Origin of the sequence: Subtercola frigoramans, from assembly GCF_016907385.1 — a bacterium.
In the GTDB taxonomy this organism is placed as follows: Bacteria; Actinomycetota; Actinomycetes; order Actinomycetales; family Microbacteriaceae; genus Subtercola; species Subtercola frigoramans.
Genome location: NZ_JAFBBU010000001.1, coordinates 853,984 through 1,084,669, shown reverse-complemented (window position 1 = coordinate 1,084,669; position 230,686 = coordinate 853,984). Strand labels below are relative to the sequence as shown.

The window sequence follows — 230,686 nt, the reverse complement described above, 5'->3', positions numbered from 1 at the left end:
ATACGACTGCCACTGGGTGGTGGCGAGCTCGAGGTCGATGTCGCTCTTCTCGATGTGCGTCACCTGGCCATCGGCAAGGGTGGCTGCCGGGTGCCGGATGATCGCGATCCGTTTCTCGCCCTGATCCCGCCGCACGGCTACCGTCACGCGCGCGATGCCCTCATAGACACGACGGCCGATGGTGGCGGATGCGAGAACCACGACCACGACGAAGATGAGGTTGATGCCCACCAGCGTGCCGATGAGGTAGCTCACGACATCACCGTTCAGCGGGTTGCCCTGGGTGAGCACCTGGATTCCCGTGCCGACGAAGGCACCCGCCACACCGGAGACCAGCCCTGCGGCGATCGCCAGGTACCACCTTCTGAAGGCACCGACCACCGCGAAGATGAACAGGAAGAGCAGGGTGAAAAGCGTCTGGGGAACGAAGAAAGCATTGATGACGGGGAGCGCGCCGGCTTCGAACGCCTTCGCAACGAAGAAGGCGAGCACCATCGACACATGGGCCACCGCCGCGATGACGACTGCCGTGACAAGAGAAGCGAGGATGGCCCGCCGAGTGAGAAAAGACATGTTTGTGACCCTACTCGATGCCGAATCGCCCACCGGGAGGAACTGCCCATACCTCAGTGGTAGAAGTGGCGTTCCCCGGTGATGTACATCGTGACGCCCGCCGCTCGGGCAGCCTCGAACACCTCATTGTCGCGCACCGAGCCACCCGGCTGCACGACTGCCTTCACTCGAGCATCCAACAGCACCTGGAGGCCATCGGCGAAGGGGAAGAAAGCATCGGATGCGGCGACGGAACCAGCAGCCCGAGCTCCGGCGCGACTGACGGCGAGATGGCAGGAATCGACTCGGTTGACCTGGCCCATGCCCACCCCGACAGACGCCCCATTCGAGGCGAGCAGGATGGCATTGGACTTCACCGATCGGCAGGCCTTCCAGGCGAATTCGAGGTCGCGGAGGGTCGCCTCGTCTGCCGGTTCGCCCGAGACGAGCTCCCACCCGGCCGTCGAATAGTCGACGAACGAATCCGCCTCCTGCGCGAGGAGCCCCCCGCTGATCTGCTTCAGCTCGATCGAGGGCCGTGCATAGTCGGCGGGGAGGCGAAGGATGCGGAGGTTCTTCTTGGTCTGCAGGAGCTTCAGGGCATCCGGCTCGAAATCGGGCGCGACCAGCACCTCGGTAAAGATGTCTTTGACGGCCTCTGCCATGCCCAGCGTCACCGTGCGGTTGGCGGCGATGACTCCTCCGAAGGCAGAGACAGGATCGCATTCGTGTGCACGCAGGTGCGCCGATGCAATGGGGTCGAGGGCGGTGGAGGACGCGATGGCGATGCCACACGGGTTCGCGTGTTTGATGATGGCCACAGCAGGGGCCCGGAAGTCGTAGGCTGCGCGCACAGCGGCGTCGGCGTCGACGAAGTTGTTATACGACATCTCCTTTCCGTTCAGCTGCGTGGCTTCAGCGATTCCGCGGCCGTTCGGCTCGAGGTACAGGGCGGCGGACTGGTGGGAATTCTCGCCGTACCGGAGGGTGTGTGAGAGGCTGACGCTGCGGTCGAGGACCTGTGGGAACCCCTTCTCTCCGAGGGGAGCAGTCGGGTCGAAGACGGATTCGGCCGCGAGCGCGCTGGCACCGAGCTGTTCGGCGAACCAGGTTGCCACCGCAGTGTCGTACGCGGCTGTGTGGGCGAACGCTGTCGCCGCCAGGTGGCGCCGCATCTCGAGTGTCGTGCCCCCCGTGGCGATCGCGGTCAGGATCTCCGGGTAGATGCCGGGCGACACCGCGATCGCAACGTTCGCGTGGTTCTTCGCCGAGGCTCGAACGAGGGCAGGGCCACCGATGTCGATCTGTTCGATGACATCGTCGCCCTCAGCGCCGCTCGCCACCGTCTCAGAGAACGGGTAGAGGTTGACGACGACGAGCTGGAAGGCCTGGATCTCGAGTTGCTGGAGCTGGGCGATGTGCGATTCGAGTCGGAGGTCGGCGAGGATGCCGGCGTGCACGGAGGGGTGGAGCGTCTTCACTCGACCGTCGAGGGACTCGGGGAAACCGGTGATTGAGCTCACTTCGGTGACGGCGAACCCGGCGGCTGCGATGGTCTTTGCCGTCGAACCGGTCGAGACGATCTCGACGCCCGAGGCGCTCAGCGCCGCAGCGAGTTCCACCAGGCCCGTCTTGTCGCTCACCGAGATGAGGGCGCGTTTGATCGGAATGAGGTCGCGGTGGCGAAAGAGCGAGGGATCGTGGCGTGAAGTGCTCATGAGAGGGTGGAACTCCTAGGGGAATCGGGGTGGTTCGGGGTCAGTGCGAGCCTGTTGTTCGCGATGTCGAGCACAGCCTGGACGAGCAATTCGCGTTCGACCACCTTGATGCGCTCGTGGAGGGAGTTTTCGGTGTCATCGCCCCGCACCTCGACGGCTTGCTGTACGAGCACGGGCCCGGTGTCGACACCTTCGTCGACGATATGCACCGTCACCCCGGTCTGCAGCGCACCTGCCGCCAACGCATCGCGCACAGCGTGGGCACCGGGGAAAGCTGGCAGAAGGGCGGGATGCGTGTTGATCAGGTTCGGCGAGAGGGCGGCCACCACTCGCGGCGGCAGAATCCGCATGAAACCGGCGCAGACGACGAGGTCGGGCGACCACTGTGTGATCTGAGCCAGCAGCTCGTCGCCCCAGGCGGCACGCGAGTCGAACGATGACGGGTACACGGTGAAGGCCGGCACACCGAATTCCTCGGCGAACGCGAGGCCCGAGGCATCAGTGTCGGAACCGACTGCGATCACCCGGGCAGGGTACTGGGCGTCGGTCGAAGCTTCGAGAAGGGCACGAAGGTTGGACCCACCGCCCGAAATGAGAACGACTATCGACAGCACCCACACAGTTTAGAGGCTCTGGCTAGCCGTTGGTGGCTACTGCGCCGGGCTCTGCACGGGTTCCGCTGCCCGCCGGCGTACGCCGGCGGCGACCAGGCCCGCCGATGCGGAGACTCCGCAGCTGACGAACACCCAGAGGAACACTGCCGACGGATCAGGCCCGACATCTGCCAGTCGGCCCGGACCGAGTGCGCCCCCCGACCACATCGCGAGCAGGGCCAGGAGGCCGGCAGCGACGAGCGCTGTCGCAAACCCCGTGCCGAGAGTGCGACCGATTCCGCGCACGGTCAGGGCGAAGGGCACCCCGGGCTGCGATCGCATGAAGGTTGTGATGCAGAAAGTGACGACCACCGGTATGAGGAGGGCCAGGAACCCGATCGCTGAGGAATGAGGCAGCGCCCCGAACACCGGGAGCGACGGAACAAGGCCCAGCTGGGTGCCCAGAGGCGACACCGAGGTACCGGTTCCCAGCGCGAACCCCGGTCCCAGCATCCAACTGGCAGCCCAGATGGCGAGGTTTGGCATGAACGCGATCTGCGCAATCGTGAGCGCCGCGCCTCCGGCGATGCCGGATTGCAGCGATTCGTAGAGCGAGACGACCGTCGAATAGTTCACCAGCAAGAGCAGTGCCACGGCGAGCGCTCCGACTCCGACCATCGCCACGGCGATCGCCGCCCCGCAGCGTAGTGCAGCCGCGGCGACGCTGCGAACGGCCGTCGGCAGGGCATCCAATCGCTCGCGCAAGGCCGTTCGCAGCGGGCTCTGGGTACGCGCGATGCTCTCGACCCCACCTGCGAGCAATCCCACTGCGTAGGTCGCCGGAACGAACACGACGGCCTGGCGTAGCGAAGCGACGGCCAGGTCGGAGTGAGCGCTCACGCAGATGAGACCTGCGAGCACGCCAACCGTCACTGTGCCGACCACGCCGCCGAAGAATGGATGCTCGGTGAGGCCCAGCCTCAGGCCGGAACGACGGCCGAGAAAGGCCGTCAACACGGCGAATCCGAGGGGTGCGATGCCGATCTCGAAGGGAACTGCTGCGTGGTCGAGGGCGAGTTGCGCCGCGGTACCGGCGTCGAGGGAGATGAGAACGTCAACACCGTTGCCGAGCATCCAGACGTCTGCAGCGGCTCGCCAGAAGACGAGCCAGTCGATCGAGAGCGAGAACTGCGTCGCCCAGAGAACCGTCAGCATCACGAGCGGTATGCCGATGCCCAGGGCGACGGTGAGGAGGGCGTCGAGTGCGGCCAGGAGAGCCGTGGTGGGGCGGTTCACGGGGTTGGTCGATTCATCAGTGGAAGGCGATCTTCAGAAGAATCACGAACACACCGAGAAGGCCAGTGACCAGTGCGCCGATCACTCTGCCCCACACAGGGCTGCCGCGGTCGGCGAGAGCGAGCCAGCCCAGCGCGGCGAGCAGACCGACGGGCAGAAGCAGAGAGATCGTGTACGCGGTGCTCTCGCCCAGAACGCCGAGGGCACCGAGGAGCAGGAAGAGGCACGGCAGCAGGGCGGAGTAGAGGAGCCCGGCGGCGCCGTGCAGGCTGTGGCGCACCGATTCGCTGAGCGGCAGGCCGAGTGAGGTCTTTGTGCCATAGTGGGCGATCGCCTCGGCGAAGACGTGGGCGATCCAGAAGACGATGACCGTGCCGAGAGTGGTGATGAGCACGTCTCGATCACTGGCTTCGTCTGCTGCAGTGCCGATGATGGCTGCCACGAGAAGCGTGCCGTAGATGGCCTGGGGGGTCACGATGCGGCGACGCATGCGTGTGTACCGGGAATCGTGAGTGTGCGCCCCGGCGGGTGTCGGTGTCGGTGGTGATGCCGGTGCCTGTGATGGTGCCGGTGTCGACGCCGACGCGTTCTCTGCCACGTGGAAACCTCGAATCACCTTGTCGAACCAAGAAAAGCAGCACGAGGAGCGATGCCGGTCACTCGTGCTCTGGGAGCGCGTCGTGCGACTTCGTGGCCCACCCGTGATGCACCGACTTAACCGTAACGGCCCTCCACCGTGATGGAGGGCCGTGACGTGCGGGTCGGGCAAGTCCGATCAGAAATCGGTACCCGGCTCAGAGTGCGAGGTAGATCTCCCTCAGCAGCGCGGCCGTCTCGCTCGGCGTCTTGCCGACGGTGACGCCCGCTGCTTCGAGTGCTTCCTTCTTGCCCTGGGCAGTGCCTGCGCCGTCGGAGACGATTGCACCTGCATGACCCATGGTCTTGCCCTCTGGCGCAGTGAATCCTGCGACATAGGCGACGACAGGCTTGGTCATGTTCGCTTTGATGAAGTCGGCCGCGCGCTCTTCGGCGTCACCACCGATCTCACCGATCATGACGATCGCCTTTGTCTCGGGGTCTGCCTCGAATGCGGCGAGGGCATCGATGTGGGTGGTGCCGATGATCGGGTCACCACCGATTCCGATTGCGGTCGAGAAGCCGAGGTCACGGAGCTCGAACATCATCTGGTACGTCAGGGTGCCCGACTTCGACACCAGGCCGATCGGGCCGGGGCCTGCGATGTTCGACGGGATGATCCCGGCGTTCGACTTCGATGGTGAGATGATCCCGGGGCAGTTCGGCCCGAGGATGCGGGTCTTGTTGCCCTTCTGCTGGGCGTACGACCAGAACTCGGCAGAGTCGTGGATCGGGATGCCCTCGGTGATGACGACGGCGAGCGGAATCTCTGCCTCGACAGCCTCGAGCACGGCGCTCTTGGCGAAGGCCGGCGGCACGAAGATGACGGAGACATCGGCCCCGGTCTCGGCCATGGCCTCAGCGACGCTGCCGAAGATCGGGAGCGTGTGGCCCTCGATCTCGACGGTCGTGCCGGCCTTCCGCGGGTTGACGCCGCCGACGATCTTCGAGCCCGATGCGAGCATCCGGCCGGCGTGTTTGGTTCCTTCAGAGCCGGTCAGGCCCTGGATGATGATCTTGGAGTTCTCGTCGAGAAAAATCGACATTGTTGTTCTCTTCCTGTTTCTGCGCGAGTGTGTGAAGTGGGGGTTACTTACGCAGCAGCGTGAGCGAGTTCGGCGGCCTTGTCTGCCGCTTCGTCCATGGTGTCGACGACGGTGACGAGCGGGTTGTTGGCTTCAGCCAGAATGGCGCGGCCCTCGACGACGTTGTTGCCGTCGAGGCGAACCACGAGCGGCTTGGTTGCGGAGGCACCGAGCGTTGCCAGAGCACCCACGATTCCGTTGGCCACGGCGTCACAGGCGGTGATGCCGCCGAAGACGTTGACGAACACGCTCTTGACCTGCGGGTCGTTCAGAATGACATCGAGGCCGGCGGCCATGACGGCGGCGGATGCTCCACCACCGATGTCGAGGAAGTTGGCGGGTTTGACCCCACCGTGGCGCTCACCGGCGTAGCTGACGACGTCGAGGGTCGACATGACGAGCCCTGCGCCGTTGCCGATGATGCCGACTTCGCCGTCGAGCTTGACGTAGTTGAGGTTCGACTCCTTCGCCTTCGCCTCGAGCGGGTCAACTGCACCCTGGTCGACGAGGGCCTCGTGGTTCGGGTGACGGAACTCGGCGTTCTCGTCGAGCGTGACCTTGCCGTCGAGGGCGATGACGTCGCCTTCTTCAGTGAGCACGAGCGGGTTCACCTCGACCAGTGTTGCGTCTTCGCCCTTGAACACATTCCAGAGCTTTGCAAGCACGGGGGCGACCTTGACGACGAGTTCGTCGGAGAAGCCTGCCCTCGTGGCGATGTCGGTCGCAACGTCTTCATTGATGCCGATAACGGGATCGACGTCGATCTTCGCGAGCGCCTCGGGGCGCTCGACGGCGAGTTGTTCGATCTCCATGCCACCTTCGACGCTGGTCATGGAGAGGAAGGTGCGGTTCGAGCGGTCGAGGAGAATCGAGAAGTAGAACTCCTGGGCAATGCGGGCACCACCGGCGACCATGACGCGCTTGACGACGTGGCCCTTGATGTCGAGCCCGAGAATCGCCTTCGCGGCTGCCTCAGCTTCGTCTGGCGACTTCGCGACCTTGACGCCCCCAGCCTTTCCGCGGCCTCCGACCTTGACCTGGGCCTTCACCACGGTGACACCGCCGAGCTTCTCCGCTGCCGCACGCACCTCTTCAGGCGTGTCGGCGATGATGCCCGGAAGAACCGGAACGCCATAGCTCTCGAACAGGTCTCGTGCCTGATATTCAAATAGATCCACGCTTGTACATCCCATCCGCGTGCACTCAGCGGGCACGCGTTGCCTGGTTTCTGATAGAAAACGGTAGCCGGATGTCGCGACGCTCCATGTCTCTCGAGATCGAGACATCTAGACCGTTTCAAAGCCTACCCCTCCACAATGCGCCAGTTTGGCCGACCGTGCACAAATTCACGGTTCCACAGCCGCCGCACCGATGCCTGGAATGAATCTGGTTCCATGAAACGAACCCTTCGCATCTCTCTGGCTCTTCTCGCAGCCCTTCTGGTTTCTGCGGGCATTCTTCTTCTTGCTCCTTCTGCGTGGGCGGTCCGCGCGACCAGCCATGGAGTGGGCTACCTCTCCGCGCGTGACGGCCGATCGTGGCTCGGCACACATCGGCTCGGCGACAACAACCTCGGGCTCTGTCTGGAGGTGACGAAGCGGCCGCCGGAGGGCTCCGAGCTGACCTACATCGAAGGTGATCGTGTCGGGCTGCGAGACGCAGACCTCACCGCCCGGCTCGCGTTCATCGCCCGGGAGTTCGTGACCACGACCGATCCGGACTGGGCCGCGGGGGCACAACTCGCGACGTGGAATCTCACCGGCCTCGGCGGCCACCCCTCATCGTGGTACGCCCAGCGCGCGAACGAGCATGCGCTGACCGTGTCGATCATTGCGGACCAGATCAGGGACCGGATGAACGGCAGCTCAGGAGCGTCGCGATCTGTGTCGGCTTCGGTGACCCTGTCGGCGCTTGATGCAACACCCCTCACTGTGCGGAGCGAATTGAGCGTGGATTTCGTCGGCACCGGTCGTTCGCAGCTTCCCCCGGGAAGACACGGCGGCACCCTGCATCTCACGGGAGCCGCCTTCACAGACGGGTCGACGACCCGCGCGATCGAGAACGGCGTGGACTACGCCATAATCCCGACCGCTGGAAACTCCACGGCCGACGTTTCTGCCGTTGTCGACTACACCAACCTGCCCTACGGCAACTCGATCTGGGTGGCCACGGGTGGAAAAGATGTCCAAACGCTGCTGGTCCCCCCGGCCGCGCTTGCGACCGCACATGCCACTACCCACGAAAGCGGTATCTCGCCCCTCCCCTTCGCTCCGGCCGTGCAGACCCAGGCAAGCTCTCCTGAGGCCACCACCGGCGCAAAGCTGAGCGACACCCTCGAACTGGGTGTGCGTGAGCCGCTGCAGCAGATTTCGAGCGCGGAATCCGTGGTCCAGCAGTGGGGCCGCTACACCGCACCCGATGGCTCCCAGCAGCCTGTCCCCGTGACGATCGACAGCACTCTCCTGGGGCCCCTGGCTGAAGCGCCGACCGAGAGCCCATCCGTTCCGGCAGATACGCCGGTGGCCTGCACGGTGCACACTCTGGCGTCACGAGGTCCTGGTCGGTACCAGACACCCGAGTGTGCACTCCCGTCACCGGGGTTCTACGTCTGGGTCGAGTCGATCGACCCGAAGAAGACGCCTCCAGAGCTCGGCGGCGACCGCATCCAGCCCTGGGTGTCTTCATTCGGCATCGTGAGCGAGGTGACGCAGGTTGCGGCGCCCATACCCAGTCCGACTCCACCCGCAATTGTGATCCCGCCGACCAGCCCCTCCGGCTCGCCCCCGCCGGCTCCGATGCCTCCTGTCGACAGGGCGACAGGTTCTCCCCCTGCATCCGATCGTCTGGCCAGTACGGGCAGGTCGGTGGCCGACGTGACGGGCGAGACCGGTCTGGCACTCCTGACGGCGGCTGGTGCGCTGACACTCGGAGCAGGATCCATGATCGCGACCCGCGTAGTCTCGAGCCATGAGCGTGTTCACCGACGTCGCCGCTGAGGGAATCCTGCTGGCCGGGGGCGGGCGGGCGATCCTCCTGCAGATTGCCGACTCGGCCGTCGGTGCCGGGGTTGCCCGGCACAGCGACTTCGCAAACCGTCCCCTCGACAGACTCACCAACACAGTGACGTACGCGTACGCGACCGTGTTCGCAACCGATGCCGAACGGGCTGCAATCGTCGAAAAGGTGAACCGTGCGCATCGCCCCGTCGTGTCGGCTGGAGACGCAACCACGCCGGCGTACAGCGCGTTCGATCCGGCCTCACAGCTCTGGGTCGCCGCAACCCTCTACGAAAGCGCGCTCGGCGTGTACGAACGAGTTTTCGGGCCGCTGTGCCCCGAGCTGGCGGAGAGCGTCTACCAGCAGTACAGCGTTCTCGGCACGGCTCTGCAGGTTCGCCGGAGCAGTTGGCCGACAGATCTCGCAGCGTTTCGCCGGTACTGGAATGACGCCGTCAGCGCGCTCGTGGTCTCAGACGACGCACGGCGGGTGGCTCATGACCTGCTTCACCCGAGGGTGGCACCGATCTGGCTCAGGGCAGTTATGCCTGTTGTGCGCCTGTTCACCATCGGACTGCTACCCGCGGAGCTGAGAGTAGCGTTCAGATTGCCGTGGAATCGGTGGGCCGAGCGCCGGTTCGCCCTGGTCTTCGGGGCGGTGGCTCTCGTCTACCGCGCCCTGCCGCGAAACGTGCGCAGCCTGCCGATGCGCCACTATCTGTCACGAATGCGATCAGGTATGGTGAAGACGAACTGACCCGACTCAGATCTTCTCGATCGGTGCGATCTTGATCAACAACTTCTTCGAGCCCGCCGCGTCGAACTGCACGTGTGCCACCCGCTTGGTTCCCTCGCCTGTCACGGCGTTCACCCGGCCCTCGCCGAAATCGGTGTGCCGGATCCTGTCTCCGGGCTCAAGCTCGAGGTCTCCGTTGTCGCGCACCTGGGCGGTGACCCGGTTGGGCCACTCCGCTTTGACCCTCGGCAGGGCCCGGTCGGTGAACGACAGGGAGTCGCTCGCCCGTGACGGGGTGCGCGAGGCGAAACCGCCGCCGCTGGAGCGATTCGCATTCAGGGCCCTGGGCTGGGTTCCGCCCCGCGAGGTCGCCATTCCCGGGGACTGCCGCCAGTCGATGAGTTCGGCAGGAATCTCCTGCAGGTAGCGGCTCGGCATCGCTACCGCAGTCTCCCCGTACTGGGCCCGTGTCATCGCCAGCGAGAGATAGAGGCGCTTTCGCGCCCGGGTGATTCCCACGTAGAAGAGCCTGCGCTCCTCTGCGGGCCCGCCGGGTTCTGACGCAGACATGCGGTGAGGCAGCAGATCCTCTTCGACGCCGGTGAGAAAGACCGCCTCGTACTCGAGGCCCTTCGCTGTGTGCAGGGTCATCAACGACACCGTTCCACTGGTGTCATCCAGCTCGTCGGCAGCCGCGACCAGCGACACCTCGGTGAGAAAGTCGACGAGAGAGCCGCCAGGGTTGTTCTTCTGGAATTCCTTCGTCACCGCAACGAGTTCCTCGACGTTCTCTGCGCGGGCCTCGTCCTGCGGGTCGCGGCCCGCGCGAAGCGCCACCACGTAACCGCTGCGGTCGAGAAGAAGGGTCAGAATCTCTGCCACGGTCACCGGGCCGGCATTGCGCTCAGGGTCGATCATCTCTGTGGCTTCATCGAGCAGTGTGGCGAGGTCGAGAATCGCCTGCGTCACTTTCGGGCCGAGACCGAGCTCGGTCGAACGCCGCATGGCGTCCCGGTAGCTGACCTCGTTCGACTCTGCAAAGAAACCCAGTGCGGTCTCGGTCGCGGGGCCTATTCCCCGCTTCGGAGTGTTCAGTATTCGTCGCAGGGCAAGAGCGTCCCGAGGGTTGGCGACCGCGATGAGATACGCCAGCACATCTTTGATCTCAGCGCGCTCGTAGAAGCGCGTGCCGCCGAGCACCCGGTACGGCACGGCCGAGCGGATGAAGATCTCTTCGAGTGCCCTCGTCTGGGCGTTCGTGCGGTAGAACACGGCGACGTCTTTGTACGGCGTACCAGAGTCGTGCAGCTTGGCTATCTCGTCAGCGACGAACTGGGCCTCGTCGTGCCCGCTGTACCCGGTGAAGCCCGTGATCTTCTCGCCGTCGCCGACGTCGGTCCAGAGTTTTTTGTCTTTGCGGTCGAAGTTGTTCGAGATGACCGCGTTCGCTGCGGTGAGGATGTTCTGGGTCGACCGGTAGTTCTGTTCGAGCAGAACGGTCTTCGCCCCCGGGAAGTCACGCTCGAACTCCACGATGTTGCGGATGTCTGCGCCACGGAACGCATAGATGGACTGGTCGGAGTCGCCGACCACCGTGAGCGAAGCGCCGGGCAGGCCCGCCGACCGCTCGTCGAAGCCGGTTCCCTCGGTGACCGGGCGGGTCAGCTCGCGGATCAGCGCGTACTGGGCATGGTTGGTGTCCTGGTACTCATCGACGAGAATGTGCCTGAACCGGCGCCGGTAGTGTTCAGCGACATTCGGGAACGCCCGGAACAGATAGACGGTCTGCCCGATCAGATCGTCGAAGTCGAACGCATTGGCCGCGTTCAGGCTGCGGGTGTACTGCCGGAAGATCTCGACGAAGAGTTCTTCCTGCGGGTCGTTGAAGTTCGCCGTTCGCGCATAACTGTCAGCGTCGGCGAGTTCGTTCTTGAGCTTGGAGATCTTGCCGGCCACGCCAGCAACGGTGAAACCATAGGTGTCTGCCTGCAGGTCTTTGATGATCCGTTTGATGAGCGTGCGGGAATCGTGGGAGTCGTAGATCGTGAAACTCTTCGTGAATCCGAAGTTCTCTGCCTCGCGCCGGAGAATGCGAACACACGCCGAGTGGAATGTCGAGATCCACATTCCCTCTGCCGTCTGGCCGAGAAGCGCACCCACCCGCTCCCGCATCTCGGCAGCAGCCTTGTTCGTGAACGTAATGGCAAGAATCTGGCTCGGCCAGGCTTCGCGGGTTCCGATCAGGCTTGCGATGCGCCTGGTGAGAACGCTCGTCTTGCCCGAACCCGCTCCGGCGACGATCAGGAGTGCTGGACCCCGGTATTCGACGGCGATGCGCTGCTGGGGGTTGAGCCCGGCCAGCAAAGGGTCTTCGTATCCGCCTGAAGGGCCGCCATGGGCCGTAGAGAGATCGTCGACGATGAGCGGTACCGAACTCATGCCGCCCGATGGGATAGATGGGCTCTGGCGGTCTGCGAAGTCGGGGTTCATGTCGCTGCCAAGTTTAGACGCGAGCGCTGACACCCTGGCGGGAACTGATCAGCGCGGGCGTGCGGTCCTGGCTGACACGGCCAGGTCAGGATGATCGGCGAAGACACCGTCGACACCCGCCGCCAGAATCGCCTCGAACTCTCCTGCCCAGTCACCGAACGCTGTTGGCTCGGCGCCCGCCCGGAAAGTTTCTGAGAGGAACATGTTCTCCGGCCTCAGCGTCCAGGTGTACACAGCCAGTCGTTGGTGATGCGCCTCCTGCACCAACCGGCGGCCGTCGTCCGACAGCACCACCTGCTTCGGCACACTGATTCCGTCGATGCTCTGGTCATCGGCGAGTTGGCGCAGTCCCTCCATCGTGAGGTAGGAGGCGTACTCCGGCGCCTCATCCCCCGCCGCGGCGAGAAGGTCAGGAGGTGATCCCTCCGCTTCGATCAGCAGCACACGGGAGCACTGGGCCCCGCTCGATCGCAGCTCGGCCAGACACGTGGGTTCGAAACTCTCGACGATGAGCCGGCCCTGCGAGTCGCCCCAGCCGGCGTTCCGAACCTCGTCGGCGAAGAGTTGGGCGAGTGAGAACCCCAGCCCCGAGAAGTACGAGGAATGTTTGAGTTCGGCGACGATTCCGAGCGGCCGCTGCGAGGCATCCCCTGCCTCATCGACGAGAGAGAAAAGGTCGGCGAGGCGCAGAATGCCGAATTGCCCGTCGAACTGCGCGCTCTGCGGTCGCAGTCCGGGCAGCCGTTCGGTGCACCGCAGCGTGCTGAGCTCGGCCCAGCTCAGGTCTTCGGTGAACCACCCGTCATAGACGACGCCATCGACGACTTTGCTGGTCAGCAGGTGAGCGAATTCCGGATGCTCGGCCACATCGGTCGTCCCTGAAATCTCATTCTCGTGGCGCAGCACCAACTGCCCGTCTCTCGTCACGACGATGTCGGGCTCCACGAAGTCCGCGCCCAGATCGAACGCGAGGAGGTAGGCGGCAGCGGAATGCTCCGGCCGATAGCCGCAGGCGCCGCGGTGGCCGATCACCAGCGGATAGGGAAATCCCAGACGTTCGCTCACGTCTCCACGATAGGACTCCTGTGGTTCGAGGTCCATGGCTGGGGTGGGTCCGTCATCCGTGAGAGACCGCACCCAGGAGGGCTTTGTCTGTGAGAACTTCCAGCAAACAGTGCCGGAGTACAGCTAGATTTGAAGGGATCCGACCGACGTCGGCACGCACACTCCAGACACGAGGAATCGATGGCTTCCAACAACCCGGCGTTCTCACGGAACCCCGTCTTCAACGGCAAGGCCCCGGCTACCCCGACTCCCACCATCACTGCGGCAGGGTTGGAGAAGATGTACGACGCGCCTGCTGCGACAGCCGCCCAGACCGGGCGCCTGAGTTACGACGACGTCATCATCAAGACCGCACTGAACTTCGTCGTGCTCGTCGCGTTCGCCGCGGTCGGGTGGAACGTTCCCGTACTGGCGTTGCCCGCAGCCCTTCTGGGTTTCGGCCTGGCCATGGTCAACATCTTCAAGAAGCAGCCGTCACCCCCGCTGATCCTCCTGTACTCGGCGCTTCAGGGCCTCTTCATCGGCGCGATCTCCGGCGTCTTCGAGGCACGGTACCCGGGTGTCGTCATCCAGGCTGTGTTGGCGACCATCTGCGTCTTCGCGGTGACCCTCGTGCTGTTCGCCTTCGGCAAGATCCGCGCGTCGAAGCGGGCCACCAAGATCTTCCTGATCGCCATGGTGGGGTACATCGTCTTCTCGCTGCTCAACGTCGTTCTGATGCTCACCGGTGTCAACAGCAACGCCTTCGGGCTCAGCGGCTCGGTGACCCTGCTCGGCATTCCGCTCGGCGTGATCCTCGGCGTGTTCGTGACGATTCTCGCCGCGTACTCGCTGGTGCTCGACTTCGACCAGATCCAGCGCGGAGTAAAGGCCGGTGCCCCCCGCAACCAGGCGTGGTCTGCGGCCTTCGGCCTCGTCATGACTGTCGTGTGGCTGTACCTCGAACTGCTGCGCATGTTCGCCATCGCGCGCAACTAGTCCACTGGTCGATTGACCATCCGACCGTCGCCGGTTGAGTAGGAGCCGCCAGGCTTTATCGGAACACCCTGTTCTCCGTGGGGGTTTCGATACGGCCTGCGGCCTACTCAACCGGCGATTCTCGTTGGTCGGCCGACACGGGTCTCAGTCGGTGATCGCAGCCGCGAACTGCGAGTTGTACAGATTCGCGTAGGCACCGCCTGCAGCCAGCAGCTGGTCGTGGGTACCCTGCTCGACGATGCTACCCGACTCCATCACCAGGATGAGGTCGGCATCGCGGATGGTCGACAGGCGGTGGGCGATCACGAAACTGGTGCGATCCTGCCTCAACACCGACATCGCTCGCTGCACCAACACCTCGGTGCGCGTGTCGACCGAGCTCGTGGCCTCATCGAGGATGAGCACGCTGGGCTTGGCCAGGAACGCCCTGGCGATCGTGATGAGCTGCTTCTCCCCGGCTGAGACGTTGTCTGCCTCGTCGTTCAGCACCGTGTTGTACCCCTCGGGCAGCGAGTGCACGAACCGGTCGACGTAGGTGGCCTGGGCCGCTGCCAGAATCTCTTCCTCGCTTGCCTCAGGGTTGCCGTACGCGATGTTGTCGTGGATCGTGCCACCGAACAGCCACGTATCCTGAAGCACCATTCCGGTGCGGCTCCGCAGATCATCCCGCGTCATCGAGGCGATGTCAACGCCGTCGAGGGTGATACGACCCGAGTCGAGTTCGTAGAACCGCATGATGAGGTTCACCAGGGTCGTCTTGCCAGCCCCCGTCGGCCCCACGATCGCGACCGTCTGACCGGGCAGCGCCTCGAGGGAGAGGTTCTCGATGAGCGGCTTCTCGGGGCTATAGCTGAACGAGACGTTCTCGAATACAAGTCGGCCCTCTTCGTTCGATGGAGTCTCGGCGGGCTGGGCATCCGGAGTCTGGTCATCGGCGTCGAGCAACTCGAACACCCTCTCGGCCGAGGCCACGCCCGACTGCAGCACATTGGCCATGGACCCCAGCTGCGTGAGCGGCTGCGTGAACTGGCGCGAGTACTGGATGAATGCCTGCACGTCACCGAGGCTGAGGGTGCCGCTCGCCACCATCAAACCACCGACAACCGCGATGGCCACGTACACGAGGTTTCCGACGAACATCATCGCCGGCATGATGATGCCCGACACGAATTGGGCGCCGAAGCTGGCCGTGTAGAGTTCGTCGTTCTTCTGACGGAAGACCTCGTTGATCTCGCGGTGGCGACCGAAGACCTTCACCAGCGCGTGGCCGGTGTAGCTCTCTTCGATCTGCGCGTTGAGTGTGCCGGTGTACGTCCACTGCGCGACGAACAACCTCTGCGAGCGCTTGGCAACCACGGTCGTGATGATCAAGGTGAGCGGGATCGTCACCAGGGCGATGAGCGCCAGCACGGGCGAGATGATGAACATCATCGTGATCACTCCGATCACGGTGAGCAACGAGGTCATGATCTGCGAGAGCGACTGCTGCAGGCTCTGCGAGATGTTGTCGATGTCGTTGGTGACCCGGCTGAGCAGCTCACCGCGAGGCATACGGTCGAAGTAGCCGAGCGGAAGCCGGTTGATCTTCTCCTCGACGTCTTCGCGCAGGCGGTAGACGGTGCGCTGCACGACGCCGTTGAGCAAATACGACTGCGCCCAGCTGAAGAGCGACGCGAACACGTAGATCGCGAGCACTGTCAAGAGGATCATGCCGAGCTGGGTGAAGTCGATGCCCTGGCCAGGGGTGAAGGTGACGCTCCCCAGAAGGTCGGCCTGCTGGCCCTGGCCTGCATTGTTCAGACCGTCGATCGCCTGCTGCTGGGTGGTCCCGGCCGGGAACGCCTTCGACAGGATGCCCGCAAAGATGACGTTCGTCGCGTTGCCGAGCATCTTCGGTCCGAGCACCGAGAGCGTCACACTCACGACGGCGAGCAGGGTGATCACAACAATGAGCATCCGCTCGGGGCGAAGTCGGCTGGCCAGTCGCTTCGCACTCGGCCCGAAGGCCTTCGACTTCTCGGCCGGCATTCCGGCCCCGCCGAACGGGCCACCGCCACCCGGCCCGCGCCGCACGGGGGGTCGGGGAACGGCGGGAGCCTTTTCGATCGGCTGCGCTTCGTCGCTCATGCTGCCTCCTCCGCCGTCATCTGCGATGCCACGATCTCCCGATAGGTCTCGCTGTTCTCGAGCAGTTCGGTGTGGGTTCCGCGGTCAACGATCTGGCCGTCTTCGAGAACGAGGATCTGGTCTGCGTCGATGATCGTCGAGACGCGCTGCGCCACCACGATCATGGTCGCCCCGATCACGTCTCTGCACAGTGCCCGCCTGAGCCGGGCATCCGTCGCCAGGTCGAGGGCCGAGAATGAGTCGTCGAAGACGTAGATCTCGGGGCGCTTCACCAGTGCGCGGGCGATCGCGAGGCGCTGGCGCTGGCCGCCTGACACGTTTGTTCCGCCCTGGGCGATCGGAGACTCGAGCCCGAGCTCCATCTCCGCGACGAACTCGCGCGCCTGCGCGGTCTCAAGCGCCGCCCACAGCTGCTCGTCGCTCGCGTCGGGCTTGCCGTACCGCAGGTTGCTGGCCACGGTACCCGAGAACAGATAGGGCTTCTGCGGCACCAGGCCGATACGCCCCCAGAGCACATCGGGGTCGAGTTCCCTGACGTTGACCCCGTCGACCCGCACTTCGCCCTCGGTGGCGTCGAAGAGCCGTGGCAGCAGGTTCACCAGCGTGGTCTTACCAGACCCGGTACTACCGATGATGGCCGTCGTCTTTCCGGGTTCTGTCACGAAAGTCAGATCGCGAAGCACCGGCTCAGCGGCCCCCGGGTATGCGAAGCTCGCGTTGTCGAGCTCGATCAGCCCGTGTTCGTCGAGCCTGGTCACTCCCTCGGCCGGCATGACGACCGACGAGGGCGTCTGAAGCACCTCGGTGATACGGTCGGCGCACACGGATGCACGGGGAATCAGTATCGCCATGAAGGTCGCCATCATCACTGCCATCAGGATCTGCACCAGATACGTAAGGAATGCGGTCAGGGTGCCGATCTGCATCGACCCATCGTTGATGCGGAACGCACCGAACCAGATCACCGCGACGCTCGACACGTTCATCACGAGCAGAACGATGGGGAACATGAGCGCGAACAGCCGGCCGGCACTCAGAGCCGTATCGGTCACCTCCCTGTTCGCCACCGCAAATCGCTCGGTCTCGACGCGCTCGCGCACGAAGGCCCGAACGACGCGGATGCCGGTCAGCTGCTCGCGCAACACCCCGTTGACCTTGTCGATGCGCTTCTGCATCAATCTGAAGAGTGGAACCATTCGAACGATGATCAGGCCGAGGGTGATGAGCAGCACCGGCACGGCCACGGCGATGATGCCAGAGAGCGGCACGTCGAGTGACAGCGCCATGATGATGCCACCGATCGCCAGGATGGGTGCGCTGACAAGCAGCGTGCAGGTGAGCAGCACGAGCATCTGAACCTGCTGCACGTCGTTCGTCGTCCGGGTGATGAGCGACGGTGCCCCGAACAGCGACACTTCCCGTTCGGAGAAGTCGCCGACGTGGGTGAAAACCGACAGGCGAAGGTCGCGGCCCAGCGCCATGGCGAGCTTCGCACCGAAGTACACGGCGATGACCGCGCAGATCACCTGGGCGAGTGTGATCATCAGCATCAGGCCACCGATGCGCAGAATGTAGCCGGTGTCGCCCGTCGCCACGCCGTTGTCGATGATGTCAGCGTTCAGCGTGGGCAGATACAGCGAAGCGATGGCCTGGGCCAGCTGGAAGACCACCACACCGACGATGAGCCGCCAGTGGGGCTTCACGTAGGTGCCGATGAGGCGCAACAGTTTCATTCCAGAATGCTACTGCGCACCCCGAGTCAATCCCGGCCTGCGCCGCAGATCTCATCCCACCGGAGTACCTGTGGACGTTCACGCAGCAGAAGCAGCCAGTGCCTCGCGAATCAGATCGACCCAACGTGGAGAAGGCGCCTGTTCAAGGCGCCCCGTAAAGTCACACACCGCAATGACGGGCCACGGAAACGTACTAAAAGCGTGTGCGTGGGGCGCCCAGCGCAACACGCCGTAAGGTGTGCCGCGCTGGGAGAAAGCGCCTGTTCAAGGCGCCTTCTGCGCTCACTTACTCCCACTCGATCGTTCCCGGTGGCTTCGATGTCACGTCGAGCACAACACGGTTGACGCCCGCCACCTCGTTCGTGATGCGGTTCGAGATCTTTGCAAGAAGATCGTAGGGCAGACGCGTCCAGTCGGCCGTCATGGCGTCTTCTGACGAGACGGGCCGCAAGACGATCGGATGCCCGTAGGTGCGCCCATCGCCCTGAACGCCGACCGACCGAACATCGGCCAGCAGCACAACCGGGCACTGCCAGATCTCGCCGTCCAGGCCAGCCGCCGTCAACTCCGCTCGCACGATGGCGTCGGCCGCGCGGAGCAGCTCGAGTCGCTCGAACGTCACCTCGCCGACGATACGGATGCCGAGGCCGGGGCCGGGGAACGGCTGGCGGCCGACGATGACTTCTGGCAGTCCAAGCTGGCGGCCGATGGCGCGAACCTCGTCTTTGAACAGGGCTCGCAGTGGCTCGACGAGTTCGAACTGCAGGTCTTCGGGCAGGCCGCCGACGTTGTGGTGGCTCTTGATGTTGGCCGTACCAGTGCCACCGCCGGACTCGACGACATCGGGGTAGAGCGTGCCCTGCACGAGGAACCTCACAGGCTCACCGTCGGTCACCGCGGCTTCGAGCACGAGCGCTTCGGCCGCGCCCTCGAAGCTCCGGATGAACTCGCGACCGATGATCTTGCGCTTCTGTTCAGGGTCGGTGACGCCGGCGAGAGCGTCGAGGAACTGCTCACGGGCATCCACTGTCACCAGGCGAACACCGGTCGACGCCACGTAGTCGACCTCGACCTGGCGACGCTCGTCGGCGCGCAGCAGGCCATGGTCGACGAAGACGCAGATGAGCTGGTCGCCGACGGCTTCGTGCACGAGCGCAGCGGCCACGGCCGAGTCGACACCGCCCGAGAGTCCGCAGATGACCTTGCCCGAACCGACCTGCGCGCGGATGGCAGCGACCTGGTCGGCGATGACATTGCCGCTGTTCCAGTCGGCGGGGATTCCGGCGGCCTTGTGCAGGAAGTTCTCGAGCACCGTCTGCCCGAAGGGGCTGTGCTTCACCTCAGGGTGCCACTGCACGCCGTACTGCTGCTTCGCGTCGTTGGCGAACGCGGCGACGGGTGTGGATGCACTGCTCGCCACGACCGTGAAACCCTCTGGTGCCTTCGAGACCTGGTCGCCATGACTCATCCACACCGTCTGGTCTGTCGGCTGGCCGACGAGCAGCACTCCCCCGTCGCCGGTGACCTGCATGTCGGTAGCGCCGTATTCCCGCAGCCCGCTGTGGGCGACTTCGCCGCCGAGCGCCTGGGCCATGACCTGGAAGCCGTAGCAGATGCCGAGAACAGGCACGCCAAGGTCGAAGATGGCCGGATCCAGAGCCGGAGCGCCCTCTTCGTACACGCTCGACGGGCCGCCGCTCAGAACGATGCCGACGGGCGACTTCGCTGCGATCTCGGCCGCCGTGATCGTGCTCGGCACGATCTCTGAGTAGACATTCGCCTCGCGAACGCGGCGGGCGATGAGCTGTGCGTATTGTGCGCCGAAATCGACGACAAGTACCGGCCTGGTGGTCGGGATGCTAATGGGAGGCCTCCACTGTCGGTGTCACTGTTTCGGCCTCGCGACGGGCCAGGTAGGTGGTGATCTCGCGATGGGTGCGGCGCTCGAGAACGAACGAGAGAAAGGGGATCACGCCGCCGAGGGCGAGAACGACGAACCGGCCGAGCGGCCAGCGCATGCGGGTCCAGAGCTGAAAGCACGAGAACAGGTACACCACGTAGAACCAGCCGTGAACGATCAGGATGCCCGTGCTGAGGTTCATCGCAGTGACCGTACCGGAGGGCACGAGCGCCAGGAACCCCTGCTTGCCGCCGAGCTGCAGTTCGACCGCGATGGGTGTGTACTTCAGCAGCATCTCAGCGCACAGCAGCAACAGGAAGACACCGGTGATGATGGCGCAGACCTTGTAGAACGCAAGCGCAGAGCGGATGCGCGGAAAATCAGCGCGTTTGGGCTCGAGGGGCATGGGCTAATTGTACCTTTCGAGTTCAGACTGGTTTTCGAGTTCAGCCTCTTCGAGTTCTCGCTCCCACGCGTCTTTCACCAGGCGGTACCAGAAGAAGATCGCGAAGGCGGCGAAGATGACCCACTCGATCGCGTAGAAGATGTTCAGCCAGTTGATCTCAGTGGTGCGCACGGGCACGGGTGAGTCGATCGCGGCGAGCGAGTCGACGGGGGTCTGGGCCACGACGTATCCACCGAAGACGCTCGCCGTCTCCGGGAAGCCGCTCCACTGGTTGATGAGTGAGGAGACCGCCATCGTCGACGGAACGAAGTCCGCTGCCGTCTTGCCCTGTGCAGCCGTGACGTCGGGGCCGTCCGTGCCGACATAGCGCCCGACGAGTTGCTGCGGCGCGAAGGTCGGAGTGGAGTTGAGCCCCGCGGCGACGGATTCGGCCCGGGATCGGTCTGCCGACCATCCGAGTGCCACAGCAACGCTCGTGAGAGTGCCCACCTGCGACTCGCTGAGGTCGAACCGGCCCACGACCCAGTACCCCTGGACACCGCCGTTCACCCTCGATGAGACGATGCCGAAATCGGGCGCGACCAACGAGCCCGTCACCGAGACCATCTGGCCATCCTGCGCCTCGAAGACCGGCTGGCCTGCTGTGGCCACCTGGGTGAGCGGGGTCACGGTCTCCGTCGTCGCCCGCGGGTCAGGCCCGCTCGAGGTGACGGCCCGGCCGAGCTGCCATTGGCCGAGAAGCGCGAACACTGCGGCGAGCAGCAGGGCGTAGACGAGGGCGCGAATCCACTTCGGCCTTCGCATGACGCTGAAGATGGTCAATACTCGTCGTCTTTCTCGGGCCTGGACCCGCGGGCCGGTGGGCGTGAGCCAGAGGGCCGGTCGGGATGATCGGCTCTGCCCTGCAGATCGGATTGGTTGCTCGCCTGCTCGACGACCCGATCAACATACGCCCTGGTAGCTGGGTTCTCGCCCGGCTCGAGCGTCGCGGTCGCCGCCTCGACGAGCGCGATCTGCTCGAGGATCATGGGGTCAACGATGCGCGAGCGATTCGCCCCCTCTGCCGCACCGAGATTCTGCGAAGCACGTTTCTTCTTCTTCGTCTGAAGCAGTGCACCGCCGATCTTCTCTGAATTGGCGGCCAGAATCGGCCCGGCGACAGCCATCACGAGCACGTAAAGGCCGGCAAAGGCCTGGATCCTCTCGTCGAGGCCGGCGGCAAGGGCAAGAGTTGCAAGAATGAGAGCGAATTCACCGCGGTTCTGCAGGATGACCGTGGCGTTGATTCCCGCTTGAACACCGAGCCCGTTGAGCCTGGCCACGAATTGGCCGGCCACGATGTTCAGGATCATCGTCATGACGACGGCACCCAGCACCGGCCAGATGACCTCCGGAAACTGGGCGGGGTTCAGGCCGAGCCCGAAATTCAGGAAGAAGAACGCGCCGAAGACATCGCGGAGCGGAATGGCGATGTGCTCGATCTTGTTGCGGTAGCGGCTCGCGCCGAGCACCAGGCCGATGAGGAACGCACCGATCGCGTCGGTGACGCCGAGGATCTCGCCGAGCCCTCCGAACATGATTGCCAGCCCGAAGAACAGGATGGTGAAGAGTTCGTCGTCTTTGGTGCGGAAGAGCCTCGAGACCCACTTGCCACCGAACCGGGCCAGTGCGAACATCACCACCAGGAAGAGGAACGCTATGCCGAGCTTCGCCACCACCGGCCAGATGGCCGTCTCACCGCTCAGGACAACCGAGACGATGGCCAGGTAGATGGCGATGAAGATGTCTTCGACAACCGTGACGCCCAGGATCATCGGTGTCTCTGGATTCGCCAGCCGGTTGAGCTCGATCAGGAGCTTGGTCACGATCGCGCTGGAGGAGGTGGCAGTGATGCCGGCGATGACCAGTGCCTCCCTGGTTCCCCAGCCCACAAGGAAGCCGAACGCAAAACCGGCAATCATGTTGAACGCGATATACGACCCACCGGAGATGATGAGCTTGCCCGCATTGCCGAAGAACTCGTCCTGGTCGAACTCCAGGCCCAGGCTGAACAGCAGCATGATCAGCCCGAAGACGGCGATCAGGGCGATGTAGTCGTTGTGGATGAAGTCGAGCGGGAAGATGTGGAAGTTCGGGCTCGCCAACAGACCGACGACCATGTAGATCGGGATCGCAGGCAGGCCCACTGCCTTGCCGAGACGGCCGAGGATGTAGGCGATGACGAAGAGAATCCCGAGGACGAGAAGGTCACCGCCGAGGTGTGTCGTGTCGCCTGCCTGCGTGGCTGCGATCGCGATCTGCATCGCTTAGCCTCCAGGCGGCGCGTCGACGGCGCTCTTGGCCTTGTACTGGCCGGTACGGAAGAAGTTGAAGACCTTCGCCACCTTTTCCGGCGAGCCTGCCACGACGAGGGTGTCACCGGGAAAGACCTTGAAGTCCGACGCAGGTGCAGGGTTGGCAGACTCGCCACGAACCACTGCTACGACCGTGACACCGACCACACCCCGGTCGGCCGGGTCTCCGAGCTCCTGCCCGGCAATGTGGTCTTCATAGTCGACGGTGAACCAGTCGATACTGAGGCCAGGAATCTGGTCGAGAGCAGTCAGCGACTCGGTGATCTGGGTTCCGCCGAGGAGTTCTGCCAGCGTACGGGCTTCGTCTTCGCTCAGGCGGAGCGAGACCTTGGTGGATTCGGCGCCGTCTTCTTCGTCTTGGAAGGTTATGAGGTCGCTGTGGCCGGAACGGTGGGCGATCACGCCCACCTTGCCCCCGTCGTCGGTCACGAAAGTATGGAGCACACCAACTCCCGGAAGTTTGACCCGACGTACGTCAACCATTGTTGATCTCCCTGACTTCACTCGCGTTTCGCATAATTCGCAGGTACCAGTCTAACCGCGGCGAATTTCGGCGAGGCGGCTCAGCGCGACGAGTACGGCGACACGACCACTTCGATGCGCTGGAACTCCTTGAGGTCGGAGTACCCCGTTGTCGCCATCGATCGCTTCAGTGCACCCATGAGATTGGCCGTTCCATCGGCCACCGGCGACGGCCCGAACAGGATCTGATCCAGCGGCGCGACGCTGCCGACGTGCACACGGTTGCCCCGCGGGAGCTGCGCGTGGTGCGCCTCTGGCCCCCAGTGATACCCGCCTCCCGGAGCATCCGTCGCCCGCGCCAGGGCACTGCCCAGCATCACAGCATCGGCGCCGACCGAGATGGCCTTGACGATGTCTCCCGAGGTGCCGAGACCGCCGTCTGCGATCACGTGGACGTAGCGCCCGCCAGACTCGTCGAGGTAGTCGCGCCGGGCGCCGGCAACATCGGCGACGGCCGTAGCCATCGGCGCGTGAATCCCGAGGGTGGCCCGCGTGGTCGACGCTGCTCCCCCACCGAAGCCGACGAGCACGCCAGCTGCGCCGGTGCGCATGAGGTGCAGGGCCGCGGTGTAGGTCGCCGCCCCGCCCACGATCACGGGAACATCGAGCTCGTAGATGAACTTCTTGAGGTTGAGGGGCTGTACGGACTTCGAGACGTGTTCGGCCGAGACGGTGGTGCCCCTGATGAAGAAGAGGTCGACTCCCGCCGCCACGACGGTCTCGTAGAGCTCCTGGGTGCGCTGCGGCGACAGGGCGCCGGCGACAGTGACACCGGATGCCCGGATCTCAGCGAGTCTCGCCGTGACGAGCTCCGGCTTGATCGGTTCGGCGTAGATCTGCTGCATCCGCACCGTTGCGCCTGCCGCATCGAGGGACCGGATCTCCTCGAGGAGTGGCTCAGGGTTCTCATACCTCGTCCACAGGCCTTCGAGGTCGAGTACACCGAGGCCGCCGAGCTTGCCCATGGCGATGGCGGTGACAGGCGATACGACGGAGTCCATGGGCGCTGCCATGACGGGGATGTCGAAATGGTAGGCGTCGATCGACCAGCCGATCGACACATCCTGCGGGTCACGGGTTCGCCGGGACGGTACCACCGCGATGTCGTCGAAGGCGTAGACCCTGCGGCCTCGTTTTGACCGGCCGATTTCTCTTTCCATACTCACCCCGACAGTCTACCGGGCGGGTTCAGAACCACCCGCTGACTGACATGGTCAGCGGCGGTAAGCGAGCGCACCGGGCGCCCCTGAACGGGCCGTCCGCCCCGAGCGCGGCGCACTGCAACTACTGCCTAGCGGCGGTAATTGGGCGCTTCGACCACCATCTGGATGTCGTGGGGGTGTGACTCCTTGAGGCCTGCGGCGGTGATCCGCACGAACTTGCCGCGGGCCTTGAGTTCGTCGACTGACCGTGCACCGACGTAGAACATCGACTGGCGGAGGCCACCGAGCAACTGGTACGCGACAGCAGAAAGTGGTCCACGGTAGGGCACCTGGCCCTCGATACCCTCGGGGATGAGCTTGTCGTCGCTTGGCACATCGGCCTGGAAATAGCGGTCCTTCGAGTACGACGTCTTCTCGCCGCGCGTCTGCAACGCACCGAGTGAACCCATTCCGCGGTAGTTCTTGAACTGTTTGCCGTTCACGAAGACCAGGTCGCCGGGGCTCTCGTCGCAGCCGGCGAGCAGCGAGCCGAGCATCACCGTGTCGGCGCCCGCCACGAGCGCCTTGGCGATGTCGCCCGAGTACTGGAGCCCGCCATCGGCGATCACCGGGGTGTTAGTTTCGCGTGCGGCCAGTGACGCTTCGTAGACGGCCGTCACCTGGGGAACACCGACGCCGGCGACAACCCTGGTGGTGCAGATCGAACCGGGGCCGACCCCCACCTTGATGGCATCGACACCCGCGTCGATGAGCGCCTGGGCACCGGAGCGCGTCGCGACATTGCCGCCGATGATGTCCACCTCGGCCGATGCCGGGTCTGACTTCAGGCGCCTGACGATGTCGAGCACGCCGGCGCTGTCGCCGTTGGCCGTGTCGACCACAAGAACGTCGACGCCCGCGTCGACCAAGGTCATCGCCCTCTCCCACGCGTCACCGAAGAATCCGATGGCCGCGCCGACACGGAGACGACCTTCTTCGTCTTTCGTGGCGTGCGGGTACTTCTCGCTCTTGTCGAAGTCCTTGACGGTGATGAGTCCGCGAAGCTTTCCGGCGGCGTCGACGAGAGGAAGCTTCTCGATTTTGTGCTGTGCGAAGATGGCGATGGCGCCGTCGGGGTCGATGCCGACGGGTGCCGTGATGAGCGGAGCCTTGGTCATCACGTCGCGCACCAACGTCGTGCTCTTCTCCCACGCCGAGACGAACCTCATGTCGCGATTGGTGATGATGCCGACGAGAACACCGGAGGCATCGACAACGGGCAGCCCGGAGACGCGGAACTGCCCGCACAGCGCGTCTGCATCGGCCACCGTAGCCATCGGACTTGTGGTGACCGGGTTCGTGATCATTCCCGATTCGCTTCGCTTGACCTTGTCGACGTTGGCGGCCTGGTCTTCGATCGACAGGTTTCGATGGATGACACCGAATCCACCCTGCCGGGCCATGGCGATGGCCATGCGGGCCTCGGTCACCGTGTCCATCGCTGAGGACAGGAGCGGAGCCGCAAGCGAGATGCGCTTGGTCAGGCGCGACGAGGTGTCTGCCTCAGAAGGAATCACGTCGGTGTGACCGGGCAGAAGCATGACGTCGTCGTACGTCAGTCCGATAAATCCGAAGGGATCGTTCTGTTCCATGAATTCCTCTGCCTCAATCGGGTGGCTACACCATCGGGTCGTGTACATCTCTACCCTTGTGTCGATTCTAACGATGTGCCACCCGCGCCTATTCCGAACGGAATCCAATCCATCCGTGGAGAGCGCCTCATCCGAGCACCCAGCGCTCCGGAAACACGACTGACACAAACGCCTTATAACGTAAGCTCACTTGCAACTCACTCGTAGCGTCCAATGGTGCGCGCTCGTCCTGGAGGAATAGAACTTGACGACACTCACAGTGCTGCAGAGCACAGTGCCGCAGAGACCAAACCCACACCGGGCCGAGAACCGCGTGGGCTTCTGGCGACTCGCGGCAATGCTCATGCTGGCGATCACCGCTGTGATCACCATGGTCGGCCTGGGCGCAGTGCCCGCGCTGGCGGCGACGCCGGCAGCAACAGCCGCCTGTGTGTCGAATGCAACGACCGGGTGTCTGCAGGGCACCATCAAGCTACCGAACGGCGACCCGGCCGTCGGCATCAAGATCGGCATCAAGGGCGGCGACCTCGACACCACGGTGGCGACGGGCGACGATGGCAAGTGGAGCCAGGCGATCACAGTCGCCGGCCCCTACACGATCACCGTCGACACCACCTCGATTCCCGACGGCGCCGTGCTCGACTCTGCAGCCAAGAACCCAGCCACTGTCAACGGTGCTCTCAACAAGAACGTCGGTTACGTCTTCAAGATCGTCGGCGGCACGACCGCTGCCGACGGCACGACGACGCAGACTCCGACCACCGACACCGGTACGGGCGTCTCGTTCGAGCGATTCCTGCAACAGTTCGTCTCGGGCATCCGGCTCGGGTTGCTGCTCGCCCTGGCTGCAGTGGGCCTGTCACTGATCTTCGGCACGACCGGGCTGTCGAACTTCGCACACGGTGAGCAGGTCACACTCGGCGGCCTGCTTGCGTATCTCTTCGCCAACGTGCTCGGGCTCAACCTCATTCTCGCGGCGATCATCTCTGTCGTCATCTGTGCGGCGACAGGGTACTTCCAGGATGCCCTGATCTGGAAACCCCTGAGGCGCCGCGGGCTCGGAACCACCCAGTTGATGATCGTCACGATCGGTCTCTCGATTGCGCTCCAGTACCTGTTCCAGTACTTCCTCGGTGCCTCCACCGTGCGCATCGACCAGGCGAACCCCGTCACTGTAGACCTCGGCCCGGTCACTCTCTCGGCCCAGTCGCTCGTGGCGATGGGCATCGCCGTCGTCGTCATTGCGCTGGTCGGCTTCGTGCTCGTCAAGACACGCATCGGCCGGGCAACCAGGGCTGTTTCTGACAACCCCTCGCTTGCGGCGGCCTCCGGTATCGATGTCGACCGCATCATCCGGCTCGTCTGGACCAGCGCAACCGCCCTCGCCGGCCTCTCCGGCGTCCTGCTCGGCCTCGTGCTCAACGGCGTCAACTGGCAGACGGGGCTCCAGCTGCTGCTGCTCATGTTCGCGGCGATCACCCTCGGCGGCCTCGGTACCGCATTCGGCGCGCTCGCCGGTGCCATGATCATCGGCCTCGTCGTAGAACTGACCAACCTCGTGCTGCCGGGCGACTTCAAGTACGCCACGGCACTCGTCATCCTGATCCTGGTTCTTCTGGTCAGACCGCAGGGTATCTTCGGGCGCCGAGAGCGCATCGGTTAGAAGGGCTGAACTCATGGATCAACTACTCCAAACGCTGAACGCCATCCTGAACTCGGCGATCTCCCCGCAGACCGCCGCACTCGCCATCGCAGCCATCGGGCTCAACATCCACTTCGGTTACACCGGTCTGCTCAACTTCGGCCAGGCCGGATTCATGCTGATCGGCGCCTACGGCTTCGCGATCTCCATCATCGCCGGGCTGCCGATCATCCTCGCGGTGATCATCGCACTCGTGGCTGCGCTGATCTTCGCGCTGATCCTCGGCATTCCGACCCTCAAGCTCCGGGGCGACTATCTCGCCATCGTCACGCTGTCGGCCGCTGAAATCGTGCGGATGATCGGGCGATCGTCGCTTCTCACCAACATCACCGGCGGGTCGAACGGCATCACCGGCAACGAATACCGGAGTCCGTTCACCGATCTGTCGTTCTTCGGTGACGGCCGAGTCAACCTCGGTCCGTGGAACTACGACGCGACCGGGTCGAACGGCTGGTGGTTCATCGCAACGGCATGGTTCGTGGTCGGATTGCTCTGCCTCTTCGTCTGGGCGATCATGCGCAGCCCCTGGGGCCGCGTACTCCGCGGAATCCGCGAAGACGAAGACGCCGTGCGCAGCCTGGGCAAGAACGTCTACAGCTACAAGATGCAGGCGCTCATCCTCGGTGGCGTGATCGGCGCGCTCGCCGGAATCGTCTACATCCTGCCGGCATCGCTCCAGGCCGACAGCATGGGGCGCTCGATGACCTACTTCATCTTCACCGCCCTGTTGCTCGGTGGTGCGGCGACCGTCTTCGGGCCCGTGCTCGGTGCCATCGTGTTCTTCGCGATCCGTCTCTTCGTACAAGGGATCGCGGGCCAGTTCGTGCCGTCGAGCATCATGAACGGCCAGCAGACCGAACAGTTCGCCTGGATCATCATCGGCATCACTCTGATGCTGGTCGTCATCTTCAGGCCCCAGGGTATTCTCGGCAACAAGAAGGAGCTGAGCTTCGATGTCAAGTAGTCTCCCCACAACCAGTCACATCACCGAGGCGGGTGCTGCGGCGAAGGCCAGCGTTGCCGGCGTCGCTCCCGTTCCCGGCGTGTCGAAGCCCGACGCGATCCTCACCGTCGACCATGTCACTCGCCGCTTCGGCGGAATGACCGCGGTCGATGTGCAGCACCTCGAGGTGCAGCGCGGCATCATCACCGCCCTCATCGGCCCCAACGGTGCCGGAAAGACCACGTTCTTCAACCTGATCACGGGGTTCGATAAGCCGAGTTCCGCTCCCCGCCTCATCGGTGGCCCGAAAGCCGGGGAAGCCGCAAAATCGACCTTCAACGGCCGTGACGTCGGCAACACCGGCGCCACCAAGGTCGCCAAGATGGGCATGGTCCGCACCTTCCAGCTGACCAAGGCGCTCTCCAAGCTCACCGTGATCGAGAACATGAGGCTCGGTGCCAAAGACCAGCCGGGAGAGAATCTCTTCGTCGCCGTCGTGAAGCCGCTCTGGGCCAAGCGCGAGGCCGAGATCACGGCCAAGGCGGAGGAACTCCTCGCGCGCTTCAAGCTGCTCGAGAAGCGTGACGACATGGCCGGCAGCCTCTCAGGCGGCCAGAAGAAGCTCCTCGAAATGGCGCGTGCCCTGATGAGCGACCCGGTGATGATCATGCTCGACGAACCGATGGCTGGGGTCAACCCGGCCCTGACACAATCGTTGCTCGGGCACATCCAGGCGCTACGCGATGAAGGGATGACCGTGCTCTTCGTCGAGCACGACATGCACATGGTGCGCCACATCTCCGACTGGGTTGTCGTGATGGCCGAGGGCAAGGTCGTGGCAGAGGGCCCGTCTGGCACCGTCATGGACGACCCGGCCGTCATCGACGCCTACCTCGGTGCGCACCACAACACCGACCTCGGCGACGACTCCCTCCTGACCGATGAGGTCGCAGAAGAGCTCGCCGCCGAAGTCAGTGCAGAAGACGCAGCAGAAGCTGCAGGAGACAGCGCTGAAGACAGCGTTGCAAAGCGCGCGGAGGGCAAAGCCTAGTCATGGTCGAAACGACTGAAACCCGGGTCCCTGTGATGCAGGCGACCGACCTCGTGGCCGGTTACCTGCCGGGCATCAACATTCTCAACGGCTGCAATCTCGACGTCTACCCCGGCGAGCTGATCGGCATCATCGGCCCGAACGGCGCCGGTAAGTCGACCCTGCTCAAAGCCCTCTTCGGCCTGGTGAATGTTCGCTCGGGAAGCGTGACGCTGAAGGGCGAGAACATCACCGGCCACAAGGCCAACAAGCTCGTGCAGGCCGGCGTGGGGTTCGTGCCCCAGAACAACAACGTCTTCCCGTCGTTGACGATCGAGGAGAACCTGCAGATGGGGCTGTTCCTCCGCCCCAAGCTCCTCAAGGAGCGACTCGAGGCCATCTTCGACCTCTTTCCGGTTCTGGCCGACCGTCGCACGCAGCGGGCCGGTTCACTCTCCGGTGGCGAGCGGCAGTCGGTCGCCATGGCGCGCGCGCTCATGATGGACCCGTCGGTGCTTCTGCTCGACGAGCCCTCCGCCGGGCTGTCACCGGTTCGCCAGGACGAGACGTTCATCCGCACCCGTCGCATCAATAAGACGGGAGTCTCGATCATCATGGTCGAGCAGAACGCTCGCCGCTGCCTGCAGATCTGCGACCGCGGCTACGTGCTCGACCAGGGACGCAATGCCTACACGGGCACCGGCCGCGAGCTCGCCGACGACCCCAAAGTCATCGAGCTCTACCTCGGTACCCTGGCCAAGGACGTCGAAGAAGAGACAGGGCACAACGCCGCCGGCGCGATCTGACCCCAGCCCCACACGTGCACACACAGAAAGGCCCAGCCCCGGTCATCCGGTGGCTGGGCCTTTCGCTATGCCGCTAATTGAGTGGGCGCCTACGGGGCCGTATCGAAACCCAAATGCGCGATGCGAGGGTTTCGATGCGGCGCGCTTAGCGTGCCTACTCAACCAGCGGGCGCGCGCACGACGACGCCCCCCGCCCGGATGACCGGACGAGGGGCGTCGAATTCAGCTACGAGGGTTCGGACTCCGTATTAGTAGGAGGTCTGGCCTTCGATTGCCGACTGGAACGTGTACGTGTTGTCAGCGTTGTACTTGTAGATGCCGATGAACGCACTCGACGGCTCGTTGTGTGAGTTGAACGGACCGACGCCGGACTGACCCGTGTACTGGATCTCGGTACCGGCGGTGACCAGCGGTGCACACTCAGCGTACGAAGCGCACTTCGTTCCACCGTTTGCACCGGAGACCGCAGCGAGCTCCTTGTTGAGGTCAGCGGAGACGTTCGACTTCGCCTTCAGTGCCGCAAGAGCGGTGAGGGTGGTCGCGTCGTAGGCCTCAGGAGCGTAGGAGAAGTCCTTGAGGTCGCCGTTCTCAGCCGACTTGTACCAGGCGACCAGCGATGCCTTGAACGTGTCGTTCGCGTTTGCACCGGGGATCGTGCCCTGCGCGCCGGTCAGCGTGCCAGCCTGGAAGTCCTTGCTGTAGTCGGCAGTGTTGCCGTCTGACAGGTAGGTCTTCGGCATGGTCCAGCCCTGGGCGACGAGCTCGGGGATGATCGACTTGGTCTCGTCGAACGCGAGGATCACGATGGCGTCGGGCTTTGCAGCCAGAGCAGCGGTGACCTCAGCCGAGAACGTGGTCTGGCCGGGAGGGAACTCCTGGCCTGCACCCTTGGCGCCGTACACGACGGTTCCGCCAGCAGATTCGATGGATGCCTGCGTGAAGTCGCGAAGGCCGGTTCCGTAGGCGTCGTTGAAGACGAGGAACGCGATCTTCGAGTTGCCGTCACCGGTGATGAGCGAGCCGAGAGCGGAACCCTGTACCGAGTCCGGCGGTGCGGTGCGGTAGTAGAACGGACCGTAGCCACTGAGCTTGGCCGAGGTGTTCGCGGGCGAGATCTGGGTGACCTTTGCCGAGGCGAACGAGTCGACGACGTTCAGCGAGACGCTCGAAGAGGCTGCACCGATGGCGACCGACGGCATGGCCGTGATCAGCTTTTGGGCAGAAGCGGTCGAGACGCTGAGGTCGGTCGAGTCACCCGAGTCGGTGGCGAGGATACAGGCCTGCTTGCCTGCAACTCCACCGGCGGCGTTGATGTCTGCGACCGCGAGGCCGACACCGGCCTGCTCCGGCGGGTTCAGGTAGGCGAGGCTACCCGTGATCGGGAGGATCGTACCGACAACGAGGTTGTTGGCTGTCGTTGCGTCACTCGCGCAGTCAGACGAAGTCGCGGCCGCTGAGGCAGTCGCGGAGGAAGTCGATGTCGTGCTGCCACCGGAGGCACAGCCGGAAAGCATGACGGCAATGATGCCTGCTCCAGCCAGAATCGTGGTCCGGAGGGCGTACTTGGATTTGATCATCCTGTGAACCCTTTCATAGTGCTCGCAAGCCTCGGGCCTTCGGATGAAGACCCCTCACGCTCATTAGGTCCCAACCTACGGTTCCTATGTTTCAAACGTGTTTTCTGTGTGTGCCATAGGAAGATCGTTAGCAATTTGTAATGCATTCCGTCGGCGCTGGGACCGGCTCGACAGAGTCACGTCGACCGACAGGAACACCAGGGACAACCACACGATAACGAACCCGGCCAGTCTTTCGGGCGGCATCGGTTCCCGCAGCACGACGACGCCGATGACGAACTGGATGATCGGGGTCAGGTACTGCACAAATCCCACGACGATGAGCGGCAATCGCTTCGTGGCCGAGGCGAAGAGCAGCAGTGGCACTGCGGTGATGACGCCCGCACCCACCATCGCAATGGTGTGCCAGGAATTGACCTGGCCGAAAGTGAGCCCCGTGGTGGCCCCGACCACACAGAGCTGGATGACGACCACAGGCACCAGCCAGAGAGACTCGAGGGTCAGGCCGTTCACGGCATCGATCTTCGGGCCCACATGCTTCTTGACCAGGCCGTAGAGGCCGAACGAGAAGGCGAGGATGAGCGCGATCCACGGCACTGCCCCGTAGCCGAGGGCCAGCACGACCACGGCGACGGTGCTCAGTACGAGCGCGGCCCACTGCAGGGGGCGAAGGGTCTCCCGGAGAACGAAGACGCCGAGGAGGATCGTGATCACGGGGTTGATGAAATACCCCAGCGATGCTTCGACGACGTGCCCCGAGACCACGCTGAGCACGTAGGTCTGCCAGTTGACGTAGATCAGTGCCCCGGCCAGGCCCATCATGAGGATCAGGCGGGGCTGCCGGAAGACCGCCAGAAACGCGGGCCAGCCTCGAACGACGGTGATGATCAGGGCGCAGAAGACCAGCGAGAAGATGACTCGCCAGGCGACGATCTCGAAGGCGCCCGTCGGTGCCAGGAACAGGAAGTAGAGGGGTAGGCCACCCCAGATCAGATAGGCGCCGAGTGCATAGAAGAAACCGACGCGGACCCGTCGGGCCGCCACAGCCCGGCCCTCGCGGGCACCAAATGAGGAAGGCCCGGGTTCACCGAACCCGGGCCTTCCTGAAGAACTCACTATCGAACGATAACAGCCAGCACGTCGCGAGCGGAGAGCACGAGGTACTCTTCACCGTTGTACTTGACCTCGGTTCCGCCGTACTTGGAGTACAGGACCTTGTCATCGACGGAGATGTCGAGGGGAACGCGGTTGCCGTTGTCGTCGATGCGACCGGGGCCGACGGCGACGACGACGCCTTCCTGAGGCTTCTCTTTGGCCGTGTCAGGAATGACAAGACCGGATGCGGTCGTCGTTTCTGCTTCGACCTGCTTGATAACGATGCGATCCTCGAGCGGCTTGATGGAGACCGACACTGTTGACCTCTTCTTTCTTCGGTTCAAAAGTCATTTTTTTGGCACACTCACACTGAGAGTGCTAACTGAAGTTTAGGGGTGGAGCTAGCACTCGGTCAACCCGAGTGCCAGCCCCGGGTCACGAGGTGCGACCTCTAAACTGACCTGATGCAGAGATCCGAGCTCGAACAGCTGTTGACGCCGGAGGGCCTGCGGTTGCTCGACTCCCTGCCTCCCTACACGAACGGCGGCGACATCGTGCGCTCCGTGGCCGATCTCCGCAAGAGCGGGCACCCGGCGTCACTAGTCGGCACCGTGATGACACAGGCGAGACTCCGCGCCAGGGCGACGTCGAAGTTCAGTGAATTCGCCAGTCGGATGCTGTTCACCGACGCCGGCCTCGAACAGGCAACCCGGCTCAGCGTCGCCGCGGTGCACGCAGGGCGCTTTCGGTCGGCGGGGATCACCCGTGTCGCAGACCTGGGGTGCGGCATCGGTGCTGATGCGCTCGCGCTCGCTGCGCTCGAGATTTCTGTGACGGCAGTCGAACGTGACGAGGTGACAGCCGCCATTGCCGCCTACAACCTCGCACCGTTCCCCACGGCAACGGTCGAGAATGGCGAAGCAGAGTCGTTCGATCTCACCCGCGTCGATGCGGCCTTTCTCGACCCGGCGCGGCGTACGTCTGGCCACACCAACACGACACGGATGACCGACCCAGCCGATTTCAGCCCGACTCTTGACTTCGTGTTCGAGGTCGCTCGTCGCGTTCCGACCGGAGTGAAGCTCGGGCCTGGGCTGGACCGGGGTTTGATTCCCAGCGAGTGCGAGGCGCAGTGGATCTCCGTCGACGGACAGCTCGTGGAGATGGGACTCTGGTTCGGATCCCTCGCCCGCCCGGGCATCCGTCGGGCAGCACTGGTGATGCGAGGGGGCGCCCATCACGAATTGACCGGGCCAGAAGACAGCGAAGACGTCGAGCCCGGCGAGCTGGGCGCCTATCTCTACGAACCCGACGGCAGCATCATTCGGGCACGCCTCATCGGAGACCTCGCCCGGTCATTGGGTACGCGACTCGTCTCTGCCCAGATCGCGTACCTCACAGGAGACACTCTGGTCGAATCGCCGTTCGCCCAGGCGTTCCGCGTGCGCGAGGTCTTCGCGTTCAACGTGCCGACGCTGAAACGCGAACTTCGGATTCGCAACATCGGTTCGCTGGAGATCAAGAAACGGGGAGTGGATATCGACCCCGCGACGCTCCGAACGAAGCTTGCGCTCAAAGGTAGTGAGTCTGCCACCCTGTTCGTGACGCGCGCCGGCGGCAAGCATGTCGCGATCCTCGCAGACCGGATGACCCCCACAACCTGAGGCAGGCGGTGGGGGTCATCGTTCGGTTCACCGCATACCGTACTGCGCACACCCGGCTGCGCAGACCCGTCTGCGCAGACCGAGCGACGCTTCAGTACGAGTACGAGGTATTGATGTTGGAGACGATCGCGATGATGAAGACCAGGATCAGGATCACCGACAGCGCCAACCCGGCGAAACCCGTGATCAAGGCGGTGAGCCAGAATCCGCGGGCGGCCGGCTCCTTCTTGCGGCCCAGGAACCCGAGGACGACGCCGCCGACCGAGAACAGGAAACCGCCGATTCCGAAGCTCACCAGCGAGATCAGGAAGCCGAGAATACCGGCGACCATTCCGATGATGCTGAGAACCGGTGACTTCGCCACGGGGGCGCCATATCCGGCTACGGGCGCAGCGTATCCCGGAGCGGCAGGTGGCGCGGGGGGTGTTGCGGCGTATGCCTGTGGCGGCGATGCATATGCCGGTGGTGGAGTTGCTGGAGCCGAGTAGCTCGGTGCCGGATACGCCGGCGCAGCGGGAGCCGTGTAGCTGGGCGCAGGAGGTGCCGGTGGAGCGACCGGCGGGGCTGGAGGTACCGGCGGAGCAGTGGGCGGCACGTTCGGTGCGGGAGGGGGTGGCGGGGTGTCGGATGCCCCGGGCCCTGCCGGCTCGCCCGGAATACCGTTGCCTGTGGGTGTGCTCGGATCGGTCATGGTGACGTCCCTTCCCTGTTCCAGTCTCGGTTGAGACGCCGCCTGCCACCAGGCCAGGCGTGTTGGCCTCACCTGCAGTGCGGATCTGCTTCTGCCACAGCCTACCGAGGCAGACCTGCCCAGCGGCACCCCTGCCGCAAAGATATTGCCCTGTGACCGGGGGTGCGTCAGTAACCCGAGGCGCTGATGCTGGCGAGTGCCGCCACGTACACGATGATCAGAATGATTCCGAGAACGAGCTCGATGAAGCCGATCACAATGGCCGCGATCGCGAGCCCGCGGCCAGCCTCTCCCGTCTTCTTGACCTGGTTCAACCCCACGAAGCCGAGAATGATGCCGACGACCGTGAATCCGATGATCGAGAGCACGAGCGCGACGATGGAGATGACATTCGTCTTTGCCGCCACGGGTGAGGGACCGGCGGTGTAGGGGGCTGGGGTGGTCATGGGTCTGCTCCTTCGACTACGGACCCGGGCGATCTGTGCGGCACGGGCGCGGTGGTTGACCGACAGCATTGGCGCGGCGGCGTTGACAATAGTGCCAGATTGTCTGAAGAAATGTCAATTGATGGCGCGAATGCCTGTCAGATGACGTGGATGTCCGTGACGGGCAACGTGGAATCCGCACCGAAATCGAGAGTGGAGGGGGGCAGTCCGCGCATGATCAGCTGGGCCCCGAGCGCGGCGATCATCGCCCCGTTGTCGGTGCAGAGCTCGAAAGGAGGAATGCGAAGCGTGATTCCGGCGCGCTCGGCCCGGATGGCGGCCAGCTCACGGATCCGCGCATTGGCCACGACTCCGCCTCCCAGCAGCAACCGTGGCACCCCGAGATCGGCACATGCGGCGAGCGCCTTGGTCAGCAACACGTCAGCAACGGCCTCGCGAAAGCTCGCGGCAACATCGGCGATGGGCACGTCCTCCCCTCGATCCTGCCGAGCTTCGACCCAGCGCGCAACAGCCGTCTTGAGCCCGCTGAACGAGAAGTCGTACCGGTGGGCAGCCATGTCTTTGGGCAAGCTCAGCCCACGGGGAAACCGGATCGCTTTGGGATTGCCGCCCACAGCGACACGGTCGATGTGCGGGCCACCGGGGTAGGGAAGCCCGAGAACCCTGGCGACCTTGTCGAAGGCCTCCCCCGCTGCATCGTCGATCGTCTCTCCCAGCAGCTCCACGTCGTCGACGAGGTCACGCACATACAGCAGTGAGGTGTGGCCACCCGACACCAGGAGAGCAATTGTGGGGTATTCGAGCGGCTCACTGTCGGGGGTCACGAGATCGACGCCGACATGGCCGACCAGGTGATTCACGGCGTACAGCGGCTTCCCCGTCGAAACAGCCAGGCCTTTTGCCGCAGCGACGCCCACCATGAGCGCGCCGGAGAGGCCCGGCCCGCTCGTCACAGCGATTGCGTCGATGTCGTTGATGCCGAGGCCCGCCTGCTCCAGGGCGAGCCGGATGGTCGGGGTCAGAGCTTCGAGGTGCGCACGCGCCGCGATCTCGGGCACGACTCCCCCGTACCGGGCATGCTCGTCCATCGACGAGGCGATCGCGTTGGCCAGCAGTGTGGTGCCCCTCACGATCCCGATTCCGGTCTCGTCACACGAAGTCTCGATGCCGAGCACGACAGGCTCTGCCGGCACCGTTCCGGTCGTCTCGAGCACCTCGGCCGATCTGGCCTGGCGGGTGGCGTCGTCAGTCATCAGATCCTGCTTCCGCTTTCTGCGCTGCGCCGTGCGCAAGATCCAGTCGCATCACGATCGCGTCGACATTGTCGGGTTGGTAGTACCCGCGTCTCGTGCCGATCGAGGTGAACCCCAGCGTGTCATAGAGGTGCTGGGCGGCGGGATTGTCTGCTCTGACCTCGAGGAACACCCGGCGCGCCCCGCGGAGTTCGGCTTCGCTGAGGAGAGCCAGCATGAGTTGGCGTCCGAGACCGTGCCGCCGGGCATCCGGTGCGACGGCAATCGTCTGGATGTCGGCGTCGGGCGCTCCCTGCGGGCTCAGCAGCCCGGCGTACCCGCGGAGTTCGCTGGAGCGCTCGCTCGTGGCGACGAGGTAGTAGCAGTGCGGCTGGGCGACGTCGGCCAGCATCATCGCGGGTGACCACGCGTCGGAGCCGAAGGTGCTGGTCTCGAGCAGCATGATGTCGGCGACGTCGGCCGGCCCGGCCCGGTGCAGGGTGAACATCACTGGCTGACCCGCTTCACGCCGGTCGAGACGGTCACATCGGGAGAACGGAGGTACAGCGCCTGGCCGGTGGCAAATTCGCCTCCGGCCTCGAGGATTCCGAGCGCGACGGAGCCGAGTGCGCCGGCCGAGACGTGGGTCGCATCGACCCGTGCTGCTGCGCCGTGCGGAAGCGAATCGGGCTTCGCCAGGCCCGGGCCGTCGAGCCGGAGCGCTGACCCGGAACCGAGTGCCCCGCTCACTGGCGCGTCGGGAACCGCCGTGTGGAGGCGTGTTGCACCGAGGTCGTACAGCGACCAGTACACCTCCTTGCGACGCGCATCGCTCACCACGAGCAGTTCTCCGCGTTCGCCCGCCGAACGGCGTTCGAAGGCGATGGCGTCGTGGCTGACGACGGGCAGAACATCGATGCCCGCGCCGATCGCGAAAGCGTGCGCAGCGGCGATTCCGACTCTGAGCCCGGTGAACGGCCCCGGCCCCATCCCCGCGACCACGGCTGTCAGCTCTGCGGGCCGGACTCCCGCCTCACTGAGGGCCTGCTCGATGAGTCGCCCGATGACCTCCGCGTGTTTCATCGTGTCGAGCCCGTTGGCTTCGCTCAGGATGCCCCGCTCGCCACTCACGACGGCCACACTCGTCGCTGCAGAGGTGTCGATCGCCAGAACGATCACGTCGCGCATCGTTGTGTCGGTCATCCTTCGGCCTGCCTGTGTCGGTGGAGCGTCACGACACGGGGTTCGACCGGTGCCTCGCCGGCCTCGTCAGTGTCTGCACCACCCTCGTCTGCCGAGCCCGCGTGGCCCATCGGCCGCTCGATCACGAGTTCGAGGTAGTCGCCGACGATGCGATCGACAAGCCCGGAACCCCACTCGACGACGACGATCGAACCCGCGAAATCGATGTCGAGGTCGTCGAGTTCTGCTGCGTTACCGAGCCGGTAGGCGTCGACGTGAATCAGAGGCACGCCGGTGGTGAGGTTGGGGTGCGTGCGGGCCAGCACGAACGTCGGGCTCGTGACGGGTCCACGAACGCCCAGGCCCTCGCCGAGCCCCCGGGTGAAGGTCGTCTTTCCTGCACCGAGCTCGCCCGTCAGCACGAGCACATCGCCGGCGTCGAGGCGCGAGGCGAATCCGAATCCGAAATCGTGCATGGCTTCCGGGTCGGCGATCACCCAGCGATCCGTGTCTGCGGCGTTTACACCGGTGGCGCTCGCGTCGGAGGCCCCTTCAGCTGCCTCGGTGTCGTCGCTCAGGTAGACCCTAGGCACCCGGGGGCCCACTCGCGCGACGATCTCGTCGCCGATCGTGTGCGCGAATCCGGCCCAGTCTTCGGCCGTCGGAACCCCGCTACCCGGCTCCCGTTCGACCGCAGATCTGCCTTCACCGAAAACGATCACCTCGTCGCCGACGGCGACACTGTCGTCGCCGACATCGATGACGAACTGGTCCATGGCGATGCGACCGGCAATGGGGTATCGCTTGCCATTCAGCCAGACCTGGCCCCGCCCGTTCGCCGCCCGCGGAACGCCATCGGCATAGCCCAGGGGCACGAGGGCGAGCGTTGTCGGCCGGGTGGTGCGGTAGTCGAATCCGTACGAGACCCCGTGCCCGGCTCCGACCCGTTTGAGAGAGGCAACCGGTGCTGCGAGCGTCATCACCGGGCGAAGCCCCAGCTCCAGGGCCGTCTCATCGTCGAACGGCGAGATGCCATAGGCCGCTATGCCGAAGCGCACGAAACTCAGCCTGGCCTCTGGCATACGGATTCCGGCCGAACTGGCCGCCAGATGCAGGGCTTCGAATCTCGCGCCCAGCTCCTCAGCGACAGCCACCGCCTGCTGGAAGTGGGCGTATGCCGCCTCGTCATCGGCGGGCGACGCGTCGGCGAGGTGCGACCAGGCGGCATGAAGGCGCACGACACCGGCAGCATCGGCCGCCATCGCTGACTGCACGAGACCTGGCCACTGCTCGACGCTTGCGCCATTGCGATGCAGCCCGGTGTCGATCTTGAGGTGGACCCGCGGGGCGTTCGCCTCGGCTGCGGCAGCGATGGCCTCGAGCTGCCACACGGCAGAGATGCCGAGATCGATGTCGGCGGCCGCCGCGGCCCCGAAATCAGCGTCGGGTGCATGCATCCACGCGAAGATCGGGGCGGTGATCCCCGACGCCCGCAGCACCAGAGCCGCCGGGATGTCGAGCACGGCGAGCGAGGTCGCCCCCGCCTCCAGGGCGGCGAAGGCGAGGGGCACCATGCCGTGCCCGTAGGCGTCTGCTTTGACCGCGAGCATCGTCTCGGCCGGCGCAGCGAGATCACTGAGCAGACGCACGTTGTGCCGGAACGCATCGAGGTTGATGCGGGCGACCCGTTCAGGCGCTGCCACCAGGCGAGCAGACCCCGACGAAAGACCATCCAGCGAGAGACCGGCCGCCGACTCACCGCCCGTCAACTCACCGCCCGTTGAGACACTGGCCGCGCGCTCTTCACTCACTTCGCTCACCGCCTGTACCGCCGCTCGATACGGCCACCGACGCGGGTGACGATCTCGTAGTTGATGGTTTCAGCACTCTGTGCCCAGTCTTCGGCGGCAGGCACTCCTGTCGCCGGGTCACCGAACAGCACGACACTGTCGCCCACCTCGACCACCGAATCATGCACATCGACCACGAACTGGTCCATTGCGATGCGACCAGACACGGTATAGGTCTGCCCGTTGATCCACACGGGTGCCCGGTTCGAGCCCAACCGGGGAATACCGTCGGCATAGCCGAGCGCCACGAGTGCCAGCGTCGACGCTCCCGCCGTGCGATAGGTGTAGCCGTACGACACTCCGCTGTCGGCTTCGACCCGCTTCACTGCGATGACCCGACCCTCCAGCCGCATCGCCGGCCGCAGGCCCAGGGCAGCGGAATCGACATCGTCGAACGGCGAAAGTCCGTACATCCCGATTCCCAGACGAACGAGCGAGAGTCGCGTCTCTGGCAATCGCAGGGCACCAGCCGTCGACGCGAGATGGATGATCGTGGGAGCCAGTCCCGAACCCCGAGCCTGCTCGACGGCACTCTCGAGCATCGCCAGCTGTGCCAGGTCTTCCTCGTCATTCGCATTCGACAGGTGACTGAACATGCCGACCACGGTCAGCAGGCCCTCTGACTGGAGTTCAGCCGCTCGTTCGAAGAGCCCAGCCCACTGCGACGATTCGGCGCCGTTGCGCCCCAGGCCGGTATCGATCTTGAGATGTACTCTGGCCGGCGCCGGGGCCAGTGCTTCACCTCCCCGTTCCGTCGATGTTCCGCCGGGCATCCGGAGGCCCCCAGCGGCGCGGGCAACCGCGTCGAGCTGTGTGCTCGAACTGATGCCCAGGTCGATCGACTGGCGAACAGCTTCGGTGAAATCAGGTTCGGTCGCATGCAGCCACGCGAGAATGGGCGCGGTGATTCCGGACGCGCGGAGCTCGAGCGCTTCGTCGACGTCGGCGACGCCCAGCCAGGTGGCACCACCCTCGAGTGCAGCGCGGGCGACTTCGACTGCGCCGTGACCGTAGCCATTGGCTTTGACGACGGCCATGACCTCGGAGTCACCCATGAGTCGGGCCACCGTTCGAACATTGTGGGAGATCGCCGTGAGGTCGATGGTTGCCAGCCGGAGCGGGGTCTTCGCCACTGCGCTGTTCGTCACTGTGCTCTTCGTCACCGCGGTGTTCGTCACGGGGTCGGTGGTCACGGGGTTCTCTCCGGGCCCTCGGCGACGACAAATGCGCAGGCCGAATCGCCATCGTGGCTGAGAGACAGGTGAAGAGCCGCGACACCGTCTGAAATGACGCGTGCGGCCGAGGTGCCCGCGAGCGAGAACGAGGGTCGACCGTGTTCGTCCGTCACGATTTCGATGTCGTGCCAGCGAAAACCTGTGGGGCCACCAACTGCCTTCACGAGCGCTTCCTTGGCAGCAAAACGGGCCGCCAGGGAGCGCACCGTCAATCCGCGTTCGCTGGGAGCGAACAACCGCTCCACGAGCGCAGGCGTTCGTTCGAGCGACCGACGAAACCGAGGCACGTCGACGATATCCACGCCTACGCCCACAATCATCCGACCGGGCCCATCATTCGCTGAGGGCCACTCATTCGACCGTGACGGACTTGGCCAGGTTACGCGGCTGGTCGACATCGAGCCCCTTTGCCGTGGCGAGCTCCATAGCGAAGATCTGCAGTGGAACCACGGCGAGCAGCGGCTCGAACAACGCACCGGCAAGAGGAATGGGAATCACCTCGTCGGCGAACGGCAACACGGCGGCGTCACCCTGCTCTGCGACGGCAAGGATCCGGGCACCTCGCGCCCGGATCTCCTGGATGTTCGACACGACTTTGGCGTGAAGAGAATTCGGGTCCCTGGGGCTCGGCACGACCACAAAGACCGGTTGCCCCGGTTCGATGAGGGCGATCGGGCCGTGCTTCAATTCGCCTGCCGCGAACCCTTCAGCGTGGATGTACGCGAGTTCCTTGAGCTTGAGGGCACCCTCGAGCGCCACCGGGTAGCCGACATGCCTGCCGAGGAAGAGAACGGCGCGCGTGTCCGACATCCACCCGGCGAGCTCCCTGATGCGTGGTGCCGTGAGGAGTACCTTCTCGAGCTTCGCCGGAATGGCCTGGAGCTCGTCGAGCGCGGCCGCAATCTCGGCCGCTGGAAGGGTATCCCGAACACTGGCGAGGTGAAGCCCGAAGAGATACAGGGCGGCGATCTGGGCGACAAATGCCTTCGTCGATGCGACGGCGACCTCAGGGCCGGCGTGCGTGTAGATGACCGCGTCGGACTCCCGGGCGATTGTTGCACCCTGCGTGTTGCAGATCGAGAGCGTCCGTGCGCCCGCTTCGATGGCATACTTCACGGCCATCAGGGTGTCCATGGTCTCGCCGGACTGGCTGATCGAGATGACAAGGGTGTTCGGCGTCAATACCGGGTCTTCGTAGCGGAACTCGTGCGAGAGCTGCACTTCGACCGGAATGCGCGCCCACTTCTCGAGTGCGTACTTACCGAGCATCCCGGCATAACTGGCCGTGCCGCAGGCGATGATGACGATTCTGTCGATGGCTTCGAGGTGTTCGGCCAGCACGCCGAGGTCGGGGAGCACGACTTTCTTGTTTTCGACCCGACCCAGCAGGGTCTTCAGGACCGCCTCGGGTTGTTCACTGATCTCCTTCGCCATGAAGCTCGACCAACCGCCCTTCTCGGCGGCCGACGCGTCCCACGAGACCTGGAACTCCGAGACCGGCACCTCGGTGCCGAAGAAATCGGTGACCACGACCGAGTCGGGAGTGATGGTGACGATCTGGTCCTGGCCGATGGCAACGGCTCGCTGAGTGTGTTCGACGAAGGCCGCGACATCAGAGCCGAGGAAGTTCTCGCCCTCGCCCAGCCCGATCACGAGCGGTGAGTTGCGGCGGGCACCGACGACGACGCCGGGCTCACCTTTGTGGAGTGCCAGAAGCGTGAAAGCTCCCTCGAGTCGCACCACGACACGCCCCAGGGCCGCAGCGAGGCCGTCACCCTTGTCGTATTCACGCCCGAGGAGCTTGGCTGCGACCTCGGTGTCGGTCTCGCTGTCGAAGGTGAATCCTTCAGCAAGCAACTCCGCCTTGAGGCCTGCGAAGTTCTCGATGATGCCGTTGTGGATGAGCGCGAGAGTGCCGTCCTGGCTGAGGTGCGGGTGCGCATTCACGTCGGTGGGGCCGCCGTGCGTCGCCCAGCGGGTGTGCCCGATGCCCGTCGAACCGTTCTGCAGCGGGTTGGCCGCAAGATCGTCGACCAGCACCGCGAGCTTGCCCGCACGCTTTCGCGTGACCAGGTCACCGTCATCGGTGATGATCGCCACACCGGCGGAGTCATAGCCCCGATATTCCAGACGCCGAAGGCCGCCGAGGAGAACCTCCAGGCTTTGGGGTCGACCGACATAGCCCACGATTCCACACATGGATTCGATTTTACAGGTGGGTACCTGTGTTGAGGCACAATGGAGGTCTATGGCCGATCCCACGTCGAATCCCGCACTCAATTCAGCAGCGGGCCAGACCACCCCTTTTGTCGAGATTGACCGAGCTGAGTGGGCCGCGCTGGCGCCGGCCACGCCGCATCCATTGCTCGAAACCGAAATCGTGCAACTCCGGGGTCTCGGCGAGCCGCTCGACATGACCGAGGTCGCTGAGGTCTACCTGCCGCTCAGCCGGCTGCTGAACCTGTACGCCGCCGGGTACAAGAACCTGCATCGGTCGACGAGTGATTTTCTCGGAGAAAAGGCAAGGAGTACTCCGTTCGTCATCGGCATTGCGGGTTCGGTCGCCGTCGGCAAGTCCACGATCGCGCGCCTGCTTCGCGAACTTCTGGCACGGTGGGACGACACGCCCCGAGTGGAACTCGTCACCACCGACGGCTTCCTGCTGCCCAACCGGGAACTCCAACGACTGGGTCTCATGGATCGCAAGGGCTTCCCCGAGAGTTACGACAGGAAGGCGCTGCTGCGTTTCGTCACCGCCATCAAGAGCGGAGCAAGCGAAGTGCGCGCGCCGTTCTACTCGCACCTGAGCTACGACATCGTGCCCGACGCCCAGATTGTCGTGCACCAGCCCGACATCCTCATCGTCGAGGGTCTGAACGTGTTGCAACCGCCGACACCGGGCAACCGACTCGCCGTCAGTGACCTGTTCGACTTCACGATCTACGTCGATGCCCGAACGGCAGACATCGCGCGCTGGTACGAGGAGCGCTTCCTGAAACTCAAGAACGGTGCCTTCGCGAGCCCGAGTTCCTACTTCCACCGCTACGCGAGTCTCTCTGACGAGGAGGCACGGCAGACGGCGAACTCCATCTGGGAGTCGATCAACCAGCCGAACCTTCTGCAGAATGTACTGCCGACACGATCGCGCGCAACACTGGTGCTGAGAAAAGACGCCACGCACCACGTCAGCCGTGTGCTGCTGCGCAAGATCTGACAGCGGTCCGCAAGACCGGACCGGTTGGGAATGACTCCGCCGCACTCTCCGGAGAACCCAACGAGCGCTAGGTGGCGGGCGTCAGCGCCAGTCGTTCGCGAACCAGGTCGGCCAGCCGCGCAGCGACCCTGTCGGCCGTCGCCTGGTCCGCGGCTTCGACCATGACGCGAACGAGTGGCTCCGTACCCGATGGCCGCAGAAGCACGCGGCCGGTGTCGCCGAGTTCGAGACCTGCTTCGAGCACGGCCTGGGCGATGATCTCATCCGATGCGACGGCCTCCCTGTCGACACCGCGGACGTTCACGAGGGTCTGCGGGTACACCTTCATGATCGAGGCGAGTTCGGCGAGAGACTTACCGGTCGCCGCCATCTGGCTCACGAGCTGCAGCCCGGTCAGAATCCCGTCTCCGGTCGTGGCGTAGTCGCCGAAGATGATGTGGCCAGACTGTTCGCCGCCGAGATTGTAGCCTTCGGCATTGATGGCTTCCAGAACGTATCTGTCACCGACACGGGTCTCCAGCATCCGGATGCCCTGTTCAGCCATTGCGACCCGAAGCCCCAGATTGCTCATGACCGTCGCCACGAGGGTTCGGTCTTTGAGTGCTCCTCGCCCGTCGAGTGCGGTGGCGAGGATGGCCATGATCTGGTCGCCGTCGACAATCGCACCCGTGCTGTCGACAGCGAGGCACCGGTCTGCGTCACCATCGTGGGCGATTCCCACGTCGGCACCCAGCTCACGCACGGTGTCGATCAGCGCCTGCATGTGGGTGGAACCCACCTGGTCATTGATGTTGTCGCCGGTGGGGTCGTTGCCCATGACGGTGACCGTCGCTCCCGCCGTGGCAAACACGTGCGGAGAAACTCCCGCCGCGGCACCGTGTGCGCAGTCGAGAACGACATGCAGCCCTTCGAGACTGTGCGGCAGCGTCGAGAGGAGGTGCACGACATAGCGATCTTCGGCGTCGGCAAAGCGGCGGATCCGGCCGACATCGGCACCCAGCGGTGTGAGGAAGGGTTCGGCGAGCGCGGCCTCGATCTGCTCTTCGATCTCGTCGTCGAGCTTCTTGCCCTTACGAGCGAAGAACTTGATGCCGTTGTCGGGAGCCGGATTGTGCGACGCCGAGATCATGCAGCCGAAATCCGCGCCGAAGTCAGCGACCAGGTATGCCGCAGCCGGGGTCGGAATCACGCCGGCGTCGTAGACATCGACGCCAGAGCTGGCGAATCCCGCCGCAACCGCGGCCGCGATGAAATCGCCCGAGGTACGTGGATCGCGTGCGAGAACCGCGACGGGCCTGCGCCCTGACGCGCGAGCCTCGGCTCCGAGCACCACGGCAGCAGCCTGGGCCACTCGAAGTGCCAGGTCTGCCGTGACGTCTCTGTTCGCGAGCCCACGTACGCCGTCGGTGCCGAAAAGGCTACCCACTGACTTCTACCATCACAGTCGTTTCACCACCACAGTCGTCTGACAACACAGTCGTCGCCAGCACAGACCGAGTCTAGGGGCGTGAAGCGCTTAGCGCTTCGAGAACTGAGGAGCCTTACGAGCCTTCTTGAGACCGGCCTTCTTGCGCTCTTTCACTCGTGCGTCGCGGCTCAGGAAGCCGGCCTTCTTCAAGGTTGCACGGTTGTTCTCTTCGTCGATCTCGTTGAGCGCACGGGCGATGCCGAGCCGCAGTGCACCAGCCTGGCCGGAGGGGCCACCGCCGGAGATCTTGGCGATCACGTCGTAGCTGCCGAGCAGGTCGAGGAGCTTGAACGGGTCGTTGATCAACTGCTGGTGCAGCTTGTTCGGGAAGAAGTTCTCGAACTCGCGGCCGTTCACAACAATGGTGCCTGCACCCGGGGTGAGGCGAACGCGGGCGATGGCCTGCTTGCGACGACCGACGGCTGCGCCGCCGACGCTCAGCACGGGGCGAGCCGCCTTGGGGGTCTCGATGGTGGGGGTTTCGGTCGAGTAGCTCTCGGGAGCCACGTCAATCTGATCTGCGATCTTCGCCACTTTGGTTACGAATTCCTTTGTCTAAATCTAAAGATGTCTGAGAGGAGGTGATCGGCGGGCGCGCTACTGCGCGACCTGGCCGAAGGTGTACGGAACGGGCTGCTGCGCAGCGTGCGGGTGCTCGCTGCCCGTGTAGACCTTGAGCTTGGTCAGCTGCGAACGGCCGATCGAGTTCTTCGGCAGCATGCCACGAATGGCCTTCTCGACTGCGCGGGTGGGGTTCTTCTCGAGCAGCTCGGCGTACGTGACGGCCGACAGGCCTCCCGGGTAACCGGAGTGGCGGTATGCCTTCTTCTGCAGGGCCTTCGAACCGGTGAGGGCGACCTTCTCAGCGTTGATGATGATGACGAAGTCGCCACCGTCGAGGTGAGGGCTGAACGTGGGCTTGTTCTTGCCACGGAGAATGATGGCGGCGTGGCTGGCCAGGCGGCCCAGCACCACGTCGGTTGCATCGATGATGACCCAGTTGCGAACGAGTTCGCTCACTTTGGGGGAATAGGTACGCGTCACAGTAATAGTGCTTTCTGGTTGAAATGAGGTGTTCGTGAAATCCCGCTCCGTGGCAGATTCTGCCCCGCAAGAAGCGGGGGAACGTGCCGGTGGAGGGCTCAATTTCAGGTGGCGCAATTACGCTGCACACACCAAGGGTCGATCCTAGCCCATTTCCCGTAGCTTGGCCAGTTCGCCCAGGTCGTTACGGTGAGATCGCTCGCCCTGCGCGGCACGTTGGGCCTGCGCGGCCTGCGCGGCCCGTTCAGCGATCAAGGCTTCGCGCGTACGCCGTGCGCGTGTTTCACTGGCACGAACGGCGAGGCCCGCCGCATCGGGGTAGCCGACCTCTGTGAGCGTGAGCCCGCGCGCAGGCATCACCTTGAAGGCACTGGTGCGCTCGAGCGCCTCGCGCAGTCGCACCACATCGTCGACGCTCAGTCGCCCCTCCCCGACAGCGACTGTCGCGCCCACCAGGGCCCTCACCATGCTGTGGCAGAACGCGTCGGCCTCCAGCGAGGCGACGACGGTGTCATCGCCTGTTCGAACCCACATGAACTCCTGGAGGGTACGGATGGTCGTGGCGAACGGCCGCGGGCGGCAGAACGCCGCCCAGTCATGCAACCCCAGCATCTGGGTCGCAGCATCATTCATGCGGTCGACGTCGAGCGGCTTGGTCGTCCACGCTGTCGTTCTTCGAGTGAGAGGGCTGCGCGCGGGAAGAGTGTCGGCGATGCGGTACTCGTACCGGCGCCAGAGCGCCGAGAACCGCGCATCGAACCCCTCGTCGGAGACCGTGGTTCGCCGAACCACGATGTCCTGGTTGCCCCCCGGCGTGCTGCTGGGGAGCGTGCTGGGCATCGTACTCAGCATTCCGTTCACGCTGAGTGCAATACGGCTCACCTCGATCTTCGAAGCCTGCTCGTCACTGAGATCGAGGTGGGCCACCTGGCCGCGAGCGTGTACGCCCGCGTCCGTACGGCCCGCAACGACAAGAGAGGAGATGGGGCCCAGTTTCGAGTAGAGGCCGGCGAGCGCCTTCTCGACTTCGCCCTGGATCGTTCGGAGCCCGGGCTGGCGTGCCCAGCCTGCAAAATCGGTGCCGTCGTAGGCGAGATCGAGGCGAACTCGAACGACCACTGCCTACACCTCCCGATCTGTGTGCTCCGACCCGTACTGTTCAACCCGTACTGTTCAGCCCGTGCGATTCAATCCGGACAATTCAGCCCGTACAACTCAGCCCGTACAACCTAGCCCGTACAACTCAGACGGCCCGCTCGACGCACTCGTCGCCCGGGAACGCGTCGAACATTCGCGACGCAAAGTCTTCGGTGTCGAGAGTACCAAGACCGAGCAGCGTCTCTGTTCTCAGGATTCCCGGCAGCGTCGGTACCCTGTCGAGAATCAGTTCACGCAGGTGTGCCTGGTCGCTGATTCGAAAACGTGCCGCCAGGTCATACCTGCCGGTGACGATGGTGAGCTGTTCGAGTTCGACCATGCCCGCGAGCGCGTCGAAGACCTCCTGGCGATCACAACCGGGCTTGAGCGTCACGTTGACCAGCGCCACGACTCCCAGCCCCAGCTTGTTCCAGTCGATCGAGACGGAATACTGCCTGACGATTCCGGTGCGCTCAAAGCGCGCGAGCCGTTCGGCGACCGCTGGAGGCGACATGCCGACCGAACGGCTCAGCGCGCGCTGCGACTGCCGTGAATCCTTGGCGAGCTCTCTCAGGAGGGAGAGATCCTTGTCATCGAGTTCGACTTCGGGCTGTTCGAAGCGAGCCCCGACGTACGACGAGAACGGACTGCGTTTTGCTTTTCTGGGCAACATCGTTGCATTTCCTCACGTGACCCCCTGCGATGACTATAGCTGAGTATATCTCGCTTAGCGTCTGAAAACTCAATGGCCCGATTCCCACCAGGGCGTGGTTCGACACCGACCCTGCAGGCCCGCTCACCGAAGTCCGCGCTCACTGACACAAGCACCGAAGCACAGAGACGTCCAGACCGGGCATAGTGGTCAGTAGAGATGGTGGTCCAACGACCGCCGCACGACAAACCACACCCCACGCTGGAGACAGATCATCGTGCCCCTGCCACTGCCCCCTCACGCTCCCCGCTCTTCCACCACTCCCCTGCCGGTCATCACCACCGCGACAGAGGCCAAGGAAGCCGGTGTTCGCCTGGCCGAACAGTTCGCACTCGTCGCTGCGGAGCGGGACGGCGAGGGCACTGCGCCGTTCGGCGAGGTTGCCGCACTACGCGAAACCGGCCTGCTTCCTGCCCTGGTGCCCACGCGGCTCGGGGGTGGCGGTCTGGACTGGAATTCCGTGTTCCACGCCCTCCGCCCGATCATCAGGGCCGATACCGGTCTCGGCCACGTGTTCGTCTATCACTTCGTCAACTCGTGGCGGCTCGCTCTCAATGAAGACTCCGACGCCGTCGAAGGTCTGCAACGCGGTCTCGCAAACAACCACTGGTTCTGGGGGGGCGCCGGCAATCCCCGCGACGCGAACCTGGCCCTCACCCCGGTCGCAGGGGGGTTCACTGTGTCCGGGCGCAAGTTCTTTGCAACAGGCGCACAGGTGTCCGACCGCATCACCGCCAGCGGCACTCGAGTCGACACCGGGGAGAAACTGTCGATCGTGATCGACGCGACCCAACCGGAAGTCACCCACCACGACGACTGGGACAGCATCGGGCAACGGCTCTCGGCCTCCGGCTCGGTCTCGTTCACCAATGCCTTCGTGCCAACAGCGCATGTCCTCGGCTTCGGCGGCCAGGAGGGCCCCCGCTACCGTCCGTACGCCTCACTGTCGATCCTGCTGTTCCAGCTCGCCCTCGACCACGTACACGTCGGGCTGGCCGAGGGCGCGTTGGCCGCAGCATCCGACTACGTCACCTCCAAGGCCAGGCCCTGGTCGACCAGCGGCGTCGACCGTGCTACAGACGACCCTCACATCCGTGCGCTGTCCGGTGTGCTGCAGGCACAGACACGGGCAGCGGATGCCCTGACCTGGCGCGCAACGGAGGCCTTCGCCCTGGCGGCCGAGCGCGGCTGGCAGCTGACCGACGCCCAGCGAGGTGAAGCCGCAGTAGAGATCGCTGCCGCCAAGGTCTTCTCCACCGACGTCGCATTGACCGTGTCGTCGCGCATCTTCGAACTGACGGGGGCCCGCGCGACGAGCTCGAGTTACGCCTTCGACAGGTTCTGGCGAAACGCCCGCACAATCACCCTGCACGACCCCGTCGCCTACAAGGCGCAGGAGGTCGGTGACCACGGTCTCGTCGGAACCTTCCCGACGCCGAGCGGCTACAGCTGAGTCAGGCCGAGACCTGGGCCAGCTCGTCGTAGGTGGCGAAGTGCGTGGCGACGTCGCTGCCGGTGAAGTTGCCGACCCAGCCATCGTCGTCGTGGAAGAAGCGCACCGAGACGTAACTCGGGGTCGTGCCCATGTCGAACCAGTGTGTCGTATTGGCTGGAACCGAGAGCAGGTCGCCCTCTTCACAGAACACAGCGTGCACCTTGCCGTCGACGTTCAGATAGAAGACCCCACTGCCGCGCGCGAAGAACCGGTCTTCGTCGTCATCATGGCGGTGCTCGCTCAGGAATTTCTGTCGTGCCGTCTCGGATGCCTGGCGGTAGGCGTCTGAATCCTCCGGCACGATCGACACGACGTCGACCAGGCTGTAGCCCTGTGCGGCGTTGACCGCAGCGATCTCGTCGGCATAGGCGGCGAGCACCTCGTCCTGGGTCGGGTTCTCCGACAGCTCCTTCAGCTCCCATCGGCTGAACCGAGCACCGACGCCCGCGAGGATCCCTCGGATCGTTTCAGCGTCGCGGGTCTGGATTTCAGGGGTCGAAGGGTCGGTGGTGCTCCACACGGTCAGCAGCGTCATGTTCCAATCGTAAACGCCTCCTCCAGCCAGCCAACTCGAATTGTTCGTGAAAGTAATACTGCGAAACACAATTGGTAGAAGGGACCGATCACGCCCTTGAATGGTGGAGAACACAGCAGCCGTCGGCATCCTTCACCAGGGAGCCCACGTGCGTTCGACCTGACTCACCTCAGGTCCCGTCCTACAATCCCCTCCCCCACACCTTTCAAGGAGAGCCTTCATGGCCATTTCCCGTCGAGCCCCGATCCTGGTCGTTGCCGCAGCGACCCTGCTCGCCCTGACCGCCTGCTCGCAGTCGGGAACAAGCTCCAGCACTGCCGCGGGTGCATCCACTCCCGCCGCCACCGCTTCGGCTCCCCTGCCCAGCCCGTTCAACGGCGCCCCGGTGAAAGTCGCCCTCGTCCGCCAGAGTGGCGCTGGCGACTTCTTCGAAGCCTGGGGTGCCGGAGCGACTGCGCAGGCCAAGGCCGCCAACATCGAGCTCACGGTGACGGATGCCCGCAACGACAACGCGAAGCAGGCCAGCGACCTCGAGCAGGCCATCGCCTCGAAGCCCGCTGCCATCATCGTCGACCACGGGCAGACGGATACCCTCCAGCCGCTGATCACCGAGGCCGTCGCCGCCAAGATCCCCGTGGTCACCTACGACCTCGCCCTCACCGACGCGACCGGCGTCATCACCACCAGCCAGTCCGACGCCTCAATGGCCCAGGGCGTTCTCGACCAGCTCGTGAAAGACGTCGGAGACGGCGCGAAGGTCGGCTATGTCTCAGCGACCGGTTTCGCGCCCCTGGATGCCCGCGCGAAGGTGTGGGACCAGGTCGTCGCCGCCCACAAGCTCGACGTCGTCTTCTCGACTGGCAAGGTCACCGAGTCGACGGCGACCGACAACATCCCCCTAGTCGACGCTGCTCTGAAGCAGAACCCCGACGTGCAGGCGATCTTCGCCCCGTACGATGAGATCACCAAGGGTACGGTCCAGGCCGTGATCCAGAACAACCTGCAGTCGAAGGTGAAGGTCTACGGAATCGACATCTCGAACGCCGACATCCAGGTCATCACCGCCGACGGCAGCCCCTGGGTCGCAACCTCTGCGACCGACCCGGCCGCAGTCGGTGCCGGCGTCATCCGCACCCTCGCCCTGTCGCTGGCAGGCCAGCTGAAGGACACCAGCGAGCAATTTCCTGCCGTGACCATCACGCAGCAGTTCCTGGCAGACAATGCGGTCACCAACGTGACCCAGCTCCGTGTCGCCGAACCGAAGCTCAAGCTCGACACCACCGTCGTGGCAGATTGGCTCCCCGCGGTCTCCGGATGACCTCTGCCCCACTGAACCCGAACGAGGGACACGATGATCCTGTCGTGTCCCTCGTCGGCGTCTCCGTCTCATACGGTTCGAACCTGGTGCTCTCCGACATCTCCCTCGAATTCCGGCCGGGCGAGATCACGGCCCTCCTCGGCGCGAACGGCGCAGGCAAGTCGACCCTGATCAAGGCGCTCTCTGGCGCGAACTCACGGTACAGCGGCAGCGTCCGGGTCGCAGGCGAATCCGTTCATTTGGCCACGCCCGTGCAAGCGAAGGCGCTCGGCATCTCGGCTGTGCACCAGAAGGTCGCCGACGGGATCGTGCCCGGCCTCAGCGTCGCCGAGAACCTCACCCTCGACGACCTGGCGCAGGGTTCGAAACACATTCTGCGCAACCACCGGCGCCAGCTTGCCGATGCACGCTCTGCGCTGGCTACCCTCGGCCTCGAGTGGCCCGATCGTGTGCTGAACCAGGATGCCGCTCGCCTTCCGATCTCCGACGCGCAGCTCCTCGTGCTGGCGCGGGCCCTGCGCGGCACCCCGCGACTGCTCATTCTCGACGAACCGACCTCTGCCCTGACCGCCGCTGAGGCCGAGAGGCTGTTCGGGGTGCTGAGGTCACTCCGGGCATCCGGTCTCTCGATCATCTACGTCTCACACCGATTCGGTGAGATCGAGGCACTGGCCGACCGCGTCGTCGTGCTGCGTGACGGCACCGTGCAGAGCACCACAGAACGCCCGTTCGGCTGGAGCGGCATTCTGCACGACATGCTCGGGAGATCCGCCGACCTCGAACACGACCGCGGCATCACGCACCGGGGCACGGATGCTGTGGCCACCCTCTCCGAGGTGACCCTGTTCAGCGGCTCAGCACCCATCGACCTCGAAATCAGGTCAGGCGAAGTACTCGGGGTGCTCGGGCTGATCGGTGCAGGCAAGAGCGAGATAGCGGAATTGTTCGGAGGGCTCAACTCACCCCTCGCCGGCACGCTGTCTCTGGGTGATGCTTCCTATTCCCCCCGGCGACCCGGCGATGCGATCGCAGCCGGCGTGGTGCTGGTGCCGGAAGACAGGCAGCGGCAGGGCATTCTCCCCGGCTGGTCTGTGCTTCGCAACATCACCGTGCCGTTCCTGGCAGAGTCGAGTGTTGCCGGGATCATCCGCAAGCGCTTCGAGGCATCGCGTGCCGACGTCGTCATCAACACGCTCGGCATCGTGGCGAGTGGGCCGGGCGCGCTGATCGACGACTTGTCTGGCGGCAACCAGCAGAAGACTGTCGTGGGGCGATGGCTGTCGGCGAAACCGCGGCTCGCGATTCTCGACGAACCCTTCCGCGGGGTCGACATCGCTGCGCGCCGGGAAATCGGATCGCGCCTGGCCTCCATCGCTGCGGAAGGTGCCGCTGCCATGGTGCTGTCGAGCGACGTCGACGAGATCTTCGAAGTCGCCGACCGGATCGTGGTGCTCGTCTCGGGGAGCATCGAACTCGATGCCTACGCCGACGAGCTCGATCGCGCGACGGTGATCGAGGCGTTTCTCGGTTCGCACCAGTCCAGTACCTCCCGAAAGGACCCCGAATGACCAGCGCGACCCCGACCAGAGTGCGAAAGAGCAGCGCCGGGGAGCAGTTCGCCGCCTTCGTGGTCAAGTGGGGGTTTGTGGGCGTGACGATCGGTCTCGTTGCGTTCTTCGCGATCAGCGAACCGAGTTTTCGCACCGTGGACAACCTCTTCGGCATGCTCAAGTTCATCGCCCCCACCGCGATCGCCGGCCTCGGTGTGATGCTGGCCATGACCGTCGGCGGCATCGACCTCTCGGTCGGTGCATCGGCCGGTTTCGCCGTGTCGATCGCCGCCTGGACGATGGTGGTCGCGAACCAGGTCGGCGGAGTCGCTGTGACGGTTGTGCTGGTCTGCGGCCTGCTGATCGGCGCCCTCAACGCCTTCTTGATCGTCGTGGCGCGCATTCCCGACCTTCTTGCCACCCTCACCACGATGTTCGTCATCGTCGGTCTCAAATTGATCATCGTCGATGGCAAGTCGATCTCCTCACAGATGACACTCGCCAACGGCCAGACGGCCCAGGGTAAGTTCACGGCCGACTTTCTCTGGCTCGATCGCGGCAGTATCGGGCCCGTTCCCGTTCCCGTCATCCTGTTCTTCGTCATCACCGTGCTGTTGTGGTTCCTGCTCGAACGAACGCGCTGGGGGCGCGCCCTCTTCGCCGTGGGAACGAACTCCGAAGCCGCACGTCTGGCGGGCATCCGGGTGCAGTGGTACCGCACCTTCGCGTACATGGGGTGTGGGCTGCTCGCTTCGGTGGCCGGGCTCCTGCTCGCCGCCCGCATCGGCCAGGGCGATGTCACAGCGGGCAACTCCCTACTGCTCGACGCCGTGGCCGTCGCACTCGTCGGCGTCTCGGTTCTCGGAATCGGCCGACCGAACGCCTGGGGCACGGCCCTCGGCGCCGTTCTCATCGCGGTCATGGTCACGGGTTTCACGATGCTGGGCCTGCCGTACTATTTCCAGGACTTCGGCAAGGGCGTGGTGCTGCTTATCGCCCTGCTGTTCAGTTTCACCTTCTCGAGGCGGCGTACAGTCGTCACGGCAGGCTCCACCACCTCGAACTGAAAACCAGCGCAGATGACCGACTTCACCCAGCTCACCGCCGACACGGTGGTCTTGTACCTGTCCAGCAGAACCGCGCTCGAAGGGCACATCGATGCGTCGAGCGTGACATCGGTGCGCGAGGTGGGCGATGGCAACCTCAACCTCGTCTTCATCGTCGAAGATGCCAGCGGCGCATCCCTCGTTCTCAAGCAGTCGTTGCCGCATGTGCGCACTGACCCCTCGTGGCCGATGACGAGGGAACGGTCCACCCGAGAGGCGACCGTGCTCGCACATCACGTCGCGGCGGACGCACCCCACGTTCCGGCCCTGTACGACTTCGACGACGTCAACTACATCCTCGCCATCGAAGACCTGTCCGACCACGCGGTGTGGCGAAACGAGCTCAACTCCGGTCGAGTGCACGCCTATGCAGCAGATGATCTGGGGCAGTATGCGGCCCGCGCTGCTTTCTCGACCTCACCGGTTGGCCTGTCTCCTCTCGAGCACAAGCTCCTCGTGGCACGCGCGATCAACCCCGAGCTCTGCGAGATCACCGAGGACCTGGTCTTCACCGAGCCATACATCGAACACGAGCACAATGCCGTGCTGCCGGCGAACGAACCCGACATTCGCGAGATCCAGGGTGACACAGCCCTCGTCCGCGAGATCGGCCTGGCCAAACTCCGGTTCATGACAGTGGCGCAGTCGCTCATCCACGGTGATCTGCACACCGGATCGGTCTTCGTTCGTGCAGCGACAGCAACCGCTCCCGCATCGGTGCGAGCCTTCGACAGCGAGTTCGGCTTCGTCGGCCCGACCGGATTCGACCTCGGGGCGCTCTGGGCCAACTTCGTGATCGCCGCCGCCCGCGCGGAAGCGCTGGGTGACAGTGACCGCGCAGCCGTGATCCTGACCCTGCCCGCGCGCCTCTGGGCGAGCTTCGAATTCGAGTACCGGGCTCTCTGGCCAAGTCGGGTCGACCCACGCGTGTGGGGCGACGACGTTCTCGATGAACTGCTGGCGGGCATCCTCGACGACGCCGTCGTCTTCGCTGGCGCAAAGTGCATTCGCCGCATCATCGGGTTCGCCAAAGCGAGCGACATCGAGACACTCGAGCCGCGCCTGAGGGAAGGCGCGGCACGCGGTGTTCTGCGAGCCGGGCGCGCCCTCGCGCTCGCGCACGCCTCCCGCAGACCCGTCGACGCCCTCTCGACCGAGACCGCACTGATCCTGAAGGGCGCAGCGACGCCGGCTGAATGAGCCCGACCGTTGGCTCGAAGCTAGACCTTCGTCGCGAGCACGATCTGCAGCAGCGCCTCGGTGAGCTCGAGGTGCCACCGGGCCTGCCGGAGGTCCCTGCCCCAGGCATAGATGCCGTGGTCCGCCACGATGAGCGCAGGAACCTCGGCGATGGCCTCCGTCGCCGGCCGATACGCCCGCTCGAAGGCATCGCCCAGAATGACCATGTCCTGGTGATTCTTCACCACAGGAATGACGACTCTCTCGTCGTGGGCGCTGTGACCGATTCCCTTCAGCATTTCGAGGTCGTGTAACACCACCCCGTTCGGCCAGTGGTGACCCGACCGAACAGCAGCGAGCGCATGCACGTGGATAACAGCCCCCGCCCCGGTCACTGCCGCGATGCGCGCGTGCAGCCCGGCTTCGGCCGACGGCTGCGCGAACGGCAGGCCCGCGTCAGGAGTCCACTCCCCCTGTTCGTCGACGATGACGACGTCGGTGGGCTTTAGTTCGCCCTTGTCGAGCCCCGAAGCGGTCACGGCGAGCCACAGCGGGTCGCGTGCCAGGGTCACTGAGAGATTGCCGGCGGTTCCGGGCATCCAGCCGCGGTCGGCGAATCGCCGTGACTCGGCCGCCAGGGCCACACCGGCCTCCCGGATCACCGCGTGGTCGACGATTGCGTCGGAGAAGACATTCGCGGTGTCGCTCACAGTGCGCTCACCTCGACGTCGTCGAACGACGCGACGACGGATGCACCACCGAAGTCGGACTCGAAGAATGGTTCGCCTTCCCTGGCGAATGCGACGACCTGCCAACCGGCCTCGGCTGCCGCGGCCACCTCGCCCGGGTTGTCGGTGAAGAACAGCAGCTCTGGACCAGCTGCGCCGAGCGCGTTGGCGATGGTGTCGTACGACGAGGCGACCTTCTTCGGCCCGGCGTTGACCGTGTCGAAGTAGTCGGTGATGAGCCCGGTCAAGTCACCATCAGGTGAGTGACGAAACCACGGCACCTGCGACGCAACGGAGCCAGAGGAGAAGACCGCGAGCCTGACGCCCTCATCGTGCCAGCTGCGCAACTTGGGGATGACATCGCCGAAGAAGTGCGAACTGATCTCGTCGCGGGCAAAACCTTCAGCCCAGATCTGGCCCTGGATCGTTTTCAGCGGGGTCGCTTTAACGTCGTCTGCCATCCATTGGTGAAGTACCGCCACGACCTCACAGGTTGTAGCGTCAGCGGGAAGCCGGGCATCCTGGATCACCTGCGCGCGAGCCGCAGCGATCGCGGGGTCGGAGGCGTGATCGTCGAGCCAGGCCGCCAGACGCGGACGGGCGTAGTCGTAGAGGTCTCCGAGAATGAAGCCGGCTGCGCTCGTGGTGCCTTCGAGATCGAGCACGAGCACTCTGGCTCGCACAGAAAGTGGGGTCGAGGTCGGGATTGTGTCTGTCACGCGGGAAGGTCCTTCGTGCTCGGTGAACGGGGAGTGAGGTGCTGTAGTCGAAGCAGGCGGGTGTGACGGGCTCAGCACGGAACGCAGGTGCTCCAGTGCGGTGTCGAAGAGCTCGACCGAGGCAGCGTCGGCCTGTGCAGGCGACAGGCTCTCGATGTCGGCGGCATGCGAGTACCCGACGGCCCTGCGCATCATCTCGACGCCGGCGAAGCCGCGGGCTTCTCGTTCAATCACGGGCAGGAGAGAGTCGCCACGCCACACGGCTGCGAACGCAGCGCGACTTCGAGTGACGGCTTCGAGGCGGGCCGCTGCGGCAGCGTGATCTCCGACGGCGCCTGCGGCGATTGCTGCAATCTCCATGTTCGCCCAGAAGAGACCGAGGTCGAGCCCGATCGGCCCGACAAAGCTGAATTCAGGGTCGAAGATCTTCGTCACCTGCGAGCCGCCCCGATAACCGACCATCACCGACCCGGTGTGCAGGTCTCCGTGGACGAGCCCCTGCTTCGCCATCTTGAACCTCGAACGCACGAGAGCGACCGCGCGACGGGCTTCGACGTCGGCATAGAGGTCGCGAACGCGTGAATCCAGCGCAGGATGCCAGTGGTTGTGCTCGTGGGCACGGTAGGGCTCGTCGAGCACGACGTCGACAGTCAGCCCGCATAGTTCAGGGTTTGCGGCAGACTCGACCAGGAGTTCGAAAGCCACGTCCCCAAGCACCCCGCGACTTGTCGACATCGAGAGTTCACCGATGAAACGGCCCACGACGTCGCCGACGTCGGCCCAGTCATATGCCGGAACAGGCCGCGCTGACGACGGGGCACCGGCGTCAGCAGTCGCCTCGCCGACAGATTTACCCAGAGGCACGTGCTGCAGTTCTCGCACGAGCTCATCGCGCACCACCGCGAGGTCTGAAAGGTCTTCCATCACGAGAATGTGCCGCAGCTCGTCGAAGTGCACGATGGTCGGGATGGACTCGGGCACCCGAGCGGCCAGACGCTCGTAGGTGCGGGCCTCCGAGGCGATGCGGCCCGGGTCGATGGGCCATCCCGGCCCTGCGACCTGCACCCACGGCGGCGCTTGTTTGATGGCTACGCTCCCCGCCGGCCCACGCGCGATGAACACCCGGTTCATGTTGCCCGCGGTCACCTCGACGACGGTCACGAGCGATTCCTCGCCCGCAACGAGCGGGAGGAGCCCCGAATCCCTCAGGTAGGAGGTGACATCACGGCCCGTTTCGAGCAGCTCGTATCCTGCAGGCGTGTTTGCGGTCATACTGCGCTGTTCGGGCGGGCCCGGCCCCGGGCATCCGACCAGTAGCGGTGCACGTCAGAGGGCGCGAAGGCACCCCTGTCGGTGATGATCTTCGATACGAACCGGCCGGGCGTCACATCGAAGGCGGGGTACCACGCCTCGGTGACGAGACCGGATGCTGTACGGCGCCCCAGCGTGTGGAGCACTTCGGCGGGGTCACGCTGTTCGATGACAATGTCGTCCGCGGTCGGAGCGTTCTCGTCAGGAGCCTGTACGAGCGCGTAGAACGGCACGTCGAAGGCGGTCGCCGCAATTGCCAGACCGAGCGTACCGACCTTGTTCACGACGCTGCCGTCGAGGCTCACCCGGTCGGCGGCAGTCACGAGCGCGTCGATGGGCCCGATCGACGACCCCGGCGAGAGGGCGGCAGCGCCCATTCCGTCGGTGATCAGGGTGACGCTCTGGCCGAGCTCCGCGAGGGTGTGAGCGGTGAGCCTGGCTCCCTGGAGGTACGGGCGCGTTTCGGTGGCGACCCACTCGAACGATTTGCCGGCGTCTGTCGCTGCGCGAACGAGTTCGATCAGGTAGCTGTCCATCCAGCAGTGGGTGAGGATTCGCGAGCCGTCGGCGAGCAACGCGGCAGTCTCCCTCCCGAGGGCATAACTCCGGGCTCGATACGCCACCGGGCCGGACTGTGCCGCCTCGACGGCACGGTCGACCAGCTCGCCCGTCGAACGCGCACTCTGAACGGCGCCGAGCACATGGTCCACCGCCTCGCGCGGATGATTGTTGGTCGGCCTCGCCGACGCCAGTGCGGCACCGGCCTGCTGCATGCGCGTCTGCGCTTGTGCCAGCTTGAGCCCGGCGACCTGCAGTGCGGTGATCTCCATACCGGCGTAGGCGGCGAAGAGCGGGCCGGAACTCTGTGTCACCATCTCCCGAATCGCCCGCGCGACGTCTTCCGCCGACTCGGAGACGACCCAGCTGAGGGTTTCAGGGAAGACACGGCGATCGAGGATGTGCACCGTCTGGCCGTGCACTCGAACAGAGTCGTCGAGCGCGGGAATCATTGTGCGGGCCGTGGTCATGCATTTCCCCTCGTGAAGAAAGCCCCAGACGACTCGGTGGAGTCGTCTGGGGCTTGTCGAACTGTCACACCTACTTGGAGGAGTCGTCAGCCTTCTCGGCAGCGTCGGCCTCGACCTCGGCGGCGGCCTCTGAAGGCGCCTCCTCGGCTACGGGCTCGCTTGCTTCGACGGTCTCGGTCTCTTCGACCGGCACGTCGGAGGCCTCGGCTTCGGGAGCCTCAGCCTCGGGTGCCTCAGCCTCGGGTGCTTCGACGGTTGCCGATGCCGACGCGGTGCGCTTGGCGCGGACCTTGGGGGTGACGGGCTCGAGAACGAGCTCGATCTGCACCATCGACGCGTTGTCACCCTTACGGAAGCCGAGCTTCGTGATGCGGGTGTAACCGCCATCACGCTCAGCGACCAGCGGGGCGATCTCGGTGAAGAGCTCGTGCACGACGGACTTGTCACCGATCGTGGCAAGCACGCGGCGACGAGCGTGAAGGTCACCCTTCTTGGCGAACGTGATGAGACGCTCGGCTACCGGGCGAAGGCGCTTGGCCTTGGTCTCGGTGGTCTTGATGCTCTTGTGGGTGAACAGGGCTGCAGCCAGGTTGGCGAGCATGAGGCGCTCGTGCGCCGGCCCACCGCCGAGACGAGGCCCTTTAGTTGGGGTTGGCATTTCATTTCTCCAGTGAGTGTGTCTGTGCGGTCAGCCCGGCCGTCAGACCGGGCAACAACAAAGTGGGTTAGATGTTCTCGTCGTCGTAACCGCCGTAGAAGTGTGCACCGTCGAAGCCGGGCACCGTGTCCTTCAGCGACAGACCAAGCTCAACGAGCTTGTCTTTGACCTCATCCACCGACTTCTGACCGAAGTTGCGAATGTTCATGAGCTGCGTCTCCGACAGCGCTACCAGCTCGCTGACGGTGTTGATGCCCTCACGCTTGAGGCAGTTGTACGAACGAACCGACAGATCGAGGTCTTCGATCGGTACGGCGAGTTCGCTCGAGAGCACAGCGTCGACCGGCGCGGGGCCGATCTCGATGCCCTCAGCGGCGGTGTTCAGCTCGCGGGCGAGACCGAACAGCTCGGTCAGCGTGCGACCGGCCGAAGCGATGGCGTCGCGCGGGGTGATGGCCGGCTTCGTCTCGACGTCGACCACGAGGCGGTCGAAGTCGGTACGCTCACCGGCACGAGTCGCCTCGACGCGGTAGGTGACCTTCAGAACGGGCGAGTAGATCGAGTCGATCGGGATCTGGCCGGCTTCGCTGAACTCGCTGCGGTTCTGGGTCGACGACACGTAGCCACGACCGCGCTCGATGATGAGCTCGAGCTCGAACTTCGCCTTGTCGTTCAGGGTCGCGATGACGAGTTCCGGGTTGTGGATCTCGACACCGGCAGGCGCGGAGATGTCCGCGGCCGTGACCTGGCCAGACGCATGCTTGCGCAGGTACGCGGTGATCGGCTCATCGTGCTCGCTCGAGACGACCAGCCCCTTGATGTTCAGGATGATCTCGGTGACATCTTCTTTGACACCGGGAATCGTGCTGAACTCGTGCAGTACGCCGTCGAGGCGGATGCTCGTGACAGCAGCTCCCGGGATCGACGAGAGCAGGGTGCGACGGAGGGAGTTACCGAGGGTGTAACCGAAACCGGGTTCCAGTGGTTCGATGACGAACCGCGAACGGAACTCCGAGATGTTTTCTTCGGTGAGCGTTGGACGCTGTGCAATGAGCACTGTTGATTCCTTTCGGCGAAGTGTCCGCTATATGACACTTGCGATAACGAGATGTTGAGTTGTGAAGATTGCTGTGTTAACCGCTGGTTGAGTAGCGACGTAGTCGCGTATTGAAACCGGTCAGGATTTCGATACGCACTTCGCGCTACTCAATCAGCGACCGAAAAGGCTATACGCGACGACGCTTGGGCGGGCGGCAACCGTTGTGCGCCTGCGGGGTGACGTCGTTGATCGAGCCGACCTCGAGGCCAGCAGCCTGGAGTGAACGGATCGCGGTCTCGCGGCCGGAGCCGGGACCCTTCACGAAGACGTCGACCTTCTTCACGCCCTGCTCCTGCGCCTGGCGAGCAGCAGACTCTGCAGAGAGCTGCGCGGCGAACGGGGTCGACTTACGCGAACCCTTGAAGCCGACAGTTCCTGACGAAGCCCAGCTCAGGACAGCGCCTGACGGGTCGGTGATGGTCACGATGGTGTTGTTGAACGTCGACTTGATGTGGGCCTGGCCCACGGGAACGTTCTTCTTCTCTTTACGACGCGGCTTACGAGCGGCCGATTTTGGTGCTGCCATGATGTTCTCCTAAAACGTTTATGGCGATGCCGTACCTCAGGGTCGAACCCGGAAGTGTTGGCTATCGGGCCTTCTTCTTGCCGGCTACGGTGCGCTTCGGGCCCTTGCGGGTACGAGCGTTGGTCTTGGTGCGCTGACCGTGCACGGGAAGCCCGCGGCGGTGACGGATGCCCTGGTAGGAGCCGATCTCGACCTTGCGGCGGATGTCGGCTGCGACCTCGCGGCGGAGGTCACCCTCTACCTTGTACGCGCCTTCGATGTGCTCGCGAAGTGCAAGCAGCTGCTCGTCGGTGAGGTCTTTGACGCGGATGTCGCCCGAGATCTCGGTATCGGCGAGGGTCTGAAGTGCCCTCGTACGGCCAACGCCGTAGATGTAAGTCAGTGCGACCTCCACGCGCTTGTCGCGTGGAATGTCTACTCCTGCAATACGTGCCATGGTGGCATGCTCCTGTAGATGAGTGGAGGTGTGGTGCACGGTCTGTGCTGCGGCCTCCACCGCAGGTGTCCCCGGATGATCGTTGCCGAGCATCCGGTTCTGGCCGTGCTATCAATCGATATTCAGTTGTAAGACTTCAGTCGAGCTTCATACGTTTTGTGAGCGCGTGCGCTCACAAAACCAATTGGCTCTTGGGTTTTTTCGACCGCGCGGACGCGGGCGAAAAAACTCAGCCCTGGCGCTGTTTGTGGCGCGGGTTCGACTTGCAGATGACCATCACGTTGCCGTTGCGTCGGATGACGCGGCAGTGCTCGCAGATGGGCTTGACGCTGGGGTTGACCTTCATGATTTCCTTTTTCGCTGTCTTCGTACCGGTTCAGTTCGATCCGGCCGTTACTTTCCAGCTGTCGCTTCGGGTGAAGCGGGACCATTCAGTGGGCTTGTTTGTAGCGGCGGCTCATTTGTACCGGTAAACGATACGACCACGGGTGAGGTCATAGGGGCTGAGCTCCACAATCACGCGGTCCTCTGGGAGGATGCGGATGTAGTGCTGTCGCATCTTGCCCGAAATGTGGGCAAGAACTCTGTGTCCGTTGGTCAACTCAACACGAAACATCGCGTTGGGAAGAGCCTCGACCACTGCGCCCTCGATCTCGATGACACCGTCTTTTTTGGCCATAACTCACTGTCTGCTATAAATTGCGTTTCACTGAAATAGTGACTGCTGGTCGTGCGTTCTTCTTGTCGGTGCCGCGCCGCTTCGTTCGAAACCCACACGTGATCGCGAAGGTTGTGAGAGAGGGGCAAAGCGCGTGTGAACACGCCGGAGACACCAAAGATCGAGCCTACCATAAAGAACGGTGTATATTGCCGGTCTTCAGCGGTTCGATTGCACCGACTCGATGACCTGCACGACACTGGCGAAAAGTGGATGCCCGGGCCCCAGCCCAGTGATCTCTGCAGTCGCCTCTTCGGCAGTTGCGACCGAGAGAATGCCCTGCAGTCGAACGGCTTCAGGGTCGCCTGCGAAATCGAACCTCAGCGCTGCCCGAACGGCATCGAGCAGGGCAAACGGAACGATCCCGCGCTCGGCCAATTGCGCAGCCGGGCCGATGAAGCGCTCGTTCAGACTCAGTTTGCGAAGTGGCGCCCTGCCGACCCTCTCGACGGTGTCGGGCAGGTACGGGTTCGCGAATCGGGCGAGATTCTTCTCGAGGTACGCCTCCTGCACGTCTTCGTCGAACTCGTGCTTGGCAACGAGGAGAACCTTGGTCTCCTCGAGCACGGCTTTCACCGCAGCGAAGATCTCGGGCACAGTGATCGCCTCAGCGATGGTCGCCAATCCCGCTTGATACCCGAGATACGCCGTCGCGGCATGACCGGTATTCACGGTGAAGAGTTTGCGCTCGATGAAGGGGGCGAGATCGGGTACGAAGTGCGCCTCGGCGATCTCGGGAAGGCTGTCGCCGAACGGCCCGCTCTCGATCGCCCACTCGAAGAAGTCTTCAACGGTGACGTCAAGGCCCGCGTGGGGAACCTGAGCCGGCACGATGCGGTCGACGGCGGTGTTTGCGAAGACAGCCCTCTCAGAGACACCGACGAAAACCTCGGCACCGAGCTCGGAGACGACGTGCTCCCGCAGGGCATCCGTCGCGTTGATGGCGTTCTCACAGGCCATGACCTGAAGCGGCGGCAACGAAGCGGCTCGGGCTACGAGCGCCTGGGCGATGAGGGGCGCAATGAAGCGCAGGATGCTCGGCCCCACCGCGGTCGTGACGATATCGGCCGTCGCTATCTCTGCAACCACGGCGTCGGTGTTGCTCGCGCTGTTCAGCGCGCGGTAGTTGTCCACCGTCCACGTCTTGGGAGCCATGCCGACCTCGAAGACCCGGTAGCTGCTCGATGCTGCCAGAGTGTCGATGAGTTCGGCGTTGACATCGGCGAACACCACCTCGTAGCCGGCATTGTGCAGGATCAGCCCGACGAATCCCCGGCCGATGTTGCCTGCCCCGAAATGTACGGCTTTCACGAAGTCTTCCTTTTCTAGTCGTCGTTCACATCGGCGAGCAGCGCGAAGACTGCTTCGTCGCTGGGTGCTTTCAACAGCTTCTCGACTTCGTCTTCATCACTGAAGATGATGGCGATCTTCGACAGGATGTCGAGATGACCGCCGTCTTTTCCGGCGATGCCGACGACGAACCGCACCTCTTCGCCGTTCCAGTCGATCGGTTTGGCGTACCGCACGAACGAGAGCGCCGAGGCGAGAATCGCGTCTTTGCCCTCGTTCGTGCCATGTGGTATAGCCAGGTAGTTGCCCATATAGGTGGAGACAGAAGCCTCACGCTCGAGCATCGACTCCAGGTACCCGTTTGTCACGGCGCCCGCCGCAAGCAGGAGATCGTTCGCCTCGGCGATCGCCTCTTCCTTGGTGGTGGCAGAGCCGTTGATCTTGATCGAGTTCAGGGTGAGTACGGTGTCGCTCATGAGACTGCTGTTCTCCTTCTGGCTGCGGCTTACGCCTTTTGGTTGTGACTCTGGTTCTGCAGAAGCCCGACGATCTCGTCGTACTTCGGGCTCGACATGAAATTCTCGACCGAGACATGTTCTGCACTCGGCGACTGCTGGCGGGCCCGCGCCGTCAGATCCTGGTGAGTGATCACCAGGTCGATGTCGTCGGTCAGGTTGCTGATCGCCTTGTTGACCACAGTAACGTCAGTGATGCCCGCCTTCTTGATCTTGTTCCGCAGCACCGATGCACCCATCGCGCTCGAACCCATTCCAGCGTCGCACGCGAACACGATGTTGTGAATCGCCGTCAGGCTCTGCGCCTCCTGGATCCGCTCGACCTCTTCGGCCGACTCGAACCCACCCTGGGCGGCCATGGCCTGGAGGGCGGCGTCTTCGTTCGCCAGGCCGTCGGCCTGCAGGTGAGACAACACAGAACTCGATTTGCCCTTGTTCGCCTCGGTCTGCGCGATGGCCGCACTCAGGTCTCCGGCGTTCTCGTTCGCGAGGTCGCGCTTGCGGGTCGCGCGCAGAATGACGGCGGTCACAAGGAACGACACCGAAGCCGAGAGGATGACCGACAGGATGACCCCGACATAGCTGTCGGGCGCGGTCTGGATCAACACGGCGATGATGCTGCCGGGTGAGGCGGGGGCCCTGAGTCCGGTCTGGAACAGCACGTTGACGAAGACACCCGTCATGCCACCGAGGATGGCCGCGATGATCGTCATCGGCTTCATCAGAACATAGGGGAAGTAGATCTCGTGGATCCCGCCGAAGAACTGGATGATGAACGCACCGGGAGCACTCGCCTTGGCAAGACCGACACCGAAGATCGCGAAGGCCAGCAGGATTCCGGCACCGGGGCCGGGGTTCGCCTCGATCAGGAAGAGGATGCTCTTGCCGTTCTCCGCCACCTGCTGCACGCCCAGCGGGGTGAAGACGCCGTGGTTGATCGCGTTGTTCAAGAACAGCACCTTGCCCGGCTCGACCAGGATGCTCGCCAACGGCAACAGCGAGAGCGAGACGAGCCAGTTCACAGCCGACTCGAGTGCAGCACTCAGCGCGGTGATCAGCGGAGCCACCAGGAAGAACCCGGCGATCGCGAGGATCGCGCCGAGAATACCGGCCGAGAAGTTGTCGACGAGCATCTCGAACCCGGGCTTGATCTTGTTCGCCCAGACCTTGTCGACCTGCTTCATGATCCAGGCCGCCAGCGGGCCCATGACCATTGCGCCGATGAACATGGGAACGGGGCTGCCCACGATGACACCCATTGTCGCGACGACGGCGACGACGCCGCCTCGTGTGCTGTAGATCATCCGCCCACCCGTGTTCGCAATGAGCAGGGGCAGCAGGTAGGTGATCATCGGGCCGACCAGACCGACGTTCTCCGTGCCGTCGGCATTGGGGAACCCGCCGACGACGGGAACCAGGATTCCGAACTGCGCCAGCCAGCCGGTCTTGATGAACAGGGCCGTGATGAGACCCCAGGCGATGAACGCGGCAATGTTCGGCATGACCATTCCGCTGAGGAAGGTACCGAATCGCTGGACGGCGACCCTGGCACCCCCTGGCTTAGTGGCAGCGCCTGGGCCGCTGGTCTGTGGTTGTGACAACGTTGTCATTGCCGTGCTCCTTCATTGTGAGTGGGTGTTTCAGGGTGGGTTGGTGAATCTGAGAGCGCCTCGACCACAGCAGCCTTGGCTTCGAATGCCGAGTTCGCCGCGAGCGCGACCGCGGCGAACTGCTGGGCCTGCTCGAGGGAGTAGAGCGCGAGTTCGCCCCGCACATCGGCCAGGGCGGCCGGCGACATCGATAGGCTCGTCACGCCGAGGCCGACCAGCACGACGGCCAGCAGCGGGTCGGCTGCCGCCTCACCGCAGACTCCGACGGGCTTGCCGAGGGCTGCGCCAGCGCGGCCGACTTCTCCGACGAGTCGGAGCACGGCCGGGTGCCAGGGATCCTGGAAGGCGGCGACCGACCCGAGCAGACGATCTGCAGCGAGGGTGTACTGGGTGAGGTCGTTGGTGCCGATGCTCGCAAAATCGGCGTCGGCGAGAATCCGGTCGGCCAGCAGCGCCGCAGACGGAACCTCGACCATGACGCCGAGTGTCTGGAGCCCGAGCTCACGCCCGAGGGCGGTGAAGTACCGGGTCTCCTCGACGGTCGAGACCATCGGGGCCATCACCCAGAGATCGGCATCGGTGACGGCGGCCGCGTTGGCCAGTGCCGTGAGCTGGTCGCGCAGGATCTGCTCGTTCGCCCTGAGTGCCCGAAGGCCGCGCAGTCCGAGTGCGGGATTCTCCTCCGCAGCGTCGTTCAGAAAGCTCAACGGCTTGTCGGCGCCCGCGTCGAGCGCGCGGACGACGACCTTCCGACCGGCGAACGCGGACAACAGCGCTGTGTACTCGGCCTGCTGCGCTTCGACGGTCGGAGCCTCGGCCTGGTCGAGAAAGAGGAACTCGGTGCGGAAGAGCCCGACGCCCTCCGCGCCCTTGGCAACGGCGTCGGCCGCTGCGGCCGCAGAACCCAGATTGGCCAGTAGCGGGACCAGCGTGCCGTCTGCCATCATGCCGGCGCCGGTGAGGGCCGACGTGCGAGTGCTCCGCTCCAGGAGGTCCGCGTGCGCCGCTGCCACCTCGTCTTCGCTGGCTGAGGCGACGATCGTGCCGGTCGCGGCGTCGACGATCACCACCTGGCCGTCCCTGAGTTCATCGGCGCCCGCCACACCCACAACCGCGACGATGGCTTTGTCCCTGGCAAGGATCGCCGTGTGGGAGGTCGGCCCACCCTCGCTTGTCACGAGCGCAAGAACCGTGGTGAGGTCGAGAAGAGCCGTGTCTGCTGGCGCGAGGTCTCGTGCAACAAGCACGAATGGATGCCCGGGGTCGGGAATGCCAGGAGCTGCAACTCCCTGCAGCAGTGCCACTGTGCGCTGGGAGATGTCGTCGAGGTCGGTTGCCCGCTCGGCCATGTACCCGCCCATGCCCACCAGGAGTTCGCGAAATCCGGCGAAGGCTTCGAAGACAGCACGTTCGGCCGTCAGGCCACTGAGTACCCGCGCCTCGACATCCTCGAGGAGGGTCGGGTCTTCGGCCATGTACGCCTGAGCCTGGAGAACATCACCCGCGGTGCCGCCGGCGCTCTCGGCCCTGACGCGGATGTCTGTCGCGGTGGCGGCGAGCGCCGCCGTCGCTCGGGTTGCTTCAGCGCCCGGTGTCAGCCCGCTCGGCGAATTCGAGGGTTCAGGCAGGGGTTCGGGCATCCGGGCCACAACACCGACTGCAAGACCCCGGCCGATACCGGAACCCTGGAGACGGTGAGACACAGGTGCATCCAGCACAGCCGCGCCTTGCTTGTCACTCAGCATCGAGGTCCCTCTCGAGCAGTGCGACGAGGTCGTCGAGAACGCTGGCGGACTCGTCGCCCTCTGTGCTCAACGTCACAGTGTCACCGCTCTCGATTCCGAGCGAGATGACGCCGAGAATACTGGCGGCATTGACCGTCTTGCTTTCGGGTTTCGAAATCGTGACCTTCACGCCCGACTTTGCGACGGCCTGGGTGAAGAGCGACGCCGGCCTGGCGTGCAGTCCGTGCGCCGAGGCGATGAGTGCAGTTCGTTCCGTCATGAGAGCACGCTTTCTGTCTGTGGGTGATCGAAGAGAGTGAGGGCGAGGGTGAGGGCTTCGTCATCTCCCCCGGCCGAAAAGACCGTTGAGGGCAGCAGCGCACTCGGCACACCTTCTGACCGCGCTGACGCCGCCAGCACTGCGAACTCCGGTGCCAGGTGCGGGCCGACGAGCAGGGCATCGCAGTCTGCAATGGCCTGGGCCATCTCGCTCTGGCTGGTGGCCGTGATGATGAGTTCGAGACCTCTCATCGCTGCCACCTTGCGCATGCGGTGGACCAGGAATGTGCTCGATGCGCCTGCGCCGCAGACGACAAGGATCCTCTTCACGTTTCTCGCCCCCTTGCGCGATCGTGCTGGTCCGTCTTGCTCTGTGCAAGAATTCGGTGCCTGTACAGGCTGTGCACAAGTAAGTGTGCGGCGGATTCGCTCCTCGCTTCCAGCAGGAATCCTTCCGCCCCTGCGGAAATGTGCGAAATCATCGGGCTATGCGGCTACCGACACACCGAAAGGTGTCTAGAGTTTCTCCAATGACGGGTTACACACATGGCTGACAAACGCCAGCGATTACTGGAGTACCTGGCCGAATCCTCCGGCTGGATCACCTCAGCGCAGCTGGCGGATCGCCTGGGTGTCACGACACGCAGCGTCCGGAGCTACGTGACGGCCGCAAAATCTGCAGCCGAGCCGCTCGACATCATCGCGTCCTCCGCTGAGGGCTACCGGCTGAACCGCGAGGCCTACGCTGGGTACCTCTCGACACGCACCAGGGCAAGCGAACCGGAGACGCCAGGAGACCGGCTGTACCATGTCGTCCGCCGGCTGCTCGATGCTCCCGACGGCCTCGACCTGTACGAGCTGGCCGCACGTCTCTTCGTGAGCGATTCGACGCTCGAGGCCGATCTCCGCAAGATCCGCCCTCTCCTCGCTGGGTCGAACCTGTCGCTGGGCCGCCAGGGCAGCCTGCTTCAGATCACAGGGTCTGAAGAGGATCGACGCGCGCTCATCAGCAAGATGTTCCGTGAGGAGAGCGCCCGCGGTTTTCTCGAGATCGAACGGATCCAGAACGAATTCGCCTCGGAAAACCTGGCAGACTTCAAGACCGAGCTGCTCGAACTCCTCGACTCCGGCGGGTACTTCATCAATGAATACGGACTCGACAGCGTGATGCTGCACGTAGCCATCGCGGTGGACCGCATCTCAAAAGACCAGTTCCTCGAGTCAGCCAGTGCACCGGTGTCTGGCCAGTCCGACGTGGCCGCGGGCATCCTGACGCTCGTCGACCGGCACTTCGGAGTCTCGTTGCCGAACGCCGACCTCGATCACATCGTGCTCCTGCTCACGACCCGAGTGATCACGCCGGGGCACGACCTGCCCGCACCGGTGCAGACCGACGAACTCGGCCTCACCGACGACGTCGAGTTCATCAGACTTGTTGCGAAGCAGGCCAGCGCCCAATACCTGATCGATCTCGACGACGACGAGTTCGCGGTACGGCTGGCCCTGCACGTGCGCAACCTGGTCGCCAGAGCCAGGGTCAGTTCGTTCTCGCGAAATCCGATGACTCGTTCGATCAAGACCTCCTACCCGATGACCTATGAACTCGCCGTCTACATCGCGAGCGAGATCCAGCAGCGCGAGAGCATCACGATCAACGACGACGAGATCGCCTATATCGCCCTGCACGTCGGTTCGCACCTCGAACGGCAGGCCCGGCGCGAAGAAATGGTCACCTGCACTCTGGTGTTCCCGAACTACCACGACATCCACCTGATGATGCTGCGCCGGCTCGAGCACGCGCTCGGCGACCAGGTGCGCGTCGACAAGATCATCACACGAACCGATGTCGACCGCAGCGAGATCTCCACCGACCTGGTGATCACAACGGTGCCCGCGCTCGCACTGACCGAGAACGTCGTGCTCGTGCAACCGTTTCTCACCGACGCCGACGTCGAGAGCATCCGCAAGGCAGCAAGCCGGATAAGGCGTGGCCAGCGACGCCGGCAGCTCAAAGACGAATTGCTCCTGTACTTCAGCGAAGATCTGTTCGTTCGCAATCTGCGGGCAACATCAGAGGCAGACATGATCCGCCAGCTGGGCGAACGGATGCTCGGGGCAGGCATCATCGACAACGACTACATCGACGCGGCCATCACCCGCGAGCAGATGTCATCGACGGCCTTCACCGACTCGGTTGCCGTGCCGCATTCGATGCTGATGACCGCGACCAGGACCGCAATCGCGATCGCCCTCAATGACACTCCGATGGCCTGGGGCGAGAACCGGGTCAGCGTGGTTGCGCTGATCGCGTTCAGCAGCAACGGCCGCAATTCCTTCCAGACGATCTTCGACCAGTTCGTCGAAGTCTTCTCTGACCATGACGACGTGCAGCAGCTGGTGCGAGCGTCTCCGAACTTCACGTCGTTCATCGAACAGCTCGTGCACCTGATGGACGCGTAGGGAAGACGGCAGACCCTCTGGGACCAGGCAGACAGCGCTCAGGATGACTGTGCTCAGGACGACTGTGCTCAGGAAATCGGCACCGGGCGGACGCCCAGGGGCGCCAGCTTCGACGCGCCCCCGTCCGCTGCGGTCAGCACCCAGATCCCGCCGGCGTGCACGGCGACGGAATGCTCCCAGTGTGCGGACATGCTGCCGTCTGCGGTGGCGACAGTCCAGTCGTCGTCGAGTGTCAGCGTGTCGATGCCCCCTGAGGTCACCATCGGCTCGATGGCCACCACGAGGCCGGGCCTCACAGAGGGGCCCTTTGCGCGGACCCGGTAGTTGTACACCGGTGGGTCCTCGTGCATGCTCCGCCCGATTCCGTGGCCGATGTAGTCGGTCAGAATGCCGAACTCGCCCTCGGAGTCGATGTACTCCTCGATGGCTGCACCGACCTCGTTGAGATGCTTCGCTGTAGCAAGCCGGGCGATGCCGTGCCAGAGCGATGCTTCAGTGACGTCGCTGAGGTGTTGACGGGGCGCCGACACCTCGGGACGTGCGCCCGGCACGACGATGGTCATCGCTGAGTCGCCGCTCCAGCCGCCCACATCGGCACCCGAGTCGATCGACACGATGTCTCCGGGCGCGAGGGGCCGGTCATCCGGTATGCCGTGCACGACGTTCTCATTGACCGACGCACAGATGGTGTGCCGGTAACCGGGCACCATCTGGAAGTTGGACCGCCCACCGAGGCCACGGATGGCAGCATCGGCGACCGAATCGAGCTCGAGCGTGGTGACACCGGGCCTGATGGCCTCTCGCACTGCGTCGAGTGAGGCGAGGGTCGCGAGGCCCGGCGCGACCATCAGTCGGAGCTCGTCGGGAGTCTTGTAGATCGAGGTGCGAAAAGCCATGAGAACAGGTGCCTGGGCGGGGTCGCGTCAGGCCACGGGCTGGGCAAGACCCCGCGCAGTGAGGGCGGTCACGATGCGAGCCGTGACATCGTCGACGGCGCCGAGGCCATCGACCTCGACCACCAGACCGCGGGAGGTGTAGATCGAGATCAGCGGCGCTGTCTGCTCTTCGTAGACCTCGAAGCGATGACGGATGACGTCTTCGGTGTCGTCGCTGCGCCCCTGGTCGATGGCACGTTTCGACAGCCGGGTGACGATCTCGTCCTTCTCGGCGACGATCAGCACCACGACGTCGAGCGCATGACCGCTCTGGGCCAGTATTTCGTCGAGCTCGTCGACCTGCGCGCTGGTACGGGGGTAGCCGTCGAGCAGGAACCCCTCTGATACGTCGTGATCGTTCAGACGACTTCTCACGAGGTCATTGGTGAGGCTGTCGGGTACGTACTTGCCCGCATCCATGAACTGCTTGGCCTGGAGGCCGAGCTCGGTGCCCTGTTCGACGTTCGCCCGGAAGATGTCGCCGGTCGAGATCGCCGGGACTCCGTAGGCCGCAGACAGACGAACGGCCTGCGTGCCTTTGCCTGCGCCGGGAGGGCCGATCAGGAGCATTCGTGTCATCGCAGGAGCCCTTCATAGTGACGCTGCTGGAGTTGCGAATCGATCTGCTTGACCGTCTCGAGGCCGACACCGACGATGATCAGGATAGACGCACCACCGAACGGGAAGTTCTGGTTTGCTCCGACGAGCGAATACGCGATGAGGGGAACCAACGCGATGATGCCGAGATAGAACGAACCGGGGAGGGTGATCCTCGTCAGCACATAGTCGAGATACTCAGCGGTCGGACGACCCGCACGGATACCCGGGATGAAGCCGCCGTACTTCTTCATGTTGTCGGCCACCTCCTCAGGGTTGAAGGTGATCGCCACATAGAAGTACGTGAAGCCGACGATGAGCAGGAAGTACAGCAGCATGTAGAGCGGATGATCGCCCTTTGTGAGGTAGTTCGTGACCCACGTCACCCAGGCGGCTGGTTCCTGGCCGGCCGCGGGCTGGTTGAACTGTGCAATCAGGGCCGGCAGGTAGAGCAGTGATGACGCGAAGATGACGGGCACAACCCCGGCCATGTTGACCTTGATGGGTATGTAGGTGTTGTTGCCACCGTAGGTCCGTCTGCCGACCATCCGCTTGGCGTACTGCACGGGGATTCGTCTCTGCGATTGTTCGACGAACACGACAGCGGCCATGATGATCAACCCGATGGCAATAACGAAGACCAGGATCTCGATGCCCTGCTGCTGCGCGATGGCACCGAGCGAGTTCGGGAAGCGGGCCGCGATCGACGTGAAGATCAGTAGCGACATGCCGTTGCCGATGCCGCGCTCGGTGACGAGCTCGCCCATCCACATGATGAGGCCGGTGCCAGCGGTCATGGTGATGACCATGAGCAGGATCGCGTACCAGGCGTCGTTGGTGATCAGCTGCGTGCACTGGGTGGTCGTGCTTGTGCCGAACAGGGCGCCACTTCGCGCAACCGTGATCAGCGTTGTCGACTGCAGAACACCGAGCGCGATGGTGAGGTAGCGCGTGTACTGGGTCAGCTTGCTCTGGCCGGCCTGGCCTTCCTTGTAGAGGGTCTCGAAGTGGGGAATGACCACTCGGAGAAGCTGGACGATGATCGATGCGGTGATGTACGGCATGATGCCGAGCGCGAAGATCGAGAGCTGGAGCAGGGCACCACCACTGAAGAGGTTGACCAGCTCGTACAGGCCCGAGGTGTTCTGGTTGGCAGACAGGCAGGCCTGCACGTTGCCGAAGTCGACGAAGGGGGCGGGGATGAAGGATCCCAGCCTGAACAGCGCGACAATGCCGAGCGTGAACAGAATTTTCCGGCGGAGATCCGGAGTACGGAAGATCCTGCCGACGGCTCTAAACAAAAAAAGGCCTCCTGCTATATGAATACGAGACGTGCCACAGCACAGCCTGCACAGGAAAGAATTCCCACGAAGACTCTACTCGAACTGAGCGCTACTTGATTCCGATCCAGGTTGCGGGGAGTTGCACTCCCGACAACCGGAGAAGAACGCGAAAGGGCGACTGCCTCAAAAGACAGCCGCCCCCACGACAAGCGTGATGCGTTACTTGACCGAACCGCCGGCCGCAACGATCTTCTGCTCAGCTGAGCCGGAGACCTTGTCGACGGTGACGTTCAGTTTGACGGCGATGTCGCCGTCGCCGAGAACTTTGACCTTCTCGTTGCCCCGCACAGCACCCTTGAGGACGAGGTCAGCGATCGTGACGTCTCCCCCGGTCGGGTACAGCTCTGCAAGACGGTCGAGGTTGACGACCTGGTAGTACACCTTGAACGGGTTCTTGAACCCACGCAGCTTCGGCGTACGCATGTGCTGCGGCATCTGGCCACCCTCGAAGCCGAGACGCACGTTGTAGCGCGCCTTCGTGCCCTTGGTACCACGGCCCGCGGTCTTACCCTTGGAACCTTCACCGCGGCCGACACGCGTGCGTGCCTTCTTCGACCCGGCGGCCGGGCGAAGGTGATGCACCTTCAGAACCTGGTCGCGGGCTTCAGCAGGCTCTGCCTTCGCCTTTGCGGGCTTGGCTTCGACGACAGCCGACTTCTCTGCCTTCGCGGCAGCCGTCTTGCTCGAAGCAGCCTTCGGCGCAGCGTCAGTCGACTCCGTCTTTGCTGCCGAAGCGGCCTTCGCGGGTGCCTTTGCTGCAGCAGCCTTTGCTGGTGCCTTTTTTACCGGCGTTGCAGTTGCTTCTGCAGCGTCATTCTTCTCTTCAGCCATTAGTCAATCTCCTCGACTTTCACCAGGTGAGCGACGTGGCGAACGTAGCCGCGGTTCTGCGAGTTGTCTTCACGCACAACGAACTGGCCGATGCGGTGGAGGCCAAGGCTACGCAGGGTGTCGCGCTGGTCTTGCTTTTCGCTGATCTTGGATTTGATCTGCGTGATCTTGAGGCTCGTAGCCATCAGGCACCTGCCTTTGCGAGAGCTGCAGCCGAATCGGCCTCAGCCTGGGCGCGGAGCAGACGTGCGGGCACGACCTGCTCGAGCGTCAGGCCACGGCGAGCGGCAACAGCGCGCGGCTCCTCGAGCTGCTTGAGAGCCTCGACGGTCGCGTGAACGATGTTGATGGTGTTCGACGACCCGAGCGACTTGCTCAGGACGTCGTGGATGCCCGCACACTCGAGTACGGCGCGCACGGGTCCACCGGCGATAACACCGGTACCTGCAGCGGCCGGACGGAGCAGGACGACACCAGCAGCCGCTTCACCCTGGACGGGGTGCGGAATGGTGTTGCCCACGCGGGGAACGCGGAAGAAGTTCTTCTTGGCTTCCTCGACGCCCTTCGAGATCGCGGTCGGCACCTCGCGGGCCTTGCCGTAGCCGACGCCCACGAGACCGTTACCGTCACCGACGACGACGAGAGCGGTGAAGCTGAAGCGACGACCACCCTTCACCACCTTGGAGACGCGGTTGATCGTGACGACGCGCTCGAGGAACTGGCTCTTCTCAGAGTCGCGTGCCCCGCGGTCCTTGTTCGGGTTGCGTTCGCGACCGCCACGACGAGCCTCACGAGGCTCGTTCTGCGCCGCCGGCGCTTCGGTTGTCGTTGCCGCAGCCGTAGTCGGCTCAGCGGTCGTAGCTTCTGCCACGTCAGCTTCCTTTGCGTTTTCGGTACTCACAGGTCCAATCCACCCTCTCGAGCGCCGTCGGCGACTGCTGCCACGCGCCCGGCGTAGCGGTTGCCACCGCGGTCAAATACAACTGCTTCGATGCCGGCAGCCTTGGCCCGCTCTGCGACGAGCTCGCCGACTTTGTGGGCCTTTGCAGACTTGTCACCGTCGAACGTGCGCATGTCCGCTTCGAGCGTCGATGCCGATGCCAGGGTGAATCCCTTGCTGTCGTCGACGACCTGGACGAACACGTGACGGGCGGAGCGGGTGACAACGAGACGCGGACGCGCTTCGGTGCCCTCGATCTTCTTTCGAAGACGGTCGTGGCGACGGCCGCGTGCTGCAGCCTTGCTCTTGCCTCTGGTTCCAGTAGCCATGATTACTTACCGCTCTTTCCGGCCTTGCGACGAACAACTTCGCCGGCGTAGCGCACACCCTTGCCCTTGTAAGGCTCTGGCTTGCGCAACTTACGAATGTTTGCGGCTACTTCGCCAACCGCCTGCTTGTCAATACCACTGACAGTGAGCTTGTTGACACCCTCTACCGTGAAGCTGATGCCCGCGGGCGGCTCGACGGTGATGGAGTGGGAGTAACCGAGAGCGAACTCGACGTTCGCGCCCTTGGCAGCAACGCGGTAACCGGTACCGACGACTTCGAGACCCTTGGTGTAACCCTGGGTGACGCCGATGATCTGGTTCGCGATGAGTGTGCGGGTGAGCCCGTGGAGCGAGCGTGATTCACGCTCGTCATCCGGACGGGTCACGAGGACCTGGCCGTCTTCGACCTTCGCCTCGATCGGCGCCTTGACGGTGAGCGCGAGCTCACCCTTCGGGCCCTTCACGGTGACGGCCTGGCCGTCAATGGTGACCTCGACCCCTGCAGGGATCTCGATTGGCAGTCTTCCAATTCGTGACATGAGAGATCACCAAACGTAAGCGAGGACTTCCCCACCTACGCCCTTCTTTGAGGCCTGACGGTCGGTCAGGAGACCAGACGATGTCGAGAGGATTGCGACTCCGAGGCCACCGAGAACGGTGGGGATCTCCGTCGACTTTGCGTAGACACGCAGACCCGGCTTCGAGACGCGCTTGATTCCAGCGATGGAGCGCTCACGGTTGGGGCCAAATTTGAGGGAGAGCGTCAGGGTCTTTCCGACCTCTGCGTCTTTGACGTCCCACGCTGAGATGTAACCCTCAGCCTTCAGGATGTCGGCGATGTGCGACTTGAGCTTGCTGTGCGGCATCGACACGGTGTCGTGGAATGCCGAGTTAGCATTGCGCAGTCTGGTCAGCATGTCTGCGACCGGATCTGTCATTGTCATAACGGATAGTGCCTTTCTGGCCTGGTTTCGACACCCTGTGCAAGGATGCCGACCTGTGGTCTCTGCCAAGGCCGACCGAATTGCCGACCTTGGTTTACTGCGATGGAGCGTTTTTAGGCGTTGTCGGCAGACTTGAACGGGAAGCCGAGCGCCTTGAGCAGCGCGCGACCTTCGTCGTCGGTCTTGGCCGTGGTGACGACAGTGATGTCGAAACCGCGAACGCGGTCGATCTTGTCCTGGTCGATCTCGTGGAACATGGACTGCTCCGTGAGGCCGAAGGTGTAGTTGCCCTGGCCGTCGAACTGACGGTCGGAGAGCCCGCGGAAGTCGCGGATTCGGGGAAGCGCCAGCGAGAGCAGGCGGTCGAGGAACTCCCAGGCACGGTCGCCACGAAGCGTGACGTGGGCGCCGATGGGCTGGCCCTCACGAAGCTTGAACTGGGCGATCGACTTGCGGGCCTTGGTGACCTGCGGCTTCTGACCGGTGATCGCGGTCAAGTCCTTGACGGCGCCATCGATGATCTTGCCGTCACGGGCTGCCTCACCGACACCGGTGTTCACGACGACCTTGATGAGGCCCGGAACCTGGTGGATGTTCGTGAAGCTGAAGTCCTTCGTGAGCTGGGGAATGATCTCGTTCTTGTACTTCTGCTTCAGGCGGGGCTGGATTTTGCCAGCAACCGCTGCAGTTGTGGTGTCAGTCATTACAGGTCCTTACCTGACTTCTTGGCGTAGCGAACGCGAACGTTCTTGGTGACGCCGTCTTTGGTGACCTGCTCGACGCGGAAGCCGACGCGAGTGGGCTTCTTGGTCTCGGGGTCGATGAGTGCGACGTTCGACACGTGGATCGGGGCCTCGACAGTCTCGATGCCACCGGTCTTGGTGCCGCGCTGGGTCTGGCCGACACGAACGTGCTTCTTGACGAAGTTGATGCCTTCGACGATGACACGGTTCTTCTCGACCTGGACCTCGATGACACGACCCTGCTTGCCGCGGTCTCCGCCGCGGGCCTGGGTTGCGCCGGTGATGACCTGCACGAGGTCACCCTTCTTGATGTTCGCCATGACTAAATAACCTCCGGTGCCAGCGAGATGATCTTCATGAACTTCTTGTCGCGAAGCTCGCGGCCGACCGGCCCGAAGATGCGGGTACCACGGGGGTCACCGTCAGCCTTCAGGATCACTGCGGCGTTCTCATCGAACTTGATGTACGAGCCGTCTACACGACGGGTCTCCTTCTTGGTGCGAACGATGACAGCCTTGACGACGTCACCCTTCTTGACGTTGCCGCCCGGGATGGCATCCTTGACGGTTGCGACGATGATGTCACCGAGGCCCGCGTAACGGCGGCCTGAGCCACCGAGAACGCGAATCGTCAGGAGTTCCTTGGCACCGGTGTTGTCGGCAACCTTGACTCGTGATTCCTGCTGAAGCATTTTCTACTCTTCCTAATCGAGAGGTCTGGTAAGCGCGCGGCGCTTACTTGGCCTTTTCGAGAATCTCGACCAGGCGCCAGCGCTTGGTGGCGCTCAGCGGACGGGTCTCGGAGATGAGCACCAGGTCGCCGATGCCGGCGGAGTTGGCCTCGTCGTGGACCTTCACCTTGGAGGTGCGGCGGATGACCTTGCCATACAACGGGTGCTTCACGCGGTCTTCGACCTCAACGACGATGGTCTTCTCCATCTTGTCGCTGGTGACGTAGCCACGACGGGTCTTGCGGTAACCGCGCTCCTCGGCAACTGCCTCGGCCGGGGTCTCGACGGTGGCAGCAGCTGCTGCTTCAGTCTTAGCCATTACTTGGCCTCCTCAGTTGTCTCATCGGTGACGACCTCGGCCTCGGCTTCGGGCGCCTCTTCAACAGGGGCGGCCTTGGCCTTGCGGGTCTTCTTGGGTGCTGCCTCCACAGGAGCTACCTCCACGGCGACGGGCGTGGCACGGATGCCCAGCTCGCGTTCGCGGACGATCGTGTAGATGCGGGCGATGTCACGCTTGACGGCGCGCAGGCGGCCGTGGCTCTCGAGCTGGCCGGTGGCCGACTGGAAGCGCAGGTTGAACAGCTCTTCCTTGGCCTTGCGCAGCTCTTCTGCAAGTCGTGAATCTTCGAATGTGTCGAGCTCGACGGGGGTGAGCTCCTTAGAACCGATCGCCATTATGCGTCGCCCTCCTCGCGCTTGATGATGCGTGCCTTCAAAGGCAGTTTGTGAATTGCACGGGTGAGTGCCTCACGAGCGACGACGTCAGAGACACCGGAGAGCTCGAAGAGGACACGACCTGGCTTGACGTTCGCGATCCACCACTCGGGGCTACCCTTACCGGAACCCATGCGGGTTTCGGCCGGCTTCTTGGTCAGCGGGCGGTCGGGGTAGATGTTGATCCACACCTTGCCGCCACGCTTGATGTGACGCGTCATGGCGATACGAGCGGACTCGATCTGGCGGTTGGTCACGTAAGCCGGGGTCAGGGCCTGAATGCCCCATTCACCGAATGACACTGTCGTGCCACCGGTCGCCTGGCCACTACGGCCGGGGTGGTGCTGCTTGCGGTGCTTGACTCTGCGGGGAATCAACATGGTTAGGCCTCAACTCCTGCTGCTGCCACGGGGGCTGCGTCTGCCTTCGGCGCGTCTGAACGGGGGGCCGAAGTGCGCGGCGGGCGACGGTCGTCGCCACCACGGCGGTCGTCACGACGCTCGGGGCGCGATGACTTCTGGTTGGCCTGCTCGCGGGCAAGCTCCTTGTTGGTGATGTCGCCCTTGTAGATCCAGACCTTCACACCGATGCGGCCGAACGTCGTCTTGGCTTCGTAGAAGCCGTAGTCGATGTTGGCGCGCAGCGTGTGCAGAGGCACGCGACCTTCGCGGTAGAACTCAGAGCGGCTCATCTCTGCACCGCCGAGGCGGCCGGAGACCTGGATACGCACACCCTTGACCGTCGGGGTGCGCTGGGCACCCTGAAGGCCCTTGCGCATCGCGCGACGGAACGCCACACGAGCAGACAGCTGCTCGGCGATGCCCTGGGCGACGAGCTGGGCTTCAGCCTCGGGGTTCTTGACCTCGAGGATGTTCAGCTGGATCTGCTTCTTGGTGAGCTTCTCGAGGTCGGAGCGGATGCGCTCGGCCTCGGCGCCGCGGCGACCGATCACAATGCCGGGACGGGCAGTGTGGATGTCGACACGAACGCGGTCACGGGTGCGCTCGATCTCGATGCGGGCGACGCCTGCACGGTCGAGTGACTTGGTGAGCAGGTTACGGATCTTGACGTCTTCTGCAACGAAGTCAGCGTAACGCTGGCCCGGCTTGGTGCTGTCGGAGAACCACCGCGACACGTGGTCGGTCGTGATTCCCAGACGGAAGCCGTAGGGGTTTACTTTCTGGCCCATTACTTCTTTCCTGCCTTCTGTGAACCCTTGACAGCTGCTTCGGTCTCATCGGGCGTGGAGAGGACCACGGTGATGTGACTGGAGCGCTTCAGGATCTGGAATGCGCGTCCCTGTGCACGGGGCTGGAAACGCTTGAGGGTCGTGCCCTCATCGACGAATGCCGCCGTGACGAACAGGTCCTGCTCGTCGAGGTAGCTGTTGCTTGCATCGGCCTTGACCTTCGCGTTCGCAATCGCTGAGGCGACGAGCTTGTAAACAGGCTCACTCGCGCCCTGCGGGGCGAATTTCAGGATTGCCAGGGCCTCCATGGCCTGCTTGCCGCGAATCAGGTTGACGACGCGACGAGCTTTCATGGGGGTGACGCGGATGTGACGCACGCGTGCGATCGACTCCACCATTTCTCTCCTCCTTTTCGCCACCGCGTTAGCGGCGACGACCCTTCTTGTCGTCTTTCACGTGGCCGCGGAAGGTACGAGTCGGCGAGAATTCGCCGAGCTTGTGACCGACCATGGTCTCGGTGATGAACACCGGAATGTGCTTGCGACCGTCGTGAACGGCGATCGTGTGGCCCAGCATCGCTGGGATGATCATGGACCGGCGTGACCAGGTCTTGATGACGTTCTTTGAACCGGCTTCGTTCTGTACGACCACCTTGCGAAGCAGGTGGTCATCAACGAAGGGGCCCTTCTTGAGACTGCGTGGCATCTTCTCGACTCCTACTTACGCTTCTTGCCGACGTTGCGGCGACGAACGATGAGCTTGTCGCTCTCTTTGTTGGGGTGGCGGGTGCGGCCCTCTTTTTGACCCCACGGGCTGACCGGGTGGCGACCACCGGAGGTCTTGCCCTCACCACCACCGTGTGGGTGGTCGACAGGGTTCATGGCGACGCCTCGCACGGTCGGGCGGACGCCCAACCAACGCTTGCGGCCGGCCTTGCCCCAGTTGATGTTCGACTGCTCGGCATTGCCGACCTCGCCGATCGTCGCGCGGCAGCGCGCATCCACGTTGCGGATCTCTCCGGAAGGAAGACGCAGCTGAGCGTAGGGGCCGTCCTTTGCCACGAGGCGAACGGATGCACCGGCAGAGCGTGCCATCTTGGCACCGCCGCCCGGCTTCAGTTCGATCGCGTGGATGACAGTACCGACGGGGATGTTCTTCAGTGGGAGGTTGTTTCCCGGCTTGATGTCCGCGCCGGCACCCGACTCGATGATGTCACCCTGGCTGAGCTTGTTCGGAGCGATGATGTACCGCTTGGTTCCGTCGACGAAGTGCAGCAGCGCGATGCGAGCAGTGCGGTTGGGGTCGTATTCGATCTCAGCGACCTTGGCGTTGACGCCGTCTTTGTCGTTGCGACGGAAGTCGATCACGCGGTACTGGCGCTTGTGGCCACCACCGATGTGACGCGTCGTGATGCGGCCGGCGTTGTTGCGCCCACCGGTCTTGGGCAGGGGACGAAGCAGCGACTTCTCGGGAGTGGTGCGGGTGATCTCTGCAAAGTCTGCAACTGAAGAACCGCGACGACCCGGGGTAGTCGGCTTGTATTTGCGAATAGCCATGTTTTTATCCTCTGGATTCCGACTTAGCCAACAGCCGTGAAGATGTCGATGGTGCCGGACTTGAGGGTCACAATGGCACGCTTGGTGTCTTTGCGCTTTCCCAGTCCGAACTTGGTGCGGCGGGTCTTGCCCTGCTTGTTCAGCGTGTTGACCGAAGCCACCTCGACATTGAAGATCTTCTCGATGGCGAGCTTGATCTCTGTCTTGTTCGAGGCCGGCGACACGATGAAGGTGTACTTACCCTCGTCGATCAGTCCGTAGCTCTTCTCGGAGACGACCGGCGAGATGATGACATCGCGGGGGTCCTTGTTGTTGCCGCTCATGCTGCAACCTCAGCCTTCGTGTTAGTGGTCTTCGACGCGATGAAGCCGTCGATCGCGCCCTTGGTGAAGACGATGTCGTCACTCACCAGAACGTCGTAGGCATTCAGTTGGTCGTACGTCAGAACGTGGATCTCGGGAACGTTGCGGACACTCTTCACAGCGATGTCGTCACCGCGCTCCACAACCACGAGAACGTGCTTGCTGGTTGCGATCTGCTCGAGCAGGGCGATGGCCGTCTTGGTGGAAGGCACAGGGCCGAGCGTGAGGGAGTCGACGACGTGCACGCGGCTGCCGCGGGCACGGTCGGAGAGTGAACCCAGCAGTGCTGCCGCAATCATCTTCTTCGGGGTGCGCTGGTCGTAGCTGCGCGGCGTCGGGCCGTGCACGATGCCACCACCGGTCATCTGGGGAGCACGGATCGATCCCTGGCGGGCGCGACCGGTTCCCTTCTGCTTGAACGGCTTGCGGCCGGCACCGGAGACCTCTCCACGGCGCTTGACCTTGGAGGTACCCTGGCGGGCGGCAGCGAGCTGCGCGACGACGACCTGGTGGATGAGTGGGATGTTGGTCTGCACATCGAAGAGCTCAGCAGGAAGGTCGACAGTGCCGGCCTTCTTGCCCTGGGCGTCGATGATGTCGACAGTAGTTGCGTCGGCCATGAGCTACGCCCCCTTCACTGCGGTGCGAACGAAAACGAGACGGCCACGGCCGCCGGGAACGGCGCCCTTGACCAGAATGAGGTTCTTCTCTGCATCAACAGAGTGAACGACGAGGTTCAGCACGGTCACGCGCTCGCCACCCATACGACCGGCCATGCGCATGCCTTTGAAGACGCGGCTCGGGGTCGAGGAAGCACCGATGGAACCGGGCTTGCGGTGGTTGCGGTGCGAACCGTGAGACGAGGAGACACCCTTGAAGTTGTGACGCTTCATCACACCGGCAAATCCCTTGCCCTTGCTGGTGCCGACGACGTCGACCTTCTTGCCGGCTTCGAAGATGCCGTCGACGGTGAGCTCCTGGCCGACGGTGTATTCAGCAGCGTCAGCCGTGCGGATCTCGGTGACGTGGCGGCGAGGCGTGACGCCTGCCTTGTCGAAGTGACCGGTGAGGGGCTTGTTCACCTTGCGGGGGTCGATCTGGCCGCCGGCGATCTGAATCGCTTCGTAGCCGTCGACCTCGGGGGTGCGGATCTGGGTGACGACGTTCGGGGTGACCTGAACGACGGTGACGGGGATGAGACGGTTCTGTTCGTCCCACACCTGGGTCATGCCGAGCTTGATGCCGAGCAGACCTTTGGAAGTCTTTGTTGTGGTTGCCATCAGTCGACCCCTACAGCTTGATCTCGATGTTGACATCGGCAGGAAGGTCGAGGCGCATCAGTGAGTCGACAGCCTTGGGCGTCGGGTCGATGATGTCGATGAGGCGCTTGTGGGTGCGCTTCTCGAAGTGCTCGAAGCTGTCTTTGTACTTGTGGGGCGAACGGATGACCGCGATGACGTTCTTCTCGGTCGGCAGCGGCACGGGGCCCACTACGGTTGCACCTGCACGAGTGACTGTGTCGACGATCTTGCGCGCCGAGCTGTCGATGACCTCGTGGTCATACGACTTAAGTCGAATGCGGATCTTTTGTCCCGCCATGTTTGACTCATCTCTCTTGTCTTGCGTCGTACGCCCGGGCTGAGTTAGCCCTGGTCGCATTGGACGCGCTTACCACTGTTTTTCTTTCAATTCCCCCAACTGCGCCAGGCGCACACGACCGCGCGGCTGCGAACAGCGCGCAGCAGAAGATGCGATTCTGAGGGGGATTTGTGAAGCTTCGTTCTGCTACCCGCGGCCTAGCCCTACAAGACCTGAAGGCCTATAGCTATGCACTGCCTGGTAGTGATGCGGGCACAGTTCACTCGCAATACCGAACTAGAAGATTCTGCCACAGTCAGGGGACTCATGCAACCCGGGCGTGTCGCGGCGGCGTGTCGACTCAGAGACCGGTCGTGACGGGCTCTGCGACGGGCGTGGTGCCGCGACGTCGCGCCACCCACTCTATGGTCGTGACGGTGCCGGTGGCGAGTGCGAGCGCCCCGAGAACCGGTGCCACGATGTCGACAGCGCCAGAGAGCGACAGGGCCGTCGCAAGGACTCCTGCACCTACAGCGGTGAGAGCCTGCAAGAGGTACGCGAACAAGTACAGGGCAGAGAGCGTCGCGCCTCGATGCCCCGCCGAAGTACTGCGGTTGAGGAGCATCAAGCCGCCCATGAAGCAAAGCGAGTACCCCGCTCCCCCGATGACGCACCAGAGAAGGAAGAGCGGGAGCGACCCCGACGAGGCACACACCTCGAGCAGCACGAGCCCGATGATGGAGAGCGTCACCCCGATCAACACGGCGATGTGTGCATGGATGCGCTGGAAGACGAGGGCTACCGCCCCGATCATGAGCGACGAGACGCCGAGCAGCGCACCGACGACGAGGAGGTTGGTGGTGCCGGTCAGGTCGCGCGCGATCGAGGCCCCCAGGGACAGGAAGACCGCTCCAACGGAGTACGCCAGCGAGACGGCAAGGGTGGAGGCGACGAAGGTGCGTCGAAGGCTCTTCGGAACCCGGATGGCCTGCACATGCCAGCGCGGTGCGCCGGGCCTCTTCGTCTCGGGCATCGACCAGACAGCCATCAGCACGACCACACTCAAGACGGCGAGCACGACGAAGCTCAACTGCTGCGGGAGCGGCGCATACTGGGCGAGTAATCCGGAGACGACAAGCACGAGAGTGAGCCCGAGAGCAGTGGATGCCGTGGTCACCGAGCTGGCAAGGCGAGGGTTCTCCGAGACGTTGTTCTCGACGAGGGAGGCGCTTGCTGCTCCGATAGCGAACCCAGCTCCCGCGCCCTGCAGGGCGCGGCCGACGAAGACCCACCCCACATCGGGAGCAATGGCGAAGACGACGGCAGAGACGATGATGAGGGCGACCCCGATGAGCATGGTGCGACGGCGGCCGATCGTGTCGGATACGCTGCCGAAGACCAGGAGCACGACCAGGAGCACAGCGGGGTAGGTGGCGAAGATCGACGTCACCACCGTCGAGTTCAGATGCCACTGTGCGGCATAGGAGGGATACAGCACAGAGGGTGCACCGCTTGCCCAGAGGCACAGGGCGAGAACGCTCGCGGATGCCCAGAAACTGCCACGGCGCGTGAAGTGCATGATTCGTGCGGTCATGAGCCAACCATACGCAGCTAAGTTGGAATTGCCAACCTAGCCGGGCGGAAGTATTCTGACCTAGTGGACACAGAACCCGCACCACGCACCCTGCCAGCCCACCAGTGTTCGATCCACCGCACACTCGATGTGATCGGTGAGAAGTGGTCGCTCCTGATTGTGCGCAACGCCTTTCGAGGGCAGAGCCGGTTCTCCGAGTTTCGCGACAGCCTCGGCGTGCCGAGTGACGTGCTCACCGCCAGGCTCAGCACGCTGGTCGCGGCCGGAATCCTGGAGCGGCGATCCTATCGAGAGCCCGGCTCGCGGGAGCGAAGCAGCTATCACCTGACGGAAGAGGGCCGCGGACTCACGATCGTGCTCGCAGCACTGCAGCAGTGGGGCGACGAGTTCACTCCCAATCCCGGCGGAAGGGTTTCTGTGATCGAGGTCGCGGACAACCACGAAGAGGTTGCCCTGGCCTTCGTCGACTCGCACGGCGACACGGTCGACAGAGGCCTGGTGAGACTCGCGCCGGGGCCGGCCGCCACGATCAGCTGGTGATACGAAGAGATTGCCCCGGGCATCCAGGCGATTGTTTGTACATCGGTCAGTCGAAGAGCAGTGCGCGCACTTCGGTTTCAGCGGAGCCGAGCCGTGACGGATCGATCGTGATGCCCTCGTCGTACTTGTCGACGAGACGAGGGTCGACGTAGCTCTTTCTGGCGATGGCTGGCGTGTTGCCGAGCACCGCCGCCGCATCTCGCATGCTCTGCGCGATCGCTCTCGACCGAGCCGTCTTCGACGCCTGTGGTCCAGTTTTGGCAAGGCTGACGGCGGCAGCGACTGTTCCGTGCAGTGTGCGGAAGTCCTTCGCCGTGAACTGGCCGCCGGTCTGTTCTTGCACGTAACTATTGATGTCGGTGGCGACAAGCGGACGCCACCGAACCCCGTCGCGGTAGGCGAGCAGGTGGGCGTTGGCACCGCGGCGCTTCAGACCGGCGAGGATGAGTGCGAGTTCGGCGTCGTGAATATCGGATTCCCATTCCTGGCCGCTCTTCGCAGGGAACTTCAGCGTTATGGTTTCGCCTCTCACGGCTGCGTGCGCACAGAGCAGCGTCGAGAGTCCGAAGCTGCCGTGTTGCTCGGCATACCGCTCGCTCCCCACGCGCAATGAGCCGGTGTCGAGCATCCGGAATGCAGCCGCGAGAGCACGCTCCCGATCAGGATGCTCGCGCCTCAGATCGATCGTCACTCTGCGTCGCGCGGTCGGCAGCGCTTCGGCCAGGCTGAGCGCCCTGGCGAACTTGAGGCGGTCCTTCTGTTCGCGCCAGGTGGGGTGGTAGATGTACTGGCGGCGCCCCGCCGTGTCGATCCCGGTGGCCTGGATGTGACCGTTTGCATGCGGCGAGATCCACACGTCGGTCCATGCCGGCGGAATCGCAAGCCTTTCGATTCGCGAACGGAGCTCTGGATCGGTCAACCGGCTTCCATCGGGATGCTTGTACATGAACCCTGTGCCCGACCCCAGCCGTCGGAACCCGCCGCCGGAGGAGTCGCTTCGCCGAAGTCTCACCACTCCCTCACGGTACCTGCCAGCACCCGGGGCACTCCACTCACCCGGAGGGGCTTGACGGAGGGGCCTCCACCAGTCGTGAGTCCCCTGCGACAGTTTGCGACCGGTGTGCTGGACTCACCTCGGCGCACTCCACTCACTGAGGCTCTCGGAAGCGCCTCTCCGCGTCGAGCGCCGGTAGGGCACACCGGCATCCGAGAGCAGCGCAACGAGGCGACCTGGTTGCTGAAGTTCGTGCCAGCCCCAACGAACGACCGAATTGCCCTCAGCCCGAAGGTGATCTTCACGAGTCTTCTCCTCGTAGACGACCTCGCCCGGCGTGCGGCCGTCGAGGAACTCTTCTTTGAGGTACTTCCCCCGACCGTCGAACTCGCCGATGACCCTGTGCTCCGGCCATTCGAAATCGGTGAAGTACCGGCCTCCGAGCGGATTCGGATGCTCGGTCTGGACTTCCGGCGACTCAAACCCACATTCGAGCATCGCAATTCGACTGAGCGACTCACCGGGGTTCGCCGCTCCTCCGTCGGCGAATTCGATCACCCTCCTCGCGCGAGCCGCACCTCGTCGCATCCGGCTCACCGCATCGAACAGCTCCACTTTCGATACGCAGCCGTCGTCGGGGCTCCGTCGATCAGCAAGAGCCGCATCGATAGCGATCACAGCGTCACTGAACGGCGCTGTTCTGGCAAGGTCGACGAGAGTGCGCGCCGGGGATGTGACAGTGAGCTCCCCCACCCGAGTGACATCGCGTGCGTCAAGACATTCGCGATGAAAACGGACACCACACCGGCTGTGAGCCCCACACCCTGGAGGAACCACGACATGCACGTCATCGGGCCAACGGCTCACCGAGGGATAGGACCAGACGGCGGCCGCGGACCAGTAACCGAATACCGTGCGGCTCGGACGCGTCAGAGCGACGGCCTGCACACGGAGCAAGTGCCTGCGTATCGAGCTGGCATCTCGCCACCAGGTGGCATCGACGTAGACGCCGCGCCTGACTCGGATGCGCTGGCCGGAGTCGGCCGAGTAACGGATCTGCCGGGCATCCAGATGCACGGCCTCTCGATCACCCACGAAGAGCAGTTCGGGCATCGCGTCAGTATCAGCATTCATGGGACCATGATGCGCCGTCGTGGACCAGAGGAAGCTGGCCGAAACGCAAGTTGTGGATAACTCCAGCCGGTGCGCCCCTGTGGAAAGCGGGTGCTCCTACGGATCGAAACAGACGTCGGTGAGTCGACTACGCCGAAGTGAGATTCGCGTATGCGGCTCAGTTCGGCGTACGGCCCTCTCCCGCACGCCCTTAACCAGAGATGGGCCGCACCTTTCGGCACGGCCCATCTTGTGGAGAGCTGGTACTACTTGGTGACCTTGGTCACCGTTCCGGCGCCGACGGTGCGGCCACCCTCGCGGATGGCGAAGCCGAGGCCCTCCTCCATGGCGATGGGCTGAATGAGCTCAACGCTGATGTCGGTGGTGTCGCCGGGCATGACCATCTCGGTGCCTTCTGGCAGCGTGATGACGCCGGTGACGTCGGTGGTGCGGAAGTAGAACTGCGGGCGGTAGTTCGTGTAGAACGGGTTGTGACGGCCACCCTCATCCTTGGAGAGGATGTAGGCGGTGCCCTCGAAGCCGGTGTGCGGGGTGACCGAACCGGGCTTCACGACAACCTGGCCACGCTCAACGTCGTCACGCTTGGTGCCGCGCAGGAGCAGACCACAGTTCTCGCCGGCCCAGGCCTCGTCGAGCTGCTTATGGAACATCTCGATACCCGTGACCGTGGTCTTCTGCGTCGGGCGGATGCCCACGATCTCGACCTCGGAGTTGATCGCCAGCGTGCCACGCTCTGCACGGCCGGTGACGACGGTGCCACGACCGGTGATCGTGAACACGTCTTCGATCGGCATGAGGAACGGCTTGTCACGGTCACGCACGGGGTCAGGAACCGACTCGTCGACGGCAGCCATGAGCTCGAGAATGCTCTCGACCCACTTCTCGTCGCCCTCGAGGGCCTTGAGTGCGGACACACGAACGACGGGTGCGTCGTCGCCGTCGAAGCCCTGGCTCGAGAGGAGCTCACGGACCTCGAGCTCAACGAGCTCGAGGATCTCTTCGTCGTCAACTGCGTCGGTCTTGTTCAGAGCGACGAGCAGGTACGGAACGCCGACCTGGCGAGCGAGCAGAACGTGCTCACGCGTCTGGGCCATGGGACCATCGGTCGCAGCAACCACGAGGATCGCGCCGTCCATCTGGGCGGCACCCGTGATCATGTTCTTGATGTAGTCAGCGTGGCCCGGAGCGTCGACGTGCGCATAGTGACGCTTGTCGGTCTCGTACTCAACATGCGAGATGTTGATCGTAATGCCGCGCTGGCGCTCTTCGGGGGCGGAGTCGATCGACGCGAAGTCGCGCTGAACGTTGGTCGCCGACGGGAACTTGTCGGCGAGCACCTTGGAAATGGCCGCGGTGAGCGTGGTCTTTCCGTGGTCAACGTGACCGATTGTTCCGATGTTTACGTGCGGCTTGGTCCGCTCGAACTTGGCCTTAGCCACTGGGTCCTCCTCAGGACTTCAATGTAGATCTCTGAAGACTCAGGTCTCTACGGGGGATTTCTTTATTTTACGGTATTGGGCAACCGGAACAGCTTAGCCGGTTGCTCGCTCTGGGAGCGAGCGGCAGTAAGTGTTACTCGCCCTTGTTCTTCTGGATGATCTCGTCGGCAACAGCCTTCGGGACCTCGGCGTAGCTGTCGAACGTCATCGAGTAGACGGCGCGACCAGAGGTCTTGCTCCGCAGGTCTCCGACGTAACCGAACATCTCCGACAGCGGAACATTCGCGCGGATGACCTTGACGCCGGTGGCATCCTCCATGGACTGGATCTGGCCACGGCGCGAGTTCAGGTCACCGATGACGTCGCCCATGTACTCCTCAGGAGTGCGGACCTCGACGGCCATCAGGGGCTCGAGGAGAACGGGCTGCGCCTTGCGAGCTGCCTCCTTGAACGCCATCGTGCCAGCGATCTTGAACGCCATTTCGGACGAGTCGACATCGTGAGCTGCGCCATCGAGAAGGATGCCCTTCACGCCGACCATCGGGTACCCGGCGAGCACACCGACGGCCATTGCCGCCTGGAAGCCCTGGTCTACCGAGGGGATGTATTCACGAGGAACACGACCACCCGAGACCTTGTTCTCGAATTCGTAGATCTTCTCAGCGGTGACCTCAAGAGGCTCGATCGAGATCTGGATCTTCGCGAACTGACCCGAACCACCGGTCTGCTTCTTGTGGGTGTAGTCGTGCTTGTCCACCGTGCGACGAATCGTCTCACGGTAGGCAACCTGCGGCTTGCCCACATTGGCTTCGACGTTGAACTCGCGGCGCATACGGTCGACGAGGATGTCGAGGTGAAGCTCGCCCATTCCCTTGATGACCGTCTGGCCGGTGTCCTGGTTCTGCTCGGTACGGAAGGTCGGGTCTTCTTCTGCCAGCTTCTGGATGGCCAGGCCCAACTTCTCCTGGTCAGCCTTCGTCTTCGGCTCGATTGCGACCTCGATGACGGGCTCAGGGAACGTCATCGATTCCAGCACGACGGGGTGCGCCGGGTCGGCAAGGGTGTCACCGGTGGTGGTGTCCTTCAGGCCGATGACGGCATAGATGTGACCGGCCGTGACCGAGGCCACCGGGTTCTCCTTGTTGGCGTGCATCTGGAAGATCTTGCCGATGCGCTCCTTCTTGCCCTTGGTCGCGTTGATGATCTGCGCACCGGAGTCGACGTGACCCGAGTAGACACGGATGTAGGTCAGGCGACCGAAGAACGGGTGCACCGCGACCTTGAACGCCAAGGCGGCGAACGGGTCGGTGGAGTTTGCACCACGGGAGATGATGATCTCCTCGTCGCGCACATCGTGCCCTTCGACGCTCGGAACATCGAGCGGGCTCGGCAGGTAGTCGACCACAGCATCGAGCATCGGCTGGACGCCACGGTTCTTGAAGGCAGAGCCACAGAGGACCGGGTAGATCTCGCTGTTGACCGTGAGCTTGCGGATCGCAGCCTTGATCTCGGCAACCGAGAAGTCGATGTCACCGGACAGGTAACGCTCGAGCAGCTCGTCGCTGGTCTCGGCAACAACCTCGATGAGCTTCTCGCGGTACTCGTCGGCCAGTTCCTGCAGGTCTGCAGGAATGGGCTCGATGTCGTACTTCGCACCGAGCTCGACATCACCCTTGGAGTCACCGCGCCAGGTCAGCGCGCGCATCTCGACCAGGTCGACAACACCCTCGAAGCTTGACTCAGCGCCGATCGGGAGCTGGATGACCAGCGGGCGGGCGCCGAGGCGCTTCACGATCGTGTCGACGGTGAAGTAGAAGTCAGCACCCAGCTTGTCCATCTTGTTGACGAAGCAGATACGCGGGACGTCGTACTTGTCGGCCTGGCGCCAGACGGTCTCCGACTGGGGCTCGACGCCCTCCTTGCCGTCGAATACCGCGACGGCACCATCGAGCACACGAAGTGAGCGCTCGACCTCGACCGTGAAGTCGACGTGGCCGGGGGTGTCGATGATGTTGATCTGGTTCTCGTTCCAGAAACACGTGGTTGCAGCAGACGTGATCGTGATGCCGCGCTCCTGCTCCTGCGCCATCCAGTCCATCGTGGCTGCGCCGTCGTGGACTTCACCGATCTTGTGAGTGATACCCGTGTAGAACAGGATGCGCTCAGTGGTGGTGGTCTTGCCGGCATCGATGTGGGCCATGATGCCGATGTTGCGGACCTTGTTCAGGTCGGTAAGCACGTCCTGTGCCACGGATTTCCTCCGATATGTAATGCATCAAAAGTTGAAGCGCTGAGGCTACTCGCGAGGAGTGGCCCGGGGCCCGAGACGGGCCCCGGCGCTGGCGTCGCAGTGAGGGCCAGAAATGGCCCTCACCTATAGCTCCAGCGCGCCAGCAAGCTGGTAAATCTTCGATCTACCAGCGGTAGTGCGCGAAGGCCTTGTTCGACTCGGCCATCTTGTGAGTGTCTTCACGACGCTTGACGGCAGCGCCGAGACCATTCGATGCGTCGAGGATCTCGTTGGTGAGACGCTCGGTCATGGTCTTCTCGCGACGACCCTTCGCATAGGTCGTGAGCCACCGCAGTGCGAGCGTGTTCGCACGGTGCGGCTTGACCTCGACGGGGACCTGGTAGGTCGAGCCACCGACGCGGCGGCTCTTGACCTCGATGGTCGGGCGCACGTTGTCGAGCGCCTTCTTGAGAGTGACAACCGCGTCGGCGCCATTCTTGCTGGAGACGCCGGCAAGAGCGTCATAGACGATCTTCTCTGCGAGGCCCTTCTTGCCATCAAGAAGGATCTTGTTGACGAGCTGGCTGACGATGGGAGCGCCGTAAACCGGGTCTGCAACCACGGGACGCTTGGGAGCTGGTCCTTTGCGAGGCATTACTTCTTCTCCATCTTCGCGCCGTAGCGGCTGCGAGCCTGCTTGCGGTTCTTGACAGCCTGGGTGTCAAGCGCGCCGCGAACGATCTTGTAACGGACGCCGGGCAGGTCTTTCACCCGACCGCCGCGCACGAGCACCATCGAGTGCTCCTGCAGGTTGTGGCCTTCACCGGGAATGTAGGCCGTGACCTCAGTACCGTTGGAGAGCTTGACGCGGGCGACCTTGCGGAGAGCCGAGTTCGGCTTCTTCGGCGTGGTGGTGTACACACGAGTGCACACACCGCGCTGCTGCGGGTTGGACTTGAGAGCAGGCGCTTTGGTCTTGGAGACCTTGCGCGTTCGGCCCTTACGGACCAGCTGCTGAATGGTAGGCACTACATGACTCCTTGTGTTTACTGCACGGTGACAGCTGCTACTGAAAATGAGCATTCGAAGACGGCACGCCCTGTTCCCGTGGAAACGGACGCGTGTTTCGAGTTCAATTGGACCTACCTGCAGACCGCACAGAGTGAATCTGATTGAGGTAGGTATGCCGTGGGGGCTGATCGTTCGAAGGAGCTGAACAATCAAACCCTGCTTTGTATGAAGCATGCGTGGCCGGGCGGTTGCCTGCGTCATGAAGACACGAGTACCGAACGAGCGCACGACAAAGCGCACACCTCGAAAATAATACTCGGGTGAAGGCCTCTGGTCAAGCGAGCGCCGGGTGCCTCACAGTGGCGCCGGCCCCCGTGCAGCACGGAATCCGCTGCGCGTCGGACGTCTGCCTGCGTAGTCAGACCAACGGCGTCGCAACCGCATGCTGCGGGTACTGCGCCGCGGTCTGCGCAGCGGTCTGCTCGGCGAGTTTTCGCTCGTATTCTTCGCGGTCGGCGGTGTTGCGCGCCTTCAGCTTGCGCCCCCGCGAGCTGATCCACGCTCCGACCCAGATCGTGACCTCGCGAGCAACGATCGCAGCCGCGAGGGTCAGGGGATCCATCACCAGTCCCCGAATGAACTGGGCGGCCTCGTCAGGGGTGAAGTTCCACGCCTGGACGGCCAGCAGGGCCCCGAGTATGGCTGCGCCATAGACCACGACGGCAATGAGGAACCCGCCGAACACGTATGCCCACCAGCTGGCACGGTTGACGATGAGCACGACCAGAATGAGGGCGATGGCGAAGAAGATGACCGGCACGTAGAACGCCGGACTCGTCATGAACTGCATCAAGACAGAACCGACCTTGTTGCCAGCAACAGAGAAGGAGAGGATCGCGAGGCTGACGAGGGCATACACGATCGCGAACACGACCGCACCAACGAGGGCGATGAGCGTGCCGATGCCGCGATTGCTTCGCCGCCTGGGAGGGGTCAGCACCGGCACCACGACAGGAACTGGCGGTACGTAACCCGGCGGCAGGTAGGCCTCGACAGGCGCGCCATTGGGGTACCGTGCTGCGAGTTCTGCCTGGGGAGTCGCATAGGCCGCGGGCGGGGCGTACGCCGCGGGCGGCGCGTACGCGGCCGGTTGGGCGAAGGCAGCAGCCGGGTACGCAATAGCGGCCCCACCAACGGCACCCGCCGCGGCAGCACCCGCGAGCGCGGCGCCGGGAGCGGCAGGCGCGTCGTCAGACTGGGCGACAGGTGCCACGGCACTCTCGCTCGCAGCCGGGGAGGCGACCCTTTCGACAGGAACGGCCGGTTCGATGGGTGCCGCCGGAGCGGATGCCTGATCGGCCGTTGCGCTGGAATCCGCTGGGGCCTCGACGGGAGATTCGACAACGGGCGATTCCGCCATCGGCTGCGGCACGGTGGCTTCGCTCGGCGAGGCAGCAGCGGTCTCCAGCGAGGTGACCCGCTCCTGCACTACGGTCTCCGCTGCCGGATGCTCGACCGAATCGCTTGCGTGCGACAGGGAGTCACTCGTCTCCGGTGCGGGCGCGGGTGATTCACCGTGGCCGAGAGGAGGTGCGGCTTCTTCGCCAGCGCTGTGTTCGTCGGTGCTCATGATGCCACTCCTTCACGGGCCGGTCGGCCGCACTGCTACGGCAAACGTGCCGCAGCCACACTCTAACAATGCCCAGGCGGAACCTCGGGGAAATCCGCTTCAGAAACGCGGCTCGTGGCGCGCGACCGGTTTCACCGACAACGCACCAGCACCATAGGATTCGGGCAATGACCGCCAGACTCTCCCGATTCCTCAAACAGAGCGGCCTGCTTGCCGAACTCGTCCCCGACACCTTCGGTGCGGCCGGATTCACTCTGCGCGTCGGCGGCGAAGCCCAGTCGCATGTCTATCCGACCGCGCCGGACGAGGTTCTCTACGACTACGTGCGCCGGATCGCGAACGCCGCCGACCTCGTTGCCGCCGCCCGCGCCCCCATCCGTGTGCTCCATCTCGGCGCCGGAGCCCTGACGCTGGCACGATACATTTCGGCCACTCGACCCGGGTCGCAGCAGTTCGTCATCGAACTGGAGCCAGATCTCGTCGACTTCGTGTTCGAACACCTGCCGCTCGACGCGCAGGCCGACCTCACACTGCGCATCGACGACGCACGCAACGGGCTCACCTGGGCAGCGACATCTGCCCCGTTCGACCTGATCGTGTCGGATGTGTACGTGGGATCATCCACACCACCACATCTGAAGACGATCGGCTTCTACCAGGAACTCGCAGGGTTGCTGGCCCCGCAGGGAATCGTGGCCGTCAATGTGGCTGACGACAACGGGCTCGCCGCCGTGCGCGCGCAGGCAGACGCCGTCCGCCGGGCGTTCAGCCTGGTCGCTGTGGCTGACCCGACCTCCCTCACAGACCAGCTGGGTGAGGGCAACGCGGTGATACTCGCATCGGCGGGCCAACACCTGCTCGCCAGGCTGCCCCAACTGCAGTCGGCAGGCCCGCACCCGAGCGGCCTGGTGCGACCCCACGAACTGGCGAACTTCATCGGCGATGCGGTGGCAGCGACGGATGCCCGGGGCTGAAGCTCAGGGCATCCGTCTAGCTTCTCCACCCGAACTGACGATGCACCAGCATCAGCGATATGCGTCAGCGTCAGCGTCAGTCCTCAGCATCAGAGCGTCGACGCGTAGTCGGGGACGTACCGGGTGAGCGAGAGGGGCGGCCGTTCGTAGTCGGTGGCCGGCGGGCGCTTGGGGAACACGACGTGCGGAGGTTCGAGGTGCTCGTAGGGGATCTGTGAGAGCAGGTGACTCATCATGTTGAGTCGCGCGGAACGTTTGTCTTCGCTCTCGACGGTCCACCACGGTGACTCGGCAATGTCGCAGTGCACGAACATCTCGTCCTTGGCCTTGGAATAGTCTGCCCATTTCGTGATCGACAGCAGATCTGTCTGCGAGAGCTTCCACCGGCGCATGGGGTCGTTCAGCCTCGACCGGAAGCGCGCCTCCTGTTCGCGGTCGGAGACCGAGAACCAGTACTTCAGCAGGATGATGCCGTCTTCGACGAGCATCCGTTCGAAGAGCGGAGCCTGGTGCAGGAAACGACGATACTCGTCGGCCGTGCAGTAGCCCATGACCTTCTCGACCCCTGCCCGGTTGTACCAGGAACGGTCGAAGAGAACGATCTCGCCCTTGGTGGGCAGGTGCTGCACGTAGCGCTGGAAGTACCACTGGCCGCGTTCGCGTTCTGAAGGTACGGGAAGTGCCGCTATGCGGGCGACCCGCGGGTTGAGGTACTCAGTGACCCGTTTGATGGCTGAACCCTTGCCCGCCGCGTCGCGACCCTCGAAGAGTACGAGCACTCGCGCGCCGGTTTCGATCACCCACTCCTGGGCGGCGACGAGTTCGGCCTGGAGCCGCTGGAGTTCGGCTTCGTAGACGGCCTTGTTGATGCGTTTGGGGCGGATCGGGGCGGATTTACTCAACGGAGTCCCTTCGTCTGGTGATCAGGCTAGTGGCTCCTGCTCCCCCTCAGCCGCCAGCGCCGCCTCTTCGACCGCCGCAGCGAACTGCTCGACCTCGGCTGCGAGTTCGAGAACCTCTTCGACGACACGCTCATCCCGGGCCCGACGAGCAATGGGGCTCACCACGAAGAGGTAGATCGCATCGAGAATCCCGGCCGAGTTCACGAGGAACAGCGCTGCAAACCAGGGTCTGCTGTCGTTGCGGGCGGCTCTCCAGAGCGAAGCGGCCTTCCAGGCCAGGCCCCACACCATGACGACGGCGAGGATCTTCTGCTGGAGGGGGCTGAGCTTCGTGTGCATACTGATCTCACTGTGATTCATGGCTCTCCTGACGTCGACGGTCGCTCGCACTCTGTTGCGGGCGACCCCCTTCATAGTGGCTCCGGCCCACGCCTCGCAGCAAGGCCGAAAGTCCCGACGAAGGGGGTCTCGAGCATCCGAACTCAGGGGCCAGAAGTGCTACTGGCCTGCCTTCTCAGAAGCCGCACTGGACTTCGAGGCCCCGATCCACCAGACGTAGGGCGGCGGCGTGCCGTTGATCGCCCAGTCGCCGACGATCCTCGCCTTGAAGACGACCGGATTGTGCGACGACGCCGTACGAGCATTGCGCCAGTAGCGGTCGAGCCTCTTCGACTCACTCACGCCCGAGGCGCCCAGCGCGTTCAGAACCGTGCTGGTCGCCTCCAGCGCGAGCTTCACGAGCACGACCTGGCCCTGGGCAGAGTCGAGTTCGGCCCGGATGTTCGCCTGGAGCTCCTTCGCTTCGTCGAACTCGTAGCGGGCCAGGTACGAGGCCTGCGATGCTTCGGCCGAGCGCACGGCGATCGCGGTCGCAGCGAACCCCTGCGCGGTCGCCTCGCCGACCACCTGCTGGATCTGCGGGTCGTCACTCCAGACCGGCGCGGCCCCATTGCTGTAGACGCGGGTGCGCCCCTTGGCCTGTGCGGCGACCTCCCGGGCTGCTGCCCGTGTGCTGCCGGCGAGAACGGCCAGCAGAACGAGCTGGTAGAACGCCGTCTGGTATCTGAAGCGCGATTCGAACGGGAAAACGTTCTCGGGCAGCACCAGGGCATCGCGGAAGGTGCTCGTTCCGCTACCCGTGGTTCGCTGGCCGAAGCCGTCCCAGTCATCCTGTTGGGCGACAGCATCCTGATGCGTGCTCACGGCGGCGATCACCAGTTCGTCGGTGTCGGAGCGCTGCGAGAACACGTCGATCCAGTCGGCGAAGATGCTGCCGGTGCTGTAGTACTTCTCACCGTTCACGACCCAGCCGTCTGGCCCCGGTGTGACCTTGGTATCGACGGTGCCGACCTCGACGGCGCCGACCTCGGTCCACGCGTTGCCGACCAGGTCTCCGGAGACGAACCGGGCGAACCACCCGCTCTGGTCTGACGTCGCATGGGCGTTCAGGCGGTCTTCGACAAAGGCGAAGTGCCCGCGAAGCGACTGGGGGATGTTCGAATCGGCTTCGGCCAGTTCGATCAGCAGCTCGATCAGCTGGGGCAGCGAAGCCCCGGCCCCGCCGTATTTCTTCGGCACCCGCACGGCGCCGAACCCCGCCTCTTTGAGCGCACGGATCTCTCCGTACGGCAGCGCGCGCTGCTTCTCACGGTCGAGGGCGGTCGCCCGGATCGTCTCGAACAGTGGCCGGAACCGCGCTGCGAGCGCCTCGTAGTCCGTTCCGGTCGACAGTTCGTCGACTGCGCTGTGCACGGCAGCATCGTCGAGCTGTGCAGTGTCGTTCGTCATAGCTTCATCCTCAGTGGTTCGACGTGCGGCCTGGTCGGTCGTGCGGGATCAGGTGTACCAGCTCGGTGCCGGCAGTGCGCCGAGCAGTACATACTCGCCGACCTCACGCTTCTTGTATGGCAGCGGGTCGTGCAGGCTGTGCGTGCGGAGGTTGCGCCAGTAGATGTCGAGGCCGACCTTGTTCGACGAGGCGCGGGCACCGGTCAGCTCGAACACCTTTGTGGCAGCTTCGAGACCATCTTCGGCGATGCGCAGTTTTGCCGCCGCGATTCGAACAGCGACGTCTCCCCTGGCCTTCTCCGTGAGGGCCTCGCGCTCGGCGTGCAGTACTGCACTCAGTTCACGGTCGACCTGGTCGATCAGTGCTTCATCGGCCCACAGCTTAGACTGCAGTTCGCCGTAGCCCGACAGAATGTAGAACTCCTCTGTCGCCTCCTGCTTGTTGTCGCCGCCGTAGGGCCACGCCCTCGTGGTGGTTCGCGTGTACTCCGCCGCGGCGGCCACAGCACCCTGCGCGATGCCGAGGTAGATGTTGCTGAAGATCTGCTGCACGAGCGGAACGTTCAAGGAGTTGTAGGTGAGGGGCAGGTAGACCTTGTTCTCGAAGCCAGCAGCCGAAGCCCAGTCGGCGCGGACACCATCGATGACCACCGAACCCGACTCTGAGAGACGCTGGCCCAGGTTGTCCCAGTCACCGGCGAACTGGATGCCCGGCTGATCGGTCGGCACGATGACGAAGATGTGCGTTTCTGTGCCGTCGAGCACTCCCTCGAGAACCGTGAGGTCGGAGATGCGGCCGCCGGTCGAGAATGACTTGCGCCCGTTGTAGACGAGCTCTTCGCCCTCTTCGGAGATCGTCAGGTCGCCATCGCGCGGGTTCACGGCGCCGCCGAAGAACAGGGTGTTGGTCGTGTAGAGCTCCTCGACCGCGGCGATCTGCGGCTCGGTGCCGACCAGGCGAACGGCCCAGGCCCACAGGTAGTGATAGCCGAGCAGCTGGCCGATCGATGCGTCGGCACGCGAGACGGTGCGCACGACGGCGAGAGCGGTGACCCACTCCTGGCCGCCCCCTCCGAAGGCTGCCGGACCGAGGAGTGTCACGAGTCCGGAATCCTTGAGCAGCTGCACTTCGGCATGCGGCGCCTGGTTGGCACGATCCCTGGCGAGGGCGTCTTCGGCGAGGATCTCTGCAACCTGCTCTGCGCGGGCGATCCATTCGGCCGCCGAACTCGGTAGGGGCAGGCTGGCCCAGAGCGAGGGGGTTGCGGTCTCGACTACTGCTTGGTCTGACATCTGGCACATCTCCACAGGATTTCGGGTTCGCCGGAGAATCCTCATCGAGAACCGGGCGAAGGAGCGATTTACGCGATTCGTCGACAGTAGTGAACGAAGCGGGTGGAGTGCGCGTCGATGACGTCATGCGTCGCTGTGTTTCGTTCTGAGTCACTGCCTGGCCGGGATGCTTGACTTTTGCTCCGCTGCTCTCAGCGCGCACGCCCGAAACGACGAAGGCCCCCCGCTTGCGCGAGGGGCCTTCGTTCGATCATCCGGTGCAGAGAACTGCACCAGCGGTCACCTAGTTGTAGGTGCCGGGGGTGTAGTCGTCGCTGGAGAAGCTGTCGAAGTCGACGAACGACAGGTCGGCTTCGCTGAACACGGCGTCATCGGTGAAGATGCGGTTCGGGTAGCGCTCGGCCTTCGCCTCTTCGGTCGCCTCGACGGTGACGTTGCGGTACTTCTGCAAGCCCGTTCCGGCCGGGATGAGCTTACCGATGATGACGTTCTCCTTGAGGCCGACCAGCGGGTCGCTCTTGCCCTCCATGGCGGCCTGCGTGAGAACACGCGTGGTCTCCTGGAAGGAAGCGGCCGACAGCCACGACTCGGTTGCGAGCGAAGCCTTGGTGATACCCATGACCTCCTGGCGGGCCGAAGCGGTCTTGCGACCCTCGGTCAGCGCCTCGCGGTTGAGGATGTTGTAGCGCTGGCGGTCGACGAGCTCACCGGGGAGCAGGTCGGTGTCACCGTGGTCGACGACAGTCACCTTGCGGAGCATCTGGCGAACGATGACCTCGATGTGCTTGTCGTGAATCGGGACACCCTGTGAGCGGTAGACGCCCTGCACACCACCGACGAGGTGCTCCTGCACGGCGCGGACGCCACGCACTCGCAGGACCTCTTTCGGGTCGATCGCGCCGACGTGCAGCTGCGTGCCGAGCTCGACGTGCTCGCCATCCTCGATGAGGAGGCTCGCGCGCTTGAGCACCGGGTAGGCAATCGCCTCGTCGCCGTTGTCTGGCGTGAGGATCAGCTTGCGGCTGCGGTCGGTGTCTTCGATCGTGATGCGGCCGGAGGCCTCTGCGATGGGCGACGCACCCTTGGGGGTACGTGCTTCGAAGAGCTCCTGCACGCGGGGAAGACCCTGCGTGATGTCGTCAGCCGATGCGGAACCACCCGTGTGGAAGGTACGCATGGTCAGCTGGGTGCCGGGCTCACCGATCGACTGTGCGGCGATGATGCCGACGGCCTCTCCGATGTCGACCAGCAGACCGGTGGCGAGCGAGCGGCCGTAGCAGGCAGCACACACACCGACGGCCGACTCACAGGTCAGAACCGAGCGCACCTTGATGTTCTCGACGCCGGCCTCGACCAACTTGTCGATCAACACGTCACCGATGTCTTCGCCAGCTTCAGCGACGACCGTGCCCTGGGCATCCACTGCGTCTGCAGCGAGGCTCCGGGCGAACACCGAGTTCTCGACGTTCGAGTCCTTGACCAGTACACCGTTGGCGTCGTGCGCCGCGATGATGAGGTCGAGTCCCTTGGTCGTGCCACAGTCGTCTTCACGAATGATGACATCCTGCGAGACGTCGACCAGACGACGCGTGAGGTACCCCGAGTCGGCGGTACGCAGCGCGGTGTCGGCCAGACCCTTGCGGGCACCGTGGGTCGCGATGAAGTACTCGGCGACCGAGAGGCCTTCACGGTACGACGAGATGATCGGGCGAGGGATGATCTCACCCTTCGGGTTGTTCACCAGGCCTCGCATACCCGCGATGTTGCGGATCTGCAGCCAGTTACCGCGGGCACCGGAGGTGACCATGCGGTTGATGGTGTTGTCGGCCGGGAAGTTCGCCTGCATGGCCTCTGCGACGTCTTCGGTCGCGCGGGTCCAGATCTGGATCAGCTCCTGGCGACGTTCGGCATCGGTGGTGAGGCCCTTCTCGTACTGCGACTGCACCTTGGCGGCCTGCTTCTCGTACGTCGCAACGATCTCGCGCTTGTTCGGCGGGGTCAGAACGTCGGAGAGAGCAACGGTGACGCCTGAGCGGGTGGCCCAGTAGAAACCGGCATCCTTGATGCGGTCGAGTGCCGCGGCAACTTCGACCTTCGGGTACCGCTCGGCGAGGTCGTTGACGATGGCCGAGATCTGGCCCTTGTCTGCGACCGCTTCGACGTACGGGTAGTCGGTCGGCAGCGTCTCGTTGAACAGCGCGCGGCCCAGGGTCGTCTCGACCAGGGTCACACCGGGGGCGTGATTGCCCTCGGCGAGAACAGCGTTCTCAGGAACCTCTCCCTCGGCGAACGTGATGTTCTCCAGACGGATGCGCACCTTGGCGTTGAGGTCGAGTGAACCCTGGTCTTTCGCCAGGATCGCCTCGGCAACGCTCGAGAACGCGCGCCCCTCGCCAATGACGCCTTCGCGCACGGTGGTGAGGTGGTGCAGGCCGATGATCATGTCCTGGGTGGGCAGGGTCACCGGGCGACCGTCAGACGGCTTCAGGATGTTGTTCGACGCCAGCATCAGGATGCGGGCTTCGGCCTGGGCTTCGACCGACAGCGGAAGGTGAACGGCCATCTGGTCACCGTCGAAGTCTGCGTTGAACGCAGTACACACGAGCGGGTGCAGCTGGATAGCCTTGCCCTCCACGAGCTGGGGCTCGAAAGCCTGGATGCCCAGTCGGTGAAGCGTGGGTGCACGGTTCAGCATGACGGGGCGCTCACGGATGATCTCCTCGAGCACATCCCACACCTGGGGGCGGCTCCGCTCGACCATACGCTTTGCGGCCTTGATGTTCTGGGCATGGCTCAGGTCGATCAGTCGCTTGATGACGAACGGCTTGAACAGCTCGAGTGCCATCTGCTTGGGCAGACCGCACTGGTGCAGTTTCAGCTGCGGGCCACCGATGATGACCGAACGGCCGGAGTAGTCCACGCGCTTGCCGAGCAGGTTCTGGCGGAACCGACCCTGCTTTCCCTTGAGCATGTCGCTCAAGGACTTGAGGGCGCGGTTTCCGGTACCGGTGACGGGGCGACCACGGCGACCGTTGTCGAAGAGTGCGTCGACGGCCTCCTGCAGCATGCGCTTCTCGTTGTTCACGATGATCTCGGGTGCACCGAGGTCAAGGAGTCGACGGAGGCGGTTGTTGCGGTTGATCACGCGGCGGTACAGGTCGTTGAGGTCGCTTGTTGCGAAGCGGCCACCGTCGAGCTGGACCATCGGGCGAAGCTCCGGCGGGATCACGGGGACCACGTCGAGAACCATTGCGGCCGGCGAGTTGCCGGTGATCAGGAAGGAGTTGACCACGCGCAGTCGCTTGATCGCGCGGATCTTCTTCTGGCCCTTGCCCTCGGAGATCTGCAGGTGCAGTGTGTCCGATTCGGTGGCGAGGTCGAAGGCTTCGAGGCGCTTCTTGATCGCCTCAGCACCCATGTAGGCCTCGAAGTACTGGCCGTACCTGTCTTGCAGCTCGTGGAACACAGAGTCTTCGGGCTTCAGCTCGCCGACCTTGAGGCTGCGGAAGTCTTCCCACACGCGCTCGAGCTGGGCGATCTGCTCGTCGAAGGACTTGCGGGCCTGGCCCATCTCCTTCTCGGCTGCATCCTTGGTGCGACGCTTCTGGTCGCTCTTGGCGCCTTCTGCCTCGAGGGCAGCAAGGTCGGTCTCGAGCTTCGCAAGACGGTCGGCGATGCGGGAGTCACGCTGGTCGGTGAGCGTCTTGATCTCGAGACGGAGTTCGTTCTCAAGGCCCGGAAGGTCTTCGTGACGAGCATCCACATCGACTGAGATGATCATGTAGGCAGCGAAGTAGATGACCTTCTCGAGGTCTTTCGGAGCCATGTCGAGCAGGTAGCCGAGGCGCGAGGGAACACCCTTGAAGTACCAGATGTGAGTGACGGGCGCAGCGAGTTCGATGTGGCCCATGCGCTCACGGCGCACCGACGACTTCGTGACCTCTACACCACAGCGCTCACAGACGATGCCTTTGAAGCGCACGCGCTTGTACTTGCCGCACGAGCACTCCCAGTCACGGGAAGGCCCGAAGATCTGTTCTCCGAAGAGGCCATCCTTCTCCGGCTTCAACGTGCGGTAGTTGATCGTTTCGGGCTTCTTGACCTCACCGTGTGACCACTTGCGAATGTCGTCTGCCGTAGCGAGACCGATTCGCAGTTCGTCAAAAGTTGTAACGTCGAGCAATTTATATTCTCCTGAAATTAGGAAGTTACATTTTGAAGTTTGGTGATGATGTGATCCGCGGATACCCCGATTCGCGGTCCGCGAATCACATCATTGGCTAGCGCCTAAATGTCGTCGATGGACGAGTTCTCGAAGCGCGTGGAGATGTTGATGCCGAGCTCTTCAGCAGCGCGGAAGACCTCGTCATCGGTGTCGCGCAGGCTGACTGCGGTGCCGTCTGCCGAAAGGACTTCGACGTTGAGGCAGAGCGACTGCATCTCCTTGATGAGCACCTTGAAGCTCTCGGGAATACCGGGCTCCTGGATGTTCTCACCCTTGACGATGGCTTCATACACCTTCACACGACCGAGGATGTCGTCCGACTTGATCGTCAGAAGCTCCTGCAGTGCGTACGCGGCGCCGTAGGCCTCGAGTGCCCACACTTCCATCTCACCGAAGCGCTGGCCACCGAACTGTGCCTTACCACCCAGCGGCTGCTGCGTGATCATGGAGTACGGGCCTGTCGAGCGAGCGTGGATCTTGTCGTCGACGAGGTGGTGCAGCTTCAGGATGTACATGTAACCGACGGAGATCGGGTTCGGGAACGGCTCGCCTGAGCGGCCGTCGAACAGGGTCGCCTTACCGGTGCCGTCGATCAGGCGGTCGCCGTCGCGGGTGGGCAGGGTCGAGTCGAGGAGACCTGCGATCTCCTCTTCGAGGGCACCGTCGAACACGGGGGTCGCGACCTTCGTGTTCGCTGGAGCCTCGTGCGCTGCCTCTGGCAGACGGCCGGCCCACTTGTTGCCCTTGCCCTCGACCTTCCAGCCCTGCTTGGCGATCCAGCCCAAGTGGATCTCGAGAACCTGGCCGAAGTTCATGCGGCCTGGGATACCGAGTGGGTTGAGCACCACGTCGACGGGAGTACCGTCTGCGAGGAACGGCATGTCTTCGACGGGGAGGATCTTGGCGATGACACCCTTGTTGCCGTGACGACCGGCGAGCTTGTCACCTTCGGTGATCTTGCGCTTCTGGGCGATGTAGACCACGACGCGCTGGTTGACGCCCGAGCCCAGTTCATCGTCGTTGTCGGCGGAGAACTCCTTGACAGCGATGATGGTGCCGCGCTCACCGTGGGGAACCTTCAGAGAAGTGTCGCGGACTTCGCGGCTCTTCTCGTTGAAGATCGCGCGAAGCAGGCGCTCCTCGGCCGAGAGCTCGGTCTCGCCCTTGGGCGTGACCTTTCCGACGAGGATGTCGCCGGGGCGAACCTCGGCGCCGATGCGGATGATGCCTCGCTCGTCGAGGTCTGCGAGCAACTCGGGGCTGACGTTGGGGAGGTCACGGGTGATCTCCTCCTTGCCGAGCTTCGTGTCACGGGCATCCACTTCGTATTCTTCGATGTGAATCGAGGAGAGCGTGTCGTCCTTCACCAGGTTCTGGCTCAGGATCATCGCGTCTTCGAAGTTGTAACCCTCCCACGGCATGAAGGCCACGAGCAGGTTCTTGCCGAGTGCGAGCTCGCCGTTCTCGGTGGCGGGGCCATCGGCGATGACCTCTCCGGCCTCGATGCGGTCGCCCTCGTTGACGATGACGCGCTGGTTGTAGCTCGTGCCCTGATTGGAGCGGTCGAACTTGCGCAGGTAGTACGTCTCGGTGCCACCCTCGTCAAGCGCGACGGTGACGACCTCAGCCGACACCTCCTGCACAACTCCGGCGTGGGATGCCGTGACGACGTCGCCGGCGTCGATGGCCGCGAAGCCCTCCATACCGGTACCCACGTAGGGGCTGTCGCTCATGAGGAGCGGAACGGCCTGGCGCTGCATGTTCGCACCCATGAGCGCGCGGTTTGCATCGTCGTGCTCGAGGAACGGGATGAGGCTTGTCGCGACGGAGACCATCTGGCGCGGCGAGACATCCATGTAGCCGATGACCTCGATCGGGAAGAGGTCGACCTCTCCACCCTTCTGGCGAGCGAGAACGCGGGGCTCAGCGAACCGGGCGTCCTTCGTCAGAGGAGCGTTGGCCTGGGCGACGACGTACTCGTCTTCTTCGCTGGCCGTGAGGTAGTCGATGTTCTCGGTGACCACGCCGTCGACGACGCGACGGTACGGGGTCTCGATGAAGCCGAAGGAGTTGATGCGAGCGAACGACGCCAGCGAGCCGATCAGGCCGATGTTCGGGCCTTCAGGGGTCTCGATGGGGCACATGCGACCGTAATGGCTGGGGTGAACGTCTCGAACTTCGACGCCGGCGCGCTCACGTGACAGACCACCCGGGCCCAGCGCGGAAAGGCGACGCTTGTGCGTCAGGCCCGCAAGGGGGTTGTTCTGGTCCATGAACTGCGAGAGCTGCGAGGTGCCGAAGAACTCCTTGATCGCGGCGACGACGGGGCGCACGTTGATCAAAGTCTGTGGGGTTATCGCTTCGATGTCCTGCGTGGTCATACGCTCGCGCACAACGCGCTCCATGCGGGAGAGACCCGTACGAACCTGGTTCTGGATGAGCTCGCCGACGGCACGGATACGACGGTTGCCGAAGTGGTCGATGTCGTCGATGTCGAGACGGATGTCGACCTTCTTGCCTGCGCGTACGCCGGGAAGGGTGGTCTGGTTCTCGTGGAGGGCCACGAGGTACTTGATCGTCGCGATGATGTCTTCGTTCGTCAGAACGGAGTTCGACAGCTCGCTCTCGAGGCCCAGCTTGCGGTTGATCTTGTAACGGCCCACCTTCGCGAGGTCGTAGCGCTTGGAGTTGAAGTAGAAGTTGTCGAGCAGCGCACGCGCAGCTTCGGCAGCAACCTGCTCGCCCGGGCGGAGCTTGCGGTAGATGTCTTTGAGCGCCTCTTCTTTGGTGAGGATGGAATCCTTCTCGAGAGTCGCTTCGATGCTGGAGTAGCCCTTGAACTGCTCGAGGATCTCCTCGCTCGTGAGGCCGAGGGCCTTCAGAAAGACGGTGACGCTCTGCTTGCGCTTGCGGTCGATGCGAACGCCGACCTGGTCGCGCTTGTCGATCTCGAACTCGAGCCAGGCACCACGGCTCGGGATGATGCGAGCCGAGTAGATGTCTTTGTCGGAGGTCTTCTCGAGCTGGCGGTCAAAGTAGACGCCGGGGCTCCGGACGAGCTGGGACACGACGACACGCTCGGTGCCGTTGATGATGAACGTGCCCTTCTCGGTCATCAGGGGGAAGTCGCCCATGAAGACGGTCTGGGTCTTGATCTCACCGGTGAGGTGGTTCATGAACTCTGCCTCGACGTACAGCGGAGCGGCGTAGGTCTTGCCACGCTCTTTACACTCGTCGATGGTGTACTTCTCGGGCTCGAGGAACGGGCTCGTGAAGCTGAGCTGCATGGTCTCGCCGAGGTCTTCGATCGGGGAGATCTCCTCGAAGATCTCATCCAGACCGGAGTGCTCTGGCAGGTCCTTGCGACCCTGCTTCTTGGCTTCGGCAACACGCGTCTTCCACGCGTCGTTGCCGACAAGCCAGTCGAAGCTCTCCGTCTGCAGTGCAAGCAGATCGGGAACCGTCAGGTTGTCAGAAATTTTGGCGAACGAGAGTCGCGATGCTCCGCGACCGTTCTTGGGTGTGGTGGTGGTTGCGTTGCTCGCAGCAGCCAAGGAAATAACCTCCGTGGACCCCGTCGGGTCTCAGTACTGGGTTTATGTTTGGTCGAGAACGCGCCAGACTCGTCGTCGGAACTTGTTCGATTAGTTCCAGAGGATGCTGCGGGTCGCCATTCATCGGACTCACGCGAGCGGCCGCATCACAGGAGTGATACTTGGTTCGCGGGACCATCGAAGGGTTTCTGCAGCGCGAGCCGACCACAATATGAAGGCATAGGAGTACTGGGAGCGCAAAGAACAACTATATGCCTGTCACGGCCGGTTGTAAAGTCGATATCTTGACCAATTTTGCGTTGTCAGGTATAACCCACAGGTCGGCGGCGCCATTCCCGCCCCGCTGGGGCCATTCCTCTGCCCCAACGGTGATCCCGTCGCCGTATCTTGTTGAGGATGATCGGCTCGACAGTCTGCCAGTCGTGCATCACCTGCGCGTAGGTGAGCCGAAGGTTTCGCATATCATCACGGAACAGAATCAGATCTCGGTGTCGGTCTGTGGCGAAACCCTCTTCTGTGTCGTGCGTCTCGCGCCCGTCGACCTCGATGACGAGCCGATCGCCGACGAGAAGATCGACGTGGCCGACCCCGGCATGGTGCTTCTGCGACGTCACCCCGATTCCCCGCGACCTGAGTCTCAGCCGAACCAGCGTCTCGAGCCCGGATTGGCTGAGCGGGTCTGCCTGGGCGATAGCGCGGCGGTAGCGATCGGGCAGTTTTTCAGCGACGGCTTGCAGCGTGCGCTGGGTGATGCGTTCGGGAATCAGGTTTCTGCGCGACTTGTTGAGCGCGGAATCGATGACCGTCAACGCCATCTCCTCCGTCATACACGCGATGCAGTCGAGCAACACTGAGGTGAGCGGCTCAACCGCGTCGTGGCCGCGTCGTCGCGTGCGGCGCCAGTGCACGCAGTGCCGGCCCGATCGCACCGCGTCGAGAGCTCGCCCGCTCGATCCGCGAGGTACAGAGACGTGCAGCCTGCTGAAGGGTGGCACCCACAAGCCATGCAACGCGGCCGCCGATGGCCCCGTAAGAGACCCGCCCGCAGCCACAGCGCCGACCACATCTCGGTGGGTGCCGGGTAGCGCGTACCACCCCGGGCAGATTCGATGAATCTCACCGGTCGACAGGGCGCGGCGCATTTCCAACCTCGTCGCGCCAACGCCCACGAGGTCGGCATAGCGGGAGACACCCGGCCAACGCGGAAAGCACTCAGAAACTCTCAACATGGGTAGAGCATCGACGACTACCGAACGTCGATCTGGGTATTCGACGGGTTCGGTGGATAACTGTGCGGGCCAGGATGCCTGTGGAAACGGCTCCCCCCTCCACGGAACAGTCCACACTGTTCTCCGCGTGCAGCGTGCACGTGCCGGCGCGTGTGGACTGTTCCGTGGAGGGTGCGCGGCTCGGGTGGGGTGCGGCGGGGGCGGTGCGGCGACGGCGGTAGAGTCGGCAGGTGAGTGAGCAGAGCAGGGGGCGCCGGCGGGGTGGGGCGGATGATCACCCCTCGGTCACGCTGTCGAACGGTTTTCGCGCCGTCGTCGAGGCCGATCGCCACCAACCGGGTGCCTTCACCCTCGTGGTCGACGGCACCCCCCAGTCGCACGTCGCGCTGGACGACCCGCGCTACCTGTCGTTCGAGTACGTGCGGCGCATCGGGCACGGAATCGACCTCGTCGCGCCAGAGGGGGCGCCGATAACGGCAGTCCACCTCGGCGGGGGCGCCTTCACACTGCCCCGGTACATCGCCGCGACGCGGCCCTCGTCGAGACAACAGGTGGTCGAGCTCGAGAGCGACCTGGTGGAGTTCGTGCGTGAGCAGCTCCCCCTGCCTCGCGAGGCACAGATCCGGATCCGCCACGGAGACGCGCGTGAGGTTCTGGCGAAGCTGCCACCCGGGCTGAAGGGCACGGTCGACGTGGTCGTCGTCGACGTGTTCTCCGGAGCGCGCACACCCGCACACGTGACCAGCATGCAGTTCTACGCTCTCGTCTCCGGCCTTCTTTCTGCCACGGGCATCGTGGCGGCGAACGTCGCAGATGGTGCCGGACTCGCGTTCGCGCGGAGCCAGGCCGCCACGCTCTCTGCGCTGTTCGCGCACGTGGCCCTGGTGGTCGATCCCCAGGTGCTGAAGTCCCGGCGATTCGGCAACGTGGTGATGTTCGCCTCGGCAAACCCCCTGCCTTTCGACCGGCTGCCGCGGCTGGTCGCCAGCGATCCGACCCCTGCAAAGGTTGTCGATGGGGCCGAACTGCGGGCCTTCATCGCCAGCGCACCCGTGGTGACCGACCAGACCGCCGTCGCCTCGCCTCCCCCGGCGCGAAGTATATTTCAGGTCAAGCCGGGCGCGTCAGAATAGCCGCCCCACCCCCGTTCTGGGTAACCTTGGAGTGTCGCAGTGAAGACACCGGCTGCGACAGCTGCACACGCGCCGACGGGGAATGCTGAACCCATGTCGGCCACGAAGTTCTGGAGCGTACCCCTTGAGCATCATCACCGGCTACGACCCGAAAACCCTCCGCGAGACCATCGATGTTGCGTCGGCGGAGAACCGCCTCGCCGAACTCGGCACGCTGAGGAGCCTGTCAGCCCTCAACGAGAAGGTCAGCCTCCTGCGGCTGCTCGACCGGCTCGACGAGGCCTGGGATGTGGCAAACGAGGCGTTGCGCCAGGCACGGTTCTCCGGCGACAGGGAGCAGGCACTCGCCGCTCGGATCCGCCGGGCGCAGGTTCAGCAGTACCAGGGCAAACTCGCACCGGCGCTGACCGACCTCACCATCTGCGTCGAGGAAGCCCGGGGCCACGAGTGGAGCGCGCTCGAAGCAACAGCGCTGCTCGCCCGTGGCAAGACGTCATTCGACCAGCGCGACTACACGGATGCCCTGCGGGACTTCAAGGCGGCGGTCTTCCTCTGGGAGAAGACCGGTGCCTCGATCGACCAGCTCGAGAGCACGATGATCGCGATCGGTGTTGCCGAAGCATTCGTCTCCTGAGTACCCTCTGCGAGGGTGGCAGGACAGCCTGTGGATAACTTCGAGGGCACGTCTGAGGTCTGATTTAGGCTGTGCTCGTGTCTGAACTACTCCGTGTGCGCAGCTGGGCGAACGCCCTCATCACTCTCCATCTCGACCCTTCGGAATGGTCGTTCGGCTTCGACAACGCGAAGACCCGCGCGGGCCTCTGCGACTTCACCGCCAAACGCATCACCGTGTCGCGCTACCTCGCCGCTCGCTTCGGCGACGACGAGATCCACCAGGTACTCCTCCACGAGATCGCCCACGCGATGGCCGGGCCTCGAGCGGGTCACGGTCCACGGTGGCGAGCTGTGGCGAGGGAACTCGGCTACGCCGGAGACCGCCTGCACCACGGGGAGACGGCGAAGGAGCTCGCACCCTGGGTCGGAACCTGCCCGCACGGCCACCTGCACTACCGCCACCGCAGGCCCACGCGCGAGACGGCGTGCGGCAAGTGCTCCAAGAGATTCGACAGCGCCTACCTCATCAGCTGGGAGCGGCGCGAGATCAGCGCCGCCACACGGCGTCTGGCGCGCTCACCCCGCACCCCTGCCTGAGCACCACGGTCAGACAGGGCTGCTCAGGGAATGAGCCCCCGACGGCGAGCAGCGAGCACGGCGTCGAAACGGCCGGTGGCATCGAGCTTGCGCATCGCCGAGGAGAGGTAGCTCTTGACCGTACTCTCGGCGAGATTGAGCTGCACGCCGATCTGCGAATTGCGTTTGCCCAGGGCGACGTGGGCCAGCACATCGAGTTCACGGGGAGACAGATCGGTCGCCGATTGTGAAGTGGGTTCAGCCCTCAGAGCCAGCGAGGGTGAATCGCGCACGCCACGGTCGACCGAGGGTCGGAGACCACCGACCGGTGACTCGACGGACCTGTTTGCACTGGGCTGAACGTCGCCAGGGTGAACGATGTCTGTCAGAGGCAAGCCTGCTATCGAATGGGCGCCGAGGGCCCGACCCACTGAACCCAGCCGCCTCGCCACCTCCGGGTCTGTGACCGTGCGGCTGATCTCGCGCAGTTCGGCGTAGAGTTCGCGGAGCTCGTCGCGTTCGTGGCGATCCAGCGCGGCCGACCCGCCCAGACCGCCCTCTGTCTCGAGGACGGCAACCCGCCGCTCGACCTCGTCGTGCACCGAGTACTCCCAGGCCAGGCCCTTCGCTACAGCCAGTGATTGGCGCACGACGGTGTCACCGAACTGGGTGGCGAGTCGATGCCCCCCGTAGATCACAGCGCGAACAGAGCCATCGACGACGACCGGAATCGCCAGCAGGGAGACGATGTCTTCGGCCAGGACCTCCCTGTCATAGCGGTGCGTGATGGTGGTGGCGTGCCGATACTGGGTTGCCGTGACCGGACGTCGCTCGGAGATCGCCCGACCTCCGAGGCCCTGGCTCGGCTCGATCAGGAGCCCGTTCAGACTCTGCCCCCGAGTGCCGACGAACGACGTCAGTGGGGCTCCGTCACGCGTAACGAGACCGCCGAAGGCGACAGGGAATTCTGCGCGCGTCGTGAGCGCCTTGAGGGCCTTCTGGAGTTGAGCCAGGTCGTGCGAGGGGACTTCGGGCCCCATGGGTCTACCTCCTTTGGGCGGTAGTACGGCACCGCGGTGTGCTCGTAGCCTGCAGCGTAGCAGTCAAATGCATGAGGTGTCTGCCCTCGGAGAACCGACCATTTCAAAGGAGAAATGCCATGTCTTTCGCACCCTGCGCGGCCCAGGCCCGGGTTCTCTCGTGAGCCAGCGGGTAGCAGAGCACAAGGTACTCGGCGCGTACGAGAGCGTCGTGGCGCGTGCCACCGACGACCCCGAGGGTTTCTGGCTCGACGCGGCGCAGGCGATCGACTGGGACGTCTACCCCACTTCGGCGCTCGACGATTCCGAGGCTCCGCTCTACCGCTGGTTTTCGGATGCCCGGCTCAACACCAGCTACAACGCCCTCGACCGCCATGTGCTCGCGGGCCGGGGTGACACCACCGCGTTGATCTACGACTCCCCCGTGGTGAACAAGTCGAAGAGCTACAGCTACAGCCAGCTGCTCGACAAGGTCGCCAGGTGCGCCGGCATGCTCGCCGACCTCGGCGTGGTGAAGGGCGACCGGGTCGTGATCTACCTGCCGATGATCCCCCAGGCGGTCGTGGCGATGCTCGCCTGCGCGCGGTTGGGCGCCGTGCACTCGGTCGTGTTCGGCGGATTCGCCGCGAAGGAACTCGCCGCACGACTGGACGATGCCGGTGCGAAAGTGATCATCACAGCATCCGGTGGCATCGAACCGAGCCGTGTCGTCGAGTACCTGCCGACCATCGTCGAAGCCTTGGCGCTGAGTGCCCACACGGTGGAGACGGTGATCGTCAAGGATCGCCCGGAAGTGCCCGGCGCTGCCGCCGAGCACCAGGGCACCGACACCCGCTGGATCGACTGGCACAGCACCATGGTCGATTCCGCCCCCCACGCCCCGGTCTCTGTGGCCGCCACAGACCCGCTCTACATTCTCTACACCTCCGGCACCACAGGCTCGCCGAAGGGCGTCGTTCGTGACAATGGAGGCCACACCGTCGCGATGGTCTGGTCGATGACCAACATCTACGACGTGCACCCGGGTGATGTCATGTGGACCGCGAGCGACGTCGGCTGGGTGGTGGGGCACTCGTACATCGTCTACGGCCCGCTTCTGGCCGGCGCAACCACCGTGCTCTACGAGGGAAAGCCCGTCGGTACCCCCCGATGCAGGAGCGTTCTGGCGCGTGGTGTCCGACTACAAGGTCAAGACGCTGTTCACCTCCCCCACAGCGCTCCGCTCCATTCGCAAGGCCGATCCGCACGCGAGCCTCGCAAAGAACTACGACCTGTCGTGCCTCGACGCCCTGTTCCTGGCCGGCGAGCGCCTCGACCCCGACACCTGGACCTGGGCGACGGCCCTGCTCGAGAAACCCGTCATCGACCACTGGTGGCAGACCGAGACCGGCTGGGCCATCTGTGCGAGCCCCCACGGCATCGAGCACCTGCCGCTGCGCGCCGGTTCGCCGTCATTCCCGTCGCCCGGCTACAACGTCGAGATCGTCGACGACGCAGGGCTCACGGTCGGCGTGCTCGACGAGGGTCACATCGTCATCAGGCTCCCCCTGCCACCCGGCACCCTGGCCACCCTGTGGAAGGGCGACCAGCGCTACATCGACGGGTACCTCAGTGCCCTCCCCGGCTATTACCTCACCGGAGACTCCGGCTACTTCGACCGCGAGGGCTACCTCTACGTCATGGGGCGCACCGACGACATCATCAACGTGGCCGGGCACCGCCTGTCGACGGGGTCGATGGAACAGGTGCTGTCGCAGCATCCATTCGTCGCAGAATGCGCGGTGATCGGCCTGCACGACCCGATCAAGGGCCAGAAGCCAGCCGGTTACGTCGTTCTGAAGAGCGATGTGGTGGATGCTGACGCCGAGGTTCTGGCGACGGAGCTCATTGCCATGGTGCGCGGTCAGATCGGCGCCGTTGCAGCATTCAAAGACGTGACCGTGGTTTCGGCATTGCCGAAGACCCGGTCGGGCAAGATTCTGCGCAAAACCATGCGGCAGATCATCAACGGCGAGGACTACGTGGTTCCGCCGACGATCGACAACATCGAGGCGATCAGCGTGATCGTCGCGACGATCAGAAGTTCCACCCCCGCTGGATCAGTTGGTTTCGATACGGCGGCCAGGCCGCCTGCTCAACCAGCGGGTAAGCACCACCATTCATCACCACACAAAGGAGTGTCACCATGAGTATCGCAATCGAGAAACCCCTGATCACCCGAGCAGCAGAGAGCGACGCAGGCATGCTGCCTGTGCTCCGCCCCAGCGCGATGGGCCGGCCCGACATCGCCGACCCGGGAGCCCTCGGGCTCGGGGCGTTCGCCCTCACCACCTTCATGCTGAGCCTGGCGAACTCGGGAATCATCCCGACCGCAGGGGCAGCAGTACTCGGCATCGCCCTGTTCTACGGCGGAATCGCGCAGGTCGCCGCCGGGCTCTGGGAATTCACGAAGGGCAACACCTTCGGCGCCACGGCCTTCACCTCCTATGGCGCCTTCTGGCTGGCCTTCTGGTGGCTCGACACGAACCCCGAAGTGGCGAAATCGGCCGGAGCGGCGGGCGTCGGTGCGTTCCTTCTGGCCTGGACGATCTTCACCGTCTTCATGACCGTTGCTGCGGTCAAGACCAGCGGCTTGCTGCTGTCGGTCTTCGTCGTTCTGAGCCTGACCTTCATCGCCCTCACCATCGGCAAGTTCACCGGTATCACCGGCATCACGCAGCTCGGTGGCTGGCTGGGCCTGCTCACGGCGGCCCTGGCCTGGTACGGGGCGTTCGCGGTCGTCATCAACTCGACGTGGAAGCGCGTCGTGCTGCCCGTCTGGCCCAGCAAGTAAGGCAGGGAGAGAACATGACGATCAGTGCATCGACAGTGCATCATCCGGCCGCCTTCGAGAACCTTGCGCACGAGAACCGCAGGTTCGCGCCCTCGCCAGAGTTCGCCGCAGCGGCGAATGTCACCGAGGCGATCTACGCAGAAGCCTCTGCCGACACCCTGGAGTTCTGGGCCAAGCAGGCCGGGCGGCTGACCTGGGCAGAACCCTTCACGCAGACGCTCGACTGGAGCAATGCGCCGTTCGCCAAGTGGTTTGTCGGCGGCACGCTCAACGTTGCCGTCAACTGCCTCGACCGGCACGTCGAGGCAGGCCTCGGCGACCGCGTGGCGTACTACTTCGAGGGCGAACCCGGAGACACCCGCACGATCACCTATTCCGAACTCACCGATTCGGTGTGCCAGGCGGCTAATGTGCTCACCGGGCTGGGGGTGAAGGCGGGCGATCGCGTGGCGATCTACATGCCGATGATCCCGGAGACCGTGATCGCGATGCTGGCCTGCGCCCGGATCGGCGCCCCGCACACGGTGGTGTTCGGTGGGTTCAGCGCCGATGCGCTCAAGACCCGGATTCTCGACTGCGATGCAACGGTGGTCATCACCGCCGACGGCGGGTACCGCAAGGGCACCGTCAGCCCGATGAAGCCGACCGTCGATGCGGCACTGGTCGACTGCCCCGATGTGACGGCCGTGCTGGTGGTCAAGCGCACTGGAATCGACGTCGGGTGGAACAGTGAGCGTGATGTGTGGTGGCACGAGAGCGTGGAGCGGGCGAGCAGCGTGCACGTCGCGCAGGCGTTCGACTCCGAGCATCCGCTCTATGTCATGTACACCTCGGGCACGACCGGCAACCCGAAGGGCATTCTGCACACCTCCGGCGGATACCTGACCGGCAGTTCATTCACGCAGTGGGAGGTCTTCGACCTCAAACCCGAGACCGATGTGTACTGGACGGCCGCCGACATCGGCTGGGTCACCGGCCACAGCTACATCGTCTACGGGCCGCTGTCGAATGCCACCACCTCGGTGCTCTATGAGGGCACACCCGACTCGCCGCACAAGGGTCGCTGGTGGGAGATCGTGGACAAGTACAAGGTCACGACGCTCTACTGTGCTCCGACAGCGATCAGAACGTTCATGAAGTGGGGCCACGAGATCGTGGAGCAGTACTCGCTCGAGAGCCTGCGCCTGATCGGTTCGGTGGGCGAACCCATCAACCCCGAGGCGTACATCTGGTACCGCGAACATATCGGGCACAACACGGCACCGGTCGTCGACACCTGGTGGCAGACCGAGACCGGGTCGATCATGATCAGCCCGCTTCCGGGCGTCACCCACGGCAAACCGGGAGCGGCCATGAAGGCTCTGCCGGGAATCGTGGCCGACGTGGTCGACGACGAGGGAGTCTCTGTGCCCAATGGCACGGGCGGCTACCTGGTGATCAGCGAGCCGTGGCCGTCGATGCTCCGCACGATCTGGGGCGACGACCAGCGGTACGTCGACACCTATTGGTCGCAGTTCGCCGGCAAGTACTTCGCCGGTGACGGGGCAAAACGTGACGACGACGGCGACATCTGGCTTCTCGGCCGCGTCGACGATGTGATGAACGTTTCGGGCCACCGCCTGTCGACGACCGAGATCGAATCGGCACTCGTGTCGAACCCGAAGGTCGCCGAGGCTGCGGTGGTCGGCGCGTCAGACCCGGTGACCGGCCAGGGCATCGTGGCATTCGTCATCCTGCGCAGCGAAGCCGGCGACGGCGGCCCGCACGTCGTGCACGAGCTCCGGATGCACGTGGCGGCCCAGATCGGCAAGATCGCGACCCCGCGGCAGATCATGATCGTGGCCGAACTGCCGAAGACGCGCTCGGGAAAGATCATGCGCCGGCTACTTCGCGATGTCGCAGAGAACCGACCGGTCGGCGACGTCACCACGCTGGCAGACACCTCCGTGATGGCCACCATCTCGGCGGGCATCTCCACCGGCATGCACGACGACTGAGAGGTGCACGACGTGACCGATGCGAACGTGACTGCGGTGCGAGCCGCAGAACCCCGATCATCCCCCGCCCGACGTATTCTGCTGATGGGGCCGCCCGGTGTGGGCAAGGGCACCCAGGCGAAGCGTCTCGCAGGGAGCATCGGCGTGCCGGCCATCTCGACGGGTGATCTGTTTCGCGAACAGGTCACCCTGGGCACCCCACTCGGGCTGGAGGTCGACGCCCTCATCCACGCTGGGAAGTACGTGCCAGACGACATCGTGAATTCCGTCGTCGCCGAACGCCTCGCGCGGCCTGACGCTGCTGGAGGGTTCATTCTCGACGGCTACCCGCGAACGTTAGAACAGGTGATTCAGCTCGAGAACACCCTCACTCTGCTGGGCACAGCACTGGATGCCGCGCTGCTGCTGAGCGTCGGCGAGACGCAGATCCGCGAGCGCCTGGCAGAGCGCGCCCGCGTCGAAGGCCGGCTCGATGACACTCCGGAGGTGATCCGGATCAGGCTGAACACGTACGAAGTACAGACGGCCCCGCTGGCGAAGGCGTTCGACGCGCGGGGAATCCTGCACCGCGTCTTCGGAGAGGGAACACCCGACGAGGTAGCGGGTCGCATCAGCCGGAGCCTGGGCGTGACAGAGCGTGCGTCGTGGCGGGTGGACTAGAGCTGTCGCTCAGTGCCGGTCAGTGCCGGTCAGTGCCGACACGCAACTCGTCAGCAGCCATCTCAGTTGATCCTGTTCTGCATTGCCAAGGCCTGAGGTCATGCGTTGCTCGACATCACGGACTACTGCGCTCGCGGCGGCCAGCTGTCGCCGACCCCTTTCGGTCAACGCCGTCGGGAGCGCACGCCCACTGACGGCCTTCTCCGAGCGGGCGACGACACCGTCGCGCTCCAGTGCCTGAAGAAGCACGTTCATCGACTGGCGGGTCACGAAGGTGCCTCTCGCCAGCTCCGAGTTGGACAGTCCCGGCCGTTGCGCAAGAAGTTCCAGGCAGGCGTAGTGAGTGATTCCCATGCCCAGTGGCCGGAGCACCGCCTCCATCGCGTTTCGAAGCGCGCTGGAGGCCTCCTTCAGCAGATACCCCAGCGACGTGTCCAATTCGATTCCCGACGGCTGTTGACTCATGTCAATATTCTGACATAGTGAGTGATGTCAATCTACTGACATCGACAGGAGAACCACCATGACCGCTTCCGGCCCCGATTTCATCTCACTCCAGGTTCGCGACCTTGATGCCTCTGCGGGGTTCTACGAGAAGTATCTCGGCCTCACCCGCCAGGCGGGCCCGCCGCACGCCGTCGTATTCAACACCAAACCAGCTGCCTTCGCCGTTCGTGAGCCGCTCCCCGGTGTCGATCTTGACGACAGCCCCCTGGGCACCGGCGTCGGAATCTGGCTGCACGCCTCGAAGACGCAGGAGATCCACGACGCGCTGGTCGCCGACGGCGTCACGATCTCCTCTGCACCGATCGACGGTCCCTTCGGGCGCACCTTCACCTTCGCCGACCCCGACGGCTATCTGATCACTCTCCACGACCGCGCATGACCGAACCCACGACCGGCCGGCGCAACGCGAGCCGAACCACCCGTCAGAAGATCCTGGGCCCCTGGTCCATCGAGACCAGCAAGCGCTTCTGGGAGGGTTTTGCGCCATCGGCACTGGGCACACAGGGGGCTGTCGGCGAGATCCGGGCGGCGTTCCTCAGCGATCATGACTGGACCCGGGTCGAGGCAGTGATCACTCAGGACTTCGACATGGCGACCATCATCGTAGCCGGCCCCGGAGACCTCGACGCAGCTTCCGCTCAGGTCCGTCGCTTTCTCTCTCTCGACATCGATGCCAGAGAGTGGCCAGAGGTGGGCGTGCGCGACCCCGTCATGGCGGATGCCCAGCTCCAGCTGCCCGGATTCCGGCCCTGTGGTTTCTACTCCCCCTATGAGGCTGCCGTCTGGAGCGTTCTGAGCCAGCGTATCCAGATGCGGCAGGCCGCCGTCATCAAGGCAAACCTCGCCGAGCAGTATGGCGAGAACGGAGTCTTTCCGTCTCCGACCGTTCTGCGCGGTCTCTCCCTGACTCTTCCCGGCCGAAAGCTCGAATACCTGCACTCTGTCGCCGACGCAGCGCTCGACGGGCGGCTCAGCGGCGAACACCTGCGAGGCCTCGACGCCGCGCACGCCCTTGAAGAGGTCCAGAAGATCAGGGGTCTCGGCCCCTTCGCAGCTGAACTCATCGTCGTCCGCGGGGCGAATTCACCCGATGTGCTCCCGCAAAACGAAGCTCGCCTGCTCACGATCATGGCGAAACTGTACGGCCCGGACGAGTCACCAGAACGGATCGCCGAAGCCTGGCGACCCTTCAGGAGCTGGGCGGCTGTGCACCTTCGTGCTCTCGGAGCTGGACGTCGGATCGGACGACGTGCTGACGATGAGAGAGATGGCGACGATCACCGTCGACTCGGTCAACAGGAGAGCAGGGCGGATCGTCTTCGTTCCTGAGCCAGCCGCTGCGCCCGACGGCGTGCCGAACTCCCGCGAGGCACACCGCGCCCTCTGGCTGAGTTCAGCAGGAGCATCCATGCTGCTGCTGGATGCCCCCACCCACACGCCGCGCGCGGACGAGGTCGTCGTGCGAGCGAGGGCCATCGCTGTCAACCCGATCGACGCCATGGGCGGCATCGCCCGGCGTGTCGTGCTCCCGTGGCTGACGTATCCCGCCGTCATCGGTTCGGATGTCGCGGGCGAAATCGTTGCCGTCGGCTCCTCCGTCTCCGGTCTGAACGTGGGCGACCGGGTGGTCGGCTACGCGGTCGGCATCGAGCGCAGTCGCAACAGCGCGGAAGGGGCCTTCCAGACGCACGTGGTTCTGCTCGCGAGACTGGTATCGCGCCTACCGGAGACGATCCCGTTCGCCGACGCCTGCGTCTTGCCGATGGGAGTCACGACCGCCGCCGCGGGCCTCTTCGAACACGACCAGCTCGCCCTCGAGCTGCCTGTCGCCTGCGCGACGCCGCGCCACCAGAGTGTTCTTGTCTTCGGTGGTGCGACGAGCGTCGGGATGAACGCGATCCAGCTTGCGCATGGCGCCGGATACAGCGTGCTGGCCACCGCCTCGCGGAGCAACTTCGAACTGCTCGAGAGACTCGGCGCGTCGGTGGTGGTGGACTACCACGACCCCGATGTCGTGGAGCAGATCATCCATCATCTCTCGGGGCAGCAGCTCGCGGGAACCATAGCCGTTGCCAGCGGCTCGCTGCGCCAGGCGATCGCGGTCAATGCTTCACCGACGGTGGTCGGAACGCGGCGCGTTGCTTCGGCACACCCCACGCCGGTGACGCGGATGCGTGCCGTTCTCGCACGACGCCAAAAGATCCGGGTCTCGGCGATCTGGGGCGGCAACCCGAAAGACACGCCAGTCGGCCCCGCGGTCTGGAACGATTTTCTACCCGACGCACTTGCGAGCGGAACCTACTCGACCTCACCCAGCGCGGTCATCGTGGGTCATGGATTGGAAGCCGTCCCGCAGGCGCTTGACCGACTCCGACAGGGCGCTCGAGCCCAGAAGTTCGTCGTCACGCTGTAATTCGTCATCTCGGTCGAGGCGGCCCCGATCACCGCGGCAGTCACGTGGCCGCAATCGTCGGGAGGGGGCACTGAGTAGGATTTGGGCATGGGACGATGGATGCCCGAAGCGGGCGAACGGCTGGAACGCGCGGCGTTCGAGCTTTTCCTTGAGCATGGTTTCGCTGAGACGACCGTTCCCCAGATCACCGCGCGTGCAGGCCTCACCACCCGCACGTTCTTCCGGTATTTCAGCGACAAACGTGAAGTGCTGTTCAGCTTCGACGAGCAGCTGCCCCACATCATTGCGGAGGTCATGGCCGAGGCCCCGCCCGAATTGACCCCACTCGCCATAATCGGCCACAGTCTCGACACCATCGCCACGAATCAACTCGCGGGCCAGCAGCACTACCTTCGAGCTCATCGAGCAATTGTGGAGTCGGACGACGGTCTTCGAGAGCGGGCGCTTCGCAAGCAGGCGATCATGATCGAGGCGGTCGAGACCGGCTTTCGCGAGCGGGGTCTCGACGAACTCACGGCCCGGCTCAGCGCCCGTCTCGCAGTGACGGTCTTCAGCGTCTCGGTCGAGCGCTGCCTCGATCTGAATGATGACCAACCCTTGACCGAGATCCTGCACGACACCTTGGGCAGGCTCGTCGCCCTGGCTTCTGAGCCGGCAATTCTGCCGGAGGTAAGACGCCTGTAAAATATTCTTGATCTCAGCGTGGGTGTCGGGCAGAATCGGTGAACTGCTCGACCAACTCGCGGTGGGGTGAGCCGACACAAGTCGGTCTGGGCCGGCCCTCCCGCGCGCGGGCGGCTCAGTGGATGAGCACCTTCAGGGCGTCGTGCTGGGCCGCATTGCCGAAGACCTCATAGGCGTCGAGCACCTGGTCGAACCCGAACTCGTGGGTGACGAACTTCTCGGCGGGCAACTTGTGTTCGGCGACGAGCTTCAGCAGCATGCCGAGGGTGTTCGTGTTCACGAGGCCCGTCGAGATGTCGATGTTCTTGATCCAGAGTTCGTTGAGGGCGAGGTCGACCGACTTACCGTGCACACCGACGTTGGCCACATGGCCGCCGGGGCGAACGATCTGGGTGCACATCGTGAAGGTGTTCGGGATGCCCACCGCTTCGATCGCGACATCGACCCCCTGCCCGTCGGTGAGGGCCAGAACCTGTTCCTTCCAGTCGGCATCGCCGGAGTTGACCGTGTTCGTCGCACCGAAATCCGCGGCACGCTTGAGCCTGGCGTCATCGAGGTCGATCGCGATGATCTTGGAGGGGCCATAGAGTCGTGCCGTCATGACGGCAGAGAGACCGACAGGGCCCGACCCGATGACGGCAACGACATCGCCGGGGGCAACGTGACCGTACTGAACGCCGATCTCGAACCCGGTCGGCAGAATGTCGGAGAGAAGGATTCCCTCGGCATCCGTGACACCCTCCGGCACCTTGTAGACCGAGTTCTCGGCAAACGGAACCCGCACGTACTCCGCCTGGGTGCCATCGATCATGTAGCCGAAGATCCAGCCGATACCCGCGATTCCTTCGGGATCTTCGCAGTGGCTGTAAAGGCCCTTGCGGCAGTTCGAACACCGGCCGCACGAACTGACACACGCCAGGATCACCTTGTCCCCCACAGCCAGCTGCGTGACGCCCTCGCCGATCTCGGTGATCACACCGATGCCCTCGTGACCGAGGATGCGCCCGGCGCTGACTTCAGGCACGTCACCCTTGAGAATGTGGAGGTCGGTGCCGCAAATTGTCGTCGCGACCATCTTCACGATCACATCGGTCGGTGCTTTCAGCACCGGGTTCGGCACTTCTTCCCAGCTCTTCTGGCCTGGACCTTTGTAGACGAGCGCCTTCATGGAGTTCTCCCTGCTTGATGCGATGGGAGGTTCGTGACCGCCCAGGGAGGCGGCGTCTGCGCTGCCCCTCACCGGCCAGCCAAGCGGACTTGCCGGTTCGGGGGTAGTGCCGAAGGTCCCCCGGCGACGCTCATTCGATCGTGCTCACTCGACCCTGCTCGTCTCCCGACGGTCACTCGACGACGGAGACCTCTTTCCAGAAGGCGACGTAGTTGGTGAAGTCCTTGCCCACACGATCGAACGCAGAGGGGTACGGGTTCGGGTAGCTCCACGCACGATCTTTCAGCGTCGTGCCACCTTCGACCACGTTGAAGTACTGGCATTCGCCCTTCCAGGGGCAGGTGTACGGGGTGTCGCTCTTGGCGAGCAGTTCGACGTTCAGGCTCGCCGGGGGGAAGTACCAGTTGCCCTCGATGGAGATGAGGTCTTCTTTCGGAGCTTCGGCGATCACGGTGCCGTTGACTACTGCCTTCATGATGGGTCCTCTCGAATCACGAACGGAAAATGACGAACAGAAAACGAACGCGGGCCCCGCGGCCCAGAGGCATGATCATGCTGACGCGCGCCTCTCCTGCTATGCAACCACGGCTTGCCGGGAATCGATACCGCTTGCGGCCGAAACCAGGTCCGCTCGCCCCGCCTCGACGAGCGCGCGCCCTGCGACCGATGCTGTCAGCAGGTGGCCGACGGCCTTCTCGAGCGAGGTGAAGGCCGCGCACACGACAGCGGCCTCCGGTGAGCTGAAGTCGATGCCGAGCTGTGCCAAGGCGTCGATCACGGCCCCCGCGCCGAGGGTGTCTTCGGCACCGTCGCTCGCCGCAATCACGGCCACCGAGACACGCGAGCCTCTCGCGACCTGCTGGGCGAGCATCCATTCGGCTGCGGCCGTGCGGGTGGCAAGATCGGCACGGATGCTCGGTACACCCGACTCGCCCGGCAGGGTGAATTCGCCGTCGAGACCGGGAAGCACGTCGACGTAGACGATCACATCGGCAGCGGCGGCCACCACCGCGAGCGCCTCCGCGCCGCGACCGAACCGGACCTGGTAGTGCGCTTGTGCGGCAATGGAGTCAGTCACTCGTACATCGTAATCGCGCGCAGGGACAGCGCAGACGTGCGTGGTCGACGGCCGCGATTGGTCGACAGGCCTGCGCGGCCCTACGCCACCGGCGAACCGCTGGCAAGAGCCATGGCAATTGTCTGCAACCGTGCCGCAGAAGAGTGAGACTGGAGCGATGAAGGTAATGCTGAAGTTGATTCTCGACTGCGAGCCCGATGCCGCCTGGCGCGCGCTGCAGAGCCCGGCGGTCTTCCGGGAGGTCTCTGCTCCCCTCCTCACCATGAAATCGCTCGAACCGGGAGGTTTTGCACCCACCTGGCCCGAGGGCAAGAATCGCGTCGAGATCGACGCTCTCGGGCTGTTTCCGCTCGGGCGACAGATCATCGACATCGATCGGTCGCGTACGCAGCATCCGGGCGTGCGTATCGTTCGCGACAAGGGCCGGGGCGTGACCGGTGCTCTCAGACTCGCGACGGTCTGGGATCATCGGATGGCCGTTGCAGCCGACCCCGCAGGCACAGGAAAGACTCTCTACCGCGATCGCCTGGTGATCGGCGCCGGCCCGATGACCCCGGCCCTGTGGGCGAGCCTCTGGGCATTCTGGCAGCTCAGGGGAATCCGTCTGCGCGAGCTGGCACCGACCTGGGCATTCGACCCGGAGATCGTCGGCGCCGATGAGGCCGCTGACGCAGGAGCAAAGGCTGCTGAACAGGATCGCCGGATCACCGAATCGTCGGCAGAGGTACTCGCCGAACCGCCGGTCGCCGGTTCGAACGTTCTCGGAATCGACCCCGACCTGGGGGTGTCGTGAACGCTGGGGGTCACGTGGGCACTGACGGCGTTGTGCGCGCCCCATCGGCCGCCGCCGCGATCGAGGTCGCCGACTGGCGCCGCCGGGTATTCGACATCTACGCCGAGGTGCGACGCCTCAGCATCGACGACGTCGTGGGTGCGCATTCGCACTGGTGTGCCGCGCGCAACGAGCTCTTCGCCACACACCCGCAGACACCCCTGCTGCCGGAGGATCGTGCAGGTTTCTCCGGACTGCCGGTAGCGACCTACGACCCAGCATGGCGGTTCGATGTCGAACTGGTTGCCCCGGCAGAGCCTGCAGGGTTCGACTTCGCGACGGGCACCGACGGCGTCGTGCCGTTCGAGTTGATCGGCCGCGCCGAGATCGGTGGCGTCGGCGTGCTCGACGTCTGGCGACTGAAGTCGTACGGGGGCGGCATCTTCGTGCCCGTGCGCGACGGGCTTGCCGGGCTGAGAGGCGGCACCTACGGTGGTGGCCGGTACCTGCTCGACACCATCAAGGGTGCCCATCTGGGCGAGGGTTCGGGGACGGGCTCGCTCGTGCTCGACTTCAATTTCGCCTACAACCCCTCGTGCGCCTACGACCCGGCGTGGGCGTGCCCGCTGGCTCCGCTCGGCAACCGGGTGCAGGCGACTATCCCCGTCGGCGAACTGTACTCGTGAGAGCCGGCTCGTCTGCCGAGGCAACGTTGGCTTCATCCGTCTGCCGGTGCACAGCTGCACCCAGGCGCGAGCGTGACCTCATAGAGAGGCCATAGCAACGGGCAAGGAGGCTCATAGTCGACTACCAGAAGCTGGGGTTCATCCTCAGTGAAAGGTGGACATCGTGTCTGCTTCAACAGCGTCTCCTCCGGCAGCTCCCGGCGCGGCTGCAGCTTCTTCGGCGACCGGCTCGATGCCAATCGGTGCTGTGCCGCACGGTGCTGTGCCGCAGGGTTCACAGCCGGCGACCGTCGGCCGATCATCCGGTGGCCGCAGCCGGATCGGGCGAATCGTGTTCGGCGACCGAACCGCCCCCTCCTGGGCACGGCCGAGCCTGATCGCCCTGCTGCTCGTGACCGCCCTGCTCTACCTCTGGAACCTGAGCGACAGCGCCTACGCCAACACCTTCTACGCCGCCGCCGTCGAGGCCGGGTCGAAGAGCTGGAAGGCCCTGTTCTTCGGGTCTCTCGACTCGTCGAACTTCATCACCGTCGACAAGCCGCCCGCCTCACTCTGGGTGATGGGCATCTCGGCGCGACTCTTCGGGTTATCGAGCTGGAGCCTGCTGGTGCCGCAGGTGCTGATGGGCGTGGCGTCGGTGGCGCTGCTCTTCGGCGCGGTGAGGCGCAGCCTGGTCGCGGTGGGCCCGAAGCTCAGCGTTGTAGGCGGCCTGCTCGCCGGCACGATCCTGGCGGTCACCCCCGCTGCCGCGCTGATGTTCCGTTTCGACAACCCGGATGCACTGCTCACCCTGCTCATGACGGCGGCCGGCTACTTCGTGGTTCGCGCACTGCCGAAGGCGAGCTGGAAGTGGCTCGCGCTGGCCGGCGTCGCCCTCGGGTTCGCCTTTCTCACCAAGATGCTGCAGGGCCTGCTGGTGCTGCCCGCGTTCGGCTTCGTCTACCTGCTCGCGGCACCGACCGCGCTCTGGAAGCGGTTCGTGCACCTCCTGGTGGCCGCCGGCGCGCTCGCCGTCGCGGCCGGCTGGTGGGTACTCGCCGTTGCGCTCTGGCCGACGGATGCCCGGCCGTACATCGGCGGATCGACGAACAACACCGTGCTCGACCTCGTCTTCGGGTACAACGGTTTCGGCCGGCTGTTCGGTGGTTCGGGCGGCGGGGGTGGCCAGAGCTCCGGGGCCTCCGGTTCGAGCTTTGGTGGGGCGACCGGGCTGCAGCGCCTGTTCAGCAGCGAGATGGGGCTCGAGATCTCGTGGCTCCTGCCGGCAGCTCTTGTCGCACTCGTGCTGGGGCTCATCGTCACTCGCAAGGGCGGCCGGTCGAATCCGCTTCGCGCCGGACTGGTTCTCTGGGGCGGCTGGCTGCTCGTGACAGGTCTCGTCTTCAGCTACATGAGCGGCACGGTGCACCCGTACTACACGGTCGCACTGGCACCCGCCATCGGCGGGCTCGTCGCCCTCGGCGGTGTTGCCCTCTGGAGAGCTCGCAACACCTGGCTCGGGCGGCTCGGCCTCGCGGTCATGATCGCCGGCTCCGGCGCCTGGTCGTTCGTGCTTCTCTCTGAGAACGCCGACTGGCTGCCGTGGCTCCGCTGGGTGCTGCTGGTGGGTTCCGTGCTCTCGGCACTGGCCCTGGTGGTCGGTGCGGTGGCCAGGCTGCGACGGATGACCGTGGTCGCCGTTCTCGCGGGCACCCTCTTCGCCCTCGGCGGCTCGGGGGCCTACGCTGTGGCGACCGCGTCGGTGGCCCACGGTGGCTCGATCCCGACTGTCGGGTCGTCGAGCTCGATGACAATGGGTGGCGGCGGCGCCCCTGGCGGAACGGCGGGCGGCGCTGGAGGCGGGACTGCGCCGAGCGGCCTGGCTTCGGGTGCTGGCACTCCCCCGAGCGGAACCGCGGGCGGAACGCCGCCTGCCGGAGCTTCCGGCACGGGCACCACCTCGACCGGCACCGCGGATTCTGCAGCAACGGGCTCTGCAGCAGCGGATTCTGCAGCAGAAGGGCAGGCCGGAGCATCCACCACCGCCTCGTCAGAAGCGCTCGATGCACTGCTCTCAGCGACAACGAACCGCTGGGCTGCCGCCGTCGACGGTTCGCAATCGGCAGCGACGCTCGAATTGAATTCGGGCACCGCTGTGATGGCGATCGGCGGCTGGAGCAGCGACCCCACCCCGACACTCGCGGAGTTCCAGGCGTACGTGGCCGCCGGGGACGTCGGCTACTACGTCGTCAGCGGGCAGGGCGGAGGAGGTGCGGTTGGCGGCGGCACCAGCACAGCGAGTGCGATCGAGACGTGGGTGACGTCGACGTTCGCGGCCACCACGGTCGGCGGCACGACGGTCTACGACCTGACGGCGGGCTGACATCGAGACCGACGTTCGTGATGCGGGGCGGCCCCGCAGTGACACCTCGCCAGGTGCTGCTGCGGGGCTGTTTTCTGCGCACAGCGGGGCCGGGCATCCGGTGCGCTATGCTGGAATCACTTGTGAGCGCAATTACGCGCTCCCTGCGTCGTAGAACGCAACTCTTCTGCGCAATTTCGGCCCCTGCGCGATGCACACACATCGCTGAGATCAACACTCGCTGATCAAAAAACAGCGGGCCAGGCGATTGCTTCAGAAGAAAAATTCTCACGGCGAACGGATGTGCCCACCGGCACCTTCGCCACAACTTCCACCATGGAGTTCGATTCGCTGCGCAACAGCGTTTCGATCGAGATTGCGCAGACGCACCTCGCACAGCAGAGCTCTGCCGTGCACGCGCAGTTCACAGCCCAGAGTGGATCCGATGCCTGAAAGGCACCGAAACCCATGCAAACTGACACCCGCACCCCTCACTCCTCAATTGCCGACTCCAAGCCCGTGCCCGACTTCGCCACCCTCGGTGTTCCTGCCCCGATCGTCGCCAAGCTGACGGCTGACGGCATTCTGTCGCCGTTCCCCATCCAGGTCGACACCCTGCCTGACACTCTGGCTGGGCGCGACGTGCTCGGCCGAGGCAAGACCGGCTCTGGCAAGACGCTCGCCTTCTCGATTCCGATGATCGCCCGCCTCTCTGGCGCGCTCGCCGGTGGCAAGCGTCGCCCGGGTCGCCCGCTCGGCCTCATTCTCGCGCCGACCCGCGAGCTCGCCACGCAGATCTCCGCGGTTCTCCAGCCGCTCGCTGACGCCTACGGTTTGAAGTCGACGACCATCTTCGGTGGCGTCTCGCAGCAGCGCCAGGTCGCGGCCCTCAAGGCCGGTGTCGACGTCGTTGTCGCCTGCCCCGGCCGCCTCGAAGACCTCATGAAGCAGGGCTTCGTGTCACTCGACGCCGTCGAGATCACCGTGCTCGACGAGGCCGACCACATGGCCGACCTGGGCTTCCTGCCTGTCGTCACGCGCATCCTGTCGAAGACGCCCGAGAACGGGCAGCGGCTGCTGTTCTCTGCGACCCTCGACAACGGCGTGGACAAGATCGTCAACCGCTTCCTGCACAACGAGGTCCTGCACTCCGTCGACGAGGCCAACTCGCCGGTCGCTGCCATGACCCACCACGTGTTCGAGGTCAACGACGCCGAGGCGAAGACCGCCCTCGTCAAGAAGCTTTCTTCGGGCACCGGCCGCCGCATTCTGTTCATGCGCACCAAGCACCACGCCAAGAAGCTCGCGCGGCAGCTCATCGAGGCCGGAATCCCGGCCGTCGACCTGCACGGCAACCTCTCGCAGGTCGCCCGTGACCGCAACCTCGCCGCGTTCAGCGCTGGCGACGTGAGCGTTCTCGTCGCGACCGACGTCGCCGCGCGTGGTGTGCACGTGGACGACATCGAACTCGTCATCCACGTCGACCCGCCGGCCGAGCACAAGGCCTACCTGCACCGCTCGGGCCGCACGGCACGCGCTGGCAGCGAGGGCGACGTGGTCACGATCATCCTGCCCGCACAGCGCAAGGATCTCGACCAGCTCATGCGCAAGGCAGCGATCTCCGTCGCCGTCGAGCGTGTTGCACTCGACTCCCCTTCGGTCGATGCACTGGTGGGCGAAGTCGCAGCATATGTGAAGCCTTCGGATGCCCCGGTCACCCTCACCGGTGGCGGGCGTGCATTCGGCGGCGGTAATGGCGGCAATGGCGGCGGCGGGCGTTCGCGCCAGGGCGGCAACTCCCGCGGCGCAGGCGGCGGCCAGGGCGGATCGCAGGGCGCGAATGCCCAGCGCAAGCGCGCCCTCCGCGACGGTTCAGCTCCGGCCGCAGGCTCGGGCAACGGTGGAACACGCCGCCCGCAGGGCGCCGGTGCCGGCAGCCGCAGCGGTGGCTCCACCACCGCATGGTCGAGCTCGACGGGCAGCGCCGGAGCCACCTCGGCTCCCCGCGTTCGCCGTTCGGCTCCGCGCCGCGCGCAGGGCTGATCTCCTCACCGACATGACCCGAAACGCCCCCTGGATTGCATTCAGGGGGCGTTTCGCGTCACATCGGAGCTTCAGTGGAAGCCCGGCGAGGTGGCGATCGACTTTCCCGAATGCGCACCAATCCGCGCGGAATGCTGCGCATTCGGGAAAGTCGATGACGGGAGGTATTTTGGGGGGATGACAGCTGTCAAGGTTCTGCTCGACGTCGACACGGGCGTGGATGACGCCCTCGCGATACTGTTCGCCGTCGCCCACCCCGGCATCGAACTGCTGGGCGTGAGCTGCGTGGCCGGAAATGCCGCGCTGCCGCAGGTCGTCGAGAACACGCTGCGGGTACTCGATGCGGCGGGAGCGCCTGATGTGCCCGTCGCGGGCGGGGCGAGCAGGCCCCTGATCAACCCGACCCGCGATGCCTCGCACGTACACGGGGCCGACGGGCTCGGCGGGATCGAGCTGCCTGCCACCGCACGCACGACCCACTCCGTCGACGGCCGGCCCGTTGGTGCCGTCGAGATGATGCGCATGCTCCTCGTCGCGAGCCCCGAGCCGGTCACGATCGTTGCCCTTGCGCCCCAGACCAACCTGGCACTGCTGCTGCGCACGTACCCTGAGATCGCGCCGAAGATCGAACGCGTGCTGTTCATGGGCGGTTCAGCGAGCATCGGGAACGCCACCGCCGTGGCCGAGTTCAATGTGTGGCACGACCCGGAGGCCGCTGCGATCGTGCTCGATTCGGGCATCCAGACCCTCATGTACGGGCTCGACGTCTTCAATCACGTGGCCGTCGACCAGGAGACGGCAGCAGAGCTGCTCACGAGCCCGTCTCGGGCGGTCCGGCTGGCTGGCGCACTGATCGGGCACCGCATGGGCGTCGGCGCGAACCACGAGCCGGTCTACACGGGGCTTCTCGGTGACGCCGGGGCGCTGTGTGCGCTCGTCGATCCGGATGCCCTGCGAATCGAGCGCCGGCCGGTCTACGTCGAGCTTTCCGGAGCCACCCGCGGCCAGACGGTTGTCGACCGCAGGGTGTTCCCGGGCGAAGATTCGCTGCACGGCCTCACGGCGGCAACCGGCCTCACCGACGTCGCCCTCGGCGTGGATGCGCCGCGCTTCGTGGACCTGTACCTGCGCACCATCGCGACCCTGGCCTGACGCGCTGCGTCGACTCGATCCGCAAGCTCTCGGTGAGACTCCTGCGACGAGGTGAGGCGGGCAGACCTGTCTCAATTCGTCGCGGCCGTCTCACGGGGCCTCAGACACGCGCCGAATCGGTGCGGGCAGGCAGGCGGGCGCCTAGTGCAGCTTGCCCACCGAGGCGAGCGCCGCACGCAGCAGGGCGCCGCGCCCGCCTTCCATCTCGGCGTGGATGGCATCGCTCGCCGCCTCTTCCGGGGTCATCCAGGTGAGCTCCAGGGCATCCTGCCTCGGATCACAGGTGCCGGTGACCGGGATCACGTACGCCAAGGAGACGGCGTGCTGCCGATCATCTGTGAAGGAGGAGACACCCGGCAGCGGGAAGTACTCGGCGACCGAGAACGGGATCGGGCTCGTCGGCAGCTGCGGGAACGCCATCGGCCCCAGATCCTTCTCGAGGTGGCGAAAGAGCGCGTCGCGCAGCGTCTCGCCATACATGACCCGGCCAGAGACGATGGTGCGCGTCATGGTGCCACTCTTCGACACGCGAAGCAGCACGCCGACCTCGGTCACCTGGCCGAGCCCATCGACGCGTACAGGCACCGCCTCGACGTAGAGCAACGGCAAGCGGCGCCTGATGTCGTCAAGCTCCTGGTCGCTCAACCAGCCGGGGTTCGGGTCAGGGGTGCGAACGCTCATGGTTCATTCTTACCCATAATCGGAGCGGAACCTGTACGCGCCTCGCAGCTGCGGCCGGGCGGGCGGGGTGCCGGGGTGGCGCGCCCACCGCAACGCTCGGCGGCTGGCGGCTGACGTGACCGTCACGGCCGGCGGGTGGCGCCTCGGTGCCGGTGGATGATGCGACCCTCTGATGACGCACGAAACTCCGCCTCTGCGCAACCGGGCCGCGGGTGTCGGTGGTGTGGGCGATCATTAGAGCAGGAGTGATGATCGAATGAGTACAGCCCGCGCGGCCGAGAGCAGGGCCGAGGTGGTCATGCAGCGGTTCTCGTCCGCGACCCGTGAATGGTTCGGCGGGGCATTCGCTGCGCCCACCGAGGCTCAGCTCGGTGCCTGGGAGGCGGTCTCCGACGGCGCTCATGCGCTCGTGGTCGCCCCCACCGGCTCGGGAAAGACGCTGGCGGCCTTTCTCTGGGCGATCGACCGGCTGATCGCGCATCCGCGGGTGTCGATACGCGGCACAGCCGCTACTCAACCAGCGGACGAGCCTGCGAGACAGGGCACCCGCGTGCTCTACATCTCGCCGCTGAAGGCGCTGGCCGTCGACGTCGAACGCAACCTGCGCGCTCCGCTCGTCGGTGTCACCCAGACTGCCAAGCGGTTGGGCGCCGCTCCCCCGACCGTAACGGTCGGGGTGCGCTCGGGCGACACCACCCAGACCGACCGCCGCACCATGATCAAGAACCCGCCCGACATTCTGATCACCACCCCCGAATCGCTGTTCCTCATGCTGACCTCCGCCGCCCGCGAGACGCTCACCGCTGTCGACACGATCATCATCGACGAGGTGCACGCCGTCGCGGCCACGAAGCGCGGGGCACACCTGGCGGTGAGCCTCGACCGACTGGATGCCCTGCTCGAGAAGCCGGCGCAACGAATCGGTCTCTCGGCCACGGTCCGGCCGCCAGAAGAGGTCGCCCGGTTCCTCGCCGGCGGCGCACCCGTCACCATCGTGGCCCCGGTTTCGACCAAGAAATTCGACCTGCACGTGGTCGTGCCCGTCGAAGACATGTCGGATCTCGGTGCGGCTCCGGCACTGGAGGGGTCGGCAGCGGCCGCTACACCGCAACAGGGGTCGATCTGGCCGCACGTCGAAGAGAGCATCGTCGACCGCATCCTTGCGCATCGCTCCTCCATCGTGTTCGCCAATTCGAGGCGGCTCGCCGAACGGTTGACGGCCCGGCTGAACGAGATCTACGCCGAACGCCTGCAGCTCGGTTCCGGGTATGACGACGAGACGGGCGACGTACAGACGTCGGCGCGCACGATTCGCGCGGCCGGAACCGATCGCAGCATTCTGGGCGATCGCAGCATTCTGGGCGATCGCAGCATCCTGGCCGATCCCGCCCGGCGTCCGGGCTCTGGCCGCCCCGACGACCGGTATGTCGGGACTGGCGCTGCGGCCGACCGCGTCGCGAGCGGTCGGCCGCCCGCCCAGACGATGGCCCAGAGCGGGCAGACCGAGGGTGCCGCACCCCTGCTCGCGCGCGCTCACCACGGCTCGGTGAGCAAGGAGCAGCGGGCGATCATCGAAGACGATCTGAAGTCCGGCCGGCTCCGGTGCGTCGTCGCCACCTCGAGCCTCGAGCTCGGAATCGACATGGGTGCGGTCGATCTCGTCGTGCAGGTGGAGTCTCCTCCCTCGGTCGCAAGCGGACTGCAACGGGTCGGCCGGGCCGGGCACCAGGTCGGCGAAGTCTCGCGCGGCATCATCTACCCGAAACACCGCGCCGACCTCATCCACTCGGCCGTCGCTGCACAGCGCATGACCGACGGGCTCATCGAGACGCTCAGCGTTCCGAAGAACCCGCTCGACATCCTCGCCCAGCAGACCGTGGCGGCCTGCGCCCTCGAACCGATCGATGTCGAGGAGTGGTTCGACACCGTACGGCGAAGCGCGCCGTTCTCGAGCCTGCCGCGCTCGGCATACGAAGCCACGCTCGACCTGCTTGCAGGTCGCTACCCGTCCGACGAGTTCGCCGAACTCCGCCCCCGCATCGTGTGGGATCGCGACGCCGGCACACTCACGGGCAGGCCGGGCGCCCAGCGCCTCGCCGTCACCAGCGGCGGCACCATCCCCGACCGGGGCCTGTTCGGTGTGTTCATGGTGGGTGAGAAGGCCTCGCGGGTCGGCGAGCTCGACGAGGCGATGGTCTACGAATCGCGGGTCGGCGATGTGTTCGCGCTGGGCGCGACCAGCTGGCGCATCCAGGAGATCACGCACGACCAGGTGCGGGTGACTCCGGCGTTCGGCGAGCCGGGGCGGCTGCCGTTCTGGCGGGGTGACGGGTTGGGGCGGCCCGCCGAACTCGGGCGCGCGATAGGCGAGTTCACCCGCACGGTGGCGGGATCATCCGAAAGTCGTGCCCTGCAGATCGCGCGACACGCGGGGCTCGACGAGAATGCCGCAGCGAACCTGGTCGCGTTCATCACCGAACAGCGTGAAGCCACCGGGCACGTGCCCAGCGACACCACGCTCGTCGTCGAGCGGTTCAGGGACGAGCTCGGCGACTGGCGGGTCATTCTGCATTCCCCCTACGGCATGCAAGTGCATTCGCCGTGGGCACTGGCGATCGGGGCGCGTATCCGCGAGCGTTTCGGCGTCGACGGCGGGGTCGTGGCCAGCGACGACGGCATCGTGGTGCGCCTGCCCGACACGGAGAGCGACCCTCCGGGTGCCGAGCTGTTCGTGTTCGACGCGGATGAGCTTGAGATCATCGTCACCACCGAGGTCGGCGGCTCTGCGCTCTTCGCCTCGCGCTTTCGCGAGAGCGCAGCGCGGGCCCTGCTGCTGCCCCGGCAGAACCCCGGCAAGCGGTCGCCGCTCTGGCAACAGAGGCAACGCTCGGCGCAGCTGCTCGAGGTCGCCCGGCGGTACCCGACGTTCCCGATCATTCTCGAGACCGTGCGGGAGTGCCTGCAGGATGTCTACGACCTGCCGTCGCTGAAGGCCCTGGCCGGCGAAATCGAGAGCCGCACGATCCGTATCGTCGAAACCGAGACGCCGGAGCCGTCTCCTTTCGCGCGCTCGCTGCTCTTCGGCTACGTCGCCTCGTTCGTCTACGAGGGCGACAGCCCACTCGCCGAACGCCGCGCCGCCGCTCTCTCGCTCGACCCGACCCTGCTGGCCGAACTGCTCGGTCGCGCGGAGCTGCGTGAACTGCTCGATCCAGCCGTCATCGAGCAGACCGAACGCGAGTTGCAGCGCCTCGCCCCGGGTCGCAAGGCGCACGGGGTCGAGGGTGTCGCCGACCTGGTACGGATGCTCGGGCCACTCACTGCGGCCGAGATCGCCGAGCGACTCAGCGACGGCGACGACGACGATGCCGCGCCCGAGGCGGCAGCTCAGTATCTGCAGACGCTACTGCAGGCGAAACGCGTGCTCGCCGTGAACATCGCCGGCGAACAGCGCTGGGCAGCCATCGAAGACGCGAGCCGCCTGCGCGATGCCCTGGGGGTGCCGATCCCGTTCGGGGTGCCCGACGCCTTCATCGAACCGGTCGAAGACCCCCTTGGCGACCTCGTAGGCCGGTACGCCCGAACGCACGGCCCCTTCACGGCGCCGGAGGTGGGAGCGCGCCTCGGGCTTGGTTCTGCGGTCGTCCACGAGACTCTCAAGCGGCTCGAGCGCACGCGCCGTGTGATCGAGGGCGAGTTCAGGCCGACCGGCAGCGCCGGAGTCGGCGGGCAGACCGCAGCGTCGACGGAGTGGTGCGACGCCGAGGTGCTGCGGCGGCTGCGCAGCCGCTCGCTGGCGGCGCTTCGACACGAGGTCGAGCCGGTCGACCAGGGCGCGTTCGGACGCTTCCTGCCCGCATGGCAGCACGTCGGCGGCACCCTCCGGGGCATCGATGGCGTGCTCACCGTGATCGAGCAGCTTGCCGGAGTGCCGGCGCCGGCCTCGGCCTGGGAGACGCTCGTGCTGCCGTCACGCGTCTCGGACTACAGCCCGGCCATGCTCGACGAGCTCACCGCCTCGGGCGAGATCGTCTGGGCCGGCAACGGCTCGCTGCCCGGGAGCGACGGCTGGGTCTCGCTCCACCTCTCCGACACCGTGCGGGTCACCCTGCCTGAGCCTGTCGAGTTCACGCCGACAGACGTGCAGTCCGCGATCCTGGAGGCGCTCGGCGGTGGTGGCGCCTACTTCTTCCGCACCCTTGCAGACCAGGTCGCCATGACGCTCCGAACCGCCCTGACAGTGGCACCGACCTCAACGGCCGAAGCTGAACCGAGCGAACCCCGGGTCTCCCGGAGCGCTCGGTTGGCGGCCGCTAACGGCATGCCGAAATCGAGTTCACCGACCGACAGCACGGCCACGCGCCCAACACCCCTCGTGCCCCCGACCGGTTTCGTCAGCGACGACCAGCTCGTCACAGCGCTCTGGGATCTCGTCTGGGCAGGCGTCATCACGAACGACACCCTCGCTCCGCTGCGTACGCTGACCGGCAGCACCACGGCGGGCCGATCGGCGCACTCCACGAAACGGTCGACACCCCGCAGCTCGCTCTATCGCGGCCGCGCTTACGCCCGCCCCACCATGGCCACCCGGGTCGGGCCGCCTACGGTCGGCGGCCGGTGGTCAATGCTCCCCCCCGCCGAGGGCGACGCGACCCTCCGCGCCCACGCCATGGCCGAGTTCCTGCTCGACCGCTACGGCGTCGTGACCCGTGGCTCTGTGATGAACGAGCACCTGCCGGGCGGCTTCGCGCTGGCCTACCGGGTGCTGAGCAAGTTCGAAGAGACCGGCCGGTGCCGCCGCGGCTACTTCATCGAAGGGCTGGGTGCCTCACAGTTCGCGACCGGCGGCACCGTCGACCGCCTGCGCTCATTCGCGCGCGACATCCTCAGCGACGAGCCGGCACAACCCGGCACACCCCACAGCATGCTCCCGGGTGACAGCCGGGGAGGGCCGGTTGCAGCCAGCGGCGGGATGCTCGGCTACGACCCGCGCGAGAACCCCTCCAGCGCGGGGTACGGCGGTTCCACCGTGCGGGTCGGCGCCTCCGAATCCCGGGTTGCGGTAACGAACCGGGCTCGTGACGCACAGGGCCCCGAAGCAGCCTCGCGGCCGCGGCGAAGCAGCCCTGCGAGAGACCGTGACGCCAAGCCCCGAGCCATGACCTTCGCCGCGAGCGACCCCGCCAACGCCTATGGGGCAGCACTGCCCTGGCCCTCTGGCTCCGGACATCGACCCGGCCGCAAGGCCGGCGCCCTCGTCGTGCTCGTCGACGGCGCCCTCGTGCTCTACATCGAGCGCGGCGGAAAGACCGTTCTCTCGTTCACCGACGACATCGAAACACTCGTCGATGCCGCCGGGTCCCTCGCGGCCACCGTGACCTCCGGCCGGGTCGACAAGCTCACCATCGAGAAGATCGACGGCGAGTTCTCCGTCGGCACACCCGTGGGGCGCATTCTTGAGGCCGCCGGTTTCAACAACACCCCGCGAGGGCTGAGGCTCCGAAGTGCCTGAGGGCGACACCGTCTACCGCACGGCTGAGCACCTGAACGCCGTGCTGGCCGGGCAGGTGCTCACCGCATGCGACATCCGTGTGCCGAAGTTCGCCACGGTCGACCTCAGCGGCGAGAGTGTCGAGGGGGTCGTCAGCCGCGGCAAACACCTGCTCATGCGGGTGGGTGGCTTCAGCATCCATTCGCACCTGAAGATGGAGGGCACCTGGCACGTGTACCGCCCCGAGACGCGCTGGCGCAAACCCGCCTGGCAGGCCAGGGCCATTCTGAAGACCGAAGAGTGGATGGCCGTGGGCTTCGAACTCGGCCTGCTGGAGGTTGTGGCGCGCGAGGCCGAAGACAGCGTCGTCGGCTACCTCGGGCCTGACCTGCTCGGGCCAGAGTGGGACGCAGACGAGGCCGTGCGGCGGCTGGCCTCCGACCCGCTCCGCGAGATCGACGTGGCACTGCTCGACCAACGCAACCTGGCCGGGCTCGGCAATGTGTACGCCAACGAGCTGTGCTTTCTCCGCGGCGTGCTGCCGACGCGGCCCGTCGGCGAGGTGCCGAAGCTCGATGCCGTCGTTTCGCTCGCCCATCGACTCATCGCGGCCAACCGCGACCGGGTCGAACGCACGACAACCGGCGACATGAGGCCGGGGCGGATGCTCTGGGTCTACGGTCGCGGTGGCCAGCCCTGCCGGCGCTGCGGTACCCGTATCGAGAGCGGCAAACTCGGCGCCACCGAACTCAGCCTGCGCGACACCTACTGGTGCCCCCACTGCCAGACCTGAGAAACAGCCGCACCTCACACCGGAGCTGAGTGATAATTGACTGTGGCAGTGACACGGGACCAAGTGGCGCAACGGGCCGGAGTTTCAACCGCGGTGGTCTCGTACGTGATCAACGATGGCCCCCGCCGCGTCTCCGATGACGCCAGGGCGCGTGTTCTCGCCGCGATCGCTGAACTTGGCTACCAGCGTGATGGTGTCGCCCGCATGCTTGCGATGGGCCGATCATTGTCTATCGCCCTCGTCGTTCCCGACATCGGTATTCCCTATTTTGGTAGGGTCGCGAATTCGATATCCACGCTCGCTTCTGCACAGGGATATCAGCTTCTGGTCGGTACGACGAACTGGGATCTCGATGTCGAACGAACCCACCTTCGCGCACTGGCCGAACGGCGAGTTGAAGGCATCATCCTGATGAGTGTCGACCCCTCTCAAGATTTTGCCCAATTCTCAACTCTCGGAATTCCCGTCGCGATCGTCGACCGCCCTGAGTTCGCTGTCGAAGGATCGGCGGCGGCGACAGAACACCTCATCGGACACGGGCACCGCACGATCGGGATGATCGGAGCGTCTATTGAATTCATCGCGAATCGCCGGCGTCGTGATGGTTGGCTGATGGCCATGCACAGTGCAGGGTTGCAGACACCGGACGACCTCATGGTGTCTGCGGATTTCAGCTCTCGGGGTGGTTACGAGGGTGTCGGGCGCCTGTTGACGTCTCGACCGGATATCACTGCACTGTATGTGTCAAGCGATCTGCAAGCCATCGGAACGCTCCGACGGCTCCATGAGCTCGGCATTCGAGTACCCGAAGATCTGGCATTGATGACGTCTGATGCGACAGACATCGCAGAATTCGCAGTGCCCTCCATTAGCTCCCTGGCTCAGCCGGAATTGGATATCGCCGAGATCGCCTTGGATGCGGTGCTCGGCGCGGGAGCCGAAGGCGTGAAGCACATTGATGTTCTGGGGTACGAATTGGTGCTCCGGGAATCGTGCGGCTGTACCACTACGAGATGATCAACAGGTTTCTATTTTTAGCCCCTTGTGCAACTATCTACGCGCGTAGATACTAGTTATGCGCCGAAGGAAACTTGGGTTGCACCCACCCCCAACACCGCCGACAGAGCTCGACGGTGCTCTCTCAATGACGAGGAGTAATACCGTGGCCCATTCCACTCGGAAGATCATCACCGTCACCGCAATGGTGGCCGCTGCACTCATGCTTTCGGCCTGCGGCAGCGCAGGAGCCAGCAACCCGTCGGGCACCGTCGGTGGCTCGATCAGTTATTCGTTCTGGGGAAGCCCTGCCCGCGCCGACAAAGTCAACACGGTCATCGAGCTCTTTGGTAAAGCTCATCCTGGAACGACCATCACCGGTGACGTTGCTGACTACACGTCATACGTTGAGCGATTCACCGTCCGTGCGGCTGGGGGCGGCCTGAGCTGTGCTGTCGGCACGCAGAGTACCTTCGTCGCTCCCTATGCGCAAAAGAATGTCCTGCGGCCTCTCGACGACCTGATTTCGGGCGGCCAGATCGACACGACGGACATTCCGAAAGACGTCATGGCTGCTGGCCAGATCGACGGCAAACAGTACATCCTGCCAACTGGCACCTTCGTGCGACTCCTGGCTTACAACACCCAGATGATCCGGGAAGCTGGAGCACAGCCGCCGACGGACACAATGACGTGGGAGCAGTACGGCGCATGGCTGCGAAGTGTTCAATCTGGTCTCCCCGATGGAAAATGGGCCTCGGAGATCGAGGCATCAAACATGTTCAGTCTGACGTCGTGGGTGATAGGCCACGGGCAGAAGATGTTCGACGGAAAGCAGCTCGGGTTCGACAAGGCGCTCCTGCAAGAGTGGTTCCAATTCTGGGTCGATCTGTCCAAAGATGGCGTGACAGTGCCAGCCTCCATGATTCCCGATCAAGTCGGGGCCCTCGAACTCACTCCGCTTGCCACCGGGGTCGCTGCCGTCGGCACTCGAGACATTCCTCAGCTCTACACCACGGAGAAGACGCTCAATGGGGCAGGCGCCCAGACGACAGTTGCCGAAGTGAACATACCCAAAGACGAGGGGAAATCAGCCAACGTCGTCGGCGTCAACGGGATCTCTATCCCCAATAGTTGCAACAACGTCGCCACGGCAGCATCCTTCGCGAACTTCTTTGCCAATGACACAAGCGCCGGCGTTGCCTTCCAGTCAGACAACGGGATTCTCACGAATACCAAGGCTCAGGACGCACTTGTCGCCGACCCAGGCACTCCCGCGGGGGTCAAGCAGAATGTGACTATTCTGAAGAAGCTCACCGAAGCTGGCGACCTCACCACGACAACGTACCCGGCCGGCCTCAGCACGCTGACCTCCGAGCTCAGTCGTGTCTATCAGGACGTTGCCTTCGGGCGATCGTCTGTGAATGAGGCAGTCGACCAGTTCTTCACAGCAGCGTCAGACGCGCTCAAGTAGCGGGCGAGCCTCTCATGACACTCGAACTCGAACAAACGCTCATCACACCCACGCCATCGGGCAAACAAGCTCAGAGCCGAAGGAGAATCGGCAGGCGCGACAACCTTGCCGGGTACGCCTTCATGACTCCATGGATCATCGGGTTCGTCTTCATCATCGGTGGCCCTGTGCTTGCCAGTTTGTACCTGTCGTTCACCGACTACTCGGTACTCGGAACTCCGGCATGGATCGGAACCGACAATTACCAACGGATGTTCACCGAAGATCCTCGGTTCTGGGAGTCCCTGCGAGTCACGCTCACATATCTGGTCATCTCGGTACCGATCGTTCAGGTCTTCGCACTCTCGCTGGCCACGATGCTGACAAATAGAATTCGAGGTCTCGGGGCATACCGGGCGATCTTCTACGTTCCCTCGCTCATCGGCGGGAGCGTCGCAATCGCCATACTCTGGCGGTTCCTGTTCCAGGGCAATGGGTTACTGAACAATGCACTTGGTGCGATCGGCGTCGACACGACGTTCTCGTGGATCGGAGAACCTGACACCGCACTGTACACGCTGATCGTCTTGAACGTCTGGCAATTTGGTTCAGCGATGATCATCTATCTCGCCGGTCTCAAACAGATACCAGGCGAGATGCGCGAAGCGGCGATCATGGACGGTGCCGGGCCCATTCGGAGATTCTTCTCCGTCACGCTCCCGCTGTTGAGCCCGATCATCTTCTTCAACGTCCTGATGAACGTCGTCGGCGCGTTCCAGGCGTTCAACACCGCCTACATCGTGAGCAATGGCACCGGAGGGCCTGCAGATTCCACCCTTTTCTACACTCTCTACCTCTACCAAAAGGGGTTTGTCGATTTCGACATGGGCTACGCGTCTGCTCTGGGCTGGGTACTGCTCGTGATCGTTGGAATCGCGGCAGGCGGACTCTTTGCCTTGAGCCGCCGGATCGTCCATTACGGAGATGAGTCATGAGCGTCATGTACCTGAAAAAGAACGAGCAGCACGCAAATCGAGTGTCGAGTCAGCGCAGCGTGTCAAGCTCGGCGGCGAAAGGGCAGCTGTATCGTCACCTGCTCCTCATAGGCATGGCAGCGGTCATGTTCTACCCACTCCTGTGGATGATGAGCGCATCGTTCCGGAACGACAGCGCCATCAGCGATCCCGGTCTCTGGCCCGGGACCAACTTCACGCTCGGCGGGTACACCGAAGGATGGAAGGGCATTGCCGGCGTGCCGTTCTGGCGGTTCCTGTTGAACTCGCTTCTGGTTGCCCTGTTGTGTGTGATCGGGAATGTGGTGGCCTGCTCGATCACGGCATATGCCTTCGCAAGAATACAGTTCCGCTTCAAGGGTGTTCTATTTGCGCTGATGCTTGGCACCCTCATGCTGCCCCATCACGTCTTGCTAGTGCCGCAGTACATCATGTTCCGCGAACTCGGCTGGATCGACACGTATCTCCCCTTCATCATCCCTAAGATGCTCGCGACAGATGCCTTCTTTGTCTTTCTGCTCACACAGTTCTTCCGAGCCATACCAAAAGAACTGGACGAAGCGGCGCGTCTGGATGGGTGCGGCCACATCCGCATCTTCCTGCGCATAATTCTCCCGCTTTCCAAACCGGCTCTCGCGACTGCAGCGATCTTCAGTTTCATCTACAGCTGGAATGACTTCTTCACACCGCTCATCTATCTGACGAACACCAATCTTTACACCGTGCCACTCGCGCTACGGGCATTCATCGATACGACTTCTGGGTCATCGTTCGGCGCTCTCTTTGCAATGTCGCTCGTTTCACTGCTCCCGGTTCTCGGCGTGTTCGTTGCCGCGCAGCGGCTCCTTGTTGAGGGCATTGCGACTTCCGGATTGAAGGGATAAGGGCATGAAGATCGCTCTCTCGAATGACCACGCTGGTTTTATTCTCAAACCGTTCGTTCTCCAACACCTTCGTGCTGCCGGGCACCATGTTGTCGATGTGGGCACACAGAACGATGAACCTGTCGATTTCCCTGTCATGACCCAGAGCGTCACATCCTTGGTCGTCTCCCACGACGTCGACCGGGGGATCCTGGTGTGCGGTAGTGGCGTCGGCGCATCGATCGCGGCCAATAAGGTCCGCGGCATTCGTGCTGCGGTCATCCACGACACGTTCGCCGCACGCCAGAGCGTCGAACACGATGACGTGAATGTTGCCTGCCTTGGCGCATGGATCATCGGAGAGCGCATCGCCGCGGATGTGCTCGACGCATTTCTTGGCGCACGATTCGACGACACAGAAGATGTTCGCCGGCGCGTCGCTCAGATCACCGAGCTGGAGGCGGACTCCTCCAACCCGGCTCTCAACGGACGAAAGGAGCCTGCCGACCGAACTGAACTGAACTGAACTGAACTGAACTGAACGAGCGTCGCGCGGCGCTACTCACCAACGAAAGGCTAGAACATGGCGCTCGAAAGCGCACGTAAGAAAGAAATCCTCGATATTGCATCGAAACTGCGAGTGACTGATATCCGTGACGGGCTCGACTGGGTTGGTCTGCACCATTTCGGAACGATCTCGCCAGAAATCCGACCACTCTGGAGAACCAAGGCAGCTGGCTTTGCGCACACTATGCGTCACATTCCAACGCAGCAGGTGGTGCCCACGATGTCACCGGATGAATATACAAAATGGGCATACGACTACTGGTATGGCCAGGTCTTCGAAAATGACATGTCGACACTGATCGACGATGAGACCTTTCTCGTCATCGACACCTGCAATACTGCGACACCGGCAGTCGGTTCGATGGATTCCATGATGTGGGCCGCCCTCGGCGCTAAGGGCGTGGTCACAAACGGTGGCGCTCGTGACACGGATGAGACACTCGAGTCCAAACATCTGCCGATCTGGTCGCGCTGGGTAGTACAGCCCATGTATCAAGGCCGGGTCGAATGGGGTGGACACAGCATTCCAGTTGAAATCGGTGGTCAACTCGTCAAGCCAGGAGATCTCATCGTCGCCGACGGAGATGGGGCCATTGTCGTGCCCGTCGACGTGATCGATGACGTTCTCAAGTATGCAATCCAGGAGAGCGAGCAGGACCGAATCGCGAGAGGAATTCTCTTCGATCGCCTGGGCATTCCACGAAACAGCAGCACTGAGTCGCAATTCGATGTTCCCAAACATCCCTATGCGCCGACGGCCGAAGACATCGATAAGGTGCTTCGCCGGGCGTAGTAGCCTCCATCGATCGCAGGTCGATCGCGAAGACTCGACGGCACGCTCGCGAAAAATACGACCGAAAGAACTGTAGGGCCCTTGCTCCTCGCGAGGGCCCTACAGGGAAGGGAGCCTGATGGGCGAGATCGTCGTCGTTGGGAGTATCAATGTCGATCAACGCATTTCCGTTGAGAGCTTTCCTGCACCCGGAGAGACAGTCCTTTGTGGGATGCGCTCGACGGGCCCGGGAGGCAAAGGCGCAAACCAAGCGGTTGCCGCACGACTGGCAGGTTCGGCCGTTCGCATGATCGGGGCTGTTGGAGATGATAGTGACGGGCGGAGGATGCTCAACCTCTTTGATGCTGTCGGAATCGACAGATCGGGTGTACTAGCCACGCAGACTCCGACGGGTGTTGCGGTTGTCATTGTTAACAGCGCCGGGGAGAACTCGATCATGGTGGATCCGGGAGCAAACGCAGCACTCCCAGAGGTTCACGTCAGTGTGGCCATGTCCTCCATGGAACCAGGGTCAGTGTTGCTTCTTCAAATGGAGATCCCACGATCGGTCGTCATATCCGCGGCCCGGTCTGCGCGGCGGCAGGGTGCAGTGGTGATTTTGAATGTGGCGCCAGCGCCGCCGGACATCGACGATCTCATCCACGACGTGGATCTGTTGATTGTCAATGAAGGTGAACTCAGGACTGTCATGCGGTCAACGGGAAGCGAATTCCAAGAGGAGCCTTCAGCAATGGCAGCCATTCTTTCCGAGAGATTCGACTGCACGGTTGTCTGCACCCTCGGCGAGAGGGGCGCGATTGCGGTGAACTCGCAGGGGCGGATCGAATGTCATGCTCCCCGAGTACAGCCCGTCGACACGACAGGAGCGGGCGACACGTTCGCCGGCTACCTCGCCAGCGCGCTAGCCGAAAAGATGCCAATCTTCGCCGCCCTGGACCGCGCGACACGCGCCGCCTCAATTGCCGTGACCCGCGAGGGTGCCGCCGAATCGATCCCCCGTAGTGACGAGTTAGCTTAGATTCCTGACGCAACACAGCGACAGGCGCCATCGTATTCTTGAGGGGTGATCGACGACATCAAGAAACGTGCCCTGCACCGCGCGCGCATCCTCGAGGGGCAGATGCGGGGGCTCAGCAAGGCCATCGAGAACGAGGACTACTGCGTCGACATCATCACGCAGTCGTTGGCCATTCAGAAGTCACTCGGCTCCCTCAACAAGCTGATGGTCGAGAACCACCTGAAGACCCATGTCACCGAGATGTTCGACGAGGGCGGCGAGACCCGAGACACGGCGATCGACGAGCTCGTGCGCATCTACGAGTTGAGTCGCAACCGCGGCGAGTAGCGAGGCCTGCGCCGACCAGCTGTGGATGATCGCCACTGTACTCATCGGTGTGGCCCCTGCAACTCAGGCCGCGGGAGTAGTTTGGGGCAATGACCGAGCAACAGCCGTACGACGTGCTTTACAGCTACGACGACTTCGAACTTCGCCGGTACCCCGGCCATCTCCTGGCTGAGGCGATCGTCGATGCGCCCTTCGAAGACGCGGGCAACAAGGCGTTCAGGTACCTCTTCGCCTACATCGGCGGTGAGAACGTTTCGAATTCGAAGGTGTCGATGACGGCACCCGTGGTGCAGGCCGGTGTCTCGTCACGCATCGCGATGACCGCGCCGGTGGTGCAACAATCCGCTTCCGCGAGGCCGGGTGACGCCGAACAAAGCGGCTTCAGGGTCGCCTTCGTGCTGCCTGCAGACTTCACCTTCGAGACAGCCCCGCGCCCGACAAACCCCCGCGTGCAGCTCCGTGCAGTGCCGGAGAGCCGGGTTGCTGCAATCCGGTACCGCGGGCGTTGGACCGAAGAGAGCTACCTGAAACACCTCGAACAGCTGAGGTCGGCCCTCGCCGTAGTCGGCCTCACCTCGACCGGGCAACCGAGGTTCGCCCGATTCGATCCGCCCTTCCTGCCGGCGTTCCTGCGCCACAACGAGGTGATGCTCGACGTTGACCAGCAGGATGCGGCTGGCTCGCCCGGGCCCGAGAGCTGACGCGACCGAAGCCGCGCGCGCCGACTGAACCGGATGCGCCCGCGCACTGCTGCCGTACGCTCGACACATGACGCCACGTGTTCAGACGACGAGTGCCCGCTCGGCCACCATGGCCCTGGTAATGGCGTCGGTGGCGATGGTTTCCGGATGCACGGGGGCCAGCCCGGCGGTGACCCCACCAGCGCCCCCCTCCGCGACTCCGATCCCTGCCCAGGCTGGTCCGTCCACTGCAGCTGCAACACCAGGGCAGCGACCCCTGCCGCCTCTGGGGGCCGTCGCGGACTACCAGCTCGGCGGAGCCTACCCACCCGACGCTGGCGTGACCGTCGTCACCCGCGACAGCAGCGCCGAGCCCGCACCCGGCCTCTACTCGATCTGCTACGTGAACGGATTCCAGACGCAACCCGGAGCCGACTGGCCGACCGAGCTCCTCGTGACAACCACAGCGGGAGAGCCCATCACCGACCCGAACTGGCCCGACGAGCACATCCTCGACATCTCGACGACCGCCAAGCAGACACAGATCGTCGAACGCCTCACGCCGACGATCCAACGCTGCGCGGCAGCAGGATTCGCTGCGGTCGAGTTCGACAACTTCGATTCATTCACCCGCTCTGATGGAGCATTCACCTCGGCTGAGGCTGTGGGGTTCGCGACCACCCTGGTCACCAGTGCCCATTCCTCCGGCTTGGCGGCAGCCCAGAAGAACGCACCCGACCTCGCCCGTGTCGGGGCGACGTCGGTCGGTTTCGATTTCGCGATCGCCGAAGAGTGCTTCCAATTCAGCGAGTGCGCCGCATATGCCGCCGCATACGGGCACCGAGTGATCGACGTCGAATACGCCGACACACTGTCGAGTTCGTTCAGCACGGTCTGCGCCAGCGCCGATCGGCCCGCTTCGACGATGCTCCGCGATCGCGCCCTCACCCCGGCCGGCGACCCGAAGCACATCTACGAGCACTGCTGACGGGTGGGTCCGTCTCCCTCCGACAGGCTGGCACGGTTCGCTGTGCCGGTTCAGACCGCACGATCTGTCAGTCGGCTGCCGAGACGGGGTCGGTCGCCTTCCCCGACTGCCACGGCCAGCGACCGGTGATCTCGAGTTCAAGCGACAGGCTGAGGAACGTACGAATCAGGATGATCGCCGCGAGTACAGCGACACTCTCGAGCGTCGGCGTCACAGCGACGGTCCGAACGATGTCGGCAGCCACGAGAAACTCGAGGCCGAGCAGAATGGACTGCCCGAGCATCCGTCGGTATTGCTTGTACACCAAAGGCTCGCGCCGGAGGGCATGCAGAATGGCGACCACACTCGACCACGCAGCCCCCAGGAGGATGATCGCCACGCCCGCGCCCTCGATGACGGAGGCGGCGATTTCGATGATTTCCTGAAACGTCATATCCGTTTGTACACCCGAGGAGCGACATTCGGCCCAGCGACGCCCTTCGGGCACACGCACGGGCACAGCGATCACACGGAGATCACTCGGTGATCACTCGGTGAGGGCGATGGCCTGGCTGACCCAGAGGCTGTACTGGGCCCACGGGTCGTCGATGCCCGCCTGGAGCTCCCGGATGTGCGCGTCGAGAGAGTCGTGGAGCCTGAACCACTCGCTGCCCTCGATACGGTGGCCCGCGAACTGCAGATGCCGTCGGTGCTCACGATGCCTGGTGCCGCGCTCGAAGGCGAGAAGCTCGTCGAAGTGCAGCTGCGCGAGCCGTGCCCGGGGGTTGGCGCTGGTACCGATCTTCACGGTGTTCCTGAACCGAACGTAGTAGACGACATCAACACGCGGGCGTTGCCCGGTGCCATCGGGCAGGGCACCGAGCCTCCACTCGCAGACAGCGCAGAGCCATCCTGATGGGTAGGAGACTCCCAACCGCGATCCACACGCCACACACGGCGTCGGGAGCACATCGTTCACGCCGACTTCTGCCGTGACCTGGGCGTAGGCCTCGAGCAGGTGCCGGTCGCAGAGGTTCAGCCCGCGGGCCGCAGCGACCGGGTTCGCGCAGGGCACGCCGTCATGCCAAATGCCGCACAGGCTCGGGGCTCCTCCTGTCATGAGGTCAGCCGTGGATTCGATCATGGACACAGAGTAGGCCGAACCTCTGACGGCAGGCCAAGCCCGGCGGATTCAGAGCCGGGAGGCCCCGAGACGAAAGACTCGGCAGCGTCGGTGGTCGTGGTTATGTTCGTCAGACGGAAATCAGGGAAGCGGCCGAGACGCGAAGGGAGGTCCCAGGAATGGCCGAGAACGTCCAGGCGTGGTGGTCGAGGCGTCAACGCTCGAAGGGCAGGGCCCTGCCCTACGAGATCGGAACGTACCGGGGCGAATGGGAACGCTACCCGGTTCTGATCCGGCAGTATCACCCCGAGCTGAATCACCACATCACGCTCACCCAGATCCCGCCGGCTGCCGAGGTGTACCTGCTGTGGCAGTGCGACACCGGGCACCTCTTCGTGGCAACACCGGAGGAACAGAGGTCACGGCCGGGCAGAACGCGCCGCCGATCATCCTGGTGCCCGGAATGCACCGAGCTGGCAGTACCGAGGAGAAAGGCGTATTCGCGGCGGGCCACTCTGCCCGACCGGCCTGCACGGCAGGCAGCACCGACCCCGGGCAGCGTCTCGCCCGGCGAGGCCTTCGTCAGCCCGAGGGCACCGAGACCCTCCTCTGCGGCCGAAGCACGCCTGCGGCAACTCCTGGCCGAACGACTGGAAGTCGACCTCTCGGCGAACGCAGTGAAGACCAGCCGCCCGTTCTTCACCCACGTCGAGGTCTGGCCCGACTTTGTCATCCCTGAACTCCGCGTGGCGATCGAGTACGACACGGTCGGCAGGTACGGCCTCGAGCACGTGGGCAAGCGCGAAGAGACCGACCGCCGCAAGGATCGGCTCTTGCGCGCGGTGGGATGGGAGGTCGTTCGCATCCGGTGTGGAAAGCTGCAGCCACTCGGCCCCTTCGATCTCACGGCAACCGCTGTGTCCGATCGCCTGATCGACCGGCTTCTTGACGCTCTTCGTGACATTCGCGGCGACCTGATCGTGAACGCCTACCTCGCCCCGATCATCCCGAGCCGACGACAGACCGGCCCGCAAGTTGCCCTGCACCCACCGCTCACAGCAGACTGAAGACAACGGATCGCGACAGAGTCCTCCGACAGCGACCAGGGAGCAGACACCCACCATGAGCGAACCGAGCGATTCCCGCGTCGGCCTGTACATCGACTTCGACAACATCGTCATCTCGCGGTACCAGCAGTTGCACGGGCGCAATGCCTTCCAGCGCGACGGCATCCGCGATTTCGACAAGTCGAGCCCGGATGCTGACCCCGAAGTCGCCGCCCGGCTTGCCGCTGCCACGGTCGACTTCAACGCGATCATCGACTTCGCGGCTTCGTTCGGCACGATGGTGGTCAACCGTGCCTACGCCGACTGGTCGGTGCCCGTCAACGCGAGCTACCAGCGCCAGCTGATGTCGAGGGCCGTCGACCTGACGCAGCTCTTCACCACCACCACACGCGGAACGAAGAACGGTGCCGACATCCGTCTCGCTGTGGACGTGGTCGAAGACCTCTTCCGGCTACCAGACCTCACGCACGTGATCATCGTCGCCGGCGATTCGGACTACATCGCCCTCGCGCAGAAGACGAAGCGCCTGGGGCGGTTTGTGGTGGGCATCGGGGTCGCCGGTTCGACGAGCACCTCGCTGGCGGCCGCGTGCGACGAGTTCGAGGACTACGACTCACTGCCCGGCATCGAGAAGGTCGCGGCTACGGCGGCCAGCGCTCTTCCGAAGACTGACAGGGCTGGCGCAGGCAAGGCGGCGCCCGAGGCTGCCGAGGCCCAGCCCTCGAAGGCTCCGGCGAAATCCCGGCGCGTTTCGACGATCCCGATGTTCTCGCACACCGAAGACACGTCGTTCGACGAACCAGAGCTCGCAGACGACGTCGACCCGCAGTCGGTGGCGACCGAACTGCTCGTTCGGGCACTGCAGATCGGCCACGCCAAGGGCGACGCCGACGAGTGGCTCAACACCGGTACCGTCAAGAACCAGATGCGGCGCATGGACCCTTCGTTCAACGAGAAGCCGCTCGGATTTCGTTCGTTCACCGATTTTCTCGCCTCGCGCAGCGACGTCGCAGACCTCCAGGACGAGGGTTCGCAGCGTCTCATCCGTCTGAGGCCCGACTCCGAAGCCCGCCGCTGACGTGGCCCCGAATGACGAATCGGTGGCGCCGGAACGGCGTCAGCAGTTCCTGAAGGCCTACGACGACGAACTGCGCACCGATGCCGAAACACCCAGCGCAATCACCGTCAGTCAGCTCGGCCCTCTTCGGCTGGTGACGTTCGCCAACGGTCGGGGCTTCATCACGTACCAGAACCTCGGCGGTGCCGACGGGACGACCATCCGAGATCTCGTTGCCGAGGCCGTCGCGTACTTTCTGGCCGACCCTGAGATCACCAGGGTCGAGTGGAAGACCCGGGCTCACGACACGGCGCCCGGGCTGACCGAGGCGCTCCTTGCCAACGGCTTCGTCGCTGACGAGACGGAGTCGATCATGATCGGCGAGGCCGCATCGCTTGCCCTCGACGTCGAGCTGCCTGACGGCGTCATCCTGAGGCGCATCACAGAAGAGGGTGACGTGCGGGCAATGAGCGCGATGCAGGATGAGGTCTTCGGCGACCCCGTCTCTCACGAAGAAGCAGACGCGCTGCTACGCCGGCTCGCGACAGGCGACGGCATGGAGCTCTGGATCGCCGAGGCCCGGGGGGTCATCGTTTCAGCAGGCCGGCTCGAGCCAGTCCACGGGTCACGATTCGCCGGTATCTGGGGTGGGGCGACCCGAGAAGAGTGGCGAGGACGAGGCATCTACCGAGCCGTCGCGGCCGCCAGGGCACGCTCGGCGGTCCGACGGGGAAAGTCGCTCATCCACAGCGACTCGACCGAATATTCTCGCCCTATTCTCGAGCGCTCCGGCCTTGTCAGGGTTTCAACCACGACCCCGTATCGCTGGACTCGCTAGGCACTCAGAAGGATCCGACCGAATGACCGAACCCTCGACCGACGACTCATCGACCGACGTTGCGCGCGCCGTGGATTTCGACCCCGGAGCCGACATGCCTGACAGTGGGCTGTCGAACCCGGCCGCTGTGGGCACACCCGCGACGAACGAGGAACCCGCGACAGGTTACCCGATCGAGCACGGTGAAGACGGCGATTCGGCGGCCGGGCATCCACCTCGACACCGACGGCGTCGGATTCTGCAGCTCGCCGGCGCCGCCGTCGTCGCGGCCGCCGTGATCGGCGGTTTCTGGGGCTGGAGCGTTGCCGCAGAGAACCGTTACGAAGCGGCAGCCAGCAGCCTGCAGTCACAGCTCACGACCGAGACGAGCGCATCACACGCGTTCGACGCCCGTCTCGCCGATGTGCGAAGCCTTGCCAAACGCATCCATTCGGTGGTCGACAGCCCGACGTTCGCAGCCGAGACCGTGGCAGAAGCCGGTGCCCTCCAGCAGTCGTTGACGACGATGGATGCTCTGGCAGCGGCCCCCGAATCCACGCCGCCGAGCGCGGCAGAGGTCGCAGCCCTCGCAACTCCTCCTGCTGGGTACCGCCCTCCCTGGCAACTCACAACCGAGGCCGAACAGCTCGAGGGTCGCGCACGGGCGTCGCAGCAGCAGGGCAGCGACCTTGTCACGGCTGCGAAAAACACGGCCGACGCAGAAACCAGCCTCAATACCGCCGAATCCGCGTTCTTCAGCGCTGCAGCAACCGAGGCAGACCAGCTCATCGCAAGCGACCCACTGTCGAACCGCTCGCTGCAGGTCGCGCTGATCCGGCTCACCGAGCAGGCGCGAAACCCGAGCATGAGCATGTCGCACGACGGCGCGTTCCTTGCCTCGATGAGCGACGCCGAATCGCAGGTGCGCGCCTCGCAGGCAACCCACCAGGCAGAACTGGATGACCCGGCCTGGGCCGTCCGACGTGAAATCGAGAACTATGCCCGCTCCCTGAGCAATGGCGTCGCACTCGAATTCATCTGGTCGCCCGAGGTCTCGGGCCTCGGCGCGAACTGGCTCTCTGGTACCACGCAGTCGTTCGACACCGACGGCGGGTATGCGATCATCAACCTCAACTACACGGTCGAGACGGCCTGGTACGACGGCCGGGATGCCCGGGCCCTCGTTGCGCACGAAGTCGGGCATTCGCAGGTGTATCGCTGCGCCCCGCTCTTCAACAGCCCCGAGATCAAGGGTCAGCAGGAGGTCTGGGCGACGGCGTGGTCGATCAGCCAGGGATTCGACATCCCCGGCTCCGGCATCGAAGCCTACGGTCGCCCGAGCGACGCACAGGTCGCAGTGGCCGCCCAGTGCCGTTGAGGCAGGCCCCGGCCGAGAACTGATGGCTGGGTCAGGCGCTGATTCGGGGTACTGCGCCACGGAGTGACTCATTGCGTAATTGACCCCCTCTTCGAGGGCCGAAATCATTCGTACGGTTTACAGTGGGTGATACCGTCGTTCGACAACCGCACTCTGCCCCGCTGCATCATTCACTTCACCAGAGGACCATCGTGACCGATTCTCCACGCCGCGCCCCGATCAACGATGCTGCGGTTGTCTGGTCGGTTCCCACTGACGAGGTTGCCGCCCGGCTGCAGACGAGCCCGCTCGTCATCATCATGCATGGGTATGGCTCACACGAGAACGACCTGATCTCCCTCGCCCCACTGCTGCCCGCTGGCACCATCGCCGCGTCACTGCGCGCGCCGCTTCTCGCTCCCCACCCCGTCGAGAACGGGTTCGCGTGGTTCACCATCGGCGAGCCCGGCAACCCCCGCGTCTCGGGACTCGACGACGCGGCGGCGTCTGTTCTCGACTGGCTCGACCGCGTCGAAGCCCACTTCGGCACGCCTGCCAGCATTGCGACCCTCGGCTTCTCCCAGGGCGGCGCCATGGCGATCCACCTTCTGCGCACGGCCCCCGAGCGATTCGTCGCCGCGGTGAACCTCTCCGGGTTCGTCGTCAACGGTCAGGTTCACGGAGACCGCGTGATGAGCGAGTCCCGGCCGCCCGTGTTCTGGGGCCGCGACGTGGCAGACCCCATCGTGAACGGCGTCGCCGTCGAACGGACCGAAGCGTGGCTGCCCGAACACTCCACGCTCACGGCGAAGCTCTACCCGGGCATCCGACACGGGGTCTCGCAAGAGGAGATCACCGACGTCTCGGAATTCCTGAGTGCCGTCCAGACAACCGCGAACCCGCTCGTGACGAGCGACGCTGAGCTGCACGCCGACGGGGCCACCGCGCTCTGACCGTGGCCACGTCGCGAAAGAACCAGAAGGCGATCGGACCGACCACAGCCGCGACGGTCGCGCTCACCCGTGCGGGAATCCCGTTCACGCCGCACGCCTATCACCACGATGAATCGTCGACCGACTTCGGCGCAGAAGCCGCGAGCGCGCTCGGCATCGACGGCGGGCGCGTCTTCAAGACCTTGATGGTCGACACCGACAAGGGCCTCGCCATCGCCATCGTCTCGGTCGACTCGAAGCTCGACGTGAAAGCGCTGGCCAGAGCGGTCGGGGCCAAACGCGCCGTCATGGCCGATGCAGCTGTCGCCGAGCGCAAATCGGGCTACGTCGTCGGCGGCATCAGCCCGTTCGGGCAGAAGACCCGGCTGCCGACGGTCCTGGATGATCGGGCGCTCGCCTACGAGACCATCTACGTCTCGGGTGGCCGGCGCGGTTTCGACATCGAGGTCACCCCGGCCGACGTCGTTGCAGCCCTCGGCGCGCAGGTGGCGGTCATCCGCCGCACGTAGGGGTTCTGCAACATGCACGACATCTGAGGTGGGTAGCGTGGCGGCATGAGCACTTCAGCGCCTCCCGCCGCACGCACGATCATCGAAAGGGCATACATCGCCACGGTCGACCCGGCGGGCAGCGAATTCGCTGTGGGGTTCGTGGTCGTCGACGGCACCACGATCGTGGCTGTCGGAGATGGCAGCTCGCCGCAGTGGGCGCGGGACGGGCTGACTCCCGATGGGGTCGGTGCGACGCGCGACAGCAGCCGGGCATCCATTCGCCTCATCGACGGGCGCGGACACCTGGTCACCCCTGGGCTCATCAACACCCACCACCACCTGTACCAGTGGCTGACCCGCGGCTACGCGCAGGACTCCATTCTGTTCGACTGGCTCACCTCGCTCTACCCGCTGTGGGCCCGCATCGACGCCGAGCTCGTCGAAGCGGGCGCACTGGGTGCGATGGCGGTGGCCGCAAAGTCGGGATGCTCGACCGTCGGTGACCACCACTACGTGTTCCCCAGCGGCGCTGGCGACATTCTCGGCGGAATCGTGAAGGCGGCTGGCGAGCTGGGGGTTCGCATCCATGCCACCCGCGGCTCGATGGACCTCGGGCAGAGCCAGGGCGGCCTGCCGCCCGACTTCGCCGTCGAGTCGATCGACGCGATCCTGGCAGCGAGCGGCGAGGCTGTCGAGCGCTACCACGATGCGGGCCGCGGAGCCATGGCCCAGATCGCGCTAGCACCCTGCTCGCCGTTCTCGGTGACGGCCGAGCTGCTGCGCGAATCGGCAGCACTCGGGCGCTCGCTCGGCGTACGGCTGCACACGCACGGCTCAGAGACCGTCGAAGAAGACGCGTTCTGCCTGTCGAAGTTCGGCAAGACGCCGACGCAGTACCTCGAAGACCTCGACTGGCTCGGCAGCGACGTGTGGATGGCGCACTGCGTTCACCTCGACGACCACGCGATCGGCAGGTTTGCCGCGACAGGCACGGCCGTCGCCCACTGCCCCTCCTCGAACGCGAGGCTCGCGGCCGGCATCGCCCGTGTGCCAGCCATGCTCGACGCCGGAATCAGCGTGGGGCTCGGCGTCGACGGCGCCGCATCCAATGAATCCGGCCAGCTCGGCACCGAGATCCGCATGGCGGTGCTCATGAACCGGCTGGGCGCCGGGGCCGACCGGATGCCCGGGCGCACTGCGCTTCGAATGGCGACCATGGGCGGGGCGAAGACCCTGGGCCGTGACGGTGAACTCGGCTCGCTCGAGGTGGGCAAGCTCGCCGACCTCGCGGTGTGGAAGATCGACGGGGTGGAGCACGCGGGAATCCTCGACCCCGTGGCCGCGCTCACCCTCGGGGCCCAGCCGCCGCTCGCGCTTCTACTGGTGAACGGCGTCGCCGTGGTCGAAGACGGGCAGCTGGCGCGGGTCGATGAAGTCGTGGTCGCGAGCGCGGTGGCCCGGGCATCCACAGCCCTCGCCCTGCGCTGAGCGCAGCCGAGGCCGCGGCCCGCGCCAGTTGAGACCGTCGATACCAGCAGCAGAGCGGTTTCACTGCGCCGCCGTGCAGCTAGTCAGCGGGCGCGACCGGCGACCTTCTCTGTGAGGGAGAGGCGCACGGTGGGCCACTCCGACTCGATGATCGAGAAGACGACGGTGTCGCGCAGGGTGCCGTCGCGCCAGACGTCGTTGTTGCGCAGCACGCCGTCCTGTTTCGCGCCGAGCCGAGCGATCGCGGCGCGCGACTGCTGGTTGTGCCAGTGTGTGCGGAACTCCACGGCCACACAGCCGAGCGTGTCGAACGCGTGGCTGAGCTGAAGCAGTTTCGCCTCACTGTTGAGCCCGGTGCGTTGCGTGCTCCTACTCAACCAGGTCGACCCGATCTCGAGCTTTCGGTTGTCGGCCCGGATGTTCAGGAACGATGTCATTCCGCAGGCGAGCCCGGTATCGTGTCGCCGCACGGCCCACGAGACCCACTGTTTCGATTCCCCGAGCTCGAGGCGGGTCTGCACGGCGTCTGCCATCTCATCGGGGCTCGGAATGCGCGTGTACCAGGTCTGCCACAGCTCGCCCTCTGCCACCGCCGCCGCAAGCTCGTCGACGTGGCCGAGGCCCAGGGGTTCGAGTGTGAGGCGCGAACCCACGAGGGTCGGCACAGCGGCGAAGTCTGGGCCCGTTGAGTCTGGTGAGGTGCCAGCCATGTCGTTCACCACGCATCACCGTCGGGTGCCATCACGCTCTGCCCGTCTGCAAGGCTCTGCGTCCCAACGCCTCGTGGCTGCACGTCGATGAGCACTTTGCCGACGAACCCGCCTTCCACGGCCCGGTGCGCCTCGGCGGTCTCTTCGAGAGCGAACCGGATGATCGGCAGCCCGCTCTCCTCCCCCACACCCAGCGCGCCATCTGCAGCGGCCGCGGACACCGCTGCCACCGCGTTGCCCTTCTGCACCTCGCTCGTCGTGTACGTCAGAATGAACTGGTACCGCACGTTCTTGGTCATGCTCGCTCGAGCAGGCACAACGACGCCGTCAGGGTCGCCCGACACGTAGATGGCAATGGTTCCGCCGGTCGCGAGCACCTCGACGTCGGCAGCGAGGTTTGCGAGCGGGTTCACCTCGACGATCACGTCCACTCCGCGGGGTACGAGCTCCTGCACCCGTGCGATGAGGTTCTCTTCGCGATAGTTGATCACGTGGTGCGCGCCTGCCCTCCACGCAAGGTCGGCCTTGGCGGCAGAACTCACCGTGGTGACCACGGTCGCGCCGGCCCAGGCAGCGAGCTGGATCGCCGCGTGGCCGACCGCCCCGGCTCCCCCGGCCACCAGCACGGTCTGGCCCACCAATGTTGCCGGGGCCAGGCGCTCGGGGCCGCCTTCTCTCGCCGTCAATGCCCGATGTGCCGTCAGCGCCGGGATCCCGAGCGAGGCACCCACATCGAACGAGACTCCCGGTGGCAGATCGTTCACCAGCACCTGGGGAAGAACCACGTAGTCGGCAGAGGTGCCCGTCGGGCGCGTGAACGCTGCGTCACGCAGCCACACCCGGTCGCCGACGGCACAGCGCAAAACTCCGTCACCGATTGCGTCGACGACCCCAGCGCCATCCTGCCCCGGCACCTGCGGCGGGTCGAAGTGTGCCACTCCGGCGGAGCCCGCGCGTGACTTCCAGTCCGTCGGGTTCACTCCCGATACGGCGATGCGCACCCGCACCTCGCCATGCCCGACCGGAGGAATGTCGCGCTCGACGAGTTGCAGCACCTCCGCTGCCCCCGGCCTGCTGTAGATGATCGCTCTCACCGGTACTACCTCTTTCCGCCGAATTTGCGACGCCGCGCCTGCGCCGCATTCGCCTGGTCCGACTGCTTCTTCTTCACGGGTTTCGCGACCGGTCTCCGGGCCCCAGCCCCGCCCTTCTTCGACGATGTTGCCGCTTCTGCCTCTGCCGCCGCCCGGGCTTTCGCCTTGGCCTTCGCGACCGGGCCGATCTTCTTCACCGGCTTCTCGTCACCCGTAACGGCCGCCGAACCACCCGAAGCAGCACGGGAGCTGGCCGCCGACCGACCGCGCACAATGCCGATGAACTCCTCGACCAGCAGCGAATCAGAACCCTGCGGCCAGGCCAGCGAAACTTGCGTCTGGGCAAGATCGGTGACCGGCCTGAACACGACTTCTTTGCGCCCATGCATGCGCGAGATCGCGTGTGGCACGATGACGATCCCCACGCCTGCCGCGACCTGCCCGACCGCGTCGTCGAGATCCCGGATGCCCAGCAGCGGTCGCCGCGACCCCTCGGCGATCTCGAGCGCGACATCCCGCCACTGGGGCACCGTGTCGGGATCCTGCAGCAGGTGCTCGTCTGCCAGATCGGCGACGGTCACCGAGTCGAAGGCCGACACGGGATGGTCCTTGGCGACTCCGACAACCTGGACCTCGCTGTAGAGCGCGATGGCGCTGAAGGCCTCCGAGTCGATCGGCATTCGTACGAAACTCACGTCCGCGCGGCCATCGACGAGAACAGCGGTCTGCTCACCCGGCTCCGAGCGGAACACGACAAGAGGCACGTCGGGGTGCCGCTCCTGCCAGATGCGCGTCCACTTCGTGACGGTCACTCCGACGGCGAAAGCGATGGTGAACGGCGCCGTGGTGTCGTCGTCCTCGCCGGGCACCCGCGGTGCGAGGTCGCCTTCGACCGGGGGCAACCCGCGCGCCTCGCCGGATACCTCAGAGACCGCGGCAGGGGGCAGCCCGGGCGCGTCAGAGTGTGCTTCGCTCATTCTCTGCCCCGATCATCCGCCACAGCATTGACAGGGCTTCAGGATACGCTGGCCTCATGACGAGTCAGAAATCGCCCCAGACCATGAAGCCCGCAACCGCCGCGAAGAAGCTGGGCATCTACCTGCCCGCCGCGCCGGCCGAGTTTCAAGAGGGCGACGTCACGCGTGACCAGCTCAACACACTGCTCAGCTCGCCGCCCGAATGGCTGGTGCAGCTGCGCCTGAACGGCCCGCACCCCCGCCAGGAGGTCGCGCGAAAGCTGGGCATCTCGATTTCGGGGCTGAGCCGCGCCGAGGCCGATGAGGCGTACACCACGGCCCAGATCAAGGGGCTGCTCGAGCAGCCGCCGGAGTGGCTCGTGGTCGAGCGTGCGCGCCAGGCCGGGGTACACGAGGAGAACGCCCGAATCAAGGTCGAGCGTGCCGAGAAGGCAGCACAGAAGGAGCGCGCCGAGCGTCACGCGCGCACCAACCCCAACTCGATCGCACCCAAAGCGCGCTGAGCCCTGAGCCTCGCGCACCCCTGGCAATCAACCGGGCAGGGTCGTGCGGCGACACTCATCTTGGATAATTGACTCATGACTGTGACACAGCCACGCCCTGCCGACATCAAGCGCTGGCGACAGTACATGGCCGACGAACAGGCCGAAGCCGCTGTCTACCGCGATCTCGCCGAACGCCGAACCGGCGAAGAGCGGGCGATTCTGCTGGCCCTCGCCGAGGCGGAGTCACGCCACGAATCCCACTGGCGCGGGTTGCTCGGTGACCAGGCAGGCAAGCCGCTTCGCGGCGACCTGCGCACCCGCAGCCTCGGTTTTCTGGCCCGCCGGTTCGGCTCGGTCTTCGTGCTCGCACTCGCCCAGCGCGCCGAGACCCGGTCGCCCTACGCTCATGATTCCGACGCCACAGCAGCGATGGCCGCCGACGAAGAGGTGCATGCCGAGGTCGTTCGTGGTCTCGCTGCCCGGGGCCGCAACCGGCTCTCCGGCACATTCAGGGCCGCTGTCTTCGGCGCCAACGACGGGCTGGTGAGCAACCTGGCCCTCGTGATCGGCATCTCGGCGACCGGTGTCGACAACTCCGTCGTGCTGGTGACCGGTATCGCCGGGCTCCTTGCCGGGGCCCTGTCGATGGGCGCCGGGGAGTACGTGTCGGTGCGGTCACAGCGTGAACTTCTCGAGGCATCCTCTCCCAACCTCGACGCGACGAGCGCCCTCCCCGACCTCGACGTGAACGCGAACGAGCTGGCCCTCGTCTATCGCGCCCGGGGAATGTCGGTCGACGACGCCGACGCCAAGGCCCACGCGATGCTGCTCAGCATGTCGCTGGCGACAGGCCCGCTGAAGGCGATCAAACGCACGGACGCCCTGGCCGATGTCAGCGACCCGGCCGTCAACGAACAGATCGACGAACACGAGGCTGTCGGCACGGGCCTGAGTGCCGCGCTCTCGAGCTTCTGTTTCTTCGCGTCGGGAGCGGTCATCCCGGTGCTGCCCTACCTCTTCGGGCTGCAGGGTGTCGTCGCGCTCATTGTGTCGTCGGTGCTCGTGGGCATCGCCCTGCTCTGCACGGGCGCCATCGTGGGCATACTCTCGGGGGGCCCACCGCTGAAGCGGGCTCTGCGCCAGCTTCTCATCGGCTACGGCGCCGCAGCGGTCACCTACCTGCTCGGCCTGGCCTTCGGCACCACCGGCCTGTAGAGCGCTGGCCCGCGCACACCGGCCGACAACCCCGTCTTCAGGAGCGGCAGACGTCGTTCATGAAGCCCGTCACGCGGGCCTCGAGCCCCGACACCTTCTCAGCGAGCAGTCCCTGCGGGTCGCGGTAGTACGACGCGTGCGGCACATCCACCCGGATGTTCGTCGAGCAGCCGAGGTTCGCGCAGATGTAGGTGCCGACCGTGTTGCCGTTCTCCCCCGCCTCACCGGTTCGTTTTGCACTGAAGAGCGAGACCCCGTGCTCAGTGTGAGTGGCGCGGCACAGTTGGCACATCATCATGCGGCGGCGCGACAACGGGCCATCCGCCTCGCGAACCACGATGCCCACGGCCCGGTCTCCCTGCCACTGGATGATGTACCCGAGGTGCGGCGAATGCGAGTCCCGCCAGCCGAGGTAGTCGAGGTTCTCCCAGTCGAGTTCGACGAAGTTCGACGGCAGCACCATGTTGGCCGCTTCGCTCGCCGAGGCATTGGCGAGCGAATGCCGAACCTCGATCCCGGTCATCCTCTTCACGCATGCACTCCTCAGCACTCGGGTTTCAAGCCTAACCGACAGCCGTCATCGGCCCCGATGCTGAAGCTCCTGCTGTGCCTTCTCGAGCCTCTTCGCCTCGGCCACCGTGAACATCTCCTTCGAATTCTCCAACTCCCTGATGAGGGTTGCGGCATCGTACGGGCCGAAGTGGCGCTTGCCGCAGATGAAGAACGTCGGGGTGGAGTGCACGTCCATCAGCTCGGCATCGATCGCATCATCGCGTACCCGGTTGACAACGTCGGCTGACCGCATGTCTTCTTCGAAGCGGTTGAGATCGAGCCCGAGGGTCGCAGCATACGCCAGCAGGTCGTCGAGCTCGAGCTCGTCCTGGTGGCTGAACATCAGGGGAGACAGGTCGAAGAACCGGCCCTGCAGGGCCGCGGCCTCGCTGGCCCGTGCCGCGAGAATCGCGTGCGGGTGCACCTTCGTGAGCGGCAGATGCCGCCAGACGTACTGCAGCTGGTCTCCGAAGTGGGCCCTGACCTCGTCGATGGACCCCGTGGCGCGGCTGCAGAACGGGCACTCGAAGTCGCCGTACTCGACCAGGGAGAGTTTCGCGTCGGCCGCTCCGCGAATGTGATCCCGGCGGGGGTCGACGGGCCGGGCCAGCACGAGGCTCATGCGTGACGGTGGCTGGACCTTGTCGACGATCCTGAAGATCGCCCAGCCCAGCACAAAAGCGATGAGTGACGCCGCGAGTACCCCGACCCTGGCTTCATCCTGCTGGCGGGGGTCGTCGATGGCGAGATCGATGATGAAGAGCGAGATCGTGAAGCCGATGCCCGACAGTGCCGCACCGCCTGCCACTCGCCCTAGCGTCAGTCCTGGGGCGAGCTCGCCGAGCTTCAGCGCTTTGACGAGCGCGGTCATCCCGGTGATGCCCACAAACTTGCCCACGACGAGACCCGCTATCACGCCCCAGGTCAACGGCGATGTGAACGCTGCGGCCAGGGTCTCTCCGCTGAGCTTCACGCCGGCATTTGCAAGAGCGAAGACAGGCAGGATGATGAAGCTGGTGTACGGCGAATAGAGGGTATGCAGGCGATCGTTGACCGACACCGAATTCAGCAGGCCGCGAACTGCCGCTTGGGCATAGGCCGGGTTGGGCGACTGCCGGAACGCGCGGCTGAGCTCGGCAGCGCGCTCGACCTCCCTTCGCCGTGGCGCGTACACGGGAATCAGCAAGGCGATCGCGACGCCGGCCAGCGTGGGCTGCACCCCCGAGGCATAGAGCGCGCCCCACACCACGACAGAGAAGACGAGGTACGCCGGACCCTGGCCGAGCCTCACGTACTTGAGCGACCAGATGATCGCAAGCCCGAGGGCCGCCACGACCAACGGCAGGAAGTGCACCTGGTCGGTGTAGAAGAAGGCGATCACGGCGAGCGCTCCCACATCATCGACCACAGCGAGCGCCAGCAGGAAGATTCGCAGGTGGCCTGGGAGCCGCGGGCCCACCAGGGCGAGCGCCCCCAGCAGGAATGCCGTGTCGCTCGAGATCACCACACCCCAGGCGTGACCGGTTTCTCCCGTGTGGTTGAAGAGCAGAAAGATTGCGGCAGGAATCGCCAGGCCGGCGACAGCTGCCGCGACCGGCACGATCGCACGCGATCGATCGCTCAACTCCCCGACAGCGAACTCGCGCTTCACCTCGAGACCGACCACGAAGAAGAAGAGTGTCATCAGGGCTTCGTTGACCAGAGCCCGAAAATCGAGCTGGATGCCCGTACCGCTGACCTGCAGCGAAACCGTGGAACTCCAGAACTCGTCGTACGAGTTGCCGAATGGCAGATTCGCCCAGACGAGGGCCAGCACCGTCGCGCCGAGCAGCAGGGCAGCTCCGGTCTTCTCGCTGTCGGAGAAACCCCGCCTCTGGTGAAGCACGCGCCTCAGGCGGGGGAAGCGTGGGAGTGAGTCTCCCTCGGTCACTTCGGGCAGCGCGCTCATTCGCCGGGAATGGCGTCAGGACCGAAGTCGGCGGCGACCTGGCGATTCGGTGCACGTCGGGCGTGTGCGGTCAGCATCGTTCCAGTCTGCCGCATGTGGTGCCCATCGATGGCGAATATGCCGCTTTTCGCATATAGCCCATTTCCGGGCCAATCGCGTGACCTTCACGCTCAGATGTTCCCATCTCGAGCCTGTCGCTTGACACGGATGCAGTGTTCTGCGTACGCTCACTCACAATCGTTGAGAGCGCTCTCACAACCTCATTGAGAGCGCTCTCAATGTTCATCCCTGTCCCAATTGCACACAAAGGAGTGACGTGACCTTCTCACGACGCACGACCAGGATTACCGCCGTTGCAGGTGCCGCTGCAGCATTCGCACTGCTGGCGACTGGATGCTCGAGCTCGAGCACACCGGCCACCACCGGCACAGCAACCGACCCGATCACTCTCACGGTGACGACGTTCGGCACGATGGGCTACGACGACCTCTACAAACAGTACGAGGCCGACCACCCGAACATCACGATCAAGGCGACGAACATCGACACCGGCGACAATGCCAAGACCGATTGGCAGACCAAGGAGGCGGCTGGCGCCGGTCTCCCTGACGTCCAGGCCGTCGAGGAAGGCTGGCTGAGCGCGGTGATGCAGGTCTCCGACCAGTTCAACGACCTCAGTGCCTACGGCGCGAACGACATCAAGGATCGCTGGGTCGACTGGAAGCTGCAGCAGGCCACCGACACGAAGGGCCGCATCATCGGTTACGGCTCCGATATCGGCCCAGAGGGCCTGTGCTACAACAAGACCGACTTCGCCGCTGCCGGTCTCCCGACCGACCGCGATGCAGTTGCGACGCTCTTCGGTGGCTCCTCTGCAACCTGGGATGACTATTTCACGGTCGGCGCGAAGTACAAGGCGGCTACGGGGAAGGCGTTCTACGACCAGTCGGGCTTCCTCTGGAACGCCATGGTCAATCAGCAGAAGGAGGGCTACTACAAAGCCGACGGCACCCTGAACGTCGACGGCAATGCCGACCTCAAGGCGTTGTGGACGAAGCTCTCGACCGCCACGGCTTCTGGCCTGTCTGCAAACCAGACTGCCTGGGACTGGGGCAAGGGCAAAGCCTTCACCGACGGAACCTTCTCGACCTTCGTCTGCCCGGGCTGGATGCTCGGCGTGGTCAAGGGCCAAGTCACTTCGGCCGGCGGCGACGCATCCACCGGCTGGGACTTCGCCAACGTCTTCCCCGGGGGAGCAGCGAACTGGGGCGGGAGCTTCCTGACCGTTCCGACGCAGTCGAAGCACCCGCAGGAGGCCGCTGACCTCGCCGCCTTCCTCACCGACGCGAAATCCCAGGCTGCCGCGTTCGGTGTTGCGGGCACGTTCCCGAGTGTGACTGCCGCCCAGACCGACCCGGCTGTCACCGGCACGAACGCGCTGTCGACGTTCTTCAACAACGCCCCGATCGGCCAGATCCTCGCCGATCGCGCCAAGGGTGTCGTTGCCCAGTTCAAGGGACCCGACGACTCCGTCATCCAGTCACAGGTCTTTGGCCCCTCCATCCAGGAGATCGATTCGGGTAAGGCAGACGGGGCAACCGCGTGGAATGACGCGATCACCCTGCTCAACCAGCTCGTCGTCAACAAGTAACTAACACCACCTCCGCTGGTTGAGTAGCCCCCGACATCGTCGGGGGTGTATCGAAAGCCCCCGTTCTCGGGTTTCGATACGGCCTCCGGCCTACTCAACCAGCGGTACCCCTCAACGCACCACCAGACAGAAAGCTGCGACGCCCCGTGACCGCAACGCTGACGACTCCCCCGCAGACCACCGACGAGCAGCCATCGCCGAAGCCCAAGCAGAAGGTTCCGCTCACGCACCGGCTCAACCGCTTCGATGTGAAGGCGTCGCCCTATCTCTACATCGCCCCCTTCTTCGTCTTGTTCGGTCTCGTCGGGCTGTTCCCCCTGGGCTACACCTTCGTCGTCTCCCTGAACAAGTGGAACCTGCTCACCGGCCCGGCCGGGTTCGTCGGTCTCGACAACTACGTCGCTGAACTGACAGACCCCTTCTTCTGGAACTCGCTCTTCAACACGATCAGCATCTTCCTGCTCTCCGCGATCCCGCAGCTCGTCATCGCCGTGGTCATCGCCGCGGTCCTCGACCAGAACATCAGGGCGAAGACGTTCTGGCGCATGAGCGTGCTCATCCCCTATGTGGTCACCCCGGTGGCCGTCACCCTCATCTTCTCGAGCGCGTTCGACGAGAAGTACGGCTTGATCAACAACCTCCTCACTGCCTTCCACCTCGACCCCGTGATGTGGAAGACGGAGACCTTTCCCTCGCACATCGCCATCGCCACGATGGTGAACTGGCGCTGGACGGGCTACAACGCCCTCATCCTGCTCGCAGCGATGCAGGCTGTTCCCCGCGACATCTACGAGTCGGCCGCACTGGACGGCGCCGGCCCGATCAGGCGCTTCTTCTCCATGACACTGCCGAGCATCCGGCCCACCATGATCTTCGTCATCATCACCGCCACCGTCGGCGGTCTCCAGATCTTCACTGAGCCCAAGCTCTTCAACCCCACCACCGCCACACCGGGTGGCCCGCAACGGCAGTACCAGACGACCGTGCTCTACCTCTGGGACCTTGCATTCAATCGTCAGAACTTCGGAAAGGCCTCAGCGGTCGCCTGGCTTCTGTTTCTCATCATCGTGCTCTTCGGAGTACTCAACTTCCTGATCTCGCGCCGCATCGCCTCCGGTGAGGCCCGGGCTTCACGACGCTCGACCGCGCGGCGGCTCGCGCGGATCGACGAGCAGAAGACCAGCGTCTCCGTCGCTGTGCCAGCACCAGCACCAGCACCAGCTGAAACTGTCGCGGCGCCCAGAACACCACCCGACGACTCACCAACGCAGGAGCACCGATCATGAGCGCGACCATCAGCCGATCATCCACGCCGACGGAGGGTGCCAGCGGGCTCGCGCCGAAGGGTTCGAGGCGGCGAAAGCCGCTCGGTATCGAGAAACGCCCGGGCTTTCTCACCTACGGCCTGCTGATCGTGTTCTTCATCGGCGGCACCTACCCGCTGTACTGGTCGTTCCTGGCTGGTTCGAGCCCGAGCTCGGTGCTGACAGACACCTGGCCACCCCTTCTTCCCGGCGGTCTCTTCTGGCAGAACGTTGCTGCAGTCTTTGACACGGTGCCGTTCTGGATGTCACTGCTCAACAGCATCATCGTGTCGACGGTGATCACGGTCTCTGTCGTCCTGTTCTCCACCCTCGCCGGATACTCCTTCGCGAAACTGAAGTTCCGCGGCAGAGAGGGGCTCCTGGTCTTCGTGATCGCGACGCTGGCGGTGCCGACGCAGCTCGGCATCATCCCGTTGTTCATGGTCATGAAGCAATTCGGATGGACGGGCACGCTCGGCGCCGTCATCATCCCGACACTCGTGACGGCCTTCGGCGTCTTCTTCATGAGGCAGTACCTCGTCGACGTCATTCCCGACGAACTCATCGAGGCGGCCAGGGTCGATGGCGCAAGCATGATCCGCACGTTCTGGCACGTCGGAGTGCCGGCGGCGCGCCCGGCAATGGCCATCCTCGGGCTGTTCACGTTCATGACCGCCTGGACCGATTACCTCTGGCCGCTGCTGGTGGTGCCGCAGAACCCCACGCTGCAGGTCGCGCTGAGCCAGTTGCAATCGGCCAAGTACGTCGACTACTCGATCGTTCTGACCGGCGCCGTTCTCGCCACGGTTCCGCTTCTCATCCTGTTCATCCTCGCCGGTCGCCAGCTTGTCTCGGGCATCATGGCCGGCGCAGTGAAAGGCTGAACCGTGTTCCAGCAACCAGAACTCTCGCCCTGGCCATCCGGCTTCATCTGGGGCTCGGCCACAGCAGCGGCCCAGATCGAAGGCGCGGCTCACGAAGACGGCAAGGAGGATTCGATCTGGGACCACTTCGCCCGGCTGCCGGGAGCGATTGCGAGTGGCGACCTGCCGGAGCAAGCGGTCGATCACTACCACCGAATGCCCGAAGATGTGCAGCTGATGAAGCGACTCGGGCTCGGCTCCTATCGGTTCTCGACAAGCTGGGCGCGCGTCAAGCCGGGCGACCGCTTCGTCAACCACGCCGGACTGGACTTCTACTCCCGTCTCGTCGACGAGTTGCTGGAGGCGGACATCCTTCCCTGGCTCACCCTCTACCACTGGGACCTGCCCCAGGCGCTCGAAGACCAGGGCGGGTGGACCAACCGCGACACCGCCTACCGGTTCGCTGACTACGCGGAGACCGTGTATGGCCGTCTCGGCGACAGGGTGACGCACTGGACGACCTTCAACGAGCCGCTGTGCTCCTCGCTCATCGGCTACGCGGCGGGCGAGCACGCTCCTGGGCGCACCGAGCCGAGGGCCGCCCTCGCGGCGACGCACCACCAACACCTGGCACACGGGCTCGCGGTGAACAGACTTCGACACCTCGGTGCCTCGCTGCACGCGGGAGGCGAAACGAGCGATCGAATCGGCATCACCCTCAATCTGACCAACGCTGTGCCGATCGACCCGAGCGACCCCGTCGACCTCGACGCCGCGCGACGCATCGATGCACTGTGGAACCGGATGTACCTCGAGCCCCTGCTTCTGGGTGCCTATCCACCTGATCTTCTGCGGGATCTGCAGGGCCAGGGGCTTGAGGATGTGATCGTGGAGGGCGACCTCGAGCTCATCGCTCAGCCCCTGGATTTTCTGGGGGTGAATCACTACCACGACGACGCCGTCAGCGGTCATCCCGAGCCGCGGGGCAGCCGGGGTGCCGCACAACCGACGGCTCGCCCGAAAGCGTCTCCGTTCGTCGGTTCGGAATTCGTCACCTTCCCCTCACGGGGGCTTCCCCGCACGAGCATGGACTGGGAGGTGAACCCCGATGGCCTCCGGACCCTGTTGGTCCGACTGGGATTGCAGTACCCGAACCTCCCGCCGTTGTATGTCACCGAGAATGGGGCTGCCTACGATGATGCCGTCTCCCCGGACGGGTGCATTCACGATCCAGAACGCACCGCCTACATCCGTGCCCACATCACGGCCGTCTCCCGTGCGATCGACGACGGTGCCGACGTGCGTGGGTACTTCGTCTGGTCGCTTCTCGACAACTTCGAATGGGCATGGGGCTACGAGAAGAGATTCGGCGTCGTTCGTGTCGACTACACGACGGGCGAACGAACGATCAAGGACAGCGGTCTCGCCTATTCTGAGATCATCTCGAAGAGCTCGGCAAGCGTTTACACTGGGGAGGATTGACGAAACTGTAGGGAGATGGCTGTGTCCGAAGACGTATCTGCCACCACGAGCACAACGGGATCACCCTCCGGGCATTCGGGAGGTCACGACATTCCGCGGCGGTGGCCGACTGGCTCGCTCACAGACGCGAAACCCGTACCCACTCTCGAGATGGTGGCGGCCCTCGCCGGTGTGTCCCGTGCCACTGTGTCGCGCGTTGTCAATGCTTCTCCCAAAGTCACTCCGCAGATCGCCGAGGTCGTCAACAACGCCATTGCGCAGTTGAACTACGTGCCCAATCGAGCTGCACGCTCGCTCGCCAGCAGGCGCACGCAGGCGATCGCCCTGGTCGTGCCGGAGTCGACGGCGAAACTCTTCACAGACCCCTACCTTGCGAGCGTCATCCAGGGAATCGCCCTCGCCCTCGCCGACACCGAGTACACCCTCAACATGCTGATCTCCTCAGACACGCGTGCCGAGAAGACGAGGCGCTATCTCCTCGGTGGAAACGTCGACGGCGCCCTGGTGGTCTCGCACCACAGCGGGGACCAGTCGTTCGGGCACCTCGGCCAGTCACTCCCCGTGGTGTTCGGTGGTCGTCCACTCCTCCCCGGTGAGAGCAGCAGCTATTTCGTCGATGTCGACAACGCGGCAGGCGCCGCGGGCGCAACCGCACACATCCTGTCCACCGGAAGACGGCAGCTTGCCACCATCGCCGGCCCGCAGGACATGCCACCCGGAGTGGACCGTCTCAACGGCTGGCGACGCACACTGGCCATGCAGGGCCTCGACCAGTCACTGGTCGAATACGGCGACTTCACTCCCCTCTCCGGTGCCGCCGCAATGAGGAGACTGCTCGATCGGGGTAGACCCATCGACGGACTCTTCGTAGCCAACGACCAGATGGCAGCGGGCGCGTACTCGGTGATCTACGAACGCGGGCTCACCATTCCCGGCGATATCGCTGTCGCCGGGTTCGACGACAACTACTTCGGCGCCACCTCGACACCACCGCTCACCACGGTGCACCAGCCCTCCCACGAGCTCGGCGCGAAGATGGCCGAGATCCTGATGGCTCTGATCGAGGGCAAACCGGCACCGCGAGTGACGCTTCTCCCGACCACGCTCCTGGTGAGGGCATCCACGGGCTGACGCGGCATTCTTCGTTCGGAGTTGACTTAACGATATATCGGTGTGTATCTTTGACACATCGCCGTAGTTCGGCGTCATTACTCAATCCGAAAGGTGAACGCGATCATGAAACGCACTCACAGACAACACTTCAACTTCTCCGGCGCCGGGCACTCCGACGACGGCAGCCACGCGGGTCACGACCCGCGTCTCGCCCATTCGCCGCGCGAATTCGCCCGCCGCGGCCCGCACGGGCACAACGGTGGCGGATTCGGCGCTGCCGGATTCGGTCCCGGCGGATTCGGTCCCGGCGGATTCGGTCCGGGCGGATTCGCCGGATTCGGCCCCGGTGGGTTCGGCCCCGGCTTCGGACCTCGAGGGCCACGTCGTGCAGGCAAGGGCGACGTGAGGAGCGTCATCCTGTCCCTTCTGGGCGACGGCCCCTCGAATGGCTACGGCCTCATCAAGGCCATCGCCGAGCGGACAGGCGGCACCTGGCGCCCCAGCCCCGGTTCGGTCTACCCGACCCTGCAGCAGCTCGTCGACGAAGAACTCATCGTCTCCAAGGGCGACGGCCGCCGCACCGAATATGAACTCACTGAATCCGGTCGTTCGTATCTCGAGGAGCACGCCGACGAACTCGCGAAGGCGTGGCAGGCGACTCCCGGCCGCTCCGAGAGCGACACGGCGTTCCACGAGAGCGTCGCCAAACTGATCGGCGTCGTTCAGCAGTTCCGGTCACCCGCGACCGACGCCCAGCGTGCAGCCGCGGCCGAGAAGCTCGACGAAGCCAGGCGCGCTCTCTACCTCATTCTCGCCGATTGACGGGAGGCCGTCAGGGTGCAGAGGGGTAGCTGTAGAAGCCTCGTCCGGTGGCTAGACCGAGATGACCCTTGTCGATGTAGTCGTCTTTGAGAAGCTTCGCAAAGGCCTGCTGCTTCGGTCCACCCTGCGAGGAGATGTTGTACGCGGTCGTCAGGCCGACGACGTCGAAGATCTGGAACGGCCCGAGCGGCGCCCCCGTACCGATGCGCCAGGTCTTGTCGATCGCGTCGGGCGCGGCGATGCCGTCGACCAGGAGTTCTGAGGCGGCATTCAGCAGCGGCACCAGCAGCGAATTCAGCAGATAGCCGGCCTTCTCCTTCTTGATCTCGATCGGAACCATGCCGATGTCACCGGCGAATTCGACGACGGTGTTGTACACCGCAGGGTCGGTGTCTGCGGTGCCCATGACCTCAGCGGTGTTGTAGATCCAGACGTGATTGGCGAAATGAAGGGCGAGAAACCGGTCAGGTCGACCCGTGAACTCCTTCAGGTCACTCGGCAAAAGGGTCGACGAGTTCGTAGCGAAGATGGTCTTCGCAGGTGCAAGCGTGCTGAGCTTCGTATACGTGTCGCGTTTGATGGCCAGGATCTCAGGAATCGCCTCGATCACCAGGTCGGCATCGGCTACCGCTGCGGCAAGGTCGTCGGAGTAGGTGATTCGCGCTAGCGCCTCCTGGGCCTTACCGTCGCCGGCTCCGGCAACCTCGACGGCATAGACGTCGGCAATTCCCTGGAGCCTGGATTTCGCCTTCTCGAGAACCTCGGCGTTGATGTCGAAGGCGGTCACCGCGAACCCGTGGTACGCAGTCTGGTACGCGATCTGGGCACCGAGCACTCCCGTGCCCAGTACGGTGATGTTGGTGAGTCTGGTCATTTTCCTGGTGCCTGTCCTTCACTTGGTGGAGCTGGTGGGGGTCGCAGCGACTGAACCAGCCGGTGCGAAGGTGTTGCCGAAGACGTGCAGGCCCGCGACGATGAGCTCGGTCTGCTGACCGAGTACCACGAGCATCCGTTCGGCCGTTGTCTCTTCGATCGGCGCGCGAGCGATCTCGAGGTGCACGATGTCTGAGAGGGTTCGGGCAGCGACGGCCGTAACCGGGGAGGCGCTGATCGAGCGCGTGAGAACGACTTCGAACAGATCCTGGAGTTCGACCGTGAGCCGGAGTCCTTCGGATCGATACCGTTCCGTCGGGTCTCCGTACAGCAATTCGCGTTGATAGGCAGCCGCGTTCTCTGCGAACTCGCGGGAGGCCACCACCAGTGGTGCGATGAGCGCCAGGATGCTCGGCACAGCACCGTCGTCGGCAGACACCTGGGCGCGGCCACTCTCGATCGCCTGCCGGTACCTGTCGTTGTAGACCATCAGGAGCAATTCTGACTTGGTCGAGGCGTAGCGGAACAGGGTACCGATCGCCACATCGGCCCGATCGGCGATCTGCTGCGTGGTCACGTTGGCGAAACCGTGGCGGTCGAGCAGTTCGGCTGCGGCGGCGTGGATTCGGGACTGCTTTTCGAGCTTGTTCTGCGCCCGCCGACCATCTGGCACCTGCCGTTCACCGCCTCAGCTCAGGCTAGCCCCGACAAAACGGAGTTCACTCATTAATGACTGTACTCCTTTTCTTCATGATTGCCACGCACACGGCGATGAGCGCGATCAGCACCAGGCTGATCGGGCCCGTTCCGAGTCCAAGCCCACCCCTGGCAGGGGAGACGGCGATCCAGTCGGCGAACGAGGCACCCAACGGCCTGGTCACGATGTAGGCGAACCAGAACGCGACGATCGGGTTCAGACCGAACCGCCCGTACCCGATTGCAGGCACAGCAATGACGACGGCGAAGAGAACACCGGAGCCAAAGTACCCGAGCCCGAGAACGGTCGCCGTGAGGTCACCGGCAGCGGTGCCGAGTGCGAACGTCACCAGCACCGTGAGCCAATAGAAGGCCTCGCGGCGGGGCGTCGTGATGCTGTGGATCGAGAGCGTCTTCTCGCTTCGCCGCCAGAGAACGAACACCACGGCCAGCGCCACGGCGAAGGCCACCGTGGATGCGAGGTACGGGATGCCCAGCGCAACATGAGCGACGTCGGCCGCCATCGTGCCGAACACGCTCACGAGGGCGACAGCCAGCCAGTACACCCACGGCGTATAGGTGGCTGTTCGGAATTGGAGCAGCAACGCACCCGCCAGAAGAAGAGCCGCAATCGGGATCACGAGGAGCGGCTCGAAATTCACATTGAGAAAATCCGACGTCGTCTCCCCCATGCCAGTGGTCAGCACCTTCGCCAGCCAGAACAACGCGGTGGCCTCAGGCACCTTAATGAGGGTACGCGTGCCTGCGCGGGCGGAAAGGGCGGCTGTCTCGCTCATTCCCCCACATTAACCACGCAACGTGAACGCAGTGTTTCGCCTGAGAGGATTCACACGGTCCAGCTCGGCCCGCGGTTCACCCACGCAGGCCTCGTTGCACCTGAGGCGAAAGGCCTAGGCGGCGGTCGGGAGCGACGCCTCGATCAGGGCAACGATGGCGGGGTGATCCGGCTCGGTGCGGGGGCGAAAGCGGTGAACCTCGCCGTCTGGGGTGACCACGAACTTCTCGAAGTTCCACTTCACCTTGCCGGCCTTGCCCTCCGCGTCGGCTGCCTTCTTCAGCTCGGTGTAGAGCGGGTGTTCCGAGCGACCATTCACCTTGATCTTCTCGAACATCGGGAAGGTGATGCCCCAGGTCGTCGAGCAGTACTCGGCAATGGCCTCTTCAGTGCCGAGCTCCTGCAGGAACTGGTTACTCGGAAACCCGAGAACGGTGAACCCACGGTCGCTGTAGATCTTCTGCAGGTCTTCGAGCTTGCTGTACTGCGGGGCGAGCCCGCAGCGCGAGGCGACGTTGACAATGAGCTTCACTTTGTCGCCGTATTCGGCGAGCGAAGTCTCGCTGCCATCGATGGTTGTGATCGGGATGTCATTCAACGAAGTCATAGCTGAATCGTAAGCCCGATTCCATGCGTGATTGCCGTACTCTCGAACCGATGATTACTTCACTCGCGACCCCGTATGAAGACCTGCTGCGCCACACTCTCGAAGCGGGCTCGGCCAAGTCAGACCGCACAGGCACCGGCACCACGAGTGTCTTCGGCGCCCAGCTGCGTTTCGATCTGAGTAAGGGCTTTCCCCTCATCACCACGAAGCGCGTGCACTTCAAGTCCATCGCCTACGAGCTGCTCTGGTTCCTGCGCGGCGAGAGCAACGTCGGGTGGTTGCAGGAGAACGGTGTCACGATCTGGAACGAATGGGCAGACGCCGACGGCGAGCTCGGCCCGGTCTACGGGGTGCAGTGGCGGTCGTGGCCCACGCCAGACGGCTCGCACATCGACCAGATCAGCCAGGTCATCCACACCCTGAAGACAGACCCCGACAGCCGGCGGATGATCGTGTCGGCCTGGAACGTCGCCGACATCCCCTCGATGGCACTGGCGCCCTGCCACGCCTTCTTCCAGTTCTACGTCGCCGACGGCAAGCTCTCGTGCCAGTTGTACCAGCGCAGCGCCGACATGTTCCTCGGGGTGCCGTTCAACATCGCCAGCTACGCGCTGCTCACCCACATGGTGGCGGCGCAGGCGGGTCTCGAGGTGGGCGACTTCATCTGGACCGGCGGCGACTGCCACATCTACGACAACCACCGCGAGCAGGTCACCGAGCAGTTGAGCCGCGACCCGTACCCGCTGCCGACCCTGACGATCAACCGGGTGCCCGCGAGCATCTTCGACTACGAATTCGGCGACTTCGAGATCGTCGGCTACCAGCACCACCCAGCGATCAAGGCGCCGGTCGCCGTATGAGCGCCTTCGCAGGTGCGGGTAACCGGTCAGTCGTCAAGGTCACCGCTGCTTTCACCACTGCTGTCACTGCCGCCGCCATCTCAGCGGGCACGGCAATCGCATGACGCTCGGGATGATCTGGGCCGAAGCCCGCGGAGGCGTGATCGGCCACGGCGGCACGATCCCCTGGCGACTGCCCGAAGACCTCGCGCACTTCAAGGAGCTGACCCTCGGCGACACCGTGCTGATGGGCCGGCGCACCTGGGACTCGCTGCCCGAGAGGTTCAGGCCGCTGCCCGGTCGCCGTAACCTCGTGCTGACGCGCGACGCAAGTTGGGCATCCCCCGGCGCAGAGGTCGTGCACAGTCTCGCCGAGGTCTCCTCCGACGACGACGCAATCCTCTGGGTGATCGGCGGCGGGGAGCTGTACCGGCAGGCCATGCCGTCGGCGACCAGGCTCGAAGTGACTGAGCTCGACCTCGGCGTGAAGGGCGACACCCTTGCTCCTGCGATCGACGCGACGTGGGAGCGCGCCACGTCTTCACCGTGGCTCGAGTCGGCCACGGGCATCCGCTACCGCTTCGTCACCTACACCCGCTGACCTGCACGCCACTCTGCTACCCCTGTAGTGCGGGCAGAAAAACACCCAAGAACGCAACTTTGGGTGTTTTTCTGCCCGCACGCATGACCCGGGATGGGTCTCGCGAGTCAGAGCGGTTTGATACCGAAGGCCTGGGCGAGCTTGTCGATCTTCTGGGCGCGGCCGAGGCGCGGCAGGTCGCTGCCATCACGGATGACCCGCCCCCGCGACTCGAAATCGTCGAGGAAGTCGCGGGCCCACGTGGCGTCAGAGCGCGTCGGGCTGATGACCTCGTTGATCACCGGCAGCTGCTCGACATCGAGGCACAGCTTTCCCGTGAGCCCGAGTGTGACGGCGAGCGCAGACTGCTCGCGAAGGACAGGGTGACTGCTGCCGACGGTGGGGCCGTCGATCGGGCCGGGCAGGCCGCCGATGCGGCTGGCCACAACGAGACGCGACCGGGGGTAGGCCATGGCGAGATCGTCTGCGCCCGTACCGGTGTCACGACGGTAGTCTCCGCTGCCGAACGCCAGCCGGAAAGCTCCTCGTGCCTCGGCGATCGACCGGGCCTCTTCGATGCCGAGTGCCGACTCGATCAACGCGATGACGGCGGTGCCTCCTCCGAGGCGGTCGAACGTCTCGGTGACGTGGGCACCGGACTCGGTCTTCGCGAGCATCACGCCGAGGAGGCCGGGAAGACCTTTGAGGGCGTCTACGTCGTCCGACCAGAACGGGGTGCTGTGGTCATTGATTCGGACCCACGCGCTGCCTCCGTTGCTCAGCCACGCAACAACATCGTTTCGCGCGGCCGGCTTGAGTTTGGGGTCGACCGCGTCTTCGATGTCGAGAACGATCTGGTCTGCGCGTGAGCTCGCCACTTCATCGAACGTCTCTGGGCGCGTGGCCGCAACCAACAACCACGAGCGAGCGATTTCGGCGGGGATCTGGTCTGCACGGTACGCAGAAGTCGTGGTGCCTTCAGGGCGGGAAGTGTCGGTCATCATCGGCTTTCTCTGTTGCGGTTTCCGCCCGCAATGTTATCCCGTCGACAGACGCGCTCGGATCGTCTCCCCCGTTCTGGTGGCACCAATTCGGGAAATGCTGCCGACGTACCCTACGCTGAAGCAACACCACCGCTCGTCACTGAACCCCCCTGTAATCCAGCGCTCTCTGACCCCCTGATGGATTGACATGAGACTGAGTCTGCCCGGCCGCATCGTCACGGCGATCAGTGCGATCGCCCTCGTCGCCAGCGGCGTCTCGGTGGCCTCGGCCGCGACACCAGCCCACGCACCTGCCGCTGCGGTCACGGCAACTGGCTCTGGATGGCTGCACACCGACGGCGCCACCATCAAGACGGCCGCCAACGCCCCCTACGTCATCAAGGGCGCGGCATGGTTCGGACTCGAGACGTCCAACTGCGCACCGCATGGACTCTGGTCGATCAGCCTTGATTCCGGCCTGGCACAGATCAAGTCGATGGGATTCAACACCCTTCGCCTGCCCTTCTCGAACGAGTGCCTTGCCGCGAAGACCAGCAACTCGATCAACTACCAGGTGAACCCCACACTGCAGGGCCTCACTCCGCTTCAGATCATGGATGCGGTGGTTGCCCGGGCGAGGGTCTACGGCCTCAACGTGTTTCTCGACCAGCACCGCCCCGACTCCGGCTCCCAGTCCTCCCTGTGGTACACGGGCGCATACAGCGAAGCCTCGTGGATCAGTGACTGGAAGATGCTCGCCAAGCGCTACGTGAATGACCCCACCGTCATCGGAGTCGACCTGCACAACGAGCCGCACGACACGGCGTGCTGGGGATGCGGCAATGCCGCCACCGACTGGCAGGCCGCCGCCACGCGCGCAGGCAACGCCGTGCAGACCGTCAACCCGAATCTGCTCGTCATCGTCGAAGGTGTCGAGAAGCAGGCAGACGGCAGCTCCACCTGGTGGGGCGGTGGGCTCCAGGGTGTTGCTTCGAAGCCGGTCACCCTCACGGTGCCGAACCATGTGGTCTACTCCCCCCACGACTACCCCTCCACCGTCTACAACCAGACGTGGTTCTCTGCGTCGAACTACCCGGCGAATCTCGCGGGGGTCTGGGACAAGAACTGGGGCTTCATCGCCAAGACAGGCTCGGCGCCCGTCTTGCTCGGCGAATTCGGAACGAAGCTCGAGACCGACTCCGACCGCAAATGGTTGAGCTCCATCGTCAGCTACCTGGCAGACAACTCCATGAGCTTCGCCTACTGGTCGTTCAACCCGAACAGCGGCGACACCGGCGGGCTGGTGAAAGACGACTGGGTCACACCGCAGACGGAAAAGCTGGCTGCACTTCAGCCCCTTCTCGGAGCAGGTACACCGACACCGGTGCAGACCCCGACGCCGACGGCCACCCCCACGCCGACACCCAAGCCCACCGTCACACCTTCGCCCACACCGAAACCTACGGCCACGCCGACACCCACCCCGAAACCGACGGTCACTCCGACTCCGAAGCCCACGATCACACCCACACCCACGCCCACGCCCACGCCCACGCAGAAGCCGACCGTCACCGCGAAATGGATGCTGCAGAGCGCGTGGGGAGCCGGCTATGTCGCAGACATCGAAGTGACGAGCCCGACGGGCGCAGCCGGCTGGAGCGTCACCTGGCCTGACACCGCGTCGACCTCCATCGTGAATGCCTGGGGTATGAACTGCACGATCTCGGCCCACACTTCGATCACCTGCACCGGCGCCGACTGGGCAGCAAAGCTCAGTGCGGGTCAGACGGTCAGGGTCGGCCTTCAGGTCTCTGCAACGGCCGCGCCGAAATCACCTGTCGTGACGGTGACCGCACGCTAGAGACGAGCCGGCGCGACCGCCCAGAGACCGCCTCGAAACACCGTGGAGAATCGGTCAGACAACGCTGAGGCAACTGACGGCTGGCGGGTGTATTCTCGCTCGCATCCGCTCAGTCAGTGCGGGTGTGCAGGAGGCTCGTCGCTCATGAATCGCAACGTCAAACGGTGGATGCCGGCACTCGCCGTGCCGGTGCTGATCGCCGGAGTCGCCATCGCCGTACCGATCTCCGCCGATGCAGTCGCCGCCAACGCGACCGCGAACCTTCCGTCGAAGACCCCGCAAGAGGTCATCGCCATGATCGGCAACAGTTCGATCACGGCGTTCTCGGGCACGGTCACCCAGTCATCGAACCTCGGCCTGCCCGAGTTACCCACCTCCGGCACCGCTGGGTCAGGATCATCCGGCTCGTCGACCGCCGATGCCGCCTCGGCACTCGAACTCCTCACCGGTTCACACACCGCACGTGTCTATGTTGATGCATCAGGTGTAGACGCCTCCGGTACAGGCCACACCCAGGCCCGCATACAGGTCCTCGACCAATTGGCAGAGCGCGATGTGATTTCGAACGGCACGGATGTCTGGGCCTACGATTCAAGCAAGCAGACCGCCGTTCACACGACCCTGCCCGCCAACACCGACAAGGCAGCCGACCCAGGCAATCCTGTTGCCGCACCACAGACGCCAAACCAGCTTGCGCAGAAGTTCCTCGCAGCAGTCGACCCGTCCACGAATGTCTCGGTCGGGGGCGACGTCACCGTCGCCGGCCGGTCGGCCTACGACCTGATCCTCTCGCCACAGGCCACGGACACCCTGGTCGGCACCGTCTCGATCGCCGTCGACTCGGCGACCGGGATGCCCCTGCAGGTGCAGGTCACTGCGCGCGGGGCGAGCGACACCGCGTTCAGCACGGCGTTCACCTCGCTGAGCCTCGACACCCCCTCTGCCGATCTCTTCACCTTCACCCCACCGGCCGGAACAACCGTGACAGAGAAGACGGCACCAACCAGGGGCATCGAATCGGAGACCCCCCCGACCCCGTCGGATTCCAGCAAGCCGACCGTGATCGGCACGGGCTGGAGTTCCATCGTCGAGCTGCCGGCCTCGAACAGCACCGACCTCAGCGCTCTGACCAGTTCTCCGTTGTTTGCAGGCCTCACGACCCCGGTTGACGGAGGCCACGTTCTGCAGAGCACTCTCGTGACGGTCTTCATCACGAGCGACGGCCGCGTGCTGGCTGGGTCGGTGCCTGCAGCCCAGCTCCAGGCGGCCGCCGCGGCCAAGTAGTGGCTGCAACTCCCGCGCCACTCGCCTCCGCGGCCGCGGCGGCGTCGGGCGAACTCGCCATCGAGACCCACAGCCTGACCAAGAGGTTCGGCAAGCAGACCGCCGTCAACAGCATCGACCTCGCTGTGCCTCGCGGGTCGGTGTTCGGCTTTCTCGGCCCGAACGGCTCGGGCAAGACCACGACCATCCGGGTGCTGCTCGGGTTGGCCTCTGCGACGTCGGGCGAGGTGAGTGTGCTGGGCCGCGCGCTCCCGAAGATGCTTCCCGACGTTCTGCCCCGAGTCGGCGCCCTGATAGAAGGCCCCGGCTTCTATCCTTTCCTCTCCGGGGCCGCGAACCTTCGTCGACTGGATTCGGCCGATCGCTTCGTCTCGAGCAGTACCCGGCGCGCACGGGTCGATGAAGCGCTCGAGAGGGTCGGCCTCAGCCACGCCGCCGACAAGAAGGTGCGAGCCTACTCGCTGGGAATGAAGCAGCGGCTCGGTATCGCGAATGCGCTGCTCACCCCCCGCGAACTGATCGTGCTCGACGAGCCGACCAACGGCCTCGACCCGCAGGGCACCAGGGAGGTGCGCAACCTCGTGCGTTCGCTCACCGAAGAAGGCACGACGGTGTTCGTCTCGAGCCATCTCTTGGCCGAGATCGAGCACATGTGCACCCACGCAGCAGTCATGAGCGCAGGTTCACTCGTTGCCCAGGGCAGTCTCGATGAACTGCGGCTCGCGGGGCAGACCCGCGCGCGAGTGGTGACCCCGGACACGGCGGCGGCCGAACGGGTGTTACGGATGATCGGGCTCGACCCCGATCATCCGACCCCCGTGGCCGAACAGGCGCCGACAGAGGGAATCGTGACGGCCCCACTCGGCGATGACCGGCCTCCGGAGTCGATCGTTGCCGCACTCGTCGCCGAGGGAGTCCGTGTGCGCGGTTTCTCCGTCGAACGAGCCACCCTCGAAGACCTGTTCGTTGCTCTCACCGGGGAGGGGTTCGACGTTGCCCAGTGACGAATCACGGGGTGGTGGAGCAGCCGGTGCGCTCATGACGACACCGCGAAAGGCGAACGCCGGATGGGCGCTGCTGGGGTCGGAGCTCTCCGTTCTCTTCCGCCGCCAGCGCACCTGGGTGATGCTGGCCGCGCTTGCCGCGATCCCGGTGTTGATCGCCGTCGCCGTACGCGTGTCGACGGCCCGGCCACCATCGGGCAGGGGCCCCGCTTTTCTCGACCAGATCACCCAGAACGGACTGTTCGTCAGCCTGGTCGCCCTGACGATCTGCATTCCGTTGTTCCTGCCCCTGACGGTCGGCGTCGTCGCCGGTGACACCATCGCCGGTGAAGCCAGTGCGAGCACCCTCCGGTATCTGCTGGTCTCACCCGTCGGCCGGGGCCGGCTGCTGATCGTGAAGTACGCCGGGGCCGTCGCCTTCTGCCTGGCGGCCGTGATCGTGATCACGCTCGCCGGTGCACTGATCGGTGCAGCCCTCTTCCCCATCGGTCCGGTGACACTGCTCTCAGGCGACACCATCGGCGTGCCCGAAGCAGCCCTTCGCGCGCTGGTGATCGCCGCCTACGTGACCGTCTCACTGCTGGGTCTCTCGGCCATCGGGTTGTTCATCTCGACACTGACAGACATTCCCGTGGGTGCCATGGCGGCCACCGTCGTCATCTCGATCGTCTCGCAAGTGCTGGATTCGCTGCCGCAACTCGACTGGCTGCATCCGTGGCTCTTCAGCCACTACTGGCTGAGCTTCGCCGACCTGCTTCGCCAGCCCATCGAATGGTCGTCGTTCGGCACGAACGCCGTCCTGCAGCTCGCGTACGTGCTGGTCTTCGGCGCGCTCGCGTACGGCCGATTCTCGACCAAGGACATCCTCTCCTGATGGGTGTCGATCAGCCCTCGACGCCCGGCTCATCCTCGCACTGCCCAACCTGCTGATTTGCCGCTAAAGCCGATTCCTGACCGACTTCTGCGCGTGGCCCAGCACGCTTCCCAGTAGCGTCAATAGAGGTTGCCCCAGACCTTGGTTGCCATATCGATGAAGGTGCATCGCCCTCGTGCGACCCGCACTCTCTGCAAAGCCGAACCGCGGAATGAGGCTCTGATGAGCAGCCTGTCTATGAATGCTTCTGTGCCGCCCACGTCTGTGCCGTCCATGTCGTCGGCGCCCTCGAACTCCTCGGCGTCTTCTGCCGCTCTGGCGGCGTCGGGTACCTCGACCCCTGTGGTGACGTTCACGCGCACGAAGCCGGGCGGCAACCGTGCGAACCCGACCACAGAATATTCGGCGCTCCTCCGTACCGTGCGTGACGCGGGCCTGCTTCGCCGGAGCACGGGCTACTACTACGCGATGTTCGGTTCGTTGCTCGTCGCACTCGGCGGAGTGATCACCGGCTTCATCCTCCTGGGCGACTCCTGGTACCAGCTCCTGATGGCTGCCGTTCTCGGCGTGATCCTCACCCAGTTCGCCTTTCTGGCGCACGAGGCCTCACACCGGGCGGTCTTCGAATCGGGCAAGGCGAACGACATCGTGGGCCGCATGCTCGCCAATCTCTTCGTCGGAATCAGCTACTCCTGGTGGATGACGAAACACAGCCGTCACCACGCCAACCCGAACATCATCGGCAAAGACCCCGACATCGATCAGGACGTCGTCTCGTTCACCGAAGACGACGCGGCGAAGACCCGCGGAATCTACGCCTGGTTCACAAAACGCCAGGGCAACTTCTTCTTTCCGATCCTCGTGCTCGAGGGCCTGAACCTGCACGTGCACGGCTTCCGTACCGTCTTCGGCAAGGGCAAGGTCGACAAACGGGCCGTTGAGATCACCATGCTCCTGGCCCGCATCGGTGCCTATGTCGCCGTGATCTTCCTGATGCTGCCTCTGGGTATGGCCTTCGCCTTCATCGGTGTGCAACTGGCCGTGTTCGGTGTGTACATGGGCTCATCATTCGCTCCGAACCACGTGGGCATGCCGATGTTGCCGAAGGACTCCCGCGTCGACTTCCTTCGCCGCCAGGTGCTGACCTCGCGCAACATCAGCGGCGGCTGGTTCATCAACTGGTTCATGGGTGGCCTGAACTACCAGGTCGAGCACCACCTCTTCCCGAACATGGCGCGCCCGCACCTGAAGGCCGCGCAACAGATCGCCCGCGAATACTGCGAGACTCACACGATCCTCTACACCGAGACGACGCTGCCCGAGGCGTACGGGATCGTCATCACCTATCTGAACAAGGTCGGGCTCGCTGCCGGTCGGGATGCCTTCCAGTGCCCGGCAGCGTCGGCCTACGGTCGCTGACACTCAGTTCCCTGTAACCCGATCGTCACAGCAGGCCCTGTCGTTCGCCTCGTCGTGCCGCGTAAACTCTGTTCATGGGGAGCCCGCGCAGCACCACACTCGTTCTGGTCGGTACCGAATCGCCCACAGCACTCGGTGCGCTGGGCCATCATGCCAACGTGCATGCCGGATCGCTCGCGGAGAGCACCGACGATGAAGTCCAACGCTGGGTGAGCAGGTCCAGCGCACCCTACGTCGTTCACGACCGTGACCCTCTGGCGCACGTCGCCGCCGCCTGGGTCGAGTTCTTCGACGATCTGGCTACCCTCGGCACCCTCGACCTCGAAGTCGAACGGGCCACGTCAGCGTTCCAGGGCGGCACCCTCAGCATGCCCGACTACTACATCGTGGTCGACCCCGAGGGTCTCCCGGCCACCTGGAAGCACTGGTGGCTCGGCGTGCTGCCCCAGGCCGCGCCGACGCGGGTCATTCCCTGGGCCACCGGCTCGACACCCCTGACACGCGTTCTGCGATCGTTGCCAACCGGCCGATCATGGCCGGAGCCGGGGCCCTGGCTCCGCGAGGTCGCCCGCTCGGTTCCCGACCAGATCGGTATAACCACCCAGAAACCGGCGGCGCCCGACCTCTGAACCGGGCCAGAAGCCGACAGCACCGGTCCAGCAGCTCTGCTGCCCACCGCGGCCGCTCCGGACCCTGGTATATCGTTAGTACACCCCAACAAATTCACTGACAGAATTTCGTCTGTCCGAGTACCGGTCGTGCAGACCGATCCTCAGAATAGCCAGGCCATGCCCACTGTCTCCACCCGAACGTTCCCGTGGCCCGTCGTCATCGGCATCGTGCTGATCGGGCTCGTCCTGCGAGGGCCGATCATCGCCGTGGCACCGATCAGCGGGATCCTCCGCTCCGATCTCGGGCTCACCGCGGCCCAGGTCGGGCTCCTCACCACGCTGCCCGTTCTGTGTTTTGCCATCATCACCCCGTTCGCCTCGTTCTTCGTCGGCAGAGCAGGGGCCAACTTCGCCACGACCGTCACGGTCATCGGCGTGGGGCTCGGTACGATCATCCGTTCGGCCGGCGGCGTGGAGGCCGTCTTTGTGGGCACCATCATCATGGGTGCGTTCATCACCGTCGGCAATGTGGTGGTGCCGGTGCTGATCCGCCGGGATGTTCCCCCACGCAGAGTGGGGATCGTCACCGGCTCGTACACCTCGGCCATGAACGTGAGTTCGATGATCACCTCGCTCGCGACCGCACCGCTCGCGCAGGCGTTCGGCTGGCAGGCCGCCCTGCTGGCGTGGGGAGGGTTCGCCATCATCGCCACAGTGGGCTGGCTTCTGGCGATCGGCCCCCGGGCCGCCTTCCACGTGGGTCCGCTCAGGCCGAAGCTCGAATCAGGCGCCTTCGAGACGGTGGCGATCGACACCCAGTCGATTCCCAGCATCCAAGGGGTGCATGCCCGCACGTGGCGAAGTGCCTCTGCTCTGCTGCTCTCGCTGGCGTTCGCCGGCCAGGCCTTCTCGTACTATGGGGTGACCGCGTGGTTCCCGACGATCCTCGAAGACGAGGTGGGGCTGTCGGTCACGGCGGCCGGATCGAGTTCGTCGATCTTCCAGATCGCAGCCGTCGTCGGGGCGCTGGGAGTACCGCTGTTGTCGACGCGGACCGGCATTCCCCGAACCTTCGTGCTGGTCGCCATTCTCTGGGTCAGCTGCCCGGTCGGCCTTCTATTCGACCCCTCGGCCTGGTTCGTCTGGGGCTTCTTCGGTGGTGTCGCCCAGGGCGGCGGAATCACCATCGTCTTCATGCTGATCGTGCAGCTCGCTCTGAACGGCACGCACGCCCGCGGCCTTTCGGCCATGATCCAGGGCGTGGGTTATGCGCTCGGCGCGACGTCAGCCACTCTGCTGGGGGCGGCTCACGACGCCACGGGCGCGTGGACGGTGCCGCTCAGTATTGTCGTCGTGTCGACCCTGGTCTTCAGCGCGGCCGGCCTGGCCGGTGCGATCAGGGCGAACCGCACCCGCCCGCTCTCGCACTGAGCGGCACGCGTCAAACGGCTTCGAGCACGCCGTTCAACAACACCGAGGCTTCTTCGTCGGTGAGGTCTTGGGCAAGAGCGAGCTCGGAGACGAGGATCTGGCGCGCCTTCTCGAGCATGCGCTTCTCACCGGCAGAGACACCCTTGTCGTGGTCGCGGCGCCACAGGTCGCGGACGACTTCGCCGACGCGGTTGACGTCGCCCGAGGCCATCTTCTCCTGGTTGGCCTTGAACCGGCGCGACCAGTTGCCCGGCTCTTCGACGAACTCGTTCTGCAGCACCGCATACACGGCCTGGACCCCGGCCTCGTCGATGACGTCGCGAACGCCCACAAGATCGATGTTCTCGACCGGGATCTTGATGGTCAGCTCGCTGGTGTGCACGTTCAGCGTCATGAATTGCTTCTCTTCGCCTTTGACCACGCGAGTCTCGAGTGCTGTGATGGTGACTGCACCGTGGTGGGGGTAGACGAGAGTTTCGCCGACTTCAATTTTCATCTAATCTGCCTTTAGGTTGAGACACACAGTTTACCCGATCCGCGAGGCCTCTCTCGCCCTCCGGGCTCGGGGCGGAATCATACGCCATCGTCGAGCTGCGCGCTCGTCACAATCCCGAGCCCCAGCAGTCGCGACAGATCGTCACGCTCTCGTCGCCGACTTCAGCCGCTGCGTCACCAGATGCGCGTGCTGCAGCAGCAGTGCGCCCAGCTCCTGGTGTCTCTCTGGCCTGAACCGCGACTCCACCCCGGTCAGGCTGAGGGCGTATGCCGGCCTGCCCGCCGCGTCGAAGACAGTGGCCCCCATGCCCCAGCTCCCCTCGAGTATCAGCCCGGGATTCAGCGCGTACCCGGTGTTGCGCGTCACCGCGATTCGATTCCGGATGCTCGCACCAGAGTGCCTCGGCCCGAACCGTTCCACGAGCCGGTCGTCGGCGGTGTACCGCATCATCTCGTCTTCAGGCAGATACGCCAGCACAGCCAGTCCCGCGGAGGCGACCCCCAAGGGGAACCGCACCCCCTCGTACAGAACGAACGAACGGATCGGGAAGCTTCCGTCTTCCCGCATCAGGCAGATGGTCTCGTCGCCCCGCCTGGCAGAGAAGAAGGCGCTCTCACCGGTGAGCTCCGCCAGAGCACGCACGCTCTCCCTCGCGAGTTCGGTCACGTCGTAACGATCTGCGGCGAGTGTACCGAGCAGGTAGAGTTCCGGGCCGACGTGCCAGCGGGCATCCGACGCCTCACGGTCGACAAATCCTTCGGCGAGCAGCGCGGCGAGCAGGCGGTGCACGGTCGGGCGCGACAGGCCCGTGGCACCGGCAATCTCCGCGGTCGTGAGCCCGTGGGTAGGCGATGTACTGAGCGCCCTCAGAACGGAGCCGACGCGGGAGACGACCTGGCCACCCCTGATCACTTCGGTCACAGGTTCACCCCCCGTCGCAGCAGTGCTTCTCTCATAGTCAGACGCTACACCTGTTCACATAGTGGACAAAGTCAGTCGGCTTGCCCACCTGGCGACATACCTGTGATTCCGGGGCAGCGGGCCTTTGACTCTCGCCGGGAGACTCGTTTAGGTTTCGAAGTGACGCAACCGACGATCATCCATTGGTCTCGTGCGAGTACCGAACACAAAGGAGTGCCATGACCATCATCTACGCCAGCGCTGCAGATGCCCTGCGTGATCTCGTTCGCGACGGGGACACGATCGCCGTCGGAGGTTTCGGTCTGAGCGGGAACCCCACAGACCTCATCGAGGCTCTGCGCGACAGTGGCGCACGCGACCTCACGATCGTCTCGAACAACATGGGAGTCGATGGCAAGGGTCTCGGCATTCTTCTCGAGAACCAGCAGGTCGCCAAGGTGCTCGCTTCGTACGTCGGTGAGAACAAGCTGTTCGCCCAGCAGTTCCTGAGCGGTGAGCTCGACGTGGAGTTCGTGCCCCAGGGCACGCTGGCCGAAAGACTGAGGGCGGGCGGGGCCGGCATACCTGCGTTCTACACGAAGACCGGGGTCGGCACACCTGTCGCCGAGGGCAAGCCGCACGCCGACTTCGACGGGGAGACCTATCTGCTCGAGCGTGGCATTGTGGCCGACATCGCGCTTGTGCACGCCTTCAGGGCAGATCGGGCCGGGAATCTGGTCTACCGTCACACGGCACGCAACTTCAACCCTCTGGTCGCAACCGCGGGGCGCACGACCCTGGTCGAGGCGGAGCACATCGACGACGAGGCCTACCTCGACCCCGACACCGTGGTGACCCCGGGGATCTTCGTACAACGTCTGGTGATGGCGCTGCCCAAGGTCAAAGACATCGAGCAGCGCACCGTGAGGCAGCGGCCAACCGGAGGCGGCGCGAACCAGCCAGCACCTGCATCAGACGGCGCCGCAGCCGACTCCCCCACCCCCACATTCGCGACGGCGTAAGGAACAGATCATGACCTGGACACGCGACACCATGGCGGCAATCGCCGCCAGCGAGCTCACCGACGGGGCCTACGTCAACCTCGGCATCGGCATTCCCACCCTCGTGGCGAACCACGTACCCGACGGGCTCACCGTCACGCTGCAGAGCGAGAACGGGCTCCTGGGCATGGGGCCGTTTCCCTTCGAGGGCGACGAAGACGCCGATCTCATCAACGCAGGCAAGCAGACCGTGACACTGCTTCCGGGTGGGAGCTATTTCGATTCGGCCACGTCGTTCGCCATGATCCGAGGCGGCCACGTGCAACTCGCCATCCTCGGGGCACTGCAGGTCTCCGCACGGGGCGACCTCGCGAACTGGACGATTCCGGGCAAGCTGGTCAAGGGCATGGGCGGCGCGATGGATCTCGTCGCTGGCACGCCCCGAGTGGTCGTGGTCACGGAGCACAACGCCAAAGACGGCTCTCCCAAGATCGTCGAGGAGTGCGACCTGCCCCTCACCGGTGCGCGCGTCGTGCAGCGCATCATCAGCGATCTCGCCGTCTTCGATGTGACGCCAACGGGCCTGGTGCTTCGCGCCATCGCCCCCGACGTGACCATCGACGAGCTGCAGAGGCTCACCGGCGCACCATTCGAGGTCGAACTCGAGTCGCTCGGGGCACTCGCATGAGCGTGATCATCGCCGGCTACGCCCGCACTCCCTTCGTGAAATTCAACGGCCAGTTCGCGTCTGTCGCCGCGACGGCCCTCGGGGCCCATGCCATCAGCGCAGCACTGACACGGTCTGGGCTCAGCCCGGCTGAGGTCCAGAGGGTCATCGTCGGCCAGGTTCTGCAGGGTGGAGCAGGGCAGAATCCGGCGCGCCAGTCGGCGGTCGGTGCGGGCATTCCTCTCACCGTCCCGGCTCTCACGCTCAACGTCGTCTGCCTCTCCGGCATCGAAGCGGTGGTCGCCGGAGTGCGACTGATCGAATCGGGCGAAGCCGACATCGTCGTCGCGGCCGGCCAGGAATCGATGTCACTCGCGCCCCACGCCTGGGTCGGATCGCGGCAGGGCAAGAAGTACGGCACGGCCGAGTTCCTCGACACCCTCGAACACGACGGCCTGACCGACGCATTCGAGAAGCGGTCGATGGGTTCTTCGACCGAGGAACGCAACGCACCTCTGGGCATCTCCCGCGCCGACCAGGATGAATGGTCTGCCCTCTCACACAGGCGTCTCGCCTCGTCCGCGGAATTCCTCGCGGGCGAGATCGACCCGTTCACGGTTCCCGGGCGGGGGCAAGCGAAGATCGTCGCAGCCGACGATGGCCTCCGTGCTGAGACCACCATCGAATCGCTCGCCACACTGCGACCGGCCTTCGGCGCCGCCGGCACCATCACCGCGGGCAACTCCTCCCAGATCACTGACGGCGCTGCCGCCCTCGTGCTCATGAGCGAAGCGGCGGCTGAGACGCGCGGCATCCACGGCCTGGCACAGGTCGAGAGCCACGCGCTCGTCGCTGGCCCCGATGTCACGCTGCACGCACAGCCGGCACACGCGATCGCCGCTGCACTCCACCGCACCAGTTGGGCCGCCAGCGACCTGGCTGCCGTCGAGATCAACGAAGCGTTCGCGGCGGTATCGGTACACTCGACCAGACTGCTCGGCATCGACCCCGGCATTGTGAACAGCCACGGCGGGGCAATCGCCCTGGGTCACCCCGTGGGGGCCTCGGGCACCCGCATCGTCGGCCACCTCGCTCGCCGCCTGCACGCACTCGGTACAGGGAGCATCGGTGCCGCCGGCATCTGCGGTGGCGGTGGACAGGGCTCAGCGGTGGTGTTGTCGGCCCTCTGAACGCATCAGCCGACCGACACAACGGGGCCGTCAGGTGCGCTCAAACGTCCCCATTGAGCCGGTCCTCAGGACGTTTGCCCGCACCTGACAATGCGGATGCGGGATAGGCTGGTAGCGAATCTGGTAGTGAGCCTGGCTTTGGGCTGAACGAATCTCGTATGCCGTCAGCCCCACCCCACTTCTTCGGAGCCGCTTCTTGCCAGCCGTGAACCTGTCAACGCCCCTTCTTCGCCCGTCGACACCGACACCGACTGTCGGCCCCGTGCCCTCACTGCCTGAGATCGACGGAGCACTGCACCGTGCGAGGGCTGCATCGGAATCCATCGGCCACAGCATCACGGCCAGCGACGCCGAAACGCTTCTGCACGCGCGTGGCATGCAGCTCCAAACCCTGCTCGACCTAGCCTCAGCGCTCAGAGATCAGGGTCTCGTGACGGCCGGCCGACCCGGCGTCATCACCTATTCGCGCAAGGTGTTCATTCCTCTCACCCACCTCTGCCAGGACCGCTGCCACTACTGCATCTTCGTCTCGACTCCCGGCAAGCTCGCCAAGGCAGGAATCGCTCCCTATCTCTCGGTCGACGAGGTGCTCAGCATCGCGAAAGCCGGTGCGGCCCTCGGCTGCAAGGAGGCACTCTTCACGCTCGGCGATCGGCCCGAAAACCGCTGGCCGGCTGCGCGCGCATGGCTCGACAATCACGGGTACGACTCGACCATCGACTACGTGCGGCACGTCTCCCTTCGGGTGATGGAGGAGACCGGCCTCCTGCCCCACCTCAACCCCGGGGTGATGACCTGGACAGAGCTGCAAGAGCTGAAAGGCGTCGCGCCGTCGATGGGCATGATGCTCGAGACGACCGCGACCAGGCTCTGGTCGGAGAAGAGCGGGCCGCACTACGGCTCGCCAGATAAAGACCCCGCGGTGCGTCTCCGGGTACTCGACGACGCCGGGAGATCGAAGATCCCCTTCACCACCGGGGTGCTCTTCGGCATCGGCGAGAACTATGCCGAACGGGTCGATTCGATTCTGGCGATCCGAGCATCCGGCGAGCGCCATGGACACATCCAGGAGACGATCGTGCAGAACTTCCGCGCGAAGGACTCCACAGCGATGATGCGAGCAGTCGATCTCGAGACCGAGGAGTACGTCGCGGCCGTCGCGGTGACGCGCCTCCTGCTGGGCGAAGATGCCCGCATCCAGGCCCCGCCGAACCTCACTGACACGCACGAACTGGCCCTGCTCCTGCGCGCCGGCATCGACGACTGGGGCGGAGTGAGCCCGCTCACTCCCGACCACGTTAACCCTGAGCGACCGTGGCCGCAGATCGACGAGCTTGCGGCGCTGACAGCCCGCAGCGGCTTCACGCTGCGGGAACGGCTCACCGCCCACCCGCATTTCGTTCGAGACCCCGACGACTGGATCGACCCCGCGGTGCTGCCACACGTGCTCGCCTTGGCCGACGAGTCGGGGCTGGCGAGAGACGGTGTCACCGTGGTCCGACCGGTTTCGGTGGGCCGTGTGCCCGAGACAAGAACGAACAGTGCCCCGGCGCTCACAGCACTCCTGCGCCGGGCCGAAACCTCGCCCCCAAGCCTCAGCGACGGCGACTACGCCGAACTGCTCGGTGCCGACGGGCCAGACCTCGATGAACTCTGCCGCATCGCAGATGAGCTGCGGCGCGCCACGCTCGGCGACACCCTCACCTTCGCGATCAATCGCAACCTCGACTCTGCGCTCGTGCGGCCCGAACGGGGTGCGCAGACGACCGAACGCCCGCTCACCCTGCGCGAGGTGACCGCACTCGCCTCTGAGGCACGGATGCTCGGGGCCACCGAGATCTGCCTGCAGGGCCCTGCTCACCCCGACCTCGGGCCCACCGCGTATTTCGACCTGGCACGGGCGATCGCGAAAGCCGAACCCACGCACCCCGGAGAGCGAGGCTGGGGCGGCCCGCTGCACCTGCACGCCTTCCGCCCGGCAGAGCACGCCGATGGGGCGCGCCGTTCGGGGCTCTCGTACCCCGATTACTTCGAAGCGCTGCGTGAGGCGGGCGTCGGATCGGTTCCGGGCACGGGTGCCCGCATCCTCGACGACACCGTGCGGGCTGCTCTCACCGGAGGAACCGACCTGCCCGCCGCAGAGTGGGTCGAGATCATCACGGCGGCACACCGAAGCGGGTTGCGCTCAACAGCGACCATGATCTACGGGCACATCGAGACCGCCGCCCAGCAGGTGGCCCACCTGAGAACGCTGATCCGCCTTCACGATGAGACCGGCGGCTTCACCGAGTTCATTCCGATGCCGTTCACCGCCGACTCCCCCGCGCCGACCCGCTCGCCGGGCTCGCCGAGCCTGCCGAGCCTGCCGGGCCTGCCGGCCAGGCTTCGAGGCGAGCGCCGCACCGGCCCGTCAGAACGCGAGTCCCGCGCCGTGCACGCGGTGAGCAGGCTCATGCTGGCCGGCCGAATCGACCATGTGCAGGCCGCCTGGACGAAGCTCGGCCTCCGACAGGCCCTCAGCGTGCTCGCGTCTGGCGCAGACGACCTCGGTGGCCTCCTGCTCGACGGCACACTCGACCCGAACGCGGGCGCTGAAACCGGCCGAACGCTCACCCCCGCCCTCGTCGAACGAATCTCAGCCACCCTCGGCCGTACGCCCCACCAGCGCACCACGCTGTACGCCCGCATCGAAGAGCCCGCCCGGAGAGCTGCAGGGCGGTGAGTTCCAGCACCTCGAGCGAGTACGCCGACGTCATCATCGTCGGCGCGGGCTTCGCCGGTCTCGGAATGGGCACGCGCCTCGCCCGCGAGAACACCCACTCCTTCCTAATCCTCGAACGCGCCACCGAGGTGGGCGGTACCTGGCGCGACAACACCTACCCCGGGGTGGCCTGCGATGTACCCTCGCAGCTGTATTCCTTCTCCTTCCGGCCGAAGCCGGACTGGTCGAGGGTGTTCGCACCGGGAGCCGAGATCGCCGGGTACCTGAGGGAGTGTGCTCGAAGCGAAGGGCTGCTGCCGTGCATCCGGTTCAGCACCGAGCTCCTCGAAGCGCGATGGGATGACCGGCAGGGCCTCTGGCGACTCACCACCTCGGGCGGCGACTACACCGCCCGGGTTCTGGTCACCGCGGCCGGGCGCCTGTCGGAGCCCCGACTGCCCGAGGTGCCTGGGCTCGGCTCGTTCGCGGGAGACACGTTCCACACCGCCGCCTGGCGACACGACGTCTCACTCGAGGGGCGGCGCGTGGGGGTCGTCGGTACCGGCGCGTCTGCTGTGCAGCTCGTTCCGGCAGTGGCAGAGCAGGCGGCCGAACTCGTGGTGTTCCAACGCAGTGCGCCATACATCGTGCCCCGCGGCGACAGGGCCTACACCGACGACGAGAAACGCGGGTTCCGCGATCATCCCGACACCCTCGCCGCTGCACGGTCGGAGTACTTCTGGGCGGCCGAAGAAGGCTTCGCGCAGAAACTCGACGGCAGCGCCTCCGCACGTCGACACCGCGACCTGGCTCTCGGCCACCTGCAGGCGCAGGTCGAAGACCCGATACTCCGATCGGCTGTCACCCCCGACTACCAGATCGGCTGCAAGCGGGTGTTGTTCTCGAACGACTACTACCCCGCCCTGGCCCGGCCGAACGTCACGCTCGAGCCGAGCCCGGTCGCTTCGGTCGACGAATCCCGCGTGCGGTCGGCCGGCGGCGCGGAATTCGACCTCGATGTACTGATCATGGCGACCGGCTTCCACACCACCCAGCTGCCCTTCGCCAGCCGCATCGTCGGTCGGAACACTGGCGCCGATGGGCTCGGCGAGACCCTTGCCGACCACTGGTCTGAGGGAATGACCGCATTCGCCTCAACCGTGGTGTACGGGTTTCCCAATCTCTTCATCATCGACGGGCCGAACGCGAGCCTCGGCCACAACTCGGCCATCACGATGATCGAGACCCAGATCGACTACATCGCGGGTGCCCTCGCATTCGGCACCCTCGCAGCTCAAGGAGGGCACCCGGAAGTGCTCGAGGTCTCAGCAACGGCCGAAGCGGAGTACACCGCTGAGCTCGACGCAGACAGCTCGTCGACGGTGTGGCTGACAGGCGGTTGCCGGAGCTGGTACCTCGATTCCCGAAGCGGCCGACAGACCCTGCTCTGGCCGGGGCCCGCCCACACCTTCCAGGCGAAGAATGGCGTGTTCGATCCTGCGCCCTTTCGCTGAAGCCTGAAGCTGCCCTCGCCAAGGCTCGGAAACGAGACAGTGCGCACATCTTCACCAAGCTGGTCGGGGTCTGCGGCGTCGGTACCCGCGCAAGGGTGTTGCTCTTCGGAGGCCGCGATACCGGCGACCCGCTGCTGTTGCAGGCCAAGGAACGAGAAGGACTACGACGCCTTTGCGGTCGCCGTCGCATCGGGGCGACTCGTGGCGCAGAGCGGTCTCTGACAACCACGCCCTGGCTCGATAATTGACCTATGCACGAACACTCCGAAAGCAGCCACGCCGAGTCGGTCGCCTCTCACCCGAACACCCCCCAGGAATTCTGGGAGGGCCATTACGGCCAGCGTGACCAGATCTGGAGCGGCAATCCCAACCCACTGCTGGTGCGCGAGGCGGCGAGACTTCCCGCCGGCCGTGCCCTGGATCTCGGGTGCGGCGAGGGCGCCGATGCGGTGTGGCTGGCAACCCAGGGTTGGCGCGTCACCGCGGTCGATGTCTCGTCGACCGCACTCGAGCGCGGCAGGGCGGCCGCTGTCCGGGCGGGTGTCGACGAGCTGATCGACTGGCAACAACACGACCTGGGCGTGTCGTTCCCTGACGCCGAATTCGATCTTGTGTCTGCCCAGTTCCTGCAGTCGCCCATACCGCTCGACCGCGAACGGATCCTCCAGAATGCCCTCGATTCGCTCGCACCGGGCGGCAGTCTGCTCGTGGTGGGTCACGCGGAGTTTCCGCCATGGTCGAAGATGGCCCACGCCGGCGAACCGCTTCCGAGTGCCCAGGAGGTGCTCAGCGCCCTGCACCTCGACGCGCGAGCCTGGTTCACAGCGCTCTGCTCAGAGGAGCCGCGCTCTGTCGTCGGCCCTGACGGAAACCCGGTGACACTGGTCGACAGCGTGGTGATGGTGACTCGAGCGACACCGACGGTGTCACACGGCCAGCCCTAGCGCGCCACGGGCTCGAGTCTCACGACAACGGCCTTCGACACCGGGGTGTTGCTCCGGTCGGCAGCGCTGGCCAGAGGGATCAGCACGTTCGCCTCAGGAAAGTAGGCGGCAGCACAGCCCTTCGCCGTGGGGTACGAGACCACCCGGTAGTTCCGGAGCACCCGGTCGGTGTCGTTCTTCCACTCACTGAAGATGTCGACCCGCTGGCCGTCGTGCAGCCCCAGTTCGGCCAGGTCGTCGGGGTTCACGAAGATGACATCGCGGCCGTTCTTGATGCCGCGATACCGGTCGTTGAGGCTGTAGATCGTGGTGTTGAACTGGTCGTGCGAACGCAGGGTCTGCAGAATCAGGCGTCCCTCCGGCCGCTCGAGCGGCTCAAGGTGATTGACGGTGATCCGCGCCTTCCCGGTCGCGGTGGCGAACGTGCGGGAGTCGCGCGGGCCATTGGGCAGCACAAAGCCGCCTTTGCGCCTCACATCGGCATTGAAGTTCTCGAACCCCGGCACAACACGGCTGATGTGTTCGCGAATAACGTCATAGTCCCGTTCGAAGCCCGCCCAGTCGATGGGCACCGAGTCGCCGAGCACCGCCGCGGCCAACCGGGTCACGATGGAGATCTCCGAGAGAAGGCTCGGCGCCACCGGTGGAACCCTGCCGTGGGTGGCGTGCACAGCACAGACGCTGTCTTCAACCGACATGAACTGCGGCCCCGTGGCCTGCAGGTCGACCTCTGTTCGCCCCAGAGTCGGCAGGATCAGCGCTTCGTCGCCGACGACGGCGTGCGAGCGGTTGAGCTTGGTCGACACCTGCACCGTCATCTCTGTTCCGCGCATGGCAGCCTCGGCCGCGGCAGTGTCGGAGATGGCACCGACGAGGTTGCCCCCCATCGAGACCCACACCTTGATCGCGCCACGTTGCAGGGCCTCGATGGCCTGGAGGGCATCCGTGCCGTGTTCCCGGGGCGGGGCGAAGCCGAACTCCTTTTCGAGGGCGTCGAGGAAGGTGTCGCTCATCTGCTCCCAGACACCCATCGTGCGGTCACCCTGCACGTTGCTGTGGCCGCGGATGGGCGAGGCTCCTGCGCCGGGCTTGCCAATGTTGCCGCGCAGCAGAAGCAGGTTGATGAGCTCTTTGAGCGTGTCGACGGCCTTCTTCTGTTGGGTGAGGCCCATGGCCCAGGTGATGATGACGCGGTCGGCGGCAATGTAGCGGCTCGCGAGTTCGTCGATCTCGGCCGCGTCGAGGCCGGTCGCCGCCAGAACCTCTGCCTCATCGAGCTTCGCGAGGTGTGCCTTCAGCTCCTCGAGGCCGTCGGTGTAGTTCGCAAGGAATTCGTGGTCGAGCACCGTGCCCGGGTTCGCTGCCTCTGCGTCGAGAACGCGCTTCGACAGGGCCTGGAGCAGCGCCATATCGCCACCGGAACGGATCTGCAGGAACTGGTCGGTGAGCGTCGTGCCCTTGCCGAGAATCCCGCGGACGGTCTGCGGGTTCTTGTAGCGCATGAGCCCCGCCTCCGGCAGCGGGTTCACCGAGACGATCGACGTTCCGTTGCGCTTGGCGTCCTCGAGTGCAGTGAGCATGCGCGGGTGGTTGGTGCCGGGGTTCTGGCCCATGATGATGACCAGGTCGGTATGCTCGAAGTCGTCGTACGCAATCGTCGACTTGCCGATTCCGATCGTCTCACCGAGCGCGGTGCCCGTCGATTCGTGGCACATGTTCGAGCAGTCCGGGAGGTTGTTGGTGCCGAACGCACGAACGAACAACTGGTAGACGAAGGCCGTCTCGTTTGCTGTGCGGCCGCTGGTGTAGAACGCGGCTTCGTTCGGGGAGTCGAGCCCACGCAGCTTCTCTGCAACGAGCGAGAACGCCTTCTCCCAGCTCACCGGAACGTAGTGCTCTGAGCCCGCGGCCTTGTACACCGGCTCAACCAGACGACCCTGCATGCCCAGCCAGTACTCCGATTTCGAGAGCAGGTCGGAGATCGAGTTCTCGGCCCAGAACGACGACGCGACGGTGACCGGAGTCGCCTCCCAGGTCACGGCCTTGGCGCCGTTCTCGCAGAACTCCAGCGCCTTGCGGTTGTCAGGGTCTGGCCACGCGCAGCTCATGCAGTCGAAGCCGTCTTTCTGGTTGATCGACGTCAGGAGCTTCGCGGTCCTCGTCAGGCCGAGCTGGCGGATGGCCGGCTCCATCGAGTGGTAGATGCCCGGCAGGCCCACGGCGACGTCTTCGTGCTCGCCGACCTCCAGGTCGGGGTACTCGAACCCGTCGTTCAGGGGCTTGCGGCTCACAGCGAGACTGCTTTCTGGCGAGCATCCGCCGGTTCTGGTGTGGTTGTGTCAACGGTGCTTGTTTCAACGATGATGCGCTCCGGCGCCGAGTAGACCACCATCGACGACCCGCGCAGAAACCCGACGACCGTCATGCCGAGTTCGTGGCCGAGTTCAGCGGCAAGTGACGACGGCGCCGACACGGCGGCCAGCACCGGGATGCCCGCCATCGACGCCTTCTGAGTCAACTCGAAGCTGGCCCGACCCGACACCATCAACACCGTTCCCCGCAGCGGCAACAGCCCCTCGGTCAGCGCCCAGCCCACCACCTTGTCGACCGCGTTGTGCCGGCCGACATCTTCACGAAGCACGAGCAGTTCGCCCGTCGTGCCGTCGAACAGTGCCGCCGCGTGGAGCCCGCCGGTCTTCTCGAACGTCTCCTGGCGGGCACGGAGGCGATCGGGGAATTCTGCCAGCAGGGCCGCATCCAGTCTCAGCGGGTCGTCGCTCACATCGAACTTCGACAGCGTGCGCACGGCGTCGATACTGGCCTTGCCGCAGAGCCCGCACGAGCTGGTCGTGTAGAAGTTGCGCTCGAGGCTCGGGTCGGGCGGGGCGACCCCTGGCCCGAGCGTGATGTCGAGAACGTTGAACGTGTTCTCCCCGTCGTCGTTCACCCCGGCGCAATACCGTGCGCCGCTGTACTCGTCGTGCGCCGACACGACGCCCTCAGAGACCAGGAACCCCGCGGCGAGTTCGAAGTCGTGGCCCGGAGTGCGCATCGTGATCGCGAGCGCCCTGCCTCCCACCCTGATCTCGAGCGGCTCTTCGACGGCGAGCAGGTCTTCGCGCACGCGCTTGGCTTCGCCCACGGTGATTCTCGTCACACGACGCCTGGCAGTTATTCGGCCCATGCCCCATTATCTCCCCGGCCCGGTTCCCTGCCTGTCGACGTCACCACACTCGCGCCCAGTTGCATCACACTTCAGACAACCGGTCGCGAAACGCTTCGGCCATTCCCGCCGGAACAGCACTCCTCCCGCGGACCGCGAACCGGTGGGAGACACGCCTAGAGTGAGTCGCATGGACTTCGACTGCGTGGTGGTGGCCGGCGGGCGGTCATCCCGTCTCGGTGGCCACGCGAAGTCGACACTCACTGTCGCGGGCCGGTCGCTGCTGCAACTGACGCTCGACGCGGCGGCTGATGCCCGGCAGACCGTTGTCGTCGGTGACACGGTGGCGCTGTCATCCCCCGAAGTCGCAGCGGGAGCAATGCCTGCTGGCGTGATCTTCGTGCGGGAGGAACCCGCGTTCGGTGGCCCGGCAGCCGCGATCGCCGCAGGGCTCGCCGCCCTGGGCTCGTCACACCGGGCGCCCGCGGAATTCACGCTGGTGCTTGCGTGCGACATGCCGAACATCGCGTCCGCGGTGCGAGTACTCCTGAAGGAAGGTGCATCCCGTGAGAAGCAGCAGCACGACGGTGTGATTGCCGTGGACGAGTCCGGCCATCCGCAGCACCTTGCCGGCCTGTACCGAACACGAGCTCTCACCGATGCAATCGAGGGCACGCAGAGTCCGGCCACACTGCGCGATCAATCCACACTGCGCGATCAATCCACACGCCGAGGTCAATCCACACCAAGCGGTCAATCCAGACTGGACGGTCTCCCGGTGCGGAAACTGCTGGCTCCACTCACCCTCAGACACGTCACCGTCGCCGCTGGCGCAACCGACGACGTGGACACCTGGGCCGACGCAGAGCGCCTGCACGTCGATGCTGTTCTACCACCACCGTCACGGCTGTCGCCTGACTCCCCCGGGGCACCTGCTGCCCTCGCCCACCATCCTCGAGGAGAAGATCGATGAACACCGAGAACCATGACGGTCAGCCCGGCGCTGCTGCAGAGGCAGAGAAATCTGCAGAGGCAGAGAACCTGGCAGTGGCAGAGGCAGAGAAGCTCAGGCTCCTCGAGGCGTGGGCCGCGGCGCTTGCCACTGCACTGGGGCTCGACCTCGGGAGGAGCAGCCCGCTCGACATCCAAGCCATCCTGTCGCTCGCGGGGGTGGCCGCCCACGCCGTCACCCGCCCGGCGGCCCCGCTCACGACTTTTCTCGTGGGCTACAGCGCCGGCCTCGCCGCCGCCGAAGGTGCTGACCCCGAGGTTGCCCTGGCGACAGCCTCAGAGACCGCCCGCGAGCTCACCACCACCTGGAGTATGCCGAATGACGCTACTCGATCCTGAAACGCCGGGCCACGACAACTTTGGACCACAAGCCCCACGGCCCGAACTTCTTCGCACCGTGAACCCGAGCACCTGGGCCGACGCATTCACCGTCGCCCGGAGCACCGCAGCCCGACTGCCGGAGGAGACCGTCGGACTCGCCGCCGCCATCGGCCGGGTGCTTGCCCGAGACCTTCAAGCGCCGCACGACGTGCCCCACTTCGCCTCATCGGCGATGGACGGCTGGGCGATTTCGGGCGACGGCCCCTGGAGAGTTGTTCTGGGTGCACGCAGACTCGAGCAGGGTGAGGCAACGCCCATCGTCACCGGTGGTCTCCTCCCTCATGGCACCGATGCCGTTCTGCGCTCAGAGAGCGGCTTCACCTCTCCCGTCGACACCGACACCCCAGCCCTCCACACCTCAGTTCCACCCGCACCGCTCCTGAGCGTCGGCCCGGCAGCCGCAGCCGGTGAACCCCGGGCAGGCCAGCACATGCGGCCCGGCGGCGACGAAGCCCGCGCAGGCGACATCGTGATTGCGGCCTCGACCCGGCTGAACCCCGCCCATATCGCGCTCGCCGCCGCCTGTTCGCTCGATGTGCTGCCGGTCATCCGGAATCCCCGCGTCGCCTTCGTCTTCACCGGCGACGAGGTCGACGAATCCGGCACCCCTGCTTCCGGGCGCGTGCGCGACAGCTTCGGCCCGCAACTGCCGGAGACGATCCGGATGCTCGGCGGCACACCCCTCGAATCCCGGCGCTCGGCCGACACCCTCGAGTCAACCACCGCCGCGCTGGCTGCCAGCGCGCTTACTGCCGACGTCGTCATCACGACCGGGGGCACCGGGCACTCGAACGTCGACCATCTGCGTGCGGCGCTGGCGAGGCTCGGAGCGACCGTCATCGTCAATGGAGTGTTGATGCGCCCGGGTGGGCCGAGCATCCTCGCCGTCTTGCCGAACGGCGTCTTCGTCGTCTGCCTCCCCGGCAATCCGCTCGCCGCGATGATGGGCCTGCTCACCCTGGCTGCGCCCCTGCTCGCCCGCCTCAGCGGCCGTCACGATGACGGCCGCGACAATGAAGGTCGTGACGATGAAGGTCATGAAAGCGGAACCAGCCGTGCCGCACCACTCGCCCGCGCATCAGTGTCTACACCACTCGCTGGCCGGGCGGGCACCACCCTGCTCCTTCCGGGTACTGTGCGCGGCGGGATCGCGACCCCGAACTCCTGGCACGGCTCCGGAATGATGCGCGGCCTCGCCGACGCTGATGCGATTCTCGTCGTTCCGGAGCACGGAGTCGCCACGGGCGAACGTGTCGAGCTGCTCAGCCTGCCCTGGACCCGCCTCGACTGAGAGCGTTCAGGCTCGGTTCAGCGCCCGCGAAACTCGTCATCGCGCCACTCGACGGCGACCACGACTCCCCGGGCGATGTGCTCCTCGCGTTCGCGCAGTTCGACCCTGCGGATCTTGCCCGAGATCGTCTTCGGCAGCTCGAAGAACTCCACTCGCCGAATCCGCTGGAACGGGGCCAGCCGTTCGCGGGCGAACACGAGAATCGACTGCGCGGTCTCGGCCGAGGGCTCGAAGCCGGCGGCGAGGGCGACATACGCCTTCGGTACAGACAGGCGCAGATCATCCGGTGCCGGTACGATCGCCGCTTCGAGAACGGCAGGATGCTCGACCAGTGCACTTTCGAGCTCGAACGGGCTGATCTTGTAGTCCGAGGCCTTGAAGACGTCATCGGTGCGCCCGATGTAGGTGATGTAGCCGTCGGAATCGCGTGACGCGAGGTCGCCGGTATGAAAGTAGCCCCCTCGCGTTGCTTCTTCGTTGCGCGCGGGGTCGTTGACGTACCCCGTCATGAGGTTCAGGGGTCGAACCGACAGGTCGAGGCAGATCTCACCCTCGTCGGCCACCTGCCTAGAGATCGGGTCGAGGATGACCACAGGGCAGCCCGGCAGTGGCCGGCCCATCGACCCGTCTTTGAGTACCGAGCCCGGGGTGTTGGCGACGATGGCCGTCATCTCGGTCTGTCCGTATCCGTCGCGGATGGTCAGGCCCCAACTCGCGCGCACCTGCCCGATGACCTCGGGGTTGAGCGGCTCGCCGGCCGAGATCGCTTCTCGCAACGAGCCGGCGCCTGCGGAGAGATCGCTCTTGATGAGCATGCGCCAGACGGTCGGCGGTGCGCAGAACGATGTCACCTTCTCTTCGCGCATCGTGCGGAGCAACGCGCTGGCGTCGAACCGGGCGTAGTTGTAGACGAAGATCGTCGCCTCGGCGATCCAGGGCGCGAAGAAGCAACCCCAGGCGTGCTTGGCCCAGCCGGGAGAGCTGATCGTCAGGTGGATGTCGCCGGGTCGCAGGCCGAGCCAGTACATCGTGCTCAGATGGCCGACGGGGTACGAGACCTGCGAGTGCTCGACGAGCTTCGGGCGTTGTGTCGTGCCAGAGGTGAAGTAGAGCAGGAGCGGGTCGGCGGGCTGCGTGCCGGGGTGCGGCAGCGGTGCGGCTGGTTCTGCGAAGGCGTCGGCGTAGTCGAGCCAGGGATGGAGCCCGTCTGCGTCGACCGGCGCCGCACCAACCCTGATGCGCGTGTAGTCTCCGGGCACACCGTCGAATTTCGCGGAATCCCGCGCATCGGCGATCACGTGACGCACTCCCCCGCGTTCGACCCTGTCGATCAGATCGCCGGGCCCGTACGCGGTGGTCGTCGGCAGGATGACGGCACCGATCTTCATGATGCCGAGCATGCACTCCCAGAGCTCGACCTGGTTGCCCAGCATGAGCATCACCGGGTCCCCGCGAACCACCCCCTGCGCCAGCAGCCACGAGCCCACCTGGTCCGACCGCGTCGCCAGCTCATCGAAGGTGCGCCGGATGCTCGACCCATCTTCTTCGACAATCACGAGCGCCTTGCGCTGATTGCCTCGCGCGATCTCGTCGAACCAGTCGATGCCCCAGTTGAATGGCCCGTCGATGACGGGCCATTCAAATCCCTGGGCCGCTGTCGCGTAGTCGTGGCGGAGTGCGACCAGCTGGTCTCGCGCCTGACGGAATCGGGTTGTTGCGGGGGAATCGGGCATCGTTGCGGCTCCTAGGTTCTGTCAGATCGTAGCTGGCACGGCTGCCAGAGTGACCAGCAGTGCGATAAGCAGACCGATGAGCAGAGCAATTTATCGTGTCAGATCGTGTCAGATGGTGGCCGTGTCGATCACGAAGCGGTAGCGCACGTCGCTCTTCACGACTCGGTCGTATGCCTCGCCGACCATGGTTGCATCGATGACTTCGACGTCGGCACCCAGGCCATGCTCGGCGCAGAAGTCGAGCATCTCCTGCGTCTCCCTGATGCCGCCGATGTTCGAGCCTGCAAGGCTGCGCCGGGCACCGGTCAGCGAGAAGACGCGGAACTGCTGGATGTTCTCCGGCAGACCAACAAAGACCATCGAGCCGTCGAGTGTGAGCATCCGCAGGTAGGCGTCGAGGTCGAGGTCTGCCGAGACGGTGTTGATGATCAGGTCGAACCGGCCGCGGTTGGCCTTGAACGTTGCCGGGTCACTCGTGGCGAAGTAATCATCCGCGCCGAAGCGGAGTCCATCATCCTGCTTCGAAAGCGTCTGGCTCAGAACGGTGACCTCAGCGCCCAGGGCGTGTGCGATCTTCACCCCCATGTGGCCGAGACCGCCCATTCCGACGATCGCCACCTTCTTACCCGGGCCCGCGCCCCAGTGCTTCAGGGGGGAATACGTTGTGATGCCCGCGCACAGCAGAGGAGCCGCTTCGTCGAGCGAGATGCCCTCGGGGATGCTCAGTACGTAGTTCTCGTCAGCGACGATCCCTGTGCTGTATCCGCCGTAGGTCTCCTCGCCGGTGTATTCGCGGCCGTTGTACGTCGGGACATTTCCCTTCAGGCAGAACTGCTCCTCACCCGCGAGGCAGTTCTCGCATTCGCGGCACGAGTCCACGAAGCATCCGATGCCCACGCGGTCACCGACGCGGTGTTTGGTGACGCCTGAACCGATCTCAGCGACGATCCCCGCGATCTCGTGGCCGGGAACCATGGGGAAGATGGCCGTGCCCCACTCTTCGCGCGCCTGGTGGATGTCGGAGTGGCAGATGCCGGCGAAGGCAATGTCGATCCTCACGTCGTGCTCGCCGACTGCGCGCCGCTCGATCGTCGAGCGCTCGAAGGATGCGGCGGCCGATGAGGTGACCAATGCCGGCACGGTCGTTGTCGCGCTTGAGGTCGCGCTTGAGGTCGCGCTTGCTTGTGAGGCGGTTGAGGCCTGGGGTGTCGATGATTGGAATGTCATGCGAATCCTTCCCTTGGACACGACGACGAGGCGCACGAAAGCGCCTGACGTCGGTGTGGTGTGCTTTAAGCCTACGACCCCTACCGAGACTCGCCGCCGTCGACGACAGACCCCGGTTCGTGCTGTATCGTGCCCACGCCCACCCGGTTCAGCCGACGCTCACGCATGGCCAGGAACAAGGGGAACACGAAGGCGAAAGCCGTGAGACCGGCGAGCACGACGTAGAGCCAGCCCCGCTGCATCCCGAGTCGCCTGCTCTCGACGATGATCAGGATGCTCCCCGCAACGGCCGCGACCAGGAGGTCGACCGTGAGGGACGAGACAGCTGGCCCGCTGTTCACCCAGTCGCCCACGAAATCACGGAGCTGGATGATCGAGAGAAGGTTGAACGACCAAGTGCCGACCAAGCCGACGACCGCCAGCACGAGATAGGTAAGGGCGAGGGGAGTCCAATTCTTCGACATGGCTCATTGTCGCTCGCGCTCCTCCTCCACCGGTAGCGGGATTTCTGAGTTGTCCACTGATCGGGGGTTTTGGGTGTTCGGTGTCGGGGGTGGGTGGTTGACTGTTCTCATGACACGAGCATTACTCACCGATGATGAGGTTGATCCAGATCTGTCTGGCTCGACCTTCGCAGGCCCCGATCACGTCCGCGCGGAGCCCGCCGGTTCGACGAACGCGAGCACTGCCTCGAACGGTGCGCCGTCGCCGAGGTCGTCGTCGTCGTCGCGTCGGGACCGGTTCGCGGCGGCGGTCGCTGCGGTGGTGGTGTCGCATCGGGCGATCGCGGCCGCGCACGCCGCACACGCCCTCCTCGTCGAGGAAGCAAGGATCGCGGGGTTCGCGCTGCACACCCAGGACAGCTTCGCCAGCAGTGGCGGCGGGGGCCCGCAGTGGTCCTCCGACCAGATCGTCGAGCGCCAGGTCGTCCTCGAACTCGCCGTCGCCCTGCACCTCACCGAGAATGATGCGAGGCGACTGGTCGACACCTGCGAAGGTCTTGCCGGCCCGTTCACGAGCACCCGTGAAGCCCTTGCTTTGGGGCGGGTGTCGTACCGGCACACCGAAACGATTGTCACCCGTTCGCACCCGCTGCCCCGGGAAGCGTTAGGCAGGTACGAGAAGGCGGTACTGCCCTGGGCGCGGAAAGTCACCGCGCAACGCCTCGACAAAATAGCCCGCGCAGTCGTAGAGGAAGCACAACCCCGCACCGACACCCAACGCCACACCGACGCCGTCACGGGGAGGCGCCTGTATCTGGAACCCGGGTCCGACGGGATGGCGTACCTGACCCTGTACACCGCCGCCGTCGAAGCGGTCGCCATCCACAACCGCGCCACCGACATGGCCCGCTCCGCCAAACACGCTGGTGACCCCCGCACCCTCACCCAACTCCGTGTCGACATCCTCACCGACCTCATGCTCAACAGCGACACCCACACCCCCCGCGTCACCCCCCACATCCGGGCCCGCGTCAACATCACCGTCCCCGCCCTCACCCTGTTGGGCCGGAACCACCAAGGCGACCCCGACCCCGACCAGACCTCAGGCCCAGCAAACCTCGAAGGGTACGGCCCGATCGACCGGCACACCGCCCTCACCATCACCCGCGACGCCCACTCCTTCACCCGCATCCTGACAGACCCCGCCACCGGTGTCGTCCTCAGCTACGGGCGGCAACGCTACAAACCCCCCACCGACCTCGACGAACTCATCCGGCTCACCCACACCGAATGCACCTTCCCCACCCCCTGCCACCCCTCCACCACCGCAGACCTTGACCACACCATCCCCTGGGCCGACGGCGGCGAAACCGCCTACAACAACATCAGCCCACTCTGCACCACGCACCACAAAGTCAAACACCACACCCAATGGACCATCCGACAAACCCCCGGAGAAAACGGGCACGCCCCGACCATCACCTGGACCTCACCCGCCGGCCACCAATACAACATCAAACCCACACCACTGGCAAAACCCATCGTGCACTTCACCGAATCGCCGGCAGGGGACCCGCCACCATTTTGAGCCTGCTCGCACCGCCGAATTCATTCGAAACCGGGTCATCCAGCCGCGAAGGCCACAGACGATTCCGTTTTTGCAGCTGACATGCGGGAGCATGGTTGACGAAAGCACATCGACCAGAAAGATCAGGACTACGAATATGGCCAACCGATCCGCGCCCTACGAAAAATCACTCGCCTGGGTGCGGCGAGCGGTCAACGATGGTCCGCTGCCTGTTGCCGTCTTCGGGGCGGCGAGTTCGACCGGCATCCAGGAGATCGCCTCCTTCGGGAGCGACGGTGGCCGAGTCGCGGGGGTCGACGACCAGTTCGCCCTCTTTTCCGTCACGAAGCCACTCACAGCACTCACTGCGCTCCGGCTCGTCGAGGCGGGCGAACTGAGTCTTGACGCCCAGCTCGCAGAGGCCGTTCCTTCCCTGCGAGGGGAGAATTCGGGGCTGGCGACACTCGCGCACCTGCTGAGTCATCGGAGCGGCCTGGCGGACCCCGACCTCGACGGGACAGATCCGAGAGACACTCTCACCCGCATCGGCGGGGTCTTCCCCGCCGGCACGATGACGCAGTATTGCAATCTCGGCTTCGTCGGTGTCGAAAAACTGGTGGAACATGCGTCGGCCAAGACAAGCGCTGCGGCGGCCCCCGAAGGAGGCCCTGCAGGGAAATCGTTCGAGGCCCAGTTCGCAGCTCTGAATGAGGTCGAAGGCGTATCGACACTGGGCTTCGACCCCGACCACGATCCGCACTTCGTCCACGGAACGGAGTCAGTAGGTCTCGACCACGCTCGTCTGATCGAGGCACGTCATCCTGCTGCTGGCGCATACGCGAAGGCCAGCGATCTGCTGTCGCTCGGCAGTGCGTTGCTGAGAACGGTGACGTCCGGGACTTCGGAAGTCGTGCATCCATCGACCCTCTCAGCCATGCGGGTGAACCGAACGGCAGGGTTGCCCCGACTGAACTCACGCGCCGACGATGCCCAGAAGCAGGACTGGGGGCTCGGGTTCAACCTGCCCACCTCCTCGGCCATTCTCGACCGGAACCTCTTCGGCCACGCAGGGTGGTCGGGGTGCCAGTGGTGGATCTATCCGGAACTCGACGCGTGCTTCGTGCTGCTGACGAACCTGATCGACCTGCCGGGCAAGGGGGTTCGCATCGACGAGTTGCAGAACGCGTTCGCTGCTGGGCTGCGCTGACTGCTGCCGGTCAGACACGGCAGCCACCCCGGCTGCGCCTACCGGCTGTTACCAGGTGCCAGCTGGTGACGAGATCACCGGAACAGGTGCGTACGACCAGTGGCCACCGTTCGCGTAATGGCTCGCGGCCCACGGCGAAGCCCAGATGGCCTGCTCGATGACGCTCGTCGGGGCAGATGAGGCGAATCCAGCGACGATTGCCGAATAGCCACCCACGCTGTGTAGCGCCTCGGCGGCATTCTCTGCGGCGGTCACGAGGTTGTCGTAGCTGCCGAATCCGCTGCCGCCGCCCGAGCCCCAGCCGTTGTTCAGAGGGTTGTTGCGGTTCCACCAGTCGTCGGGGCCGTTCTCCTGGCGCATCCACCTCGTCATGACTGTGATGTTGGAGTCGGTCATCGGAAAACCGGCCAGAAGGAGCACAAGTGTGGCCCAGTCACGGTTGGTGCTCCCCGCAGCCAGCGTCTTCACTCCGGGCGTGGACGAGTAGTCGTCACGAGTGATGGTCACGGTTCCGGCGACCCCTGGCACGGTGATGATCTGGGCAGCCGAATTCTGATCGGCCCCGGATCGGGCGTACGCAGCGTTGGCCAGTTCGACATCCATCGGCGGCGTCGGGGGCGGAGGTGCCAGGGCGGTCAGGGCGAGCAGCGCGAAGGCGGCGACACCGGCGCAGGCCGCGACCGATCGGCTCACGCGGCGACGCGGTGAGGTCTTCGCCGGTCGGGGCCGGTCGTGAATCGGAGTGGATGAATTGGTCATGGGTTGCTCTTCGGGGTGCACCTGCGAACAGAGGTCCAGAGTAACAGCCCGCCTGATCGGTATCCTGTGGGGATGATCATCGGAATCGAGACCGGCGGCACCAAGGTGGTGATGGCGGCGGCCGAAGACGGCAACCCCGAGCATCCGGTGGCCCTCGCGACGGTACCGACCACGTCTCCCGAGGAGACCCTGGGGAAGATCGCCGAGTTCATCGCTCAGAACTCCAGCGGGGGCTTACCCAGCGCAATCGGAGTGGCCTCGTTCGGCCCACTCGACACGCGCCTCGGCTCACTAAGCTATGGCCGAATCCTGTCGACCCCGAAGTTCGGCTGGTCGAATGTCGATATCGTCGGCTTTCTCGCATCACGATTCGAAGCGCGAATCGGGCTCGTCACCGACGTGACGGGTGCGGTCATCGGCGAACACCGCTGGGGTTCGGGCCGCGGCCATGACGACGTCGCGTACCTCACGGTGGGAACGGGCATCGGTGTCGGCGCCATCGTGAACGGTCGTATCCATGCCGGTACCGGCTACCCGGAGGTCGCCCACGTGCTGGTTCGCCGTCATGCCGCCGACACGTTCGCCGGAGTCTGCCGCTTCCATGGCGACTGCGTCGAGGGTCTTGCTTCGGGCCCTGCGATCCACGCGCGCTGGGGCACCGACGCATCATCGCTCGCACCGGATGCCCAGGCGCTCGCCCTCGAAATGGAGGCGTTCTACCTCGGCCAGCTCCTTGCGACGATCTACTACACCCTCGGCTCGAGGCTCATCGTCTTCGGCGGAGGCGTCTCGAAATCTCCCGGACTGCCGGGCCTCGTCGCCGACAGCGTCAATGCGCTGATCGGGACCGACTACCTGGCCGAGTCGGGCGAAGGCCCTCTCATCGTGGTCAGCCCGGCACTGGGCGACCTCTCGGGCGTGACCGGTGCCCTCACGCTCGCGCAGTCGCTGCTGTGAATCTCTCGCAGCCATGAGCTTCTCAGTGCTGGCCCTCGTCGTTCTCGTCGGGCTGCTCGGCCCACTGTTGGCCGCACGCGCCTCGTGGCGGATTCCCGTCGTTGTGGGCGAGCTTGCCGGCGGCATCGTCATCGGGCTCTCCGGGTTCAGTCTCGTCGACCCGTCGAGTATCGACTTCCACCTCCTGGCCACCATCGGTTTCGGACTCACAATGGTCGTTGTCGGCTCCCAGATTCCTGTCGCCGACGCTGCTGTGCGCGCGCTGGCACCGAAGGGGCTGATCGGAGCCCTTGCGGTAGGCTGTGCAGCGGCGGCGCTGGGAGTGGCGATCGCGGCCGTCTTCGGCACCGGGCACGCAGCTCTCTATGGCGTCATTCTTGCCTCGTCATCCGCGGCCCTGGTGCTTCCGATGCTGCAGTCCGTCGGCATGCGCCGAACCTCGGTGACGCAACTCATCGCCCAGGTCGCGATCGCCGATGTCGCGTGCATCGTTGCGTTGCCCCTGGTCGTGGCTCCCGAACGCGCACCAGAAGCAACAATCGGCGCCCTCGTCATCGCGGCGGCCGCCATCGTGCTCGTGATCGTTCTCCGCAGGTTGTCGCGCACCGACATCCGCCGCCGGCTGCACAGGTTCTCAGAACGCCGCCGCTTCGCCTTGGAACTGAGGTTCAGCCTGCTCGCCCTCTTCACCTTCGCTGCGATCGCGCAGTTCGCCACACTCTCGATCATGCTCGCGGGTTTTGTCTTCGGCCTGGTGCTCGCAGCCGGCGGCGAACCTCGACGGCTCGCCCGCCAGCTCTTCGGTATCACCGAGGGCTTCTTCGGCCCGCTGTTCTTCGTCTGGCTGGGAGCGTCACTCGACCTCCGCACCCTCGCCGGGCATCCTCAGATGATCCTGTTGGGAATCGTGCTCGGGCTTGCCGCCGTCGCAGCCCATCTCGCGAGCAGGGTGGCCGGGTTGCCCTGGTCGCAATCAATCGCGTCAGCGGGCCAGCTGGGCGTGCCCGTGGCTGCCGTGACGCTGGCGCTGCAGTCGGGCTCCCTTGCCGCGGGTGAGGATGCTGCGATCATCCTCGGCGCACTGGTCACTATCGCGACCTCCGCGCTTGCGACGAGTTTCATCGCGCGAAAGCTGGCCGTCAGGGTAAGCCCGAGACTGGCTCCCTAGCGGATCTGCTGGAGCGCCCAGGAGTTGCCGTCGGGGTCGCTGAAGTACGCGTACCGCACTCCACCACCCATATCGCTCACCTCAGACACGTCGACCCCCTGTGCGACGAGGGTCTGGCGGGCGAGCTCGACGTCGTCGACAACCAGGTGAAGGCCGTGCACCGGGGCTGCAGAAGGGTCGACGAAGCCGACCCCGATGGCGATGGAGCAGGACGAACCGGGAGGGGTCAGCTGCACCACACGCATCCCGTTACCCGGTTCGACGTCGTGGTCCAGAACGAAGCCGACGCGGTCGGTGTAGAACGCTTTGCTTCGGTCGACGTCGGTCGAGGGCAGGGGAATCAATTCGAGTCGCATTTCCACGATGTTCTCCGTTGTCTGAAAGCTTTGTGGTTCGGCTTGTTCAAGAGCCACCGTACCCCCAGAGTGGATGCCTCGAACGCGTTGACGGTCTCATCTCCGACGATGACGTGCACGAACTGCTCACCGGTCTCGTGCCGAACACCACTGCCGCCGTGCTCGTCTTCGAGCACACCTGGGCGAAGGGCCTCCGCGACGCTGTCGTCGGCTCCGGTGGCATCCTGCTCGACAGCACCCGGGTTCCCGGGCCGGTTGTCGATGAAGTACTTTCCGCACTCGCGGAACTCGAAGAACTCGAAGTTGAAGGAGAGTAACACCATGCGACGTATGGGACGCCCCGGTCTGTTCGGAACGATGGCTCGCACGGCCGTCATAGCGGGAACCGCCACTGTGGTCTCCGGCAGCGTGCACAACCGGCAGCAGGCCAGCGCTCAGGCAGCAGCCCAGCAGCAGGCCGCGATCGACGCGGCCGCCCAGCAGGCCGTTGCCCAGCACGCTGCCGCCGCCGCCGCCGCGCAGGCTGCACCCGTCGCACCGGCTGCTGCTCCGGCCGATGACTTGCTGACGCAACTGGCCCGACTCGGCCAGATGAACCAGGCCGGCCTGATCAGCGACGCCGAGTTCACTGCGGCGAAGGCAAAACTGCTCGGTATCTAGAACGCTGGCCCACCGCTCACGCGACGGCGATGATTCCCATCATGCCGCCGTCTTCGTGATCGAGAATGTGGCAGTGGTAGACCGACGTGCCGGTGAAATCCTCGAAAGCGATTCGAACCCGAACTCGGGAATTCGCCGGCACATTCACCACGTCGCGCCAGACCGCTTCGCTCTCGGTCGTGCCGCCTGTTGCGAGCAGCTGCATCGGCCAGACGTGCAGGTGAAAAGGGTGGTCCATCGTGCTCGTGTTGACGAGCATCCACTCTTCGATCGCCCCTCGAGCGACGCTCTGGTCGACGCGATTCGGGTCGAAGGTGTGGCCGTCGATGGTGAACTGCATCATTCCGCCACCACCCATGCCCATGCCTGCGGCACCCATCGCCAGCGTGAGGGTGCGTGAGCCCGTCAGCGTCTCGGTTCTCAGGTCCCGGAGCGGCAGTGGTGGTGGGGCGAGTGTCGCTGTCTGCGGCACGGCGGCAGGCTCGCCCGACACACGCATGCGCGCCAGAGTGACCATGCTCGTGCTCCGCGGAGCACCGACCATCATGCTGCCCGCAGAACCGCGGTCGACCGGATCCGCCAGGAGGTCGACGGCTCCCGCGGGCACCGTAACGAGAACGTCTGCACGAGCCCCGGGCACCAGATCGATTGTCGAAACCTGGCGCGGAGCGGCGAGTCGCGAGCCGTCGTTTCCCTGGAGCGAGAGGATCGCCCCGTCAAGGGTCAGCGACAGGTACCTCGAGGTGCAGGCATTGACCACGTGCCAGCGTTCGAAGTCTCCCGGTTTCGCGTCGAGCACAGGAGCAACCTGGCCGTTCACCAGCATGATCTGGCCCTCGCGCCCCGCCATGCGATCCATCTGGCTGGTCACCGCGACCTCTCCGGCGGAATCGAAAGTGATGTCCGAGATGACGAGCAGTCGCTGTCGTGTCACAGCGATGTGGTCATCGCGCTCGACGAGAATCGCGCCGTAGAGCCCCGCAAACACCTGTTCTGCCGTCATGCCGTGGTGGTGCGGGTGGTACCAGAAGGCCCCGGCCGGATGATCGTCGGGAATCTGGTACTCGTAGTCCGCCGTCGTCGCCGTTTCCACCTGCCGGAAGACGTTGTCGCTCGATCCCTCCGGCGAGACATGGAGCCCGTGAGTGTGAAGGTTGGTCGGTTCACCGAGGTGGTTGGCGAGCGTGATCTTCACCCGGTCTCCCGGTCGAACCACCAGTGTCGGGCCCGGCAGGCTCCCGTTGTAGGTCATCGCCGATACCGTCGTACCGCCGACAACGATACGAGAGCGTGACGCAGTCAGGGCAACGTCGAGCAGACCTGAGGCACTTCGGAGGACGGGCGGTTCGGTGAAGGCGGCGCCACCGGTCGACGCAGTGACGGGCGCGGCGTTGTTCAAGCCGTCCCAGATCAGGCCGGTGCCGCCGGTCACAACAAGCGCGCCGCCGATTCCGCCCAGGGTGAGGAACGTCCGTCGGCTCACCGCGGCCATCAGTGCACGCTCTTCTCTGGCTGCTGGCCGCGCACGTCGCGGGCGCGAGAGAGAACCAAGCCACAGACCGCAATCACGATCAGAACGAGCCCGACCACCACCAGCGCTCCGAAGAGGATCGCCCAGTTCATGACGAACACGCTGCCTGACATCATCGGGCCGACCACTGGATCCCTACGCTTCTGGTTCGACGACCTCGATCAGCGCCGTTCCGCACTCAGTCCTTCGACGCGCGAGTCGACGTAAGCCGCATCCGCCTCCACTCTTGCAGAGGGTCGCGCGGTCAGGAAGGGTCATTGGTCCTGCCGTCTTCACGACTACCGTCGGGCGCGGCCCCTGACGTCACCGTCTCGACCACCGTCTCAACCGCAGGTGCGTTTCGCCCGGCACGCTGTGCCGCCTCGAGAGCCTCAGCCTCTTCTCCGCCGATCGCTTCGCCGCGGGCGATGAGCCCGGCTTGGTCGGAGAGGGGAATCTGCTTCAGGAACAGCGCGAGCACGAACGCCAGGCCGATGAACGGCAGGAGGTACCAGAACACCGGTGCGAGCGCATCCGCGTAGGCGGTCACCACTCCGAGATGGACCTCCGGGGGCAGGGAGTTCAGGGTCTGCGGGTCGATATTCGAGGTTGCATTCGCTGCGTCGGCGGCACTGGCGCCGGCGTTGGTGAAGACCGCCTTGAGGTTGTCGGTCAACCGCGTGGTGAAGATGGTACCGAACACCGCGGTGCCGAGAGCAGCGCCGACCTCGCGGAAGTAGTTGTTCGTGCTTGTCGCCGTACCGACCATCTTCGCGTCGACCGAGTTCTGTACGACGAGCACGACGACCTGCATGATCAGGCCGAGACCGGCTCCGAAGAAGAACAGGAACACGCAGATCAGCCAGATCGGGGTCGTCGCCGTGAGCGTGGTCATGGCGACCATCGCGCCCCCGGTGACGATCGTGCCGAGAATCGGGTAGATGCGGTACCGACCGGTACGGGTGATCAGCTGCCCGGAGAGGATCGAGGTGCCGATCAGGCCGACCATCATCGGCAGCAGCAACAGCCCTGATACGGCGGCAGACGTGCCCGACGACATCTGCAGGAACGTCGGCACGAAACCGATCGCCGCGAACATTCCGAGCCCGATCGTCAGACCGGTCGCGGTGGCATTCACGAAGATCGGGTTCTTGAACAGCGACAACGGGATGATCGGATCCTTCGCCCTCGACTCGACGAGCACGAACAGCAGCGCCGAGAGAAGCATGCCGGCGCCGATCATCCACGTCTCGATTGCACCCCAGCCATGGGCACGGTCACCGCCGAAATCGGTGAAGAAGATCAGGCAGGTCGTGAAGGCCGAGAGCAGTACGACACCGAGAATGTCGATCGGTGCGGTCGCCTTCTTGTTGGGAAGGGTGAGAGTGAACCAGGCAACGGCGAAGGCGGCGATTCCGACCGGGATGTTGATGTAGAACGCCCACTGCCAGGTGAGGTGATCGACGAAGAAGCCGCCCAGAAGGGGGCCCCCGACCGCGGAGAGGCCGAAGATCGCGCCGAGTGGGCCGAGGTACTTGCCTCGCTCGGAGGCGGGGACGATGTCGGCGATGATCGCCTGCGAGAGGATCATGAGCCCGCCACCGCCGAGGCCCTGGATGGCGCGGAACACGATCAGCTGGGTGAAGTCACCGGCCAGTGCGCAGCCGAGGGAGGCGACTGTGAACAGGGCGATCGCGACCAGGAACAGGCGGCGCCTGCCGAGCACGTCACCGAATTTGCCGTAGATCGGCATCACAATGGTCGTCGCGAGCAGGTACGCAGTGGTCAGCCAGACCTGGTGCTCGACCCCACCGAGCTGACCGACGATCGTCGGCATGGCCGTCGAGACGATCGTCTGATCGAGGCTCGACAGCAGCATTCCGGCGATCAGGGCAGCGAAGATGATCCAGATTCGGCGCTGAGTGAGCAGGAGTGGCGCCTCGGTCTTGATGGCGGTGGTCTTGATGGCGGTCACAGTCATTCCTTTCGGGGCAGAACGGAAGAGGGTCGGAGTTGATCTGAGAGTCGGGGTTCAGCTGGAGTGAGAACGCTCCGGTAGGCCGCGAGCGATTCGTTGATGATCTCGGAGAATTCCCGGGTGTTCGACGGGTCGAAGAGCTCTTCTCCTGCCGAACGGAGCAGGGTCGACAGAATGCTGACAACAGCGCGAGCTCGAGGGTCCTCTGGTGACACGCCCTCCCGTTCGGCGATGAAGGCGGCTGCCTGGCGGTCACGCTCCCGAGAAATGCCGATGAAGCGCACCATCAGGTGGGGTTCCCGTTCGAGGGCGCGCCAGAACACCGTGTGCTCGGCCGCCACCAAGTCGGATGATTCGATGTGCTGCACGATCAGCGTGATGAGGTCGTCGATGACCGCAGGCCAACCGTGAGGGCCCAGCGCCACGAAGTCCGCGGCGAACTGCTGGGCTTCCTCTTCGGGGTCGACGCCGATGACCGCGTCTTCCTTCGTGGCGAAGTAGTTGAAGAAGGTCCGCCGGGAGACGTCGACCTGCTCACAGACTTCTTCGATCGTGAAACCCGCGAGGCCCCGTTCGGCCGTCAACCGCCGGGTGACCGATGTCAGGCTCGAGGCGGTCTCCTGCTTGCGACGCTCTCGCCGACCAATAGTTGCACTTTCTTTCATGAAGTGTATTTTTACACCATTTGCATGGGCGTGCAAATTGAGCAGGGCCGCAAGATGAGCCATGAATCCAGGAGCCAACAGCAGGCGTTTTTCCGGATTGTCAAGAATCGGTGATCTTTCTCAGAAGGAGACAGTGCAACCCGGTCGATTCAGCCCGATCATGGAAACATACCTACCCAGATCGAAGGCGATGACATGGCAAAGACAACCACTCCGTGGGAAACGAAGACAAGCTGGGGCACTGCGCGGCCGACGAAGACCGAGTGCCTGATCGAAGAATGTACAGTCGAGGCGGACTGCGTCGTGACTGTCGAATCAGAGGGCCTTCGGTTGCGCTACGCGGCCTGCTCCGAGCACGGCTACGACATCAGCTGGGGGCTCGTCGAAGTCGCCCCGATGCCGCTCAACCGTGGTCTGATCGGCCTGGGCTGATCCCAGCGGACTTTCGGCCTGCGCTACTTCGGCAGGGAGCCTAGAGTGTTCGACATGAGGCCCCCATTCAGCGAAGCTGCAGACCTGATCGATGTCGACTCCCTGCTGAGCCAGGCCGAGCGTGACCTGAGGAGTTCCGTCCGCGATTTCGTCGATACCGAGATCAAACCGCACATCGCGGGCTGGTATGACGCGGCCGAGTTCCCCCGGAGCCTGATCCCGCAGATGGCCGAGCTCGGGCTGCTGGGCATGCACCTGAACGGATACGGTTGCGCCGGCCGGTCAGCGGTCGAGTACGGGCTCGCTGCCCTCGAACTCGAGGCGGGCGACTCCGGCATCCGCACTTTCATCAGCGTGCAGGGCTCCCTCTCGATGAGCGCGATCCACAAGTTCGGTTCAGAGGAACAGAAGCAGGAATGGCTGCCCCTGATGGCAGCAGGTACTGCCGTCGGCTGTTTCGGGCTCACCGAGCCGACCTCCGGTTCCGACCCCGGCAGCATGACGACCTTCGCCGCACGCGATGGCGACGACTGGGTGCTCAACGGTTCGAAACGGTGGATCGGTCTCGCGTCAATCGCCTCGGTGGCCATCATCTGGGCGATGACCGATGACGGAGTGCGGGGATTCGTCGTACCGACGTCGACACCCGGCTTCGAGGCGACCGCGATCACGCAGAAGCTCTCAATGCGGGCATCCATTCAGTGTGACGTCGAATTGACCGACGTGCGGCTCCCCGCAGCGGCGATGCTTCCGGATGCCCGTGGCCTGCGCGCACCGTTCGAGTGCTTGAACGAGGCGCGCTATGGCATTATCTGGGGTGTGATGGGTGCCGCGCGCGACAGTTATCTTGCGGCTCTCGACTACGCAGCGCAACGCGTACCGTTCGGCAAACCGCTCGCGGCCTACCAGCTCACCCAGGAGAAGCTGGTGAACATGGCGCTCGAGATCAACAAGGGCATGCTTCTCGCCCTTCACCTCGGCCGCCTCAAGGACGCCGGAAAGCTCCAACCCCACCAGATCTCGGTCGGCAAGCTGAACAATTGTCGGGAGGCGATAACCGTCTGCCGAGAAGCGCGCAGCATGCTCGGCGGGAACGGCATCACCCTCGACTACTCTCCACTTCGTCACGCGAACAACCTGGAGAGCGTTCGCACCTACGAGGGCACCGACGAAGTGCACACCCTGATCATCGGCAATCACGTGACGGGTATCGCCGCGTTCCGCTGATGGGTCGCCGTCGCAACGGGAGCAGGTCTTGGCCTTCACCCCGGCGATAAAAGGGGGGCTACAGTGGGCGTCATCACGGTCCATCGACGCTCACTGAGAGGTGACGACGATCATGGAAGAAGGCGCTGCCGACAAGGGTAGGGCCGCTGACTCCGATCTGGAACTCCTCCAGCGTGGAATGCTCACACTGCCGACACGATACGGCTCCAATGTCACCCAGGCGAACGATCGCCTCGAGAGCGTGCTCGACCGGCCCGAGTACACCGAAGACGACCCCGCATCCACGCTCACCGAGGTGCAGTCGGGCTGAGAAAGAGGCCTCGTTTAATCGTGTACGCGTGGTAGAGACTGCCGTTCGTCACCGACGTCAAAGCCGAAAGCTGGGCCAGCGACGCTGCCGAGTAACCGCGTACCGAAAACCACTCGATTTCAGGGTCGAGAAGAGCGTTCTCATGGAATGTACGAGACCGAGGCATCGTCTTGCGCTACCCCAGTTGCCCCGGACTCCTCGCACCTCGTGTCCGGGCGGTCGAGGAGACCGTCAGAGACGACTGGCGGACGGGTGCACACGCTTGGTGCACCCGTGCCTGGTATCGCACAGCGTACGAAGTCGATGTTCGCAATCATCTCTTATTCTGGGAATCTGATTCAATACTCTTCACTGGCTGGCTGTGTCATTGACAGTAAACGATGGACGCGTCAGCGACCGTCGACCACCCCTCGACGATCGGCACCCCGACAGTCACCCGAGAGCGTCGGTCAGCGAGTGGTCCGCATGAGGAGCATCACGAACGCTCCAAGGATCGACAGCACCCCGGCAACGACGAAGAGCAACAGGAAGTTTGGTCCCGCCTGAGCGGCGCCAACCGCGAGTAGCAGCGGCGCGAGAAAAGGCATGATCGATTGCGGAAGATTGCTCGCCAACTGAACGATCCCCATGTAGCGGCCGGTGAACCGCGCATCAGGGATCAGCCGCGTGGCCAGAGCTAGATCGACCGCGAGGTAGATTCCGAGCCCCAGTCCGATGAACACGCCCGCGCCGATGGCAAATTCTACGGTTGGCGCGAACGCGTAGAGCACGAGCGCTGCGCCCATCAGCAGTCCTGAGAACATAACGAAGCCACGGCGCTTGTCTGTCTTGTCGGTTATCCACCCGCCGCCGACCGAACCAATGAGCGTTGCGATGCCGGACAGACCGGTCGCCGCGAGAAGGTAGACGGCCACGTTGGCAGGAGCGATCCCAAAGTGCTGGATGAACAGGAGTGCCTGGAACGCGATGATCGCGGTATAGCCCATCCATATCAGGAAGCGACTCACCAGGTTCACTGTGAAATCGTGGCTCTGCCGCACGGGCCACGTGAAGCTCTTGAACATCTGGCTGACCGAGAAGCGATCGACGCCCTGCACGTCATCTTTGGAGTCTTTGATTACCGCAGCGAGGATCGAGACGACGATGATGGCCAGAACGCCTGGGATCACAAAGATCAAGACGATATTCGGCGCCAGAGCGGTCGCAATCGCTGCTCCGGCGATTGCTGCGAAGTTCGTGGCCACGCCGATGAGTGCGCCCACCCTGCCGTGCCATTTGGTCGGCACTCGGTCGGCGTAGAGACCCCCGATGGCCGCGGCGGTAGCGTTGAACCCGACGCCGGCCAGGATCGAGCCCACCAGAACGAACAGCACGGTTTCGGCCATGCCCACCAACAGGAGAGCTGCGGTTCCGAGCAGCACACCACCGATCAGCCAAGGCCGACGACGACCGAAACGAGATCGAGTGCGATCGGACAGGTTGCCGACGATGGGCGTGGCGACGATCGAGCACAAGGCCGTGAGTCCGCCGACCAGTCCCTGGACGCCCGCGACCTCCTCGGGGGGCACGATCGTCGTGAGCTTGATCGAGAGCGCGACCACGACCGGGGTCAGGACCGAGAACAACACGAAGAACTGCGATAGAACGAGAAGCGCCGAGAAAATCGTTCTGTTGTCCTTCGGAAGTCCCTCGACAGCGGGAATGGCGACTGGCTCTAGGCCGGGATCTGCGGTGGTCATGAAACTCCTTCGTTTCAGCGTTGAACACTGATCGAATGTTCAGCGTTCGGATGATTTAGGACTATAGTGCTTTTCACACGGTGCTACAAGCACGTGGGACGCGTCGGCCGGACCGGCGCATCAGAGTCCTCACGCAAAGGAGCAGAATGACCGAGCACGTCGACGGTGTCTCCGCAACCAGGGGCCCGTATCGCGCCGGTCGGGCACGCCGTCAAGAAATCATCCGAGCGGCGACCGAAGTGTTCGCCCGCGAGGGCTATCGGGGCGGATCACTTCGCGACGTCGCGAGATCGTTGGAGGTGACGCCCGGGGCGATCCTGCACCATTTCGGCTCGAAGGAGCAGCTGTTGGTCGCTGTATTGGCGGATCGTGATGAGCACAGCCGCACGGCAGCTGCACGCTACTTCGAGTCGCACGACACCGCAGGCAGCCTGCGGGCCATTGTGGCCGACAACGCGTCCCGCCCGGGGCTCATGCGGTTGTTCACCACGCTCGCCGCCGAAGCTGTGTCGCCCGATCATCCCGCTCATGACTTCTTCACGGAGCGATACCTGCGTCTCACTGGTTTCATCGCGGAAGGGCTCGACCGGGAGAACTTCCATGCGCCAGATGGAGCCTCGAACCGAGATGTGGCCGCCCTCGTGCTCGCCACGATGGACGGCCTTCAGCTGCAGTGGCTCATGCGACCGCAGTTCTCGATGACTGGCGCCTTCGACGTAATGCTCACCGCCCACGGCCTGCTCCCCTGCAGGATGCGAGAACCGGAACAGGCGCCAGCAATGGGTGAGGCTCGATGAGTTCGACATTTCCCGGCGCGCAGACGGTGGACGAGCGCGTCGCCGCCCTCTCCATCGAGCAGCAGATCGGGCTTCTGTACCAGCCGATGATCCTGGTAGGAGACGGCTTCGATCTCGACACGAGGCCACCGTGGGGCGGCCCATCCGCTCGGGAGCTCATCGGCGAGTCCGGTATCCGGTTCTTCTGCATCGGCGGCCCCGCCACTCCGCGCCACATCCGCGAAGCCACAACGATGATGCAGGAGTATGCCATCTCTGTCGGCTCACGACTACCCGCCGTGTTCTCCAGCGATCCACGACACGGCTTCGTGCAGAACGACGCCGCGACGCACTCCGCGCAGGGACTGTCACAGTGGCCGGAGCCCATCGGGTTCGGGGCGCTCCGCGATGCGGCGGCCGTGCGCGAGTTCGCCGATATCGTACGCACCGACTACCTCGCGATGGGTCTGCGTCTGGCCCTGCACCCCCAGGTCGACCTGCCCACCGAGCCCCGGTGGGCGCGCCAGGCGCAGAGCTTCGCGGTCGACCACACCCTTTCGTCCGAGTTGGCGGCGGCCTACATCGAAGGACTTCAAGGTACCCGGCTGGGAGCGCGCGCGGTCGCTGCCACAACCAAGCATTTTCCAGGCGGTGGGCCACAACTCGACGGCGAAGACCCGCACTTCCCTTACGGCCGCGAACAGATCTACCCAGGTGGGCGGTTCGCCGACCACCTGGCCCCGTTCCGCTCGGCCATCGATGCCGGGAGCGCCGTGATCATGCCCTACTACGGGATGCCCGTAGGGCTCGAGCTCGATGGCCGACCGGTAGAGGAAGTCGGGTTCGCCTTCAACCGACGCATCATCACGGAACTTCTCCGTGAAGAACTCGGCTTCGAGGGCGTTGTTCTCAGCGACTTCGGGCTCATCTCCGACCAGCAGGTCTTCGGCAAGCCTTTCCCTGCGCGGGCCTGGGGTGTGGAGCACCTTGAGGAGGACCGGCGGCTCGAGAGGCTCTTGCACGCCGGAATCGATCAGCTCGGCGGCGAGAGCGACACCGCACGACTCTATCGGCTCGTCGATTCGGGCCGCGTCGACGCCGCCCGAATAGCCGTATCCGCCCGGCGACTCGTCGCTCTGCAGCGCGACCTCGGGCTGTTGGACGCCCCTGGCGCGGAGCCGCTCGACGGCCCGATAGCCACACGCGAGCAGATCGATCTGGGGCGTAGAACCCAGTCGAGAGCAATGACCGTGCTCATCGTCGGAGACGTCGACGGGGTCCCCATCCTCCCGCTCCCTTCCGCGGCGCGCGCTCACCTGGTTGGATTCGGCGACGCCGCGAGGCTGCACTCGGTTGCCGAGGTCGACGCCGACGTGGCCGTCATGCGGATCGCGTCTCCTTTCGACCCGCGCGATCATTATTTTCTCGAGAACGGCATGCAACAGGGATCGCTCGATCTGCCAGATTCGCTGATCGAAAGCATCGTCGACCTTTGCGCACGACTGCCCGTGGTGTTGGTGGTGCACCTCGCCAGACCTGCCGTCCTGACCCCAGTCGCCGACGTCGTCACCGCCTTGGTCGTCGACTACGGAGCATCCGATGAATCGGTGCTTGCCGCCTTGCGCGGTGTCGAGATACCCAGAGGGGTACTGCCGTTCGACCTGCCTCGCACGATGCAGGCCGTCATTGATAGCAGGCCGGATGTCGCATCCGACTCCCTTCACCCGCTCTTCACCGCAGGAAGCGGCATCCGCCTCACCACCACACCGTTCACATCCAGAGCCGACTTGGAGATTCCATGACAGACGCGCACCCACCCGTGACCAACTCGATTCCCGCTTTCTTCACTCCGGCGGAACGAGCTGTTCTTCCCGATCGCGCTCGATCGTTCACCGGCCTGACCTACGCGGTAATCGAGGGCTACCGGCACCTCCATCTCGATGTGCACCTGCCCGCTACACCGGAGGGCCCGGTTCCCCTAGTCGTGTGGATGCACGGTGGAGCGTGGCTCTTCGGTGTGCGCGATCTTCTACCCCCGGAGTGGCCGCCGAACCTCATCATTCAGTCCGCACTCGATGCGGGTTTGGCGATCGCGACGATCGACTACCGGCACTCCCGCGAGGCCGCGTTCCCCGCCCAGCTCCACGATGCCAAAGCGGCGATCCGCTACCTTCGGGCGTTCGCCACCGAGCTCGGCATCGACCCGGACAGAATCGCGGTCTGGGGCGAATCGGCCGGTGGCCACCTCGCCGCTCTCGTAGCGCTCGTCGACGACCCCATTCTGGAAGGCTCTGTAGGAGTCGCAGAGGGCTCGAGCCGGGTCTCGGCGGCGGTCTGCTTCTACCCTGTGACCGATGTCGAATCGCTCCCTCCGATGATCAGCGCCCTGCCTGAGCACGTACGCCAGATGCTCACCACTTCAGGGGTACCGCTGCCCCCCGAACCGGTCGACGTGCTGATCGAGCACTCGCCCTACTCACCGGAGGAAGCCCGACGCATCCTCTCCCCGGTGAGCCATGTCGGAGCGGGCGCTCCACCTTTTCTCCTCATACACGGCGACGCCGACAGGCTGGTGCCTGTCGGCCAGAGCATACGACTGAACGACCTCCTGGCTGCCGCGGGAGCGGATGTCACCTTGGTGACCGTTCCCGGAGCCGATCATGTCTTCGCGGGAACCGACCCACGGCCTCAGGCGGAGACGGCAGTGACGTTCTTGGCCGCTCGGCTCCAACTCGACTGAGCACACCCTCGATGTCGTCTACTTCTGCTGAAGCCCCCGGAGGGGGGCAGGTACGTAGAGCCGAAAGTGTCGAACTCTTTCTCAGCGGCGTCATCCAGCGCGCAGAACCGATGAACCCGGGCACATTGAGGACTTCCTAGATTGCAGACCAAGCGAGGTTGGACCACGTTAGTTCACGATGAAGACTTTCAGCTGAAGCGAGATAGGGAGTCGTTCGCCGACGCCGATGAAGACCCGCTTGTTCGTGCCGCTCCGATTGCACGACCCATCTCTTTCGTCTACGCAGGCGGAATCCGCACGAATGGGTCTCGTTATTCGGGTCGACCACCTCGAAAATCTCAGGTGCGAATTTAATGGCGAGCATAGGAATTGCAGAAGTGAGTGGCCGGATACGTTTTTTGATCACCAATCTTCACGCCGGCGCGCTGCTGTCGAGTCGAACCCACGCGCTGTTGTTCTGCGCGCTTGATTGAGTTGCTGCGAGTACTCGCTGAACCCGCAGGCCGTCTGCGAAGGAGGGAGAGGGGTTCTCGCCCGAGCTGATGGCTGAGACGAAGTCGGCGATCTGGTGGCTGAACGCGTGTTCCCAGCCGAGCACGTGTCCTGCCGGCCACCAGGCCGACACGAAGGGGTGACCGGGCTCGGTGACAAGGATGCGCGTGAAACCCTGCTCTGCCGGAGCAACGGTGCCGTCGTAGAAGTGGAGCTCGTTGAGGTTTTCGACGTCGAAGTACAGAGCCCCTCTCGAACCGCTGACTTCGATTCGGAAAGCGTTCTTTCGCCCAGTGGCGAACCGCGTGGCTTCGAATGACGCAACGGCCGTCGTTCCAAGTTTCGCCGTGAACCACACGGCGTCTTCGACGGTCACCTCACCCCGTTCGTTTGAGGCGGTGCCGCCGAGACCGCGTCGGTCGGCAAGGAGTGGGCGCTCGCGAACGAAGGTAGTGCTCGTGGCGCTGACGGCGTTGATAGTCGATTGGGTGAGAAAGTGCACCATGTCGACGAGGTGCGCGCCGAGGTCGCTGAGTGGGCCAGAACCCGCCAGTGCACGATCCAGTCGCCAGGTGATTGGCGCGTTTTCGTCTGTGAGCCAGTCTTGTCGGTATTCGGCTCGAATCTGCCTGATCTCGCCCAGACGCCCCTGCTCGATGAACTGCCGAGCGAGCACCGCGGCCGGCAGGCGCCGATAGCTGAATCCGACGAGGGAGCGCACGCCACGGGTGGATGCCCGTTCGGCTGCCTCGGTCATGACTTCTGCCTGGGCCAGCGTGTTGGCCAACGGCTTCTCGCAGATCACGTGTTTGCCGGCGTCAAGGGCGGCGATGGCGATATCGGCGTGCGAGCCGCCGGGCGTGCAAATGTCGACGACATCGATGGCCGGGTCATCAATTACGCTCCGCCAGTCGGTGGAGCCACGCTGCCAGCCGAATTTCTCGCGAGCTACTTCGACCCGATCGGGGTTCTGGCCCACGACCACCTCCATGCGGGGTTCATAGGCTAGGTCGAAGAATCGAGGGGCGACCCGCCAGCCCTGGGAGTGGGCGGCGCCCATGAAACCGTGGCCGACTAGTGCGACGTTCAGCGGCGTTTTCGACGAATTCGTCATGATATCTGGCTCCGATCGTGGGCCTGGGCGGTGGATTCGGCGATGACGAGTTCACACGGAATCAGTGCCTGCGGCGCGGTGGCATGCTCCTCGATCTGGTCGATAAGGGAGTCCACACCAAGCGCGGCGAGTTCGGTTGCGGGTACCTTCATCGTGGTCAGAACGGGATCGGTGAGCCCGCCGACATCGAACGAAGTGCTGAGCGAGATCATCGAGACGTCGCGGGGCACAGAATAGCCTTCGCCGACAACGCCGCTCAGCAACCCGAACGCGGCGTTCTCGTTGATGACGATGACGGCGGTCGTGGCCGGGGCGTCATGAAAAACGCGACGCGCGCCCTCTCGACCGGCCTGGGTGGTGCCGGCACAGCCAATGACAAAAGGCGTCAGTCCCCTCGCCTCCATCGATGCCCGGTAAGCGTCTTCGCTGCGCACGAGGTAGCCTAGGTCGCTGAGGGGTTCGCTGGGCAACCGTTCGCTCACCAGAGCGATGTGCTTGTGCCCTAGTGTGCAGAGGTGATCGACGGCGGCTTCGAGGGTGATTTCGAAATCAATATCAACGAACGGGTGCCCGGCGTCTGAGGTACGGCCGATGAGCGAGAACGGCGTCTGGGAATGTACGAGGGCGTCGACGCGCGCATCGTGTAGCCGAACATCCATCAGCACGACCCCGTCGACGAGTCCGCCGGCTATGAGGCGCGCCATCTGGTCTGGCTCGCTGCTCAGCGGCCAGAGCACGAGGTCGTAGCCGCGCGCCCTGGCCGAGAGCGCGGCCTGGGTCACGAAAGCGGTGGTCGCAGGGCCGTTGCGGTGGTCGAGGGCGGGGTAGAGCAATGCGACGATGTGGGTCTGTTGGCTCGCCAGGGCGCGAGCTACTACGTTGCGGTGGTAGCCGAGTTCAGCCATCGCCGCAGTCACCCGTTCACGGGTCTTCATCGAGACTTTCTTCGTCTCGTTCACCACGAACGATACCGTCGCGATCGAGACCCCGGCGCGGTCAGCGACATCCTGCATCGTTGCCATGGGCATGCTCCTCGCTCTCTACCAGCGGAATTCGTCGGCTGAAAATGATTATCACAGTAAATCTAGTTAACCGCTTAGATTTTTCTTGACAAGAACCCGGCGGGGCTTCAGGATGACTATCGCACCCCGGAAATGCCGCACTCGTCAGTTCAAGGTCAGATTTTTTGAATGGTGGGTTAAGCGCTTTGATCTATTCATGAAGTCGATACGAAACAACGACCGGCCGTGATGCTGACAGACCGACCAGGGCGCGAACTGAACTCAGCATGACCAACAGCAAAGGAGCTATTTCGCATGTGGAAATCTCGCATCGCCGTCGCGGCGATCACAACCGTGGTAGTAGGCGTGGCCCTCGTAGGGTGTTCGTCTTCGGCGGGCTCGTCGTCGACATCGCTGACCGTCGAAGACTACTACTCGGCACCGCAGTCGTCCGTGATGGATGGCATCTATCAGGCCTGCGGCGCGCAAAACGGCGTCACTGTCACGTCGACCCATGTTCCTGCAGCAGGGCTCATTGCGAAGGTTCTGCAGCAGTCATCATCGAAAACGCTCCCCGACGTTCTGATGCTCGACAACCCCGAAGTTCAGCAGATCGCCGCCTCAGGCGCACTGTCGCCCCTGGCAGACTACGGCATCACGGGTGAGGGTTTCGCGCCGGGCGTGGTGAGCGCCGGAACCTACAACGGAAAACTATATGGGTTGGCCCCCGGCGTGAACTCGATCGCCCTGTTCTACAACACCGATCTCTTCACGGCTGCGGGCCTGACGCCGCCGACGACCTGGGATGAGCTGAAGGCCGACGCCACCAAGCTGACCTCAGGAGACCAATATGGATTCGCTTTCTCTGGCATCAACACCTTCGAGGGCACCTGGCAGTTCTTGCCGTTCATGTGGACCAACGGCGGCGACGAGAAGGACATTGCCACCCCGCAGACGGCCCAGGCCCTGCAGCTGCTCGTCGATATGGTCGACAATGGTTCAGCTTCGAAGAGTGTTGTCAACTGGTCGCAGAACGATGTGCTCGACCAGTTCACCGCTGGCAAGACCGCAATGATGGTCAACGGCCCGTGGCAGTTCCCGGCGCTGGCGAAGTTCACCAACCTGCACTGGGCTTCGGTGCCTATCCCCGGCAAGTTGGCCACAGACAAGCCGGTCGCGCCTCTCGGAGGTGAGACCTTCAATGTTCCGAACACGGGCAACAAAGACACCATGGCGACGGCGGGCAAGATCGTGGCCTGCATCAACAGCGATGAGAATCAGGCCACCATCGCCAAGAGTGCCGGACTGATTCCCTCCACCCTCACCGTTGCGACGAAGGCGGTGGCCGAAAACCCCTTGCTCGCCTCGTTCGCAACCACGGTCGCTACGGCCAGAGCCCGCACTGGTGAACTCGGCGCCGACTGGCCTGCCGCCGCCACACGCATCTACACGGCCGAGCAGCTTGCACTGACCGGCAAGGCGACACCCACCGACGCCCTGGCCCAAGCCCAGAACCAGTAACAGGTTGCACTGATGCGTCGCGCGCGCCTCGATTGAAACGAAAAGGAATCGCCATGACAACCACCGCTGCGGAAGCCGGCACAGAACCTGCTGCCATGCCTCGCCGCAATCGAGGCGCGCTGCCCACGCCCACGCCCAGGCCCATCCGGGCGACGAACCACCGTCGCCATGAGGTGCTCATCCAATGGGCCTTTGTCGCCCCGGCCATCCTGTACATTGCTTTCTTCTTCGGCTATCCCGTTGCGAAGAACATCGTGATGAGCCTGCAGGACTACACGACGAAGACCTTCTACACCGGTGAAGCTCCCTTTGTGGGTGTCGCCAACTACGTCACCGTCATCGCCAGCAGCCTGTTCCCCACCACGATCATCAACACAGCGCTGTTCACCGTCGGCTCGATCATCGGTCAATTTGCGATCGGCCTAGCTCTCGCGCTGTTCTTCCAACGCCGCTTTCCGCTGAACAGCTTCTTGCGAGCGCTGCTGCTCGTGCCGTGGCTGCTGCCTCTCATCGCGTCGAGCGCGGTGTGGAAGTGGATGCTGGACCAAGACAGCGGCGTGATCAACGAGCTTCTCAAGGCACTGCACCTGGGTTCGGTGCCGTGGCTGGTCGACCCGAATGTGGCGCTGGTCGCCGTCATTCTCGTCAACGTCTGGCTCGGAATTCCGTTCAATGTCACCATTCTCTACAGCGGGTTGCAAGAGATACCGCCCGAACTGTACGAGGCGGCAGCGCTCGACGGCGCGACCAGGGCTCAGACGTTTTGGAACATCACCTGGCCGAACCTTCGGCCCGTTGTGTCAGTGGTACTGGTGCTAGGTGTGGTCTATACGCTCAAAGTGCTCGACATAATTTTGGGTCTCACCGGCGGCGGGCCAGCCAATTCCACACAGACGCTCGCGACCGACTCGTACCACCGTTCGTTCGTCGAATTCGCCTTCGGGCCTGGTGCAGCGGTGAGCAATATTCTCATCGTCATCTCGCTGGTCTTCAGCTTCATCTACCTGCGCAGCAACCGCCGCGCGGTCGACGAGTAAGGCGGGGCGGAACAATGCACTCCAACACGCGCGGTCTCGGCGGCACTCTTCTCGGCGTTCTCTTCCTCGCCATCATGCTCTTTCCGGTCTACTGGATGATCAACACCTCGCTGCAAAAAGGAGGCAGTTCGGTCAACAGCTCTCTGCTACCGCTGAACCCCTCGTTCGCCGGCTATGTCCAGGCTTTCAACGAACAGGGCGCGAACCTGGGCACGAGCCTGGTTGTGTCGCTCTTCACGGTGGCCTTCACCCTCGCAGTCGCCACTCCGGCAGCCTACGCCCTGGCGAAGTTCCGGCTGCGGTGGATGAACCTTGTGCTGGTCGCACTGCTCATCTCGCAGATGATTCCCGGAATTGTCATTGCAAATGCGCTCTACACGGCGTTCAATTCGATGGGGCTGCTCAACAGCATTCCGGGCCTGGTGCTGGCCGATGCGACGAGTTCGATACCGTTCGCGATTCTCATCATGCGGTCATTCATGGTCACCATTCCGCCGTCTCTGGTCGAAGCAGCTCGTGTCGACGGGGCGGGGCATCTGAGGGCGTTCTGGTCGATCGTGATTCCGATCAGCCGCAACTCGATCATCACGGCCGGCCTGTTCGCATTTCTCTTCACCTGGAGCGACTTCGTCTTCGCGTTGACACTCACCACCTCGGATGCTGTGAAGCCGGTCACCCTCGGAATCTATTCGTACCTCAGCGCGAACGTACAAAGCTGGTCTCCCGTGATGGCGACCGCGGTTCTGTCGTCTGTGCCGGCGTTCATTCTGCTGCTGTTCGCCCAACGCTACATCGCCGCTGGCGCGCTCGGCGGTGCGGTGAAATGACTGTGCCTGAGAGACATCAGCCGCATGACCGACTGGCCCCGAGCATCCCTAAACCCCCACTTCATCACTCGCACGAAAGGAACACTCGCGTGTACACCACGAAAGCTGCCGGCCGAACCCTCAACGTGGTCGTCTGGGGCGAAAACCGGCACGAACAGATCGAACCGCACGTCGCCGCACTCTACCCAGACGGCATGCACAACACAATAAAGAACGGCATCGACGCGCTGCTTGGCGACCGAGTGAGTGTGACCACAGCTCTGCTCGACGACCCCGAGCACGGGCTCAGCGAGGAGGTGCTGGCGACGACCGATGTGCTCACCTGGTGGGGGCACGCCGCGCACGACGAGGTGTCAGATGAGGTAGTGCTGCGAGTACAGCGGCACGTGCTCTCGGGCATGGGCCTCATCGTGCTGCACTCCGGCCACTGGTCGAAGATCTTCACCACTCTCATGGGCACCACGTGCACGCTCCGATGGCGGAGCGAACACGACAGGGAGTTGGTTTGGACGGTCAACCCGTCCCACCCCATCGCCCAAGGAGTGCCGCACCCCATCGAAATCCCCGAGCAGGAAATGTACGGAGAACAGTTCGACGTACCGACGCCAGACGAACTCATCTTCATCAGCTCATTCAGCGGGGGGGAGGTGTTTCGCAGCGGAATGACCTTCACCCGAGGCAACGGCAAAATCTTCTACTTCAGCCCCGGAGACCAGGACTTCCCGGTGTACCACCACCCCGACATTCGCCGAGTGATCGCCAACTCTGTCGAATGGGCGGCCAGCGCCACTACTCGACGGGAGATTCCCGTTCTGTTGCGGTACGACACAGACGACTTCTTCACCGGGCACGGGTACGACGGCCCGATCAGTGCAGAGGCTGTCGGCGCTGCGCTCGATGCCAAGTCGGATGCTGCTGCCGAAGCGGCGACCACCTCCGGGCCAACCGCATGAGCGCCTTTCGCACCGTTGCCGACCATGCTGCCCCCGTGCGGGTCGTTTTGGTAGGTGCAGGCGAGATGGGTCGAAATTGGATCGCCACACTCACCGCCTCGCCGGAGGTCGAATTGGTCGGGCTCGTTGATCTCAACGTCGAACTGGCTCGCGCGGTTGCCGGTGAGCTCGGCCTCAGCTCCGTCACGATCGGTACGAACCTGGTCGAGGTTGCGCGGGAGCGCGGTGCCAACGCGATAGTGAACGTCACCATCCCTGCGGCCCACCATGCGGTCAATACCCAGGCGCTGTTCGCCGGGCTGCCCGTGCTCTGCGAGAAACCCATCGCGCCGACCGTCGCTGAGGCGCTCTCGCTTGCGGCAGCGGCCGAGGTGACAGGGCAGCTTCTGATGACCAGCCAGTCTCGCCGGTACTACCCCTCTATCGCGCGATATAAGCGCGCCATCGGATCGCTCGGTTCGGTGGAGATCGCTCGGACCGAATTCTTTCGCAGTGCTCGCTTCGGCGGTTTTCGCGAAGAGATGCCCAGCCCGCTCTTGGTTGACATGGCCATCCACGCCTTCGACGCCGCGCGCTACCTCTTCGGCACAAACCCCGTTTCGGTATACTGCCAAGAATCGAACCCGAGCTGGAGCTGGTACCGGGGCGACGCGGCGGCGACGGCTCTCTTCGAATTCGACGGCGGGCTGCGCTACCACTACACCGGCAGCTGGGTGAGTGCCGGCCTCGAAACCTCGTGGAACGGGCAGTGGCGGGTGAACGGCGCAGGCGGAACGGCGACGTGGGACGGCGACGAAAAGATCGAGGTCGAGTACCTCGAAGGATATGCGGAGCCGAGTTCGTCTTCCCTGATAAACGAGGCCCATTCTGCCGCTGGCGACAAGCCGATTGAGATCGCCGGTGCGCTCGATGAGTTCATTGCGGCGCTGCGCACTGGCCAAACGCCCTCGGGTGACGTGCGCTCGAACATCCTGAGCTTGGCGATGGTCGAGGCGGCTGTGCATTCCGCCGAGGCGAAGCAGCGTGTGGAGATCCACGCGATATTGGAGAACGCCTATCGTGCGGCCATCAGGCACGAACGGCGGCCTGAAGTAGGCGCTGCTCTTGAGGCATGGGGTTCGGGGTCAGCAGGATTAGGTTTGTAATAGTGCGGCAGAATAGTGGCCATCATGAGAGCCTGCGACGGGGATCAGCTGGTGCGAAACCCTCGTGCCAGTCGCGACGCAGACCCTCGGGTCGCGGGAGCGGCTACATCGATACCGACCACCCGTTCAGGCTGAGGACAGGAGCCGGGGCTGGTGGCGTGCGAGCCACCACCACCCCCGGCTGATTTACTCTGTGTTGAATTGTTTACTGTTTTGTCAGCGTGATCGAGTCGAGTTCGGCGTATCCGCTGGTAGCGCCGAGGAACGGTGATCCTTTCGCGAGTCGGATTGTGTTGAACCCGGATCTGAGCGTGAGTGTCGTGCTGACCGAATTCGTAAACTGCCCCCAACCAGTTGTGGGTGGGTAGCTCACGGTCGACCAAGCGCCCCCGTTATAGGCGAAACCTTGGGTCGAGATTGCTCCGGTTCCGTTCGCATAGCGAATGGCCATCGAGTAGGCGCCGGCCGTGGGCACGTCGACAAGGAAGTCGACGAAACTATCGTCTCGCGCATTCGATGAACCGTCGATTCGCCCAACATAGCCTCCGTTGGACGCGGAGGTCGAGTTCAGGCGTGCCGCATTCACAACGGTTGCGTTTTCGGCCTCGTAGACCTGCTGGTACGCAGTCGTCGGTCCCGTGTTGGGAGTTACGACCAGCTGATAAGCCCCGAGATAGTCCTGATTGAGGATTGGCACGGTGATCGCCCCGTTGACAATGGTGTAGGTAGTTTTCGAAAGGGTTGTTGGGGCTGCGACCGCCGTCTTCCTATCTGACGGAGGGGTGTAGTTCAACGTCACCTGTGCTTGGGCGCCGAAGCCTGACAACCCCCTGACCTGCACTGCGTTATCACCGTACGTGCCGCCGAAGGCGACGTTCACAATCTTGCGAGTTGAGTCGTATGAGGCGAAACCGTCGAGGTCGCCCGATGGCGTCACCGCAAGCATGTTCCCCGCCATCTCGCCGTACCACTTGTATAGCCAGTACGATCCGGCGGGCTGATTGTTCCATACCAGGCCTCCGACCGTTCCAGACTCGTACCAGTAAGCGCGTTCAGCATCACGGACGCCAGTGCGCTCGAACTGCGCAATGAAGTGCGCAGCTACGCTGGGAGTGTCGACCTGCGACGGCGAGCCATATTCGTTTATCGAGATCGGCCGTGGGGAGATACCGAGGGATGTCTCGATCGCGCGGTAGTCGGCGACGTGTTCGTCGATGCTGTTCCAGACACCGTCGTCGAGTTCGTGCCATGAGATGACGTCGGGTAGGGTGCCATCGGCCTTGGCTCGGGTGAGGAAATCGAGCAACCACTGGTGGTCGTAACGGCTGTAGCTGGGACCAACGATGGGCGTCGAAGCATCCTTCAACCGGACGAGTCGGAATGTCCGGGTCCACCCGTCGAGATAGGATCCCGCCTTAGTCGTGTCCCACGTCCAATCCGGTTCGTTCCATAGCTCCCAGCCGTCGACCCCTGTCGTCGTTGTGGCGTCGAGGCGGGCCTGAACCATGGTGTTCACCTTGTTGGTCCAGTCATCCCAACTTACCCAGCCGTAAGGGAAGTCGGGATAGACGTCGGGCATGCGGGCGTATGACTGCGCGCCGAGGGCGGTATACGACGGCGCTACTTTGAGGATGTCGCCGGTCGGTGTCGCAGCACCGCAATCTCGCGGATCTCGACCTTCTTCGGCGAGGTTCGATTACGGCGAAAGACAGCGAGATGTTGGGTTCTTGTTGGGACCACGCGGCCCGGCGAACCGGTCGTCACTGGACAGAGAACTGCTCGCGAACGGCTTCGACAGTGGCTGCGTCGACACCAACTCCAAGATGGAGCGCCGGTCGCTCGAGGATGGCGCTTAGCGCCCTCCTCACGCGGATCCGTTCTGTTCTCGGCAGCCCAACGCTCACAGCGTCTCGACGGGTGACCAGTGAAGCCAGAATAGCCAGGTCATTCAGGTGACGGTCGCCCTTTGCGCCTTCACCGATAAGCAGCCCCGATGCCTTGGCAACGATCGCTCCCTGAAGCGTTGGCCGCAGAACAGTCCCCATAACGCCATTGATCTCAAAATCCACTGGTTGGGCTCGGTCCAGTGCCCCCTGACCACCTGGCGCGGCTATCGTGCGGGCGCCGGTCACACCAAGACGGTTGTCGGCCCGTTCTCCCAAGAACCTCGGAATCAATACGTCGATCTGCGCGTCACCCTTCACCAACCGGTGCTGCACCCCTTTCGCACCCTCAGTGACAGAGGGTGCTTCACCGGCAGATTCGAACCCGAGAGCTTGCAGGGTGCTCGTGAAGTCGAAGAGCATGGTGGGCTTCGCTCGCACATCCAGAACGGTGTCAGCATCCTGTGTCGGCCGCGGCGGGTTCGCTCCTCGTTCCCAACAGAGCGAATGCACCATCTGTCCGCCGACTACCGCCCAGCCGACCGGGTGGTACTCGTACACACGGAACAGAGCATGCCAAGCCTCGGCCTGTGCCGGAGTCGTTGCAGGCGCGACGATCATCAGACCGAGGTATCTCGAAGCAACTCGGCCACACGCGACCTCTCCCGCACACCGTCGTGATTCGCCAAATCGACCAAGAGCAGACCCAGAGGCAAAGGCGAGGGCGACCGCTCGTCAGTGAGATGCACGAACACGTTGGGCCGGTCGGAAGGACGCAACAGATAATCGCGGCGCAGGGACGCCAGGTTTGCCGCGGCCACTCGAACCTCAAGCTGCCCAGCCGCAGCGATCTGAGCACGCGGGTCACTGAACCCGGACTTCACGATCCGGGCATCCTGGCCGAGGTCATCCAAGTCACTCGGGGCAACAGCAAGCTTGAGCACGGGGCGCTGTGGCACCCACCCGGCAAGAAGGCGATCTGGATGATCGGACTCACGCAGTTGTTTGTAGTACCCGCGCAGGCGAGAACGATCGCTTGCAGATGCGTCAATGAGTTCCTGGCCGGAGAGGGCACCGACCAGAAAGGTTCTCATGTGCGCGCTGAGGGGTCGACTCGAAGCTGGCCGGTACTCAGATGCCTGATCAACGAGCCACTGCCCTCCGACCTGGCGGGCAGGAAGCCGGCCATCATGAATGAGCGCACGCACGCGGCGAGGCGAGATCCCCTCCCGCCCCGCGAAATCAGCAACGCTCTCTTCGGGCATATGCACAACTATACCGATGCCGGAATAGTTGTGCGAAAGACCTGAACTCAGAGGTGGCTTCGTTCCAGCTCGTCCTAAACGCCGTCGTGCTCTGGAACATCCGCTACACCGACACTGCAATCACCACACTCCGCGTGGCAGGACAAGAGAACTCCGAATTGGATGTCGCCCGACTGTCCCCACTCGGGGACGCCCACATCAACATGCTCGGTCGCTATGCCTTCACCGCACCCACCCCCATGGAACTTCGGCCACTGCGAAGCGAATCTACGGATCCGAGGGTTGCGTCCCTGAGTGTGGTGTAGTTTCTCGGGCTTGAGTGTCGCTTCGTCGACGTGATGAGCCAT

The 230,686-nt window shown here is 64.5% G+C and carries 222 protein-coding genes and 2 pseudogenes (1 of these 224 cut by a window edge); 97 read left to right on the top strand and 127 right to left on the bottom strand.

What is annotated here, in order from left to right; all coding sequences use genetic code 11:
* The 7 genes from ddaH to sucC all read right to left on the bottom strand — a co-directional run.
* A protein-coding gene (ddaH, locus tag JOE66_RS05235) for a dimethylargininase (RefSeq protein ID WP_205107396.1) crosses the window boundary here: on the bottom strand, positions 1–573 show its 5' portion. The gene continues 645 nt to the left of window position 1, outside the view; only the first 573 of its 1,218 coding nucleotides appear in the window; its start codon is at positions 571–573; the stop codon falls past the left edge of the window.
* 53 nt (positions 574–626) lie between these two features.
* Positions 627–2,270, bottom strand: a complete 1,644-nt coding sequence (purH, locus tag JOE66_RS05230; protein WP_205107394.1) for a bifunctional phosphoribosylaminoimidazolecarboxamide formyltransferase/IMP cyclohydrolase — start codon at positions 2,268–2,270, stop codon at positions 627–629.
* Positions 2,267–2,884 carry a phosphoribosylglycinamide formyltransferase gene (purN, locus tag JOE66_RS05225; protein ID WP_205107392.1) on the bottom strand — a complete coding sequence of 206 codons (618 nt, stop codon included), beginning with the start codon at positions 2,882–2,884 and terminating at the stop codon, positions 2,267–2,269. The genes purH and purN overlap by 4 nt, the downstream gene beginning before the upstream one ends.
* A gap of 36 nt (positions 2,885–2,920) precedes the next feature.
* On the bottom strand, positions 2,921–4,159 hold the full coding sequence (locus tag JOE66_RS05220; RefSeq protein WP_205107390.1) for a cell division protein PerM: 1,239 nt from the start codon (positions 4,157–4,159) through the stop codon (positions 2,921–2,923).
* 16 nt (positions 4,160–4,175) lie between these two features.
* On the bottom strand, positions 4,176–4,757 hold the full coding sequence (locus JOE66_RS05215) for a hypothetical protein (protein ID WP_205107388.1): 582 nt from the start codon (positions 4,755–4,757) through the stop codon (positions 4,176–4,178).
* A 196-nt stretch (positions 4,758–4,953) separates the two neighbouring features.
* Complete coding sequence (gene sucD / locus JOE66_RS05210) at positions 4,954–5,841, bottom strand: succinate--CoA ligase subunit alpha (protein WP_205107386.1); 888 nt, start codon at positions 5,839–5,841, stop codon at positions 4,954–4,956.
* A 47-nt stretch (positions 5,842–5,888) separates the two neighbouring features.
* Positions 5,889–7,058, bottom strand: a complete 1,170-nt coding sequence (sucC, locus tag JOE66_RS05205; RefSeq protein ID WP_205107384.1) for an ADP-forming succinate--CoA ligase subunit beta — start codon at positions 7,056–7,058, stop codon at positions 5,889–5,891.
* Positions 7,059–7,274: 216 nt separating this feature from the next.
* Between sucC and JOE66_RS05200 the strand changes: the two genes are divergently transcribed.
* On the top strand, positions 7,275–8,876 hold the full coding sequence (locus JOE66_RS05200; RefSeq protein ID WP_205107382.1) for a hypothetical protein: 1,602 nt from the start codon (positions 7,275–7,277) through the stop codon (positions 8,874–8,876).
* Positions 8,848–9,633 (top strand): oxygenase MpaB family protein, encoded by a 786-nt coding sequence (locus JOE66_RS05195; RefSeq protein WP_205107380.1) that lies wholly within the window; start codon positions 8,848–8,850, stop codon positions 9,631–9,633. The genes JOE66_RS05200 and JOE66_RS05195 overlap by 29 nt, the downstream gene beginning before the upstream one ends.
* A gap of 6 nt (positions 9,634–9,639) precedes the next feature.
* Here the strand turns inward: JOE66_RS05195 and JOE66_RS05190 are convergent, their stop codons facing one another.
* Both JOE66_RS05190 and JOE66_RS05185 read right to left on the bottom strand, forming a co-directional pair.
* Positions 9,640–12,051 carry an ATP-dependent helicase gene (locus tag JOE66_RS05190; RefSeq protein ID WP_205111651.1) on the bottom strand — a complete coding sequence of 804 codons (2,412 nt, stop codon included), beginning with the start codon at positions 12,049–12,051 and terminating at the stop codon, positions 9,640–9,642.
* A 99-nt stretch (positions 12,052–12,150) separates the two neighbouring features.
* Positions 12,151–13,167 (bottom strand): glycerophosphodiester phosphodiesterase family protein, encoded by a 1,017-nt coding sequence (locus JOE66_RS05185; protein ID WP_307827060.1) that lies wholly within the window; start codon positions 13,165–13,167, stop codon positions 12,151–12,153.
* A gap of 180 nt (positions 13,168–13,347) precedes the next feature.
* Between JOE66_RS05185 and JOE66_RS05180 the strand changes: the two genes are divergently transcribed.
* Positions 13,348–14,145 (top strand): Bax inhibitor-1/YccA family protein, encoded by a 798-nt coding sequence (locus tag JOE66_RS05180; protein ID WP_205107375.1) that lies wholly within the window; start codon positions 13,348–13,350, stop codon positions 14,143–14,145.
* A gap of 144 nt (positions 14,146–14,289) precedes the next feature.
* On the opposite strand, the gene JOE66_RS05175 is transcribed toward JOE66_RS05180, so the two are convergent.
* From JOE66_RS05175 to guaB, 9 genes are all read right to left on the bottom strand, one after another.
* The gene (locus JOE66_RS05175; protein ID WP_205107373.1) at positions 14,290–16,272 is read right to left on the bottom strand and encodes an ABC transporter ATP-binding protein; all 1,983 of its coding nucleotides are present in this window, start codon (positions 16,270–16,272) and stop codon (positions 14,290–14,292) included.
* The gene (locus JOE66_RS05170) at positions 16,269–18,005 is read right to left on the bottom strand and encodes an ABC transporter ATP-binding protein (RefSeq protein ID WP_205107370.1); all 1,737 of its coding nucleotides are present in this window, start codon (positions 18,003–18,005) and stop codon (positions 16,269–16,271) included. Before JOE66_RS05170 ends, JOE66_RS05175 begins: the two co-directional genes overlap by 4 nt.
* A gap of 286 nt (positions 18,006–18,291) precedes the next feature.
* Positions 18,292–19,869: a glutamine-hydrolyzing GMP synthase gene (gene guaA / locus JOE66_RS05165; protein WP_307827278.1), complete on the bottom strand. Its 1,578-nt coding sequence runs from the start codon at positions 19,867–19,869 to the stop codon at positions 18,292–18,294.
* Positions 19,865–20,311, bottom strand: coding sequence for a DUF3817 domain-containing protein (locus tag JOE66_RS05160; protein WP_205107368.1), 447 nt, complete (start codon positions 20,309–20,311; stop codon positions 19,865–19,867). The genes guaA and JOE66_RS05160 overlap by 5 nt, the downstream gene beginning before the upstream one ends.
* A 3-nt stretch (positions 20,312–20,314) precedes the next feature.
* A complete protein-coding gene (locus JOE66_RS05155) occupies positions 20,315–21,133 on the bottom strand; it encodes an SURF1 family cytochrome oxidase biogenesis protein (RefSeq protein WP_205107366.1) in 819 nt (272 codons plus the stop codon).
* Positions 21,130–22,614, bottom strand: coding sequence for a cation:proton antiporter (locus JOE66_RS05150; RefSeq protein WP_205107363.1), 1,485 nt, complete (start codon positions 22,612–22,614; stop codon positions 21,130–21,132). The genes JOE66_RS05155 and JOE66_RS05150 overlap by 4 nt, the downstream gene beginning before the upstream one ends.
* Positions 22,615–22,617: 3 nt before the next feature.
* Positions 22,618–23,148 carry a cation:proton antiporter regulatory subunit gene (locus JOE66_RS05145; protein WP_205107360.1) on the bottom strand — a complete coding sequence of 177 codons (531 nt, stop codon included), beginning with the start codon at positions 23,146–23,148 and terminating at the stop codon, positions 22,618–22,620.
* A gap of 80 nt (positions 23,149–23,228) precedes the next feature.
* Entirely contained in the window at positions 23,229–24,347 is a 1,119-nt protein-coding gene (locus tag JOE66_RS05140; RefSeq protein ID WP_205111646.1) for a GuaB3 family IMP dehydrogenase-related protein, read from the bottom strand.
* 131 nt (positions 24,348–24,478) lie between these two features.
* Positions 24,479–25,981, bottom strand: coding sequence for an IMP dehydrogenase (gene guaB / locus JOE66_RS05135; RefSeq protein ID WP_205107358.1), 1,503 nt, complete (start codon positions 25,979–25,981; stop codon positions 24,479–24,481).
* Between the two features lie 337 nt (positions 25,982–26,318).
* Between guaB and JOE66_RS05130 the strand changes: the two genes are divergently transcribed.
* From JOE66_RS05130 to JOE66_RS05115, 4 genes are read left to right on the top strand one after another with little or no spacing between them, the layout of a single operon-like run.
* Positions 26,319–27,644: a branched-chain amino acid ABC transporter permease gene (locus JOE66_RS05130; RefSeq protein WP_425543777.1), complete on the top strand. Its 1,326-nt coding sequence runs from the start codon at positions 26,319–26,321 to the stop codon at positions 27,642–27,644.
* A 13-nt stretch (positions 27,645–27,657) separates the two neighbouring features.
* A complete protein-coding gene (locus JOE66_RS05125) occupies positions 27,658–28,647 on the top strand; it encodes a branched-chain amino acid ABC transporter permease (protein ID WP_205107355.1) in 990 nt (329 codons plus the stop codon).
* On the top strand, positions 28,637–29,677 hold the full coding sequence (locus tag JOE66_RS05120; protein WP_205107352.1) for an ABC transporter ATP-binding protein: 1,041 nt from the start codon (positions 28,637–28,639) through the stop codon (positions 29,675–29,677). Before JOE66_RS05125 ends, JOE66_RS05120 begins: the two co-directional genes overlap by 11 nt.
* Positions 29,678–29,679: 2 nt before the next feature.
* Entirely contained in the window at positions 29,680–30,462 is a 783-nt protein-coding gene (locus tag JOE66_RS05115) for an ABC transporter ATP-binding protein (protein ID WP_205107350.1), read from the top strand.
* A gap of 248 nt (positions 30,463–30,710) precedes the next feature.
* Here JOE66_RS05115 and JOE66_RS05110 read toward each other — a convergent pair whose 3' ends face one another.
* The 3 genes from JOE66_RS05110 to groES form a co-directional block, all read right to left on the bottom strand.
* The gene (locus JOE66_RS05110; protein WP_205107347.1) at positions 30,711–32,039 is read right to left on the bottom strand and encodes an ABC transporter substrate-binding protein; all 1,329 of its coding nucleotides are present in this window, start codon (positions 32,037–32,039) and stop codon (positions 30,711–30,713) included.
* A gap of 84 nt (positions 32,040–32,123) precedes the next feature.
* Entirely contained in the window at positions 32,124–33,155 is a 1,032-nt protein-coding gene (rarD, locus tag JOE66_RS05105; protein WP_307827058.1) for an EamA family transporter RarD, read from the bottom strand.
* A complete protein-coding gene (gene groES / locus JOE66_RS05100) occupies positions 33,155–33,451 on the bottom strand; it encodes a co-chaperone GroES (RefSeq protein ID WP_205107345.1) in 297 nt (98 codons plus the stop codon). The genes rarD and groES overlap by 1 nt, the downstream gene beginning before the upstream one ends.
* 147 nt (positions 33,452–33,598) lie before the next feature.
* Between groES and JOE66_RS05095 the strand changes: the two genes are divergently transcribed.
* Positions 33,599–34,798: a class I SAM-dependent methyltransferase gene (locus tag JOE66_RS05095; RefSeq protein WP_205107343.1), complete on the top strand. Its 1,200-nt coding sequence runs from the start codon at positions 33,599–33,601 to the stop codon at positions 34,796–34,798.
* Between the two features lie 91 nt (positions 34,799–34,889).
* Here JOE66_RS05095 and JOE66_RS05090 read toward each other — a convergent pair whose 3' ends face one another.
* The 9 genes from JOE66_RS05090 to glmS all read right to left on the bottom strand — a co-directional run bounded on the left by JOE66_RS05090 (position 34,890) and on the right by glmS (position 43,633).
* A complete protein-coding gene (locus JOE66_RS05090; protein WP_205107340.1) occupies positions 34,890–35,489 on the bottom strand; it encodes a hypothetical protein in 600 nt (199 codons plus the stop codon).
* Between the two features lie 167 nt (positions 35,490–35,656).
* The gene (locus JOE66_RS05085) at positions 35,657–35,935 is read right to left on the bottom strand and encodes a DUF4190 domain-containing protein (RefSeq protein WP_205107339.1); all 279 of its coding nucleotides are present in this window, start codon (positions 35,933–35,935) and stop codon (positions 35,657–35,659) included.
* Between the two features lie 137 nt (positions 35,936–36,072).
* Positions 36,073–37,188, bottom strand: a complete 1,116-nt coding sequence (gene tsaD / locus JOE66_RS05080; RefSeq protein WP_205107336.1) for a tRNA (adenosine(37)-N6)-threonylcarbamoyltransferase complex transferase subunit TsaD — start codon at positions 37,186–37,188, stop codon at positions 36,073–36,075.
* On the bottom strand, positions 37,181–37,675 hold the full coding sequence (gene rimI, locus JOE66_RS05075; protein WP_205111640.1) for a ribosomal protein S18-alanine N-acetyltransferase: 495 nt from the start codon (positions 37,673–37,675) through the stop codon (positions 37,181–37,183). The genes tsaD and rimI overlap by 8 nt, the downstream gene beginning before the upstream one ends.
* Positions 37,675–38,370: a tRNA (adenosine(37)-N6)-threonylcarbamoyltransferase complex dimerization subunit type 1 TsaB gene (gene tsaB, locus JOE66_RS05070; RefSeq protein ID WP_239518229.1), complete on the bottom strand. Its 696-nt coding sequence runs from the start codon at positions 38,368–38,370 to the stop codon at positions 37,675–37,677. Before tsaB ends, rimI begins: the two co-directional genes overlap by 1 nt.
* Positions 38,367–40,160, bottom strand: a complete 1,794-nt coding sequence (alr, locus tag JOE66_RS05065) for an alanine racemase (RefSeq protein ID WP_307827057.1) — start codon at positions 40,158–40,160, stop codon at positions 38,367–38,369. Before alr (JOE66_RS05065) ends, tsaB begins: the two co-directional genes overlap by 4 nt.
* A gap of 5 nt (positions 40,161–40,165) precedes the next feature.
* On the bottom strand, positions 40,166–41,347 hold the full coding sequence (alr, locus tag JOE66_RS05060; protein ID WP_372435505.1) for an alanine racemase: 1,182 nt from the start codon (positions 41,345–41,347) through the stop codon (positions 40,166–40,168).
* Positions 41,348–41,388: 41 nt separating this feature from the next.
* Complete coding sequence (locus JOE66_RS05055; protein ID WP_205107333.1) at positions 41,389–41,754, bottom strand: holo-ACP synthase; 366 nt, start codon at positions 41,752–41,754, stop codon at positions 41,389–41,391.
* Positions 41,755–41,785: 31 nt separating this feature from the next.
* Entirely contained in the window at positions 41,786–43,633 is a 1,848-nt protein-coding gene (glmS, locus tag JOE66_RS05050) for a glutamine--fructose-6-phosphate transaminase (isomerizing) (protein ID WP_205107331.1), read from the bottom strand.
* Positions 43,634–43,682: 49 nt separating this feature from the next.
* Between glmS and coaA the strand changes: the two genes are divergently transcribed.
* The gene (gene coaA / locus JOE66_RS05045) at positions 43,683–44,648 is read left to right on the top strand and encodes a type I pantothenate kinase (protein ID WP_205107328.1); all 966 of its coding nucleotides are present in this window, start codon (positions 43,683–43,685) and stop codon (positions 44,646–44,648) included.
* Positions 44,649–44,715: 67 nt separating this feature from the next.
* On the opposite strand, the gene glmM is transcribed toward coaA, so the two are convergent.
* The 5 genes from glmM to JOE66_RS05020 form a co-directional block, all read right to left on the bottom strand.
* Positions 44,716–46,074: a phosphoglucosamine mutase gene (glmM, locus tag JOE66_RS05040; RefSeq protein ID WP_205107326.1), complete on the bottom strand. Its 1,359-nt coding sequence runs from the start codon at positions 46,072–46,074 to the stop codon at positions 44,716–44,718.
* Positions 46,075–46,164: 90 nt separating this feature from the next.
* Complete coding sequence (gene rpsI / locus JOE66_RS05035) at positions 46,165–46,650, bottom strand: 30S ribosomal protein S9 (RefSeq protein WP_205107323.1); 486 nt, start codon at positions 46,648–46,650, stop codon at positions 46,165–46,167.
* A gap of 63 nt (positions 46,651–46,713) precedes the next feature.
* Complete coding sequence (gene rplM, locus JOE66_RS05030) at positions 46,714–47,160, bottom strand: 50S ribosomal protein L13 (RefSeq protein WP_205107321.1); 447 nt, start codon at positions 47,158–47,160, stop codon at positions 46,714–46,716.
* A gap of 144 nt (positions 47,161–47,304) precedes the next feature.
* Positions 47,305–48,279: a tRNA pseudouridine(38-40) synthase TruA gene (truA, locus tag JOE66_RS05025; protein ID WP_205107319.1), complete on the bottom strand. Its 975-nt coding sequence runs from the start codon at positions 48,277–48,279 to the stop codon at positions 47,305–47,307.
* A gap of 124 nt (positions 48,280–48,403) precedes the next feature.
* The gene (locus JOE66_RS05020; RefSeq protein ID WP_205107316.1) at positions 48,404–48,970 is read right to left on the bottom strand and encodes an Lrp/AsnC family transcriptional regulator; all 567 of its coding nucleotides are present in this window, start codon (positions 48,968–48,970) and stop codon (positions 48,404–48,406) included.
* Positions 48,971–49,226: 256 nt separating this feature from the next.
* On the opposite strand from JOE66_RS05020, the gene JOE66_RS05015 reads away from it, so the two are divergent.
* Complete coding sequence (locus JOE66_RS05015) at positions 49,227–50,462, top strand: acyl-CoA dehydrogenase family protein (protein ID WP_205107314.1); 1,236 nt, start codon at positions 49,227–49,229, stop codon at positions 50,460–50,462.
* A 1-nt stretch (position 50,463) separates the two neighbouring features.
* Here JOE66_RS05015 and JOE66_RS05010 read toward each other — a convergent pair whose 3' ends face one another.
* Positions 50,464–51,039, bottom strand: coding sequence for a 1,2-dihydroxy-3-keto-5-methylthiopentene dioxygenase (locus JOE66_RS05010; protein ID WP_205107312.1), 576 nt, complete (start codon positions 51,037–51,039; stop codon positions 50,464–50,466).
* A 220-nt stretch (positions 51,040–51,259) separates the two neighbouring features.
* Here JOE66_RS05010 and JOE66_RS05005 point away from each other — a divergent pair, with 220 nt between their 5' ends.
* From JOE66_RS05005 to mtnK, 4 genes are read left to right on the top strand one after another with little or no spacing between them, the layout of a single operon-like run.
* A complete protein-coding gene (locus JOE66_RS05005) occupies positions 51,260–52,357 on the top strand; it encodes a substrate-binding domain-containing protein (RefSeq protein WP_205107310.1) in 1,098 nt (365 codons plus the stop codon).
* Positions 52,354–53,925: a sugar ABC transporter ATP-binding protein gene (locus JOE66_RS05000; RefSeq protein ID WP_205107308.1), complete on the top strand. Its 1,572-nt coding sequence runs from the start codon at positions 52,354–52,356 to the stop codon at positions 53,923–53,925. Before JOE66_RS05005 ends, JOE66_RS05000 begins: the two co-directional genes overlap by 4 nt.
* Positions 53,922–54,974, top strand: coding sequence for an ABC transporter permease (locus JOE66_RS04995; protein WP_205107305.1), 1,053 nt, complete (start codon positions 53,922–53,924; stop codon positions 54,972–54,974). Before JOE66_RS05000 ends, JOE66_RS04995 begins: the two co-directional genes overlap by 4 nt.
* Positions 54,975–54,986: 12 nt before the next feature.
* The gene (mtnK, locus tag JOE66_RS04990; RefSeq protein ID WP_205107303.1) at positions 54,987–56,213 is read left to right on the top strand and encodes an S-methyl-5-thioribose kinase; all 1,227 of its coding nucleotides are present in this window, start codon (positions 54,987–54,989) and stop codon (positions 56,211–56,213) included.
* Positions 56,214–56,233: 20 nt separating this feature from the next.
* Here mtnK and mtnB read toward each other — a convergent pair whose 3' ends face one another.
* From mtnB to JOE66_RS04915, 15 genes are all read right to left on the bottom strand, one after another.
* Positions 56,234–56,902, bottom strand: coding sequence for a methylthioribulose 1-phosphate dehydratase (gene mtnB, locus JOE66_RS04985; protein ID WP_307827055.1), 669 nt, complete (start codon positions 56,900–56,902; stop codon positions 56,234–56,236).
* On the bottom strand, positions 56,899–58,911 hold the full coding sequence (mtnC, locus tag JOE66_RS04980; RefSeq protein ID WP_205107300.1) for an acireductone synthase: 2,013 nt from the start codon (positions 58,909–58,911) through the stop codon (positions 56,899–56,901). Before mtnC ends, mtnB begins: the two co-directional genes overlap by 4 nt.
* Positions 58,908–59,978 carry a translation initiation factor eIF-2B alpha/beta/delta subunit family protein gene (locus JOE66_RS04975; protein ID WP_205107298.1) on the bottom strand — a complete coding sequence of 357 codons (1,071 nt, stop codon included), beginning with the start codon at positions 59,976–59,978 and terminating at the stop codon, positions 58,908–58,910. The genes mtnC and JOE66_RS04975 overlap by 4 nt, the downstream gene beginning before the upstream one ends.
* 70 nt (positions 59,979–60,048) lie before the next feature.
* Positions 60,049–60,636 (bottom strand): 50S ribosomal protein L17, encoded by a 588-nt coding sequence (rplQ, locus tag JOE66_RS04970; protein ID WP_205107296.1) that lies wholly within the window; start codon positions 60,634–60,636, stop codon positions 60,049–60,051.
* Positions 60,637–60,703: 67 nt separating this feature from the next.
* A complete protein-coding gene (locus JOE66_RS04965) occupies positions 60,704–61,693 on the bottom strand; it encodes a DNA-directed RNA polymerase subunit alpha (protein ID WP_116283869.1) in 990 nt (329 codons plus the stop codon).
* Between the two features lie 169 nt (positions 61,694–61,862).
* The gene (rpsK, locus tag JOE66_RS04960; RefSeq protein ID WP_136641125.1) at positions 61,863–62,261 is read right to left on the bottom strand and encodes a 30S ribosomal protein S11; all 399 of its coding nucleotides are present in this window, start codon (positions 62,259–62,261) and stop codon (positions 61,863–61,865) included.
* Between the two features lie 61 nt (positions 62,262–62,322).
* Positions 62,323–62,697 carry a 30S ribosomal protein S13 gene (rpsM, locus tag JOE66_RS04955; protein ID WP_205107293.1) on the bottom strand — a complete coding sequence of 125 codons (375 nt, stop codon included), beginning with the start codon at positions 62,695–62,697 and terminating at the stop codon, positions 62,323–62,325.
* Positions 62,698–62,926: 229 nt separating this feature from the next.
* Complete coding sequence (gene rpmJ / locus JOE66_RS04950; protein WP_104242511.1) at positions 62,927–63,043, bottom strand: 50S ribosomal protein L36; 117 nt, start codon at positions 63,041–63,043, stop codon at positions 62,927–62,929.
* A gap of 111 nt (positions 63,044–63,154) precedes the next feature.
* Positions 63,155–63,376 (bottom strand): translation initiation factor IF-1, encoded by a 222-nt coding sequence (infA, locus tag JOE66_RS04945; protein WP_055811571.1) that lies wholly within the window; start codon positions 63,374–63,376, stop codon positions 63,155–63,157.
* Positions 63,377–63,574: 198 nt separating this feature from the next.
* Positions 63,575–64,726, bottom strand: a complete 1,152-nt coding sequence (locus JOE66_RS04940) for a mannitol-1-phosphate 5-dehydrogenase (RefSeq protein WP_205107291.1) — start codon at positions 64,724–64,726, stop codon at positions 63,575–63,577.
* Between the two features lie 14 nt (positions 64,727–64,740).
* On the bottom strand, positions 64,741–65,181 hold the full coding sequence (locus JOE66_RS04935; RefSeq protein ID WP_205107288.1) for a PTS mannitol transporter subunit IIA: 441 nt from the start codon (positions 65,179–65,181) through the stop codon (positions 64,741–64,743).
* 29 nt (positions 65,182–65,210) lie between these two features.
* Positions 65,211–66,830, bottom strand: coding sequence for a PTS mannitol transporter subunit IIBC (locus tag JOE66_RS04930; protein ID WP_205107285.1), 1,620 nt, complete (start codon positions 66,828–66,830; stop codon positions 65,211–65,213).
* On the bottom strand, positions 66,827–68,470 hold the full coding sequence (gene ptsP / locus JOE66_RS04925) for a phosphoenolpyruvate--protein phosphotransferase (RefSeq protein ID WP_239518494.1): 1,644 nt from the start codon (positions 68,468–68,470) through the stop codon (positions 66,827–66,829). The genes JOE66_RS04930 and ptsP overlap by 4 nt, the downstream gene beginning before the upstream one ends.
* Positions 68,471–68,564: 94 nt before the next feature.
* Complete coding sequence (locus JOE66_RS04920; protein ID WP_205107280.1) at positions 68,565–68,834, bottom strand: HPr family phosphocarrier protein; 270 nt, start codon at positions 68,832–68,834, stop codon at positions 68,565–68,567.
* On the bottom strand, positions 68,831–69,163 hold the full coding sequence (locus tag JOE66_RS04915) for a PTS sugar transporter subunit IIB (protein WP_205107278.1): 333 nt from the start codon (positions 69,161–69,163) through the stop codon (positions 68,831–68,833). The genes JOE66_RS04920 and JOE66_RS04915 overlap by 4 nt, the downstream gene beginning before the upstream one ends.
* A gap of 216 nt (positions 69,164–69,379) precedes the next feature.
* Between JOE66_RS04915 and JOE66_RS04910 the strand changes: the two genes are divergently transcribed.
* Positions 69,380–71,293 carry a BglG family transcription antiterminator gene (locus JOE66_RS04910; protein WP_205107275.1) on the top strand — a complete coding sequence of 638 codons (1,914 nt, stop codon included), beginning with the start codon at positions 69,380–69,382 and terminating at the stop codon, positions 71,291–71,293.
* A 68-nt stretch (positions 71,294–71,361) separates the two neighbouring features.
* Here the strand turns inward: JOE66_RS04910 and map are convergent, their stop codons facing one another.
* The 24 genes from map to JOE66_RS04790 all read right to left on the bottom strand — a co-directional run bounded on the left by map (position 71,362) and on the right by JOE66_RS04790 (position 85,678).
* The gene (map, locus tag JOE66_RS04905; RefSeq protein ID WP_205107273.1) at positions 71,362–72,189 is read right to left on the bottom strand and encodes a type I methionyl aminopeptidase; all 828 of its coding nucleotides are present in this window, start codon (positions 72,187–72,189) and stop codon (positions 71,362–71,364) included.
* A 27-nt stretch (positions 72,190–72,216) separates the two neighbouring features.
* Positions 72,217–72,807 (bottom strand): adenylate kinase, encoded by a 591-nt coding sequence (locus JOE66_RS04900; RefSeq protein WP_205107271.1) that lies wholly within the window; start codon positions 72,805–72,807, stop codon positions 72,217–72,219.
* A complete protein-coding gene (secY, locus tag JOE66_RS04895) occupies positions 72,804–74,126 on the bottom strand; it encodes a preprotein translocase subunit SecY (protein WP_205107269.1) in 1,323 nt (440 codons plus the stop codon). The genes JOE66_RS04900 and secY overlap by 4 nt, the downstream gene beginning before the upstream one ends.
* A 201-nt stretch (positions 74,127–74,327) precedes the next feature.
* Positions 74,328–74,999 carry a 50S ribosomal protein L15 gene (gene rplO, locus JOE66_RS04890; RefSeq protein WP_205107267.1) on the bottom strand — a complete coding sequence of 224 codons (672 nt, stop codon included), beginning with the start codon at positions 74,997–74,999 and terminating at the stop codon, positions 74,328–74,330.
* Positions 74,999–75,184 (bottom strand): 50S ribosomal protein L30, encoded by a 186-nt coding sequence (gene rpmD, locus JOE66_RS04885; protein ID WP_104242488.1) that lies wholly within the window; start codon positions 75,182–75,184, stop codon positions 74,999–75,001. The genes rplO and rpmD overlap by 1 nt, the downstream gene beginning before the upstream one ends.
* Complete coding sequence (gene rpsE / locus JOE66_RS04880) at positions 75,184–75,870, bottom strand: 30S ribosomal protein S5 (RefSeq protein ID WP_205107264.1); 687 nt, start codon at positions 75,868–75,870, stop codon at positions 75,184–75,186. Before rpsE ends, rpmD begins: the two co-directional genes overlap by 1 nt.
* 26 nt (positions 75,871–75,896) lie before the next feature.
* Positions 75,897–76,268 (bottom strand): 50S ribosomal protein L18, encoded by a 372-nt coding sequence (gene rplR / locus JOE66_RS04875; RefSeq protein ID WP_104242484.1) that lies wholly within the window; start codon positions 76,266–76,268, stop codon positions 75,897–75,899.
* 2 nt (positions 76,269–76,270) lie between these two features.
* Positions 76,271–76,807, bottom strand: a complete 537-nt coding sequence (rplF, locus tag JOE66_RS04870) for a 50S ribosomal protein L6 (protein ID WP_205107262.1) — start codon at positions 76,805–76,807, stop codon at positions 76,271–76,273.
* A gap of 6 nt (positions 76,808–76,813) precedes the next feature.
* Complete coding sequence (gene rpsH, locus JOE66_RS04865; protein ID WP_205107260.1) at positions 76,814–77,212, bottom strand: 30S ribosomal protein S8; 399 nt, start codon at positions 77,210–77,212, stop codon at positions 76,814–76,816.
* A 113-nt stretch (positions 77,213–77,325) separates the two neighbouring features.
* Entirely contained in the window at positions 77,326–77,916 is a 591-nt protein-coding gene (rplE, locus tag JOE66_RS04860) for a 50S ribosomal protein L5 (protein WP_205107258.1), read from the bottom strand.
* Positions 77,916–78,275, bottom strand: a complete 360-nt coding sequence (rplX, locus tag JOE66_RS04855; protein ID WP_205107255.1) for a 50S ribosomal protein L24 — start codon at positions 78,273–78,275, stop codon at positions 77,916–77,918. Before rplX ends, rplE begins: the two co-directional genes overlap by 1 nt.
* Before the next feature lie 2 nt (positions 78,276–78,277).
* Positions 78,278–78,646, bottom strand: a complete 369-nt coding sequence (gene rplN / locus JOE66_RS04850; protein ID WP_205107253.1) for a 50S ribosomal protein L14 — start codon at positions 78,644–78,646, stop codon at positions 78,278–78,280.
* Between the two features lie 43 nt (positions 78,647–78,689).
* Positions 78,690–79,004: a 30S ribosomal protein S17 gene (gene rpsQ, locus JOE66_RS04845; RefSeq protein WP_205107250.1), complete on the bottom strand. Its 315-nt coding sequence runs from the start codon at positions 79,002–79,004 to the stop codon at positions 78,690–78,692.
* On the bottom strand, positions 79,004–79,360 hold the full coding sequence (gene rpmC / locus JOE66_RS04840; protein WP_205107247.1) for a 50S ribosomal protein L29: 357 nt from the start codon (positions 79,358–79,360) through the stop codon (positions 79,004–79,006). Before rpmC ends, rpsQ begins: the two co-directional genes overlap by 1 nt.
* Positions 79,360–79,779: a 50S ribosomal protein L16 gene (gene rplP, locus JOE66_RS04835; RefSeq protein ID WP_136641104.1), complete on the bottom strand. Its 420-nt coding sequence runs from the start codon at positions 79,777–79,779 to the stop codon at positions 79,360–79,362. Before rplP ends, rpmC begins: the two co-directional genes overlap by 1 nt.
* A gap of 2 nt (positions 79,780–79,781) precedes the next feature.
* Positions 79,782–80,588 carry a 30S ribosomal protein S3 gene (gene rpsC, locus JOE66_RS04830; RefSeq protein WP_205107245.1) on the bottom strand — a complete coding sequence of 269 codons (807 nt, stop codon included), beginning with the start codon at positions 80,586–80,588 and terminating at the stop codon, positions 79,782–79,784.
* Entirely contained in the window at positions 80,588–80,986 is a 399-nt protein-coding gene (gene rplV / locus JOE66_RS04825; protein WP_205107243.1) for a 50S ribosomal protein L22, read from the bottom strand. Before rplV ends, rpsC begins: the two co-directional genes overlap by 1 nt.
* A 25-nt stretch (positions 80,987–81,011) precedes the next feature.
* Entirely contained in the window at positions 81,012–81,293 is a 282-nt protein-coding gene (gene rpsS, locus JOE66_RS04820; protein WP_104242462.1) for a 30S ribosomal protein S19, read from the bottom strand.
* Between the two features lie 11 nt (positions 81,294–81,304).
* Positions 81,305–82,144, bottom strand: a complete 840-nt coding sequence (gene rplB / locus JOE66_RS04815; protein ID WP_205107241.1) for a 50S ribosomal protein L2 — start codon at positions 82,142–82,144, stop codon at positions 81,305–81,307.
* 23 nt (positions 82,145–82,167) lie between these two features.
* Entirely contained in the window at positions 82,168–82,467 is a 300-nt protein-coding gene (rplW, locus tag JOE66_RS04810) for a 50S ribosomal protein L23 (protein ID WP_205107239.1), read from the bottom strand.
* A complete protein-coding gene (rplD, locus tag JOE66_RS04805; protein ID WP_205107237.1) occupies positions 82,464–83,126 on the bottom strand; it encodes a 50S ribosomal protein L4 in 663 nt (220 codons plus the stop codon). The genes rplW and rplD overlap by 4 nt, the downstream gene beginning before the upstream one ends.
* Positions 83,127–83,129: 3 nt before the next feature.
* Entirely contained in the window at positions 83,130–83,786 is a 657-nt protein-coding gene (gene rplC / locus JOE66_RS04800) for a 50S ribosomal protein L3 (protein ID WP_205107235.1), read from the bottom strand.
* A 10-nt stretch (positions 83,787–83,796) separates the two neighbouring features.
* Entirely contained in the window at positions 83,797–84,105 is a 309-nt protein-coding gene (rpsJ, locus tag JOE66_RS04795) for a 30S ribosomal protein S10 (RefSeq protein WP_104242452.1), read from the bottom strand.
* 340 nt (positions 84,106–84,445) lie between these two features.
* Positions 84,446–85,678 carry an MFS transporter gene (locus JOE66_RS04790; protein WP_205107233.1) on the bottom strand — a complete coding sequence of 411 codons (1,233 nt, stop codon included), beginning with the start codon at positions 85,676–85,678 and terminating at the stop codon, positions 84,446–84,448.
* Between the two features lie 63 nt (positions 85,679–85,741).
* Between JOE66_RS04790 and JOE66_RS04785 the strand changes: the two genes are divergently transcribed.
* The gene (locus JOE66_RS04785) at positions 85,742–86,218 is read left to right on the top strand and encodes a winged helix-turn-helix transcriptional regulator (RefSeq protein ID WP_205107231.1); all 477 of its coding nucleotides are present in this window, start codon (positions 85,742–85,744) and stop codon (positions 86,216–86,218) included.
* Between the two features lie 46 nt (positions 86,219–86,264).
* Here the strand turns inward: JOE66_RS04785 and JOE66_RS04780 are convergent, their stop codons facing one another.
* From JOE66_RS04780 to JOE66_RS04750, 7 genes are all read right to left on the bottom strand, one after another.
* Entirely contained in the window at positions 86,265–87,230 is a 966-nt protein-coding gene (locus tag JOE66_RS04780; RefSeq protein ID WP_205107229.1) for a DNA topoisomerase IB, read from the bottom strand.
* A 117-nt stretch (positions 87,231–87,347) separates the two neighbouring features.
* Entirely contained in the window at positions 87,348–88,346 is a 999-nt protein-coding gene (locus JOE66_RS04775; RefSeq protein WP_205107227.1) for a type IV toxin-antitoxin system AbiEi family antitoxin, read from the bottom strand.
* 245 nt (positions 88,347–88,591) lie between these two features.
* A complete protein-coding gene (gene tuf / locus JOE66_RS04770) occupies positions 88,592–89,785 on the bottom strand; it encodes an elongation factor Tu (protein ID WP_205107225.1) in 1,194 nt (397 codons plus the stop codon).
* Between the two features lie 133 nt (positions 89,786–89,918).
* On the bottom strand, positions 89,919–92,036 hold the full coding sequence (fusA, locus tag JOE66_RS04765) for an elongation factor G (RefSeq protein WP_205107223.1): 2,118 nt from the start codon (positions 92,034–92,036) through the stop codon (positions 89,919–89,921).
* A 163-nt stretch (positions 92,037–92,199) separates the two neighbouring features.
* A complete protein-coding gene (rpsG, locus tag JOE66_RS04760) occupies positions 92,200–92,670 on the bottom strand; it encodes a 30S ribosomal protein S7 (protein ID WP_205107221.1) in 471 nt (156 codons plus the stop codon).
* Positions 92,670–93,044, bottom strand: a complete 375-nt coding sequence (gene rpsL, locus JOE66_RS04755; RefSeq protein WP_205107218.1) for a 30S ribosomal protein S12 — start codon at positions 93,042–93,044, stop codon at positions 92,670–92,672. The genes rpsG and rpsL overlap by 1 nt, the downstream gene beginning before the upstream one ends.
* Before the next feature lie 400 nt (positions 93,045–93,444).
* Positions 93,445–94,656 carry a tetraspanin family protein gene (locus tag JOE66_RS04750; protein ID WP_205107216.1) on the bottom strand — a complete coding sequence of 404 codons (1,212 nt, stop codon included), beginning with the start codon at positions 94,654–94,656 and terminating at the stop codon, positions 93,445–93,447.
* A 167-nt stretch (positions 94,657–94,823) separates the two neighbouring features.
* On the opposite strand from JOE66_RS04750, the gene JOE66_RS04745 reads away from it, so the two are divergent.
* Positions 94,824–95,630 carry a spermidine synthase gene (locus JOE66_RS04745; protein WP_205107214.1) on the top strand — a complete coding sequence of 269 codons (807 nt, stop codon included), beginning with the start codon at positions 94,824–94,826 and terminating at the stop codon, positions 95,628–95,630.
* An 89-nt stretch (positions 95,631–95,719) separates the two neighbouring features.
* On the opposite strand, the gene ppk2 is transcribed toward JOE66_RS04745, so the two are convergent.
* From ppk2 to JOE66_RS04710, 7 genes are all read right to left on the bottom strand, one after another.
* The gene (ppk2, locus tag JOE66_RS04740; RefSeq protein ID WP_239518227.1) at positions 95,720–96,532 is read right to left on the bottom strand and encodes a polyphosphate kinase 2; all 813 of its coding nucleotides are present in this window, start codon (positions 96,530–96,532) and stop codon (positions 95,720–95,722) included.
* A gap of 21 nt (positions 96,533–96,553) precedes the next feature.
* Positions 96,554–96,892, bottom strand: coding sequence for a DUF5652 family protein (locus JOE66_RS04735; RefSeq protein ID WP_205107212.1), 339 nt, complete (start codon positions 96,890–96,892; stop codon positions 96,554–96,556).
* 138 nt (positions 96,893–97,030) lie between these two features.
* A complete protein-coding gene (locus JOE66_RS04730; RefSeq protein ID WP_205107210.1) occupies positions 97,031–98,320 on the bottom strand; it encodes an acyl-CoA dehydrogenase family protein in 1,290 nt (429 codons plus the stop codon).
* Positions 98,321–98,368: 48 nt separating this feature from the next.
* Positions 98,369–99,613, bottom strand: a complete 1,245-nt coding sequence (locus tag JOE66_RS04725) for an acyl-CoA dehydrogenase family protein (protein WP_205107208.1) — start codon at positions 99,611–99,613, stop codon at positions 98,369–98,371.
* Positions 99,614–99,896: 283 nt separating this feature from the next.
* Entirely contained in the window at positions 99,897–103,796 is a 3,900-nt protein-coding gene (locus JOE66_RS04720; protein ID WP_205107206.1) for a DNA-directed RNA polymerase subunit beta', read from the bottom strand.
* 104 nt (positions 103,797–103,900) lie between these two features.
* The gene (gene rpoB, locus JOE66_RS04715) at positions 103,901–107,392 is read right to left on the bottom strand and encodes a DNA-directed RNA polymerase subunit beta (protein WP_205107204.1); all 3,492 of its coding nucleotides are present in this window, start codon (positions 107,390–107,392) and stop codon (positions 103,901–103,903) included.
* A gap of 302 nt (positions 107,393–107,694) precedes the next feature.
* Complete coding sequence (locus JOE66_RS04710) at positions 107,695–108,387, bottom strand: endonuclease domain-containing protein (protein WP_205107202.1); 693 nt, start codon at positions 108,385–108,387, stop codon at positions 107,695–107,697.
* Positions 108,388–108,851: 464 nt separating this feature from the next.
* Here JOE66_RS04710 and JOE66_RS04705 point away from each other — a divergent pair, with 464 nt between their 5' ends.
* The 3 genes from JOE66_RS04705 (at position 108,852) to JOE66_RS04695 (ending at position 110,966) form a co-directional block, all read left to right on the top strand.
* Entirely contained in the window at positions 108,852–109,754 is a 903-nt protein-coding gene (locus tag JOE66_RS04705) for a spermidine synthase (protein ID WP_205107200.1), read from the top strand.
* Between the two features lie 124 nt (positions 109,755–109,878).
* A complete protein-coding gene (locus JOE66_RS04700) occupies positions 109,879–110,388 on the top strand; it encodes a hypothetical protein (protein WP_239518226.1) in 510 nt (169 codons plus the stop codon).
* A 77-nt stretch (positions 110,389–110,465) separates the two neighbouring features.
* Entirely contained in the window at positions 110,466–110,966 is a 501-nt protein-coding gene (locus tag JOE66_RS04695) for a SprT-like domain-containing protein (protein WP_205107196.1), read from the top strand.
* A 23-nt stretch (positions 110,967–110,989) separates the two neighbouring features.
* On the opposite strand, the gene JOE66_RS04690 is transcribed toward JOE66_RS04695, so the two are convergent.
* Positions 110,990–111,985, bottom strand: coding sequence for a LuxR C-terminal-related transcriptional regulator (locus JOE66_RS04690; RefSeq protein WP_205107194.1), 996 nt, complete (start codon positions 111,983–111,985; stop codon positions 110,990–110,992).
* Between the two features lie 160 nt (positions 111,986–112,145).
* Here JOE66_RS04690 and JOE66_RS04685 point away from each other — a divergent pair.
* The 4 genes and pseudogenes from JOE66_RS04685 to JOE66_RS04670 form a co-directional block, all read left to right on the top strand.
* Positions 112,146–114,066, top strand: a pseudogene (locus tag JOE66_RS04685) (AMP-binding protein); the annotation flags it as partial.
* A 104-nt stretch (positions 114,067–114,170) separates the two neighbouring features.
* Positions 114,171–114,818, top strand: coding sequence for an acetate uptake transporter (locus JOE66_RS04680; protein WP_239518225.1), 648 nt, complete (start codon positions 114,171–114,173; stop codon positions 114,816–114,818).
* 14 nt (positions 114,819–114,832) lie between these two features.
* A complete protein-coding gene (gene acs / locus JOE66_RS04675) occupies positions 114,833–116,815 on the top strand; it encodes an acetate--CoA ligase (RefSeq protein ID WP_205107192.1) in 1,983 nt (660 codons plus the stop codon).
* Between the two features lie 12 nt (positions 116,816–116,827).
* Entirely contained in the window at positions 116,828–117,475 is a 648-nt protein-coding gene (locus JOE66_RS04670) for an adenylate kinase (protein ID WP_307827054.1), read from the top strand.
* 9 nt (positions 117,476–117,484) lie between these two features.
* Here JOE66_RS04670 and JOE66_RS04665 read toward each other — a convergent pair whose 3' ends face one another.
* Complete coding sequence (locus JOE66_RS04665) at positions 117,485–117,940, bottom strand: MarR family winged helix-turn-helix transcriptional regulator (protein ID WP_205107190.1); 456 nt, start codon at positions 117,938–117,940, stop codon at positions 117,485–117,487.
* Positions 117,941–117,998: 58 nt separating this feature from the next.
* Here JOE66_RS04665 and JOE66_RS04660 point away from each other — a divergent pair, with 58 nt between their 5' ends.
* The 4 genes from JOE66_RS04660 to JOE66_RS04645 all read left to right on the top strand — a co-directional run bounded on the left by JOE66_RS04660 (position 117,999) and on the right by JOE66_RS04645 (position 121,079).
* Complete coding sequence (locus JOE66_RS04660; RefSeq protein ID WP_205107188.1) at positions 117,999–118,361, top strand: VOC family protein; 363 nt, start codon at positions 117,999–118,001, stop codon at positions 118,359–118,361.
* Positions 118,358–119,311, top strand: a complete 954-nt coding sequence (locus JOE66_RS04655) for a DNA-3-methyladenine glycosylase family protein (protein WP_205107186.1) — start codon at positions 118,358–118,360, stop codon at positions 119,309–119,311. Before JOE66_RS04660 ends, JOE66_RS04655 begins: the two co-directional genes overlap by 4 nt.
* The gene (locus JOE66_RS04650) at positions 119,250–120,395 is read left to right on the top strand and encodes a zinc-binding alcohol dehydrogenase family protein (protein ID WP_205107184.1); all 1,146 of its coding nucleotides are present in this window, start codon (positions 119,250–119,252) and stop codon (positions 120,393–120,395) included. The genes JOE66_RS04655 and JOE66_RS04650 overlap by 62 nt, the downstream gene beginning before the upstream one ends.
* 87 nt (positions 120,396–120,482) lie before the next feature.
* The gene (locus JOE66_RS04645) at positions 120,483–121,079 is read left to right on the top strand and encodes a TetR family transcriptional regulator (protein ID WP_205107182.1); all 597 of its coding nucleotides are present in this window, start codon (positions 120,483–120,485) and stop codon (positions 121,077–121,079) included.
* Positions 121,080–121,194: 115 nt separating this feature from the next.
* Here the strand turns inward: JOE66_RS04645 and JOE66_RS04640 are convergent, their stop codons facing one another.
* From JOE66_RS04640 to JOE66_RS04630, 3 genes are all read right to left on the bottom strand, one after another.
* Positions 121,195–122,247 carry a zinc-dependent alcohol dehydrogenase family protein gene (locus JOE66_RS04640; protein ID WP_205107180.1) on the bottom strand — a complete coding sequence of 351 codons (1,053 nt, stop codon included), beginning with the start codon at positions 122,245–122,247 and terminating at the stop codon, positions 121,195–121,197.
* Positions 122,248–122,419: 172 nt separating this feature from the next.
* On the bottom strand, positions 122,420–122,722 hold the full coding sequence (locus JOE66_RS04635) for a DUF427 domain-containing protein (RefSeq protein WP_205107178.1): 303 nt from the start codon (positions 122,720–122,722) through the stop codon (positions 122,420–122,422).
* Between the two features lie 99 nt (positions 122,723–122,821).
* Positions 122,822–123,325 carry a hypothetical protein gene (locus JOE66_RS04630; RefSeq protein ID WP_205107176.1) on the bottom strand — a complete coding sequence of 168 codons (504 nt, stop codon included), beginning with the start codon at positions 123,323–123,325 and terminating at the stop codon, positions 122,822–122,824.
* Between the two features lie 157 nt (positions 123,326–123,482).
* Between JOE66_RS04630 and JOE66_RS04625 the strand changes: the two genes are divergently transcribed.
* The 6 genes from JOE66_RS04625 to JOE66_RS04600 all read left to right on the top strand — a co-directional run bounded on the left by JOE66_RS04625 (position 123,483) and on the right by JOE66_RS04600 (position 130,319).
* Positions 123,483–124,118 (top strand): hypothetical protein, encoded by a 636-nt coding sequence (locus JOE66_RS04625; protein WP_239518224.1) that lies wholly within the window; start codon positions 123,483–123,485, stop codon positions 124,116–124,118.
* 14 nt (positions 124,119–124,132) lie between these two features.
* Positions 124,133–124,783, top strand: a complete 651-nt coding sequence (locus JOE66_RS04620; RefSeq protein ID WP_307827053.1) for a DUF1684 domain-containing protein — start codon at positions 124,133–124,135, stop codon at positions 124,781–124,783.
* A 163-nt stretch (positions 124,784–124,946) separates the two neighbouring features.
* Positions 124,947–127,145, top strand: coding sequence for a glycosyltransferase family 39 protein (locus JOE66_RS04615; protein ID WP_307827052.1), 2,199 nt, complete (start codon positions 124,947–124,949; stop codon positions 127,143–127,145).
* A 282-nt stretch (positions 127,146–127,427) separates the two neighbouring features.
* Entirely contained in the window at positions 127,428–127,577 is a 150-nt protein-coding gene (locus tag JOE66_RS04610; protein ID WP_205107174.1) for a hypothetical protein, read from the top strand.
* A gap of 15 nt (positions 127,578–127,592) precedes the next feature.
* Positions 127,593–129,167, top strand: coding sequence for a DEAD/DEAH box helicase (locus JOE66_RS04605; RefSeq protein WP_205107172.1), 1,575 nt, complete (start codon positions 127,593–127,595; stop codon positions 129,165–129,167).
* 177 nt (positions 129,168–129,344) lie between these two features.
* Entirely contained in the window at positions 129,345–130,319 is a 975-nt protein-coding gene (locus JOE66_RS04600) for a nucleoside hydrolase (RefSeq protein WP_205107170.1), read from the top strand.
* A gap of 141 nt (positions 130,320–130,460) precedes the next feature.
* Here the strand turns inward: JOE66_RS04600 and JOE66_RS04595 are convergent, their stop codons facing one another.
* Entirely contained in the window at positions 130,461–131,000 is a 540-nt protein-coding gene (locus tag JOE66_RS04595; RefSeq protein WP_205107168.1) for an NUDIX hydrolase family protein, read from the bottom strand.
* Positions 131,001–131,256: 256 nt separating this feature from the next.
* On the opposite strand from JOE66_RS04595, the gene JOE66_RS04590 reads away from it, so the two are divergent.
* The 12 genes from JOE66_RS04590 (at position 131,257) to JOE66_RS04535 (ending at position 145,982) form a co-directional block, all read left to right on the top strand.
* Positions 131,257–136,512, top strand: a complete 5,256-nt coding sequence (locus JOE66_RS04590; protein WP_239518223.1) for a DNA glycosylase AlkZ-like family protein — start codon at positions 131,257–131,259, stop codon at positions 136,510–136,512.
* Entirely contained in the window at positions 136,505–137,284 is a 780-nt protein-coding gene (locus JOE66_RS04585) for a DNA-formamidopyrimidine glycosylase family protein (RefSeq protein WP_205107166.1), read from the top strand. The genes JOE66_RS04590 and JOE66_RS04585 overlap by 8 nt, the downstream gene beginning before the upstream one ends.
* Before the next feature lie 48 nt (positions 137,285–137,332).
* Positions 137,333–138,301 (top strand): LacI family DNA-binding transcriptional regulator, encoded by a 969-nt coding sequence (locus JOE66_RS04580; RefSeq protein WP_205107164.1) that lies wholly within the window; start codon positions 137,333–137,335, stop codon positions 138,299–138,301.
* Between the two features lie 145 nt (positions 138,302–138,446).
* On the top strand, positions 138,447–139,754 hold the full coding sequence (locus tag JOE66_RS04575; RefSeq protein WP_205107162.1) for an ABC transporter substrate-binding protein: 1,308 nt from the start codon (positions 138,447–138,449) through the stop codon (positions 139,752–139,754).
* Positions 139,755–139,768: 14 nt separating this feature from the next.
* The gene (locus JOE66_RS04570) at positions 139,769–140,728 is read left to right on the top strand and encodes a carbohydrate ABC transporter permease (RefSeq protein WP_205107160.1); all 960 of its coding nucleotides are present in this window, start codon (positions 139,769–139,771) and stop codon (positions 140,726–140,728) included.
* Positions 140,725–141,630: a carbohydrate ABC transporter permease gene (locus JOE66_RS04565; RefSeq protein ID WP_239518221.1), complete on the top strand. Its 906-nt coding sequence runs from the start codon at positions 140,725–140,727 to the stop codon at positions 141,628–141,630. Before JOE66_RS04570 ends, JOE66_RS04565 begins: the two co-directional genes overlap by 4 nt.
* Before the next feature lie 4 nt (positions 141,631–141,634).
* Entirely contained in the window at positions 141,635–142,135 is a 501-nt protein-coding gene (locus JOE66_RS04560) for an RpiB/LacA/LacB family sugar-phosphate isomerase (protein ID WP_205107158.1), read from the top strand.
* A 57-nt stretch (positions 142,136–142,192) separates the two neighbouring features.
* Entirely contained in the window at positions 142,193–142,969 is a 777-nt protein-coding gene (locus tag JOE66_RS04555; protein ID WP_205107156.1) for an RraA family protein, read from the top strand.
* Positions 142,970–143,087: 118 nt separating this feature from the next.
* Positions 143,088–143,987: a ribokinase gene (locus JOE66_RS04550; protein WP_205107152.1), complete on the top strand. Its 900-nt coding sequence runs from the start codon at positions 143,088–143,090 to the stop codon at positions 143,985–143,987.
* A 45-nt stretch (positions 143,988–144,032) separates the two neighbouring features.
* Complete coding sequence (locus tag JOE66_RS04545) at positions 144,033–144,314, top strand: metal-sensitive transcriptional regulator (RefSeq protein ID WP_205107150.1); 282 nt, start codon at positions 144,033–144,035, stop codon at positions 144,312–144,314.
* A gap of 89 nt (positions 144,315–144,403) precedes the next feature.
* A complete protein-coding gene (locus tag JOE66_RS04540; RefSeq protein WP_205107149.1) occupies positions 144,404–145,015 on the top strand; it encodes an SOUL family heme-binding protein in 612 nt (203 codons plus the stop codon).
* Between the two features lie 67 nt (positions 145,016–145,082).
* On the top strand, positions 145,083–145,982 hold the full coding sequence (locus tag JOE66_RS04535; RefSeq protein WP_239518220.1) for an endo alpha-1,4 polygalactosaminidase: 900 nt from the start codon (positions 145,083–145,085) through the stop codon (positions 145,980–145,982).
* 67 nt (positions 145,983–146,049) lie between these two features.
* Here the strand turns inward: JOE66_RS04535 and JOE66_RS04530 are convergent, their stop codons facing one another.
* On the bottom strand, positions 146,050–146,415 hold the full coding sequence (locus JOE66_RS04530) for a DUF1622 domain-containing protein (protein ID WP_205107147.1): 366 nt from the start codon (positions 146,413–146,415) through the stop codon (positions 146,050–146,052).
* A gap of 93 nt (positions 146,416–146,508) precedes the next feature.
* Entirely contained in the window at positions 146,509–147,105 is a 597-nt protein-coding gene (locus JOE66_RS04525; RefSeq protein WP_239518219.1) for a GIY-YIG nuclease family protein, read from the bottom strand.
* A 158-nt stretch (positions 147,106–147,263) separates the two neighbouring features.
* On the opposite strand from JOE66_RS04525, the gene JOE66_RS04520 reads away from it, so the two are divergent.
* The 7 genes from JOE66_RS04520 to JOE66_RS04490 all read left to right on the top strand — a co-directional run bounded on the left by JOE66_RS04520 (position 147,264) and on the right by JOE66_RS04490 (position 154,314).
* Entirely contained in the window at positions 147,264–148,151 is an 888-nt protein-coding gene (locus JOE66_RS04520) for a zinc-ribbon domain-containing protein (protein WP_205107145.1), read from the top strand.
* 55 nt (positions 148,152–148,206) lie between these two features.
* Positions 148,207–149,229 (top strand): NYN domain-containing protein, encoded by a 1,023-nt coding sequence (locus JOE66_RS04515; RefSeq protein WP_205107143.1) that lies wholly within the window; start codon positions 148,207–148,209, stop codon positions 149,227–149,229.
* Between the two features lie 22 nt (positions 149,230–149,251).
* Entirely contained in the window at positions 149,252–150,046 is a 795-nt protein-coding gene (locus tag JOE66_RS04510) for a GNAT family N-acetyltransferase (RefSeq protein ID WP_205107140.1), read from the top strand.
* Between the two features lie 22 nt (positions 150,047–150,068).
* Complete coding sequence (locus JOE66_RS04505; protein WP_205107138.1) at positions 150,069–151,403, top strand: hypothetical protein; 1,335 nt, start codon at positions 150,069–150,071, stop codon at positions 151,401–151,403.
* A 191-nt stretch (positions 151,404–151,594) separates the two neighbouring features.
* Positions 151,595–152,335 carry an alpha/beta hydrolase gene (locus JOE66_RS04500; protein ID WP_307827051.1) on the top strand — a complete coding sequence of 247 codons (741 nt, stop codon included), beginning with the start codon at positions 151,595–151,597 and terminating at the stop codon, positions 152,333–152,335.
* Positions 152,336–152,337: 2 nt separating this feature from the next.
* A complete protein-coding gene (ybaK, locus tag JOE66_RS04495; RefSeq protein WP_307827050.1) occupies positions 152,338–152,844 on the top strand; it encodes a Cys-tRNA(Pro) deacylase in 507 nt (168 codons plus the stop codon).
* 45 nt (positions 152,845–152,889) lie between these two features.
* Positions 152,890–154,314 (top strand): 8-oxoguanine deaminase, encoded by a 1,425-nt coding sequence (locus JOE66_RS04490; protein ID WP_205107136.1) that lies wholly within the window; start codon positions 152,890–152,892, stop codon positions 154,312–154,314.
* A gap of 83 nt (positions 154,315–154,397) precedes the next feature.
* Here JOE66_RS04490 and JOE66_RS04485 read toward each other — a convergent pair whose 3' ends face one another.
* From JOE66_RS04485 to JOE66_RS04475, 3 genes are read right to left on the bottom strand one after another with little or no spacing between them, the layout of a single operon-like run.
* Entirely contained in the window at positions 154,398–155,024 is a 627-nt protein-coding gene (locus JOE66_RS04485) for a GNAT family N-acetyltransferase (RefSeq protein WP_205107134.1), read from the bottom strand.
* Between the two features lie 5 nt (positions 155,025–155,029).
* The gene (locus JOE66_RS04480; RefSeq protein ID WP_205107132.1) at positions 155,030–156,118 is read right to left on the bottom strand and encodes an NADPH:quinone reductase; all 1,089 of its coding nucleotides are present in this window, start codon (positions 156,116–156,118) and stop codon (positions 155,030–155,032) included.
* A 5-nt stretch (positions 156,119–156,123) separates the two neighbouring features.
* Complete coding sequence (locus tag JOE66_RS04475; protein ID WP_205107130.1) at positions 156,124–157,095, bottom strand: LysR family substrate-binding domain-containing protein; 972 nt, start codon at positions 157,093–157,095, stop codon at positions 156,124–156,126.
* A gap of 56 nt (positions 157,096–157,151) precedes the next feature.
* On the opposite strand from JOE66_RS04475, the gene JOE66_RS04470 reads away from it, so the two are divergent.
* Together JOE66_RS04470 and JOE66_RS04465 are read left to right on the top strand one after the other, a co-directional pair.
* Positions 157,152–157,598, top strand: coding sequence for a DUF5997 family protein (locus JOE66_RS04470; protein WP_205107128.1), 447 nt, complete (start codon positions 157,152–157,154; stop codon positions 157,596–157,598).
* A 75-nt stretch (positions 157,599–157,673) separates the two neighbouring features.
* Entirely contained in the window at positions 157,674–158,795 is a 1,122-nt protein-coding gene (locus tag JOE66_RS04465; RefSeq protein WP_205107126.1) for a VIT1/CCC1 transporter family protein, read from the top strand.
* Between the two features lie 37 nt (positions 158,796–158,832).
* On the opposite strand, the gene JOE66_RS04460 is transcribed toward JOE66_RS04465, so the two are convergent.
* Together JOE66_RS04460 and nhaA are read right to left on the bottom strand one after the other, a co-directional pair.
* Positions 158,833–159,318 carry an FBP domain-containing protein gene (locus JOE66_RS04460; protein ID WP_239518481.1) on the bottom strand — a complete coding sequence of 162 codons (486 nt, stop codon included), beginning with the start codon at positions 159,316–159,318 and terminating at the stop codon, positions 158,833–158,835.
* 54 nt (positions 159,319–159,372) lie between these two features.
* Positions 159,373–161,277 (bottom strand): Na+/H+ antiporter NhaA, encoded by a 1,905-nt coding sequence (gene nhaA, locus JOE66_RS04455; RefSeq protein ID WP_307827049.1) that lies wholly within the window; start codon positions 161,275–161,277, stop codon positions 159,373–159,375.
* Positions 161,278–161,611: 334 nt separating this feature from the next.
* Here nhaA and JOE66_RS04450 point away from each other — a divergent pair, with 334 nt between their 5' ends.
* The 6 genes from JOE66_RS04450 to JOE66_RS04425 all read left to right on the top strand — a co-directional run bounded on the left by JOE66_RS04450 (position 161,612) and on the right by JOE66_RS04425 (position 168,530).
* Positions 161,612–162,946: an ABC transporter substrate-binding protein gene (locus JOE66_RS04450; protein WP_205107120.1), complete on the top strand. Its 1,335-nt coding sequence runs from the start codon at positions 161,612–161,614 to the stop codon at positions 162,944–162,946.
* A gap of 146 nt (positions 162,947–163,092) precedes the next feature.
* Complete coding sequence (locus JOE66_RS04445; RefSeq protein ID WP_307827048.1) at positions 163,093–164,232, top strand: carbohydrate ABC transporter permease; 1,140 nt, start codon at positions 163,093–163,095, stop codon at positions 164,230–164,232.
* The gene (locus tag JOE66_RS04440) at positions 164,229–165,134 is read left to right on the top strand and encodes a carbohydrate ABC transporter permease (RefSeq protein ID WP_205107118.1); all 906 of its coding nucleotides are present in this window, start codon (positions 164,229–164,231) and stop codon (positions 165,132–165,134) included. Before JOE66_RS04445 ends, JOE66_RS04440 begins: the two co-directional genes overlap by 4 nt.
* A gap of 3 nt (positions 165,135–165,137) precedes the next feature.
* Positions 165,138–166,595 carry a GH1 family beta-glucosidase gene (locus JOE66_RS04435; protein WP_205107116.1) on the top strand — a complete coding sequence of 486 codons (1,458 nt, stop codon included), beginning with the start codon at positions 165,138–165,140 and terminating at the stop codon, positions 166,593–166,595.
* Between the two features lie 150 nt (positions 166,596–166,745).
* Positions 166,746–167,726 carry a LacI family DNA-binding transcriptional regulator gene (locus tag JOE66_RS04430; RefSeq protein ID WP_239518478.1) on the top strand — a complete coding sequence of 327 codons (981 nt, stop codon included), beginning with the start codon at positions 166,746–166,748 and terminating at the stop codon, positions 167,724–167,726.
* 105 nt (positions 167,727–167,831) lie between these two features.
* Positions 167,832–168,530, top strand: coding sequence for a PadR family transcriptional regulator (locus JOE66_RS04425; RefSeq protein ID WP_205107111.1), 699 nt, complete (start codon positions 167,832–167,834; stop codon positions 168,528–168,530).
* 10 nt (positions 168,531–168,540) lie between these two features.
* Here the strand turns inward: JOE66_RS04425 and JOE66_RS04420 are convergent, their stop codons facing one another.
* The 4 genes from JOE66_RS04420 to JOE66_RS04405 form a co-directional block, all read right to left on the bottom strand.
* Positions 168,541–169,404, bottom strand: coding sequence for a 3-hydroxyacyl-CoA dehydrogenase (locus JOE66_RS04420; RefSeq protein ID WP_205107109.1), 864 nt, complete (start codon positions 169,402–169,404; stop codon positions 168,541–168,543).
* Between the two features lie 18 nt (positions 169,405–169,422).
* On the bottom strand, positions 169,423–170,076 hold the full coding sequence (locus JOE66_RS04415; protein ID WP_205107107.1) for a TetR/AcrR family transcriptional regulator: 654 nt from the start codon (positions 170,074–170,076) through the stop codon (positions 169,423–169,425).
* A 46-nt stretch (positions 170,077–170,122) separates the two neighbouring features.
* Positions 170,123–170,896, bottom strand: a complete 774-nt coding sequence (locus JOE66_RS04410) for a COG4705 family protein (RefSeq protein ID WP_205107105.1) — start codon at positions 170,894–170,896, stop codon at positions 170,123–170,125.
* Between the two features lie 114 nt (positions 170,897–171,010).
* Positions 171,011–171,502 carry a glutathione peroxidase gene (locus tag JOE66_RS04405; RefSeq protein ID WP_205107103.1) on the bottom strand — a complete coding sequence of 164 codons (492 nt, stop codon included), beginning with the start codon at positions 171,500–171,502 and terminating at the stop codon, positions 171,011–171,013.
* A gap of 50 nt (positions 171,503–171,552) precedes the next feature.
* Between JOE66_RS04405 and JOE66_RS04400 the strand changes: the two genes are divergently transcribed.
* Positions 171,553–172,362 (top strand): thymidylate synthase, encoded by an 810-nt coding sequence (locus tag JOE66_RS04400; RefSeq protein WP_205107101.1) that lies wholly within the window; start codon positions 171,553–171,555, stop codon positions 172,360–172,362.
* A gap of 100 nt (positions 172,363–172,462) precedes the next feature.
* Positions 172,463–172,942 (top strand): dihydrofolate reductase, encoded by a 480-nt coding sequence (locus JOE66_RS04395; RefSeq protein WP_205107099.1) that lies wholly within the window; start codon positions 172,463–172,465, stop codon positions 172,940–172,942.
* Between the two features lie 107 nt (positions 172,943–173,049).
* Here the strand turns inward: JOE66_RS04395 and JOE66_RS04390 are convergent, their stop codons facing one another.
* Positions 173,050–173,925 carry an HpcH/HpaI aldolase/citrate lyase family protein gene (locus JOE66_RS04390; RefSeq protein WP_372435476.1) on the bottom strand — a complete coding sequence of 292 codons (876 nt, stop codon included), beginning with the start codon at positions 173,923–173,925 and terminating at the stop codon, positions 173,050–173,052.
* Positions 173,926–174,112: 187 nt separating this feature from the next.
* Here JOE66_RS04390 and JOE66_RS04385 point away from each other — a divergent pair, with 187 nt between their 5' ends.
* From JOE66_RS04385 to JOE66_RS04355, 7 genes are all read left to right on the top strand, one after another.
* Positions 174,113–175,765, top strand: coding sequence for a cellulase family glycosylhydrolase (locus tag JOE66_RS04385; RefSeq protein ID WP_205107095.1), 1,653 nt, complete (start codon positions 174,113–174,115; stop codon positions 175,763–175,765).
* Between the two features lie 144 nt (positions 175,766–175,909).
* Positions 175,910–177,049 carry a LolA family protein gene (locus tag JOE66_RS04380; protein WP_205107093.1) on the top strand — a complete coding sequence of 380 codons (1,140 nt, stop codon included), beginning with the start codon at positions 175,910–175,912 and terminating at the stop codon, positions 177,047–177,049.
* The gene (locus JOE66_RS04375; protein WP_205107091.1) at positions 177,049–178,053 is read left to right on the top strand and encodes an ABC transporter ATP-binding protein; all 1,005 of its coding nucleotides are present in this window, start codon (positions 177,049–177,051) and stop codon (positions 178,051–178,053) included. Before JOE66_RS04380 ends, JOE66_RS04375 begins: the two co-directional genes overlap by 1 nt.
* Before the next feature lie 34 nt (positions 178,054–178,087).
* Positions 178,088–178,927, top strand: a complete 840-nt coding sequence (locus JOE66_RS04370; protein ID WP_205107089.1) for an ABC transporter permease — start codon at positions 178,088–178,090, stop codon at positions 178,925–178,927.
* Between the two features lie 222 nt (positions 178,928–179,149).
* Positions 179,150–180,346, top strand: coding sequence for a fatty acid desaturase family protein (locus JOE66_RS04365; RefSeq protein ID WP_239518218.1), 1,197 nt, complete (start codon positions 179,150–179,152; stop codon positions 180,344–180,346).
* A 74-nt stretch (positions 180,347–180,420) separates the two neighbouring features.
* Positions 180,421–180,975, top strand: coding sequence for a hypothetical protein (locus tag JOE66_RS04360; protein WP_205107087.1), 555 nt, complete (start codon positions 180,421–180,423; stop codon positions 180,973–180,975).
* A 159-nt stretch (positions 180,976–181,134) separates the two neighbouring features.
* Positions 181,135–182,388 carry an MFS transporter gene (locus JOE66_RS04355; RefSeq protein WP_205107084.1) on the top strand — a complete coding sequence of 418 codons (1,254 nt, stop codon included), beginning with the start codon at positions 181,135–181,137 and terminating at the stop codon, positions 182,386–182,388.
* Positions 182,389–182,398: 10 nt separating this feature from the next.
* On the opposite strand, the gene JOE66_RS04350 is transcribed toward JOE66_RS04355, so the two are convergent.
* Positions 182,399–182,884, bottom strand: coding sequence for a CarD family transcriptional regulator (locus JOE66_RS04350; protein ID WP_205107082.1), 486 nt, complete (start codon positions 182,882–182,884; stop codon positions 182,399–182,401).
* 141 nt (positions 182,885–183,025) lie between these two features.
* A complete protein-coding gene (locus tag JOE66_RS04345; RefSeq protein ID WP_307827047.1) occupies positions 183,026–183,805 on the bottom strand; it encodes an IclR family transcriptional regulator in 780 nt (259 codons plus the stop codon).
* Between the two features lie 218 nt (positions 183,806–184,023).
* Here JOE66_RS04345 and JOE66_RS04340 point away from each other — a divergent pair, with 218 nt between their 5' ends.
* From JOE66_RS04340 to JOE66_RS04315, 6 genes are all read left to right on the top strand, one after another.
* Positions 184,024–184,806, top strand: coding sequence for a CoA transferase subunit A (locus tag JOE66_RS04340; protein ID WP_205107080.1), 783 nt, complete (start codon positions 184,024–184,026; stop codon positions 184,804–184,806).
* Positions 184,807–184,816: 10 nt separating this feature from the next.
* A complete protein-coding gene (locus JOE66_RS04335; protein ID WP_205107079.1) occupies positions 184,817–185,473 on the top strand; it encodes a CoA transferase subunit B in 657 nt (218 codons plus the stop codon).
* Complete coding sequence (locus tag JOE66_RS04330; protein ID WP_205107077.1) at positions 185,470–186,642, top strand: acetyl-CoA C-acyltransferase; 1,173 nt, start codon at positions 185,470–185,472, stop codon at positions 186,640–186,642. Before JOE66_RS04335 ends, JOE66_RS04330 begins: the two co-directional genes overlap by 4 nt.
* Before the next feature lie 262 nt (positions 186,643–186,904).
* Positions 186,905–189,364 carry a 7,8-didemethyl-8-hydroxy-5-deazariboflavin synthase CofG gene (gene cofG / locus JOE66_RS04325; RefSeq protein ID WP_307827046.1) on the top strand — a complete coding sequence of 820 codons (2,460 nt, stop codon included), beginning with the start codon at positions 186,905–186,907 and terminating at the stop codon, positions 189,362–189,364.
* The gene (locus JOE66_RS04320) at positions 189,361–190,857 is read left to right on the top strand and encodes a flavin-containing monooxygenase (protein WP_307827045.1); all 1,497 of its coding nucleotides are present in this window, start codon (positions 189,361–189,363) and stop codon (positions 190,855–190,857) included. The genes cofG and JOE66_RS04320 overlap by 4 nt, the downstream gene beginning before the upstream one ends.
* A 251-nt stretch (positions 190,858–191,108) precedes the next feature.
* Complete coding sequence (locus JOE66_RS04315; protein ID WP_205107075.1) at positions 191,109–191,801, top strand: class I SAM-dependent methyltransferase; 693 nt, start codon at positions 191,109–191,111, stop codon at positions 191,799–191,801.
* Here the strand turns inward: JOE66_RS04315 and JOE66_RS04310 are convergent.
* Both JOE66_RS04310 and fdhD read right to left on the bottom strand, forming a co-directional pair.
* Complete coding sequence (locus JOE66_RS04310; RefSeq protein WP_205107073.1) at positions 191,798–194,092, bottom strand: FdhF/YdeP family oxidoreductase; 2,295 nt, start codon at positions 194,090–194,092, stop codon at positions 191,798–191,800. The genes JOE66_RS04315 and JOE66_RS04310 overlap by 4 nt on opposite strands.
* A complete protein-coding gene (gene fdhD, locus JOE66_RS04305; RefSeq protein ID WP_205107071.1) occupies positions 194,089–194,985 on the bottom strand; it encodes a formate dehydrogenase accessory sulfurtransferase FdhD in 897 nt (298 codons plus the stop codon). Before fdhD ends, JOE66_RS04310 begins: the two co-directional genes overlap by 4 nt.
* Positions 194,986–195,154: 169 nt before the next feature.
* Here fdhD and JOE66_RS04300 point away from each other — a divergent pair, with 169 nt between their 5' ends.
* Genes JOE66_RS04300 through JOE66_RS04290 form a run of 3 tightly spaced genes read left to right on the top strand, consistent with a single transcriptional unit; the run spans position 195,155 to position 197,647 of the window.
* Entirely contained in the window at positions 195,155–195,937 is a 783-nt protein-coding gene (locus JOE66_RS04300; protein ID WP_205107069.1) for an NTP transferase domain-containing protein, read from the top strand.
* Entirely contained in the window at positions 195,934–196,314 is a 381-nt protein-coding gene (locus tag JOE66_RS04295; RefSeq protein WP_239518217.1) for a DUF6457 domain-containing protein, read from the top strand. Before JOE66_RS04300 ends, JOE66_RS04295 begins: the two co-directional genes overlap by 4 nt.
* Positions 196,295–197,647 (top strand): molybdopterin molybdotransferase MoeA, encoded by a 1,353-nt coding sequence (locus tag JOE66_RS04290; protein WP_205107067.1) that lies wholly within the window; start codon positions 196,295–196,297, stop codon positions 197,645–197,647. The genes JOE66_RS04295 and JOE66_RS04290 overlap by 20 nt, the downstream gene beginning before the upstream one ends.
* Before the next feature lie 17 nt (positions 197,648–197,664).
* Here JOE66_RS04290 and JOE66_RS04285 read toward each other — a convergent pair whose 3' ends face one another.
* The 3 genes from JOE66_RS04285 to JOE66_RS04275 all read right to left on the bottom strand — a co-directional run bounded on the left by JOE66_RS04285 (position 197,665) and on the right by JOE66_RS04275 (position 201,071).
* Positions 197,665–199,380: an AMP-binding protein gene (locus tag JOE66_RS04285; RefSeq protein ID WP_205107065.1), complete on the bottom strand. Its 1,716-nt coding sequence runs from the start codon at positions 199,378–199,380 to the stop codon at positions 197,665–197,667.
* A gap of 108 nt (positions 199,381–199,488) precedes the next feature.
* Entirely contained in the window at positions 199,489–200,607 is a 1,119-nt protein-coding gene (locus tag JOE66_RS04280; protein ID WP_205107063.1) for an NAD(P)-dependent alcohol dehydrogenase, read from the bottom strand.
* 80 nt (positions 200,608–200,687) lie between these two features.
* Positions 200,688–201,071, bottom strand: a complete 384-nt coding sequence (locus JOE66_RS04275) for a DUF2834 domain-containing protein (RefSeq protein WP_205107061.1) — start codon at positions 201,069–201,071, stop codon at positions 200,688–200,690.
* Between the two features lie 109 nt (positions 201,072–201,180).
* Between JOE66_RS04275 and JOE66_RS04270 the strand changes: the two genes are divergently transcribed.
* Positions 201,181–202,638, top strand: coding sequence for an HNH endonuclease signature motif containing protein (locus tag JOE66_RS04270; protein ID WP_205107059.1), 1,458 nt, complete (start codon positions 201,181–201,183; stop codon positions 202,636–202,638).
* Between the two features lie 136 nt (positions 202,639–202,774).
* A complete protein-coding gene (locus tag JOE66_RS04265; protein ID WP_205107057.1) occupies positions 202,775–203,824 on the top strand; it encodes a serine hydrolase domain-containing protein in 1,050 nt (349 codons plus the stop codon).
* Positions 203,825–203,872: 48 nt separating this feature from the next.
* On the opposite strand, the gene JOE66_RS04260 is transcribed toward JOE66_RS04265, so the two are convergent.
* A complete protein-coding gene (locus tag JOE66_RS04260) occupies positions 203,873–204,583 on the bottom strand; it encodes a hypothetical protein (RefSeq protein ID WP_205107055.1) in 711 nt (236 codons plus the stop codon).
* A 72-nt stretch (positions 204,584–204,655) separates the two neighbouring features.
* Between JOE66_RS04260 and JOE66_RS04255 the strand changes: the two genes are divergently transcribed.
* Together JOE66_RS04255 and JOE66_RS04250 are read left to right on the top strand one after the other, a co-directional pair.
* The gene (locus tag JOE66_RS04255; protein WP_205107053.1) at positions 204,656–205,540 is read left to right on the top strand and encodes an ROK family protein; all 885 of its coding nucleotides are present in this window, start codon (positions 204,656–204,658) and stop codon (positions 205,538–205,540) included.
* Positions 205,541–205,553: 13 nt separating this feature from the next.
* The gene (locus JOE66_RS04250; protein WP_205107051.1) at positions 205,554–206,708 is read left to right on the top strand and encodes a cation:proton antiporter; all 1,155 of its coding nucleotides are present in this window, start codon (positions 205,554–205,556) and stop codon (positions 206,706–206,708) included.
* Here JOE66_RS04250 and JOE66_RS04245 read toward each other — a convergent pair.
* Positions 206,705–207,070, bottom strand: coding sequence for a VOC family protein (locus JOE66_RS04245; protein ID WP_205107049.1), 366 nt, complete (start codon positions 207,068–207,070; stop codon positions 206,705–206,707). The two genes, JOE66_RS04250 and JOE66_RS04245, sit on opposite strands and share 4 nt — an antisense overlap.
* Before the next feature lie 11 nt (positions 207,071–207,081).
* Between JOE66_RS04245 and JOE66_RS04240 the strand changes: the two genes are divergently transcribed.
* The gene (locus tag JOE66_RS04240; RefSeq protein WP_205107047.1) at positions 207,082–207,381 is read left to right on the top strand and encodes a DUF6325 family protein; all 300 of its coding nucleotides are present in this window, start codon (positions 207,082–207,084) and stop codon (positions 207,379–207,381) included.
* Positions 207,382–207,385: 4 nt separating this feature from the next.
* Positions 207,386–207,724, top strand: coding sequence for an SHOCT domain-containing protein (locus tag JOE66_RS04235; RefSeq protein WP_307827044.1), 339 nt, complete (start codon positions 207,386–207,388; stop codon positions 207,722–207,724).
* A 16-nt stretch (positions 207,725–207,740) separates the two neighbouring features.
* Here the strand turns inward: JOE66_RS04235 and JOE66_RS04230 are convergent, their stop codons facing one another.
* From JOE66_RS04230 to JOE66_RS04215, 4 genes are all read right to left on the bottom strand, one after another.
* Positions 207,741–209,216, bottom strand: a complete 1,476-nt coding sequence (locus JOE66_RS04230) for a multicopper oxidase family protein (RefSeq protein ID WP_205107045.1) — start codon at positions 209,214–209,216, stop codon at positions 207,741–207,743.
* Positions 209,216–209,371, bottom strand: coding sequence for a hypothetical protein (locus JOE66_RS04225; RefSeq protein WP_205107043.1), 156 nt, complete (start codon positions 209,369–209,371; stop codon positions 209,216–209,218). Before JOE66_RS04225 ends, JOE66_RS04230 begins: the two co-directional genes overlap by 1 nt.
* A gap of 128 nt (positions 209,372–209,499) precedes the next feature.
* Positions 209,500–211,215 carry an MDR family MFS transporter gene (locus JOE66_RS04220; RefSeq protein WP_205107041.1) on the bottom strand — a complete coding sequence of 572 codons (1,716 nt, stop codon included), beginning with the start codon at positions 211,213–211,215 and terminating at the stop codon, positions 209,500–209,502.
* Positions 211,212–211,877: a TetR/AcrR family transcriptional regulator gene (locus tag JOE66_RS04215; protein ID WP_205107039.1), complete on the bottom strand. Its 666-nt coding sequence runs from the start codon at positions 211,875–211,877 to the stop codon at positions 211,212–211,214. The genes JOE66_RS04220 and JOE66_RS04215 overlap by 4 nt, the downstream gene beginning before the upstream one ends.
* A gap of 195 nt (positions 211,878–212,072) precedes the next feature.
* On the opposite strand from JOE66_RS04215, the gene JOE66_RS04210 reads away from it, so the two are divergent.
* The 3 genes from JOE66_RS04210 (at position 212,073) to JOE66_RS04200 (ending at position 213,846) form a co-directional block, all read left to right on the top strand.
* On the top strand, positions 212,073–212,309 hold the full coding sequence (locus JOE66_RS04210; protein WP_205107037.1) for a hypothetical protein: 237 nt from the start codon (positions 212,073–212,075) through the stop codon (positions 212,307–212,309).
* Between the two features lie 54 nt (positions 212,310–212,363).
* Positions 212,364–213,536, top strand: coding sequence for an acyl-CoA dehydrogenase family protein (locus tag JOE66_RS04205; RefSeq protein WP_205107035.1), 1,173 nt, complete (start codon positions 212,364–212,366; stop codon positions 213,534–213,536).
* A 112-nt stretch (positions 213,537–213,648) separates the two neighbouring features.
* Positions 213,649–213,846, top strand: a complete 198-nt coding sequence (locus tag JOE66_RS04200; protein WP_205107033.1) for a hypothetical protein — start codon at positions 213,649–213,651, stop codon at positions 213,844–213,846.
* On the opposite strand, the gene JOE66_RS17775 is transcribed toward JOE66_RS04200, so the two are convergent.
* The gene (locus JOE66_RS17775) at positions 213,824–214,012 is read right to left on the bottom strand and encodes a TetR family transcriptional regulator (protein WP_205107031.1); all 189 of its coding nucleotides are present in this window, start codon (positions 214,010–214,012) and stop codon (positions 213,824–213,826) included. The genes JOE66_RS04200 and JOE66_RS17775 overlap by 23 nt on opposite strands.
* 283 nt (positions 214,013–214,295) lie before the next feature.
* A complete protein-coding gene (locus tag JOE66_RS04190) occupies positions 214,296–215,585 on the bottom strand; it encodes an MFS transporter (protein WP_205107029.1) in 1,290 nt (429 codons plus the stop codon).
* A gap of 146 nt (positions 215,586–215,731) precedes the next feature.
* Between JOE66_RS04190 and JOE66_RS04185 the strand changes: the two genes are divergently transcribed.
* Genes JOE66_RS04185 through JOE66_RS04175 form a run of 3 tightly spaced genes read left to right on the top strand, consistent with a single transcriptional unit; the run spans position 215,732 to position 219,101 of the window.
* Complete coding sequence (locus tag JOE66_RS04185) at positions 215,732–216,382, top strand: TetR/AcrR family transcriptional regulator (RefSeq protein ID WP_205107027.1); 651 nt, start codon at positions 215,732–215,734, stop codon at positions 216,380–216,382.
* Positions 216,379–218,163, top strand: coding sequence for a glycoside hydrolase family 3 protein (locus JOE66_RS04180; protein ID WP_205107025.1), 1,785 nt, complete (start codon positions 216,379–216,381; stop codon positions 218,161–218,163). Before JOE66_RS04185 ends, JOE66_RS04180 begins: the two co-directional genes overlap by 4 nt.
* Positions 218,160–219,101, top strand: coding sequence for an alpha/beta hydrolase (locus tag JOE66_RS04175; protein ID WP_205107023.1), 942 nt, complete (start codon positions 218,160–218,162; stop codon positions 219,099–219,101). The genes JOE66_RS04180 and JOE66_RS04175 overlap by 4 nt, the downstream gene beginning before the upstream one ends.
* 412 nt (positions 219,102–219,513) lie before the next feature.
* Here JOE66_RS04175 and JOE66_RS04170 read toward each other — a convergent pair whose 3' ends face one another.
* Complete coding sequence (locus JOE66_RS04170) at positions 219,514–220,707, bottom strand: Gfo/Idh/MocA family protein (protein WP_205107021.1); 1,194 nt, start codon at positions 220,705–220,707, stop codon at positions 219,514–219,516.
* Complete coding sequence (locus tag JOE66_RS04165) at positions 220,704–221,729, bottom strand: LacI family DNA-binding transcriptional regulator (protein WP_205107019.1); 1,026 nt, start codon at positions 221,727–221,729, stop codon at positions 220,704–220,706. The genes JOE66_RS04170 and JOE66_RS04165 overlap by 4 nt, the downstream gene beginning before the upstream one ends.
* Positions 221,730–222,023: 294 nt before the next feature.
* On the opposite strand from JOE66_RS04165, the gene JOE66_RS04160 reads away from it, so the two are divergent.
* The 5 genes from JOE66_RS04160 to JOE66_RS04140 all read left to right on the top strand — a co-directional run bounded on the left by JOE66_RS04160 (position 222,024) and on the right by JOE66_RS04140 (position 227,191).
* A complete protein-coding gene (locus tag JOE66_RS04160; RefSeq protein ID WP_205107017.1) occupies positions 222,024–223,229 on the top strand; it encodes a sugar ABC transporter substrate-binding protein in 1,206 nt (401 codons plus the stop codon).
* A gap of 53 nt (positions 223,230–223,282) precedes the next feature.
* Positions 223,283–224,266 carry a carbohydrate ABC transporter permease gene (locus JOE66_RS04155; protein WP_205107015.1) on the top strand — a complete coding sequence of 328 codons (984 nt, stop codon included), beginning with the start codon at positions 223,283–223,285 and terminating at the stop codon, positions 224,264–224,266.
* Positions 224,267–224,280: 14 nt separating this feature from the next.
* Positions 224,281–225,093, top strand: a complete 813-nt coding sequence (locus JOE66_RS04150; protein ID WP_205107013.1) for a carbohydrate ABC transporter permease — start codon at positions 224,281–224,283, stop codon at positions 225,091–225,093.
* 89 nt (positions 225,094–225,182) lie between these two features.
* On the top strand, positions 225,183–226,046 hold the full coding sequence (locus JOE66_RS04145) for a ThuA domain-containing protein (RefSeq protein WP_307827043.1): 864 nt from the start codon (positions 225,183–225,185) through the stop codon (positions 226,044–226,046).
* A complete protein-coding gene (locus tag JOE66_RS04140; RefSeq protein ID WP_205107010.1) occupies positions 226,043–227,191 on the top strand; it encodes a Gfo/Idh/MocA family protein in 1,149 nt (382 codons plus the stop codon). Before JOE66_RS04145 ends, JOE66_RS04140 begins: the two co-directional genes overlap by 4 nt.
* Before the next feature lie 205 nt (positions 227,192–227,396).
* Here the strand turns inward: JOE66_RS04140 and JOE66_RS04135 are convergent, their stop codons facing one another.
* The 3 genes from JOE66_RS04135 to JOE66_RS04125 all read right to left on the bottom strand — a co-directional run bounded on the left by JOE66_RS04135 (position 227,397) and on the right by JOE66_RS04125 (position 230,168).
* Positions 227,397–228,770, bottom strand: a complete 1,374-nt coding sequence (locus tag JOE66_RS04135) for a CBM35 domain-containing protein (RefSeq protein ID WP_205107008.1) — start codon at positions 228,768–228,770, stop codon at positions 227,397–227,399.
* 181 nt (positions 228,771–228,951) lie between these two features.
* Positions 228,952–229,695: a hypothetical protein gene (locus JOE66_RS04130; RefSeq protein WP_239518215.1), complete on the bottom strand. Its 744-nt coding sequence runs from the start codon at positions 229,693–229,695 to the stop codon at positions 228,952–228,954.
* Positions 229,695–230,168 (bottom strand): hypothetical protein, encoded by a 474-nt coding sequence (locus tag JOE66_RS04125; RefSeq protein ID WP_205107006.1) that lies wholly within the window; start codon positions 230,166–230,168, stop codon positions 229,695–229,697. Before JOE66_RS04125 ends, JOE66_RS04130 begins: the two co-directional genes overlap by 1 nt.
* Before the next feature lie 197 nt (positions 230,169–230,365).
* On the opposite strand from JOE66_RS04125, the pseudogene JOE66_RS17770 reads away from it, so the two are divergent.
* Positions 230,366–230,644 (top strand): annotated as a pseudogene (locus JOE66_RS17770) (Tn3 family transposase); the annotation flags it as partial.
* Positions 230,645–230,686: the final 42 nt, after the last annotated feature.

Coding starts and splice junctions, on each gene's coding strand:
- JOE66_RS04680 (WP_239518225.1), top strand. CDS start 114,171: ATGAGTATCGCAATCGAGAAACCCCTGATCACCCGAGCAGCAGAGAGC.
- JOE66_RS04535 (WP_239518220.1), top strand. CDS start 145,083: ATGACGCCACGTGTTCAGACGACGAGTGCCCGCTCGGCCACCATGGCC.
- glmS (WP_205107331.1), bottom strand. CDS start 43,633: ATGTGTGGAATCGTGGGCTATGTCGGTCGACCCCAAAGCCTGGAGGTT.
- ptsP (WP_239518494.1), bottom strand. CDS start 68,470: ATGCCCGAACCCCTGCCTGAACCCTCGAATTCGCCGAGCGGGCTGACA.
- JOE66_RS05115 (WP_205107350.1), top strand. CDS start 29,680: ATGGTCGAAACGACTGAAACCCGGGTCCCTGTGATGCAGGCGACCGAC.
- JOE66_RS04400 (WP_205107101.1), top strand. CDS start 171,553: ATGATTACTTCACTCGCGACCCCGTATGAAGACCTGCTGCGCCACACT.
- acs (WP_205107192.1), top strand. CDS start 114,833: ATGACGATCAGTGCATCGACAGTGCATCATCCGGCCGCCTTCGAGAAC.
- JOE66_RS04465 (WP_205107126.1), top strand. CDS start 157,674: ATGACTGTGACACAGCCACGCCCTGCCGACATCAAGCGCTGGCGACAG.
- fdhD (WP_205107071.1), bottom strand. CDS start 194,985: ATGGGCCGAATAACTGCCAGGCGTCGTGTGACGAGAATCACCGTGGGC.
- JOE66_RS04550 (WP_205107152.1), top strand. CDS start 143,088: ATGGGCGAGATCGTCGTCGTTGGGAGTATCAATGTCGATCAACGCATT.
- JOE66_RS04265 (WP_205107057.1), top strand. CDS start 202,775: ATGGCCAACCGATCCGCGCCCTACGAAAAATCACTCGCCTGGGTGCGG.
- JOE66_RS04440 (WP_205107118.1), top strand. CDS start 164,229: ATGAGCGCGACCATCAGCCGATCATCCACGCCGACGGAGGGTGCCAGC.
- rplR (WP_104242484.1), bottom strand. CDS start 76,268: ATGGCTACTGGAACCAGAGGCAAGAGCAAGGCTGCAGCACGCGGCCGT.
- JOE66_RS04490 (WP_205107136.1), top strand. CDS start 152,890: ATGAGCACTTCAGCGCCTCCCGCCGCACGCACGATCATCGAAAGGGCA.
- JOE66_RS04470 (WP_205107128.1), top strand. CDS start 157,152: ATGACGAGTCAGAAATCGCCCCAGACCATGAAGCCCGCAACCGCCGCG.
- JOE66_RS05010 (WP_205107312.1), bottom strand. CDS start 51,039: ATGACGCTGCTGACCGTGTGGAGCACCACCGACCCTTCGACCCCTGAA.
- tsaD (WP_205107336.1), bottom strand. CDS start 37,188: ATGACTGACGACGCCACCCGCCAGGCCAGATCGGCCGAGGTGCTCGAG.
- JOE66_RS05180 (WP_205107375.1), top strand. CDS start 13,348: ATGGCTTCCAACAACCCGGCGTTCTCACGGAACCCCGTCTTCAACGGC.
- rplB (WP_205107241.1), bottom strand. CDS start 82,144: ATGGCTATTCGCAAATACAAGCCGACTACCCCGGGTCGTCGCGGTTCT.
- rpsC (WP_205107245.1), bottom strand. CDS start 80,588: ATGGGCCAGAAAGTAAACCCCTACGGCTTCCGTCTGGGAATCACGACC.
- JOE66_RS04210 (WP_205107037.1), top strand. CDS start 212,073: ATGGCAAAGACAACCACTCCGTGGGAAACGAAGACAAGCTGGGGCACT.
- JOE66_RS05175 (WP_205107373.1), bottom strand. CDS start 16,272: ATGAGCGACGAAGCGCAGCCGATCGAAAAGGCTCCCGCCGTTCCCCGA.
- JOE66_RS05125 (WP_205107355.1), top strand. CDS start 27,658: ATGGATCAACTACTCCAAACGCTGAACGCCATCCTGAACTCGGCGATC.
- rpmJ (WP_104242511.1), bottom strand. CDS start 63,043: ATGAAGGTCAACCCCAGCGTCAAGCCCATCTGCGAGCACTGCCGCGTC.
- JOE66_RS05090 (WP_205107340.1), bottom strand. CDS start 35,489: ATGACCGATCCGAGCACACCCACAGGCAACGGTATTCCGGGCGAGCCG.
- rpsG (WP_205107221.1), bottom strand. CDS start 92,670: ATGCCTCGCAAAGGACCAGCTCCCAAGCGTCCCGTGGTTGCAGACCCG.
- JOE66_RS05150 (WP_205107363.1), bottom strand. CDS start 22,614: ATGCAGATCGCGATCGCAGCCACGCAGGCAGGCGACACGACACACCTC.
- JOE66_RS04650 (WP_205107184.1), top strand. CDS start 119,250: ATGGCGACGATCACCGTCGACTCGGTCAACAGGAGAGCAGGGCGGATC.
- JOE66_RS04430 (WP_239518478.1), top strand. CDS start 166,746: ATGGTGGCGGCCCTCGCCGGTGTGTCCCGTGCCACTGTGTCGCGCGTT.
- JOE66_RS04125 (WP_205107006.1), bottom strand. CDS start 230,168: ATGAGAACCTTTCTGGTCGGTGCCCTCTCCGGCCAGGAACTCATTGAC.
- JOE66_RS04230 (WP_205107045.1), bottom strand. CDS start 209,216: ATGGCCGCGGTGAGCCGACGGACGTTCCTCACCCTGGGCGGAATCGGC.
- JOE66_RS04165 (WP_205107019.1), bottom strand. CDS start 221,729: ATGGCAACGATGCAGGATGTCGCTGACCGCGCCGGGGTCTCGATCGCG.
- JOE66_RS04975 (WP_205107298.1), bottom strand. CDS start 59,978: ATGACCACGGCCCGCACAATGATTCCCGCGCTCGACGACTCTGTTCGA.
- JOE66_RS04160 (WP_205107017.1), top strand. CDS start 222,024: ATGTGGAAATCTCGCATCGCCGTCGCGGCGATCACAACCGTGGTAGTA.
- tsaB (WP_239518229.1), bottom strand. CDS start 38,370: ATGACCGACACAACGATGCGCGACGTGATCGTTCTGGCGATCGACACC.
- JOE66_RS04640 (WP_205107180.1), bottom strand. CDS start 122,247: ATGAAGGCGCTCGTCTACAAAGGTCCAGGCCAGAAGAGCTGGGAAGAA.
- rplC (WP_205107235.1), bottom strand. CDS start 83,786: ATGGCAACCACAACAAAGACTTCCAAAGGTCTGCTCGGCATCAAGCTC.
- JOE66_RS04180 (WP_205107025.1), top strand. CDS start 216,379: ATGAGTTCGACATTTCCCGGCGCGCAGACGGTGGACGAGCGCGTCGCC.
- JOE66_RS04355 (WP_205107084.1), top strand. CDS start 181,135: ATGCCCACTGTCTCCACCCGAACGTTCCCGTGGCCCGTCGTCATCGGC.
- mtnK (WP_205107303.1), top strand. CDS start 54,987: ATGACCGACTTCACCCAGCTCACCGCCGACACGGTGGTCTTGTACCTG.
- JOE66_RS04140 (WP_205107010.1), top strand. CDS start 226,043: ATGAGCGCCTTTCGCACCGTTGCCGACCATGCTGCCCCCGTGCGGGTC.
- rplP (WP_136641104.1), bottom strand. CDS start 79,779: ATGTTGATTCCCCGCAGAGTCAAGCACCGCAAGCAGCACCACCCCGGC.
- rpsM (WP_205107293.1), bottom strand. CDS start 62,697: ATGGCACGTATTGCAGGAGTAGACATTCCACGCGACAAGCGCGTGGAG.
- JOE66_RS04410 (WP_205107105.1), bottom strand. CDS start 170,896: ATGAGCGAGACAGCCGCCCTTTCCGCCCGCGCAGGCACGCGTACCCTC.
- JOE66_RS04790 (WP_205107233.1), bottom strand. CDS start 85,678: ATGACCGCACGAATCATGCACTTCACGCGCCGTGGCAGTTTCTGGGCA.
- rplD (WP_205107237.1), bottom strand. CDS start 83,126: ATGGCCGACGCAACTACTGTCGACATCATCGACGCCCAGGGCAAGAAG.
- rpsH (WP_205107260.1), bottom strand. CDS start 77,212: ATGACAATGACAGATCCGGTCGCAGACATGCTGACCAGACTGCGCAAT.
- JOE66_RS05120 (WP_205107352.1), top strand. CDS start 28,637: ATGTCAAGTAGTCTCCCCACAACCAGTCACATCACCGAGGCGGGTGCT.
- JOE66_RS04250 (WP_205107051.1), top strand. CDS start 205,554: ATGAGCTTCTCAGTGCTGGCCCTCGTCGTTCTCGTCGGGCTGCTCGGC.
- coaA (WP_205107328.1), top strand. CDS start 43,683: ATGGCCGATCCCACGTCGAATCCCGCACTCAATTCAGCAGCGGGCCAG.
- JOE66_RS04135 (WP_205107008.1), bottom strand. CDS start 228,770: ATGCCCGACGTCTATCCCGACTTCCCTTACGGCTGGGTAAGTTGGGAT.
- JOE66_RS04425 (WP_205107111.1), top strand. CDS start 167,832: ATGAAACGCACTCACAGACAACACTTCAACTTCTCCGGCGCCGGGCAC.
- JOE66_RS04155 (WP_205107015.1), top strand. CDS start 223,283: ATGACAACCACCGCTGCGGAAGCCGGCACAGAACCTGCTGCCATGCCT.
- JOE66_RS04280 (WP_205107063.1), bottom strand. CDS start 200,607: ATGACATTCCAATCATCGACACCCCAGGCCTCAACCGCCTCACAAGCA.
- rplW (WP_205107239.1), bottom strand. CDS start 82,467: ATGAGCGGCAACAACAAGGACCCCCGCGATGTCATCATCTCGCCGGTC.
- rpsS (WP_104242462.1), bottom strand. CDS start 81,293: ATGCCACGCAGTCTCAAGAAGGGCCCCTTCGTTGATGACCACCTGCTT.
- rpmC (WP_205107247.1), bottom strand. CDS start 79,360: ATGGCGATCGGTTCTAAGGAGCTCACCCCCGTCGAGCTCGACACATTC.
- JOE66_RS04170 (WP_205107021.1), bottom strand. CDS start 220,707: ATGACGAATTCGTCGAAAACGCCGCTGAACGTCGCACTAGTCGGCCAC.
- JOE66_RS04365 (WP_239518218.1), top strand. CDS start 179,150: ATGAGCAGCCTGTCTATGAATGCTTCTGTGCCGCCCACGTCTGTGCCG.
- JOE66_RS04395 (WP_205107099.1), top strand. CDS start 172,463: ATGACGCTCGGGATGATCTGGGCCGAAGCCCGCGGAGGCGTGATCGGC.
- JOE66_RS04290 (WP_205107067.1), top strand. CDS start 196,295: ATGACGCTACTCGATCCTGAAACGCCGGGCCACGACAACTTTGGACCA.
- JOE66_RS04775 (WP_205107227.1), bottom strand. CDS start 88,346: ATGAATGCTGATACTGACGCGATGCCCGAACTGCTCTTCGTGGGTGAT.
- JOE66_RS04260 (WP_205107055.1), bottom strand. CDS start 204,583: ATGACCAATTCATCCACTCCGATTCACGACCGGCCCCGACCGGCGAAG.
- JOE66_RS04745 (WP_205107214.1), top strand. CDS start 94,824: ATGACCGCCAGACTCTCCCGATTCCTCAAACAGAGCGGCCTGCTTGCC.
- JOE66_RS04995 (WP_205107305.1), top strand. CDS start 53,922: ATGACCAGCGCGACCCCGACCAGAGTGCGAAAGAGCAGCGCCGGGGAG.
- JOE66_RS04655 (WP_205107186.1), top strand. CDS start 118,358: ATGACCGAACCCACGACCGGCCGGCGCAACGCGAGCCGAACCACCCGT.
- JOE66_RS04750 (WP_205107216.1), bottom strand. CDS start 94,656: ATGAGCACCGACGAACACAGCGCTGGCGAAGAAGCCGCACCTCCTCTC.
- JOE66_RS05085 (WP_205107339.1), bottom strand. CDS start 35,935: ATGACCACCCCAGCCCCCTACACCGCCGGTCCCTCACCCGTGGCGGCA.
- JOE66_RS04360 (WP_205107087.1), top strand. CDS start 180,421: ATGGGGAGCCCGCGCAGCACCACACTCGTTCTGGTCGGTACCGAATCG.
- JOE66_RS04935 (WP_205107288.1), bottom strand. CDS start 65,181: ATGAGCGACACCGTACTCACCCTGAACTCGATCAAGATCAACGGCTCT.
- JOE66_RS04555 (WP_205107156.1), top strand. CDS start 142,193: ATGGCGCTCGAAAGCGCACGTAAGAAAGAAATCCTCGATATTGCATCG.
- JOE66_RS05160 (WP_205107368.1), bottom strand. CDS start 20,311: ATGCCCCTCGAGCCCAAACGCGCTGATTTTCCGCGCATCCGCTCTGCG.
- JOE66_RS04350 (WP_205107082.1), bottom strand. CDS start 182,884: ATGAAAATTGAAGTCGGCGAAACTCTCGTCTACCCCCACCACGGTGCA.
- mtnC (WP_205107300.1), bottom strand. CDS start 58,911: ATGACCGCAAACACGCCTGCAGGATACGAGCTGCTCGAAACGGGCCGT.
- JOE66_RS04300 (WP_205107069.1), top strand. CDS start 195,155: ATGGACTTCGACTGCGTGGTGGTGGCCGGCGGGCGGTCATCCCGTCTC.
- JOE66_RS04215 (WP_205107039.1), bottom strand. CDS start 211,877: ATGAAAGAAAGTGCAACTATTGGTCGGCGAGAGCGTCGCAAGCAGGAG.
- JOE66_RS04370 (WP_205107089.1), top strand. CDS start 178,088: ATGACGACACCGCGAAAGGCGAACGCCGGATGGGCGCTGCTGGGGTCG.
- JOE66_RS04485 (WP_205107134.1), bottom strand. CDS start 155,024: ATGGCTGGCACCTCACCAGACTCAACGGGCCCAGACTTCGCCGCTGTG.
- infA (WP_055811571.1), bottom strand. CDS start 63,376: ATGGCCAAAAAAGACGGTGTCATCGAGATCGAGGGCGCAGTGGTCGAG.
- map (WP_205107273.1), bottom strand. CDS start 72,189: ATGGCTTTTCGCACCTCGATCTACAAGACTCCCGACGAGCTCCGACTG.
- JOE66_RS04635 (WP_205107178.1), bottom strand. CDS start 122,722: ATGAAGGCAGTAGTCAACGGCACCGTGATCGCCGAAGCTCCGAAAGAA.
- JOE66_RS04910 (WP_205107275.1), top strand. CDS start 69,380: ATGGCTGACAAACGCCAGCGATTACTGGAGTACCTGGCCGAATCCTCC.
- JOE66_RS05110 (WP_205107347.1), bottom strand. CDS start 32,039: ATGATCAAATCCAAGTACGCCCTCCGGACCACGATTCTGGCTGGAGCA.
- rplO (WP_205107267.1), bottom strand. CDS start 74,999: ATGGCTGAAGAGAAGAATGACGCTGCAGAAGCAACTGCAACGCCGGTA.
- JOE66_RS04405 (WP_205107103.1), bottom strand. CDS start 171,502: ATGACTTCGTTGAATGACATCCCGATCACAACCATCGATGGCAGCGAG.
- rplN (WP_205107253.1), bottom strand. CDS start 78,646: ATGCTTCAGCAGGAATCACGAGTCAAGGTTGCCGACAACACCGGTGCC.
- JOE66_RS05140 (WP_205111646.1), bottom strand. CDS start 24,347: ATGGAAAGAGAAATCGGCCGGTCAAAACGAGGCCGCAGGGTCTACGCC.
- JOE66_RS04330 (WP_205107077.1), top strand. CDS start 185,470: ATGAGCGTGATCATCGCCGGCTACGCCCGCACTCCCTTCGTGAAATTC.
- JOE66_RS04605 (WP_205107172.1), top strand. CDS start 127,593: ATGCAAACTGACACCCGCACCCCTCACTCCTCAATTGCCGACTCCAAG.
- rimI (WP_205111640.1), bottom strand. CDS start 37,675: ATGTTCACCCTGCACCGGGCCGGGCCGGCCGACGTCGCCGACATCATG.
- JOE66_RS04335 (WP_205107079.1), top strand. CDS start 184,817: ATGACCTGGACACGCGACACCATGGCGGCAATCGCCGCCAGCGAGCTC.
- JOE66_RS04570 (WP_205107160.1), top strand. CDS start 139,769: ATGACACTCGAACTCGAACAAACGCTCATCACACCCACGCCATCGGGC.
- JOE66_RS04505 (WP_205107138.1), top strand. CDS start 150,069: ATGACCGAACCCTCGACCGACGACTCATCGACCGACGTTGCGCGCGCC.
- JOE66_RS04295 (WP_239518217.1), top strand. CDS start 195,934: ATGAACACCGAGAACCATGACGGTCAGCCCGGCGCTGCTGCAGAGGCA.
- JOE66_RS04525 (WP_239518219.1), bottom strand. CDS start 147,105: ATGATCGAATCCACGGCTGACCTCATGACAGGAGGAGCCCCGAGCCTG.
- rplX (WP_205107255.1), bottom strand. CDS start 78,275: ATGGCGAACATCAAGAAGGGTGACCTCGTGCAGGTCATCACCGGCGCA.
- JOE66_RS04900 (WP_205107271.1), bottom strand. CDS start 72,807: ATGACACGAATGCTCCTGATCGGCCCTCCCGGCGCAGGCAAAGGCACG.
- JOE66_RS05095 (WP_205107343.1), top strand. CDS start 33,599: ATGCAGAGATCCGAGCTCGAACAGCTGTTGACGCCGGAGGGCCTGCGG.
- JOE66_RS04200 (WP_205107033.1), top strand. CDS start 213,649: ATGGAAGAAGGCGCTGCCGACAAGGGTAGGGCCGCTGACTCCGATCTG.
- JOE66_RS04315 (WP_205107075.1), top strand. CDS start 191,109: ATGCACGAACACTCCGAAAGCAGCCACGCCGAGTCGGTCGCCTCTCAC.
- JOE66_RS04220 (WP_205107041.1), bottom strand. CDS start 211,215: ATGACTGTGACCGCCATCAAGACCACCGCCATCAAGACCGAGGCGCCA.
- JOE66_RS04460 (WP_239518481.1), bottom strand. CDS start 159,318: ATGACCGGGATCGAGGTTCGGCATTCGCTCGCCAATGCCTCGGCGAGC.
- JOE66_RS04690 (WP_205107194.1), bottom strand. CDS start 111,985: ATGGGGCCCGAAGTCCCCTCGCACGACCTGGCTCAACTCCAGAAGGCC.
- JOE66_RS04275 (WP_205107061.1), bottom strand. CDS start 201,071: ATGTCGAAGAATTGGACTCCCCTCGCCCTTACCTATCTCGTGCTGGCG.
- JOE66_RS04190 (WP_205107029.1), bottom strand. CDS start 215,585: ATGACCACCGCAGATCCCGGCCTAGAGCCAGTCGCCATTCCCGCTGTC.
- JOE66_RS04205 (WP_205107035.1), top strand. CDS start 212,364: ATGAGGCCCCCATTCAGCGAAGCTGCAGACCTGATCGATGTCGACTCC.
- JOE66_RS04255 (WP_205107053.1), top strand. CDS start 204,656: ATGATCATCGGAATCGAGACCGGCGGCACCAAGGTGGTGATGGCGGCG.
- JOE66_RS04185 (WP_205107027.1), top strand. CDS start 215,732: ATGACCGAGCACGTCGACGGTGTCTCCGCAACCAGGGGCCCGTATCGC.
- JOE66_RS04735 (WP_205107212.1), bottom strand. CDS start 96,892: ATGAATCACAGTGAGATCAGTATGCACACGAAGCTCAGCCCCCTCCAG.
- JOE66_RS04530 (WP_205107147.1), bottom strand. CDS start 146,415: ATGACGTTTCAGGAAATCATCGAAATCGCCGCCTCCGTCATCGAGGGC.
- JOE66_RS05005 (WP_205107310.1), top strand. CDS start 51,260: ATGGCCATTTCCCGTCGAGCCCCGATCCTGGTCGTTGCCGCAGCGACC.
- JOE66_RS04920 (WP_205107280.1), bottom strand. CDS start 68,834: ATGACGGAACGAACTGCACTCATCGCCTCGGCGCACGGACTGCACGCC.
- rplV (WP_205107243.1), bottom strand. CDS start 80,986: ATGGTGGAGTCGATCGCACGCGTGCGTCACATCCGCGTCACCCCCATG.
- JOE66_RS05190 (WP_205111651.1), bottom strand. CDS start 12,051: ATGAGTTCGGTACCGCTCATCGTCGACGATCTCTCTACGGCCCATGGC.
- JOE66_RS05200 (WP_205107382.1), top strand. CDS start 7,275: ATGAAACGAACCCTTCGCATCTCTCTGGCTCTTCTCGCAGCCCTTCTG.
- sucD (WP_205107386.1), bottom strand. CDS start 5,841: ATGTCGATTTTTCTCGACGAGAACTCCAAGATCATCATCCAGGGCCTG.
- JOE66_RS04595 (WP_205107168.1), bottom strand. CDS start 131,000: ATGAGCGTTCGCACCCCTGACCCGAACCCCGGCTGGTTGAGCGACCAG.
- JOE66_RS04235 (WP_307827044.1), top strand. CDS start 207,386: ATGCGACGTATGGGACGCCCCGGTCTGTTCGGAACGATGGCTCGCACG.
- JOE66_RS04560 (WP_205107158.1), top strand. CDS start 141,635: ATGAAGATCGCTCTCTCGAATGACCACGCTGGTTTTATTCTCAAACCG.
- JOE66_RS05055 (WP_205107333.1), bottom strand. CDS start 41,754: ATGATTGTGGGCGTAGGCGTGGATATCGTCGACGTGCCTCGGTTTCGT.
- rpmD (WP_104242488.1), bottom strand. CDS start 75,184: ATGGCTACGAGCCTCAAGATCACGCAGATCAAATCCAAGATCAGCGAA.
- JOE66_RS04645 (WP_205107182.1), top strand. CDS start 120,483: ATGGGACGATGGATGCCCGAAGCGGGCGAACGGCTGGAACGCGCGGCG.
- JOE66_RS04540 (WP_205107149.1), top strand. CDS start 144,404: ATGACCGAGCAACAGCCGTACGACGTGCTTTACAGCTACGACGACTTC.
- rpsQ (WP_205107250.1), bottom strand. CDS start 79,004: ATGGCTAAGACTGAAGCAGCAGCTGCTGCCACCGTCGAGACCCCGGCC.
- rplF (WP_205107262.1), bottom strand. CDS start 76,807: ATGTCACGAATTGGAAGACTGCCAATCGAGATCCCTGCAGGGGTCGAG.
- guaB (WP_205107358.1), bottom strand. CDS start 25,981: ATGGAACAGAACGATCCCTTCGGATTTATCGGACTGACGTACGACGAC.
- rplE (WP_205107258.1), bottom strand. CDS start 77,916: ATGACTGACACCACAACTGCAGCGGTTGCTGGCAAAATCCAGCCCCGC.
- JOE66_RS04270 (WP_205107059.1), top strand. CDS start 201,181: ATGACACGAGCATTACTCACCGATGATGAGGTTGATCCAGATCTGTCT.
- JOE66_RS05020 (WP_205107316.1), bottom strand. CDS start 48,970: ATGTTGCCCAGAAAAGCAAAACGCAGTCCGTTCTCGTCGTACGTCGGG.
- JOE66_RS04175 (WP_205107023.1), top strand. CDS start 218,160: ATGACAGACGCGCACCCACCCGTGACCAACTCGATTCCCGCTTTCTTC.
- rplQ (WP_205107296.1), bottom strand. CDS start 60,636: ATGCCAACCCCAACTAAAGGGCCTCGTCTCGGCGGTGGGCCGGCGCAC.
- JOE66_RS04340 (WP_205107080.1), top strand. CDS start 184,024: ATGACCATCATCTACGCCAGCGCTGCAGATGCCCTGCGTGATCTCGTT.
- JOE66_RS17775 (WP_205107031.1), bottom strand. CDS start 214,012: ATGCCTCGGTCTCGTACATTCCATGAGAACGCTCTTCTCGACCCTGAA.
- JOE66_RS04565 (WP_239518221.1), top strand. CDS start 140,725: ATGAGCGTCATGTACCTGAAAAAGAACGAGCAGCACGCAAATCGAGTG.
- JOE66_RS04515 (WP_205107143.1), top strand. CDS start 148,207: ATGAGCGAACCGAGCGATTCCCGCGTCGGCCTGTACATCGACTTCGAC.
- JOE66_RS04520 (WP_205107145.1), top strand. CDS start 147,264: ATGGCCGAGAACGTCCAGGCGTGGTGGTCGAGGCGTCAACGCTCGAAG.
- JOE66_RS04225 (WP_205107043.1), bottom strand. CDS start 209,371: ATGATGTCAGGCAGCGTGTTCGTCATGAACTGGGCGATCCTCTTCGGA.
- rpsK (WP_136641125.1), bottom strand. CDS start 62,261: ATGGCAGCACCAAAATCGGCCGCTCGTAAGCCGCGTCGTAAAGAGAAG.
- JOE66_RS04725 (WP_205107208.1), bottom strand. CDS start 99,613: ATGTCAGACCAAGCAGTAGTCGAGACCGCAACCCCCTCGCTCTGGGCC.
- JOE66_RS05195 (WP_205107380.1), top strand. CDS start 8,848: ATGAGCGTGTTCACCGACGTCGCCGCTGAGGGAATCCTGCTGGCCGGG.
- JOE66_RS04930 (WP_205107285.1), bottom strand. CDS start 66,830: ATGACAACGTTGTCACAACCACAGACCAGCGGCCCAGGCGCTGCCACT.
- JOE66_RS04380 (WP_205107093.1), top strand. CDS start 175,910: ATGAATCGCAACGTCAAACGGTGGATGCCGGCACTCGCCGTGCCGGTG.
- JOE66_RS04475 (WP_205107130.1), bottom strand. CDS start 157,095: ATGAGCGAAGCACACTCTGACGCGCCCGGGCTGCCCCCTGCCGCGGTC.
- JOE66_RS04390 (WP_372435476.1), bottom strand. CDS start 173,925: ATGATGACCGACACTTCCCGCCCTGAAGGCACCACGACTTCTGCGTAC.
- JOE66_RS04385 (WP_205107095.1), top strand. CDS start 174,113: ATGAGACTGAGTCTGCCCGGCCGCATCGTCACGGCGATCAGTGCGATC.
- JOE66_RS05145 (WP_205107360.1), bottom strand. CDS start 23,148: ATGGTTGACGTACGTCGGGTCAAACTTCCGGGAGTTGGTGTGCTCCAT.
- JOE66_RS04625 (WP_239518224.1), top strand. CDS start 123,483: ATGAAGGTAATGCTGAAGTTGATTCTCGACTGCGAGCCCGATGCCGCC.
- JOE66_RS04420 (WP_205107109.1), bottom strand. CDS start 169,404: ATGACCAGACTCACCAACATCACCGTACTGGGCACGGGAGTGCTCGGT.
- JOE66_RS05170 (WP_205107370.1), bottom strand. CDS start 18,005: ATGAAACTGTTGCGCCTCATCGGCACCTACGTGAAGCCCCACTGGCGG.
- JOE66_RS04665 (WP_205107190.1), bottom strand. CDS start 117,940: ATGAGTCAACAGCCGTCGGGAATCGAATTGGACACGTCGCTGGGGTAT.
- JOE66_RS04285 (WP_205107065.1), bottom strand. CDS start 199,380: ATGCCCGATTCCCCCGCAACAACCCGATTCCGTCAGGCGCGAGACCAG.
- JOE66_RS04130 (WP_239518215.1), bottom strand. CDS start 229,695: ATGATCGTCGCGCCTGCAACGACTCCGGCACAGGCCGAGGCTTGGCAT.
- JOE66_RS05130 (WP_425543777.1), top strand. CDS start 26,319: ATGCTCATGCTGGCGATCACCGCTGTGATCACCATGGTCGGCCTGGGC.
- JOE66_RS05000 (WP_205107308.1), top strand. CDS start 52,354: ATGACCTCTGCCCCACTGAACCCGAACGAGGGACACGATGATCCTGTC.
- purH (WP_205107394.1), bottom strand. CDS start 2,270: ATGAGCACTTCACGCCACGATCCCTCGCTCTTTCGCCACCGCGACCTC.
- JOE66_RS04730 (WP_205107210.1), bottom strand. CDS start 98,320: ATGACGAACGACACTGCACAGCTCGACGATGCTGCCGTGCACAGCGCA.
- JOE66_RS04590 (WP_239518223.1), top strand. CDS start 131,257: ATGAGTACAGCCCGCGCGGCCGAGAGCAGGGCCGAGGTGGTCATGCAG.
- JOE66_RS04150 (WP_205107013.1), top strand. CDS start 224,281: ATGCACTCCAACACGCGCGGTCTCGGCGGCACTCTTCTCGGCGTTCTC.
- JOE66_RS04660 (WP_205107188.1), top strand. CDS start 117,999: ATGACCGCTTCCGGCCCCGATTTCATCTCACTCCAGGTTCGCGACCTT.
- JOE66_RS04600 (WP_205107170.1), top strand. CDS start 129,345: ATGACAGCTGTCAAGGTTCTGCTCGACGTCGACACGGGCGTGGATGAC.
- rpsJ (WP_104242452.1), bottom strand. CDS start 84,105: ATGGCGGGACAAAAGATCCGCATTCGACTTAAGTCGTATGACCACGAG.